General features: G+C 71.9%; 200 protein-coding genes (1 of these 200 running past the window's edge). 103 read left to right on the forward strand and 97 right to left on the reverse strand.

What is annotated here, in order from left to right:
* Positions 1-17: 17 nt before the first annotated feature.
* Positions 18-959, forward strand: coding sequence for an alpha/beta fold hydrolase (locus tag H9I49_RS05020; protein ID WP_188029184.1), 942 nt, complete (start codon positions 18-20; stop codon positions 957-959).
* A 317-nt stretch (positions 960-1,276) separates the two neighbouring features.
* Complete coding sequence (locus H9I49_RS05025; RefSeq protein WP_188029185.1) at positions 1,277-1,897, forward strand: class I SAM-dependent methyltransferase; 621 nt, start codon at positions 1,277-1,279, stop codon at positions 1,895-1,897.
* On the opposite strand, the gene H9I49_RS05030 is transcribed toward H9I49_RS05025, so the two are convergent.
* Complete coding sequence (locus tag H9I49_RS05030) at positions 1,894-2,109, reverse strand: ECF-type sigma factor (protein WP_188029186.1); 216 nt, start codon at positions 2,107-2,109, stop codon at positions 1,894-1,896. The two genes, H9I49_RS05025 and H9I49_RS05030, sit on opposite strands and share 4 nt — an antisense overlap.
* A gap of 340 nt (positions 2,110-2,449) precedes the next feature.
* Here H9I49_RS05030 and H9I49_RS05035 point away from each other — a divergent pair, with 340 nt between their 5' ends.
* The 3 genes from H9I49_RS05035 (at position 2,450) to H9I49_RS05045 (ending at position 3,843) form a co-directional block, all read left to right on the forward strand.
* A complete protein-coding gene (locus H9I49_RS05035) occupies positions 2,450-2,848 on the forward strand; it encodes a VOC family protein (RefSeq protein WP_188029187.1) in 399 nt (132 codons plus the stop codon).
* 33 nt (positions 2,849-2,881) lie between these two features.
* Positions 2,882-3,217, forward strand: a complete 336-nt coding sequence (locus tag H9I49_RS05040) for a YnfA family protein (protein WP_188029188.1) — start codon at positions 2,882-2,884, stop codon at positions 3,215-3,217.
* 74 nt (positions 3,218-3,291) lie between these two features.
* Positions 3,292-3,843, forward strand: a complete 552-nt coding sequence (locus H9I49_RS05045; protein WP_188029189.1) for a hemerythrin domain-containing protein — start codon at positions 3,292-3,294, stop codon at positions 3,841-3,843.
* 43 nt (positions 3,844-3,886) lie between these two features.
* Here H9I49_RS05045 and H9I49_RS05050 read toward each other — a convergent pair whose 3' ends face one another.
* The 3 genes from H9I49_RS05050 to H9I49_RS05060 are packed head-to-tail and all read right to left on the reverse strand — an operon-like array spanning position 3,887 to position 7,318.
* The gene (locus H9I49_RS05050; protein WP_188029190.1) at positions 3,887-5,167 is read right to left on the reverse strand and encodes a class I SAM-dependent methyltransferase; all 1,281 of its coding nucleotides are present in this window, start codon (positions 5,165-5,167) and stop codon (positions 3,887-3,889) included.
* Positions 5,164-6,654, reverse strand: coding sequence for an FAD-binding oxidoreductase (locus H9I49_RS05055; protein ID WP_370587431.1), 1,491 nt, complete (start codon positions 6,652-6,654; stop codon positions 5,164-5,166). The genes H9I49_RS05050 and H9I49_RS05055 overlap by 4 nt, the downstream gene beginning before the upstream one ends.
* 37 nt (positions 6,655-6,691) lie before the next feature.
* On the reverse strand, positions 6,692-7,318 hold the full coding sequence (locus tag H9I49_RS05060) for a LysE family translocator (RefSeq protein ID WP_188029191.1): 627 nt from the start codon (positions 7,316-7,318) through the stop codon (positions 6,692-6,694).
* A 72-nt stretch (positions 7,319-7,390) separates the two neighbouring features.
* On the opposite strand from H9I49_RS05060, the gene H9I49_RS05065 reads away from it, so the two are divergent.
* Positions 7,391-7,921: a DinB family protein gene (locus H9I49_RS05065; RefSeq protein ID WP_188029192.1), complete on the forward strand. Its 531-nt coding sequence runs from the start codon at positions 7,391-7,393 to the stop codon at positions 7,919-7,921.
* Here H9I49_RS05065 and H9I49_RS05070 read toward each other — a convergent pair.
* The 4 genes from H9I49_RS05070 to H9I49_RS05085 all read right to left on the reverse strand — a co-directional run bounded on the left by H9I49_RS05070 (position 7,908) and on the right by H9I49_RS05085 (position 12,571).
* The gene (locus H9I49_RS05070) at positions 7,908-9,191 is read right to left on the reverse strand and encodes a DUF6596 domain-containing protein (protein ID WP_188029193.1); all 1,284 of its coding nucleotides are present in this window, start codon (positions 9,189-9,191) and stop codon (positions 7,908-7,910) included. The genes H9I49_RS05065 and H9I49_RS05070 overlap by 14 nt on opposite strands.
* On the reverse strand, positions 9,192-9,623 hold the full coding sequence (locus H9I49_RS05075) for a YciI family protein (RefSeq protein WP_188029194.1): 432 nt from the start codon (positions 9,621-9,623) through the stop codon (positions 9,192-9,194). It lies immediately after the preceding gene.
* 138 nt (positions 9,624-9,761) lie between these two features.
* Positions 9,762-11,117: a GTP pyrophosphokinase gene (locus H9I49_RS05080; RefSeq protein ID WP_304650668.1), complete on the reverse strand. Its 1,356-nt coding sequence runs from the start codon at positions 11,115-11,117 to the stop codon at positions 9,762-9,764.
* A gap of 137 nt (positions 11,118-11,254) precedes the next feature.
* Positions 11,255-12,571, reverse strand: a complete 1,317-nt coding sequence (locus H9I49_RS05085) for an amino acid permease (RefSeq protein ID WP_188029195.1) — start codon at positions 12,569-12,571, stop codon at positions 11,255-11,257.
* 80 nt (positions 12,572-12,651) lie between these two features.
* Between H9I49_RS05085 and H9I49_RS05090 the strand changes: the two genes are divergently transcribed.
* A complete protein-coding gene (locus tag H9I49_RS05090; protein ID WP_188029196.1) occupies positions 12,652-14,106 on the forward strand; it encodes a PLP-dependent aminotransferase family protein in 1,455 nt (484 codons plus the stop codon).
* On the opposite strand, the gene H9I49_RS05095 is transcribed toward H9I49_RS05090, so the two are convergent.
* The 4 genes from H9I49_RS05095 to H9I49_RS05110 are packed head-to-tail and all read right to left on the reverse strand — an operon-like array spanning position 14,069 to position 16,762.
* Complete coding sequence (locus H9I49_RS05095; RefSeq protein WP_188029197.1) at positions 14,069-15,259, reverse strand: MFS transporter; 1,191 nt, start codon at positions 15,257-15,259, stop codon at positions 14,069-14,071. The genes H9I49_RS05090 and H9I49_RS05095 overlap by 38 nt on opposite strands.
* 44 nt (positions 15,260-15,303) lie before the next feature.
* Complete coding sequence (locus H9I49_RS05100) at positions 15,304-15,483, reverse strand: hypothetical protein (protein ID WP_188029198.1); 180 nt, start codon at positions 15,481-15,483, stop codon at positions 15,304-15,306.
* Entirely contained in the window at positions 15,480-16,385 is a 906-nt protein-coding gene (locus H9I49_RS05105; RefSeq protein WP_188029199.1) for a cation diffusion facilitator family transporter, read from the reverse strand. Before H9I49_RS05105 ends, H9I49_RS05100 begins: the two co-directional genes overlap by 4 nt.
* Positions 16,382-16,762, reverse strand: a complete 381-nt coding sequence (locus tag H9I49_RS05110; protein ID WP_188029200.1) for a helix-turn-helix transcriptional regulator — start codon at positions 16,760-16,762, stop codon at positions 16,382-16,384. Before H9I49_RS05110 ends, H9I49_RS05105 begins: the two co-directional genes overlap by 4 nt.
* A 99-nt stretch (positions 16,763-16,861) precedes the next feature.
* Here H9I49_RS05110 and H9I49_RS05115 point away from each other — a divergent pair, with 99 nt between their 5' ends.
* Complete coding sequence (locus H9I49_RS05115) at positions 16,862-17,845, forward strand: DUF389 domain-containing protein (protein WP_188029201.1); 984 nt, start codon at positions 16,862-16,864, stop codon at positions 17,843-17,845.
* A 71-nt stretch (positions 17,846-17,916) separates the two neighbouring features.
* Here H9I49_RS05115 and H9I49_RS05120 read toward each other — a convergent pair whose 3' ends face one another.
* On the reverse strand, positions 17,917-18,354 hold the full coding sequence (locus H9I49_RS05120; RefSeq protein ID WP_188029202.1) for a CHRD domain-containing protein: 438 nt from the start codon (positions 18,352-18,354) through the stop codon (positions 17,917-17,919).
* A 315-nt stretch (positions 18,355-18,669) separates the two neighbouring features.
* On the opposite strand from H9I49_RS05120, the gene H9I49_RS05125 reads away from it, so the two are divergent.
* Positions 18,670-22,731: a family 43 glycosylhydrolase gene (locus H9I49_RS05125; protein ID WP_188029203.1), complete on the forward strand. Its 4,062-nt coding sequence runs from the start codon at positions 18,670-18,672 to the stop codon at positions 22,729-22,731.
* Positions 22,732-22,803: 72 nt separating this feature from the next.
* Here H9I49_RS05125 and H9I49_RS05130 read toward each other — a convergent pair whose 3' ends face one another.
* The 3 genes from H9I49_RS05130 to H9I49_RS05140 form a co-directional block, all read right to left on the reverse strand.
* Positions 22,804-23,442, reverse strand: coding sequence for a hypothetical protein (locus H9I49_RS05130; protein WP_188029204.1), 639 nt, complete (start codon positions 23,440-23,442; stop codon positions 22,804-22,806).
* A gap of 81 nt (positions 23,443-23,523) precedes the next feature.
* Complete coding sequence (locus tag H9I49_RS05135; protein ID WP_188029205.1) at positions 23,524-24,495, reverse strand: NADP-dependent oxidoreductase; 972 nt, start codon at positions 24,493-24,495, stop codon at positions 23,524-23,526.
* Positions 24,496-24,625: 130 nt separating this feature from the next.
* On the reverse strand, positions 24,626-25,021 hold the full coding sequence (locus H9I49_RS05140) for a DUF2237 family protein (protein ID WP_188029206.1): 396 nt from the start codon (positions 25,019-25,021) through the stop codon (positions 24,626-24,628).
* 42 nt (positions 25,022-25,063) lie between these two features.
* On the opposite strand from H9I49_RS05140, the gene H9I49_RS05145 reads away from it, so the two are divergent.
* The 6 genes from H9I49_RS05145 (at position 25,064) to H9I49_RS05170 (ending at position 31,004) form a co-directional block, all read left to right on the forward strand.
* Positions 25,064-25,513, forward strand: coding sequence for a hypothetical protein (locus H9I49_RS05145; protein ID WP_188029207.1), 450 nt, complete (start codon positions 25,064-25,066; stop codon positions 25,511-25,513).
* Between the two features lie 51 nt (positions 25,514-25,564).
* Positions 25,565-25,975 carry a TIGR03618 family F420-dependent PPOX class oxidoreductase gene (locus H9I49_RS05150; RefSeq protein WP_370587432.1) on the forward strand — a complete coding sequence of 137 codons (411 nt, stop codon included), beginning with the start codon at positions 25,565-25,567 and terminating at the stop codon, positions 25,973-25,975.
* Positions 25,972-28,065, forward strand: a complete 2,094-nt coding sequence (locus H9I49_RS05155) for a penicillin acylase family protein (RefSeq protein WP_188029208.1) — start codon at positions 25,972-25,974, stop codon at positions 28,063-28,065. The genes H9I49_RS05150 and H9I49_RS05155 overlap by 4 nt, the downstream gene beginning before the upstream one ends.
* Before the next feature lie 141 nt (positions 28,066-28,206).
* Entirely contained in the window at positions 28,207-29,433 is a 1,227-nt protein-coding gene (locus H9I49_RS05160; RefSeq protein ID WP_188029209.1) for a hypothetical protein, read from the forward strand.
* A 76-nt stretch (positions 29,434-29,509) separates the two neighbouring features.
* Positions 29,510-29,869, forward strand: coding sequence for a hypothetical protein (locus H9I49_RS05165; protein ID WP_188029210.1), 360 nt, complete (start codon positions 29,510-29,512; stop codon positions 29,867-29,869).
* A 52-nt stretch (positions 29,870-29,921) separates the two neighbouring features.
* On the forward strand, positions 29,922-31,004 hold the full coding sequence (locus tag H9I49_RS05170; protein ID WP_188029211.1) for a DNA polymerase IV: 1,083 nt from the start codon (positions 29,922-29,924) through the stop codon (positions 31,002-31,004).
* Positions 31,005-31,022: 18 nt separating this feature from the next.
* Here H9I49_RS05170 and H9I49_RS05175 read toward each other — a convergent pair whose 3' ends face one another.
* Genes H9I49_RS05175 through H9I49_RS05195 form a run of 5 tightly spaced genes read right to left on the reverse strand, consistent with a single transcriptional unit; the run spans position 31,023 to position 35,386 of the window.
* On the reverse strand, positions 31,023-31,901 hold the full coding sequence (locus tag H9I49_RS05175) for a biotin-dependent carboxyltransferase family protein (protein ID WP_188029212.1): 879 nt from the start codon (positions 31,899-31,901) through the stop codon (positions 31,023-31,025).
* Complete coding sequence (locus H9I49_RS05180) at positions 31,898-32,476, reverse strand: allophanate hydrolase subunit 1 (protein WP_370587433.1); 579 nt, start codon at positions 32,474-32,476, stop codon at positions 31,898-31,900. The genes H9I49_RS05175 and H9I49_RS05180 overlap by 4 nt, the downstream gene beginning before the upstream one ends.
* 35 nt (positions 32,477-32,511) lie before the next feature.
* On the reverse strand, positions 32,512-33,279 hold the full coding sequence (locus H9I49_RS05185) for a LamB/YcsF family protein (protein ID WP_188029214.1): 768 nt from the start codon (positions 33,277-33,279) through the stop codon (positions 32,512-32,514).
* The gene (locus H9I49_RS05190) at positions 33,279-34,067 is read right to left on the reverse strand and encodes a putative hydro-lyase (RefSeq protein ID WP_370587434.1); all 789 of its coding nucleotides are present in this window, start codon (positions 34,065-34,067) and stop codon (positions 33,279-33,281) included. Before H9I49_RS05190 ends, H9I49_RS05185 begins: the two co-directional genes overlap by 1 nt.
* Positions 34,064-35,386, reverse strand: a complete 1,323-nt coding sequence (locus tag H9I49_RS05195; protein ID WP_223128250.1) for an MFS transporter — start codon at positions 35,384-35,386, stop codon at positions 34,064-34,066. Before H9I49_RS05195 ends, H9I49_RS05190 begins: the two co-directional genes overlap by 4 nt.
* Before the next feature lie 117 nt (positions 35,387-35,503).
* Between H9I49_RS05195 and H9I49_RS05200 the strand changes: the two genes are divergently transcribed.
* Positions 35,504-36,193 (forward strand): GntR family transcriptional regulator, encoded by a 690-nt coding sequence (locus tag H9I49_RS05200; protein ID WP_188029215.1) that lies wholly within the window; start codon positions 35,504-35,506, stop codon positions 36,191-36,193.
* A gap of 70 nt (positions 36,194-36,263) precedes the next feature.
* On the opposite strand, the gene H9I49_RS05205 is transcribed toward H9I49_RS05200, so the two are convergent.
* Together H9I49_RS05205 and H9I49_RS05210 are read right to left on the reverse strand one after the other, a co-directional pair.
* Positions 36,264-36,779 carry an Hsp20/alpha crystallin family protein gene (locus H9I49_RS05205; RefSeq protein WP_188029216.1) on the reverse strand — a complete coding sequence of 172 codons (516 nt, stop codon included), beginning with the start codon at positions 36,777-36,779 and terminating at the stop codon, positions 36,264-36,266.
* Positions 36,780-36,942: 163 nt separating this feature from the next.
* The gene (locus H9I49_RS05210; protein WP_188029217.1) at positions 36,943-38,589 is read right to left on the reverse strand and encodes an FAD-binding dehydrogenase; all 1,647 of its coding nucleotides are present in this window, start codon (positions 38,587-38,589) and stop codon (positions 36,943-36,945) included.
* 127 nt (positions 38,590-38,716) lie between these two features.
* On the opposite strand from H9I49_RS05210, the gene aztD reads away from it, so the two are divergent.
* Together aztD and H9I49_RS05220 are read left to right on the forward strand one after the other, a co-directional pair.
* Positions 38,717-39,949: a zinc metallochaperone AztD gene (gene aztD, locus H9I49_RS05215; RefSeq protein ID WP_188029218.1), complete on the forward strand. Its 1,233-nt coding sequence runs from the start codon at positions 38,717-38,719 to the stop codon at positions 39,947-39,949.
* 30 nt (positions 39,950-39,979) lie between these two features.
* Positions 39,980-41,227, forward strand: a complete 1,248-nt coding sequence (locus H9I49_RS05220) for a glycosyltransferase 87 family protein (protein WP_188029219.1) — start codon at positions 39,980-39,982, stop codon at positions 41,225-41,227.
* Here the strand turns inward: H9I49_RS05220 and H9I49_RS05225 are convergent.
* Positions 41,124-41,672 carry a DinB family protein gene (locus tag H9I49_RS05225; RefSeq protein ID WP_188029220.1) on the reverse strand — a complete coding sequence of 183 codons (549 nt, stop codon included), beginning with the start codon at positions 41,670-41,672 and terminating at the stop codon, positions 41,124-41,126. The two genes, H9I49_RS05220 and H9I49_RS05225, sit on opposite strands and share 104 nt — an antisense overlap.
* A gap of 139 nt (positions 41,673-41,811) precedes the next feature.
* On the opposite strand from H9I49_RS05225, the gene H9I49_RS05230 reads away from it, so the two are divergent.
* Both H9I49_RS05230 and H9I49_RS05235 read left to right on the forward strand, forming a co-directional pair.
* Positions 41,812-42,420 (forward strand): ATP-dependent Clp protease proteolytic subunit, encoded by a 609-nt coding sequence (locus tag H9I49_RS05230; protein ID WP_188029221.1) that lies wholly within the window; start codon positions 41,812-41,814, stop codon positions 42,418-42,420.
* Positions 42,417-43,028 carry an ATP-dependent Clp protease proteolytic subunit gene (locus tag H9I49_RS05235; RefSeq protein ID WP_188029222.1) on the forward strand — a complete coding sequence of 204 codons (612 nt, stop codon included), beginning with the start codon at positions 42,417-42,419 and terminating at the stop codon, positions 43,026-43,028. Before H9I49_RS05230 ends, H9I49_RS05235 begins: the two co-directional genes overlap by 4 nt.
* Here the strand turns inward: H9I49_RS05235 and H9I49_RS05240 are convergent, their stop codons facing one another.
* Positions 43,029-45,323: a LuxR C-terminal-related transcriptional regulator gene (locus H9I49_RS05240; RefSeq protein WP_188029223.1), complete on the reverse strand. Its 2,295-nt coding sequence runs from the start codon at positions 45,321-45,323 to the stop codon at positions 43,029-43,031.
* A 150-nt stretch (positions 45,324-45,473) separates the two neighbouring features.
* Here H9I49_RS05240 and H9I49_RS24180 point away from each other — a divergent pair, with 150 nt between their 5' ends.
* The 3 genes from H9I49_RS24180 (at position 45,474) to H9I49_RS05255 (ending at position 47,892) form a co-directional block, all read left to right on the forward strand.
* A complete protein-coding gene (locus H9I49_RS24180) occupies positions 45,474-47,135 on the forward strand; it encodes a LuxR family transcriptional regulator (protein ID WP_304650669.1) in 1,662 nt (553 codons plus the stop codon).
* A gap of 72 nt (positions 47,136-47,207) precedes the next feature.
* Entirely contained in the window at positions 47,208-47,588 is a 381-nt protein-coding gene (locus tag H9I49_RS05250; protein WP_188029224.1) for a cupin domain-containing protein, read from the forward strand.
* Positions 47,589-47,616: 28 nt separating this feature from the next.
* Positions 47,617-47,892 (forward strand): hypothetical protein, encoded by a 276-nt coding sequence (locus tag H9I49_RS05255; protein ID WP_188029225.1) that lies wholly within the window; start codon positions 47,617-47,619, stop codon positions 47,890-47,892.
* Between the two features lie 67 nt (positions 47,893-47,959).
* Here H9I49_RS05255 and H9I49_RS24185 read toward each other — a convergent pair whose 3' ends face one another.
* On the reverse strand, positions 47,960-48,391 hold the full coding sequence (locus H9I49_RS24185) for a helix-turn-helix domain-containing protein (RefSeq protein ID WP_188029226.1): 432 nt from the start codon (positions 48,389-48,391) through the stop codon (positions 47,960-47,962).
* Positions 48,392-48,625: 234 nt separating this feature from the next.
* Here H9I49_RS24185 and H9I49_RS05265 point away from each other — a divergent pair, with 234 nt between their 5' ends.
* Positions 48,626-49,672: an ATP-binding cassette domain-containing protein gene (locus H9I49_RS05265; protein WP_188029227.1), complete on the forward strand. Its 1,047-nt coding sequence runs from the start codon at positions 48,626-48,628 to the stop codon at positions 49,670-49,672.
* Positions 49,669-50,523, forward strand: coding sequence for an ABC transporter permease (locus H9I49_RS05270; protein WP_188029228.1), 855 nt, complete (start codon positions 49,669-49,671; stop codon positions 50,521-50,523). The genes H9I49_RS05265 and H9I49_RS05270 overlap by 4 nt, the downstream gene beginning before the upstream one ends.
* Positions 50,524-50,543: 20 nt before the next feature.
* On the opposite strand, the gene H9I49_RS05275 is transcribed toward H9I49_RS05270, so the two are convergent.
* Complete coding sequence (locus tag H9I49_RS05275) at positions 50,544-51,596, reverse strand: class I mannose-6-phosphate isomerase (protein ID WP_188029229.1); 1,053 nt, start codon at positions 51,594-51,596, stop codon at positions 50,544-50,546.
* A gap of 23 nt (positions 51,597-51,619) precedes the next feature.
* Positions 51,620-52,651, reverse strand: a complete 1,032-nt coding sequence (locus H9I49_RS05280) for a LacI family DNA-binding transcriptional regulator (RefSeq protein ID WP_255523606.1) — start codon at positions 52,649-52,651, stop codon at positions 51,620-51,622.
* Positions 52,652-52,874: 223 nt separating this feature from the next.
* On the opposite strand from H9I49_RS05280, the gene H9I49_RS05285 reads away from it, so the two are divergent.
* Positions 52,875-57,998, forward strand: coding sequence for a GH92 family glycosyl hydrolase (locus tag H9I49_RS05285; protein WP_188029230.1), 5,124 nt, complete (start codon positions 52,875-52,877; stop codon positions 57,996-57,998).
* Positions 57,999-58,050: 52 nt separating this feature from the next.
* Here the strand turns inward: H9I49_RS05285 and H9I49_RS05290 are convergent, their stop codons facing one another.
* Genes H9I49_RS05290 through H9I49_RS05295 form a run of 3 tightly spaced genes read right to left on the reverse strand, consistent with a single transcriptional unit; the run spans position 58,051 to position 62,236 of the window.
* Positions 58,051-60,351: an ATP-binding cassette domain-containing protein gene (locus H9I49_RS05290; RefSeq protein ID WP_370587436.1), complete on the reverse strand. Its 2,301-nt coding sequence runs from the start codon at positions 60,349-60,351 to the stop codon at positions 58,051-58,053.
* Complete coding sequence (locus H9I49_RS23400) at positions 60,348-61,187, reverse strand: ABC transporter permease (protein ID WP_223128252.1); 840 nt, start codon at positions 61,185-61,187, stop codon at positions 60,348-60,350. The genes H9I49_RS05290 and H9I49_RS23400 overlap by 4 nt, the downstream gene beginning before the upstream one ends.
* Positions 61,184-62,236: an ATP-binding cassette domain-containing protein gene (locus H9I49_RS05295; RefSeq protein WP_188029232.1), complete on the reverse strand. Its 1,053-nt coding sequence runs from the start codon at positions 62,234-62,236 to the stop codon at positions 61,184-61,186. Before H9I49_RS05295 ends, H9I49_RS23400 begins: the two co-directional genes overlap by 4 nt.
* Positions 62,237-62,313: 77 nt before the next feature.
* On the opposite strand from H9I49_RS05295, the gene H9I49_RS05300 reads away from it, so the two are divergent.
* The gene (locus H9I49_RS05300) at positions 62,314-63,108 is read left to right on the forward strand and encodes a TetR/AcrR family transcriptional regulator (protein WP_188029233.1); all 795 of its coding nucleotides are present in this window, start codon (positions 62,314-62,316) and stop codon (positions 63,106-63,108) included.
* Positions 63,109-63,299: 191 nt separating this feature from the next.
* Here the strand turns inward: H9I49_RS05300 and H9I49_RS05305 are convergent, their stop codons facing one another.
* Positions 63,300-64,196, reverse strand: a complete 897-nt coding sequence (locus H9I49_RS05305) for a serine protease (RefSeq protein WP_255523607.1) — start codon at positions 64,194-64,196, stop codon at positions 63,300-63,302.
* Between the two features lie 151 nt (positions 64,197-64,347).
* Positions 64,348-65,145 carry a deoxyribonuclease IV gene (locus H9I49_RS05310; protein ID WP_188029234.1) on the reverse strand — a complete coding sequence of 266 codons (798 nt, stop codon included), beginning with the start codon at positions 65,143-65,145 and terminating at the stop codon, positions 64,348-64,350.
* Positions 65,146-65,224: 79 nt separating this feature from the next.
* Here H9I49_RS05310 and H9I49_RS05315 point away from each other — a divergent pair, with 79 nt between their 5' ends.
* From H9I49_RS05315 to H9I49_RS05325, 3 genes are all read left to right on the forward strand, one after another.
* The gene (locus H9I49_RS05315) at positions 65,225-66,757 is read left to right on the forward strand and encodes an MFS transporter (RefSeq protein WP_188029235.1); all 1,533 of its coding nucleotides are present in this window, start codon (positions 65,225-65,227) and stop codon (positions 66,755-66,757) included.
* A gap of 101 nt (positions 66,758-66,858) precedes the next feature.
* Complete coding sequence (locus H9I49_RS05320; RefSeq protein ID WP_188029236.1) at positions 66,859-67,596, forward strand: DUF6498-containing protein; 738 nt, start codon at positions 66,859-66,861, stop codon at positions 67,594-67,596.
* Positions 67,597-67,640: 44 nt separating this feature from the next.
* Positions 67,641-68,156 (forward strand): DUF4395 domain-containing protein, encoded by a 516-nt coding sequence (locus H9I49_RS05325; RefSeq protein ID WP_188029237.1) that lies wholly within the window; start codon positions 67,641-67,643, stop codon positions 68,154-68,156.
* A 3-nt stretch (positions 68,157-68,159) separates the two neighbouring features.
* On the opposite strand, the gene H9I49_RS05330 is transcribed toward H9I49_RS05325, so the two are convergent.
* Together H9I49_RS05330 and H9I49_RS05335 are read right to left on the reverse strand one after the other, a co-directional pair.
* The gene (locus H9I49_RS05330; protein ID WP_188029238.1) at positions 68,160-69,146 is read right to left on the reverse strand and encodes an LLM class F420-dependent oxidoreductase; all 987 of its coding nucleotides are present in this window, start codon (positions 69,144-69,146) and stop codon (positions 68,160-68,162) included.
* A gap of 61 nt (positions 69,147-69,207) precedes the next feature.
* Positions 69,208-69,927 carry an MBL fold metallo-hydrolase gene (locus H9I49_RS05335; protein ID WP_188029239.1) on the reverse strand — a complete coding sequence of 240 codons (720 nt, stop codon included), beginning with the start codon at positions 69,925-69,927 and terminating at the stop codon, positions 69,208-69,210.
* Positions 69,928-70,046: 119 nt separating this feature from the next.
* Between H9I49_RS05335 and H9I49_RS05340 the strand changes: the two genes are divergently transcribed.
* The 6 genes from H9I49_RS05340 to H9I49_RS23735 all read left to right on the forward strand — a co-directional run bounded on the left by H9I49_RS05340 (position 70,047) and on the right by H9I49_RS23735 (position 74,345).
* Positions 70,047-70,616, forward strand: a complete 570-nt coding sequence (locus H9I49_RS05340) for a type 1 glutamine amidotransferase domain-containing protein (protein ID WP_188029240.1) — start codon at positions 70,047-70,049, stop codon at positions 70,614-70,616.
* Positions 70,617-70,771: 155 nt separating this feature from the next.
* Positions 70,772-72,097 (forward strand): M20/M25/M40 family metallo-hydrolase, encoded by a 1,326-nt coding sequence (locus H9I49_RS05345; protein ID WP_188029241.1) that lies wholly within the window; start codon positions 70,772-70,774, stop codon positions 72,095-72,097.
* Between the two features lies 1 nt (position 72,098).
* On the forward strand, positions 72,099-73,226 hold the full coding sequence (locus H9I49_RS05350; RefSeq protein ID WP_188029242.1) for an endonuclease/exonuclease/phosphatase family protein: 1,128 nt from the start codon (positions 72,099-72,101) through the stop codon (positions 73,224-73,226).
* Positions 73,227-73,258: 32 nt separating this feature from the next.
* Positions 73,259-73,609, forward strand: coding sequence for a TfoX/Sxy family protein (locus H9I49_RS05355; protein WP_188029243.1), 351 nt, complete (start codon positions 73,259-73,261; stop codon positions 73,607-73,609).
* An 11-nt stretch (positions 73,610-73,620) separates the two neighbouring features.
* A complete protein-coding gene (locus tag H9I49_RS05360; RefSeq protein WP_188029244.1) occupies positions 73,621-73,944 on the forward strand; it encodes a TfoX/Sxy family protein in 324 nt (107 codons plus the stop codon).
* A gap of 275 nt (positions 73,945-74,219) precedes the next feature.
* Positions 74,220-74,345 (forward strand): hypothetical protein, encoded by a 126-nt coding sequence (locus tag H9I49_RS23735; protein WP_255523608.1) that lies wholly within the window; start codon positions 74,220-74,222, stop codon positions 74,343-74,345.
* A gap of 88 nt (positions 74,346-74,433) precedes the next feature.
* On the opposite strand, the gene H9I49_RS05365 is transcribed toward H9I49_RS23735, so the two are convergent.
* A complete protein-coding gene (locus tag H9I49_RS05365) occupies positions 74,434-75,825 on the reverse strand; it encodes an HNH endonuclease (RefSeq protein WP_188029245.1) in 1,392 nt (463 codons plus the stop codon).
* Between the two features lie 182 nt (positions 75,826-76,007).
* On the opposite strand from H9I49_RS05365, the gene H9I49_RS05370 reads away from it, so the two are divergent.
* Both H9I49_RS05370 and H9I49_RS05375 read left to right on the forward strand, forming a co-directional pair.
* Positions 76,008-76,754 carry an esterase family protein gene (locus H9I49_RS05370; protein ID WP_188029246.1) on the forward strand — a complete coding sequence of 249 codons (747 nt, stop codon included), beginning with the start codon at positions 76,008-76,010 and terminating at the stop codon, positions 76,752-76,754.
* Positions 76,738-77,991 (forward strand): RimK family alpha-L-glutamate ligase, encoded by a 1,254-nt coding sequence (locus tag H9I49_RS05375; RefSeq protein ID WP_188029247.1) that lies wholly within the window; start codon positions 76,738-76,740, stop codon positions 77,989-77,991. Before H9I49_RS05370 ends, H9I49_RS05375 begins: the two co-directional genes overlap by 17 nt.
* Here H9I49_RS05375 and H9I49_RS05380 read toward each other — a convergent pair.
* On the reverse strand, positions 77,988-78,626 hold the full coding sequence (locus tag H9I49_RS05380; protein ID WP_188029248.1) for a DUF1345 domain-containing protein: 639 nt from the start codon (positions 78,624-78,626) through the stop codon (positions 77,988-77,990). The two genes, H9I49_RS05375 and H9I49_RS05380, sit on opposite strands and share 4 nt — an antisense overlap.
* 113 nt (positions 78,627-78,739) lie before the next feature.
* Here H9I49_RS05380 and H9I49_RS05385 point away from each other — a divergent pair, with 113 nt between their 5' ends.
* The 3 genes from H9I49_RS05385 to H9I49_RS05395 are packed head-to-tail and all read left to right on the forward strand — an operon-like array spanning position 78,740 to position 81,229.
* Complete coding sequence (locus H9I49_RS05385) at positions 78,740-79,741, forward strand: diacylglycerol kinase family protein (protein ID WP_188029249.1); 1,002 nt, start codon at positions 78,740-78,742, stop codon at positions 79,739-79,741.
* Between the two features lie 16 nt (positions 79,742-79,757).
* Positions 79,758-80,501, forward strand: a complete 744-nt coding sequence (locus H9I49_RS05390) for a phosphatase PAP2 family protein (protein WP_370587437.1) — start codon at positions 79,758-79,760, stop codon at positions 80,499-80,501.
* Positions 80,498-81,229, forward strand: coding sequence for a phosphatase PAP2 family protein (locus H9I49_RS05395; protein ID WP_188029250.1), 732 nt, complete (start codon positions 80,498-80,500; stop codon positions 81,227-81,229). Before H9I49_RS05390 ends, H9I49_RS05395 begins: the two co-directional genes overlap by 4 nt.
* 18 nt (positions 81,230-81,247) lie before the next feature.
* On the opposite strand, the gene H9I49_RS05400 is transcribed toward H9I49_RS05395, so the two are convergent.
* The 3 genes from H9I49_RS05400 to H9I49_RS05410 form a co-directional block, all read right to left on the reverse strand.
* Complete coding sequence (locus H9I49_RS05400; protein ID WP_188029251.1) at positions 81,248-82,033, reverse strand: DUF1206 domain-containing protein; 786 nt, start codon at positions 82,031-82,033, stop codon at positions 81,248-81,250.
* Positions 82,034-82,129: 96 nt separating this feature from the next.
* Entirely contained in the window at positions 82,130-82,324 is a 195-nt protein-coding gene (locus H9I49_RS05405; protein WP_188029252.1) for a hypothetical protein, read from the reverse strand.
* Positions 82,325-82,461: 137 nt separating this feature from the next.
* Positions 82,462-83,301, reverse strand: coding sequence for an acyl-CoA thioester hydrolase/BAAT C-terminal domain-containing protein (locus H9I49_RS05410; protein ID WP_223128253.1), 840 nt, complete (start codon positions 83,299-83,301; stop codon positions 82,462-82,464).
* A 77-nt stretch (positions 83,302-83,378) separates the two neighbouring features.
* Between H9I49_RS05410 and H9I49_RS05415 the strand changes: the two genes are divergently transcribed.
* Positions 83,379-83,822, forward strand: a complete 444-nt coding sequence (locus tag H9I49_RS05415) for an SRPBCC family protein (RefSeq protein ID WP_188029253.1) — start codon at positions 83,379-83,381, stop codon at positions 83,820-83,822.
* On the opposite strand, the gene H9I49_RS05420 is transcribed toward H9I49_RS05415, so the two are convergent.
* Complete coding sequence (locus H9I49_RS05420; RefSeq protein ID WP_370587438.1) at positions 83,794-85,752, reverse strand: APC family permease; 1,959 nt, start codon at positions 85,750-85,752, stop codon at positions 83,794-83,796. The genes H9I49_RS05415 and H9I49_RS05420 overlap by 29 nt on opposite strands.
* A gap of 101 nt (positions 85,753-85,853) precedes the next feature.
* Between H9I49_RS05420 and H9I49_RS05425 the strand changes: the two genes are divergently transcribed.
* Positions 85,854-87,359: a DUF4118 domain-containing protein gene (locus H9I49_RS05425; RefSeq protein WP_188029254.1), complete on the forward strand. Its 1,506-nt coding sequence runs from the start codon at positions 85,854-85,856 to the stop codon at positions 87,357-87,359.
* The gene (locus H9I49_RS05430; protein ID WP_188029255.1) at positions 87,356-88,051 is read left to right on the forward strand and encodes a response regulator; all 696 of its coding nucleotides are present in this window, start codon (positions 87,356-87,358) and stop codon (positions 88,049-88,051) included. The genes H9I49_RS05425 and H9I49_RS05430 overlap by 4 nt, the downstream gene beginning before the upstream one ends.
* Positions 88,052-88,071: 20 nt before the next feature.
* Here the strand turns inward: H9I49_RS05430 and H9I49_RS05435 are convergent, their stop codons facing one another.
* The 3 genes from H9I49_RS05435 to H9I49_RS05445 form a co-directional block, all read right to left on the reverse strand.
* On the reverse strand, positions 88,072-90,621 hold the full coding sequence (locus H9I49_RS05435) for a DEAD/DEAH box helicase (RefSeq protein WP_188029256.1): 2,550 nt from the start codon (positions 90,619-90,621) through the stop codon (positions 88,072-88,074).
* Between the two features lie 49 nt (positions 90,622-90,670).
* Positions 90,671-91,183, reverse strand: coding sequence for a hypothetical protein (locus H9I49_RS05440; RefSeq protein WP_188029257.1), 513 nt, complete (start codon positions 91,181-91,183; stop codon positions 90,671-90,673).
* Positions 91,184-91,269: 86 nt separating this feature from the next.
* Entirely contained in the window at positions 91,270-92,088 is an 819-nt protein-coding gene (locus tag H9I49_RS05445; RefSeq protein WP_188029258.1) for a DeoR/GlpR family DNA-binding transcription regulator, read from the reverse strand.
* 244 nt (positions 92,089-92,332) lie between these two features.
* Here H9I49_RS05445 and H9I49_RS05450 point away from each other — a divergent pair, with 244 nt between their 5' ends.
* Genes H9I49_RS05450 through H9I49_RS05475 form a run of 6 tightly spaced genes read left to right on the forward strand, consistent with a single transcriptional unit; the run spans position 92,333 to position 99,012 of the window.
* Positions 92,333-93,613 carry a sugar ABC transporter substrate-binding protein gene (locus tag H9I49_RS05450; RefSeq protein WP_188029259.1) on the forward strand — a complete coding sequence of 427 codons (1,281 nt, stop codon included), beginning with the start codon at positions 92,333-92,335 and terminating at the stop codon, positions 93,611-93,613.
* Positions 93,614-93,666: 53 nt separating this feature from the next.
* The gene (locus tag H9I49_RS05455; RefSeq protein ID WP_188029260.1) at positions 93,667-94,614 is read left to right on the forward strand and encodes a carbohydrate ABC transporter permease; all 948 of its coding nucleotides are present in this window, start codon (positions 93,667-93,669) and stop codon (positions 94,612-94,614) included.
* A 2-nt stretch (positions 94,615-94,616) separates the two neighbouring features.
* Positions 94,617-95,588 (forward strand): carbohydrate ABC transporter permease, encoded by a 972-nt coding sequence (locus H9I49_RS05460; protein WP_255523609.1) that lies wholly within the window; start codon positions 94,617-94,619, stop codon positions 95,586-95,588.
* A 43-nt stretch (positions 95,589-95,631) separates the two neighbouring features.
* Positions 95,632-96,492 carry a ketose-bisphosphate aldolase gene (locus H9I49_RS05465; RefSeq protein WP_188029261.1) on the forward strand — a complete coding sequence of 287 codons (861 nt, stop codon included), beginning with the start codon at positions 95,632-95,634 and terminating at the stop codon, positions 96,490-96,492.
* Entirely contained in the window at positions 96,489-97,715 is a 1,227-nt protein-coding gene (locus H9I49_RS05470; RefSeq protein ID WP_188029262.1) for an ADP-dependent glucokinase/phosphofructokinase, read from the forward strand. The genes H9I49_RS05465 and H9I49_RS05470 overlap by 4 nt, the downstream gene beginning before the upstream one ends.
* A gap of 1 nt (position 97,716) precedes the next feature.
* On the forward strand, positions 97,717-99,012 hold the full coding sequence (locus tag H9I49_RS05475) for an AGE family epimerase/isomerase (RefSeq protein ID WP_188029263.1): 1,296 nt from the start codon (positions 97,717-97,719) through the stop codon (positions 99,010-99,012).
* A gap of 42 nt (positions 99,013-99,054) precedes the next feature.
* Here the strand turns inward: H9I49_RS05475 and H9I49_RS05480 are convergent, their stop codons facing one another.
* Positions 99,055-99,813: an SDR family oxidoreductase gene (locus tag H9I49_RS05480; protein ID WP_188029264.1), complete on the reverse strand. Its 759-nt coding sequence runs from the start codon at positions 99,811-99,813 to the stop codon at positions 99,055-99,057.
* A gap of 120 nt (positions 99,814-99,933) precedes the next feature.
* On the opposite strand from H9I49_RS05480, the gene H9I49_RS05485 reads away from it, so the two are divergent.
* A complete protein-coding gene (locus tag H9I49_RS05485; RefSeq protein WP_188029265.1) occupies positions 99,934-104,880 on the forward strand; it encodes an ATP-dependent helicase in 4,947 nt (1,648 codons plus the stop codon).
* Between the two features lie 135 nt (positions 104,881-105,015).
* On the opposite strand, the gene H9I49_RS05490 is transcribed toward H9I49_RS05485, so the two are convergent.
* The 7 genes from H9I49_RS05490 to H9I49_RS05520 are packed head-to-tail and all read right to left on the reverse strand — an operon-like array spanning position 105,016 to position 113,485.
* Positions 105,016-106,299, reverse strand: coding sequence for a nucleotide sugar dehydrogenase (locus H9I49_RS05490; RefSeq protein WP_188029266.1), 1,284 nt, complete (start codon positions 106,297-106,299; stop codon positions 105,016-105,018).
* A gap of 18 nt (positions 106,300-106,317) precedes the next feature.
* Entirely contained in the window at positions 106,318-107,502 is a 1,185-nt protein-coding gene (wecB, locus tag H9I49_RS05495; protein ID WP_223128256.1) for a non-hydrolyzing UDP-N-acetylglucosamine 2-epimerase, read from the reverse strand.
* Between the two features lie 13 nt (positions 107,503-107,515).
* On the reverse strand, positions 107,516-108,775 hold the full coding sequence (wecC, locus tag H9I49_RS05500; protein ID WP_188029267.1) for a UDP-N-acetyl-D-mannosamine dehydrogenase: 1,260 nt from the start codon (positions 108,773-108,775) through the stop codon (positions 107,516-107,518).
* Between the two features lie 58 nt (positions 108,776-108,833).
* Positions 108,834-110,090 carry a glycosyltransferase gene (locus H9I49_RS05505; protein WP_188029268.1) on the reverse strand — a complete coding sequence of 419 codons (1,257 nt, stop codon included), beginning with the start codon at positions 110,088-110,090 and terminating at the stop codon, positions 108,834-108,836.
* Positions 110,087-110,878 (reverse strand): ABC transporter ATP-binding protein, encoded by a 792-nt coding sequence (locus tag H9I49_RS05510; RefSeq protein ID WP_188029269.1) that lies wholly within the window; start codon positions 110,876-110,878, stop codon positions 110,087-110,089. The genes H9I49_RS05505 and H9I49_RS05510 overlap by 4 nt, the downstream gene beginning before the upstream one ends.
* The gene (locus H9I49_RS05515; protein WP_188029270.1) at positions 110,865-111,776 is read right to left on the reverse strand and encodes an ABC transporter permease; all 912 of its coding nucleotides are present in this window, start codon (positions 111,774-111,776) and stop codon (positions 110,865-110,867) included. Before H9I49_RS05515 ends, H9I49_RS05510 begins: the two co-directional genes overlap by 14 nt.
* The gene (locus H9I49_RS05520; RefSeq protein ID WP_188029271.1) at positions 111,773-113,485 is read right to left on the reverse strand and encodes a glycosyltransferase family 4 protein; all 1,713 of its coding nucleotides are present in this window, start codon (positions 113,483-113,485) and stop codon (positions 111,773-111,775) included. Before H9I49_RS05520 ends, H9I49_RS05515 begins: the two co-directional genes overlap by 4 nt.
* Before the next feature lie 190 nt (positions 113,486-113,675).
* Between H9I49_RS05520 and H9I49_RS05525 the strand changes: the two genes are divergently transcribed.
* Both H9I49_RS05525 and H9I49_RS05530 read left to right on the forward strand, forming a co-directional pair.
* Positions 113,676-115,556 carry a glycosyltransferase gene (locus tag H9I49_RS05525; RefSeq protein ID WP_370587439.1) on the forward strand — a complete coding sequence of 627 codons (1,881 nt, stop codon included), beginning with the start codon at positions 113,676-113,678 and terminating at the stop codon, positions 115,554-115,556.
* A gap of 13 nt (positions 115,557-115,569) precedes the next feature.
* Positions 115,570-116,784, forward strand: a complete 1,215-nt coding sequence (locus H9I49_RS05530) for a hypothetical protein (protein WP_188029272.1) — start codon at positions 115,570-115,572, stop codon at positions 116,782-116,784.
* Here the strand turns inward: H9I49_RS05530 and H9I49_RS05535 are convergent.
* Entirely contained in the window at positions 116,729-119,689 is a 2,961-nt protein-coding gene (locus tag H9I49_RS05535) for a glycosyltransferase (protein ID WP_188029273.1), read from the reverse strand. The two genes, H9I49_RS05530 and H9I49_RS05535, sit on opposite strands and share 56 nt — an antisense overlap.
* Before the next feature lie 85 nt (positions 119,690-119,774).
* Here H9I49_RS05535 and H9I49_RS05540 point away from each other — a divergent pair, with 85 nt between their 5' ends.
* Together H9I49_RS05540 and H9I49_RS05545 are read left to right on the forward strand one after the other, a co-directional pair.
* The gene (locus H9I49_RS05540; protein WP_188029274.1) at positions 119,775-120,644 is read left to right on the forward strand and encodes an Fpg/Nei family DNA glycosylase; all 870 of its coding nucleotides are present in this window, start codon (positions 119,775-119,777) and stop codon (positions 120,642-120,644) included.
* A 77-nt stretch (positions 120,645-120,721) separates the two neighbouring features.
* On the forward strand, positions 120,722-121,162 hold the full coding sequence (locus H9I49_RS05545) for a VOC family protein (protein ID WP_188029275.1): 441 nt from the start codon (positions 120,722-120,724) through the stop codon (positions 121,160-121,162).
* Between the two features lie 28 nt (positions 121,163-121,190).
* Here the strand turns inward: H9I49_RS05545 and H9I49_RS05550 are convergent, their stop codons facing one another.
* The 5 genes from H9I49_RS05550 to H9I49_RS05570 form a co-directional block, all read right to left on the reverse strand.
* The gene (locus tag H9I49_RS05550; RefSeq protein ID WP_370587440.1) at positions 121,191-122,114 is read right to left on the reverse strand and encodes a carbohydrate kinase family protein; all 924 of its coding nucleotides are present in this window, start codon (positions 122,112-122,114) and stop codon (positions 121,191-121,193) included.
* Between the two features lie 31 nt (positions 122,115-122,145).
* Complete coding sequence (locus H9I49_RS05555; RefSeq protein ID WP_370587441.1) at positions 122,146-123,366, reverse strand: hypothetical protein; 1,221 nt, start codon at positions 123,364-123,366, stop codon at positions 122,146-122,148.
* A 55-nt stretch (positions 123,367-123,421) separates the two neighbouring features.
* Positions 123,422-125,146: a glycerol-3-phosphate dehydrogenase/oxidase gene (locus tag H9I49_RS05560; protein WP_188029277.1), complete on the reverse strand. Its 1,725-nt coding sequence runs from the start codon at positions 125,144-125,146 to the stop codon at positions 123,422-123,424.
* Between the two features lie 35 nt (positions 125,147-125,181).
* A complete protein-coding gene (locus H9I49_RS05565; RefSeq protein ID WP_188029278.1) occupies positions 125,182-125,862 on the reverse strand; it encodes a hypothetical protein in 681 nt (226 codons plus the stop codon).
* An 82-nt stretch (positions 125,863-125,944) separates the two neighbouring features.
* Positions 125,945-127,312, reverse strand: a complete 1,368-nt coding sequence (locus H9I49_RS05570; RefSeq protein ID WP_188029279.1) for an HNH endonuclease signature motif containing protein — start codon at positions 127,310-127,312, stop codon at positions 125,945-125,947.
* A 171-nt stretch (positions 127,313-127,483) separates the two neighbouring features.
* On the opposite strand from H9I49_RS05570, the gene glpK reads away from it, so the two are divergent.
* Entirely contained in the window at positions 127,484-129,010 is a 1,527-nt protein-coding gene (gene glpK / locus H9I49_RS05575) for a glycerol kinase GlpK (RefSeq protein WP_188029280.1), read from the forward strand.
* Positions 129,011-129,013: 3 nt separating this feature from the next.
* On the opposite strand, the gene H9I49_RS05580 is transcribed toward glpK, so the two are convergent.
* Positions 129,014-129,517: a MarR family winged helix-turn-helix transcriptional regulator gene (locus H9I49_RS05580; protein WP_188029281.1), complete on the reverse strand. Its 504-nt coding sequence runs from the start codon at positions 129,515-129,517 to the stop codon at positions 129,014-129,016.
* Between the two features lie 89 nt (positions 129,518-129,606).
* Between H9I49_RS05580 and H9I49_RS05585 the strand changes: the two genes are divergently transcribed.
* From H9I49_RS05585 to H9I49_RS05605, 5 genes are all read left to right on the forward strand, one after another.
* Complete coding sequence (locus tag H9I49_RS05585) at positions 129,607-130,902, forward strand: MFS transporter (protein ID WP_188029282.1); 1,296 nt, start codon at positions 129,607-129,609, stop codon at positions 130,900-130,902.
* Between the two features lie 10 nt (positions 130,903-130,912).
* The gene (locus tag H9I49_RS05590) at positions 130,913-131,161 is read left to right on the forward strand and encodes a hypothetical protein (RefSeq protein WP_188029283.1); all 249 of its coding nucleotides are present in this window, start codon (positions 130,913-130,915) and stop codon (positions 131,159-131,161) included.
* Between the two features lie 72 nt (positions 131,162-131,233).
* Entirely contained in the window at positions 131,234-134,065 is a 2,832-nt protein-coding gene (locus H9I49_RS05595; protein WP_223128257.1) for an alpha/beta fold hydrolase, read from the forward strand.
* Complete coding sequence (locus H9I49_RS05600; protein ID WP_223128258.1) at positions 134,062-134,940, forward strand: ABC transporter permease; 879 nt, start codon at positions 134,062-134,064, stop codon at positions 134,938-134,940. Before H9I49_RS05595 ends, H9I49_RS05600 begins: the two co-directional genes overlap by 4 nt.
* A 50-nt stretch (positions 134,941-134,990) precedes the next feature.
* Positions 134,991-136,124 carry a sulfite oxidase gene (locus H9I49_RS05605; protein WP_188029285.1) on the forward strand — a complete coding sequence of 378 codons (1,134 nt, stop codon included), beginning with the start codon at positions 134,991-134,993 and terminating at the stop codon, positions 136,122-136,124.
* Here the strand turns inward: H9I49_RS05605 and H9I49_RS05610 are convergent.
* The gene (locus H9I49_RS05610; RefSeq protein WP_188029286.1) at positions 136,099-136,632 is read right to left on the reverse strand and encodes a phosphoribosyltransferase; all 534 of its coding nucleotides are present in this window, start codon (positions 136,630-136,632) and stop codon (positions 136,099-136,101) included. The genes H9I49_RS05605 and H9I49_RS05610 overlap by 26 nt on opposite strands.
* A 153-nt stretch (positions 136,633-136,785) precedes the next feature.
* On the opposite strand from H9I49_RS05610, the gene H9I49_RS05615 reads away from it, so the two are divergent.
* Complete coding sequence (locus H9I49_RS05615; protein ID WP_223128259.1) at positions 136,786-139,806, forward strand: glycoside hydrolase family 3 protein; 3,021 nt, start codon at positions 136,786-136,788, stop codon at positions 139,804-139,806.
* Between the two features lie 156 nt (positions 139,807-139,962).
* Here H9I49_RS05615 and H9I49_RS05620 read toward each other — a convergent pair whose 3' ends face one another.
* The 5 genes from H9I49_RS05620 to H9I49_RS05640 are packed head-to-tail and all read right to left on the reverse strand — an operon-like array spanning position 139,963 to position 147,098.
* Entirely contained in the window at positions 139,963-141,423 is a 1,461-nt protein-coding gene (locus H9I49_RS05620) for a GH1 family beta-glucosidase (RefSeq protein ID WP_188029287.1), read from the reverse strand.
* On the reverse strand, positions 141,420-143,786 hold the full coding sequence (gene yicI / locus H9I49_RS05625) for an alpha-xylosidase (RefSeq protein ID WP_188029288.1): 2,367 nt from the start codon (positions 143,784-143,786) through the stop codon (positions 141,420-141,422). The genes H9I49_RS05620 and yicI overlap by 4 nt, the downstream gene beginning before the upstream one ends.
* 60 nt (positions 143,787-143,846) lie before the next feature.
* Entirely contained in the window at positions 143,847-144,770 is a 924-nt protein-coding gene (locus tag H9I49_RS05630; protein WP_188029289.1) for a carbohydrate ABC transporter permease, read from the reverse strand.
* A complete protein-coding gene (locus H9I49_RS05635) occupies positions 144,767-145,723 on the reverse strand; it encodes a carbohydrate ABC transporter permease (protein WP_188029290.1) in 957 nt (318 codons plus the stop codon). Before H9I49_RS05635 ends, H9I49_RS05630 begins: the two co-directional genes overlap by 4 nt.
* Before the next feature lie 58 nt (positions 145,724-145,781).
* Entirely contained in the window at positions 145,782-147,098 is a 1,317-nt protein-coding gene (locus H9I49_RS05640) for an ABC transporter substrate-binding protein (protein ID WP_188029291.1), read from the reverse strand.
* 169 nt (positions 147,099-147,267) lie between these two features.
* Between H9I49_RS05640 and H9I49_RS05645 the strand changes: the two genes are divergently transcribed.
* The 4 genes from H9I49_RS05645 to H9I49_RS05660 all read left to right on the forward strand — a co-directional run bounded on the left by H9I49_RS05645 (position 147,268) and on the right by H9I49_RS05660 (position 151,096).
* The gene (locus H9I49_RS05645; protein WP_188029292.1) at positions 147,268-148,293 is read left to right on the forward strand and encodes a LacI family DNA-binding transcriptional regulator; all 1,026 of its coding nucleotides are present in this window, start codon (positions 147,268-147,270) and stop codon (positions 148,291-148,293) included.
* Between the two features lie 112 nt (positions 148,294-148,405).
* A complete protein-coding gene (locus H9I49_RS05650; protein ID WP_223128407.1) occupies positions 148,406-149,551 on the forward strand; it encodes an aminotransferase class I/II-fold pyridoxal phosphate-dependent enzyme in 1,146 nt (381 codons plus the stop codon).
* Between the two features lie 17 nt (positions 149,552-149,568).
* Entirely contained in the window at positions 149,569-150,318 is a 750-nt protein-coding gene (locus H9I49_RS05655; RefSeq protein WP_188029294.1) for a DUF5995 family protein, read from the forward strand.
* A 91-nt stretch (positions 150,319-150,409) separates the two neighbouring features.
* Positions 150,410-151,096, forward strand: coding sequence for a DedA family protein (locus H9I49_RS05660; protein WP_188029295.1), 687 nt, complete (start codon positions 150,410-150,412; stop codon positions 151,094-151,096).
* A 99-nt stretch (positions 151,097-151,195) separates the two neighbouring features.
* Here the strand turns inward: H9I49_RS05660 and H9I49_RS05665 are convergent, their stop codons facing one another.
* A complete protein-coding gene (locus H9I49_RS05665; protein WP_188029296.1) occupies positions 151,196-152,467 on the reverse strand; it encodes an MFS transporter in 1,272 nt (423 codons plus the stop codon).
* Between the two features lie 130 nt (positions 152,468-152,597).
* Between H9I49_RS05665 and H9I49_RS05670 the strand changes: the two genes are divergently transcribed.
* A complete protein-coding gene (locus H9I49_RS05670) occupies positions 152,598-153,110 on the forward strand; it encodes a MarR family winged helix-turn-helix transcriptional regulator (RefSeq protein WP_188029297.1) in 513 nt (170 codons plus the stop codon).
* Between the two features lie 34 nt (positions 153,111-153,144).
* The gene (gene bluB, locus H9I49_RS05675; protein WP_188029298.1) at positions 153,145-154,812 is read left to right on the forward strand and encodes a 5,6-dimethylbenzimidazole synthase; all 1,668 of its coding nucleotides are present in this window, start codon (positions 153,145-153,147) and stop codon (positions 154,810-154,812) included.
* A gap of 41 nt (positions 154,813-154,853) precedes the next feature.
* Here bluB and H9I49_RS05680 read toward each other — a convergent pair whose 3' ends face one another.
* The gene (locus tag H9I49_RS05680; RefSeq protein WP_188029299.1) at positions 154,854-155,447 is read right to left on the reverse strand and encodes a TetR/AcrR family transcriptional regulator; all 594 of its coding nucleotides are present in this window, start codon (positions 155,445-155,447) and stop codon (positions 154,854-154,856) included.
* A gap of 102 nt (positions 155,448-155,549) precedes the next feature.
* Between H9I49_RS05680 and H9I49_RS05685 the strand changes: the two genes are divergently transcribed.
* Positions 155,550-156,770 carry an MFS transporter gene (locus H9I49_RS05685; protein ID WP_370587442.1) on the forward strand — a complete coding sequence of 407 codons (1,221 nt, stop codon included), beginning with the start codon at positions 155,550-155,552 and terminating at the stop codon, positions 156,768-156,770.
* A gap of 38 nt (positions 156,771-156,808) precedes the next feature.
* On the opposite strand, the gene H9I49_RS05690 is transcribed toward H9I49_RS05685, so the two are convergent.
* Together H9I49_RS05690 and H9I49_RS05695 are read right to left on the reverse strand one after the other, a co-directional pair.
* Positions 156,809-157,570 (reverse strand): sulfite exporter TauE/SafE family protein, encoded by a 762-nt coding sequence (locus H9I49_RS05690; protein WP_188029300.1) that lies wholly within the window; start codon positions 157,568-157,570, stop codon positions 156,809-156,811.
* The gene (locus H9I49_RS05695) at positions 157,567-158,265 is read right to left on the reverse strand and encodes a FadR/GntR family transcriptional regulator (RefSeq protein WP_255523612.1); all 699 of its coding nucleotides are present in this window, start codon (positions 158,263-158,265) and stop codon (positions 157,567-157,569) included. Before H9I49_RS05695 ends, H9I49_RS05690 begins: the two co-directional genes overlap by 4 nt.
* Positions 158,266-158,384: 119 nt before the next feature.
* On the opposite strand from H9I49_RS05695, the gene H9I49_RS05700 reads away from it, so the two are divergent.
* From H9I49_RS05700 to H9I49_RS05710, 3 genes are read left to right on the forward strand one after another with little or no spacing between them, the layout of a single operon-like run.
* Positions 158,385-159,734 carry an SLC13 family permease gene (locus tag H9I49_RS05700; protein WP_188029301.1) on the forward strand — a complete coding sequence of 450 codons (1,350 nt, stop codon included), beginning with the start codon at positions 158,385-158,387 and terminating at the stop codon, positions 159,732-159,734.
* A 4-nt stretch (positions 159,735-159,738) separates the two neighbouring features.
* Positions 159,739-160,914 carry a CaiB/BaiF CoA-transferase family protein gene (locus H9I49_RS05705; protein ID WP_188029302.1) on the forward strand — a complete coding sequence of 392 codons (1,176 nt, stop codon included), beginning with the start codon at positions 159,739-159,741 and terminating at the stop codon, positions 160,912-160,914.
* Complete coding sequence (locus H9I49_RS05710; RefSeq protein ID WP_188029303.1) at positions 160,914-162,365, forward strand: carboxyl transferase domain-containing protein; 1,452 nt, start codon at positions 160,914-160,916, stop codon at positions 162,363-162,365. Before H9I49_RS05705 ends, H9I49_RS05710 begins: the two co-directional genes overlap by 1 nt.
* Before the next feature lie 100 nt (positions 162,366-162,465).
* Here H9I49_RS05710 and H9I49_RS05715 read toward each other — a convergent pair whose 3' ends face one another.
* Genes H9I49_RS05715 through H9I49_RS05725 form a run of 3 tightly spaced genes read right to left on the reverse strand, consistent with a single transcriptional unit; the run spans position 162,466 to position 165,603 of the window.
* Positions 162,466-163,284, reverse strand: coding sequence for an AraC family transcriptional regulator (locus H9I49_RS05715; RefSeq protein WP_188029304.1), 819 nt, complete (start codon positions 163,282-163,284; stop codon positions 162,466-162,468).
* On the reverse strand, positions 163,281-163,979 hold the full coding sequence (locus tag H9I49_RS05720) for a response regulator (RefSeq protein WP_188029305.1): 699 nt from the start codon (positions 163,977-163,979) through the stop codon (positions 163,281-163,283). The genes H9I49_RS05715 and H9I49_RS05720 overlap by 4 nt, the downstream gene beginning before the upstream one ends.
* Entirely contained in the window at positions 163,972-165,603 is a 1,632-nt protein-coding gene (locus H9I49_RS05725; protein ID WP_370587443.1) for an ATP-binding protein, read from the reverse strand. The genes H9I49_RS05720 and H9I49_RS05725 overlap by 8 nt, the downstream gene beginning before the upstream one ends.
* A gap of 160 nt (positions 165,604-165,763) precedes the next feature.
* Here H9I49_RS05725 and H9I49_RS05730 point away from each other — a divergent pair, with 160 nt between their 5' ends.
* Together H9I49_RS05730 and H9I49_RS05735 are read left to right on the forward strand one after the other, a co-directional pair.
* Positions 165,764-167,149 carry a cation:dicarboxylate symporter family transporter gene (locus tag H9I49_RS05730; RefSeq protein ID WP_188029306.1) on the forward strand — a complete coding sequence of 462 codons (1,386 nt, stop codon included), beginning with the start codon at positions 165,764-165,766 and terminating at the stop codon, positions 167,147-167,149.
* Positions 167,150-167,452: 303 nt separating this feature from the next.
* Positions 167,453-169,291 (forward strand): BCCT family transporter, encoded by a 1,839-nt coding sequence (locus H9I49_RS05735; RefSeq protein WP_188029307.1) that lies wholly within the window; start codon positions 167,453-167,455, stop codon positions 169,289-169,291.
* A 37-nt stretch (positions 169,292-169,328) separates the two neighbouring features.
* Here H9I49_RS05735 and H9I49_RS05740 read toward each other — a convergent pair whose 3' ends face one another.
* Together H9I49_RS05740 and H9I49_RS05745 are read right to left on the reverse strand one after the other, a co-directional pair.
* The gene (locus H9I49_RS05740) at positions 169,329-169,970 is read right to left on the reverse strand and encodes a response regulator transcription factor (RefSeq protein WP_188029308.1); all 642 of its coding nucleotides are present in this window, start codon (positions 169,968-169,970) and stop codon (positions 169,329-169,331) included.
* Positions 169,963-171,150, reverse strand: a complete 1,188-nt coding sequence (locus H9I49_RS05745) for a sensor histidine kinase (protein ID WP_188029309.1) — start codon at positions 171,148-171,150, stop codon at positions 169,963-169,965. Before H9I49_RS05745 ends, H9I49_RS05740 begins: the two co-directional genes overlap by 8 nt.
* 139 nt (positions 171,151-171,289) lie before the next feature.
* Here H9I49_RS05745 and H9I49_RS05750 point away from each other — a divergent pair, with 139 nt between their 5' ends.
* The 3 genes from H9I49_RS05750 (at position 171,290) to H9I49_RS05760 (ending at position 174,888) form a co-directional block, all read left to right on the forward strand.
* Positions 171,290-172,249 carry an SMP-30/gluconolactonase/LRE family protein gene (locus H9I49_RS05750; protein WP_188029310.1) on the forward strand — a complete coding sequence of 320 codons (960 nt, stop codon included), beginning with the start codon at positions 171,290-171,292 and terminating at the stop codon, positions 172,247-172,249.
* Positions 172,250-172,269: 20 nt separating this feature from the next.
* The gene (locus tag H9I49_RS23740) at positions 172,270-173,586 is read left to right on the forward strand and encodes an ankyrin repeat domain-containing protein (protein WP_255523613.1); all 1,317 of its coding nucleotides are present in this window, start codon (positions 172,270-172,272) and stop codon (positions 173,584-173,586) included.
* Between the two features lie 180 nt (positions 173,587-173,766).
* Positions 173,767-174,888 (forward strand): DUF6081 family protein, encoded by a 1,122-nt coding sequence (locus tag H9I49_RS05760; protein ID WP_188029311.1) that lies wholly within the window; start codon positions 173,767-173,769, stop codon positions 174,886-174,888.
* 32 nt (positions 174,889-174,920) lie between these two features.
* On the opposite strand, the gene H9I49_RS05765 is transcribed toward H9I49_RS05760, so the two are convergent.
* Complete coding sequence (locus H9I49_RS05765) at positions 174,921-176,414, reverse strand: PH domain-containing protein (RefSeq protein ID WP_188029312.1); 1,494 nt, start codon at positions 176,412-176,414, stop codon at positions 174,921-174,923.
* Positions 176,411-176,911 (reverse strand): PH domain-containing protein, encoded by a 501-nt coding sequence (locus tag H9I49_RS05770; RefSeq protein WP_370587444.1) that lies wholly within the window; start codon positions 176,909-176,911, stop codon positions 176,411-176,413. Before H9I49_RS05770 ends, H9I49_RS05765 begins: the two co-directional genes overlap by 4 nt.
* 117 nt (positions 176,912-177,028) lie before the next feature.
* On the opposite strand from H9I49_RS05770, the gene H9I49_RS05775 reads away from it, so the two are divergent.
* The 4 genes from H9I49_RS05775 (at position 177,029) to H9I49_RS05790 (ending at position 179,939) form a co-directional block, all read left to right on the forward strand.
* Entirely contained in the window at positions 177,029-177,577 is a 549-nt protein-coding gene (locus H9I49_RS05775) for a dihydrofolate reductase family protein (protein ID WP_188029313.1), read from the forward strand.
* Positions 177,578-177,719: 142 nt separating this feature from the next.
* Complete coding sequence (locus H9I49_RS05780) at positions 177,720-178,754, forward strand: LLM class flavin-dependent oxidoreductase (RefSeq protein ID WP_188029314.1); 1,035 nt, start codon at positions 177,720-177,722, stop codon at positions 178,752-178,754.
* A 1-nt stretch (position 178,755) separates the two neighbouring features.
* On the forward strand, positions 178,756-179,259 hold the full coding sequence (locus tag H9I49_RS05785) for a glycosyltransferase (protein WP_188029315.1): 504 nt from the start codon (positions 178,756-178,758) through the stop codon (positions 179,257-179,259).
* 5 nt (positions 179,260-179,264) lie between these two features.
* Positions 179,265-179,939 carry a glycosyltransferase gene (locus tag H9I49_RS05790; RefSeq protein WP_188029316.1) on the forward strand — a complete coding sequence of 225 codons (675 nt, stop codon included), beginning with the start codon at positions 179,265-179,267 and terminating at the stop codon, positions 179,937-179,939.
* Here H9I49_RS05790 and H9I49_RS05795 read toward each other — a convergent pair.
* Both H9I49_RS05795 and H9I49_RS05800 read right to left on the reverse strand, forming a co-directional pair.
* Positions 179,851-180,528, reverse strand: coding sequence for a response regulator (locus tag H9I49_RS05795; protein WP_370587445.1), 678 nt, complete (start codon positions 180,526-180,528; stop codon positions 179,851-179,853). The two genes, H9I49_RS05790 and H9I49_RS05795, sit on opposite strands and share 89 nt — an antisense overlap.
* The gene (locus H9I49_RS05800) at positions 180,521-182,686 is read right to left on the reverse strand and encodes a sensor histidine kinase (RefSeq protein WP_188029317.1); all 2,166 of its coding nucleotides are present in this window, start codon (positions 182,684-182,686) and stop codon (positions 180,521-180,523) included. The genes H9I49_RS05795 and H9I49_RS05800 overlap by 8 nt, the downstream gene beginning before the upstream one ends.
* Positions 182,687-182,888: 202 nt before the next feature.
* Here H9I49_RS05800 and H9I49_RS05805 point away from each other — a divergent pair, with 202 nt between their 5' ends.
* The 4 genes from H9I49_RS05805 (at position 182,889) to H9I49_RS05820 (ending at position 186,872) form a co-directional block, all read left to right on the forward strand.
* Positions 182,889-183,356, forward strand: coding sequence for a DUF6220 domain-containing protein (locus tag H9I49_RS05805; protein WP_188029318.1), 468 nt, complete (start codon positions 182,889-182,891; stop codon positions 183,354-183,356).
* 3 nt (positions 183,357-183,359) lie between these two features.
* Entirely contained in the window at positions 183,360-184,844 is a 1,485-nt protein-coding gene (locus H9I49_RS05810; RefSeq protein WP_370587446.1) for a multicopper oxidase family protein, read from the forward strand.
* Between the two features lie 11 nt (positions 184,845-184,855).
* Positions 184,856-185,512, forward strand: coding sequence for a hypothetical protein (locus H9I49_RS05815; protein WP_188029319.1), 657 nt, complete (start codon positions 184,856-184,858; stop codon positions 185,510-185,512).
* 61 nt (positions 185,513-185,573) lie between these two features.
* Positions 185,574-186,872 carry an adenylate/guanylate cyclase domain-containing protein gene (locus H9I49_RS05820; RefSeq protein ID WP_188029320.1) on the forward strand — a complete coding sequence of 433 codons (1,299 nt, stop codon included), beginning with the start codon at positions 185,574-185,576 and terminating at the stop codon, positions 186,870-186,872.
* 17 nt (positions 186,873-186,889) lie between these two features.
* On the opposite strand, the gene H9I49_RS05825 is transcribed toward H9I49_RS05820, so the two are convergent.
* Positions 186,890-188,908 (reverse strand): NADPH-dependent 2,4-dienoyl-CoA reductase, encoded by a 2,019-nt coding sequence (locus H9I49_RS05825; RefSeq protein WP_188029321.1) that lies wholly within the window; start codon positions 188,906-188,908, stop codon positions 186,890-186,892.
* Between the two features lie 66 nt (positions 188,909-188,974).
* Between H9I49_RS05825 and H9I49_RS05830 the strand changes: the two genes are divergently transcribed.
* Positions 188,975-190,420: a flavin-containing monooxygenase gene (locus H9I49_RS05830; protein WP_370587447.1), complete on the forward strand. Its 1,446-nt coding sequence runs from the start codon at positions 188,975-188,977 to the stop codon at positions 190,418-190,420.
* A gap of 30 nt (positions 190,421-190,450) precedes the next feature.
* Here the strand turns inward: H9I49_RS05830 and H9I49_RS05835 are convergent, their stop codons facing one another.
* Both H9I49_RS05835 and H9I49_RS05840 read right to left on the reverse strand, forming a co-directional pair.
* The gene (locus H9I49_RS05835) at positions 190,451-192,778 is read right to left on the reverse strand and encodes a CHAT domain-containing protein (protein ID WP_188029323.1); all 2,328 of its coding nucleotides are present in this window, start codon (positions 192,776-192,778) and stop codon (positions 190,451-190,453) included.
* An 89-nt stretch (positions 192,779-192,867) separates the two neighbouring features.
* Positions 192,868-194,154, reverse strand: coding sequence for a DUF4921 family protein (locus H9I49_RS05840; RefSeq protein ID WP_188029324.1), 1,287 nt, complete (start codon positions 194,152-194,154; stop codon positions 192,868-192,870).
* Between the two features lie 73 nt (positions 194,155-194,227).
* On the opposite strand from H9I49_RS05840, the gene H9I49_RS05845 reads away from it, so the two are divergent.
* Both H9I49_RS05845 and H9I49_RS05850 read left to right on the forward strand, forming a co-directional pair.
* Positions 194,228-195,202, forward strand: coding sequence for an NADPH:quinone oxidoreductase family protein (locus H9I49_RS05845; protein WP_188029325.1), 975 nt, complete (start codon positions 194,228-194,230; stop codon positions 195,200-195,202).
* A 10-nt stretch (positions 195,203-195,212) separates the two neighbouring features.
* Positions 195,213-196,025, forward strand: coding sequence for an SDR family NAD(P)-dependent oxidoreductase (locus tag H9I49_RS05850; RefSeq protein WP_188029326.1), 813 nt, complete (start codon positions 195,213-195,215; stop codon positions 196,023-196,025).
* Between the two features lie 69 nt (positions 196,026-196,094).
* On the opposite strand, the gene H9I49_RS05855 is transcribed toward H9I49_RS05850, so the two are convergent.
* Positions 196,095-196,571, reverse strand: a complete 477-nt coding sequence (locus H9I49_RS05855) for a hypothetical protein (RefSeq protein ID WP_188029327.1) — start codon at positions 196,569-196,571, stop codon at positions 196,095-196,097.
* Entirely contained in the window at positions 196,568-197,041 is a 474-nt protein-coding gene (locus H9I49_RS05860) for a thioesterase family protein (RefSeq protein WP_188029328.1), read from the reverse strand. Before H9I49_RS05860 ends, H9I49_RS05855 begins: the two co-directional genes overlap by 4 nt.
* 82 nt (positions 197,042-197,123) lie before the next feature.
* Between H9I49_RS05860 and H9I49_RS05865 the strand changes: the two genes are divergently transcribed.
* Both H9I49_RS05865 and H9I49_RS05870 read left to right on the forward strand, forming a co-directional pair.
* Entirely contained in the window at positions 197,124-200,555 is a 3,432-nt protein-coding gene (locus tag H9I49_RS05865) for a DEAD/DEAH box helicase (RefSeq protein WP_188029329.1), read from the forward strand.
* Between the two features lie 92 nt (positions 200,556-200,647).
* The gene (locus H9I49_RS05870; RefSeq protein WP_188029330.1) at positions 200,648-201,196 is read left to right on the forward strand and encodes a hypothetical protein; all 549 of its coding nucleotides are present in this window, start codon (positions 200,648-200,650) and stop codon (positions 201,194-201,196) included.
* 59 nt (positions 201,197-201,255) lie between these two features.
* On the opposite strand, the gene H9I49_RS05875 is transcribed toward H9I49_RS05870, so the two are convergent.
* Positions 201,256-202,713: an AfsR/SARP family transcriptional regulator gene (locus H9I49_RS05875; protein WP_188029331.1), complete on the reverse strand. Its 1,458-nt coding sequence runs from the start codon at positions 202,711-202,713 to the stop codon at positions 201,256-201,258.
* A 134-nt stretch (positions 202,714-202,847) separates the two neighbouring features.
* On the opposite strand from H9I49_RS05875, the gene H9I49_RS05880 reads away from it, so the two are divergent.
* Positions 202,848-203,318, forward strand: a complete 471-nt coding sequence (locus tag H9I49_RS05880; RefSeq protein WP_188029332.1) for a heme-degrading domain-containing protein — start codon at positions 202,848-202,850, stop codon at positions 203,316-203,318.
* A 138-nt stretch (positions 203,319-203,456) separates the two neighbouring features.
* Positions 203,457-204,101 (forward strand): superoxide dismutase, encoded by a 645-nt coding sequence (locus tag H9I49_RS05885; protein WP_188029333.1) that lies wholly within the window; start codon positions 203,457-203,459, stop codon positions 204,099-204,101.
* A 121-nt stretch (positions 204,102-204,222) separates the two neighbouring features.
* On the opposite strand, the gene galK is transcribed toward H9I49_RS05885, so the two are convergent.
* The 4 genes from galK to H9I49_RS05905 are packed head-to-tail and all read right to left on the reverse strand — an operon-like array spanning position 204,223 to position 209,319.
* Positions 204,223-205,407, reverse strand: a complete 1,185-nt coding sequence (gene galK, locus H9I49_RS05890; protein ID WP_188029334.1) for a galactokinase — start codon at positions 205,405-205,407, stop codon at positions 204,223-204,225.
* The gene (gene galT / locus H9I49_RS05895) at positions 205,404-206,531 is read right to left on the reverse strand and encodes a galactose-1-phosphate uridylyltransferase (RefSeq protein WP_188029335.1); all 1,128 of its coding nucleotides are present in this window, start codon (positions 206,529-206,531) and stop codon (positions 205,404-205,406) included. The genes galK and galT overlap by 4 nt, the downstream gene beginning before the upstream one ends.
* Positions 206,531-207,307: a DeoR/GlpR family DNA-binding transcription regulator gene (locus tag H9I49_RS05900; RefSeq protein ID WP_188029336.1), complete on the reverse strand. Its 777-nt coding sequence runs from the start codon at positions 207,305-207,307 to the stop codon at positions 206,531-206,533. The genes galT and H9I49_RS05900 overlap by 1 nt, the downstream gene beginning before the upstream one ends.
* A 2-nt stretch (positions 207,308-207,309) precedes the next feature.
* On the reverse strand, positions 207,310-209,319 hold the full coding sequence (locus H9I49_RS05905; RefSeq protein ID WP_188029337.1) for a beta-galactosidase: 2,010 nt from the start codon (positions 209,317-209,319) through the stop codon (positions 207,310-207,312).
* 387 nt (positions 209,320-209,706) lie between these two features.
* On the opposite strand from H9I49_RS05905, the gene H9I49_RS05910 reads away from it, so the two are divergent.
* From H9I49_RS05910 to H9I49_RS05925, 4 genes are read left to right on the forward strand one after another with little or no spacing between them, the layout of a single operon-like run.
* Positions 209,707-211,056, forward strand: a complete 1,350-nt coding sequence (locus H9I49_RS05910) for an ABC transporter substrate-binding protein (protein WP_188029338.1) — start codon at positions 209,707-209,709, stop codon at positions 211,054-211,056.
* 14 nt (positions 211,057-211,070) lie between these two features.
* Positions 211,071-211,964, forward strand: a complete 894-nt coding sequence (locus H9I49_RS05915; protein ID WP_188029339.1) for a carbohydrate ABC transporter permease — start codon at positions 211,071-211,073, stop codon at positions 211,962-211,964.
* Positions 211,965-211,966: 2 nt separating this feature from the next.
* The gene (locus H9I49_RS05920; protein ID WP_188029340.1) at positions 211,967-212,884 is read left to right on the forward strand and encodes a carbohydrate ABC transporter permease; all 918 of its coding nucleotides are present in this window, start codon (positions 211,967-211,969) and stop codon (positions 212,882-212,884) included.
* A 1-nt stretch (position 212,885) separates the two neighbouring features.
* Positions 212,886-215,084, forward strand: a complete 2,199-nt coding sequence (locus H9I49_RS05925; protein WP_188029341.1) for an alpha-galactosidase — start codon at positions 212,886-212,888, stop codon at positions 215,082-215,084.
* Positions 215,085-215,105: 21 nt separating this feature from the next.
* Here H9I49_RS05925 and H9I49_RS05930 read toward each other — a convergent pair whose 3' ends face one another.
* Complete coding sequence (locus tag H9I49_RS05930) at positions 215,106-215,579, reverse strand: Fur family transcriptional regulator (RefSeq protein ID WP_370587448.1); 474 nt, start codon at positions 215,577-215,579, stop codon at positions 215,106-215,108.
* 32 nt (positions 215,580-215,611) lie between these two features.
* Here H9I49_RS05930 and tdh point away from each other — a divergent pair, with 32 nt between their 5' ends.
* The 3 genes from tdh to H9I49_RS05945 are packed head-to-tail and all read left to right on the forward strand — an operon-like array spanning position 215,612 to position 217,697.
* Positions 215,612-216,649, forward strand: coding sequence for an L-threonine 3-dehydrogenase (tdh, locus tag H9I49_RS05935; RefSeq protein WP_188029342.1), 1,038 nt, complete (start codon positions 215,612-215,614; stop codon positions 216,647-216,649).
* A gap of 11 nt (positions 216,650-216,660) precedes the next feature.
* On the forward strand, positions 216,661-217,332 hold the full coding sequence (locus H9I49_RS05940; protein WP_188029343.1) for an alpha/beta fold hydrolase: 672 nt from the start codon (positions 216,661-216,663) through the stop codon (positions 217,330-217,332).
* Complete coding sequence (locus H9I49_RS05945) at positions 217,329-217,697, forward strand: YrdB family protein (RefSeq protein ID WP_188029344.1); 369 nt, start codon at positions 217,329-217,331, stop codon at positions 217,695-217,697. The genes H9I49_RS05940 and H9I49_RS05945 overlap by 4 nt, the downstream gene beginning before the upstream one ends.
* On the opposite strand, the gene H9I49_RS05950 is transcribed toward H9I49_RS05945, so the two are convergent.
* Entirely contained in the window at positions 217,684-218,061 is a 378-nt protein-coding gene (locus H9I49_RS05950) for a hypothetical protein (protein WP_188029345.1), read from the reverse strand. The genes H9I49_RS05945 and H9I49_RS05950 overlap by 14 nt on opposite strands.
* 142 nt (positions 218,062-218,203) lie before the next feature.
* Between H9I49_RS05950 and H9I49_RS05955 the strand changes: the two genes are divergently transcribed.
* On the forward strand, positions 218,204-218,764 hold the full coding sequence (locus H9I49_RS05955; RefSeq protein WP_188029346.1) for a dihydrofolate reductase family protein: 561 nt from the start codon (positions 218,204-218,206) through the stop codon (positions 218,762-218,764).
* Here H9I49_RS05955 and H9I49_RS05960 read toward each other — a convergent pair.
* A complete protein-coding gene (locus H9I49_RS05960) occupies positions 218,754-219,206 on the reverse strand; it encodes a TIGR03668 family PPOX class F420-dependent oxidoreductase (RefSeq protein ID WP_188029347.1) in 453 nt (150 codons plus the stop codon). The two genes, H9I49_RS05955 and H9I49_RS05960, sit on opposite strands and share 11 nt — an antisense overlap.
* The gene (locus tag H9I49_RS05965; protein WP_188029348.1) at positions 219,203-219,451 is read right to left on the reverse strand and encodes an SCO4226 family nickel-binding protein; all 249 of its coding nucleotides are present in this window, start codon (positions 219,449-219,451) and stop codon (positions 219,203-219,205) included. The genes H9I49_RS05960 and H9I49_RS05965 overlap by 4 nt, the downstream gene beginning before the upstream one ends.
* Before the next feature lie 179 nt (positions 219,452-219,630).
* Here H9I49_RS05965 and H9I49_RS05970 point away from each other — a divergent pair, with 179 nt between their 5' ends.
* Positions 219,631-220,824: a glycine C-acetyltransferase gene (locus H9I49_RS05970; protein ID WP_188029349.1), complete on the forward strand. Its 1,194-nt coding sequence runs from the start codon at positions 219,631-219,633 to the stop codon at positions 220,822-220,824.
* A 97-nt stretch (positions 220,825-220,921) separates the two neighbouring features.
* On the opposite strand, the gene H9I49_RS05975 is transcribed toward H9I49_RS05970, so the two are convergent.
* The 3 genes from H9I49_RS05975 to H9I49_RS05985 all read right to left on the reverse strand — a co-directional run bounded on the left by H9I49_RS05975 (position 220,922) and on the right by H9I49_RS05985 (position 223,595).
* Positions 220,922-222,355 (reverse strand): PepSY domain-containing protein, encoded by a 1,434-nt coding sequence (locus H9I49_RS05975; protein ID WP_188029350.1) that lies wholly within the window; start codon positions 222,353-222,355, stop codon positions 220,922-220,924.
* A 67-nt stretch (positions 222,356-222,422) separates the two neighbouring features.
* Positions 222,423-223,127 (reverse strand): hypothetical protein, encoded by a 705-nt coding sequence (locus H9I49_RS05980; RefSeq protein WP_188029351.1) that lies wholly within the window; start codon positions 223,125-223,127, stop codon positions 222,423-222,425.
* Between the two features lie 21 nt (positions 223,128-223,148).
* Positions 223,149-223,595: a pyridoxamine 5'-phosphate oxidase family protein gene (locus H9I49_RS05985; protein WP_188029352.1), complete on the reverse strand. Its 447-nt coding sequence runs from the start codon at positions 223,593-223,595 to the stop codon at positions 223,149-223,151.
* A 126-nt stretch (positions 223,596-223,721) separates the two neighbouring features.
* Between H9I49_RS05985 and H9I49_RS05990 the strand changes: the two genes are divergently transcribed.
* Both H9I49_RS05990 and H9I49_RS05995 read left to right on the forward strand, forming a co-directional pair.
* Positions 223,722-225,764, forward strand: coding sequence for an NAD(+) synthase (locus tag H9I49_RS05990; RefSeq protein WP_188029353.1), 2,043 nt, complete (start codon positions 223,722-223,724; stop codon positions 225,762-225,764).
* 10 nt (positions 225,765-225,774) lie between these two features.
* The gene (locus H9I49_RS05995) at positions 225,775-226,275 is read left to right on the forward strand and encodes a GNAT family N-acetyltransferase (RefSeq protein WP_188029642.1); all 501 of its coding nucleotides are present in this window, start codon (positions 225,775-225,777) and stop codon (positions 226,273-226,275) included.
* A 26-nt stretch (positions 226,276-226,301) separates the two neighbouring features.
* Here H9I49_RS05995 and H9I49_RS06000 read toward each other — a convergent pair whose 3' ends face one another.
* Both H9I49_RS06000 and H9I49_RS06005 read right to left on the reverse strand, forming a co-directional pair.
* Positions 226,302-228,476, reverse strand: coding sequence for a DEAD/DEAH box helicase (locus H9I49_RS06000; RefSeq protein WP_188029354.1), 2,175 nt, complete (start codon positions 228,474-228,476; stop codon positions 226,302-226,304).
* 272 nt (positions 228,477-228,748) lie between these two features.
* Positions 228,749-228,868: the 3' end of a VIT family protein gene (locus H9I49_RS06005; RefSeq protein ID WP_188029355.1), read on the reverse strand. The gene runs 675 nt beyond the window's last position; 120 of the gene's 795 nt are visible here — the last part of the coding sequence; its start codon lies beyond the right edge, outside the window; the stop codon is at positions 228,749-228,751.

The following is a 228,868-nucleotide window of genomic DNA, read 5'->3' on the forward strand; positions in this document are numbered from 1 at the left end:
GCTGTAGCGTGCGGGTCATGACGACGCTGCCGTCCACGGCCCCCGTGGACCTCGCTGCCGCGTGGGGTGGCCGGAGCCAGACCGCTGACCTCGACGGGCCGGTCCACTGGGTCGAGTTCGGGGGTCCGCACGGAGCCGACCACGAGGCGGGGACAGCACCCGTCGTGCTCGTCCACGGTCTCGGCGGCTCGCACCTCAACTGGGTCGGCGTGGCGCCGGCCCTCGCGCAGCACCGCCGCGTCGTCGCCGTCGACCTGCCCGGCTTCGGCCTGAGCCCCGCGCACGGACGCGCGACGACGGTGCACCACAACGCGGCCGTGCTGAGCCGCTTCGTCCACGAGGTGCTCGGCCGGCCGGTCGTGCTCGTCGGCAACTCGATGGGCGGGATGGTCTCGATGCTCCTCGCGGACCGTCGCCCCGAGCAGGTCGTCGGCCTCGCGCTCGTCGACCCGTCGCTGCCCACCCCGGGCCAGCGCCCCGACCCGCAGGTCGCGGTCACCTTCGGGCTGTATGCCGTGCCACGCGTCGGCGAGCGGTTCCTGCGACGGCTCGACACCCGCTACACCGACCGCCAGCGCGTGCTCGGCACGGTCGCCCTGTGCTTCGCCGACCCGTCGCGGGCCGACCCCGCCGTCATCGACGCGGGCGTCGAGCTCGCGGCCTGGCGACGGCAGCAGCATGGCCAGGAGACGGAGTTCCTCGGCGCGGCCCGCTCGATCCTCGCGATGCTGCGCCGCCCGCGCCGATACGACGCCATCATCGCCGGGATCGACCGTCCGGTGCTGCTCCTGCACGGCACCCGCGACCGGCTGGTGCCGGTCGGCGCGGCGCGACGGACCGCGGCCCTCAACCCGTCGTGGCGGACGGCCTACCTCGAGGGGCGCGGGCACACGCCCCAGCTCGAGGCCCCCGACGAGGTGCTCGCCCATCTCGAGCCGTGGCTGGCGTCACTGCCCTGAGCCGGCGCGTCACGCAGCGTCGGTCCGCGCGCGGGTTGCCGGGCAGCATCCGGACGTGCACGCGGGTGTCGAAGGTGACGATCGGCAGGCTCGCTCGTGCGCGCAAGCGACGCGATCCACTCCCGCACACCCTCTCGAGCATGGCTGCCGCCCTTCGACTCGGCGTCGAGCTGAGGATGTTCGTCACGGATCCTTTCCCACCGTCCACGCTGCGCGGGCCGGGCGCCGCGGCCTTTGAATCGTGACGTACGAGACGTCCTACGCCACAATGGGATTCACGGTCGTCGATTGTCGATGACCATCGACGAGGAGGTGCCGTGGACTCGAGGGCCTGGGACGAGAGGTACGCAGCCCACGACCTCGTGTGGTCGGTCGAGCCCAACCGTTTCGTGGCCGAGATCGTCGGGCCCCTGACGCCCGGCCACGCCGTCGACCTCGCGGCCGGCGAGGGACGCAACGCGATCTGGATGGCCGACCGGGGGTGGACCGTCGTGGCGGCCGACTTCTCGGCCGTGGCGGTCGACCGCATGCGATCGCTCGCGGCCGAGCGGCTCGGTGACGCTGTCGAGCGGCTCACCCCACTCGTCGCGGACGCCACGCAGCCGGCCCCCGGCGGCCCGGCCGCGTACGACCTCGCCCTGCTCAGCTACCTGCAGCTGCCGGCCGACGACTGGCGTCAGGCCCTGCGCGCAGCGGTCGAGGCGGTGCGCCCCGGAGGCCGGGTGGTCGTGGTGGGCCACGCCGGGCGCAACCTCGCCGAGGGCTGGGGAGGGCCGAGCGACCGCAGCGTGCTCTACGACCCCGACGAGGTGCTCGACGCCGTCGACGGTCTTCCCGTCTCGGTCGAGCAGTCGGGGATCCGGGAGCGACCGGTGCCGACCGACGAGGGCGAGCGGATCGCGCTCGACACGGTCGTCGTGCTGCGCCGCGACGGCTAGCGTCGCCCGTACTTCTTGTGCACGGCCTGGCGCGTGACGCCGAGCTGCTCGGCGATCTCCGCCCAGGCGAGTCCTTGCATCCTGGCGCGCCGGACCACCGCGGCCTCGGTGCGGTCGGCCGCCCGGCGCAGCTCGCGTGCCGCGGCCAGGGCCGCCCGCGGGTCGTCGTCGCCGGTCGCGCGAGCCAGCTTCAGCATGTCGTCGACCTCCATCGTGATCTCCGCCGCTCGGTCGCTGTGTCAACTTCTGTTGACACCATATGTCGCCGCGACCGTCGCGGTCAACCCAGGTTGACGCGCGGACTGTGTGCCGGCCCAGCCCCTCGACCTGAGCAGCTCGCCGACCTCCGCCGCCGGTGTGCACGGCGTCACTGCGACGTCGCCCGGGCAAGAGCCGCGTCAGCAATCTCCACAGGTCGAGGGACCGCGGTGGCGTGTGCAGGCGTCGGGAGTATGACCCCGCCGAGTGCACTCACGGCGCCAGGGGGTGGGCGACGTGGTGCCACCCGAAACCGGTGGCTCGACGACCCCGGGCCACAGCAGGATGGCGCCCATGGCACTGGAGCTCTCGCACACGACCGTCAACGCCCTCGACGCCTACGCCCAGTCGGTCTGGTGGGCCGACCTGCTCGGCTACCACGAGGACCCCGCCGACCCCAACGAACCCGGTCACGAGGAGTGCATGATCTTCTCGCCCGACGAGTCACACCGGCTGCTCTTCATCGAGGTGCCTGACGCGAAGCAGGGGCGCAACCGGGTGCACCTCGACCTCCGGCCCACCGACCGCCCTCGCGACGAGGAGGTCAGCCGTGTGACCGGTCTCGGCGCCGGCATCGTGCAGGACTGCCGCACCGAGGACGGTCGTGGCTGGGTCGTCATGGCCGACCCCGAAGGCAACGAGTTCTGCATCCTGCGCAGTGACGACGAACGCCGCGCGGCGGGCGACCTCTGAGCCGGGTCCTACCCGTGGTGCGACGATGACGGCGTGACCGTCACCCGCTCGATCCTGCTCTTCGTGCTCGCCGCGCTCGCCGAGATCGGCGGCGCCTGGCTCATCTGGCAGGGGGTGCGAGAGCACCGCGGCTGGGTCTGGGCGGGCGCCGGTGTCGTGGCGCTCGGGCTCTACGGCTTCGTCGCCACGCTCCAGCCCGACGCCAACTTCGGGCGGATCCTCGCCGCGTACGGTGGCGTCTTCGTCGCCGGGTCACTCCTCTGGGGCGTGCTGGCCGACGGCTTCCGCCCGGACCGGTGGGACGTCGTCGGCGCGCTCGTGTGCCTCGTGGGGGTCGGCGTCATCATGTACGCCCCACGGCCGGGCTGAGCTGGGCGTCGACGAGCTGGGTCTGGACGAAAGGGGCACCTCGGCGCGACCATGGGGACACGGAGGTCGCGCCCATGACAGTTCAGCCGAATGCCGCCATCCAGCCCCTCGACCCGGGTCAGCTCGACCAGCACGAGGTCGACGAGCATCAGGCCGAGCGCGTCCGCGAGCAGGGCGCCGCGCAGCTCGCCGCCCACCTCGACCGCGTGCGCCGACACCGGTCCGAGCTGCGCGAGTCGGTGGCCGCGGTCGACCTCGCCCTCGAGTCGCCGATCGCGCGCGGCGGCATGTGGCGCGAACGCGTGCGCGCCGCGCTCGCCGAGCTCGCGCACGACTTCGACGACCACGTCGCGCTGACCGAGAGCTCCGGCGGCATCTACGACCGGGCCCGGCGCAGCGCGCCGCGGCTGTCGGCGCGCGTCGACCGCCTCCTGCGCGAGCACCGCGAGCTGCGCGAGGCGATCCACGGCTACCTCGCCGTGCTCGAGCACGGGGGCACGATGGCCGACCTTCCCGTCTTCCGCGAGGAGCTGACCGTGCTCATGGGCCGGCTCGTGCGGCACCGCCAGAAGGGCGGCGACCTGGTCTACGAGGCGTACGACGTCGACCTCGGAGGCTCCGGCTGACGCGTGCGGCAAAGGGGCCACGCGCGCCAGCCGGCGGGTTCGGTCAGCCGGCGGGTTCGTAGCGCGGACGCAGCGTGAAGCCTGAGACTCCCGCACCGCTCGTGCGCGACGCCAGCACCTGGTGCAGCTGGATCTCGTTGCGCTCGAACGCGAGTCGGGATCCGGCGAGATAGAGGCCCCACACCCGGGCCGTGCCGATCCCGGCGAGCTCGACGCAGTCGTCCCAGTGCTTGGCGAGGTTGGCGTTCCACGCGGCGCACGTGCGGGCGTAGTGCTCGCGGAGGTTCTCGTGGTGGCGCACCTCGAAGCCCTCGTCCTCCATGACGCGCACGATGTCGCCGCTGCCCGTCAGCTCGCCGTCGGGGAAGACGTAGCGGTTGATGAAGCCCCGCGGCGGCAGTCCCGGGTGCTTGTTGTCGGGTCGCGTGATGCAGTGGTTGAGCAGGCGGCCCTCGTCGCGCAGCCGCTCGTGCAGGAAGCGGAAGTACGCCGGGTAGTTCGCGACCCCGATGTGCTCGGTCAGGCCGATCGAGCTGATCGCGTCGAAGCCGCGCTCGGTGACGTCGCGGTAGTCGCCGTGCCGCACCTCCGCGCGGTCGGCGATGCCGTCGGCCTCGATCGCCGCCTGCGCCCAGGTCGCCTGCTCGCGCGAGAGGGTGACGCCGAGGGCGCTGACACCGTAGTGCTTCACGGCGTGCCGGACCATACCGCCCCAACCGCAGCCGACGTCGAGCAGCCGCATGCCGGGCTGCAGCCCGAGCTTGCGGGCGACGAGGTCGTACTTGTACGCCTGCGCCTCCTCGAGGGATGCCTCGTCGGTCGGGAAGCAGGCGCAGGTGTAGGTCATCGACGGCCCGAGGACCCGCTCGTAGAACGCGTTGGACACGTCGTAGTGGTGACTGATGGCGGCGGCGTCGCGGGCCCGGCCGTGCCGCAGGCCGTGGGCCAGCCGGCGCAGCTGTCCAGGGGTCTCCTCCTTGGGGAGCCTCGGCGCGTGGGGCCGGTGGTGCGCGAGGAACCGCGCGAGCTCGACGGCGTCGCGTCCCTTCGGGCGCCGTGCCGTGAGGCCGTCGCCGACGAGGCGCAGCACGTCGTACGGGTCGGCCTCGTCGATCCCCTCGATGACGAGGTCACCGAGGAGGTACGCGCGCGCGAGGCCGAGCTCGCCGCCCGCGGCGAGGACATGGTTGAGCGCGTCGGGGTTCGTCAGCCGGAACACGAGCCCGTGCGGGCTCCCGCCGGTCGAGCCGTCCCACGCGACCACGTGGACCGGCGCGTCTTCGCCGTAGACGAGGTCGAAGGCCTCTCCCACCGTGAGCGTCATCGTGCCTGCACCGCCTTCTCGTAGAGGGTCGGGAATCGGCGGTCGGGGTCGTACCGCCGCTTGACCGGGTCGTAGGTCGCGCCGCCGTAGAGGGCGGCGAAGGTTGTCTCGTCGTAGTAGGCGTCGGAGTAGAGCGACTTGTGGCCGCCGAGCCGGGTCACCTGGTCCTCGATGCTCCGGTTGACGTCGCCGTCGCGGGCGCCCGGCTCGACCGGGACCGTCGACCAGAAGCCGACGTTGACGTAGCGCTCGTCGCGTCGCATCGGGTAGAGCGGCCACGGCGGCGCGTCGCTGCCGTCGCTGCCGTCGCTGCCGTCGGCGGCGTCGGTGGGCGCGCGGGGTCCGTCGTGCCGCAGCTGGATCGGGCACAGCCACACCGGCTCGATCGGCACCTCGCGCAGGAACCAGTCGAGGAACTCGGCCGTGCGGCCCAGCGGGATCTCGACGTCCTGCACGACCCGCTCGTTGGCGGGGAGACGACGCAGCCGGTCGAGCCGGGCCATGAGTCCGTAGCGGTTCTCGAGGGCCACGATCTTCCAGTACACGTCGCTGCGCAGCAGGTGGCGCGGCCACAGCCGACGGACGAGCGGGTTCTGCGCGCCGAACGCCCGGCTGCACCAGAACCAGTCGGTGTCCCAGCGCCACAGGTAGTCGTGGGCGGTCAGCACGTCGGTGCGGCGCTGCTGGATGGAGCGGTAGAACACCTCGTGGCCGGTGTAGTCGCTGGGTCGGGCCTGACCCTCCAGGAGGTCGGTCCACCGCCCCAGCGTGAGGTAGCCCTCGGTCGGCCCGAAGACGACGCCGTCGACGAAGTCCACCCGGTCACCGTCCCAGACGTGCGACTGCATGACCGCGCCGATCGCGTCGGTCACCGCCGTCACCGAGTCGAACCGCACGTGCCGCAGCGCGACGTACGGCCGGGCCGGCTCGAGCTCGATGACGAGGTCGAGGACGTAGCCGAGCGAGCCGTACGAGTTGGGGAAGGTGCGGAACAGCTCGGCGTGCTCGCCGTGCGGAGTGGCCGTGACGACCCGCCCGTCGCCCGTGAGCACCCGCATTTCGACCACCGACTCGTGGGGCAGCCCGTTGCGGAACGACGCCGACTCGATGCCCAGCCCGGTCACCGCCCCACCGATCGTGATGGTGCGCAGCTGGGGCACGACGAGCGGCACGAACCCGAGCGGCAGCAGCTCGTCGACGAGCTGCTCGTAGGTCGTCAGCCCGCCGACGCGCGCCGTCGCCGGGCCGTCGTCGTGAGCGGGATACACCTCGACGACCCCGCGAAGCGCCGACAGGTCGAGGCCCGCCGACTCTGCGGCGCTGCGGACGCGGAAGAGGTTCGAGGTGCGCTTGGCCAGCCGCACCGGGCGGTCCTGCGGCAATGCGGCATACGCCCTCTGGGCCTCCTCGACGGCACGTTCGTGCTGACGGATCCGCAGGGGCGAGCCGAGCCGTTCCATGGGCGAGGTGACCTGAGAGGTTGTCACCCTCCAAGTCAAACAGATGAAGGTGACACTGTGCTGACTACTCGCGAGCAAGCATCGTCGCGCCGAGGCCGACCATCATCGCGCCCCCCGACGCGCCGAGGGTGTCGAGCCGGGCGGGCTTGCGCGCGAACCACTCCCGGGCCCGGGCGGCCAGCAGCGCCCACACGCTGTCGCTGCAGATCGCCATGACACCGAAGACGAGTCCGAGGAGCGCCATCTGCACGCCCACGTGCCCGGCGCGCGCGTCGACGAACTGCGGGAGGAAGGCGACGAAGAAGAGGATCGTCTTGGGGTTCGTCAGGCCGACGACGAGTCCGATGCGCAGGGCGTGGCCGCGGGCGGCGGACACCTGCTTCTCGAGCGCCTCACGCGCCTCGCGGCGGTGCCGGATGGCCTGGATGCCCAGCCAGATGACGTAGGCCGCGCCCGCCACCTTGATCACCGTGTACGCCGTGGCGCTCGCGGCGACGACCGCACCGAGACCGACGGAGACGAGGAGCACCTGGACCGTGACGCCGACGCCGTTGCCGACGACCGAGAGCAGCGCCTCGCGGCGGCCGACCGTCAGGGCACGGCCGATGGTGAAGAGCAGACTGGGGCCCGGGACCTGGATGAAGAGGATCGACGCGACGAGGAACGCGACCCATTGGCTTGACGATGGCACCCGACCAGTGTGCTCCCGGGCGCCGCTAATGGGCAGGCGGTTTTCGATGGCCGGACACTACGGTCGGGGTCCATGACGACCCAGCGCACCGACCCGCCGCTCGCCGCAGACGAGGCGACCACCCTCGTGGCCTTCCTCGACTACCACCGCGACACCCTCCGCCTGAAGACCGAGGGACTGTCGGCCCAGCAGCTGGCGCAGCCGCTCCCGCCGTCGAGCCTGACCCTCGGCGCGCTGCTCAAGCACGTGGCGCTCAACGAGGCGAGCTGGTTCGGGCGCGTGCTGCACGGGCGGCCGATGGGGGAGCCGTGGGACTCGGCCGACTGGGACGCCGACGCGGACTGGGAGATGACGAGCGCCAGGGACGACACCCCCGAGCAGCTGCGTCGCCTCATGGACGACGCTGTCGAGCAGGCCCGCCGCAACATCGACGAGGCGCTCGCGGCGGGCGGCCTGGACCAGCTCTCGGTGACCCCGAGCCGCAGGGAGGGCACCCCGTTCACGCTCCGCTGGATCCTGCTGCACATGATCGAGGAGTACGCCCGGCACAACGGGCACGCCGACTTCCTCCGCGAGGCGGTCGACGGCGTCACGGGGGAGTGAGGCCCGCCCGCCTGAGGCAGAAGCGGCGCAGCGGCTCCACCGTCACCACCTCCGCGAGGTCGCGGTAGCGCCCGGCAGCGTGCTCCCGCCGCCCTGTGCGCCACTCCAGGTCGGCGAGGGCGAGGCCGGCGTCACGGCTCGCGTATGCCGGGCCGCCCGTCTCGATCGACGTGAGCTCCCGCTCGATGTCGTCGAGTGCGCCCCGCGTCGCCGCGTCGGGATCGTCGGCGAGCCGGGCCTGGGCGGTGGCGACCAGACGGGCCACGCGGACGGAAGGAGAGGGCCACCGGTCCTCGAGCGCACGGTAGAGCTGGACGATGCGCGACCAGTCGGTGCGCTCGAACGACGGTGCGCTGGAGTGCAGCCCGGCGATCGCGGCCTCGATGGCGAACCGGCCGTCGCCCGAGGCCGCTGTGGTCGCGTCATCGAGCCCGGCGGCCAGCAGCCTGGTGTCCCAACGGCTCCGGTCGACCTCGTCGAGGGCGAGGCCGGTGCCGTCGGCGTCGACGCGCCCGGGTCGGCGGGCGAGACCGAGGCGGATGACGGCTCGCAGGCCACGGACCTCGGTGTCGTCGGGGTAGGCCGCGACCAGGGCGTCGGCGATGGAGAGTGCCTGGCGCCCGGTGTCGGCGAGGGCGTCGCCGGGGTCGAGGACGGTGCGGTGTGCGACCGTGAACATCCCTGAGACGCAGGCGATCACGACGGGCAGACGGCGAGCCCGCTCTGTGGCGTCCGGCACGTGGAAGGCTCCACGCGCCTCCGAGAGCGCCCGCTTGGCGCGGGTCAGGCGGGCCGCCGCTGCCGCGTCCTGCACCCCCAGATGACCGGCGATCTCGGGGACGGTCAGGCCACAGACGACGCGCAGGGCCAGGACCATGCGTGAGGCCGGGGAGATGGCCTCGTCACAGGCCACGAAGAGCAGGGCGAGGCGGTCATCGAGTCCTTCGCGGGACAGGTCGTCGGCATCCATGGCGGTGCGATCGGTGACGGGGAGGGACGAGCGGTCCGTGTCGGAGCGGGCGAGCTCGGGGGCGAGGCGGCGCTCGACGCTACGGCGCCGGGCGTCGTCGAGCCAAGCCCGCTTGGCCACGGACGTGCACCACGCGGCGTACGACTCGATGGCCCGCCCGCCGTCGCGTTCGTGCGCGGCGGCCCTCGCGACGGCCTCGGCGGCATACTCCTCGGCATCGTCGAGGCTCCCGGTGAAGGAGGCGAGGGCGCGCACGATGCGCGGCCACGCCTCCTCGAACTCACCCGTCCCCGGGACCACTCACGCGCCCGTCGGGAAGACCTTGCGCCACTCGATGTGACCACCCGTCGGCACGAGAGCGGCGACGCGGCGCGCGGTGTCCTCGTCGTCGGTCTCCACCAGGTAGAAGCCGGTGATGACCTCCGACGTGTCGGTGAACGGCCCGTCGGTGTAGACGGCGTCCTCGACCTTGCGGTCGCCGGAGCCGGGGCTCACCGTGCCGCCGTGGCGGGAGTTCTGCAGGGCGTTGCCGCCGACGATCCGGGCGCCGAGGTCGGCCACGGCCTCCTGGAACGCCTTGTGCTCGGGGAAGGAGGTGTCGGGGTCGCTCGAGCCCGACACCTCACCCGGGTCCTTGCCTGCGGGCCCGCCGTCGGCGGGCGGCTGCCCGTTCAGGTAGGCGTCGGAGTCCCAGTCGCCCTCGTGGATCAGGTAGACGTACGTGTCGGCCATGGCCGGCTCCTTGTCGTTCAGGTGCGCGGTGCGCGCGTGGCGACCGTCGCCACATCATCGTGACGAACTCGGTCCCGAGGAATCGACACGGTCGAAGAACTTTCTGGGCCCGTCGCACGGGTTGCTGGCAGCGGCATGTCAGTTCCTCGTGCCCATCCGCTGCAGGCGGGCCTCGAGGGAGGCCCGGCGGTGGGCGTTGCCCTCGAGGTCGAGGTAACGCGTGCCGAAGGATGCCAGGAGCGCGTCGTCGAGCCGGCGCACGGCACCGGGCGGGTAGGTGTAGCCCATCCGTTCGCTGAGCTCGGCGCTGTCGACGGGGCTGATCACCTCGGCGAGTGCCTCGACCGTGGTGATGCCGAGCTCGAGGAGCAGGCCCGAGACCCAGGTGTAGTGGTCGGTGCGGGACCAGCCGGCGTCCTCGTAGGTGGAGGCGAGGAACTTGGCGAGGTCCTGCGCGCCGATGCGCGAGTCGGGCTCGCTTGGCTGCTCCCCCTCCTCGGGAGGGGCGGCGGCGGGCACCGCCATCTGGAGCCGGTCGCGGATGGCGGAGAACTCGCGGTCGGCGAGCTCGATGAGACCGGCCGCGAGGGTGAACCGGCGGTCGAGGTCGCTGGCGTGCTCCTCGGGAACGCTGCCCTTGTAACGGATGTCGTGCTCGAACTCGGCCCACGCGTGCTGGAGCACGGTGCGGATCTGGACGGAGACGCTGCGCCGCCGCAGTGACTCGTAGGCCGCGGGGACCGTGCGACTGGCGTCGACGGCGACGAGCAGGTGGCGGCTCGCGTAGCCGAAACGGCCGGCCCGCGCCGTCTCCATGCCCATGTCGCGGTCGTCGAGGACCGCGAGCTCCTCGCTCAGCAGGTCGGCGACGGCAGCGACGTCGTCGTGGACGTAGGTGATGACGCGGACGCCGATGAGGTCGGTGATGTCGGTGAGGGGGTGTGGGTAGATCAGCTCGCCGTCGCGTCGGCGCTGGGCCTTGGCCGCGAACGAGCCGACCGACTTCGTGCGGCCCGTGACGCTGAGGTAGGTGATGCCGGCCTCGTCGAGGAGCGCCGTCACCATCTCGACGAAGAGGGCGGTCGCGTTCTCGAGCTCGGGGCGGAGCTCGGCGTACGCCTCGGCGGGGGTGTGCGCGGACATGCCGTCATCCTGCCGTGCGCGCAGCTCGGGCGGCGACCGGTAGTCCTGCTGCCACCACGTGTCGCCGCCCTCCGAGCGACCCCAGCCGTGTCGCGCGCCCCACCAGGTCGGCTGGTTCCCGACGCGGAGCACCCCGTGGGCGGGGAAGGCGCGCCGGGCCGACGCTGAAACCGAGCGCGCGATAGAGGCCGATGGCCGACTCGAGCGTGATGCCCAGGCGCCCCGCCTCGAGGCGGGAGATGCGGCTGGGGGCACGCCGAGGCGTTCGGCGAGTGCTCGCTGGCTCAGCAGGTGCGTCCGCCGGATGTGGCGCAGCGCGTCGCCGAACACGTCGGCGTCGGCGTCGGTCATGGGTCCACGGTGGCTGACGTGGCGGCGCCGTCGCGACACGGACGCAGTGCCTGTGGACGTCCGCGTCACGATGGCGGTGGGTGTGGACGACGGCGCGTCGAGCCAGCGTGGCCCGCGCGCGCCGACGTGGCCCGTGTCTACCGCACGACACCCGAGCGGCGTGCACACCGCGCCTGGGCGCGGGACCGGTAGAGCAGCGAGAGGGCCACCAGCCCGAGCGCCCACAGCGCGTGCAGGCCGTTGACCGCGAGCAGCACGACGACCGAGGCGAACGCGATGACCGCCGTCCACCACCCACGGCTGCCGCGGGGGAGCAGGCGCAGGGCAGAGGCCGTGCCGAGCACGTAGACGAGCGTGAAGCAGCCCGTCGCGAGCAGCATGAGCGGCGTAAGCCCGAGGTCCAGCACGACGGTGAGGAGGAGCGCCAGGGTCGAGGAGGTCGTGATGACCGCGATGCTGCGGCGCGGCACCTGGCCCGGCTCCCCACCCTTCGCCAGCCCGCGCGGCAGGGCGCCGTCGCGGGCCAGCGCCGCCCCGAGGCGGGAGCCGCCGGCGTAGTACGCGTTCATGGCGCCGAGTGTGAGGAGCACCGCCACGACTGCCGTCACGACCCGGGCCTGGTCGCCGAGCGCGACCGCCATGAGGTCGGACAGCGGAGCCTGGCTGCTGCCGGCTCCCGCCCCGAGCACGAGGACGCTCGTCGCGGCCAGGCCCAAGTAGAGCGCACCGACGACGGTCACGGCGATCGCCGTCGCACGCGGTACGTCGTGACGTGGGTTGCGGTAGTCACCAGCGAGCGAGGCCACCGCCTCCCAGCCGGCGAACCCCCACACGAGGACCGCGGCGGCCGTGCCGACCGCCGCCCAGCCGTTCGGGGCGAAGGGCGTCAGCGACTCCGCGCTCCCGTGCGGCAGCGCCACGGCCATCGTCGCCGTCATGAGGAGTGCGAGGACCGTGGCGAGGCCGAGCTGCACGCGCCCGGAGAACCGGAGGCCCGCGAGGTTCATCAGGCCCGTGCCGACGATGAGCGAGGCCCCGACGACGACGCTCGTCGTCCGGCCGCCGCCGACGACGTCCGCGACGTAGCCGCCGGCCATCATCGACGCCGGCGGGGCGCCGACCGGGATCGCGAAGTAGAAGCACCACCCGACGGCACCCGCAGCGCGCTCGCCGAAGGCGCGGCTGACATACGTCGCGACGCCGCCGCCGTCGGGGTGCCGCGCGCCGAGCGCCGCGAACGTGCTCGCGAGCGGGATCGAGAGCAGCACGAGCGCCGCCCACGCCACGAGCGACGCGGGGCCCGCCACCTGCGCCGCGAGTGCCGGCAGCGTGATCACGCCCGTCCCGAGGACCGCGCCCACCGACAGGGCCGAACCCTGCGCGATGGTCAGTGAGCCGCTCCTCGGACGCGTGGGGCCGCTGGTCGTCGTCGTGCTCGTGATCGGGGTCGCCATGGTTCCAGCGTGGCCAGAGATTGGACCGGCCAGAAGTGCCACTTCTTGTCGGTCGGTTTGGTCCAATCTAGGCTGATGTTGTGGACCTGCATCTCACGCTCACCGGATCCGGTGACCTCACCGCCCAGATCTACGCCCAGCTGCGCGCCGCCGTCCTCGACGGTCGCCTCACCGGTGGAGACCGCGTGCCGGCCACGCGTGACCTCGCGACGACGCTCGACGTCGCGCGCGGCACGGTGACCGCCGCCTACGACCGTCTCATCGCCGAGGAGCTCCTCGAGAGCCGGCGTGGCGCGGGGACGTTCGTCGCCGCCGGCTGCGTGCCACCCGCCCACGCGACCGGCCGGCGAGCCCGGGCCGGCGCCGTGCGGCCGGTGCCGCTCTGGGCGACACCGGCTGCGCCCGCCCCGGGGCCCGACCGGGCGGCATACGACTTCTCGGTCGGTGTGCCCGACGCCTCACTCTTCCCGCTCGCGACGTGGCGCAGACTCGTCAGTGGAACCCTGCGCCGGGGCCGCCTGTCAGCCGGGACCTACGAGGTGCAGGGCTCGACCCGGCTCGAGGTCGAGGTCGCGCGGTACGCGGGCCTGGCCCGCTCCGTGGTCGCGTCGGGTGACGACGTCGTGACGACCGCCGGGGCGCAGCAGGCCCTCGACCTCGTGGCCAGGGTGCTCGTCGAGCCGGGTGACGTCGTCGCGGTCGAGGACCCCGGCTACACCGCCGCCGCGCGGCTCTTCGCGACCCACCGTGCCGTCGTCCGCGGCGTACCGGTCGACGGTGAGGGCATCGTCGTCGACGCACTGCCCGAGGCGGCCCGCCTCGTCTACGTCACGCCCTCACACCAGCACCCGACGGGCGTAGCGATGTCTCGTGCCAGGCGGATCGCCTTGCTGGAGTGGGCGGTCCGGCACGGAGCCGTCGTCGTTGAGGACGACTACGACAGCGAGTTCCGGTTCGCCGACCGGCCGCTCGAGCCGTTGCAGAGCCTCGACCGTGACGGCCGTGTCGTCTACGTCGGGTCGTTCTCCAAGTCGCTGCTGCCGTCGCTGCGGGTCGGCTACGCCATCGCACCGGCCACGCTCACGGCCGCCCTGCGTGAGGCCAAGCGCGTCACGGTCTGGGACGGTGACGCCGTGACGCAGGGTGCCCTCGCCGACTTCCTCGCCGAGGGCCACCATGCCGCCCACGTCAAGCGGGCGACGAAGGTCTACCGCGCGCGACGGGAGGCATTGCTCGACGGCCTCACGAGCCCCGACGGCCTCGGCGACTGGCTCGAGGTCGTCCCGTCCGCGGCCGGGCTGCACCTGTGCACGCTGCTGCGCGACCCGGCGCTCGACGACGTCTCGATCGCCGAGGCCGCCCTGGCCGCAGGTGTCTTCGTCGAGCCGCTCTCCGTGCGACACCTCGAGCAGCCACCTCGCCACGGGCTCGCGTTCGGTGTCGGCGGCATACCCCTGGAGCGCATGGGCCCCGCACTCGCGGCGCTGCGACAGGTCCTCAGCGCGAGCGGACCGCCACGCCGCGCCGCCGGATGATCGCGAACTGGGTCGCGAGCGGGATGATCCCGAGGATGAGCACCATCGGCACCGCGAACCCGAGGCGCAGGTCGTCGGAGCCGACGGCGCCGGTCAGGACCGCTCCGAGGAGTGCTCCGACGTAGTTGAACTGGTTGAAGCGCGCGACGACCTGGTCGGTCTTGTCGATGCGCTCGCCGGCCGAGTCGCCGTCACCGCCGGCGATGGCGCCGGCTGCCGAGAAGCTGAGCGGCGCGATCGTCGCGACCGCGCCACCGAGGACGGTGAACCCGATGACGGCGACGACCCACGTCGGCGTGAAGACGATGACGGCGAGCGCCGCCGCGGCGACGACGCCGCTGATCCGCAGCAGCCACACAGCGCCGTGGCGGTCGACGAGGCGGTCGCCGACAGCCCGGGCCAGCAGGGTCGCGACGAGGTACGGCAGCGTCGCGAGCGCCGCCAGCCCGGACGGGGCCTCGAGCGTGTCGTCGAGGTAGACGGGTCCCCACGCCGTGGCGGCGGTGTCGACCATGTAGAAGAGCACCATCGCGACCCCGAGCAGCGCGATCCGGCGCCACGGGACGTCGACCGTGGCGCCGGACTCAACGAGCCGGTCGCGGCGCGCGAACGGGGCGGCGAGCGCAGCGATCGGCAGGACGACGAGCGGCAGCAGGCCCGGACCGAGGTCGACGCCGGCGGTCGCGAGGGTGATGAGCGTGCCGAGGATGCCGCCCGCGGTCCAGAAGGCATGGAACGACGGGAGGATCGGTCGGCGGTAGAGGTGCTCGACGGTGACCGCCTGCATGTTCGAGGACGCGTCGACGAGACCGAGGGCCAGGCCGTAGACCGCGAGGCCGGCGACGAAGACGGCGAAGGTCGGCGCGAGGAGCAGCAGGGCGAAGCCGACCGTCGCCGTGATCAGGCCGACCCGCACGACGACGGCGCTCGACGACCGTGCCGCCACGAGCTCCGCGACGACCGAACCGAGGCCCGCGAGCAGGACGACCATGAGCAGCAGCCCGCTCACCGCGAGCTCGTCGAGCGTCCACTCCTTGCGGATCTGTGGGAGCCGGGTCGTGAGGGAGATGAAGAGCAGTCCCTGCACGAAGAAGGCGGTGCCGGCGGCGAGCCGGGCGCGGAGCAGGGGAGAGGACTCGGCCCGAAGTGTCACGGTTGGTCACACTGGCGGTCGCGGCTCACGTCGTCAAGGGCTGGTCAGCAGCAGGCGTCGCCGCGCCAGCTGGATCGCCTCTCGCGGACGGCGACCGCCGCGACGACGGCCTCGGCGACGTCGTACGCCACCGACGCGACCGCGAGCAGCCGGGCACGCCTGACGAGGGCGGCGCGCCGCGACGGCGGCAGGAGCGTGAACGGGGGCCGGGCGCGCGTGCTCACCAGTCCGCCCCGGTGCAGCGGCCACGGTCGGTCGTCTCGACCTGGAGCGTCGCATGGGCGACCTGGAACTGCTCGCGCAGCATCCGGCTCGCGGCAGCGAGGACATCGGGTCCGGCATCGGCCCGCGACGTCACGAGGTGTGCCGTGGCGACGTCCATGCCCGACGTCAGGGTCCAGACGTGCAGGTCGTGGACGTCCGTGACACCGGGCACCTCGCCGAGGGCCGCGAGCATCGCGGTCGGCTCGATGCCCGTCGGTGCGTGCTGCCCGAGCACCGCGACGACCTCACGGCCGAGCCCGACGGCCCGGACCGCGACGAAGACGGCGATGGCGAGCGCGACGCCGGTGTCCCACCAGGTGCTACCGGTCGCGCGGACGAGGACTGCGGCGGCGATGACCCCGAGGGAGCCCACGGTGTCTGCGACGACCTCCAGGTAGGCACCTCTGACGTTGAGGCTCTCGCCCGCGCCGCCGCGCAGCAGGCTGAGGGCGACGACGTTGACGACCAGCCCGATGACGCCGACCGCGAGCATCGTCCCCGAGGCGACCTGGGGGCTCGCGCCGATGCGGCCGAGCGCCTCGACGCCGATGTAGACGGAGACACCGAGCATGAGCAGGACGGCGAGGCCGGAGGCGAAGACCTCGGCGCGGTACGAGCCGAAGGTGCGCCGGCCCGTCGTGTCGGCGCGGGTCGCGATCCGCGTGGCCACGAGGGCGGCCCCGAGCGTCACGACGTCGGCGGCCATGTGGCCGGCGTCGGACAGCAGCGCGAGCGACCCGGACACGAGACCTGAGACCAGCTCGACGCCGAAGTATGCCGCGACGAGGCCGAACGCGACCGCGAGCCGCCAGCGGTGCCGTCCCCCTGGGTGGCCGGAGGTCGGGCCGTGGTCGTGGCTCACCGCGCGGACCCGTCGTGGAGGGCGTGCTCGCGGGTCACGTCGAGCAGCAGCCGGACGTGCGCGTCGGAAAGCCGGTAGAAGACGTTGCGGCCCTCGCGTCGCCCGGTGACGACACGCGAGGCACGGAGCAGTCGCAGGGCCTGCGACACCGTAGCCTCCGCAGTCGCGGTGGCGGCGGCGAGGTCGCACACGCACAGCTCGCCCGCCTCCAGCAGCGCGTAGAGCAGCCGGGCGCGAGTCGGGTCACCGAGGAGCTTGAACACGCTCGCCACGCGCGAGAGCTCTTCTGCACCAGGGGCGTTCGCGGTCGCCAGAGCGACCTTCTCGGGGTGCACGCACGGAGTGGCGCAGCCGTCCAGACCGGTGACGGTGCTCATCGTCGCCCTCTCATCTGACTGAATGTTCAGATGTCACTGTCGTCCGGTCTGCGCCGGTATGTCAACCGGGGTAGCACGACCGGGCGGCAGACTGTCGGCATGCTGAGACTGACCATCACCGTCCCGAGCGACCTGACCGAGCAAGTGACGCAGGTGTTGGCCGACTCGACCGCCGTGAGCAGCCTGACGCTCATGCGCGGCGTGGCGATCCGGCCCCAGGGCGACGTCGTGCAGGCCGACGTGGCCCGCGAGGGCGCCAACGTGCTCGTCGACAGGCTCCGCGAGCTCGGTGTCCACGAGGAGGGGACCCTCCAGATCGAGCCGGTCAGCACGTGGGTGTCGCGGGCGGGCTTCGAGGCCGACGAGGAGACCCCGGGCAGCAGCGCCGACGCCGTCGTCTGGGCCGAGGTCGCCCAGCGGTCCTACGACGACAGCGAGCTCAACTGGACGTTCCTGTCGTTCATGTCACTGGCGACGCTCATCGCCGGCATCGCGATCATCCTCGACTCGCAGATCCTCGTCATCGGGGCGATGGTCCTCGGTCCGGAGTTCGGGGCCGTGGCCGCGCTCGGCGTGGCACTGGTGCGCAAGCGGGCCCTCCTCTTCGGCGTCGCCGCACGGGCGCTCGTCGTCGGCTTCGCGGTCGCCATCGTCGTGACCTGCTGCGCCGGTCTCGTCGGCCGGGCGCTGGGCTGGGTGGCGCTCGACGACATCACCGGCGACCGTCCGGCGACCGACTTCATCTACACGCCGGACAGGTGGTCGTTCATCGTCGCGGTGCTCGCGGCCGCGGCGGGGGTCCTGTCGCTGACGTCGTCGAGGCTGGGCGGCCTCAGTGGCGTCTTCATCTCGGTCACGACGATCCCGGCCGCCGGCAACGTGGCGCTCGGCCTCGCGTTCGGGGCGTGGCACGAGGTGCGGGGCAGCGGTCTGCAGCTGGTGGTGAACCTGGCCGGCATGGCCGTGGCCGGGTGGCTGACTCTCCTCTTCCAACAGACCGTCTGGTCGCGCGTGCCCGCCCCCCGGGCACACTCCCGGCTCAACCGGCACGTCCACGCCGAGCCCCCGCCCCCGCGCCGCTGACGCCGGCCCGGGTCGATGCACTTCCGAGGGCCTGGCTACCTCGGCGACACATCGACCCGGAGCTCAGGGAGTCAGGACAGCTGGCCGCGGATGGCCCCGCCCGGGTAGTCGGCGTTGTGCACGTTGACGTAGTAGTTCTCCGGGTGCATCACGAGTGCCTGCGCCAGCTCCCGTGACACGTCGGCGCAGCCGCTCGAGCTGCCTGTCGTCGGCGCTGCCAGAGGCACGACGATCGGGCCGTTGACGCCGACCGGCGCGACGTGGATGTGGGCCGCGACGGCCGGCGCGATGTCCGCGACCGTGAGCTCGTAGCAGACCTCGTTCAGGCCCGGGTTGACCCAGACCCGCGCGGTGCCGGAGCCATCGGGATCCGCGGGTGGCACCTCGTTGGCGCCGCTCATCTCGGTCGTGAGCGGCCGTCCGGCGGCGAGGGCGGCGCTGGGGACGAAGAGTCCGGCGGCGGCGACGAGCGCCACGACGACGGACGACGTGCGGGTGGTGCGCTTCATGACTTCCCCTTGGATCCTGGACGTGGCGTCCGGTGGGTTGGTGGCTGGTCGCGGCGCACCCGCCGACGAGCACGTCCCCCAAGGGTGGTGTCGTCGCGGCCATGACCAAGGACGACAGGGGCGTTCGAGCGGTTCAGCCGTCGTCGCCCGGGGAAGGACAGGGGGTTGACACCGTGCTGGCCGGTCCATATGTTAACGCTCACATCTCGCGCTCGGGCCCGTCAGGGAAGGCCGGAGCGCACGCGGTGCCACACCCGGACGCACTGCCCTCGCTCGCGGCTGCCCTGCCGCGCGCCCGACAAGGAAGTCACCGGCATGTCCGACTCGTCGAGGCCACCCGCCCGAACCACGACCCGCGAGCGCAGGACGCGGCGTCCGCTCGCGGCCGTCACCGCGCTGGCCGTCCTGCTCACCACGGCCCTGGCCACCCTCACCCTCGCGGCGCCGTCCTCGGCAGCGACGTCGCTCGACGACGGCCTGGTCGCTCGCTACTCGCTCGACCAGACGAGCGGCTCGAGCGTCACCGACGCCTCCGGTCACGGGCGCACCGCGACCGTCAGCGGCGACACGACCTGGCTCGGCGCCGACGGCCTGCGCCTCGGCGGCACGAACGGCCACCTGCGCCTGCCCAACGACCTCATGAAGGGCCTGACCGACATCACGGTCTCGACGCAGGTCCTCATCGACCCGGCCCAGGCCACCCCGTACTTCATCTGGGGTCTCGGCAACACGACGAATGGTGCCGGCGACGGCTACCTCTTCACGACGGGCAACGCGTACCGCACCTCGATCGCGAGCGGCAACTGGTCGACCGAGCAGACGGCGTCGGCCGGCCGCAACGTCGACCGCGGCCAGTGGCGCACCCTGACCTACACGCTCTCGGGCGGCACCGGCATCCTCTACGAGGACGGTGTCGAGGTCGGCCGCAAGACGGGCATCACGATCACCCCGGGCTCGATCGGCGGGGGCACGACGACCGCCAACTACCTCGGCCGTTCGGTCTACACGGCCGACAGGTACCTCAAGGGCCAGGTGCGCGACTTCCGCGTCTACGACCGGGCCGTCACGGCTGACGAGGTGAAGCAGCTCGGGGCCCAGACGGCAGCCGTGCGCGTCACCTCCGACGCCGCCGCCCTCGACCTGGGCGACACGTCCGCCGTCACGGACAACCTGCCGCTCTCGACGAAGACCGCCGGCGGCTCCACCGTCACGTGGGCCTCGAGCGACGAGTCCGTCGTCGCGACGGACGGCACGGTCACCCGTCCGGCACCGGGCGCCGGCAACGCGACCGTGACCCTCACCGCGACGGTGTCGTATGCCGCCGCCTCCGCCACGAGGACCTTCACCGTGACGATTCTGCAGGACATCACCGACGACCAGAAGGTCGCGAACGCCCTTGCGGCCGTGAGCATCCCGGACGCCGACGCGATCCGCGGCAACGTCACGCTCCCGACGTCCGGCGCGCGTGGGGTCACGCTGACGTGGTCGACGAAGGACCCACGGGTCGTCACGGCGACCGGCGAGGTCAGCCGGCCGGCATACGGCAGCCCGGCCGTGAAGGCCCGCCTCACCGTCAAGGGCACGCTCCGCTCCGTCTCGGCGACCCGGAACATCACGCTCACGGTGCTGCCGCTGCCGAAGAAGGAGGCGCTCGAGGGGTACGCGTTCGCGTACTTCACCGGTGAGGGCACCGCCGACGGCGAGCAGATCTACATGGCCGCGAGCCGGGGCAACGACCCGCTCCACTGGGACGAGCTCAACGGCGGGCGCCCGATCCTCACCTCGAGCGAGGGCGAGCAGGGCGTGCGCGACCCGTTCATCATCCGCAGCGCCGAGGGCGACAAGTTCTACCTCATCGCCACCGACCTCAAGATCTACGGCAACGGCGACTGGGACCGCAGCCAGCGCCACGGCAGCCGCTACATCGAGGTGTGGGAGTCGACCGACCTCGTCAACTGGAGCCAGCAGCGCCACGTCCTGGTCTCGCCCGACGAGGCCGGCAACACGTGGGCACCGGAGGCGTACTACGACGACTCGATCGGCGCGTACGTCGTCTTCTGGGCCTCGAAGCTCTACGCGGCCGACGACCCGCAGCACACCGGCAACACGTACAACAAGATGCTGTACGCGACGACCCGCGACTTCCGCACCTTCAGCGCCCCGAAGGTCTGGGTCGACCCCGGCTACTCCGTCATCGACTCGACCGTCGTCAAGCACGACGGCACGTACTACCGCTTCACCAAGGACGAGCGGAACAACACCTCGACGACGCCCTGCAGCAAGTTCATCCTCGAGCAGAAGTCGACGTCGCTGCGCTCGACCGACTGGGGCTTCGTCAAGGACTGCATCGGCAAGGCCACCGCGACGAGCCCCGGCATCAACCAGGGCGAGGGGCCGACGGTGTTCAAGTCGAACACCGAGGACAAGTGGTACGTCTTCATCGACGAGTTCGGCGGGCGCGGCTACGTCCCGTTCGAGACCACCGACCTCGACTCGGGCACCTTCACGATGTCGCAGAACTACCAGCTGCCCGGCCGCCCGCGCCACGGGACTGTCATGCCGGTGACCAAGGCCGAGCTCGCGCGGCTCAAGGCCGGTCCGACGAAAGCCCCGGCGACGACGAAGGGTGTCATCGCCGACTACCTGCTCGGCACGCAGGCCGGGAGTGGCGCGATGGTCACTGACCAGGCCGGCCAGGCTGGTCCGGCGACGATCAGAGGCGGCGCCAAGCGCACGACCGACGGCGTCGAGCTCGGGGGTGTCGACGGCTACGTCGACCTGCCCGACAACCTCCTCGCCGGACTCGACGCCGTGACGGTGTCCACCCGGGTGTGGATCGACCCGAACCAGCAGACGCCCTACTTCATCTGGGGAATGGGCAACAGCCTGAACGGTGCCGGCTCCGGCTACCTCTTCACGACGGGCAACGCCTACCGGACGTCGATCGCGAGCGGCAACTGGTCGACGGAGCAGAACACCGGATCCGGGCGCGACGTGTCGCGCGGCGCCTGGCACACCCTGACCTACACGCTGTCGGGCGGGACGGGAGTGCTCTACGACAACGGGGTCGAGGTGGCGCGCAACACCGGTGTCACGACGACACCGGGCCAGCTCGGCGACGGCACGACGACAGCCAACTGGATCGGCCGCTCCCTGTACTCGGGCGACCACTACCTCAAGGGCACCGTGCGCTCGTTCACCATCTGGGACCGCGGTCTCACGGCGCAGCAGGTCGTGTCACTGCCCGGCAACGAGACCCAGGTCGGGTCGGTGAAGCTCGACGAGCTCAAGGTGCCGGCGATCATCGACAGTGCCGGTGGCACGGTCGTCCTGCCGGTCAAGGCGAGAACGGACGTCACGCACCTCGCGCCTGAGCTCGGCGTGCCGGACGACGCGCAGGTCACGCCCGACAACGGTTCTACGCAGGACTTCACCTCGCCCGTCACCTACCGGGTCACCGGCGTTGACGGGTCGACCCGGACCTGGACCGTGAAGGCCGTCGTCATGAACAGCCCCGTGCTTCCCGGCTACAACGCAGACCCCAACATCGTGCGCTTCGGCGACACGTACTGGATCTACGCGACCACCGACGGCTTCGACGGCTGGAGCGGCACGACGTTCAAGACGTGGTCGAGCACCGACCTCGTCCACTGGACCGAGCACCCGGTGATCCTCGACCTCGGCCCCGACGTGACGTGGGCCGACGGAAGGGCATGGGCACCTGCCGCCATCGAGAAGAACGGGAAGTACTACCTGTACTTCTGCGCCGACGCGAAGATCGGCGTCGCCGTCGCGGACTCGCCCGCGGGCCCGTTCCGTGACGCGATCGGCAAACCGCTCGTCGCGACCAACCCCGACGGCGGGCAGGCGATCGACCCGGCGGTCTTCACCGACGACGACGGCCAGAGCTACCTCTACTGGGGCAACGGCAACGCGTACGTCGTGCCCCTGAACGCCGACATGACCTCGTTCGACCCCGCCAAGGTCAAGCGGCTCACGGGCCTCACCGGCTTCCGCGAGGGGTTGTTCGCGCACAAGCGCCAGGGCACGTACTACCTCAGCTGGTCGATCGACGACACGCGCAGCGAGAACTACCGGGTCGGCTACGCGACGATGACGAGCCCGCTCGGCGCGGGTCTGACGAACCGCGGCGAGATCCTGGCGAAGGACCCCTCGCTCGGCATCCTCGGCACGGGACACCACTCGGTCGTCCAGGTGCCCGGCACCGACGACTGGTACATCGCGTACCACCGGTTCGCCATCCCGGGCGGTGACGGCACGCACCGCGAGGTCACCATCGACCGCCTGCGGTACAACGCCGACGACACCATCGCGCCGGTCGTCCCGACGCTCGAGAGCGTCCCGCCGCTGCCCTGAGCGGCACCGCCCACGTATGCCGCCGCGCCGGGAGCGCACCCCTCCCCGCTCCCGGCCCGGCGGCATACTCCTTCACGGCGTCGTTGTCGTCGCTCGCGGCACGGTGGTGGGGAGCGTGAACGTCGTCGCGAGCGCGCCGTTGACGAGGGACAGCAGCACCGCCGTCTCCTGCCGGATGACGGCGTAGCGGCTCTCGGCGACGGGCGAGCTCGCTGCCGCCTCGTCGGAGGCTGCCCGCGCGAACAGCCCGAGCGACACGATGCGCCCGTAGTAGCTCGGGGCGTCGAGGCCGGGCGGCGCGCCGTTCGCACCCAGCCGGGCGAGGTGGGCGGCGAGCAGGTCGAGCTGGAGGGCTGCGGCGTTGCCCGCGAGCGACATCCGGTCGAGCACCCGGACGTCGTTGACGAGGGTGGCGTAGTCGGCGAGCGCCGCCGCGCGGTCGAAGACGGTGCTCGTCGTGAGGCTCGGCCGTGGCAGGGCCGTCACGGTGACCGTCGGCGTCGCCGTCACGGTCGCGGTCCTGACGACCGTCGTCGTGGCGGTCACCGTCCGCGTGTCGATCTCGGTCACGGTGACGGTCTGCGTCGGGGCCGGCGTGCCCGTCGCGCCAGGCGCCTGGCTGAGCTCGACCTCAGGCCGCTTCGCCGAGCAGCCGGCCAGTGCGAGGGCAGCCGTCATCGCGAACGCTGCGATGGCCTGGGCTCGGCGCACGGTCGACTCCGGTGTTCGACGTGGACAGTGGGTTGATTGTGGTGTCTGGGTCGCGGCCGTGGTGACCGAACGCGTGAATCGTCACGGTTCAGGCGTGGGCGGTCGGTCGGCGACCCTGTCGCCGTCGAGGTCGACGACGAGCTTGCCGAGGGTGCCCGACGCGAAGTCGGTGAGCGCGACAGGTGTCTCGGCGAGCGAGTACGTGCGCTGGATCGTCAGCGAGGTCAGGCCGCTCGTGTGGTTCCCCGCGAGCCGGTGCAGGATCTCGGGCGTCGGGTTCGCCGCGATGGGCACGAAGACGTCGGGGGCGGCCGGGAAGCCCTCCGTCGTGAAGACGAGCGTCGAGACCAGGGTCCCGCCCTGACGCAGGACGGGCACGAGTGCCGCGGCGTCGCCCGCGAGGTGGATCGCGACGTCGACGCCGCCGGGGTGCGCGGCGAGCACCGCCGCCGGGACATCCGCGTGGTAGTCCACGACCTCGGCCGCCCCGAGGCGACGGACGAGCTGCTGCTCGGCCTCGGAGGACCCGGTCGCGATGACGTGGGCACCGGCCTGCGACGCGAGCTGCACGACCTGGTTGCCGACGCCTCCGGTCGCGCCGACGACAAGGATCGTGCGACCCTGCGCCGGGTCCGCCGCATCGATGCAGGCGAGCGCAGCGGCCCCGGCGAGACCGAGCGCCGCGCCGTGGAGGAAGTCCACGTCGTCGGGCAGGCGCGCCACGCCGACCGAGGTCGGCACGGTGACGTAGTCGGCGAACGAGCCGTCGCCGAGGTAGTCCTTCGTGACGACCCCGAAGACCCGGTCGCCCTCGGCGAGGTCGCTCACCCCCGGGCCCACCGCGTCGACCGTGCCCGCGAAGTCCTTCCCGAGGACGAGCGGGAACCGGTGCTCGAACCAGCCTGTGAGGAAGCCGTGCAGCTCTCCGACGTCGAAGCCGTTGACGGCGGCGGCATGGACCCGGACCCTCACCTCGCCCTCCGCCGGCTCCGGGACCTCGATCTCCTCGACGGTCGGGGTGGCGTGGAACTCGTTGACGACGACGGCGCGCATGGCGGCCTCCTGGAACACGGTCTTGCAGGTGGAGGGCCTGATGACGGGCACCCCCTGCCGTGCTCGAGTCGAGCCACCTCGACGCTACGCCGGTCGCCGGCCGGTGTGCACGGATCGGCGAGAACCGCCGTCAGAGCAGCGAGCTCGGGTCGTCCGGGATGTCGGCGGCATACGACTGGAGCAGCTGGAGCGGCACCACCTCGAGGGCCCGCTCGTGCGTGGCGGCGAGGAACACCGGCGCGGCCGCGCCGTCCTGGTGGGCCTGCAACCACCGGCTGGCCACGACGCACCACCGGTCGCCGGGCGTCAGGCCCGGGAACCGCCACTCGGGGCGCGGCGTCACGAGGTCGTTGCCGACGCCGCGCTGGTGCTCGAGGAACTCCGGCGTCACGACGACGCAGATGGTGTGGCTGCCCCGGTCCTCGGGCCCCGTCGTGCAGTAACCGTCACGGTAGAAGCCGGTCATCGGGTCGGTGCCGCAGGCTTCGAGCGCGCCACCGAGCACGTTCCGTTCACGCGCTGCCATGGGCCCAACCTATCCGCCGCGGCGCTCGCTACGCTGGGGCCCATGCTGGGCATGAGGGAGTACGAGCAGGACTACATCGACGCGTGCCGGTCCCGCGTCGAGACGCAGGTCGCGATGTTCCACGAGGTCGCCCAGGCTGCGCGCGACCACGGTGACGCGGACGTCTCCCGCCTCGAGGGGGCCCTCGAGTCGCTCGAGTACGAGTACTTCAACAACATGCTGCTCGTCCTGGAGGGCTACTTCGTGCACCGCCTGCGCGGCGTCGAGGGCAAGGACGGCAACGCCCTCAACGAGGTCCGCGTGCTCGCCCGGTCGCTCATGGAGAACGGCGGCACGGTCATGGCCGACCCCCAGATCCCGCTCGACCCGGCCCACAGCGTGCTCGGCCTCGCCGTCGGCGACCCGATCACCCTGACGCTCCAGCAGTTCCGACGGATCTCGGACGCGTTCCTGCGTGAGATCGAGAGCAGGTTCTCGAGCCGGGACGACTGACGCGAGAACTGGTCGCTGTCCGAGACACCCTGAGGCCCAAGGAGACCCGCAGTGCCCCGTGCCCCCATGCCCGTCGAGGTCGTCGAGTTCCTCAGTGCGCCGAACCACGCGACGATCAGCTGTGTGCGACCCGACGGCCAACCCGTCTCCGTGCCGACGTGGTACGTCATGGAGGGCGGCCTGGTCGTCGTCAACATGGACGCCGGCCGCAAGCGCCTCGACTGGCTGCGCGCCGACCCGCGGGTCAGCCTCAGTGCGATGGACCCCGAGAACTGGGTCACGCACGTCAGCGTCCAGGGCCGGGTCGTCGAGCTCATCGACGACCTCGACCTCGCCGACATCGACCGGATCGCCACCCACTACACCGGGCAGCCGTACCGGGTCCGCGACCGGTTGCGGATCACGGCCTACATCAAGGTCGACCGCTGGCACGGCTGGGGCCGTCTGCGGGACATCGCGTGAGCGACGTGCGGCGCGATGCCGTCGGCGTGCCCCACCTGCGGGCCGACGACGTCATGGAGCTGGCCAGGCTGCAGGGCCGGGTGACCGCTCTCGACCGGGGCTGGCAGATCGAGCACCACCGTTGGCGCATGGAGGGCCGCACGGCCGAGTACGTCGGCCCGGCCGGTCTGCCGTGGGACCGGTTCTCCCGTCAGGTCCTTCTCGAGCCGACCGTCCGGCGGTGCTTCGAGCGCCTCGACGCCGAGACGCAGACGTGGCTCACGGCATACGTCAGTGGAGTCAACGACGCCCTCGCGGAGGGTCTCGCCGGCCTCCCGGAGATCGAGGCGCTCGGGCTCCACGGGTATGCCGCCAGGCCGCGTCCGTGGGAGCCGTGGACGCCGCTCGGCATCTTCTGGGGCATCCACCTGCTCTTCGGCACCTTCCCGTCGAAGCTCTTCAACGCCCACGTCGCAGACCGGCTCGGCGAGGACGTGCTGGCGCTGCTCAACGCCGAGGGCGTCGAGCACGCCGAGGCGTCCGGGAGCAACGCGTGGGTCATCGGCGGCCACCGCACGGCAGGCGGCCTCCCGCTCATCGCGGGTGACCCGCACCGCACCATCGAGCTGCCCGGCTGCTACCAGCAGGTCGGCCTCGCGTGCCCCGAGTTCGACGTCGTCGGCTTCACGTTCCCGGGGGTGCCGGGCGTCCAGCACTTCGCCCACACGGGCACCGTGGCGTGGGGCATCACGAACGCGATGGCCGACTACCAGGACCTCACCCTCGAGTCGCTCCGGCACGCGGGGGTCGCCGACGACGGGTCGCCCGTGTTCCGCGCGAAGGGCCTCGACGGGTGGGAAGAGGTGCAGTCCGGCGTCGAGACGATCCGCGTGCGGGGCGAGCAGGACGTCACCGTGCCGGTCGCCGTCACCGCGCGGGGGCCCGTCGTGACCGGGCTCGAGGCTGAGCTGGGTACGTCGCCGGGCCCGGCGGCGTACAGCCTGCGCACCCCGACCCAGGTCGAGGAGGACCTCGGGTTCGGAGCGCTCCTCCCGCTCCTGCGAGCTCGCACGGTCGACGACGTCGAGCAGGCCCTTGCAGCATGGGTGGAGCCCGTCAACAGTGCGCTCGTCGCCGACGTGTCGGGCCGGATGCGCCACCTCGTGGTCGGGCGCGTGCCCGAGCGCGACCCGGCGGGCACGGTGCTGCCGCTGCCCGCCTGGGACGCGCGGCACGAGTGGCACGGCTACCGGCGCGGTCCCGCGACCGAGGTGCGCGACGTCATGGTCAGCGCCAACGACCGCGCCAGCGGCGGCGGGCTCGGCGTGGAGTACGCGACCCCCTTCCGCGCGGAGCGCATCCGCGACCTCATCGGTGAGCGCAACGGGCTGACGGCCGCCGACTGCGCCGAGATCCACGTCGACACCCGCAACGGGCAGGCAGAGCTGATGCGTGAGCTCGTCGAGGCCGCCGACGTCCACGGCCCGGCGGCCGACGTGCGGGCCGAGCTGCTCGCGTGGGACGGCCACAGTGACGCGGGGAGCCGAGGGGCCGCCGTGTTCGCCGCGTGGCGCACGGCCCTCGTGCGCTGGTTCGCCGAGCAGCCGGCGCTGGCCCCCCTGCACGAGCCCAGCGGTCATTCAAGCGTCTTCCTGGCCTGGACCGACGTCACGACGCAGATCGGTGTCGGCTGGCACTCGATGGCCCGTGAGGGCTCGCGCATCGGCATCGACGTCGCTGCGGGTGTCCGGGCGGCGCTCGAACGCGTCGCGGCGCAGGAGGACCCAGCCACGGTGTGGGGCGATCGGCACTGGCTCGACCCGCTGCACGCGCTCGCCACGGTCGGCGGCGCGCCGACCGTCGCCCCGGACCCCGTCGGCGGCGACAAGGGGTGCGTCCTCGCCGCCGCGAGCGCGCCGGGGGTCACCGACCGCTGCTACGGCGGACCTGCTGCGCGCTACGTCTGGGATCTCGCGGACCGCGAGGCGAGCCGGTGGGTCGTGCCCTTCGGGACGAGCGGTGACGCGCGCGACCCCCACTTCGCCGACCAGACCCCGGCGTGGTTGCGGGGTGACCTGCACCCGGTCGACGCGTCGGAGGGCACGACGTAGGTCCCCATCAGGCCCGCTCGAAAACTTTGCCTTCTTTTTACCATTTAAGGGACAAAACATGACTCATCACCCTACTGTTCTCGAGTAAGGCACCGTCCCCCTCGGTGTCCGTCCGCGTACACCGCAGGAGTAGTGAGTCAGGTGACGACGAGCATCACGCCAACACACGGCGATCCGCTGCGCCACGACCCTCTCGACCTCATGGACGATCCCGAGCGCTGGCTGCCCGACCCGTCGTGGCCCGTGCCGCCCCGGGGCTGGCAGCTGTGGGCAGCGGCAGGGCCCGCCGCCCGCACCGGCCTGGCGACGTCCCTCGCGTCGACCCGTGCCGCCGACAGCGACGCGTCGCTCACCCCACGGGGACGTGTATTCGACCACACTGACGGCGTGACGTCCGACCTGTCCCGGTCCGGCGTGGTCGAGGACGCCTCGTTCACGCTTCCAACCCGTCCCGTACTCGACCGCTGGGAGACCGTCGACCTGCTCGCCGACCTCCCGCGCCGGCGCCTCCCCGAGGGCTCCGTCCCGGGCTTCGCGATCCTCGGCGGCCTCGTCATCTTCGGCTCGCTGGTCGGCGGCCTGACCGGCGGCCTCGTCGTGATCGGTGTCTCCACGCTGCTCGCCGCCAGTGCCGCCCTCGTGATCGGCCGCGTGACGCTCACGCAGGTCGGGGGCCCACGTGGCGCCGGCCTGCTGCTCGGAGCGGCCGTCGCCGCCCTCATCGTCGGCACCGTCGCGACTCACGAGCGCAGCTCGCGCCTCCCGTCCGTACCGGCTGCGCCGATGCCCGCCGGCTCGCCGCACGTCAGCCAGGCCCAGACGTCGTATGCCGCTGTCCCGCCGTCCGGGGCGGACGCCTCGGTTCCGTCGGCGAGGGCCACCTCCGCGACCGTTCGGGCCTCCACGACGGCGGCGACGCCGGCGCCCCAGACGGCGTCATCGACCCCTTCGGCCCGAGGGTCCGCGACCGCGGCTCGTGCGAGCGCGCCAGCGCTCGAGGCCGGGTCACCCCGGGCCGGTGGCGGGCTGACGCTCTCGCCCGAGGCGCTCAGCCCCAAGAAGCCCGGAGGCCTCGCCGCCGTTCCCGGCCAGGAGAGGCCGACCACGGCCACCGACCCCAAGGACGCCAAGGTGGCCAAGGCAGCCAAGGACGCCAAGGACAAGGGCGCCGCGAACAAGGGCGCCGCGAACAAGGGCAGCCAGGCCCGCGAGGACAACGGCAGCTTCACCGTCAAGCGCAACCCGGGTATCGGTCCCAGGACCACTTCCGGCACGGCCGCGCCGACGAAGCCTGTCACGCCCAAGGCCCTCCGGTCCGGGTCCGCGAGCAAGGCCCACGGAGGCGTCAGGTCGCTCGTCGTCCGATGACGGTGTGACAGGTCGGTTCCGGCACGGCCCCGCGAAGCTGGCCTCGGCCGACTCGCACCTGTGCGACAGTGACCCCGTGGGGATATCAATGACCCGGGCCACGATCATCTGGTTCGTCGGCGCCGCGGTCGTGGGGGCGATCGCCGGCGGACTGCACCTGCTGCGCTCCGACATCGGTGGCGCGCACACCGGCGTGCTGCTCACGGTGGGCGCCTACGCCTTGACCGGGCTGGCCGCCGTCATGCTCTACCACGGAGTCGTCGTGGCCGCTCGCGAGCAGGACGACGCTGAAGGGCCGGCTCCGCGGGACCCCGACGAGCCGGTCTTGGCTGACGGCGTGAGCGCGTCGGCGCCCGCAGACAACCCGACGGTCTACACCTTCCGCCGGGGCAAGCCGGTCGTGGACCCTTCGCGCCGCCCCGCCGGTCGCGACTGACCGTCACGCGCGCAGGCCGGGCGCCGTCGGCCCAGCCGGGCACAATGGCGGCATGAGCGCGGGCCCCGCCCACTGGGTGCTGCACGTCGACCTCGACCAGTTCATCGCCGCGGTCGAGGTGCTGCGCCGACCCGAGCTCGCCGGCAGACCGGTCATCGTCGGCGGCCGCGGTGACCCGACCGAGCGGGCCGTCGTGTCCACGGCGAGCTACGAGGCCCGGCAGTTCGGCGTCGGCTCCGGTATGCCGCTGCGGCTGGCCGCGCGCAAGGTGCCCGACGCGGTCATCCTCCCCGTCGACGCGCCCGCCTACACCGAGGCGTCCGGTCACGTCATGGATGCGCTGCGCGACCTCGGCGTCGTCGTCGAGGTGCTCGGCTGGGACGAGGCGTTCCTCGGCGTCGACACCGACGACCCCGAGGCGTTCGCCCGCCGGGCGCAGGCCGCGGTGCTGGAGGCGACCGACCTGCACTGCTCGGTCGGCATCGGCGACAACAAGGTGAGGGCCAAGATCGCGACGGGGTTCGGCAAGCCGCGCGGCGTCTTCCGGCTGACGCGTGAGAACTGGTTCGAGGTCATGGGCGACCGCCCGACGATCGACCTGTGGGGCGTCGGCGCCAAGGTGTCCAAGCGCCTCGCGGGCCACGACATCGTGACGGTCCGCCAGCTCGCCGAGGTCGACGAGGAGGTCCTCGTCGGTGAGTTCGGCCCGCGGATGGGCGTCTGGTACTCCCAGCTCGGGCGGGGCATCGGCTCCGCCGTCGTCGACGACTCGCCGTGGGTCGCGCGCGGACACAGTCGCGAGACGACGTACCAGCGCAACCTCACGACCCCCGACGAGGTGCTCGAGGCGGTGCGCGAGCTCGCGTCGCAGGTCTTCGACGACACGGTGGCTGAGGGGCGCCCGGTTTTCCGGGTGACGCTCAAGGTGCGCTATGCGCCGTTCTTCACCCAGACGAAGGCCCGCAAGCTCCCCGCGGTGACGAGCGAGCGTGCCGACGTCGTCGACGCCGCCGTCGCGCTCGCGGCCACCCTCGACCCCGAGCGGGAGGTGCGCCTGCTCGGCGTGCGCGCCGAGATGGTCATGCCCGAGGAAGGCGACCCCGTCGAGCGCACACCGATCCGCGGACGACTCTGACCGCACGTCAACAGCGCGTCAGCCGACGTTCCGGAGGCGTCTCCGGCCCGCGGTGCGGAACCACAACCGCTGACCGGGACGCGCCTGGGCGGCCAGGTGCAGGTCGTCCTCGGCGAGCACCGCGATCACGGGGTAGCCGCCGGTGACCGGATGGTCGGCGAGGAAGAGGATCGGCTGCCCGTTGGGCGGCACCTGCAGGGCGCCCGTGACCGTCGCCTCCGGCTTGAGCTCCCGCTCGATCCGGCGGGTCAGCACCGGTCCGTCCAGCCGGATCCCGACTCGGTCGCACTTGTCGGTCACCGTGTACGGCCCGTGGCACAGCGCGGCGAGGCCCTCCGCGGTGAACCAGTCCTCGCGTGGTCCGAGGACCACGTCGAGCCGGATCTCGGACGCGTACGGCGCCTGTGGGGCGACGTCGACGCCGGGATGGGGCCGGGTCGGTGCGCCCACGGGCAGCCGCGCTCCCGGGCCCAGCGGCGGGGGGCCGAGCGAGGCCATGGTGTCGGTGCTGCGTGATCCGAGCACGCAGGGGACGTCGATGCCTCCACGAACGGCGAGGTAGGTGCGCAGACCTGCATCGGGCATCCCGAGCTGAAGGGTCTCGCCGGCCCTCAGTGGCAGCGGTGCGTACATCGCGGCAGGTCGCCCGGCGGCGGTCACCGGACACGGCGCCCCGGTCAGCGCGACGAGCACCGCGGTGTCGAACCGGACGGCCAGGCCGCCCAGCGTCGCCTCGACCGCCGCGGCGCTCTCGGGGTTTCCCACCAGCCGGTTCGCCAGTCGGAGGCTGCGGCGGTCGGCCGCGCCGGACTCGCCGACCCCGAGGTGGGCGAGCCCCGGACGGCCGAGGTCCTGGACGGTGGCGAGCGGCCCCGGGGAGAGCACCTCGAGGGTCATGGCGTCACCTCCACGAAGCGAACGGGTGTGCCCGGCGCGAGGAGCGTCGGCGGGGTGCGTTCCAGGTCCCAGACCGGGGCGTCGGTGTGGCCGATGATCCGCCACCCGCCCGGCGACTCCCGGGGATAGACGGCGGCGTACTCGTCGGCGATCGCGACCGCCCCGGTGGGTACGCGCGTGCGGGGCGAGTCGCGCCGCGGCACCCACAGACTGCGGTCGAGCCCGACCAGGTAGGCGAACCCGGGTGCGAAACCGCAGAACGCACTGGTGTACGCGGCCGCGACGTGTCTCTCGACGACCTCGCGAACCGGGAGGCCGCTCAGGGATGCGACCTCCTCGAGGTCCTCCCCGTCGTAGCGCACCTCGATCTTGACCTCGTCGCGGTGGTGGTCCTCGGCCGGTCCGACAGGACGCTCGCGCAGCTCCGCGGCGAGGCGGTCCACCCCGGTGACCGTCCGGTCGAACCGCACGAGCAGCGTCCGTGCCGCGGGCACGAGCTCCGTCACTCCCTCGAGCGGCTCACGTCGGAGCGTCGCGTAGAGCCCGAGCACCTCGGTGAGGTCGGAGAGCTCCACCAGGGCGGAATGTTCCCCGCAGGGGAGGACGAGCATCAGCCTGCCCCCGCGAAGGGAGCGACCCGCACACCGGCTCCCTCGAGCGCCTGCCGAACCCGGCGCGCGATCTCGACCGCTCCAGGCGTGTCGCCGTGCAAGCAGATGGACCGCGCCTCGACCTCGACGGTGCTGCCGTCGACGGCGCGGACCGTGCGTTGCGTGGCGATCTCGACGCACCGGGCGACGACCTGCTCCACGTCGTGCAGCACCGCACCCGGCCGGTTCCGCGGTTGCAGCGTCCCCTCGGGCGTGTAGGCGCGGTCGGCGAACGCCTCCGGCACGGTCGCCAGTCCCGCGGCCGCCGCCCTCCGCAGCAGCTGGGAGCCGGGCAGGCCGAGGACCGGAAGGCCGGCGTCGTAGCCGGCGACGGCTTCGACCACCGCGTCGGCCTGCGTCTCGTCGTGCACCACGGTGTTGTAGAGCGCGCCGTGCGGCTTGACGTAGCGCACCGCCGTGCCGGCCGCCCGGGCGAAGGCGTCGAGCGCGCCGATCTGGTACAGCACGTCGTCGCGCAGCTCGGACGGGTCCACGTCCATGCGACGGCGCCCGAACCCGGCGAGGTCTCGGTACGAGACCTGGGCTCCGACCGTGACGCCGTTCGCCGCCGCTCGCTCGCACACGCGCCTCATGGTGGAGGGGTCGCCGGCATGGAAGCCGCAGGCGACGTTCGCGCTGGTCACGACGTCGAGCAGGGCGTCGTCGTCGGTGAGCCGCCAGACCCCGAAGCCTTCGCCGAGGTCGCTGTTGAGGTCGATGGTCACCATCACGACACCCGGAGGTCCACGTCGCGGACGTCCGTGACGAACATGTACCCCGGCGCGTGCGTGATCGCGAACGGCGGCCGCGACTCCATGATCGCCACCTGCGGTGTGACACCGCACGCCCAGAACACCGGGACATCGCCGTCGTCGAGGTCGACGGGGTCGCCGAAGTCGGGCTCGGAGAGGTCGGCGATGCCCAGCCGCCCGGGCTCGCCGACGTGCACCGGCGCGCCGTGGACCGCCGGCACCGCCGCGGTGACGGTCACCGCCTTGGCCACGAGCGCCGCGGGGATGGGCCGCATCGTGACCACGAGGTCGCCGCCCAAGCGGCCCGCGGGCCGGCAGCGGCGGTCGGTGCGGAACATCGGCACGTTGCGGCCCTGCTCGAGGTGTCGCACGGGGACGCCGGCCTCGAGCAGCGCAGCCTCGAACGTGAAGCTGCAGCCGATGAGGAACGTCACGAGGTCCTCACGCCACCAGGGTCGGACGTCGTCCGGCTCCTCGACCAGCTCGCCGTCGGCCCACACGCGGTACCGCGGCAGGTCGGTTCGCAGGTCGGCCCCCGGCGCCACCGCCGTCGACCACGAGCCGGGCTCGGTCACGTCGAGCAGGGGGCACGGCTTGGGGTTGCGCTGGGCGAAGAGGAGCACGTCGTACGCGAAGTCCTTGGGCACGCTGACGAGGTTGGCCTGCGCGTAGCCGTCGGCCCACCCGGGCGTCGGTGCCACCTGACCCTCGCGGAACGCGACCCGTGCCCGCTCGGGTGTCATCGCCGCGTGCTCGACGGTCACGTCAGCTCCCTTGCCGCGGTCTCGGGCAGCCAGAACAGCGCGACCACGACGAGGCCGTATGCCGCGGCGCCGAAGGTCATCGCCCCGCCCATCCCGTAGTTGGCGGCGAGGAACCCGATGACCGTGGGGAAGAACGCCCCGATACCGCGGCCGACGTTGTACGTGAAACCCTGGGCCGTGCCCCGGACCCGCAGCGGGAACAGCTCGGCCAGGTAGGCCCCGAAGCCGGCGAAGATGGCGCTGGAGCAGAACCCCAGCGGGAAGCCGAGGATCCGCACGTAGTCGCCCGCGCTCGCAGGCAGCTGGGTGTAGAGGACGATCAGCACGGCACTCAGCACGGCGAAGATCCGGAACGTGTTCTTGCGGCCGATGCGGTCGGTGAAGTAGCCGCCGGTGAGGTAGCCGGCGAACGCACCGGTGATGAGGAAGACGAGGTAGCTGCCGGTGCCGACCACCGTGAGCCCTCGTTCGGTCTTGAGGAACGTCGGCACCCACGTCGCGAGGGTGTAGTAGCCGCCCTGGGCGCCGGTCGCCAGCACCGATGCGAGCAGCGTGGTCCTGACCAGGTCGGGCTTCCAGATCGAGGCGATCGCGACCCGGTCGACCTGGCTCCTGTTCTCCTCGAAGGCCGGGGCGTCCTTCATGTTGCGGCGGACGTAGAAGACGAGGAGCGCGGGCAGCGCGCCGGTGAAGAAGAGCAGGCGCCAGGCCGTCCCCTCGTCCGCCAGCGAGAAGATCACGGTGTAGGCGAGGACGGCGAGGCCCCAGCCGACCGCCCACGAGCTCTGGATCAGCGCGACCGTCCGGCCGCGGTGCCGGGCCGCGGCGTACTCGGACATCAGCACCGCCCCGGCGGCCCACTCGCCGCCGAACCCGATGCCCTGAGCCGCGCGGAACAGCAGGAGCATGTCGTAGTTCTGCGCCAGCCCGCAGAGGGCGGTGAAGACGGCGTAGGTGGCAACGGTGAGCATCAGCGTCCGGACCCGCCCGATGCGGTCGCACAGGATGCCGGCGATCACTCCGCCGAACGCGCTGGCCACGAGGGTCGTGGTCGCGAGGAGGCCGGCCTCCGGGGTGCTCAGCCCGAACGCCGCCGTGATGGCGGCCAGTCCGAGGGGCAGCACCCAGAAGTCGTAGGAGTCGAGCGCGTAGCCGAGGAAGGAGCCGGTGAACGCGCGGCGGCCCGCGGAGGTCAGCGAGCGCCACCAGGCGAAGGCTCCGGTGTCCGCGGCGACGGCGACGGTGCCGGAGCCGGAGGGCGGTCGGTCGGCTTCGGCGACAGGTGTGTTCATCGGTTCGTCGCTGGTCGGTGTTGCCATGGGGACCTCCAGGGGGAGTGGCTTGATGCACCTACGCTAGAGATTGTTGAACAATCCCACAAGGGGAAAGGTCAAAGAAATGTCTAGACTGGCCCTGACTCGACGTTGGGAGGCCTGATGGCGCAGAACGAGGTGGCACTCCTGGAGGCCCTCGAGCAGGAGCGGTCCCTGCTGGGCCGCAGCAGCACGGCCGAACGCGTCGCCGCGCTGCTGCGCGAGCAGATCATGGCGGGCGCGATCCCACCGTCCACACGGCTCTCGGAGGACGCCATCAGCCGCGCGCTCGGGGTGTCACGAAACACCCTTCGGGAGGCGTTCCGCCTGCTCGCGCACGAGCGCCTTCTCGTCCATGAGCTCAACCGCGGGGTCTTCGTCAGGCAGCTCACCCCGGAGGACCTCAGCGACCTGTTCCAGGTGCGCCGCCTCGTGGAGCTGGGGGCGCTGCGCGGGGTGCGGGCCGTCGCCCCCGAACGCCTCGTGGCCTTGCGTGCCGCTCTGGACGAGGCTCGGCAGTGCGCCGCGGACGGCCGCTGGATGGATGTGGGAACGGCGAACATGCGGTTCCACCTGGCGATCGCCGCCCTGGCGGGCAGCCCGCGCGTCGGCGAGCTGATGGAGCACGTGCTGGCTGAGCTGCGCCTGGTCTTCCTCGTGATGCCCGACCCCCGGCGATTCCACGAGCCCTACGTCGAGCGCAACGCCGAGATCTGCCGGCTCCTGGAGGCCGGCGAGGTGAACGAGGCCCATGACGCCCTGGTGCGCTACCTCGACGATGCCGAGCGGGAGCTGCTCCGGGCGGTGACCTGACCCCCGGGTGAAACGCACGAGGTGGCCGGGACGGCCACTGGCCACCCCGGCCACCCCGACTCGGTGGCTGTCAGCCCGCCTGCCGCTCGGCCTGGTCGGAGCCGGTGTCGGAACCCTGGTCGGTGCTCGTGTCGGTGCCCTTGTCGGTGCCGGACCCGATGGCCTGGTGCGAGCCCCCGTGTGAGACGGAGATCTTGCGCGGCTTGGCCTCCTCGGCGACCGGGATCGTCAGGGAGAGGACGCCGTCGCGGTAGTCGGCCTCGATGCGGTCGAGAGCCAGGCCGCGACCCAGCGAGAGCTGGCGGGCGAAGGTGCCCGTGGGCCGCTCGCGCGAGAGCCACTGCGCTCCCTCCTCCTCGGGGGCGGTGCGCTCGGCGCGCACCGTGAGGGTGCGGTCCTCGACGTCGATGTCGATGCTGCCCGGGTCGACGCCCGGCAGGTCGATGTGGGCGACGAAGCTCTCGCCGGACCGGTAGAGGTCCATCGGCATGATCGCGCCGCCCGCCGTGCTGCGCAGGCTGTCGCCCAGGAGCCGGTCGAACGTGCGGTCGAGGCTACGGAACGGGTCGAAGGTGCTGGTGCTCATGATTACTCCTGCGATGAACGGTGAGGCCGATCTTGTCGGCCTCGACGGACCTTTCTTGAGTGGTAACCGCTCAACTTTGTGCTGTGTTCCAGTTTTAGATCAGGAGTTGCCGTGTCGTCAAGCGTCGGCGACCGACGTCCGGGCCACGGTCTCGCGAGTGCCCTCAGAGCGCCGCGGCGACCGAGCGGCCGGCGGTGCGCCCACTGAACAGGCAGCCCCCGAGGAAGGTGCCCTCGAGCGAGTTGTAGCCGTGCATGCCGCCCCCGCCGAAGCCGCTGACCTCGCCCGCGGCGTACACGCCGGGCAGCGGCTCGCCGCCCGGGCGCAGCACGCGTCCGGCGAGGTCGGTCTCCAGCCCGCCCAGCGTCTTGCGGGTGAGGATGTTGAGCCGCACGGCGATGAGCGGTCCGGCCTTCGGGTCGAGCAGCTTGTGCGGGCTCGCGACGCGGATCAGCTTGTCCCCGCGGTAGTTCCGCGCGCCCCGGATAGCGGTGATCTGGGCGTCCTTCGTGAAGTCGTTGTCGATCTCGTTGTCGCGGGCGACGATCGTGCGGCGCAGCGAGTCGAGCTCGATGAGCCCGTCGCCCGTCAGCGCGTTCATGCCCCGGACGAGCTCCTCGAGGGAGCGGGCCACCACGAAGTCCTCGCCGTGCTCCTTGAACGCCTCCACGGGACCCGGGGCCCCCTTCCGGACGCGGCCCAGCACCTGCCTCACGTCCTTGCCGGTGAGGTCGGGGTTCTGCTCCGACCCGGACAGGGCGAACTCCTTCTCGATGATGCGCTGCGTCAGCACGAACCACGAGTAGTCGTGGCCGCTGCGCATGATGTGCCCGAGCGTCCCCAGCGTGTCGAAGCCCGGAAAGTAGGGCGCCGGGAACCGGCGGCCCCGCGCGTCGATCCACAGCGACGACGGGCCGGGCAGGATGCGGATGCCGTGGTTGTCCCAGACGGGGTCCCAGTTGCGCAGGCCCTCGGTGTAGTGCCACATGCGGTCGGGGTTGATCACGTGGCCGCCCGCATGCTCCGTGATCACGAGCATGCGCCCGTCGACGTGCGCGGGGACGCCGGCGACCATGCGGGCCGGCGGGGTGCCGAGCCGCTCCGGCCAGGCCTCCCGGACGAGGTCGTGGTTGCCGCCGATGCCGCCGCTCGTGACGACCACGGCCTGGGCCGAGATCTCGAAGTCGCCGATCCCGTTGCGGTTGCTGGGCTTCCCGCGCTCGGCGGCATCCGGCGCGAGCACGGTGCCGCGCACGCCGGTGACGCCCCCGCCGGACGTGACGAGCTCGTCGACGCGGTGGCGCAGGGCGAGGGTGACCCGTCCGGCCGCGACACCGTCGCGGACCCGTCGGTCGAAGGGTCCGACGAGACCGGGGCCGGTGCCCCACGTGACGTGGAAGCGCGGCACCGAGTTGCCGTGGCCGTCGGCGCGGCCGTCGCCGCGCTCGGCCCAGCCGACGACGGGGAAGAGCCGGTGACCCTGCTCGTGCAGCCACGAGCGCTTCTCGCCCGCCGCGAAGTGGAGGTACGCCTCGGCCCACTTGCGCGGCCAGAAGTCCTCGTCGCGGTCGAATTGTGCCGACCCCATCCAGTCCTGGGTCGCGAGCTCGAGGCTGTCCTTGATGCCCATGCGGCGCTGCTCCGGGCTGTCGACGAGGAAGAGGCCGCCGAAGCTCCAGAAGGCCTGGCCGCCGACGGACTGCTCGCCCTCCTGGTCGACGAGGATGACGCGCTTGCCACGGTCGGCGAGCTCGGCGGTGGCGACCAGACCGGCCAGTCCCGCTCCTACGACGACGACGTCGGCTTCCATGGGTCCCTCTCCCTCGGCGTGCCGCAGTGCTGACCGCTGCGCTCGCCCAGCCTCTAGGTCGGGACCGCACGGGTCAACCACCGTGGCTGAGTTGACAGCAGGGGATCATAATGAGAATCATTCTCGTATGACTCGCCGAACGATGTCCCTCCTCCTCGTCCCGCTCCTCGCCGGTGCCCTGACCGCCTGCTCCACGCCGTCGTCCCCCGGCGCGGCGCAGACCGGCACTCCGTCCGCGCCGCCCCCGACGGCCGAGGCCCAGGGACCGAGCCCACGCCTCGCTGTGAGCCACGCCAGCGGGGTCGCGGTCGTCGACGCCCGCACGCTGAAGGTCCTCGCCGACCTCCCGACGACGGGCTTCGTCCGGCTCAACGCCGCGGGGGACGGTCGCCACGTGCTCGCCACCGCGGGCGACGCCTGGCGTGTCCTCGACCTCGGGGCGTGGACGGAACCGCACGGCGACCATGGCCACTCCTTCACCACGGCGCCACGGTTCACCGGGGCGACGTTCGCCGGCTCGCACCCCGGGCACGTCGTCGTCCACGGCGGCCGCACGGTGCTCTTCGCCGACGGCACCGGCGAGATCCAGGTGTTCGACCCGGCCAAGCTCGCGACCTCGAGCGCACCCGCGGTCGTGCGCCACCGGACGCCGGAGGCGCACCACGGCGTGGCGGTCCAGCTCGCCGACGCCACCCTCGTGCACAGCATCGGCGACGAGGAGGCACGCACCGGCGCCGTCGCCCGCGACGTCTCGGGTCGTGAGGTGGCCCGCACCCACGCCTGCCCCGGGCTGCACGGCGAGGCCGTCGCCGCCGACCACGCGGTCACGCTCGGCTGCGAGGACGGCATCCTCGTCTTCCGGGACGGCAAGTTCACCAAGGTCGCGAGCCCGGACGCGTACGGCCGTATCGGCAACCAAGCCGGTTCGAAGGCGTCGTCCGTCGTCCTGGGCGACTACAAGGTCGACCGTGACGCGAAGCTCGAACGCCCGACGCGCATCTCGCTCACCGACACGGCGACGGGCCGCCTGCGCCTCGTCGACGTCGGGGTCAGCTACTCGTTCCGCAGTCTCGAGCGGGGCCCGCGCGGCGAGGCGCTCCTGCTCGGCACCGACGGGCGCCTGCGCGTCATCGACCCGGCCACCGGGCGCACGACGCGGTCGATCCCTGTCGTGCGACCCTGGAGCGAGCCGCTCGAGTGGCAGGACCCGCGTCCGGCAGTGCGCGTCGTCGGCGACCGGGCCTACGTCACCGACCCGACGGCCTCGGCCCTCGTCGCGGTCGACCTGGCGACCGGACGCGTCGTGGGCCGCGGCACCCTCCCCGGCGTGCCGAGCGAGATCGCAGGCGTCAGCGGCTGACCGGAACGGCACGCTGCGTACGATGCGAGGGTGCTGGGCTCGGATGACGCCGGTCGTCCTGACCCGGGCTCCGAAAGGTGCTCCCGGCTGCTCGTCGGCGCCACGCCGGTCGTGGCCCTTCTCGTTGCCGCAGTCGTCGCAGGCGGGCTGCACGGCGGCTTCACCGACCTGTTCGTGTACCAACACGCGGGTGGAACGGTGCTCGATGGGCAGTCGGCCCTCGCGCCACGCGACCCGGTGACCGGGCTGACGTTCACCTACCCGCCGTTCGCCGCACTCGTCATGGTGCCGCTGGGGCTGGTCCCCGCGTGGCTCGCCGCCGCGGTCTGGACCGGGGCATCGGTGGGCGCGCTCGCGGCAACCGTCGTGCTCGTGCGTCGCGAGCTCGACCGCCCCGCCCCGGGGTGGCTGATCGCGCTCCTCACGGGCGGTGCGCTGGCCCTGGAGCCGGTCTGGCAGAACCTCGTCTTCGGACAGGTCAACGCGTTCATCATGCTGGCGGTGCTGGTCGACCTGCTCCTGCCGGAGCGGCGCTGGTCCGGCGTGCTGCTGGGCCTCGCGGCCGGCGTGAAGCTGACCCCGCTCGTCCTCGTCGTGCTGCTCGTGCTGGTGGGGCATCGCGCGGCTGCCGGACGAGCGGTCCTGGCTTTCGCCGGCACGGTCGTGGTCGGGTTCCTCGCGGCGCCGGGCTGGGCCACGTCCTACTGGACCGACGGCCTCGTCGACGCCGGGCGGATCGGGCCGCCGGCACTGACCCACAACCAGTCGGTGTACGGCGCGCTCACCCGGCTGCTCGACGGCCGACCACCGACCCTGCTGTGGCTCGCGGTCGCGGTGCCGCTCTGCCTCGCAGTCCTGCTCGTCGCGGGATCCCGGTGGCGGCGCGGCGACCGCGTGCTCGGCACCTGCCTGGCCGCGGTGGCCACGCTGGTGGCGTCGCCGATCTCGTGGTCGCACCACTGGGTGTGGGCGGTGCCGATCGCGTTGGCCCTGTGGGAGCGCAGCCGGTGGGCGGCCGCCGCGTGGACCGCGGTGTTCGTGGCCCGCCCCGTGCTGTGGCCTCCATGGGGCCAGGGTCGCGAGTACGGCTGGGGTCCGTTCGAGCACGTCGTCGGCAACGCCTACCTCCTCGCCGCCCTCGCCCTCGCTGCCTGGGCCACGACCCGGGGTTCTGCTACTGACCCGTCCGGCCGTCGATGCACTCGCGCAGCAGGTCGGCGTGCCCGCAGTGGCGGGCGTACTCCTCGATCATGTGGACGAGGACCTCGCGCAGGTTGATCGGGTTCCTCGGGTCGAGGCTCATCAGGTCGAGCGACTGGGCCGCTTCGACGAAGGCCTCCGCGTTGGCCACCTCCTCGCGCCACCGCGCCCACGCCTCGGCCACGACCTCGTCCTCACCGACGGCGCCATTGAAGTCGGCGTCCCGGTCATCGTCGCGCCGGTAGAGGTACGGCACGTCCTCGCCGGCCATGACGCGCCGGAACCAGCTCTGCTCGACCTGGGCGAGGTGGCGCACCAGCCCGAGCAGCGACATCGTCGACGGTGGCACCGAGCGCATCGCCAGGTGCTCGGCGGTGAGCCCGGAGCACTTCATCTCGAGGGTGAGGCGGTAGCTGCGGAGGTAGTCCAGCAGCGTCGCGCGCTCGTCGCCGAGGACCGCGTCCTGCGGGCGCGGGTCGTCCTCGGGGTCCACCCACATGTCGGGGTACTTCTGTCCGGCCATGCGCGCCATCGTGGTCGCACCGTCGCCGATGCGCCATCCGGTTTCCGCCGGAACGTCAGCGGTCCGCGTACGCCGACGGCGAATCAGCCCGCAGCAGAGATCGACTCCCGGCCGGTGCGCGTCGGCGCACGCTGGGTCCATGACCGACACCCTCACACCCGCGCCGCTGGACGACCAGCTGTCCATGCAGCTGCTCCACCAGCGGATCATCGTCCTCGGGGCAGAGGTGGACGACCCGATCGCCAACCGGATCACCGCCCAGCTGCTCCTGCTCTCGGCCCGCGACCCACGCGCCGACATCAGCCTCTACGTCAACAGCCCGGGCGGCTCCGTGACGGCTGGGCTCGCCATCTACGACACGATGCGGGTCATCCCGAACGACGTGTCCACTCTCGCAGTGGGATTCGCGGCCTCGATGGGTCAGTTCCTGCTGGGCGCGGGCACGCCGGGCAAGCGCTTCGCCCTGCCCAACGCGCGGATCATGATGCACCAGCCGTCGGCGGGCATCCAGGGCACGGCGGCCGATGTCGAGGTGCAGGCCAACAACCTCAAGGTGGTCAAGCGCCGCGTCAACGAGCTCCAGGCCGAGCACACGGGCCAGACCGTCGAGCAGATCACGCGAGACAGCGAACGCGACCGGTGGTTCAGCGCGGAGGAGGCGGAGGCGTACGGCATCGTCGACCACGTCGTCAGCTCGCTCGCCGACGTGCGCCCGGTCGGCGTCGAGCGGAAGGTGGGTCTGCGGTGAGCAGCTACACCATCCCCTACGTCATCGAGCGGACTCCCGCGGGTGAGCGCAGCTTCGACATCTACAGCCGCCTGCTCCAGGAGCGGATCATCTTCGTGGGCACGGAGATCGACGACGGGGTCGCGAACGTCGTCATGGCCCAGCTGCTCCATCTCGCGGACGTGGCTCCCGACCGGGAGCTCTCCCTGTACGTCAACAGTCCCGGCGGCTCCTTCACGGCGCTGATGGCGATCTACGACACGATGCAGTTCGTCCAGGCGCCCGTCGCGACCTACTGCCTCGGGCAGGCGGCCTCGGCCGCCGCGGTGCTGCTCGCGGCGGGGGAGTCGGGGCGCCGGTTCGCCCTACGCCACTCCCGCGTGCTGCTCCACCAGCCATCGGCAGGCGGGCAGGGCACGGTGAGCGACCTCGCGCTCCAGGCCGACGAGCTGCTGCGCGTGCGCTCCCAGGTCGAGGAGGTGCTGAGCCGGCACACGGGACGCAGCATCGAGCAGCTGCGCCTCGACACGGACCGGGACAAGGTGCTGACCGCCGAGCAGGCCGTCGAGTTCGGGATCGTCGACCACGTCATCGAGCGCGCGTCGGAGGCCGAGCGCCCCGAAGGGTGATCATCCCTGGCCGGTGGCACGCTGCCGGGCCACCCAGCTGGCGATCTGCGCCCGAGACCGGAAGTCGAGCTTGGTCAGGATGTGCTGCGTATGGGTCTCGACGGTCCGCGCCGAGATCGACAGCCGGGTGGCGATCTCCCGGTTGCTCAGGCCCTGTGCGATCAGCTCGGCGGTCTGACGTTCCCGAGCCGTGAGCACGCTGTCGGCCTCCCACCCCGCAGGTGCCGTGGGGGCGGCGGGCTGCTCGTCGAGCGCATACGCGATGCCTTCGTCGATGCTCAGTGCGCGCCCACGCTCGAACGCGGCCGCGAAGCCCTTGCTGCCGAGCTGCTCCCGTGCGGTGCGCACGCAGGCCTCGTGGGACGGGTACAGGTGCTGGTACGTGCGCAGGGGGCGGCCCATGATCTCCCACAGACGGTCCGCCGCGCCCAGCAGCGTCGCGGCACGGTCGTGATGACCCAGCGCGGACTCCCCCCAGGCCAGCGTCTCCTGCGACCAGCCCAGCCCGGTGAGGTCACGGATGGTCCGTCGCAGCTCGATGCTCTGGCGGATCACCTCGACCGCCCGAGGCAGGTCCCCCTGTTGCATCACGAACAGCCCGAACGTCCACTGCGCGTACGCACGATGGAACGACTCTCCGGCAGGCACGGTGATGCGCAGGAACTCGTCATGGCACCAGGTGGCACGTTCCGTGTCACCCAACAGGGCCAGCGCCGATGAGTAGGACAGCAGCAAGTCGAGTCGCACGGTGAGCTCGCGACCGGGCTCGAGCAGCGCGAGACCTTTCTCGAAGGCGCCTGTCGCCGCAGGGAGGTCGCCGGTGTACAGCCCGACCGACCCCTCCACCCACCACGCGAAGGCGGCGCCACCGGGATCGGGCACCGTGGAGAGGATGGCCCTGGCTGCCTCGAGCCGTTGCCCGCCGACGTCGAACTCCCCGTCGGCGAGCGACAGCGAGGCGTCGGTGAGCAGGGCGCGAGCGCGGACGGCGGACGGCGGAGTCGGCTTGTCGAACGCCCGCGCGAGCCACAGGCGCCCCTCACGTGCCCAGCCCCGGCCCCACCAGTAGAAGTGGAACAGGCCGGCCAGTATTCGCATCGCCGCCTCGGCCTCGCCGGGCTGCGTGAGGGAGTAGTCCACGGCCGTCTGCACGTTGGCGTGCTCCCGGTCCAGCCGGGCGAACCAGCCGACCTGCCGCGGGCTGACCCAGTCCGCGTCCGCCCGCTCCACCAGCCGCAGGTAGGCGTCCCGGTGGCTGCGGCGCAGACCGGCCAGCTCGCCGGTCTCCTCGAGCCGTTCGCGGCCGAACTCCCGGATCGTGTCCAGCATCCGGTAGCGCACCACCTCGGCGTGCCGTTCTCCGACCAGGATCGACTTGTCGATCAGCGAGGAGACCGTATGCAGCACGTCGGCAGCGGCGACGCCGTCGCCTGCGCAGACCTCTTCCGCCGTGTCGAGCTCGAAACCTCCGGTGAACACCGACAGGCGGGCCCAGAGGAGCTGCTCCTGGGCCGAGCACAGCCCGTAGCTCCATTCGATGCAGGCGCGCAGCGTCCGCTGACGACTCGGTGCGTGGCTGCGCGGTGGGGCGCTCAGCAGGTGCAGATGGTCGGACAGCCTGGCGAGCAGCTCCTTCTCCGAGAGCGCGCGCAACCGTGCCGCGGCGAGCTCGATGGCCAGCGGTAGCCCGTCGAGCCGGCGGCAGATGTCGGCGACCTCGAACCGGTTGGCCTCGGTGAGGTCGTAGTCGTTCAGCACGGCGGCGGCCCGGTCGACGAAGAGCTCCACCGCGCCGTACTGGAGCAGGTTGTGGTCCTCGGGCTCGTCGACGTCGGGCAGCTCGAGCGGTGGCACCGGCAAGATCACCTCCCCGGCGATGCCGAGCCACTCCCGGCTCGTGGCCAGGATCCGCAGCTGCGGACAGGCCCGCAGCAGCGCGTCGGCGAGCTGGGCGGTCGCGTCGATCACGTGCTCGGAGTTGTCCAGCAGCAGCAACAGGTGACGAGAAGCGAGGTAGTCGGTCAGCATCTCGAGCGGCGCGCGGCCGGCCTGCTCGCGCAGACCCACCGAGACGGCGACCGCGTTGACGACGAGCGCCGGATCGCTGACCTGGTCCAGCTCGACCACCACCACGCCGTCGGGGAACAGTCGGCGCACGGCATTCGCGACCTCGAGCGCGAGCCGGGTCTTTCCCACTCCGCCCGGCCCCGTCAGGGTCACCAGGCGAGAGGTCGAGAGCAACCGTCTGACCTCGGCCACGTCTCGTCCGCGGCCGACGAAGCTGCTCAGCGCCACGGAACGACCGACGTTCAGACCCCGCACGGGGTGCCCCATAGCCGGAACACTAGTCGCCTCGTCCGCGTCCGTCGGCGTCCTCGAGGGACCGTCGGTTCGACGGGGCGTGATCTCGCAGTCGCGGTGGCCCACGAGTGGGACAATCGCTCCATGGCTGGGCTGGCCACAGACCCGCTCGCCGTGGGGAAGGCGGCACTCGCCGCAGGCGACTGGCCGGCCGCCCGCGCCGCCTTCGAGGCCGCGCTGGACCGTGACGACGCGCCGGAGGCACGGGACGGGCTCGGCAGAGCCCTGTGGTGGACCGCGGGCCCCGCCCGCGCCATTGCCGAGCGGACACATGCCTATTCGGGATATCGGCAGCGCGGCGACGACCGGGCGGCGGCACACGTGGCGCTGTGGATCGCGCACGAGTACCAGGTCGGAGTCGCCAACCCCGCCGCGGCCGGCGGTTGGCTGGCTCGCGCCGCGGGACTCCTCGAGCACGTGCCACAGGGCCCCGACCACGCGCGTCTCGAGCTGGTCCTCTGTGAGCGGGCGGGTGAGCGCCTCGAGGCACGCCAGCATGCGAAGGCCGCGCTCGAGATCGCCCGGCGGCTGGGCGACCCCGACCTGGAGATCGCTGCACTCGGGCGGCTCGGCCTCGCGGAGGTGAGGGTCGGCGCGGTCGAGTCCGGCATGTCGCGCCTCGACGAGGCGATGGCGGCCGCGCTCGGGGGTGAGGCCGCCGACCTGGAGACACTCGGCGAGCTCTGTTGCAACCTGCTCGCGGCCTGCGACCAGACGGGCGACGTCGATCGTCTCCGTCAGTGGAACCGCCTGCTGGACGAGGCAACCCACCAGCGCCACGAGCTACCGGTGATGAGCTTCTGCGGCTGCTGCAGTGCCGAGGCGCTCATTGCGGGTGGCCGCCTGGAGGACGCCGAGCGCGAGCTGGCTCGCGCGCTCCGGGTCGAGGACCGCACCGGCACGCACGGGCGATGTGTCGACCCCCGAGCGAGGCTCGCGGACCTACTCGTGCGGCAGGGCCGTTTCGAGGAGGCCGAACAGCTGCTGCCGGGAGCCGACGGGGACGGCTGGACGGTCCGCGCGCGCGCCGAGCTGCACCTCATGCGTGGCGAACCTGCGGCGGCCACCGTCGTGCTCGAGCGCCGACTACGCCAGATCGGCAGCGAGAGCCTGCTGGCCGTGACCGTGCTGGACCTGCTCGTACAGGGACGGCTGGCAGGGGGAGACCTCGATGCGGCCACCGAGGCCGCGCGCTCGCTGGAGGCCCTGGCCGCCGCAGCAGGGATCGACCGGGTCACCGCATATGCGGAGCGCGCCCTGGGCCGGGTCGCCGGAGCGGCCGGCACGGCCGGCGGGCTGGAGCACCTCGAGCGAGCGGTGGCGATCTTCTCGCGCCTGGGGATGGACCTCGAGGTCGGCCGAAGCCGGCTGGACCTGGCCCGCGGCCTTCGCACGGTCGACCGGCGGGCCGCGATCGTCGAGGGGCGCAACGCGATGGTCGCGCTGCACACGGCGCGGGCCAGCTACGAACGTGACACCGCCGCCGCGCTTCTGCGTGAGCTCGGTGACGACTCACGCCCCCTGGCTGCCCACGCCGTCCAGGACCTGACGCCTCGCGAGATCGAGGTGCTGCGTCTGCTCGGCGAAGGCCTCACCAACGCCGAGATAGCGCGTCGGCTGTTCATCTCGACCAAGACGGCCGGCAACCACGTGTCGAGCGTCCTGATGAAGCTCGGTGTGCGCAACCGCTCCCAGGCGGCGGCCGTTGCCCGGACCCGTGTGGGCCACGAACAGGGACCTGGATAGGGAAGATGCCCGAGGTGCGTGGGGTGGGACTGCGCGATGCTCGCCGGACAGTCCGACAACGAGGAGGAACCCATGCCAAAGGTTTCCAGGGAGACGGCATCGACCACTGAGACGGCGCCCGGTTACGAAGGCCATTTCGAGGATCTCGGCGGGTACACCGCGGCCTTCGAGACCTACACCGAGGACGCTGACCTGGCGCCACTGTTCGTAGGTCTGCCCGATGACCGCTGCCAGTGTCCGCACTGGGGCTTCGTGCTCAAGGGCAAGGTGACGTACCACCACGGTGACCGTTCGGAGACGTTCGAGGCCGGCGAGGCCTACTTCGTGCCGCCCGGGCACACCCCTGAGCTCCACGCCGGAACCGACCTCGTGGAGTTCAGCCCCACCGCCGAGCTCGAGCGCACCCTCGAGGTCGTGATGCGCAACGCCGAGTCCTCCCAGACTCAGTCCTGAGCGCCCGTCTACACGAAAGGAGCTGGCCATGATGGGAAAGGCAGTCGCAGTCGGCGCGGCAGCGCTGGTGATCGCGTTCGGTACGGCCGGACCGGCATCGGCCGAGGCCCAGCACCAGGCAAGCTGTATCGGGTTCGAGGCCTCGGGCATCGCGCCACCGGGATCATCGGACGAGTTCCCGGGAGGGATGGCGCAGCTGCAGGAGTACCTTCGCAGCGCGGTGGGCCACCCGACCGGCTTGATCGTCAGCGACGTGGCGCACCTGCAGCTGGGATCGCACGAGGCCTGTGACGCGGCCGGATGACGCGGTGCCTGCCGCCACGGTGCAGGCGGGAGCGGTTCACCCCGCTCCCGCCTGGTTCGCGTGCCGCTCAGGCCGCGAGCAGCACCTCGACCGTGGTGCCGACTCCGGCGTCGTGGGCCGGTCCGGCCAGCGTCCCGGTCGGGGCAGCCCCCTCGGTCGGCGTCGCGATGCTCGAGCCGACCCGGGAGGTGAGGTCGAGGACGCGACCGCCCGTCGCGCCGTCCGACGTGAGGTCGCGCAGCTCGCGGTGGGTGGCGCCGACGAGGCCGGTGATGCTCGACCCGAGCGCGATGCAGATCGCCTCGAGCACCTCCGACGACGGCTCCTTGAGGCCGCGCTCGACCTCGGAGAGGTAGGCGACCGAGATGCCGGCGCGCGCGGCGACCTCGGCGAGCGTGCGCCCCTGGCGGGTGCGCAGGCCGCGCAGCAGCCGGCCGTAGACCTCGCGCAGGAGCGGGAGGTGGGCGCTCGGGTGCGTCCGCGGTGCGATCTGGGTCATGGCGCTCTCCGATCTGGGGTCGTCTCCCCAGCGTCGCACGCGGCGGGCGCGGACGCCCCCTGCGTGCGGCACCCGGCCGTACGCCGTGGGCGAACTCGGGCTGCGGGCGTACGCCGGGCGACGCGCAAACATGTTGACGGCGTTTACATGATCGTCGACGCTGTCGGTGACGACGCCTACGCTGATAGACGCTCGCAACTCACTCGCACCACTCCATTCAGGGGAGCCCTCACCATGACCATCACCACCGACGCGCGCGCCGCGCGCGAACGGTCGACGGGGCCGGCCATCGAGGCCGAGCACCTCGTCAAACGATTCGGCGACATGACCGCCGTCGACGACGTCTCCTTCTCCGTTCCGCAGGGCTCGGTCCTCGGCCTGCTCGGCCCCAACGGCGCGGGCAAGACGACGACGGTCCGCATGATGACGACGTTGAGCACCCCGACGAGCGGCACCGCCCGCGTCGCCGGCCACGACGTCCGCACCGACCCGGAGGCCGTGCGTCACAGCATGGGCCTCACCGGCCAGGCCGCGACGGTCGACGAGTTCCTCACCGGGCGCGAGAACATCCTCCTGATGGGGTCGCTCTACGGCCTCAGCAAGACGCAGATCCGGTCCGCCTCCGACGAGCTGCTGGAGCGGTTCTCGCTCACCGACGCCGGCGACAAGGTCGTCAAGGAGTACTCAGGCGGCATGCGGCGCCGGCTCGACCTCGCCGTCAGCCTCATCGCCGCACCGCGCGTGCTCTTCCTCGACGAGCCGACGACCGGCCTCGACCCGCGCAGCCGCGTCGAGCTCTGGGAGGTGCTGCGCGCGCTCGTCGCCGACGGCACGACCCTGCTGCTCACGACGCAGTACCTCGAGGAGGCCGACCAGCTCGCCGACCGCATCGTCGTCATCGACCACGGCCGGATCATCGCCGAGGGCACGCCGCTCGAGCTCAAGGACCAGTCCGGCAAGGCGGCGCTCGTCGTCACCGTGTCGCATGCCGACCAGCTCGAGGCGGCGCGAGGCCTGCTCGCGTCGCACGTCCGCGAGGTCCACGTCGACGAAGGCGCCCGGCAGCTCACGGCTCCGGCCGACGGGCTGGCCGACGTGACGCGCATCGCGAGCGTCTTCGACGGCTCCGAGATCGTCCTCGACGACCTCGGCCTCAAGCGGCCCAGCCTCGACGACGTCTTCCTGCACCTCACGGGCCGGCGCGCCGAGGAGGCCACCGAGGAGGTCGGCGACGAGGTCACCGACGACACCGAGCCCGACCCGAAGGGAGGCCGGCCATGAGCGACACGACAGTGCGTCACGACGTTGCCACGGCCAGGAGCGCGCGGCTCACGATCGAGCCCCCCGGCCTGTGGAAGCAGGTGCGCACGCACGTCTGGCGCAACATCAAGCACATCCGCCGGATGCCCGAGATGCTCGCCGACGTCACGTTCCAGCCGATCATGTTCGTCGTCCTCTTCGCGTACGTCTTCGGCGGGTCCATCAACGCCGGGGTCAACTACCGCGAGTGGCTGCTGCCGGGCATCATGGCCCAGACGATGGCGTTCTCGTGCTTCGTCGTGGCCATCGGGCTGACGAACGACCTCAACAAGGGCATCATCGACCGGTTCCGGTCGCTGCCGATCTCGCGCGCGTCGGTCCTCATCGGTCGCAGCATCTCGAGCCTGATCCACTCGAGCATCGGCATCGTCGTCATGGCGGTGACCGGCCTGCTCATCGGCTGGCGCATCCACAACGGCTTCGGCAAGGCGGTGCTCGGGTTCGCCCTGCTGCTGCTGTTCGGGTTCGCGATGATGTGGTTCGGCATCCTCGCGGGGTCCCGGCTCAAGTCGGCGGAGGCCGTCCAGGGCGTCATGTTCACCGCGGTGTTCCCGCTGACGTTCCTCGCCGACACGTTCGCCCCGGCCGCCAACATGAGCCCCGCCTGGCTGCGCACCATCGCCGAGTGGAACCCGATCAGCTCACTGGTCCGGGCCATGCGTGAGCTGTGGGGCAACACCGTGCCGCTCGCGCCCGACTCGGCGCTGCCGCTGCACCACCCGGTGCTGTCGACGGTCATCTGGTCGGTGCTGCTGACCGCCGTCCTCGCGCCGCTGTCGATCCGCGCCTTCAACCACCGCACGACCGACTGACGCGGCCGGGACGCCCCGGCTCAGGCCGGAGGCATGCAGCGGACGACGGTGAGCTCCCCCTCGACCCGGACCTCGCCGGCCCCGTAGGGCACGAGCAGCACGTCGCCCCGTCCCACTTCGGTGGGGCGGGGCGCGTCGGCACCCGGGCTCGCCGTGGCCCCCGTGTGCGCCGTCGTCGTCAGGGTGCCCCGGCCCACGACCACGACGACGACGGCGAAGGCCGCGGGAGCGGTGACCGGCGCCGTCGTCGTGGCCCGCAGCACCTCGGCGCGGAAGAACTCGGCGGCCTGCTCGGGCAGCGCGGGGCCGGCACCCTCGACGTCGGTCCAGCGGCGACGCAGCGCCGCCAGGTCCGCGGCGGTGAGCGGGCCACGGGCCACGCTCTCGAGGGCGAGCGGCACCGAGAGGCCGAGGAAGGCGTGCTCCTTCTCGAGTCCGAACCGGCGGTGCTCGAGCATGACCGACAGGTCGGTCGGCTCCTGCAGCTCCAGCACGAGGACGCCCTCGCCGATGGCGTGCGGTTGACCGCCCGGCACGAGCACAGTGTCGCCCGGCGAGACCTCGATGCGGTTGAGGGCCGCCAGGAGGCGCTCGTCCTGGGCCTCGACGAGCTCGGCCAGCTCCTCGGCCGGCAGCTCCTCGCGGAAGCCGAGCCAGACGCTCGCGCCGGGCTCGGCATCGAGGACGATCCACGCCTCGGTCTTGCCGTGGTCGCAGTCGAGGTGGGCCGCAGCAAACGCCCGGTCGGGGTGTGAGTGCACCGGAAGGCGTTCGCCGGCGTCGAGCAGCTTCGTCAGCAGACCCGGAACGACTCCGTGGGCCGCGACGTGGTCGGGCCCGAGCCAGTGCTCGGGATCGGAGGCGAGCGCGTCCGGCAGCGACGTGCCGTCCGCCAGCACCGTGACGCCGTCGCCACCCTCGGCGAACAGGCGCGTCGTCGAGGCCAGCCAGTCCTCGGGTCGGTGTCCGTCGAAGTCGGCCGGCACGTCGAGGCCCCGGAAGGAAAGGATGCGTGCGCCGCCACGGTAGAAGCGGTGAGGGGTGTTGGGCGGCAGGCGGGTGGGTTCGGTCACGGTCGGGCTGCTCCTCCGGTGGTTCATCGGGTCGGCACCCCGCGGCGTACGCCGGACGCGCGCACGATGAGCCGCGTCGGCATGACGACGGTCTGCGCGGGCGACTCGTCGCCGAGCAGCCGCGCGAAGAGCTGCTGGGCGGCCTTCTGCCCCATGGCTGCCGGGTCCTGGTGCACGACCGTGACGGGCGGGTCGATGAGCGCCGCGAGCTCGAAGTCGTCGTAGCCGATGAGGGACAGGGGCAGCCGCAGCTCGCGTTGGGCGAGCAGCACCGCGAGGGTGATGCGGTTGTTGCCCGTGATGACGGCGGTGACCGACTCTAGCCCGTCGGTCCACCGCCTCAGGGTCTCCTGCACGGAGGCCGGTGTGTGCGGCCCCATCGACACGCGCGGAGTGCCGGGCAGGCCCAGTCCCTGGTGCGTGGCGACGAAGGCCTCCCGCCGCTGGCGCGCCGTCCAGAAGGCGGGGTCGTCACCGAAGAAGGCGATGCTCCGGTGCCCGTGCGCGACGAGGTGCTCGACGGCGCTGCGCACGCCGCCGTGGTTGTCGCTGAGCACGGTGTCGCGCGGCGTGCCCCGCACGGGCCGGTCCATGTAGACGATGGGGGTACTGCTCGCCTCGAGGACGGCGTCGGAGGAGGCGCTCTCGTCGGCCGGGACGACGACGATGCCGTCCACGCGGCGACTCACGAGGGCCTCGATGACGGCGCGCTCGCGCGACGGCGACCCCTCGGCAGATGCCGTGATCAGCTGGTGCTGCCGGATGCGTGCCTCGCGCTCGACCGCTGCGCCGACCTGCGAGTAGAAGGGGTTGGCCAGGTCCTCGACGACGAGGGCGATGGTGTAGGTCCTGCCCTGGCGCATCAGTCTGGCGCCGTCGTGGCGGCGGAAGCCGAGACGCTCGATGACCGCCCGGACCCGCTCGGCCGTGTCGGGTCGGACGCCTGGCTCGTGGTTGACCACCCGCGAGACGGTCTTGACCGAGACGTGCGCCTCGGCGGCGACGTCGGCCATGGTCGGGCGGGTGGCTGTCCGGTGGTCAGACAACGCTGTCATGCCGCCATCTGACCAGCGAGCGCCTGAAATGGCAACGCGTCGCCCGTGATCGGCGGTGCTGTCGGGGTGTTCTGTCCGATCGGATGTCCTGACCGGACAAGAACGCTTCGCAGTGTTGACGCCCTTGTCGACGGGGACGAGTCTCGGCCGAGTCGGACACGGCTCGGGGTCGCTGCTCCGACCACCCATCGAGCACGGCTCAACGACGAGCACGGAGGAACCCATGTCCCAGAGATCCGGGATCCGCAGAGGCGTCATCGCCCTCGCAGTCCTGGCCACGTCGACCGCGGGAGTGGTCGCCGGTCCATCACAGGCGGACGCCCATGGCGCCGCCGCACCACTCACAGCCCCGGCCGCGGATGCCGCGGCGGGCAACTTCTCGACGTCGTTCGAGACTGGGCAGCCGCAGCCCGCGCTCTCGACGGTCGAGTCCGGGCCGTCCGGTCCCCGCCAGCAGAACGTCAGCGGCCGGACGAGCAGCAACGGCAGCCTCCTCGAGTCGGTCGTCGGTGTCACGGCAAGCGCCGAGAACACCCCCGGTGAGGTCGCGGCCAACCTCGCCGACGCCAACCCCGACACCAAGTGGCTCGCCTTCGCCTCCACCGGCTGGGCCCGCTACCAGCTCTCGGCACCCGCGAAGGTCGTCACGTACACGCTCACCTCCGCCAACGACGCGCCCGAGCGTGACCCGAAGAACTTCACCCTGCAGGGGTCGACCGACGGCACGACCTGGACCGACCTCGACACCAGGTCGGACATCGACTTCGCGGCCCGCTTCGCCAAGCGCTCCTTCGACGTCGCCACGCCGGGCACCTACGCCTACTACCGGCTCAACGTCACGGCCGTGCACTCGGGAGGCATCGTCCAGCTCGCCGACTGGGACATCTCCGACGGCTCGACCGGCACCGGGCCGGCGACACCGATGGTCTCGAACGTCGGCTCGGGCCCGATCTCCGGCTTCAACATCAAGCCGCTCGCGGGCTGGACCGGCGTGAAGGCGCTGCGCTACTCCGGCGGCCACACGGCTGACGGCCGTGGCTACGCCTGGAACCGGCTCTTCGACGTCGACCTGCCCGTGACGCCGGCGACCGAGCTGCGCTACAAGATCTTCCCCGACATGGTCGCGGGCGACCTCAGCTACCCGTCGACGTATGCCGCGGTCGACCTCCACTTCACCGACGGCACCTACCTGTCCGACCTGAAACCCCGAGACTCGCACGGCGTCTCGGGCAGCCCGAACGGCCAGGGCGCCGGCAAGATCCTCTACGCGAGCCAGTGGAACGACGTGAAGCTCGCCGTGGGCCGCGTCGCCGCAGGCAAGACGGTCGACCGCATCCTCGTCGGCTACGACAACACCACCGCGACGTCCGACACGCGCTTCGGCGGCTGGATCGACGACCTCTCGGTCGAGGCCACCCCGGCCAGGGTCGACGCGTCCGACCTGACGAACTTCGTCGACACGCGCCGCGGCACGAACGCGTCCGGGTCGTTCTCGCGCGGCAACAACCTGCCGATCAGCGCCCTCCCGAACGGCTTCACGTTCTTCACGCCCGTGACGGACGCCAACTCGCAGTCGTGGGAGTACTACTACCAGTCGGCCAACAATGCGGCGAACCTCCCTCTCCTGCAAGGTCTTGCGATCTCGCACGAGCCGAGCCCGTGGATGGGTGACCGCAACCAGCTGTCGGTCATGCCGTCGATGACGGCCGGCACCCCGACCGGCAGCGCGACGGGACGTGCGCTCGCGTTCGACCACCGCACCGAGGTGGCCCGGCCCGACTACTACAAGGCCGTGCTCGCGGGTGGGCTCACCGCCGAGATGACGCCGGCCGACCACGGCGGTGTCTACCGGCTCACGTTCCCGGCCGCGACGTCGTCGGGGCACCTCGTGCTCGACACCGTCGACAACAACGGGACGTTCACCGTCGACGCCGCGACCGGGACCGTGACGGGCTGGGTCGACAACGGCAGTGGCTTGTCCGCCGGCCGGAGCCGGATGTTCGTCTACGGCACCTTCGACCGGGCAGCGACTGCCACCGGCATCGCGCCGAACGGCCACACCGGCACCCGGTACGCGACGTTCGACACGACCAGCACCAAGACGGTGGTGCTCAGGCTCGCCACGTCGTTCATCTCGCTCGACCAGGCCCGGCGCAACCACGCCCTCGAGCTGGCAGCGCGGGACTTCGAGGCCGTGCACGCGGCCGCGAAGACGGCGTGGAACGGCCGGCTCGGCGTCGTCGAGGCGAGGACCAACGTCGACACGAACTCCGACGAGCAACGCACCACGCTCTACTCGAACCTCTACCGGCTCAACCTCTACCCGAACAGCCAGTTCGAGAACACCGGCACGGCCGGGGCGCCGAAGTACCAGTACGCGAGCCCCGTTGCGGGCAAGTCGGGTTCGGCCACCGCGACGACGACGAACGCCGCGGTCAAGGACGGCAAGATCTACGTCAACAACGGCTTCTGGGACACCTACCGCACGGTGTGGCCGGCCTACAGCCTGCTCTACCCGGAGGTCGCGGCCGAGATCGCCGACGGCTTCGTCCAGCAGTACCGCGACGGCGGCTGGGTCGCCCGGTGGAGCTCGCCGGGCTACGCCGACCTCATGACCGGCACCAGCTCCGACGTGGCCTTCGCCGACGCGTACGTCAAGGGCGTCAAGCTGCCCGACCCGCTCGGCACCTACGACGCGGCACTCAGGAACGCGACGGTGCTCCCGACCTCGAGCGCGGTCGGACGCAAGGGCCTGGACACGTCGGTCTTCCTCGGCTACACGAGCACCGACACGGGCGAGAGCATCTCGTGGGGTCTCGAGGGGCTGGTCAACGACTACGGCATCGCCAACATGGCTGCGGCCCTGGCCAAGGACCCGGCGACCCCGGCGGCCCGCAAGGCGCAGCTGCTGGAGGAGTCGCAGTACTTCCTCGAGCGGTCGACGCACTACGGCAACGTCTTCAACCCGAAGGTGGGCTTCTTCCAGGGCCGCGGCGCCGACGGCAGCTTCCCGTCGACCTTCGACCCCGAGGCCTGGGGCGGTGACTTCACCGAGACCAACGGCTGGAACTTCGCCTTCCACGCGCCGCACGACGGCAACGGCCTGGCGAACCTCTACGGCGGCCGCGACGCGCTCGCCAAGAAGCTCGACACGTTCTTCTCCACCCCGGAGACGGCGACCAAACCGGGCGGCTACGGCGGCACGATCCACGAGATGCTCGAGGCTCGCGACGTCCGGATGGGCCAGCTCGGGCAGAGCAACCAGGTCTCGCACCACATCGCGTACATGTACGACTGGACCGGCCAGCAGTGGAAGACGGCCGAGAAGGTCCGCGAGATCATGCGCCGCCTCTACGTCGGCAACGACACCGCCCAGGGCTACCCGGGCGACGAGGACAACGGCGAGATGTCCGCGTGGTACGTCCTGTCGTCGCTCGGCTTCTACCCGCTCCAGGTCGGCTCGTCGCAGTGGGCCGTGGGCTCGCCGAAGTTCGAGCAGGTCACGGTGCACCGCACGCAGGGCGACCTCGTCGTCAACGCGCCGGGCAACTCCGAGCAGAACCTCTACGTCCAGAGCGTCACGGTCAACGGCGCCAAGGTGAAGAGCGTCTCGATCGACCAGTCGCAGATCGCCGGCGCGACGCGGGTCGACTTCGCGATGGGTGCCAAGCCCTCCGACTACGGTGTGCGTGCCCAGGACGCCCCGCCGTCGGTGACGCAGGGCACCGAGGCCCCGAAGCCGCTGAAGGACGCCACCGGACCCGGCCGTGGCACCGCGACGGCGACCGGTCTCGCCTCGGGCGCAGACGCGAAGGCGCTGTTCGACAACACGTCGCGCACGTCGGCGGCATTCGGCTCGGCCACGCCCACCGTGACCTTCGCCCTCGCAGGGGTCGGCCAGCGGGCGACGTGGTACACCGTGACCTCCGGTCCTCAGGCGGGCGACCCGTCCGCCTGGCGGCTCGAGGGATCGCGTGACGGTGGCGCGAGCTGGGCGGTGCTCGACACCCGGACGAACCAGGCGTTCCCGTGGCGTGTCCAGACGCGCCCGTTCAAGGTGGCCGCACCGGAGACGTACACGGCATACCGTCTGGTCGTCACGGCGACGACGGGCGCGGCCGCGCCGAACCTGTCGGAGCTCGAGCTGCTCACCGACGGCTCGTTCGCCCAGAACACGCAGGTCAAGGTGTCGGCGGCGGCCCCGTTCGAGGTCGTCGAGGACACGGCGTGGTCGGGCACGGTCGGCGAGTTCTCCGGCGGCGTCGGCAGCAAGCCGGTCGACGCGACGGCGACGATCGCGTGGGGTGACGGCACGACGTCGGCCGGCACGATCGAGGCCGGCGACCTCGGGTCGTACACGATCAGGGCCAGCCACACGTGGGCGGCACCCGGCTACTACCAGCCGAAGGTCACCGTCACGTCGGGCTCGACGTCGGCGAGCGCCCTCGGGGGCGTGACGGTGCACACCGCGGCCGTGCCGTCGTACGCCGCCGGGTTCGACTCGGTCTGCATCGGTCACGTCGGCGACGTGGTGCCGTGTGACGGCGACCGGGCGGGCCTGTCCCGTGAGGCGATCACCGCCGCCGGCGGCGTCCCGGGCAAGCTCGTCACCGTCCCGGGCACCGACCTGCGCTACTCGATCCCGGCCATCCCGGCGGGCGGGAAGGACAACGCGACCGGCGCGGGCCAGACGCTCGATGTCACCCTCGCCCCGGGCGCGACGAAGCTCTCGCTCATCGGCACGGCGACACAGAAGGACCAGGACACCGTCGGGACCGTGACGTTCAGTGACGGCACCAGTGCCAGCTACCCGATCCAGTACGGCGACTGGTGCGGTCCCGCGAAGTTCGGCAACGTCGTGGCTCTCGAGACGGGCTACCGCCTCAACGGCACCGGCACGGACAGCTGCCACGCGAAGCTCTTCGCGACGGCCCCGCTGACCATCCCCGCCGGCAAGACCGTCACCGGGATCACCCTGCCGACCCAGACCGGCGACCCCGGCACGGCCGGTCGGATCCACGTGTTCGCGGTCGCCGACAACGGCACGGCACTGACCGTCGAGCCGGGTGCCGACACCACGACGACCGCCAGGACCGCGACCACCGTCGCGCTGGGCGCGGTGTCGGGTGGGGTGCCGGCCTCCGGTGACCAGCGCTACCGCGCCCGGGTCCAGTGGGGCGACGGGACGGTGACCGAGGACGCGAGCGTCTCGGCCATCGGCTCCGACGGCACGGCCACGATCGGCGGCAGCCACACGTGGGCCGCCGCGGGCACCTACACGGTGCGGGTCCTGGCGTCCGACTCGCGCTCCGACGTGCTCGGCACGCTGACGGTCAGCGTGAAGTAGGCGCCGGAAGGGCCGCAGCCGCGGGGAGGCATGCCTCCCCGCGGCTGCGGGCTCACTTTGCGAGGTAGGCCGCGAGGTGCTGCCCGGTGAGGGTGTCGGCGCGGGCCAGCTCGGCCGGCGTGCCCTCGAAGACGACCTGACCGCCGTCATGCCCGGCGCCGGGGCCGATGTCGACGATCCAGTCGGCGTGGGCCATGACGGCGAGGTTGTGCTCGATGACGATGACGGAGTTGCCCTGCTCGACGAGGCGGTCGAGCATGCCGAGCAGCGTCTCGATGTCGGCCATGTGCAGGCCGGTGGTCGGCTCGTCGAGGACGTACGTGCCGGCCCCCTCGCCCATCCGGATCGCCAGCTTGAGGCGCTGGCGCTCCCCGCCGGACAGGGTCGAGAGCGGTTGCCCGAGACGGATGTAGCCGAGGCCCACGTCGACGAGCCGGTCGAGGATCTTGCGCGGCGTGCCTTTCGCGAAGAAGTCGCGAGCCTCCGAGACCGACAGGTCGAGGACCTCCGCGATGTTCTTGCCGTCGAGCTGGTAGGCGAGCACCTCCGGGGTGAACCGCTTGCCGCCGCACTCCTCGCAGGGCGTCGAGACGCCGGCCATCATCGCCAGGTCGGTGTAGACGACGCCGAGCCCCTTGCAGTTGGGGCAGGCGCCCTCGGAGTTGGCGGAGAAGAGCGCCGGTTTGACGCCGTTGGCCTTGGCGAAGAGCGTGCGGACGGGGTCGAGCAGACCGGTGTAGGTCGCGGGGTTGCTCCGCATCGACCCGCGGATCGCCGCCTGGTCGACGACGCGGACCTCACCGGCGCCGGCGAGCGACCCGTCGGCCAGCGACCCGTGGATGAGCGAGCTCTTGCCCGACCCGGCGACGCCCGTGATGACGGTCAGGACGCCGAGCGGCAGGTCCACGGAGACGTCCTTGAGGTTGTGCGTGGTGGCGTTGCGGATCGCGAGCTGCCCGGTGGGCCTCCGCGTGCCGTCGCGGGCACCTGGCCGGCTGTCGAGGTGTCGGCCGGTGAGCGTGTCGGAGGCGCGCAGGCCTGCGACGTCACCGGCATACGTCAGCTGCCCGCCGTACGAGCCCGCGGCGGGGCCGAGGTCGACGACGTGGTCGGCGCGCTCGATGACGGACGGCTTGTGCTCGACGACGAGGACGGTGTTTCCCTTGTCGCGCAAGCGGATCAGCAGGTCGGTCATCTTCGCGATGTCGTGCGGGTGCAGGCCGATCGTCGGCTCGTCGAAGACGTACGTGATGTCGGACAGGGCCGACCCGAGGTGCCGGACCATCTTGACCCGCTGGGCCTCGCCGCCCGACAGCGTGCCCGACTCGCGGTCGAGGGAGAGGTAGCCCAGCCCGACCTCGACGAGCGAGCCGAGCAGGTCGGTGAGCGACACGAGGGCCGGTCGCGCGGGAGCGCAGTCCGGGTCGTCGACGAGCGAGCGCACGAACGTCACCAGGTCGCTGATCTGCATCGCGCAGCACTCCGGCAGGGTGTGACCTGCCACCGTCGCCGTGCGCGCCGCCTCGTTGAGCCGCGACCCGCCGCACGCCGGGCAGGTCGTGAAGGTCGCGACGCGTTCGACGAACGCCTTGATGTGCTTCTGGCTGCTCTCGCTCTCCTTGTCGAGGAAGAGGCGCCTCACCTTGACGACGAGGCCCTCGTACGTCGTGTTCAGGCCGCCCGCCCGGACCTTCGTGGCGGGGGTGTACATGAACCAGTCCCACTCCTCGTCGGAGTAGTCGCGCAGCTTCTTGTCGGGGTCGAGCCGGCCGCCCTCGGCAAAGAGCTTCCAGTACCACGTGTTGGGGGTGAAGTTCGGGACCGTGATCGCGCCCTCGTTGAGGCTGAGGTCGCGGTCGACGATCGCCGACTCGTCGATGGCCGAGACCCTGCCGGTGCCCTCGCACTCGGGGCACATGCCGTCGGGCAGGTTGAAGCTGAAGTGGAAGGACGGCCCGACGTGTGGCGTCGACAGACGCGACCAGACGAGGCGCAGGACCGCGTTGACGTCGGTCGCCGTGCCGACGGTCGAGCGGGAGTTCGCGCCCATCCGCTCCTGGTCGACGACGATGGCCGCGCTGAGGTTCTCGAGGGCGTCGACGTCGGGCCGGGCCGGCGTCGCCATGAAGTTCTGGAGGAACGCGGAGTACGTCTCGTTGATGAGTCGCTGGCTCTCGGCGGCGATCGTGCCGAAGACCAGCGAGCTCTTGCCCGAGCCGGAGACGCCGGTGAAGACCGTCAGCGTGCGCTTCGGCACGTCGACATCGATGTCCTTGAGGTTGTTGACCCGGGCGCCGCGCACCCGGATCACGTCGTGGCGGTCGACCGCGCCCTGGCGCGTGCCCGCCGTCACCGGCTCAGCCTCTGGAACGCGCGAACGGCGAAGGGCAGGGTGATCGCGGTGACGAGGAGAGGCCACATGACCGCCAGCATGACAGCGTGCTCCGACACCCAGCCACCGCTCGTCGCGCCGGGGTTGCCGAACGCCTCGCGGGTCGCGGTCGTCGTCCACGAGAGCGGGTTCCACGTCGCGATGGCGCCGAGCCAGCCGGGCATCAGCTCGGGCGAGGCGAACGCGTTGGAGAGCATGGTCACCGGGTAGAGCAGGCCGAACAGCCCGTTGGCCATCTCGGCGCTCTTCGCCTTGAGCCCCAAGACGATTCCCAGCCACATCATCGCGAGCCGCAGCAACAGGAGCAGCGCGACCCCCAGTGCGAGACCGGCCAGCCCGGTGTTCCAGCGCCATCCGACGAGCAGGCCGCAGCCGAGCATGACGACGAGGCTGATGACGGAGTACAGCATGTTTGCCATGACCCGCCCCAGCACGACGGCCGACGGTGCGATCGGCATCGACCGGAAGCGGTCCATGACGCCCTTCGCGTTGTCGGCCTGCACCGCGGCGACGGTCTCACCGAGCCCGAACGCCATCGTCTGCACGAACATCCCCGGCATCAGGAACTGCTGGTAGCTGCCGCCGCCGGCGACCTGCATCGAGCTGCCCAGGACGTAGGCGAAGAGCAGCACGAAGATGATGGGGAAGAGCAGCGTCCACAGGATCAGCTGCGGCTCGCGCACCCAGTGCGACACGTCGCGACCGGCGATGAGGAGCCCGTCGCGCAGCGCCCACCTCAGCCGCTCGCCGAGCCCATGCCCGCCCTGCACAGGAACCTGCACCGTTGCCGTCGTCATCGGGTCACCTCCACGTCGTCCCTCTCGTCCTGCTCGTCGGTCACCGCGTCCGTATGCCGTGTGGCCGGGTCGGCCGCGTCGGTGGCGTCCTCGGCCTCCTCGGCGGAGTGTCCCGTCAGCCGGAGGAACACGTCGTCGAGAGTCGGTCGGCGCAGCCCGATGTCGTCGATGCCGACGCCCTCCCGGCCGAGCTCCTCGAGGACCGAGCCGATGGCGGTGACCCGGTCGGCGACCGGCGCGCCCACGGTGCCGGTCTCGACGTCGACGACGGGATCGCCGCTGGCCCACCGCGCCACGGCGGCGCGCGCCCGGTCGAGGTCGGCCCGGTCGGCGACGGTCACCTCGAGCCGGTCGCCGCCGACCCGGCGCTTGAGGTCGTCCGGCCGCCCCTCGGCGATGACGAGGCCGCGGTCCATGACCGACACGCCGGAGGCGAGCTGGTCGGCCTCGTCGAGGTACTGGGTCGTGAGGAGCACCGTCGTGCCGTCGGCGACGAGCTGTCGGATCGCGGTCCAGACCTCGCCGCGGTTGCGCGGGTCGAGCCCCGTCGTCGGCTCGTCGAGGAAGAGCACCTCGGGCTGCAGGAGCAGGGTCACGGCGAGATCGAGCCGGCGCCGCATGCCGCCCGAGTACTGCTTGACCGGCTTGTCGGCGGCCTCCTGCAGCTCGAACTGGGTGAGCAGCTCGTCGGCACGGTCCCGGGCGGCACGCTTGCCGAGGCGGTTGAGCCGCGCGAAGAGCACGAGGTTCTGCCGGCCCCCGAGGATCTCGTCGACGGCCGGTGTCTGGCCCGACAGGCCGATCCGGCGGCGGACCTCGTGCGGCGCGGTGCGCACGTCGACCCCGGCGACGGTGGCCTCGCCATGCTCGAGGGCGAGGAGGGTCGTCAGGGTGCGGACGGCGGTCGTCTTGCCGGCGCCGTTGGGGCCGAGCAGACCCCAGACGACCCCGCGGGGCACTTCGAGGTCGAAGCCGTCCAGTGCCCGCTTGCCGGCATACGTCTTGACGAGCCCGCGGGCGACGATCGCGGGTTCGGGGTGTGCAGCCACGGCATTCCTCCCTCTGCCTATACGCTGTAAAGTGATTCTTGGAACAATAGATTACGCCGTAAGGAGTTGGCAAGCCCGTGGTGATCTACGTCGGTCAGGGCGACCCCGAGAAGTCCATGCGCCTGCTCTGGGGCGCGGTGCCGCAGGCGCCGCCGCGCCGAGGGCCGAAGGCCGCGATCAGCGTCGACGACATCGTCGCGGCGGCCATCGGGCTCGCCGACGAGGGCGGCATCGACGCGGTCTCCATGCGCGCCGTGGGGGAGCGGCTCGGCCGCACCCCGATGGCGCTCTACACGCACGTGCCGGGCAAGGCCGAGCTCATCGAGCTGATGTGGGACCGCGTGCTCGCCGGGCTGCCCACCTCCTACGACACGAGTGGGGGCTGGCGGGCGGCCTTGCGCGCGTGGGCGATCGACGTGTGGGAGTTCCACCTCGCGCACGCGTGGACCCTCGACGTGTCCGGGGCGCGCGGCGGTCTCGGGCCGCACGAGACCCAGCAGCAGGAGACCTCCGGCTCGATCCTCGACGGGCTCGGCCTGTCGGGCCGCGACGTCATGCGCTGCGTCTGGTCGGTCTCGCGGCTCGTCCACGGCTCCGCGCGGGCCATGGCCGAGACCCGCCAGGCGACGACCGCCACCGGCGTCGACGAGTACGACTGGTGGTACGCCCGGTCCGGCATGTTCAACGAGGTCGCGCCCGACTATGCGGACCGGTTCCCGTTCCTGACGCGCATCGCCGCCGAAGGCACCTTCGAGGCGCTCGGCGACGGTGAGTCCTACCTCGAGGCCGAGGCCCGCGACACCTTCGAGTTCAGCCTCGAGCGCCTGCTCGACGGCATCGAGACCTTCATCGAGTCGTCCGGGCGGCCCTAGCCGTGCTGCCCGCCGGCGCGCCCGGGACCGGAACGCCGCGGCCCGCCACCGAGGAGGTGATGGCGGGACGCGGCCACTCGTGCGAGGGCGCGCAGGACCGGCTTCGTCGACGGACCTGCGCGCAGCCCCTGAGTAACCTAGGTGCCGGCAGGCACCCGTGGGGTAAAGAGTCGGTCAGGAAATCCTGAGAGTCAGGACGTGGCTGCCGACTGGTAGACGGCCTGCTCGACGTTGCCGAAGTACGGGCCGTACATGACGTCCTTCTCGCCGCGGTAGCCGAACGAGTTGAGCGAGTTGAGCTTGCCACCGGTGATCCAGCCGCCGCCCGAGGAGCCGCCGGTCATGGTGCACGGCAGCCGGTTGTCCGTGGAGCCGCGGCTGTCCTTCGTCGTGGGGCCCGAGCAGCGCCACAGGGTCTGGCCGTCGTACGGGCTCGCCTGCGGGTAGCCGTACGCGTCGAAGGTCAGGTTGTAGCCGAGGTTGAACGCGATCGGGTAGGAGCCGCCCACCGCGCCGACGAGCGTCTTGCCGCCCAGGGTGTTCATGACGGCGAACCCGATGTCGTGGTTGAAGTCACCGCTCGTGCGCCACTGCTCGGTCGTGAGCAGGGTCCTGGCCGTGAACGTGCCGTAGGGGCGGTTCCCGTTCTCGTACTTGGGCACGAAGGCGAAGTTCGTCACGTAGGCCCCCGGCCCCTCGTTGACGCAGTGGCCGGCCGTCGTGACGAGCGAGTTGTTGGCACTCTGCGTCACGGTGCCCGAGCACACGTAGTTGAGGCCGCGCTCGGTGAAGAAGACCTTGCCGAAGAGCGGTGTGGCCGGGACCTGCACGGCGGTCGCGCTGCTCGTACCGCCGCCGGGCTTGCCCTTGAGGGGGAGGTACCTGTTCTCGCGGGGGATCGCGCTCTTCATCCGCGCCGGCGTCCAGTACTGCGTGATCCGCTTCTGCTCCGCCTGGGTCGTGGCCGCGGGGTGGCGCTCGACGTGGTTGTTCGTCCGCGCGGCCGTGGCCGTGGGCGCGACCGAGACCATCAGCGCGAGTGCTCCGGCGCCCATTGCCGCCGCAGCTGTCCTCATCATGGTGCGCATGCAGTTCCTCCGTCCAGGGAGGGCCGCCCGGCCAACCCCCGATCGGCGGCCCGGAATGCACGCTATGCGCCCAGAGGTCGGCACGGGACGGTTTTGCAGGTAAAGATCTGGTCTGGGACGGGGTCGCGGCTCCCGCCGGCCGGACCGGGGCTCAGACGGCCTGCGTGCGCAGCCAGTCGATGTCGGCCTTCTGCCCCTCGAGGCCGCCGGGCGTCTCGCACACCACCGGCGCGTTGGCGGCCCGGATGACGCCGGCGAGCGCGTCGCCGGCGATGTGGCCCGAGCCGAAGTTCGTGTGCCGGTCTGCGCCCGAGTCGAACTCGTCGCGCGAGTCGTTGGCGTGCACGAGGTCGATGCGACCGGTGATGGCCCGCACCTCGTCGACGACGGTGCCGAGGTCGTTGCCGCCGGCGTGGGCGTGGCAGGTGTCGAGGCAGAAGCCCACGGTGTCGCCACCGCTGGCCCGGCCGACCGCGTCCCACAGCCGGGCGATCGCCTCGAGCCGACGTGCCATGGCGTTGTCGCCGCCCGCGGTGTTCTCGATGAGGAGCGGCACGGGCATGTCGAGGCCGTCGATGCACTTGCGCCAGTTGTCGAAGCCGACCGCGGCGTCCTCGTCGACGCCGAGGTGGCCGCCGTGCACGATGACGCCCTTCGCGCCGATCTCGCCGGCGGCGGTGAGGTGCTGCTGGAGCAGCTTGCGTCCGGGGATGCGGATGCGGTTGTTGAGGCTCGCGACGTTGATGGGGTAGGGCGCGTGGACGTAGAGGTCGACGCCCGCGGCCTCGGCGTCGGCCCGCAGCGCCGCCGCGCCACCGGCATACCGGATGACCGGGCCCTTGTAGCTCTGGGGGTCGCCCAGGAAGAACTGCGAGAGCGACGCCCCGCGGGCCCTCGCCTCGGCGATCGGGTCCTCCTGGTCGACGTGCGCACCGATGTGTAGAGCCATGGACAGAGCGTATGCTGCCCCGCCGACACGAATTTCCGCGGCCGTGTCGAAGTGCGCCGGGCCCGTTCGACGTGAGGGCATGACGACGATCACCGAGACCCCGACCACCCCGACCACCCCGACCAGCACGCCCACGCGACGCCAGTGGCTCGCCCTCGGCGTCCTCGCCCTGACGGCGCTGCTCCTGTCGCTCGACGTCAGCGTGCTCTACCTCGCGCTGCCGGAGCTGTCCGCCGACCTCGGTGCGACGACCACGCAACAGCTGTGGATGCTCGACATCTACTCGTTCGTCCTCGCCGGCTTCCTCGTGACGATGGGCGCCGTCGGTGACCGGATCGGGCGCAAGCGCCTCCTGCTCACCGGCGCCGTCGCGTTCGGCGTCGCGAGCGCCGCCGCGGCCTACGCCACGAGCCCCGGCCAGCTCGTGTTCTGGCGCGCCGTCCTCGGCATCGCCGGCGCGACCCTGATGCCCTCGACGATGGGCCTGATCCGCACGATCTTCAGCGACGAGAAGTCGATGATGACCGCGATCGGCATCTGGTACTCGTGCTTCATGGGCGGCATGGCCGTCGGACCGCTCGTCGGCGGTGTCCTGCTCCAGCACTTCTGGTGGGGCTCGGCGTTCCTGCTCGGCGTGCCGTTCATGATCCTGCTCGTGGTCGTCGGCCGCCGGGTGCTGCCCGAGTCCGACCGCCAGGCCGGTGCCAGGGTGGACCTGGCGAGCTCGGTCCTGTCGCTCGCGGCGATCCTGCCGGTCATCTACGGCTTCAAGGAGATCGCCCGCGGTGGCGACACGACGACGGCCCTGCTCACGATGTCCGCCGGCTTCGCGATGGGTGTCGTCTTCGTCCGCCGCCAGCGCCGCATCGACAACCCCCTCGTCGACCTGGCGCTCTTCCGCAGCCGCGCCTTCTCGACCGCCCTGGCCGTGATGCTCGCCGGCGGCGTGGTCATGGCCGGTGTCTCGTTCCTCAGCTCGCAGTGGCTCCAGCTCGTCGCCGGGCTCGACACGCTCGGTGCCGGCCTCTGGATGCTTCCGGCCAACATCGCCCTGCTCATCGGCTCGTCGTCGTCGGCGAAGATCGCCGCCCGGCTGGGCACCGCCCGCACGATGGCCTCCGGCCTCGTCGTCTGCGCCGCGGGCCTGGCGCTCTACACGCTGGTCGGACCCGCCGGTGGCCTGGGCCTGCTCGTCTTCGGCATGTGCCTGGCATCGTTCGGGATCATGCTCCCGTCGACCCTGACGATGTCGGTCATGATGCAGTCCGCGCCGCCCGAGCGCGCCGGCTCGGTCGCCTCGATGTCGGAGACGTCGGCCGAGTTCGGGATCGCGGTGGGCGTCGCCGGCCTCGGCTCGCTCGCGACGTTCGTCTACCGCGACCAGCTCACGCCGTATGCCGCCGGGCACGCCTCCGGGGCCACGAGCTCGGCGCTCGACTCCCTCGCCGGGGCCCTCCAGGCTGCGGGCTCCCTGCCCGTCGCCGCGGCCGACGAGCTCGTCGCCGCCGCACAGTCGGCCTTCACCACCAGCCTCAACGTCGTCGCCGGTGTCGGGGCGTCCCTGTTCATCGTGTGCGCCGTGCTCACCCTGCGGGTACTGCGCACGCGCTGACCTCGCCCGCCTCCACCCACTCGAACCGGACGCGCCGCGACCTTCGCGGCGCGTCCGGTTCGACGGGCCCCTTCCGCGCTCCTCTGGCACGATGGACGCCCGTGACTGCCCTCCTGCGCATCCTCGGCGTCGAGGTGATGGCCCATCTGGGCCGCCGCCTCCCGGCACCGACAGCCCGTGTCCTGAGCGCCCTCGTGCTCGTCGGCGCCAACCTCCTGCCCGTCTGGGCCGTTCTCGAAGGACGCCTCGGGATGGGCGACGTGCTGCTCATCTACTGGTTCGAGAACGTCGTCATCTGGTTCACGACCACGGTCCGCATCCTCACGGCCACCCAGCCTGGGCCCCACCGGTCCCGCGCGCCGAGGCTCGGCGGGCTCGCCACGAGGCTCGCGGAGAAGACGTGGGTGACCGGCGACCCTGCGCTCGCCCTCCTCTTCGCGCTGCACTTCGGCATCTTCACCGTCGTGCACGGCGTCTTCGCCGCCGTCCTCGCCGGGCTGTCGGGGCTGCACGGCGGGCTGCTCGACTGGGTCGCGACCATCGCGGCGATCCTGCTCAGCCACGCGCTGTCGCTCGGCCTGCACTGGTTCGGCCGGGGCGAGCGACAGGTCGTGAGCCCGGGGTGGGCCATGGTCGCGCCCTACCCACGGATGGTCGCGCTGCACCTGACCGTCATCCTCGGCTTCTTCCTCCTCGGCGGTCCGGACGGGCGTACGGCCGACGACCTCGGCGCTGTGGCCCTGCTCATGGGCACGAAGACCGTGCTGGACCTGCTCTTCCACCTCGGCGAACACCTCGCCTTCGCGCGGCGGGCCCGCGTCGTCGACCTCTCGCCCTGAGCCGCCCTTGCATAACCAACCCTTATGCAGTCAATAATGGATGCATGAGTTCTTCGCGCTTCCCCTCCGTCGTCGACGACGTGACGGTCCGGCTCATCGCGGCTGTCGTCCTCGTCATCGGCATCGTCGCCCTCGCTGCCTCGCAGTGGTGGCTGTATGCCGTGCTCGCCGTCGACTTCTCCCTGCGGGCAGCGCTGGGGCCCTCGGCCAGTCCGGTCGCGCAGCTCGTGCAGCGGTGGATCCGACCCACCGTCGGCGCGGCGAAGCGGCCCACGCCTGGCCCGCCGAAGCGGTTCGCGGCGACCATCGGTGCCCTCCTGACGGTCGCCGCGACCGCACTCTGGCTCGTGGGCCTGGCCACCGGGTCCTCGGTGGCAGCCGCGTGGGTCGTCGGCGTCGGCGTCGTCATGGTCGTCTTCCCGGCGCTCGAGTCGGTGTTCGGCATCTGCGTCGGCTGCATCCTCTTCTCCGGGCTCATGCGCGTCGGGCTCGTCCCGGAGGAGATCTGCCTCGACTGCGCCGACATCACCCGCCGACGCGCGGGACAGGCCATCGGGTGACGGTCAGCCCGCGGCGGCCCGCAGCTTCTCGAGGAGCGGCGCAGCGGCCTCGTCGAAGAAGCGCTCCTGGGCGTCCCCGCCGATCTGGACGAGCGCGATGTCGGTGAAGCCGGCCTTCCAGTAGGCGCCGACGGCCTCCACGATCTTGTCCAGGTCGGGCCCGCACGGGACGCTGGCGGCGACGTCCTCGGGACGTACGAACTGCGTCGCCCCGTCGAAGCCGGCCGGCGTGGGCAGGTCCGCGTTGACCGCCCAGCCGCCGCCGAACCACCGGAACTGCTCGTGTGCGCGTCGGACCGCCGCCTGCTCGTCGGGGTCCCAGCAGATCGGGATCTGTCCGATCGCGCGCGCCCCCGCCCCGATGCGCTCGGCGCCCTCCGTGCGGTTCCACGTCTCGACGAGCTCCGCCTCGGGCTCGACGGCGATCATGTGGTCGGCGAGCGGCGCGAGGCGCTCGATCGAGGTGTCCCCGCTAATGGCGACGGCGACCGGCACGAGGATGTCGGGCAGGTCCCAGATCCGCGCCGAGTCGACGTCGAAGTACTCGCCGTGGTGCGTCACGAGCTCGCCCGAGTGCAGCAGCCGGATGATCTCGATGGCCTCGACGAGCATCTCGTGCCGCGTGTGGACCCCCGGCCAGCCCTCGCCGACCACGTGCTCGTTGAGGCTCTCACCGCTGCCGAGTCCGAGCGTGAACCGGCCCTCGGCGAGCAGCTGCATCGTCGCCGCCTTCTGCGCGACGACGACCGGGTGGTAACGCATCGTGGGGCACGTCACGTACGTCATGAGCTCGACCCGCTCGGTGGCCTGGGCGACCGCGCCGAGCACCGACCACGCGTACGGCGCATGTCCCTGCTCGGTGAGCCACGGGGAGTAGTGGTCGCTCGAGACCTCGAAGTCGAAACCTGCGGCCTCTGCGCGCACGGCCCACCGGACGAGGTCCCGGGGTCCGCTCTGTTCCGTCATCAGGGTGTATCCGAAGTTCGTCACCCCGAGGTCGTACCCCGTGGGGCGGTGGCGCCACACGGCGTGTCGTGCCTGTGGACGCCGTTCAGCCCAGGGCGTGGCGACCGAGGAACCGGCGGATCGCCTCGCGGGGCCGGTCCCGCAGCTCGGAGCCGTGGGTGAATGCCGCGACGTCGTAGTCGAGCTCGCCGAGGACGTGTGCCGTCTGCTGCGTCATCCGGAAGTCGGTGCACAACGCCTTGACCGGCCACCGCAGGCCGAGCACGTTGAAGATCGCGTCTCCCGTGATGAGCAGCCGCGAGTCCTCGTGGAGGAGCGACACGTGTCCCGGGGAGTGTCCCGGCGTGTGGATGACGCGTAGCCCTCCGGCGATCGGCAGCACCTCGCCGTCGGTGAGCTCGTGCTCCACCGGCAACGGCTCGAAGTCGCGCCCGGGCCTGGACAGCCGGTCGAAGAGGCGCCCGAGCAGGAAGCTGCGGTCGCGGGGTGGCGACGACCCCTCCATGGCGTATGCCGCGTCGCCGTGGTGGATCGTGAAGCTCCGCCCGGTCTCTCGGGCCACGTGCGCCGCACCGCCCGCGTGGTCGGGGTGCGCATGCGTCAGCAGCAGGCGAGTCACGTCCGAAGGGCTGGCGCCGATGGCGCCGAGGGCCGCGATGACCTTCGGCCCCGACCTCGACAGGCCCATGTCGACGAGCGTCACCTGGCCGTCGTCGTCGCGCAGCACGAAGCCGTTGACGAGGTCGCGCACGAGTGGGATGCGCCACACGTTGGGGACGAGCGGGACGACCAGATCCTTGGCCACGTGCTGACCCTAACGGCGGGGGTGAAGAAGCACGCGCGGATGGGTAGGGGCGAAGGTGGCGGTGGTCACCGCCCCAGCACCGAGCAGTCGCTCCGAGAGGGCGAGCAGAGGAGGACGACGTGGCCAAGCGAGTCGCATTTCTCGTCGCGAACGAGGGCATCGAGCAGGTCGAGCTGACCGAGCCGTGGAAGGCCGTGACCGACGCGGGGCACGAGGCCGTCGTCGTGAGCCCCGAGAGCGGCGAGGTCCAGATGTTCAACCACCTCGACAGGGCCGACACCAAGCCGGTCGACGTGACCGTCGCGGACGCGCGGGTCGAGGACTTCGACGCCCTCGTCCTGCCCGGTGGCGTCGCCAACCCCGACACGCTCCGCACCCATGAGGACGCGGTCGCGTTCGTACGCGAAGCCGTTGCCTCGGGCCGTCCGGTGGCCGCGATCTGCCACGCGCCGTGGACCCTCGTCGAGGCCGACGTGGTCAGGGGGCGCCGGCTGACCTCGTGGCCGAGTCTGCAGACCGACATCCGCAACGCCGGCGGCGAGTGGGTCGACGAGTCACTCGTCGTCGACGGCAACCTCATCACGAGCCGCAAGCCCGACGACCTGCCCGACTTCTGCGGTGCCGTCGTCGAGGCGCTCGAGCACGGCGCTGCCGCGGCAACCGCGGCCCCGGCTGCGTCCTCGGCGTAGCTGCTGCCGCGGGCCGCGGGCCCGCGACGACCGCCCCTTCCGGATCCCTGCCGGGAGGGGCGGTCCCTGTCCGGGGGCAACCGTCGTAGCCCCAGCGGCCGGACACCGTACATCTGCGATCTGCGTCGGTGCGGCCCGGGGATACGCTCCGGGGCATGGACCGGGACGAGGCTGCTGTCGAGGCGCTGCGGGCACTGATCCGCATCCCGACGGTGTCGGACTGGGACCGTGACAAGGAGGACCGTGCCGCGTTCGAGGCGCTCCTCGTCGAGCTGCGCGAGCGCTTCCCGCGGCTGCACGAGGCGTGCGATCTCCAGCGCATCGCCGGAGACGCCCTGCTCGTGCGCTGGGCCGGGCGATCAGCAGAGCAGCCGGTCGTGCTCATGGCGCACGTCGACGTCGTTCCCGTCGGTGACGAGTCGGCGTGGACGCACCCGCCCTTCGCAGCCGAGGTGGCGGATGGCCAGGTCTGGGGTCGGGGAGCCCTGGACTGCAAGGGATCCCTGGTGGCGACGTGCGCGGCGGTCGAGTCCCTCCTCGAGGACGGCGCGACCCCGGACCGCGACGTGTGGCTGTCGTTCGGCTGCACCGAGGAGGTCTCCGGCGGCGCCGCCAAGGAGGCCGTCCGGCACCTGCGCGAGCGCGCTGTCGAGCCGTGGTTCGTCATCGACGAGGGCGGTGCGATCGTCGAGGGCGTGCTGCCCGGCGTCGTGGCGCCGATGGGCGTCATCGGCGTCGCCGAGAAGGGGACGGCCGTCATCGAGCTCACCGCGCGCGGCGACGGTGGGCACGCGTCCGCGCCCAGGAAGATGGGCGCGACGGCCAGACTGGCCAGAGCGATCCTGCGCCTCGAGAAGAAGCCCTTCCCCTCGCACCTGCCTGACGCGACGGTCGAGATGCTCGAGCGCGTCGGCGCCCACGCCCGGATGCCGTATGCCGCGGTCTTCGGCAACGCGGCCCGACTCCGTCCGGTGCTCTCCCGGGTGCTCCCGCGGCTCGGCCACGAGACCGCCGCGATGGCACGCACGACGGTCGCGGTCACACAGCTCACGGGGTCGCCTGCGGCCAACGTCATCGCCGCGACGGCCCGCGCCCTCGTCAACGTGCGGGTCATGGTGGGGGAGACCGTCGACGGGGCGATCGAGCGGATCCGCAGGACCATCGGCGACCCGCACGTCGAGGTGGCGCTCGTCAGCGGCGACGAGCCCAGCCCGGTCTCGCCCACGGACGACACGGCATACGCCCTGCTCACGGCGACGCTCGAGGAGGTCTTCCCCGGGACGGTGCCGGTGCCGTACGTCATGCTCGCCGCGACCGACTCGCGACACTTCCACCGGGTCTGGCCGCGCGTCTACCGGTTCACGCCGTTCCGGATGACCGACGCGCAACGAGCCTCGATCCACGGCGTCGACGAGCGCATCGGTGTCGACGACTTCCTCGACGGCGTCAGCTGGTACCGCCGACTCATCGAACAGCTCTGAGATGCGACTGGCCTCGTACAACGTCGAGAACCTCTTCGACCGTGCCAGGCTGCTCGCGACCGGAGACTGGGCAGCCGGGCGGCCGCTGCTCGAGGCGTACACGGAGCTGACGAAAGTCCTTCAGCAGCAGCAGTACTCGTCGGCCGACACACGCACGATCCTGCGGTTGCTCGACCGGCTCGGGCTCACGGCGTCCGACGACGCGCCGTATGTGCGGCTCCGGCAGAACCGCGGCCGTCTCGTCCGGCGCTCCCGGGACGGCACGGTGACCGTGGTGGCGGGCGGGCGCGGCGACTGGATCGGCTGGCTCGAGCTCAAGCGGGAGACGGTCACCGACCTCGCCGTGCGCCACACCGCCCAGGTGGTCCACGACCTCGGCGCCGACGTCCTCGGCGTCGTCGAGGCCGAGGACCGCTGGGCGCTCAGGCACTTCAACGCCGACCAGCTGGCCGCGCTCGGTGGCCGGGTCTTCGGGCACGTCATGCTCATCGACGGGAACGACGAGCGCGGCATCGACGTCGGCCTGCTCACGCGCGGAGACGTCGAGATCACCGGCATGGTCAGCCACGTCGACGACGCCGACCTGGCGGGTCCGGTGTTCAGCCGCGACTGCCCGGAGTTCGAGCTCTCGCTTCCCGGAGGCACACGGCTGCTCGTACTCGTGAACCACCTCAAGTCCAAGGGTTACGGGGGCGCCGAGGCCAGCACGCGGCGCAGGCGGCAGGCCCAGCGGATCCGCGAGATCTACGAGCAACGACGATCCGAGGGGCACGATCTCGTCGCGGTCGTCGGCGACCTCAACGACACGCCCGACAGCGGTCCGCTGTCGCCACTGCTGGGCGCAGGTGGGACCGGTGCCGCGTCGACCGCCAGCGACCTGCGCGACGTCTCCGCGCTCCCCGGCTTCGACGACGGTGGCTGGCCCGGCACGTACGGCACCGCGAACAAGGGCAACAAGATCGACTACATCCTCTGCTCGCCCGCCCTCTTCGACTCCATCACTGCCGCAGGCGTGCACCGGATGGGCGTCTGGACGGCCTCAGGACGGTGGCCGATGTACCCCACGCTGAAGCGCGCACAGGAGGCCGCCTCCGACCACGCCGCCCTGTGGGTCGACCTCGATCTCTGACGGGCGCGCCCTGTCGGTGGTGTCATGGACGCATGCAGATGCCGAAGCACAGCGACGAGGCCAAGGAGTACTTCCGCACCCTCGTGAACGACGCACCCGGTGTCGAGGTGAAGCCGATGTTCGGCAGCCTCGGGGCCTTCGTCAACGGAAACATGTTCGCCGGGCTCTTCGGGGAGAACGTCGGCGTCAAGCTCGACGATGCAGGCCTCGACGAGCTGCGAGCAATCCCGGGCAGTGGGCCTTTCGGCCCGGCGGAACGACCGATGGGCGGATACCTGTCGCTCCCGAGCGACCTCGACGACGACGCGAAGACGGCCTGGGTCGACCGCGCCCGCGACCATGTTGCGACGATGCCGCCCAAGGTCAAGAAGCCGAAGAAGTAGGCGGCGCGCACGTGGTGTCGGACGAGGAGCGGACGCGCGCTGAGCTGCGTGAGCTCGTCGGCGACGACGCCGGCGTCGAGCTGCGACCGATGTTCGGCACTCTGGCGGCGCTCGTCGACGGCCATGTCTTCGCTGTCGCCCTGGGCGAGCAGATCGGGGTCAAGCTCGGTGGCGAGGCCCTCGCAGAGCTCGACGCCCTGCCCGGCTCCGGGGTCCTCACGATGGGCAACCGGCAGATGAAGGCATACCGCAGCCTCCCCGCAGGTATGCCGTCAGGTGACCGACGTGCGTGGCTGGACCGGGCGCGGGACCACGTCGGGGGCCAGCGCCGCTGACGAAAACCATTGGCGTCCAGCGCCCGTCACGCCCCACCCTTGCACGGCACGGGGTGGGCTAGCAGCCGCAGCGGCGTGCCACTCGTGGTCCTGCGTGTCGGACCCGCCCACGGATGCAGCGCTCTGGCCAAGCGCCCACTCCAGGTAACGGTGCCCAGCGCTGGTGGGTCGGCGACCCTGTTGCGTTCGCCGAGGTCGTCGGCCGCGGTTCGAGGCGGCCGGCCGCCCGTATCTCGGCGGCCACCGCGGAGGTGGCCCATCGGGTCGGAGCGGAGGTGGCTGAGGTCGTCGTCAAGGACGTCATCGTGCCGCTCGAGCTGCGTGCTGCCCCGCCCGGGACGCGCATCGTCCTCGGCATGCCGGAAGCCGTGGCGCTGGCCGGCGGCGGTGACCCGTCCTGACCCGCCGGCGCGTGCTCTCCCGACCGGTTCGTGCTGTCGGGAGCGCAGGCGGCGCACCTGGATGCGACACAGCGCTGGCACGCGGGCGTCAGAAGGGCGGAATGTCGTCGTCGGTCCAGCGGCCGGCGGGTGGGTCGGGTTCCGGCAGAAGATCTGCTTCGGGTGGTGGGTCGAGCCCTTCGCGCCAGTCCTTGGGGCGGGTCGTGTAGGTGCGACCGGTGAGCGTGGTCCAGTGGAGCCCATCCCCAGCGACCGCCTCGGAGTTCCAGATGCCGTCGGTCTTTACGTTGTGATGCAGCCGATGCTTGTTGAACAGGTTGCCGACTCGAGTTTGACCGGTGGGCCAGGGAGTCTCGTGGTCGAGGTCGCACCGAGTCGCGACAACCTCGCAGCCGGGTCCGCGACAGCTGCCGTCGACGGCCTGTACGTGCTCGACCATCGCTCGAGTGGGGCGGTGAGAGCGGGTGGGACGAGAGATGGCCTGCCCGGTGCGGACGTCGACAGGAAGGGTGCGCCAGATCGACCCGGGGCGGGTCATCACCTCGCGGGCGTGGGTTGCGGTGAGCCAGCCGTGGCCCGGCAGCTCGCACGCCGCGTTCGAGTCGCCGGTTGCGACCTCGAACGGCACGACGAGCCACACCAGTCCGGCCGCCTCGCCGGTCGGGCCCCCGGTCGCGGTCGGGGTGGCGCGTGCGCCGAGGTGACCGCGGAGGAGAGCTTCAGTGGCGAGGTCACAGCGAAGCTGGTCGAGGGTCCGCGGGTCACCTGAGCCACGCAGGCTGCGCGCACTGGCGTCGAGGTGGTCCAATACCGCGGCGGCCGTCGCGGCGTCGGTGGTGACGGTGAGGCAGCCCATCCCGTCCTCGGTGAGCCGCCCGAACAAACCCCTACGGGCCCTCGCGTGCGCGTGCCGCTCAGCGGTGCCGCGGCGGTCGACCGAGGCCACCGCCCGCCGCAGCCGGGTCACGAACGTCCGCTGCGCCACCGGTTGCTCGTCGCGCGCCGGTCGGAGCACCGACTCCTCCACGACCGCGACGTCCGCATCGCACAGGGGAGCGGTCTCGGACGCGACCTGCAGTGCCCGATGCAGCGAGGTGTGACCCGCGCGCAGGGCTGCGAGCACGGCCCGGTGCCTGCGCGGCGCGGTCGCGAGGGCCAAACGCCGGGAGACCTCACCCGTGCCCACCCCGGTCGCCAGCGCGATCTCCTCGGTGACGACCCGGTCAGCCGTCACGTGCAGCGACCCGCGTGCCGCCGACAGGGTCGCGATCTGCTGCGCCTCGATGGTGTGGAGCGCGCCGTAGGCGGAGAGAAGCCTCGCCTCGAGGCGCGCCTTCTCGGCCTCGAGGGCCGCAATCGCGCGCAGCGCCCGCGCGCCGAGCGCGGTCAGGCTGCCCTGCACGTCGCCCATTGCCGCGGCGCGGACCTGGTCGTCCTCGACCCCGAGCAGGCCGGTCCGTGAGGACGCGACGTACGGCATACGGACCCCTCCTCTCGAGTATCGAACCATCCCGATTAGAACACATGTTCGACTGATTGGGCAAGGGTGATCCCCTCGACGTGGACAACGAACTGGCCTGTCCTGCAAGAGATCTGGCAATCCATCTGCCGAGGCGCCTTGGTGTCCTGGGGCGAGCGGGTCTGCCCGCGTAGGGTCGGGCCATGGCGCGGACGAGGCACACCGTGGAGGGCACGCCGGTCGGCCAGGTCGACCTCGCCGTGGTGACGCCCACCGGCACCCGCCGCACCGACCCGTTGCCACTGTTGATAGTCCATGACGGGCCGGAGTACTCCCGCAGAGCCCATCTGCTCAAGGTGATCCGCGAGGCGCGTGCCTGCGGTCGAGTCCCGGCGGTGCGTGTCGTCCTCCTCGAGCCGGGGCCGCGCAACGAGCGGTATGCCGCCAACCCCGACTGGGCCACGGCGCTCACCGAGCACGTGCTCCCCACGGTGCACACGGCATACGCGACGGCGGGCAAGCCAACCCTCATGGGAGCGAGCCTCGGTGCGCTCGCCTCGCTCCAGGCCGAGTGGCGCCATCCGGGGACCTTCGGCGCGCTGTTCCTCCAGTCCGGGTCGTTCTTCCGCAAGCGTCTCGACGACGAGGAGGACTTCGAGTTCTGGGACCGCGTCACGGCGTTCGTGACGAGCGTTCGGCGGGCCCGGCGACGGCGCACCGACGCCCCGATCGTCCTCACGTGCGGCACCGAGGAGGGCAACCTCGCCAACAACCGCCAGATGGCTCAGGTGCTCGCTGCCCAGGGCCACGACGTCACGCTCCACGAGCTGCCGGGGCGCCACGACTGGCGCTTCTGGGAGAAGGGGTTCGACCCGTTCCTGTTGACACTGCTGCAAGGATCGGAGCACCGGACCCGTCGAGCAGGAGAGGCACATGACGCAGACGCGTAACCACCTGATCGGGCTGTTGCTGGGAGCCGAGGAGGACTGGCCGACGGCCTTCGAGGAGCTGCTGAGGCTCGTCGGGCCGATCACGACCGACGACGGCGTGACGCACGAGCTGACGAGCGAGCGCCTGACGATCGAGCCGTTCGACCTGCGGCAGCCTGTACGCACCGAGCTCGTCATCGACCGCCTCGCGTACTGGTACTACCACCCGCGTGAGTGGCTGAAGAAGGCCGCGCTGATGAACGACACGTACCTGCTCAACAGCCCGTTCACGTTCCAGTCGATGGAGAAGCACAGCGCCTACGTCGCGCTCATGCGCCTCGGCCTGAAGGTCCCCGAGACGTGGCTCGTGCCGTACAAGAACCCCGTCGACAACGTCCGTTGGGCCTATACGTCGGCGAAGTACAACCAGCCGTTCGACCTCAAGCAGATCGCGAACAAGCTCGGCTACCCGATGTACATGAAGCCGTTCGACGGTGGCGGCTGGCGCGGGGTGTCGCGCATCAACGACGAGAAGGACCTCGTCCAGGCGTACGACGAGTCCGGCGAGATGCTCATGCACCTGCAGTCGACGATCGAGTACGACCACTTCGCGCGCGCTCTCTCGATCGGGCCCGAGACGATGGTCATGGACTTCCGTCCCGAGCAGCCGATGCACAACCGGTATGCCGTGAGCTACGACTTCCTCCAGCCGTCCGCCGGCAAGCAGGCTGCCGCGATCAGCCGCATCGTCAACGCGCTCTTCGGCTGGGAGTTCAACTCCTGCGAGATGCTCGTCAAGGGCGACGACGTGTACCCGATCGACTACGCGAACGCGTGTCCCGACGTCGCCGTGACATCGCTGCACTACTACTTCCCGTGGGCGATCAAGGCGCTCGTCCGGTGGTCGGCCTTCTGCGTCGTCACCGGCCGCCGGGGGCCGATGGACCTCGAGATGCGCCGCTACTTCGACGTCGCCGACCGCGAGGACCTCAGCGACGAGGAGAAGCTCGACGCCTACCTCGCCATCGCCAACGAGTACTTCGACACCGACGCGTACTGGGCGTGGTGCGAGAAGTACCTGTCGCACCTCGACGCGGCGGTCCTCGAGTGGGTCCAGTCCGACGCGTTCGAGAGCCTGTTGCGCGCCACGGTCGTCACGACGTACCCGGCGCACGAGCGTGACCAGTTCATGGCGCACTTCGGCGGGCTCATCGCCCTGTGGGTCAAGGACGAGCAGGCGCGCCTCGCGGTGGCCTAGCGGAGGGAGCCGCCCAGGCCGGCGACGAGGTTGATCGTCGCGGCGATGACGGTGGTGCCGTAGAGGTACGCGAGCAGCGCGTGCCCGAGCACGACGCGTCGGATCGTCGAGCTCCGGAGGTCGGTGTCGGAGACCTGGTAGGCCATGCCGAGGTTGAAGGAGAAGTAGGCGAAGTCGGAGAACGTCGGGTCCTCGTCCTGGTTGAAGTCGATCGGGGGCGAGGGGCTGGCGTAGTAGACGCGGGCGTAGCGCAGGACGTAGACGGTGTGGACGCAGAGCCAGCCCACCGCGACGGCGCCGACCCCGACGAGCCCGTCGACGACCGCGGCCCCACCGCGCGCCTGGCCGCCGACGAGCAGGATGCCGACGCCGGCCAGGCTCGCGAGACCGACGAGGATGACGACGACGTCGTACCAGGCGGCGTCACCGTCGCGCCCGGCCACCTTGTCGCGCGTCGCCGGGGCGTCGTGGCCGAGCACGTGCAGGAGCAGGGGGAGCGCGAACGTCAGGCCGCCGACGACGAAACCGGTGAGGCCGTGCACGAGGGCGCCGCGGGCCGGGCCGAGCGGCACGACAGCGCCGACGAGTACGCCGACGACGACGGCGAGGGCGAGGCGGCGGCGGATGGTGGGCACGTCTCGGAGGCTACTCGTGGGTGAGGTGATGGCGTCGGCGCCACGGGGTATGTCTGCTCGTGCTGGAGCCCGACGGCCAGTCCCTTCCCGCCCCGAGCCCGAGGACCCGAAACATGCCCGACGCGTCCACCACCCGACGCAGCCTCACGGTGGTCTACAACCCGCTCCGTGTCGATGACCTCGACGATGCACGGGAGGTCGTGGCCAAGGTCTGCGCCGAGGGTGGCTGGGCCGACCCCACCTGGGTGGAGACGACGGCCGAGGAGACGGGTGAGAAGCAGGCACGCGAGGCCGTGAGCGCTGGGGCCGACGTCGTCGCGTCGCTCGGCGGCGACGGCACGGTGCGTGCCGTCGGGTCTGCCCTCGTGGGCACGAACGTCGCGCTCGGGCTCCTCCCCGGGGGCACCGGCAACCTGCTCGCGCGAAACCTCGGCGTTCCCGTCGGCGCCCTTGACGAGGCGGTCCGGGCGATCGTGGAGGGCCGTGACCGTCGCATCGACGTCGGAGTGGTGCGCCTCGGTGACGACCTGCCCGAGCCCGAGTCGAGCCGCGCGACGAAGGAGGGCCCGGCGCAGGTCGCCGACGACGAGGAGATCTTCCTCGTCATGACCGGTCTGGGCCTCGACGGCGAGATCATGGCCGACACCGACGAGAAGGTGAAGGAGGCCGTCGGCTGGGTCGCCTACGTCCTCGCCGCCGGGAAGAAGCTGTCGGGGCGGGGCTTCCCCGTCGAGGTGCGCGCCTCGGGTGGTGGGGAGGGCGTGGTCGGCGCCGCCGGCCAGTCCGTCGCGAGGAACGCGAGGGCCGTCATCGTGGGCAACTGCGGAACACTGCAGGGCGGCGTCGAGCTGATGCCCGAGGCCGTCGTCGACGACGGGCGCCTCGACGCGGTGGTGCTGGCACCCCGAGGCGCGTTCGGCTGGGCGTCCGTCCTCGCCGACGTCGTCACGCGGAACCGGGCCGGCCACCAGCGGCTCGACCGGATCGTCGCGCCCGACCTGACGGTCCTCGCCCGACGGGCCGTCCAGGCCGAGATCGACGGTGACCCCGTGGGGCAGCACCGGGCGCTGGCGATCCGGGTGCTGCCTGACTCACTGGTGGTCCGCGTTGGCTGAGCCGCGGACGTCACGTGTGCGCCCCCCGCAGGAGCGGGGCGGCCAGCGTCTCGGACGCGGCGGGCGACTGCTCAAGGCCGTCGGCTTCGGCCTCGGTTTCGCGGTGCCGGTCAGCGCGCTCGCCTTCGTCGTGCGCGAGAAGTTCCTGCCGGTCATCGAGCTCGACGAGCGGCTCATCGTCGCGGCCACCGACATCACACGGGACAACCCGTGGCTGCGCACGTCTCTCGTCGTATGGCAGGAGATGACGCAGCCGAAGTGGGTCTACATCGTCGCGTCCGGTGTGTGCTTCGTCGTGTGGCGCCGCCATCGGGAGCTCACGACCCGTGCCGCGTGGGCCTTCATCACGATGATGGTCGCCTGGAACCTCCAGCTGGTGCTCAAGGAGGTCGTCCAGCGCGCCCGCCCCGTCGTCAGCGACCCGGTCTCGCACGCCCCCGGCTTCAGCTTCCCGTCCGGCCACGCGGCCAACGCCGCCGCCGTCGCGACGGTGATGACGCTCTTCCTCTGGCCGCTGATGTCGCCGTTGGCCCGGCGCTGGGTCGTCGGCGGGCTCGCCGCGTTCGCGGTCATCACCGCGGTCGACCGGGTCTTCCTCGGCGTGCACTACCCGTCGGACGTGCTCGCCGGCCTGCTCTTCGGCATCGGGCTGGGCGCTGCGTCGTACGTCGGATACCTCGGGTGGAACCCCCAAGGTCCGGACGACTCCCTCCCGCCGGAGGGTGAGGCCGGGCCAGAGCCATCGAAAGGCACCACATGAACGACACCTTCGTCCACCGCTACGAGAGCGACGCGTCGCGCCCCACGGTCGGCGCGGCGCTGCGCGACGCTGCACTGCGGGTGCTGGCGCCCGCGGTAGTGCTCTTCGGGGCGATCGTCGGCCTCGGCCTGCTCATCGTCGGGCCCTTCCACAACCTGCCGTGGGAGAAGGACGTGAGCCGCGATGCGCAGTCGCTGCGCACGTCGACCTGGGACGCCGTGACGATGGTCTGGTCGCACATCGGCAACACCGAGATCATCATCGGCGTCTGCATCGTCGTCGTGGCGCTCGTGTGGTGGCGCACGAAGCAGTGGTGGTACGCCGTGGTGCCGGCCATCGCCATCGCCGCGCAGGCGAGCGTCTTCGTGGCCGCGACCACGATCGTCGGTCGGGACCGTCCCAAGGTCGAGCACCTCGACCCGGCGCCGCCGACCTCGAGCTACCCCAGCGGCCACGTCGGCGCAGCGACGGCGCTCTACCTGACCTTCGCCTTCATGGCCCAGCGGATCGAACGCGCCTGGCTGCGGCGGCTCGTCACCGTGATCTGCCTGGTCATCCCGTTCCTCGTGGCGTCGGCGCGCCTGTACCGGGGGATGCACTCCCTCACGGACATCGTCATCGGGGCGCTCAACGGCCTCATCTGCGCGCTCCTCGCCTGGCACTACCTGCGGCGGCGCTCCGCTCGCGACCCGGCCGCCGGCCGCGAGCGGGAGGCATTGCCGCGCTGACCACCGGCGGCGGGAGTCTCAGACGTCCGCGTGACGGGCGCGGCCGAACGAGTAGACGCCGAAGGCCACGAGCCCCAGCGCGACGAGAGCGAGCAGCACGGGGCCACCGGGGGCGCCGAGCAGGCTGCGCAGGGCGCCGTCGAGACCGCTGGCTTCGCTCGGCTTGTGGCGAACCGCCGCGAGCACGAAGAGCCCGCCCACGATGGCCAGGGCCACGCCCTTCGCGATGTAGCCGACGCGCCCTGCCTTGACGATCCACTCGCCGGGCTGGCTCTCGAGGTCTTGGAGGAACTTCCTCTTCCAGCCCTTGACGACGTGGTAGACGCCGACCCCCACGACGACGAGGCCCACCGCCGCGACGAGCCACTGGCCCGCAGGCTGCTTCATGAGGGACGCCGTGAAGTCGGTCGACTGCTTCTTGCTCGACGAGCCGCTGCCACTCGCGAACCGGAACGCCGTCCACGAGAGCACGAGGTACACGACGGCCTTGCCTGCGGCCTTGAGCCGGTCGCTCGTCTCCCACCCGCCGGACACGGCCTCGGTGACCTGCCAGACCGCCAGGCCGAGCCACGCCACGACGGCGACCCACAGCAAGACCATCCCGAGTGCGTTGTCGGACATCGCGCCGAGCGCGCCCGACTGGTCGGCGCTGGACCCCTTGCCGCCGAGGGCGAGCTGGACCGCGATGACGCCGATGACGATGTGGAGCACACCGTTGACGAGATAGCCCACGCGCGCCGTCGACTCGAGCGCCGGGTGGTCGCCGGCGCGCCGCGAGGCGGCCGTGACGTCAGTGGAGTCCATGCACCTGATCCTGTCCGTTTGAGGGGTCCCCGATGAGCATTGGAGAACATACCCACGGATGCCGTCCCGGCTGCGGGTCGCGTCGGTCCGTCCGGCTCAGACGAGGCGCAGGTGGCGCCGGCGCCCCCTGCGTCCGGTGCGGAACGTGCGGAACGTGCGGGAACGCGTCCCCGCCGGGTCAGGTCCGGTGCCCGACGGTTCGGGTCGGTGCAGCCGCGCCTGCTCGGCGCGGTAGGCGATCTCTGCCTCGCGCTGGGCGACGAGGGCGGCGACGATGTGGTGCGAGAGCATGTCCTGCTCCTTCGAGGTCGGTGTCGTGCTGACCTCTCCAGCGTCGTTCTGAGGCGGGCGCGGGCACATCGGGAGAACGGCCTATTCGGCGCCGCGCCCTGGGTGCCCGCGGAGGGGCTCGCGGTCTGAGGTAGGCCTCAGGTCAGGTCGAGCACCCGCCGCACCTCCGGCCAGGCGAGCTCACCGAGTGCGCGGTCGGCGAGCTCGGAGCCGCCGCGTGCCATGCGCAGCCCGCCCGCCGCGACCGACTCACCCGGCAGGATGACGCGGTGTCCGGCGCCGGGGTGGGTCACGACCGTCGTCGGCAGGTCGAGGGCCAGCCGTCGTGACTCGACGGCACGGGCGAAGTCCAGCGACGGCCACACCCGGTCGTCGCCGCCTGCGACGAGGAGCACGTCACCGAAGAAGCGCTCGACCGGGATCGTCGCCGGGGTGACGCGGTCGGCGGCGGTGCGCAGGCTCTGCGCGTAGACGGGCGTGAACGCGGGCGGGTCGCCGTCGGGGTCGGCCGCGTCGTCGTAGGGCACGAACGGCACCGCAGCCCCGCCCCGGCTCCACGACGAGTGCTGCGGGCGCAGCTCGCCATCGGGCCCCGGACCGACATTGGCCCACACGACGTGGCTCGGCGCGAACGCGACGACGGCATCGACGCGGGGGTCGTCGGCGGCATACAGCAGGAACGCCTCGGCGGACTTGGACGTGCCGAACAGCACGACCCGGTCGCATTGTGCCGCAAGTGTTTCCACGGCCCAGTCGAATGACTCCAGCGGGTACTCCCAGATGCCGGAAGGCTGCCCCTCGCCCCCGAACCAGCGGTAGGTCAGGGCCGCGACGCCGGCGCGCGCGAGCAGCCCGGCGCGCTCGCGCTCGACGCGCCCGCTCGACCCCGAGAGGACGAGGACCCCGGTGCCGTTGGTCGGTCGTGCAGGCGCGACGAGCACGCCGTCGTGGTCGGTCGTCACTTCGCGCAGATCCACACCACACAACCTAGCGAGGGTGGGACGATGACCGGGAACGGCGCCCGTAGGGTGCCCGCGTTCGAGAGGTGGTCCACATGCCGCAACACGCCCGGACCGAGATCGTCGATGCTCCACCCGAGGCGGTCTTCGCGATCCTCGACGACGTGACCCGGGCCCCGGAGTGGTTGAAGCGCTGCACGCGGCTCGACAACGTGACGGGTGGCCCCACGGCGGTCGGCACGCAGCTGAGGTACCACTACAAGGACGGCGGCCGCACGGGCGTCATGGAGGGCAAGGTCGTGGCGCGGGAGCAGGACCGCAAGCTGACCAACTGGTTCACCGACAAGATGATGGACGTCACGGTCGACTTCGACCTGCAGCCCGGGCCCACCCCGGGGCAGACGCGGCTCACCCACACGATCGCCATTGACACCAAGGGTTTCGGCAAGATCTTCACGCCGGTGATCAACCGGCAGCTCCCCGACCAGACCGAGGGTGCGATGACCGAGCTCAAGCGTCTTGCGGAGTCCGCGTCCTGACCGGCCCCTCGGCCTCGAGGTGGTACGGCACGCTCGTCACGACGACGCCCGGCACGGTGAGCAGCCGCAGCTTGATCCGCAGGGCGCTCTGGTTGTGCAGCAGCCCCTCCCACCACCGGTCGACGACGTACTCCGGGATGAAGACGACGACGAGGTCGCGCGGGTTGTCCGACCGCATCCGCAGCACGTGGTCGACGATCGGGTCGGTGACGTCGCGGAAGGGCGAGTCGAGCAGCGTCAGCGGGACGGGCAGGTCCTCCGCGACCCAGTCCCGTTGGAGGTCGCGCACCTCGTCGGCGTCGACGCAGACGGTGAGCGCGGTGAGGCTCGAGGGGCGTGTGGCGCGCGCATAGGAGATGGCGCGCAGCACCGGCTCGTTGACCTTCGAGACGAGGACGACGGCGTGGACGCGGCTCGGCAGCACGCGCGACTCCGAGGCGGGGCGCAGCTCCTCGGTGACCTTGGCGTAGTGCCGTGACACCCACCGCATGGCGAGGCAGAGCAGCGGGACCGCGATGACGACGAGGTAGGCACCGCCGGTGAACTTCGTCGCGAGGACGATGACGAGGACGAGCCCGGTGAACGTTGCGCCGACCGCGTTGATGACCCGCGCGACGTTGATCCGGCTGCGGACGCCGGGCGCGATGACGACGTCGAGCTGACGGTTCCAGTGGCGCACCATGCCCAGCTGGCTCAACGTGAACGACGTGAAGACGCCGAGGATGTAGAGGTGCAGGAGCTGGTCGACGTCGGCGCGGTAGACGGCGAGGAGCAGGCCGGACACCATCGCGAGGGCGACGATGCCGTTGCTGTAGGCGAGGCGGTCGCCGCGGGTGCGCAGCTGCGTGGGCATCAGCCGGTGCCGCGCGAGCAGCTGCGTCAGCATCGGGAAGCCGTTGTATGCCGTGTTGGCGGCGAGGATGAGGACGAGGGCTGTCGCGGCCTGGACGACGTAGAACATCACGCTGCCCGCGCCGAACACCGCGGTGGCGAGCTGGGCGATGACGGTCTGCTGCGGGTCGCTCTCGCAGTCGCCGGGGAAGCCGGTGAGGTCGCACGTCTCCTCGGCGACGTGGACGCCGGCGATGAGGGAGAGCACCGTGATGCCGGAGAACATCGCCACAGCCAGGACTCCCATGGCCATGAGGGTGCGGGCGGCGTTGCGCGCCTTGGGCGGCCGGAACGCGGGCACCCCGTTGCTGATTGCCTCGACACCCGTCAGGGCGGTGCACCCTGACGAGAACGCCTTGAGGGCGAGGAACGCGAGGGCGAGCCCGGTGAGGCCGGTCTGCTCGGCGTGGAAGCCGTAGCCGACGCTCTCCGCGACCGGTGCGTGCCCGAGGAGCGTCTGCCCGAGGCCGACCGCGATGACGGCGAGGATGGCGGTGACGAACACGTACGTCGGGACCGCGAAGGCGCGGCCGGACTCACGGGTACCGCGAAGGTTCATCACGGTGAGCACGACGACGATGCCCAACGCGATCTCGAGGCGTTGCCCGTTGAGGCCGGGGAACGCGGAGATGATGTTGTCGACGCCCGCCGCGACGGAGACCGCCACGGTCATGACGTAGTCGACCATGAGCGAGGCGGCGACGACCATGGCGGCCCGCTCGCCGAGGTTCTCCCGGACCACCTCGTACGAGCCGCCCCCGCCCGGGTAGGCCATGACGACCTGGCGGTAGGAGATGACGACGACGGTGAGGAGGCCGACGACGGCGAGGCCGATCCACGGCGTGAGGTAGAGGTAGGCGAGCCCACCCAGGGTGAGGACCTTGAGGATGGCCTCGGTCGCGTAGGCGACAGACGACAGCGGGTCGGAGGCGAAGATCGGCAGCGCGATCCGCTTCTGGAGCAGGGTCTCCCCGAGGTTCTCGCTGTGCATCGGACGGCCGACGAGGAGGCGCTTGGCGATGGACATCTGGCTTAGCACCTGATCGACGCTAGGCATGCCGGCGAAAGGATGGTGCAAGGGAACGGCCCTGCGGCGCAAGGATCCTGCATGGATCCAGCCGGGCCGTGGATGATGGGCTCGTGACCGATGACGTGGGTATGCCGCTGCGCCGGTTCGAGCTGCCGACGCTCGCCGGGCTGTCGCCCAGCCGCCGGGTGGGTGGCCTCGTGCTGGCCGTCGTCGCTCCCGCCCTGCTGACGGCCGGGCTCGTCGGCTTCGGTGAGCGGGTCGGTCTGGCCGGGGACGTCCTCGTCCTGCTCATCGCCGTCGTCGTGGCCACGATCGTCGGGGGCGTCTGGGCCGCTGTGGTCAGTGCGCTGCTCGGGTCCACGCTGCTCAACTACTTCTTCATCCCGCCGGTGCGCACCTTCGAGATCCGCGACGCGCACAACATCTGGACCGTGGCCGGCTTCGTCCTCGTGGGGCTGCTCGTCGGCGGCGTCGTCCACCGGGCCGCCTCGACGGCGTCGGCCGCCGCACGAGCCGGCGCAGAGGCGCGCACCCTCGCCGCCGTCGCCCGGGCGACCCTCGGCGGCGAGGAGGCGCTGCCGACCCTGCTCGAGCAGATGCGGCTCTCGTTCGGCATGACGTCGGTGAGCCTGCTGCGGCGGGCCGGGGCAGCCGGCGACTGGGTCTCCGTCGCCGCCCGCGGATCAGATCCGGCGACGCGGCCCGAGCAGGCCGATGTCCAGGTGCCGGCGGCCGATGGGCTGGTCATCGCCCTGTCGGGACGTTCGCTCGGCCCGTCGGACCGGCTCGTGCTCGGAGCGTTCGCCGCACAGGCGACCGGCCTCATGGAGCGGGACGAGCTCGCCCGGGCCGCTGCCGCTGCCGCACGGTTGGAGGCGTCCGAACGGTTGCGCGACGCGCTCCTCGCGGCGCTCGGTCACGACCTGCGGACGCCGCTCGCCTCGGCGCGGGCCGCAGTGAGCAGCCTGCGCAGCGACGACGTGACGTGGTCGGAGGGCGAACGCTCGGAGCTGCTCGCGACGGCGGAGGAGTCACTCGGCCGGCTCGGGAGCCTCGTGTCCGACCTGCTCGACCTCTCGCGCCTGCGCGCCGGAGTGCTCGCGGTGGTCCGCCAGCCCCTCTGGCTCGACGAGCTCGTCCCGCCCGCCCTCGACGAGCTCGGGCCGGAGGCGGCCAAGGTCGTCATAGCCATGCCGGACGACCTGCCCCCAGCCGTCGGCGACGCCGCGGTCGTCATGCGGGTGCTCGTCAACCTCATCGGCAACGCGCTGCGACACGCCGCGGGCGATGCCGCGCCGCTCGTCACCGGTCGGGCCGACGGCGACGTGGTCGAGGTCAGGATCGTGGACCACGGACCCGGCATCCCGGCACGTGATCGGGAGCGTGTCTTCAGCGCCTTCCAGCGGCTCGGCGACAAAGACAACCGGGCCGGGCTCGGCATCGGGCTCGCGCTCTCGCGGGGGCTCGCGGAGGCGATGGACGGCACCCTCGAGCCCGAGGAGACCCCTGACGGGGGCCTGACGATGGTGCTGCGACTTCCCGCGGCCCAAGGCGTGTCCGAGGCCTCCGAGGCCTCCGGCGCCGACGCCAGCGACGATCCGGCAGGTGGCCGATGAGACGCGTCCTCGTCGTCGACGACGAGCCGCAGCTGCTCCGGGCGCTGCGCATCAACCTCACGGCACGGGACTACGAGGTCCACGTGGCGGCCTCGGGCGCTGAGGCCCTGCGCGTCGCCGCGGCCGTGCAGCCCGACCTCGTCGTCCTCGACCTCGGGCTGCCCGACCTCGACGGCGTCGAGGTGATCGAGGGCCTGCGGGGGTGGACCGACGTGCCGATCATCGTCCTGTCCGGCCGGCAGGGTGGACCCGACAAGGTGGTCGCGCTCGATGCGGGCGCCGACGACTACGTGACGAAGCCCTTCGGCATGGACGAGCTCCTCGCGCGCATCCGCGCGATCACCCGGCGGGTGACGGGCGGCGAGCAGCAGGCGATGCCCGCGACGGTGTTCGGCGACGTCACGGTCGACCTCTCCGCGAAGATCGTGACCCGCGTGACGGCATCCGGCGAGCCCGAGCGGGTCCGCCTCACGCCCACGGAGTGGGCCCTGCTCGAGGCGATGGTCCGGAGCCCCGGCAAGCTGCTGTCCCAGCGTCACCTGCTCACCGAGGTCTGGGGCGCGGCCTACGTCAACCAGCCGGCGAACCTCCGCCTCTACATGGCGCAGCTGCGCCGCAAGCTCGAGCCGGAGCCGAGCCGCCCGCGCTACCTGCTGACCGAGCCGGGCATGGGCTACCGCTTCCAACCCTGAGGTGTCTGCCCTCGGCGTCCTCAGCCGCCGAGGCGCTCGAAGCCGGTCACGGTGATCACGGCGGCGCCCGCCTCGTCGCTCGCTGCTAGGTCGACGACCGCCGTGATACCCCAGTCGCGGTCGTCGTCGGGGTCGACGACGACCTGCCGCAGCCGCCACTCGGTGGGGGTCCGCTCGACCTGGAGCAGGGCGGGGGAGCGCGCGCCCTGGTCGGTCGCGATGGAGTCGTGGTCGTCGTAGTAGGCCCCGAGGGCCTCGTTCCAGGCGTCGGCGTCCATGACGACCTTCTGTGGTGGGTCGGTCAGCTCGGCGACGCGGGACTCCAGGTCGCCGAGCGCCTCCCATTCGTCACGTGCGGCGAGCTCGACGCGGTGGAACATCGCGTTGCGGACCATGACGGTGAACGCGCGTTCGTTGGCGGTGACCGGACGTGCGGGAGGGGCGACGTCAGCCTGCTGGAGCACCGTCTCCGACGGGTTGACCAGGTCCTCCCACTCGTCGAGCAGGCTCGAGTCGGTCTGCCGCACGAGCTCGCCGAGCCACTCGATGACGTCCTCGAGCTCCTCCGTCCGATGCGACTCCGGGACCGTCCGGCGCAGCGCTCGGTAGGCGTCCGTGAGGTAGCGCAGCACGAGACCCTCGGACCTGGACAGGCCGTAGTACGAGACGAACTCGTTGAACGTCATTCCCCGCTCGTACATCTCCCGGACGACCGACTTCGGCGACAGAGCGTCCTGGGGGATCCACGGGTGGCTCTGCCGGTAGGCCGCGAGGGTGACCTCGAGCAGGTCGGCGAGCGGCTTCGGCCAGCTGACCTCCTCGAGCCGCTCCATCCGCTCCTCGTACTCGACGCCGTCGAGCTTCATCGCGGCGACGGCCTCGCCGCGCGCCTTGAACTCCTGTGCCCAGAGGACCTGGCGCGGGTCCTCGAGGATCGCCTCGATGACGGAGACGAGGTCCTTGGCGTACGTCTCCGACTCGGGGTCGAGCGTGTCCATCACGGCGAGGGCGAACGGCGCGAGCGGCTGGTTGAGCGCGAAGTCCCGCTGGAGGTCGATGGTCAGCGCGTGGCGGCGACCGGACTCCTCGACCGTCGCGAGCCGCTCGACGACGCCCGAGGTCAGCAGCTCCTTCGCGAGCACCAGCGCGTGCCGCTGTAGACGGCGCTGGTCCTTGCTCTCGTGGTGGTTGTCCGAGAGGAGCCGGACTGCGTGCGCGACCGGGTTACCCTCTCGCGCCAGAAGGTTGACAAGCATCGAGTGCGAGACGCGCAGCCGCGGCTGGAGCGGCTCGGGCTCCGCGACGATGAGCCGCTCGAACGTCTCCTCCGACCAGCCGACGAAACCGTCCGGAGCCTTCTTGCGCTGGACCTTCCGCTGCTTCTTCGGGTCGTCGCCCGCCTTCTCGACGGCGCGCAGGTTGTCGATGACGTGCTCGGGCGCCTGGGCCACGACCCAGCCGCGGGCGTCGAAGCCGGCCCGGCCGGCACGGCCGACGATCTGGTGGAACTCGCGCGCCTTGAGGAGCCGCTGCTTCGTGCCGTCGAACTTCGTCAGGCCGGTGAGCAGCACCGTGCGGATCGGCACGTTGATGCCGACACCCAGCGTGTCGGTGCCGCAGATCACCTTGAGCAGGCCGTCCTGCGCGAGCTGCTCGACGAGGCGCCGGTACTTGGGCAGCATCCCGGCGTGGTGGACGCCGATGCCGTGCCGCACGAGCCGCGACAGGGTGCGGCCGAAGCCCGCGCCGAAGCGGAAGCCGCCGATCCGCTCGGCGATCGCCTCGCGCTCCTCGCGCGTCGTGATCTTGACCGCCATGAGGCTCTGCGCGCGCTCGAGGGCGGCCGCCTGCGTGAAGTGGACGACGTAGACGGGTGCGCGGTCCTTCTCCAGCAGCTCCTCGATGGTCTCGTGGAGGGGCGTCACGGCATACGAGAACTCGAGGGGGACGGGGCGCTCGGTGCCGGTGATGACTCCCGTCGCGCGGCCGGTACGCCTGGTCAGGTCGTCGCGGAACATCGCCACGTCGCCGAGGGTGGCCGACATGAGGACGAACTGGGCCTGCGGCAGCTCGAGGATCGGCACCTGCCACGCCCAGCCCCGGTCCGGCTCCGAGTAGAAGTGGAACTCGTCCATGACGACGAGGCCGATGTCGGCCGAGCTGCCTTCTCGCAGAGCCAGGTTCGCGAGGATCTCGGCGGTGCAACAGATGATCGGGGCGTCGGCGTTGACCGACGCGTCGCCCGTGATCATGCCGACGTTGTCCGCGCCGAACTGCTCGCAGAGGGCGAAGAACTTCTCCGAGACGAGCGCCTTGATCGGCGCCGTGTAGAAGGAGACGCGGTCCTCGGCGAGCGCCGTGAAGTGTGCGGCCGTCGCCACGAGCGACTTCCCGGAGCCGGTGGGCGTCGACAGGATGAGGTTGCTGCCGCTCAGCACCTCGAGGAAGGCCTCCTCCTGGTGCGCGTAGAGGGTCAGGCCGCGTTCGGTGGTCCAGGCGGTGAAGACCTCGTAGAGGCCGTCGGGATCGGGGTCCCGCGGAATGCGCTCGCTGAGGTTCGTCGTCACCACGTGAGTATGCCGCCGGGCCGGGTCCCCGGCCGAATCGTCGCCCGTGGGCTCAGACGGGCATCAAGGTGAAGGAGCCGTTGCCGTCCTCGAAGAAGACGACGACCGCCCAGTCGCCGTCGTCGATCTGCCCGTGGCAGACGGTGGTGACGTTCTGCAGCACCTGGGGCGTGGCCGGGCACGTCATGTCGACCGAGCCCGCGCCGTCCTTCCTGATCAGGTCGGCGACCGTGTCTGCCAGGTCGTCTCCCGACAGCGGCGCGAGCGTCGCGGTGCTCGGGATCGTGCCGGTGAGCGGCGCCATGTCTCCCGCCTCGTCGCCGAGGCCGCCGGAGAAGCTGAGCAGCCCGATCCCCAGCAGCACGACGACGCCCAGCAGGGCCAGGAGCGACAGGACGAAGCTCGCGATCGTCAGTCCGTGGTAGACGTTCGACGGCCTGCCGGCCAGCATCGGGGGTGGCGGCAAGGCGTAACCGGGAGCCTGCGAGAGGGCGGGCGCCTGAGGCCAGTACGCGTACTGGGGCGTCTCCAGAGGGGGCATCGGGCTGGGGCTGGGGTCGCTCATGGTCGCCTCGGTCGGGTCCGGTGGGGTGTCTGGGTCGGCACCCGGATGCTAGGGCCGCGGGCGCGTCCGTGCGCCGGGTTCGGGCATCACGATTCGGTGCGATCGTTGGGTGGGGTCCAGAGGACCTCGACGTTGTTGCGCCGCAGGGCCGTCGCGAGCTCGGCCGGGGGCTCCCTGTCGGTGACGAACCAGTCGGCGGCGCCGAGCTCTGCGACCTGGACGAAGAGGCGCCGGTCGATCTTCGAGGAGTCGGCGAGGATCGCGACGTTGCTCGCCCGCTCGAGCATCTTGCGCATCATGGCCGCCTCGGCGAGGTTGCCGGTGAAGTAGCCGTCGAGCGACACGCCGCCGACGGTGACGAGGGCGAGGTCGCAGCGGATGTCCATGTCGCGACCGCCGAGCGCCACCGGGAAGGCGACCGGGCCGATCGTGGCCTGCGCGACGAGGCTGACGTCGCCGCCGAAGACGTAGAGGTCGCGTAGACACTTCGCTGACACCTCGGCCGGCAGGCGAAGGTTGTTCGTCGCGATGGTGAGGCCGCGGTGCTGGCGCAGGTGCCGGGCCAGGGCGAGTGCCGTCGTGCCGGCGTTGATGATGAGCACGTCGCCGTCGGTGACGAGGCCGGCCGCGATGGCGCCGATCTTCTCCTTCGCGGCGGGGTGCACCTGGATGCGCGTGTTGAGGCTGGGGTCCATGCGCGGCATCCGGGTCGGGTCGACGGCGCCGCCGCGGGTCCGTTTGACGAGTCCCTCGCCGTCGAGCTGGTCGAGGTCGCGGCGGATGGTGTCGGCCGAGACGCCGAGCCGGTCGGCGAGGGCCTGGACGGTGACCTGTCCCGCCTCGGTCACGATCGCCACGACGGCGGCCTTGCGGCTCGCGGGCAGCTGGGTCGAGTCGTCGTCCATGGCGTGGAGCATACGGCGAGATGGTGCATCCAGCGTGCTTCTGCCTGCTTTTTTCTACGTCTTGGTGCTGCTGAGCGCGTCTCGGACCCCGAGAGTGTGCGAGAAGTTCCTCGAAACTCCTTGACCGGGCCGTACCGCGATGACTAATCTCGCACTAAGGGGCAAGAAACAGCATATACATGCAAGCAACGTAGTCAGGAGCGGAGCAGTGATGCGAGCACAGAGTGGTGCTTCACGTTTGGTGATGGTGGCCGGCACGGTCGCGGCGCTCAGCGTCGTCGCCGCGTGCGGTGGCGGTGAGGGCTCCCCGATCGGCAACGCCGCGGGCAACGACAACACGACGGCCGCCGACGGCTCGGTGGTGCTGGAGTTCTCGCAGTGGTGGGAGCCGGAGCTGCCCAAGGGCGCCCTGCGCGGCATCATGGACGACTTCGAGAAGGCCAACCCGGGCGTCAAGGTCAAGCTCATCAGCGCCCCGTACGCCTCGACCCAGCAGCAGACCGTCGCGGGGGCGGCCTCGAAGACGCTCGCCGACATCGTCGGCCTCGACGGCGCCTGGGTCAGCGACTTCGCCAAGCAGAAGGCGATCGCCGACCTGTCGACCCTCATCAAGGACTCGGGCTACGACGACTCCCAACTGGCCAGCCAGATCAAGGTCGGCGGCCAGACGTACATGATCCCGGTCGTCAACTTCGTCTACCCGATGTTCAGCAACGACGAGCTGCTCTCCAAGGCCGGCGTCAACGCGCCGCCCGCAACGCGTACCGAGTTCCTCGAGGCCGCCAAGAAGGTCACCGCGACCGGCAACGGCGCCTACGGCTGGGTGCTCCCGCTCGCGCAGGACGCTCCCAACGGCATCCAGAACGACGTGATGTCGTGGGCCTGGGCGTCCGGCGGCTCGATGCTCAAGGACGGCAAGCCCGACGTCACCAACGCAGCCGTGACGGGCGTCGTCACCTTCGTCAAGCAGCTCTGGGACGCCAAGGCCATCGCGCCCGGCGCCCTGACGATGAAGGAGCAGGACAAGGTCGAGCAGTTCACCAACGGTCGCGTCGGCATGATGATCGACTCGCTGGCGCACATCAACCTCATCCGCGAGAACAACCCGAAGCTCAAGTTCAGCATCTCGGCGATCCCCTCCGAGGACGGCTACACGGGCAAGCGCGGTATGCCGTACGCGTCGTGGGGCATCGGCGTCTCCGACACCAGCCCGCACAAGGCCGAGGCCTTCAAGCTCGTTCAGTACCTGATGAGCAAGGACGTCAACTCCAAGCTCTCGTCGGTCGCCAACGCCTTCCCGGGCAACACGAAGTCCGTGCCCGACTTCGTGAAGTCGGACGCGATGTTCAAGACCGCCTTCGACATCTGGAACAAGGGTGTGCCGGCCAACGAGTTCACCGGCCTGCCGACCGCCGAGGACCTCATGCGCAGCTTCGACGTGCAGCTTCAGGAGACCCTCGCGAACAACCAGCCGATCCAGACCTCGCTGGCCAACGTCCAGGCCGACTGGTCGTCCAAGTTCTGACCGCTGACGGCGGGGCGGGCCACACGCCGGCCCGCCCCGCCCGGGAGGCACCCATGTCCGCACCCACGTCCGCACCCCCGATCTCCGCACCGGTCGCGCCCACCCCGGCTGCCGGCCGCCGTCGGCCACCGCTCGCGAAGCGGCTCGCACCCTACGGCTACCTCGCCCCGGTCGCGGCCCTCATGCTCGTCCTGATGATCCTGCCCATCGCGGTCGTCATCCGGTACTCCGTCTTCGACAACGTCATCATCAGCCCGACCTCGGTCCTGGTCGGCCTCAAGAACTACGTGACGATCTTCGCCGACCCGCTCTTTCGCACCGCGACTCGCAACACGGCGGTCTTCACGGGCGTCAGCGTCCTCGCGCACCTGCTCCTCGGCCTCGGCTTCGCGATGCTGCTCAACTCCACCCTGCTCGGCCGGCGCACCAAGACGGTCTTCCGCACGATCTTCGTGATGCCGTGGCTGCTCACCGTCGCGATCATCGCGATCCTCTGGCGGCTGCTGCTCGACCCGAACGGCGTCGTCAACTACGGGCTCCAGTCGGTCGGTCTCATCGACGGACCGGTCGCCTGGCTCTCCGAGCTCAACCTCGCGCTGCCGGCGGTCACCCTCATCAACATCTGGGCGGGCTACCCGTTCTTCATGGTGAGCCTGCTCGCCGGGCTCCAGGGCATCTCGTCCGACCTCTACGAGGCCGCGGCCGTCGACGGCGCCTCGTGGTGGCGCCGCTTCGTCCACGTCACGCTGCCGTCGCTGCGGCCGATCATCATCAGCATGGCCCTGCTCGACGTCATCTGGACCTCGCAGCAGTTCCCCCTCATCTGGATGACGACGGGCGGCGGTCCGCTCGACCGCACCGAGATGCTCAGCACCTACACCTACAAGCTCGCCTTCAGCGAGTACCAGTTCGCCCAGGCGTCGGCCGGCGCGGTCATCATGCTCGTCGTCGCGCTCGTGCTCGCCGTGTTCTACGTCCGACAGCAGCGAGCGAGGGACTGACCATGACGAACCCCACCCTCACGCCGGCCGGCTCGTCTCGGCCGCCGACGCCCGAGGCACACACCGCGCCTGCGACGGAGACGACGCCCATGCGTACGGTCGAGTCCCGGGTCCCTGCGGCCCCCGGGCGCCGGATGTCGGCGCGCACGAAGCGGCTGCTCCTGCGGACCGGTGCGTTCATCGGGCTGTTCCTGGGCGCCTGCTTCGCCGGCCTGCCGATCCTCTGGATGGTCTCGAGCTCGTTCAAGGACAACTCCGAGATCTTCGCCTGGCCGCCCAAGCTCATCACGGAGAACTTCTCCCTCGCGGCATACACGTCCGTCTTCAGCGACCCGGTCAAGCTGCGCTTCTTCGCCAACAGCTACATCGTGGCAATCTCCGTCACCGTGCTGACGCTCTTCGTCGCGATCCTCGCGGCGTACGCGTTCAGCCGCTACCAGTTCCGCGGCAAGGCGGCCGTCAACGTCGTCATCGTCGGCATCCAGGCGGTGCCGCCGATCACGCTGCTCATCCCCTACTTCGGCCTCATCGTCGCGCTGCGGCTCTACAACAGCTACCAGGGCCTGATCCTCACCTACATGGTGTTCACGCTGCCGTACGCCATCGTCATGATGACCGGCTACTTCAACACCCTGCCGCGCGAGCTCGACGAAGCGGCCCGTGTCGACGGCACGTCGAGCTTCGGTGCACTGTGGCGCATCCTCGTGCCGATCTCGCTACCGGGCATCGTCTCGGTCGCCGTCTACACCTTCATGATCGCGTGGAACGAGTACCTCTTCGCGCTTACCCTCACCCGGACCGACAACATGCGCACCGTGCCGATCGGCATCCAGCTCCTCATGGGACAGCACTCCTACGAGTGGAGCGAGATGATGGCGATGAGCGTGCTCGGGAGCATCCCGGTCCTGGTCCTCTTCGTGTTCTTCCAGAAGTTCTTCATCGGCGGCATGACAGCCGGTGCGGTCAAGAGCTGAACACAAACGGCACCACACCAACCCCGAGAGAAAGACGCACCCCATGCTCGTCAACGGAGTCAAGCTCCTTCAGGTCGCGCGCGAGAACCACTTCGCAGTGCCGGCCTTCAACATCAGCGACCACGCCATGATGAAGGGCATCTTCGAGATCAGCGAGGAGGCCGAGTCGCCCCTCATCATCGCGATCCACCCCGATGAGGTCAGCCACGTCGGATCCGACTTCCTCAGCTCGGCCATCAGCCGGGCTCGGCGCGCGACGGTCCCGGTCGCGATCCACTGGGACCACGGCGCCACGTACGAGGAGGCGCTGCGGGCGATCCAGCTCGGGTTCACGTCGGTGATGATTGACGCGTCGCTGAAGCCCTACGACGAGAACGTCGCCGTCTCGAAGCGGGTCGCCGACACCGCCCACGCCGTCGGCGTCAGCGTCGAGGCCGAGCTGGGCACGATCGGCAAGACGGATGACGAGGCGGAGGCCGGCACGGACTCGATCATCTACACCGACCCGGACGATGCCGTCCGCTTCGTCGCCCAGACCGGCGTCGACAGCCTCGCCGTGGCCATCGGCACGTGCCACGGCCTCTACCCCGACTGGATGAAGCCGGAGATCAAGCTCGACCTGCTCGAGCAGATCGAGGCCGCCGTCTCGGTGCCCCTCGTGCTGCACGGCGGGTCCGGCAACCCGGACGAGGAGATCGCCAAGTCCGTCGCGCACGGCATCGCCAAGATCAATATCAGCAGCGACATCAAGGTCGCGTACCACGACAGGATGCGTGAGGTGCTGGCCGACACGAAGCTCCGTGAGCCGAACTCGATCCAGCCGCCGTGCATCGACGCGATGAAGGTCGTCGCGGCGCACAAGATCGAGCTGTTCAACGCCACCGGGAAGGCTGCCCTGTATTGAGCACTCCAGCTGTCGTCCTCGGCTTCGGGGCGGCGGTCGACCGTGAGGTCACCTGGGACCCCGTGGTGCTCGCGGAGCTGGCCGAGCACCACGGGATCGGTCCCGACGACCTGGGGGCCGTCGGGCCCATCCGAACCGAGCGCGACCTCGTCGCCTCGGTCCTCGGCTACCTGCGGAGGGGCGCCGGGGGTGAGCGCCGCGTCGACGAGCCCGCCGTCATCACGCGGTTCTGCGACCGGTTCGACGGCGTGACGTCGCTCGGTGGCACGTGCGTGCGCGCCGCCACGGCCATGCGCGGCCTCGGCACCTCGTCCGTCGTGCACCTCTCGTTCGTCGACGACGAGGTGCGGCGCCTCCTCCCGGAGGGCACGGCATACCTCGTCGCCGACACGGACGAGGCCACCTACCCGCACCTCATCGTGCAGTACCCGTCCGGTGCCCGCGTCCGCACCGAACGGCTGGATCTGGTTGCGCCGCGGGCGAACCGGCTGATCTACGTCAACGACCCGGCCAACGAGCGACTCGCGCTGAGCGACGACCTCGCGGCGTCCGTGGCCGCCGCGTCGGTCTTCCTCGTCTCCGGGCTGAACGCGATCCGGACCGTACCCGAGCTGCGCGAGCGGCTCGACCACATCGAGGTGTGCATCGGTGCGGCGCGCCGCGACGGGCTCGTCTACTACGAGGACGCAGGGTTCCACGAGCCGGAGCTCGCCGACGTCGCCCGGTCGCACATGGTGCGGCTCGTCGACGTCTACAGCCTGAGCGACGAGGAGCTCGGGGCCGTGCTCGGACGCGACGTCGACCTCCTCGACGCCGCCGACGTCCTCGACGCGGTGACGACGGTTGCGTCGCGCGTCAACGTGCCCGTCCTCGTCGTCCACTCGCGCCACTGGGCGCTCGCCGTCGGCGCGGCCGCATCGCACGTCGCCCCGGCGCTCGCGACCGGGGTGGCCCTCGCCACCGCGCGGTACGCGTACGGCTCGTCCGCGACCGTCGCGGACGTCGCGTCGGTGCGCGTGGCGCCGCTGAACGAGGAGACGGCCCGCTTCGCAACCGGGCTCGCCGTGCTGGGCGGCAGCCGCGTCGCGTGCGCGCCGGTGCCCACGCTCGAGGTCGCGTCCCCGACCACCGTCGGCCTCGGCGACACGTTCGTCGGCGGCTTCCTCGCCGAGTGCGCCGCCTCCTCGACCATCCGCGCCGCCGTCTCCCGAAGGGGCCACTGACATGACCGCCACCCTCCCGACCGCGTCCGCGCCGAGCGCGGACCCCGCCGTCGCCGTGCCCTGGGTCGACCGGCCGACCCACCGGGCCTGGGCGGTGCACCGCTTCAGCCGCATGGTCGAGTTCGTGCAGCCGAGCGTCCTGCCCGACGGCGGCTTCGCCTACCTCGCCGGGGACGGCTCGCCCATGCCTGGCAAGGAGCCGACCCTGCTGCTGACGGCTCGGATGACGCACGTCGCCGGACTCGCCTCGGCGCTCGGGATCCCCGGTGCCGGAAGGCTGCTCGCGCACGGCCTCGCGTCGCTCACCGGGGCCTTCCGGGACGTGGCGGCGGGGGGCTGGTTCGGCACGCTCGCACGCGACGGCCGTAAGACGGCATACGAGCACGTCCACGTCATCCTCGCGGCGAGCTCGGCTCTCGCCGCCGGTGCGCCGGGTGCGGCCGACGTCGCGGCCGAGGCGGCCCGGGTCGTCGAGGAGCACTTCTGGGACGAGGAGACCGGGGCGCTGCGCGAGTCGTTCGACGCGACATGGGGTGACCCCGAGCCCTACCGCGGTGCCAACGCCAACATGCACGCGGTCGAGGCCTTCCTCGCCCTCGGCGACGGGCTCGACGAGGACCTCTGGCACCAGCGCGCGCTGCGCATCTGCGAGCGGATCGTCGACGGCCACGCCCGCGCTCGCGACTGGCTCATCCCCGAGCACTTCGACGCCGACTGGGCCGAGCTGCCCGACTACAACCTCGACGACCCGAACCACCCGTTCCGGCCCTACGGTGCGACCTACGGCCACTCGCTCGAGTGGGCGCGGCTGCTGTGCGGCCTGCACGCCTCGCCGCGGGTCGCGACACCCGACTGGGTGCTCGAGGCCGCCGTCGCGCTGACGCGCCGCGCCCTCGGCGCCTGGGGAGTCGACGGCCGCGAGGGACTCGTCTACACCGTCGACTGGGACAGCCGGCCCGTGTCGACGGTGCGACTGCACTGGCCCGTGTGCGAGGGCATCCAGGCCACCGCGTCGCTGCGCGCGCTGACCGGCGACGACGAGTGGGAGCAGTGGTACCGCCGGCTCTGGGACCATGCCGCGGCGTACTTCGTCGACGACACCGGCAGCTGGGTCAACGAGCTGGACGAGGACTTCCGCGAGGGGTCGGCCGTCTGGCCCGGCCGTCCCGACGTCTACCACGCGGCCGGCGCCTATCTCGCCCCGCTGCTGCCCGTGTGGCCGTTCCTGACGGTCGCGGCGCGCGACCACGGCCTGTCGCTCGGCCAGAGCGTCCGGCTCCAGCTTCACGCGGGGTGAAGCGGGCCCGCAGTTCCCCGCCAGTCCCTGAGCGCGGCGGGGTCACTGGACCGCGATGACCTGCGTGCTCGCCCAGTCGGCGAAGGTGGTCTGCGACAGCGTCGCCCCGGGGCCGGGCACCAGGTCCTCGTCGCCCAGCTCGGCGCCGAAGTACCGCGCCCGAGAGTCTGTGACGACCTCTCGCACGTCGCCGCGGTCCGCCAGGACCTCGCGGATGAAGTCGTCGAACCGCACCCTTTCCGGGCCACCGACCTCGACCGTCCCCTCGAGCGGCTCCCCGGCAGCCGTCCGGGCCACGAAGGTCGCGACGTCCTCGGCCGCAATCGGCTGGAACCAGACCGGGGCGATGTGGACGACGCCGTCGACGGTGGCGGCTTGGGCGATCGCGCCGACGAACTCGAAGAACTGGGTGGCGCGGACCAAGGAGTAGGGGATCCCGGACTCCGTGATCAGCTGCTCCTGCGCGACCTTGGCACGCAGGTACCCGCTGTCCGGGACCCTCTCACTGCCGACGATCGAGAGCGCCACGTGGTGCGTGACGCCAGCCTGCTGCTCCGCGGCCAGCAGGTTGCCGGTGGAGGTCCGGAAGAAGCTCATGACGTCGTCGTCCGCGAAGGACGGGGAGTTGGACACGTCGACGACGACGTCCGCGCCGACGAGGACGTCCGCGAGGCCCTCACCGGTGAGCGTGTTCACGCCCGAATCGGGGGAGGCGGGGATCGCCTCGTGCCCGTGGGCGTTCAGCTTCGCGACGACCTTCGAGCCGATCAGCCCGGTGCCTCCGATGACCACTACCTTCATGTCCGTGCCTTTCCTGGGTGGGAACGTGCGTGCACCAGGACTGACCGGACCGAGCCCCTCAATGGCCGCCCGTGGCGCCGGGGACGACGGGTGTTGGTGCCGGGTGGCAGGCTGGCCCTGATGGCGAAGGGCAGATCCGACGACCGGCGAGCCGACGTGCTCGACCGCTTCTCTCCGGCGACCGCCGAGTGGTTCCGGAGCAGCTTCAGCGCGCCCACGACGGCGCAGGCCGGGGCCTGGGACGCGATCAGCTCGGGGCACCACTGCGTCGTCGTCGCTCCCACCGGCTCGGGCAAGACCCTCTCGGCGTTCCTCTGGGCCATCGACCGGATGGCGAGCGAGCCGGTCCCGGAGGAGCGGCTCAAGCGGTGCCGCGTCCTCTACGTCTCGCCGATGAAGGCCCTTGCCGTCGACGTCGAGCGCAACCTCCGCGCGCCCCTCGTCGGCATCGGCCACGCGGCCACGCGGCTCGGGGTCCCCGAGCCGCACATCGGCGTCAGCGTCCGCTCCGGCGACACCCCGGCCAACGAGCGCCGGGCCTTCGCGCGCACGCCGACCGACATCCTCATCACGACACCCGAGTCGCTCTTCCTCATGCTCACGTCGTCGGTGCGCGAGGCCCTGACCGGCATCGAGACGGTCATCCTCGACGAGGTGCACGCCGTGGCCGGCACGAAGCGGGGCGCGCACCTCGCGCTCAGTCTCGAGCGCCTCGACGCCCTCCTGGAGACCCCCGCGCAGCGCGTCGGGCTGTCGGCGACGGTGCGTCCGGTCGAGGAGGTCGCCCGATACCTCGGTGGCGGGCGCCCGGTCGAGATCGTGCAGCCCGAGTCGACGAAGGAGTGGCAGCTCGACGTCGTCGTGCCCGTGCCCGACATGGCCGAGCTCGCCGGGTCTCCGGCCGAGATCGCGCCGGGGGTGGCCGACCTGTCCGGACCCGCGGCCGGTCAGGCACCGCAGGCGAGCATCTGGCCGCACGTCGAGGAGCGCATCGTCGACCTCATCGCCGAGCACCGGTCGACGCTGGTCTTCGCCAACTCGCGGCGCCTCGCCGAGCGGCTGACCTCGCGCCTCAACGAGATCTGGGAGGAGCGGCTCGCCGAGGAGGCGGACCTGCCCGCGCCGAGCCTCGCGGTCGGCGCGCACCCGCCGGCGCAGATCATGGCTCAGTCCGGCGCTTCGCGCGGCGCCCCAGCGGTGCTCGCCCGGGCGCACCACGGCTCCGTGAGCAAGGAGCACCGCGCGGCCATCGAGGAGGACCTCAAGGCCGGGCGGCTGCCGGCCGTCGTCGCGACGAGCAGCCTCGAGCTCGGCATCGACATGGGCGCCGTCGACCTCGTCATCCAGGTCGAGAGCCCGCCGAGCGTCGCGAGCGGCCTCCAGCGCGTAGGGCGCGCCGGCCACCAGGTCGGTGCCGTCAGCGAGGGGGTGCTGTTCCCGAAGTTCCGCGGCGACCTCGTGCAGACCGCCGTCGTCGTCGAGCGCATGCGAGCCGGCGCCATCGAGTCGCTGCGCATCCCCGCCAACCCCGTCGACGTCCTCGCCCAGCAGGTCGTCGCGATGTGCGCCATGGACGAATGGGCCGTTGCCGACGTCGAGGCGCTGGTGCGACGGGCGGCGAGCTTCGCGGCGCTGCCGCGCTCGGTGCTCGAGGCCACGCTCGACATGCTGGCCGGCCGCTACCCCTCCGACGAGTTCGCCGAGCTGCGGCCCCGCATCGTCTGGGACCGCGTCACCGACACCCTCACCGGCCGGCGCGGGGCCCAGCGCCTGGCCGTGACCAGCGGCGGCACCATCCCCGACCGCGGGTTGTATGCCGTGTTCCTCGCCTCCGGGGAGGGGCCCGGTCGCCGGGTCGGAGAGCTCGACGAGGAGATGGTCTACGAGTCACGTGTCGGCGACGTCTTCACGCTCGGCACGTCGTCCTGGCGCATCGAGGACATCACGCACGACCGCGTCCTCGTCACGCCTGCCCCCGGCCTGGCCGGCCGGCTGCCGTTCTGGAAGGGCGACCAGCAGGGCCGCCCCGCCGAGCTCGGTCGCGCGCTCGGCGGTTTCGTCCGCGAGATCGTCGGGCTCACCCCCGAGCGGGCACGCGCGCGGGTGACGGCGGCCGGCCTCGACGAGTGGGCGGCCGACAACCTCATCGGCTACCTCACCGAGCAGAAGGAGGCGACGCGCCACGTCCCCGACGACCGCACCATCGTCGTGGAGCGCTTCCGCGACGAGATCGGCGACTGGCGGGTCGCGGTGCTCTCGCCGTTCGGGGGCCAGGTGCACGCACCGTGGGCGCTGTGCGTGGCCGCGCGCATGCGCGAGCGTTTCGGCATCGACGTGCAGGCCATGCACGGCGACGACGGCATCGTCCTCCGGCTGCCAGACCTCGAGTTCGACGACGGCGCCGCTGTGGGCCAGCAGCTCGTCGAGCTGGTCACCCTCGAGCCCGAGGAGGTCAGCGAGCTCGTCACGCAGGAGATCGGCGGGTCCGCCCTGTTCGCAGCGCGGTTCAGGGAGTGTGCGGCGCGTGCGCTTCTCCTGCCGCGCCGCCGACCCGACCGGCGCCAGCCGCTGTGGCAGCAGCGTCAGCGGGCCGCGCAGCTGCTCGAGGTGGCCAGCCAGTACCCGTCGTTTCCCATCGTGCTGGAGGCCGTGCGCGAGTGCGTCCAGGACGTCTTCGACGTGCCGGGCCTCGTCGAGCTGATGACCGACATCCGGTCGCGCTCCGTCAAGGTCGTCGACGTCGAGTCGAGCCAGCCGAGCCCCTTCGCGAAGTCGCTCGTCTTCGGCTACGTCGCGCAGTACCTCTACGAGGGTGACTCGCCGCTGGCCGAGCGGCGCGCCGCGGCGCTCGCCCTCGACCCGTCGCTGCTGTCCGAGCTGCTCGGCCAGGGCGAGGCGCTCGCGCTGCGCGACCTGCTCGACCCCGAGGCCGTGGCCCGCACCGAGGCGGAGCTGCAGCGGCTCACGCCCGAGCGGGGGGCGCGAGACGCCGAGGACGTCGCAGACCTGCTCCGCGTGCTCGGACCGCTGTCCGTGCGCGACGTCATCGCGCGGGCGGCCGAGGGTTTCGAGCCGGCCGCCGTCGAGGCCGGCCTCACCGAGCTGGAGGCGGCCCGCCGGGTCATCGCCGTGCGCGTCGCCGGCGAGGTCCGGTGGGCCGCGATCGAGGACGCCGCCCGGCTCCGCGACGCCCTCGGCACGGCGCTTCCCGTCGGCGTGCCGCAGGCGTTCCTCGAGTCCGTGCCCGACCCGCTCGCCGACCTCGTCGCCCGCTTCGCCCGCACCCACGGGCCGTTCGCGGTGCAGACCGTCGCGGCCTGGTGGGGCGTCGGTCCAGCCGTCGTGCACGACGCGCTGCGACGGCTGGTGTCGGCCGGCCGCGTCGTCGAGGGCGAGCTGCTGCCGACCGAGAACGGCGGTGGCCACGGCCCCGAGTTCTGCGACGCCGAGGTGCTGCGCCTGCTCCGACGCCGGTCGCTGGCCGCCCTGCGGCACGAGGTCGAGCCTGTCGCGCAGGCCGACCTCGCGCGGTTCCTGCCGCAGTGGCAGGGCGTCGGCGGCGGGCTGCGCGGGCGAGAGGGGCTGCTTCGCGCCGTCGAGCAGCTGACGGGCGCCGAGGTGCCGGCGAGCGCCCTCGAGTCGCTCGTCCTGCCCGCCCGGGTCGCTGACTACCGCCCGGCCCTGCTCGACGAGGTGATGAGCTCGGGCGAGGTCGTCTGGCGCGGCCATGGCTCCCTGCCCGGCGACGACGGCTGGGTCAGCCTGCACCTCGCCGACGCGGCCCACCTGACCCTGACTCCGCCCGAGCCCAGCCCGCTCTCCGACGACGAGCAGGCCGTGCTCGACGCGCTGGAGGGCGGCGGCGCGTACTTCTTCCGGGCACTGTCCACCCGCGTGGGCCTCGGCGACCCGGAGCTCAATGACGCGCTGTGGTCGCTGCTGTGGTCGGGCCGTGTCACCAACGACACCATCGCGCCGCTGCGCGCCCTGCTTGCCGGTGGCCGCACCGCCCACAAGCGGGCCACCTCCGGGCCCCGCTCCACGAGGTATGCCGGCCGGCGCGGCTCGCTCGGCCGGCTCGGGTCGCTGCGTGGGCCGCTCGCGGGCACGAGTGCGGCCCAGGTCGAGGCAGTGGAGGACGCCGCAACGTCCAGGGCTCTCGCGGCCGGGCGGGCCGTCGGGTCCGGCCCGTCGACGGGGGTGGGGCGCTGGACCGCACTGCCTCCGGCGGAGGTCGACCCCACGGTGCGCGCCGTGACGAACGCCGAGCTCCTGCTCGACCGATACGGCGTCCTGACCCGAGGGTCGGTCGCCACGGAGGACGTGCCCGGCGGCTTCGCGGCCGTCTACCGCGTGCTCGCCGCCGCGGAGGAGGCCGGCAAGGTGCGCCGCGGCTACTTCGTCGAGGGCCTGGGGGCGTCGCAGTTCGCCTCGACCGGCGCGGTCGACCGCCTGCGGTCGATGTCGCGACTTCTCGGTGCGGCCGGCGGTGACGGCGGCGCCGGAGGCGGTGGGGGACGCCGCGTGGACCCGGGCCAGGGCGACGATTGGCTCTCGCCCAGCCCGGCTGGGCCGCCCGCCGGGCGCTCACCGGGTCGCGCGCGCGGCGTCGAGCAGCGCAACGGGCCACCCGCGCTCGTCCTGGCCGCGAGCGACCCGGCCAATCCCTACGGCGCCGCCATCGCGTGGCCCGAGCGGGGAGTCACCGATCCCTCCGCGACCGGCGCATCCGACGCGTCCGGCGGTGACGACGCGAAGGGCTCGGCACGTCGAAAAGGGCACCAGCCAGCCCGAAAGGCAGGGGCGCTCGTCGTCCTCGTCGACGGCGACCTCGTGCTCTACGTCGAACGCGGCGGCAAGACGATGCTGTGCTGGTCCGACGACGCCGAGCGGCTCCAGGCCGCTGCGGACGCGCTCGCGCTCGCCGTGCGCGAGGGTGCTCTCGGCCGGCTCACCGTCGAGAAGGCCGACGGCGCCTCGCTCCTCGGCTCGGGTCATCCTCTCGTCGAGGCCCTCTCGCAGGCGGGCTTCCACATGACCCCGCGCGGCCTGCGGCTGCGCCGCTGAGCGCAACCTCGCCGCTGACCCCGACGGCGCAGGCCCGCCACGTCAGCGCCCCGTTGGGTGGGGCAGTGACGTCGGGCGTGGAGGAGGTCGCGTGCGGCGGGTGGGCGTGCGGCGGCTGCGTCAGTGCTCTGACGGTCAGAGGCGCTCGGCGCGCTCGCTCGGCGTGACGACGCCCCGGGTGTCCAGGAACCGTTTCGCTCGAGCGGCGAGGTCGTCGACGGCATACGCCCGGTGGTGCTGGAGCAGGACCACGATGTCAGCCTCGTCAACCGCGGCGCGCAGGTCCGGCACGGACGCCGCGGCGTCACCGAGCTCGTCGGCCAGCTCGTCCCAGCGGGCGATGAGCGGGTCGTGGAACGAGACGTCGGCGCCCTGCTCGAGGAGCCGCCGCCCGACCGGCACCGCGGGAGACTCGCGCTGGTCGGCGATGTCGGCCTTGTACGTGACTCCCAGCAGGAGCACCTTCGCGCCGCGCAGCGCCTTGCCACCCTCGTTGAGCGCGTCCTGCACGCGGCGCACGACATAGGCAGGCATGGCCGCGTTGATCTCCTGCGCGAGCTCCACGAACCGGAAGGGGTAGCCCAGCCGCGTACGCACATTGTGCGACAGGTAGTTCGGGTCGATCGGGATGCAGTGCCCGCCGACGCCGGGGCCCGGGTAGAACGCCTGGAAACCGAAGGGCTTCGTGCGTGCCGCGGCGATGACCTCCCACAGGTCGATGTCGAGGTCGTGGCAGAAGCGGGCCATCTCGTTGACGAGCGCGATGTTGATGTGGCGGTACGTGTTCTCGAGGAGCTTGGCCGTCTCGGCCTCCCGCGTGCCGCGTGTGGGTACGACCGTGTCGACGAAGAGCGCGTAGAACGACGAGGCGGCCTCGGTGCACGCCGGCGTGTGCCCGCCGACGACCTTCGGGGTGTTGCGGATGCCGTAGACCGCGTTGCCCGGGTCCACGCGCTCCGGCGAGAACGCCAGGTGGAAGTCGGCGCCGGCCCGTAGACCGCTCGTCTCGAGGAGGGGGCGGACCACCTCGTCGGTCGTCCCCGGGTACGTCGTCGACTCGAGGACGACGAGGGTGCCGGGCACGAGGTGCTCGGCGAGCGTCGTGACCGCCGCCCGCACGGCAGCCAGGTCGGGACCGCCGTCGGGGCTGAGCGGGGTCGGGACGCAGACGACGACGGTCGACGCGTCGGCAAGGCACGCGGCATCGGTCGTCGGCTCGAAGCCGGACACCACCATCTTCGCGACGTCGTCGTCGGACAGGTCGTCGACGTGCGAGCGCCCGGCCGCCAGGTCGGCCACGACGTCGGCGCTCGTGTCGAGACCAGCCACGACGAGGCCGGAGTGCACCGCGGCCTGCGCCAGGGGCAGCCCGACGTAGCCCAGACCGATGACGGCGACGTCGTACCGCCGACCGTTCACCGTGGCTCCCAAGAGGACTCAGACCCGCACATGCTCGGCTGCCGGCTCGAAGTCCGGTGCGCGGTGCCCGACACCCAGCAGCTCGGTGATCGCCGCGACACACCGCTCGGCCGCCCGTCCGTCGCCGTACGGGTTGACGGCGTTCGCCATGTCCGCGTACGCGTCGGCATCGTCGAGCAGCCGCTCGACGGCCGCGCGGATCGTGGGCCCGTGCGTGCCGACGAGGCGAACCGTGCCGGCCTCGACGGCCTCGGGCCGCTCGGTCGTGTCGCGCATGACGAGCACCGGCTTGCCGAGGCTCGGGGCCTCCTCCTGGACGCCGCCCGAGTCCGTGAGGACGACGGTCGCGCCGGCGAGGGCGTGGGCGAACTGGTGGTAGTCCACCGGTTCGGTGAGCACCACGTTGTCGAGCCGGCCGAGGAGCGGCTCGATGACCTCTCGGACGACCGGGTTGCGGTGCATCGGCAGCAGCACCTGCAGGTCGGGCCGTTCGCGGGCGAGGTCGCGGATCGCCGTCATCGTCTCGACCATCCGCGGCCCCCAGGACTCGCGCCGGTGCGACGTGACGAGCAGCAGGTCGCGGCCCGACCGCGCCTCCTCCACGACGGCGGCCACTCGCCGGTCGGCGAACTCGACCGGCTGCGCGGTGGTCCAGTGCAGCGCGTCGATGACGGTGTTGCCGGTGACGGGCACCCGCGCGGGATCGACCGACTCGCGGACCAGGTTGGCCTTGGACGTCGCCGTCGGCGCGAGGTGCAGGTCAGCGAGCGGCGCCGTCAGGCGGCGGTTCGCCTCCTCCGGGAAGGGTGAGCGCACGTCCCCGGTGCGCAGGCCGGCCTCGAGGTGCACGACCGGGATGTGCTCGTAGAAGGCGGCCAGCCCGGTCGCGAGGACGGTCGTCGTGTCGCCCTGCACGACGACGACGTCGGGGCGCGTCTGCCGGAGCAGCTCCGACGTCGCCAGCACGGTGCGCGCGGTGATCTCCGCGAGCGTGGCGCCGGGCGCCATCAGGTCGAGGTCGTGCGCCGGAACGATGCCGAAGAGGGCGTTGACCTGGTCGAGCATCTCCCGGTGCTGGCCCGTCACGGCGACGATCGGCTCCACCCGCTCGTCGGCCTCGAGCGCGGCGACGAGAGGCGCCATCTTGATGGCCTCGGGCCGGGTCCCGTAGACGGTCATGACACGGTGCTGGGTCGAGTGCATGATCGAATCTCCTTCAGCGCCAGAGGCCGCGGGTGTCGACGAGCTCGCGACCACGCAGGTCGCCCAGGCTGATCGAGCGGAACGCGGCATGGTCGACGAGCAGCACGACCACGTCGGCCTCGCGGATCGCCTGCTCCGTCGCGGCGAGCTCGACGTTGGGGAGGGCGGCGAGACTCACTGGCAGGGCGTCGACGTGGGGCTCGACGGCGAGCACCCGCACGTCGGGGTTCTCGGCCGCCAGCAGCTCGGTGATCGACAGCGCGGGGGACTCGCGCAGGTCGTCGATGTCTGCCTTGAACGCCAGGCCGAGGCAGGCGACCGTGGGCGTGACGCCCTCACGGTCCCGGACGAACGCGAGCGCCTCGGTCACCTTGCCCAGGACCGTGCGCGGGCGGGCGTCGTTGGTCTCGCGGGCGGCCCGGATGATCTTCGCCTGCTGAGGCGCCGCCGCCACGATGAACCACGGGTCGACCGCGATGCAGTGCCCGCCGACACCGGGCCCGGGCTGGAGGATGTTGACGCGCGGGTGGTGGTTGGCCATCGAGATGACCTCCCAGACGTCGAGCCCGACGTGCTCGCAGATCTCGGCGAGCTCGTTGGCGAAGGCGATGTTGACGTCACGGAACGCGTTCTCGGTCAGCTTCGACATCTCGGCCGACTTCGCGTCGGTGAGGATGATCTCGCCCGTCACGAACGTCCGGTAGACCTCTGCGGCGCGCAGCGCGCACTCCGGCGAGAGGCCGCCGACGATGCGGTCGTTCGAGAAGATCTCGACCATGATCCGCCCCGGCAGCACCCGCTCGGGGCAGTGCGCGAGGTGCACGTCGGAGATGCCGCCCTGGTGCGGCAGCTTGAGGTCGGGACGCAGGTCCGAGATCCACCCGGAGATCAGCTCCGTCGTGCCAGGCGGCGACGTGGACTCGAGGATGACGACCTCGCCGCCGCGCAGCATCGGCGCGATCGCTTCGGTCGCCGAGCGCACGTGGCGCAGGTCGGGCTCGTGGTCCCCGGTGAAGGGCGTCGGAACGGCGATGAGGTAGACGGACGCGTGCGGCATCGTCGTCGTCGCCGTGAGCAGCCCGTCGTCGACGGCGGCCGCGATCGCGACGTCGAGGTTCGGCTCGACGATGGGCACTCGTCCGGCGTTGATCTCGGACACGGTGCGCTCGTTGACGTCGACGCCCGTCACGCGCAGGCCCTGCTTCGTCAGGGCGGCGCAGGTGGGCAGGCCGATGTAGCCGAGGCCGATGACGGCGATTCCGTCGTCGAACATGGATGGATCTCCCGGGGGTGGTGAGGGGGTGGTGGGTTGGGAAAGGTCGCGCGGGTGGTCAGACGGCGAGTCCGCGGCGCTCCCAGGCCGTGCTGCCGGCGCTGCCGGCGCTGCCGGCGCTGCCGGTGCTGCCGGTGCGTCGCGGCGCGGGCTCGTCGACGTGGTGGGGGAGCGCGGAGGTCCCGGCCGCCTTACCGCGCCGGCGCTGCGCGAGGTCGGTCACGTGGCGCACGAAGTCGTGGCCGATGACGTTCCAGTCGTAGTGCTCCCGCACGTACGCGTGCCCGGCGCGTCCCATCGCCTCACGGCGCTCGCGGTCGCGCGAGAGCTCGATGAGTGCGGTGGCCGTGGCCTCGGCGTCGTCGAACGGGACGACGACGCCGCAGCCGGCCGTCTCGACGAGGTCGGCGGCGAGCGGCAGCGGGGTCGTCACGACGGGCAGGCCGTGGGCCATGTACTCGATGACCTTCGTCGGCATCGAGTGCCGGTAGTTCGGCCGGTCCTCGAGCAGCGACAGGCCCGCGAGGGCGCCGTCGAGCATCGGCAGGGCCCGGGCGCTCGGCACGAAACCGTGGTGCACGACGTGCCCGCACTTCACGCCCCAGGTCAGGGTGTCGGCGGTGCGTGAGTCGCGCGCCGCTCCGATGATCTCGACCTTCACTTCGCCGCGCGTCGCGACCGTGAGCAGTCGGCCGGCCTGCAGGAGGGTCGCCGCCCCGCGGGCCATCGTCAGCGACCCCAGATAGACGGCGCGCGATCCGCCGGGTGGCTGCGCCGTGCTGGGCACGCGCACCGTGTTGGGCACGACGACGTGCTCGCGCTCGAAACGGTCGGCGTACGCGTACTCCGCGAGGATGAGGTCGTGGCGCCGCTCGGCGTGCCGCTCGATCGCGCGCGCGGCGCGGGCGAGGGGACCTCGGGCCCGCTCCGGCACCCAGGGCTTGGCCTCGATGGCCGCGGCGGTGTCCTCGTGGACGTCCCACACGAGGTTGTCGAGGCCGAGTCCTGCTGCGGCAGCGACGATCTCGGGATCGTGGACGAGCACGACGTCGTGCTGGGCCGCTTCGCGCGCGAGCAGCCGTCGCGCCGCGCGGAACGCCTCGCCGCGGCTGCGGGCCACGGCGTGCGGCAGGTCGACGGGACGCAGCCCCGGCACGTCGGGGAGGTCGACGCCGTGCGCGGCGAAGGGGGCGGCATACGTCACCTGGAGACCGGCGTCGAGGAGCGCGCCGATCTCGCGGTGCCGGATCCGTGCGTCCTCCGGGTGGTGCACGACGGTGACGACGAGGGCACTCAGGGGTGCGTCGGGGCTCACGCCGTGACCTTCCTGTGGGACTGCTCGTAGGCGCGGACGACGTCCTCGGTCGGACCGTCCATGACGAGCCGGCCCTGGTCCATCCACAGGACCCGGTCGCAGGACTCGCGGATCGCGGCGTTGCTGTGACTGACGAGGAAGACGGTCGACGCGTCGCGCCGGATCTCGGCGATGCGCTCGCGGCTGCGCGCCTGGAAGTCGGCGTCGCCGGTCGCGAGGGCCTCGTCGATCATGAGGATGTCGGGTGCGGCGGCCGTCGAGATGGCGAAGCGCAGCCGCGCCCCCATGCCCGAGGAGTAGGCGCTCATCGGCAGGTCGACGAAGTCGCCGATGCCGGAGAACGCGACGATGTCGTCGTAGCGGTCGCGGACCTGTCGCGGGGTGAGCCCGAGTGCGAGGCCGCCGATCATCACGTTCTTCGAGCCGGTGAGCCCGGAGAGGAGCACGGCGTTGACGCCGAGCAGTGACGGTCGTCCGGCCGCCCAGACCCGTCCGCCCGTCGGCGGGATGAGACCGGCGATCGCTCGGAGCAGCGTGCTCTTGCCCGACCCGTTGCGCCCGATGATGCCGACGGCCTCGCCGTGGCCCACCACGAACGACACCTTCTTGACGGCATGGACCTTGCGCACGGAGCTGACCGGGTTGCGCTTCGTCAGCAGCCGCTCGACGAACGGCAGGTCGCCACCCGTGTCGGTGCCCTTCTTCTTGGCCCCGAAGACGGTGTAGACGATGTCGAGGTCCGAGCACACGACGCTCGGCCTGTGATGTGTCACCTCAGTTGCTGCCATAGCGACCCTCCCCGCGCCAGAAGAAGATGAGCCCGGCGGCGCAGAGCCCGACTCCCCAGGCCGCGGCCGCGACCCAGCTGCCCCACGTCAGGGCGTACTGGTCCATGAGGGCCTCGCGCGCCGTCGTCATGCTCACCGCGAGCGGCTGGTAGAGCAGGAGCGCGCTCACCAGGCCGTGCCCGGCGTAGTGCGGGATGGAGAAGAAGACGCCCGACACGTAGCGGGCCAGGCGCACGCCGACGGGCACGAGGTTCGACGAGTCGCGGGCCGCGTTGACGATGCGCGCCAGGAAGAACGCGAGCCCGAGGTTGATGAGCGTCTGGAGCAGCAGCGCGACCGGGAAGAGCAGCCAGTGCAGCGAGAACGGCTCTCCCGTCAAGGGGATCATGACGATGAGCACCGCGAAGGCCGGCACGTTGACGAGCAGCTGCGTCAGCGTCACCGAGATCGGCAGCACCGCCCGGGGGAAACGCAGGGCGCGCACGAGCCCGATCTGTCCGACGACGGCGCGTGAGCCGGCGATGATCGCCGTCGCCGAGTACCCGAAGACGAAGATGCCGATCGTGAGGAACGCGATGTAGTTCTCGGTGCCGCCGCGGGTCTTCAGCAGCAGCCCGAAGATCAGGTAGTACGAGCCGACGAGCAGGAGCGGGTTGATGACCGCCCACAGCTGCCCGAGGTAGTTGTTCTGGTTCGCGGCCCAGGCCTGCGCCGACGACAGGTGCCACACGAGGTGCCGGTAGCCCCAGACCTCGCGTACGTAGCCGCCGAACCGCGGCCGCACGCCGAGCTCCTCGAGCCCGGCGCCCCGCGCCAGGGTCGCGGCCTGCTCTGGCGTGAGCCGTGCCGGCACGGTCCGCTCCTCCACACCGTCAACCACGTTGCTCCCGATCGTCATGCCGCCACCGTCCGCACCTGCTCGTAGACCCGCCCGTATGCCGTCGCGGCCGCCGACCACGTCCGCTCGGTCGCGACGTGGTCGCGGGCGCGGGCCCCCAGCCGCGCGCGGCGGTCCGGGTCGTCGACGAGGGCGCGCAGGGCCTGCGCCAGCAGGGCCGCGTCGTCGGGCGGTACGACGACGCCGCGGTCGTGGTCGACCACCTCACAGAGCGGCGGCAGGTCCGTGACGACGACCGGACGCCCGAGCGCCATGGCCTCCACGGGCTTGAGCGGAGGCACCATCGCCGTCACGGGGGTCGCGCGGCGCGGCACGCAGAAGACGTCGATCGCGGCATGGTGGTCGCGCGTGCGGGCATGCGGAACGCGCCCGGTGAGGACGAAGCGGGTGCGCGTCCCTGAGCGGCGCAGCTCGGCGGCGCGTCGCACCAGTCGGTCGCGGGCGGCGCCGTCACCGACGACGAGCACCACGAGCCGCGCGTCGTCGAGCAGCGCGCCGGCCTCGACGAGCACGTCGATGCCCTCGTACGCGTTGAGCGTCGTCACGGTGCCGACGACGACGTCTCCGGGCCGGATGTCGAGGGCCGTGCGCACGGACCCGCCGTCCACGGGGTCGGTGAGGTGGGTGTCGGGCACGCAGTTGCCGATGACGTGGACGCGCGACCGGTCGACCCCGCGCGCGACGACGTCGTCGCGCATGGTCTCCGACAGCACGACGACGGCGGCAGCCAGGATCATGCAGCGGGTCTCGGTGGCACGCGTCCAGCGGTAGAAGTCGCTGGCGACGTCACCGCCGCGGCTGCGCCACGTGTCCTCGAGGAAGCCGCGGGCCTCGTAGACGACGGGTACGCCGAGGCGCTCGCCGGCGAGCAGCGCGGCCTGGCCGTTGACGTGCTTCGAGTGCGCGTGGAGGACGTCGGCGCCGACCGCTCGCGCGAGCGAGACGACCGTGGCGGCATACGCCTCGAGGTGGCGGTCGGGCAGGTCGAGCCGGCGTCCACCTCGCAGGTCGCGGTGGTAGGACACGCCCTCGAGCGTCACGTGGCCGGGGGCGCCGACGTGGCCCTGCGCGACGGGGAAGCCGGGTGGCGTGCAGACGTGCGCGTCGACCCCGGCCGCGCGCTGGGCCGCGACGAGTCCCTGGGTGCGGACGGTGTAGCCGGCCTGGACCTCTGGCAGCGAGTTCGTGACGACGTGGAGCACGGCCGAGCGCGACGACGCGGTCTGTGCGACGGCCGTCGGTCGGCCCAGCCCGTCGAGGGCTGCGCCGGTGAGGACGGAGCGCTCGCCCTCGAGCCACCGGCGGTGGGCGCGGGCCAACGGGTTGCGCACGCCGTCGAGTGCGCGCTGGGCAGCGCCGACGTCGCCGGCCGCGTGAGCGAGGAAGGCCGCCGCGCTGCCGCGGGCCGGCTCCGGCTGCGCCGTGCCGGTGGGTGACGCGCTCCACTGGCCCGTGGCGGCCGCCGCGGCGAGGAGGTGCTGCGCCCGGCGCGGTCCGGCGCTGCGCAGCTCGTCGGCGAGGCGGCGCCGGGCGAGCTCGCGCTGACCCGACGCTGCGGCGGCGATGACGGAGAGCGGGCCCCGGGTGCGGCGGCTCAGCTCGCGCCGCACACCGGCGGGGAGCACCCGCGTGCCGACCCACACCGCCTGCCACGGGTTGCGGGTCAGGTGCGCGCGGGCGACACACGCGGCCACCGGGAGGTTCGCCACGAGCAGGGCCGTCGTGGTCGGGACGTCACCAACTGTTCGGCTTCCCGTTGCATCGCGTGATCCGGGAGCGCCGAATGCGGATGCCACACTGGCGCCGAGTCTGGGGGTCACCCACCGAACGTTGCAGCCGAACGCCGAACGGCGGACCGGCCCGGGCGGAACGACAGTCGAACAGAGAGAGAAGTTTGTGGTGAACACGCGGCAGCGGTTGCTCTCGGACCTGACCCGGGCGCGCACCGCGGCAGCGCGAGCGGCTCGCGACCCCCTGGCACGCAGCGCCCTCCCGCGGAAGGTGCGGGCCGAGGTCGAGCGGCGCCTTCCCCGAGTGCGGTCGGCGCGGCTGCGCGTCGACCTGCCGCGAGCCGAGATCCCGTCGGGTCCCGTGGCCCGGCCGGGCGTGGCCGCGGCCGTGATCCTCGACGACTTCTCCCGGCTGGCGCTCGGCTACGAGTGGGTCCAGGTGTGCGTCACGCCGCAGGACTGGCGCGCACAGCTCGCTGCCAACCCGGTCGACCTGCTCTTCGTCGAGTCGGCGTGGCACGGGAACGGCGGCACGTGGCGTCTCGCGATGACGACCGAGGGCGGGCCGTCGGAGCAGCTGCGTGAGCTCGTCGAGCACTGCCGGGAGAGCGGCATCCCCACGGTCTTCTGGAACAAGGAGGACCCGCCCAACTACGACGTCTTCGTCGAGACGGCACGCCTCTTCGACCACGTCTTCACCGTCGACGCCGGGCGCATCGCGGACTACGAGCGCGACCTCGGCCACACGCGGATCGGCCTGCTGCCCTTCGGTGCCCAGCCCCGCATCCACACGCCGGTCCGCCACGGCGGGGGGCGCACCCGCGAGGTCGCCTTCGCCGGCAGCTACTTCGCCGACAAGCACGACGAGCGCCGGGCGCAGATGTCGTACGTCCTCGAGCCGGCGATCCCGCTCGGCCTCGAGGTCTTCTCACGCCTCGCCGGGCGCGACTCCCGCTACCAGTTCCCCCGGACGTATGCCGGGTCGCTCGTCGGGAGCCTCCCGTACCGTCGCATGCTGGGCGCCTACACGACGTACAAGGTGTTCCTCAACGTCAACTCCGTCGTCGACTCGCCGACGATGTGCGCACGGCGGCTGTTCGAGCTGTCGGCAGCGCAGACGCCCGTGCTGTCCGGGCCGGCCGCGTCGATCGAGCCGTTCTTCGGCGACACGGTCCGGGTGACCCGGAGTGCGGAGGAGACCGAGCGCGAGCTGCGGGCGCTGCTCCAGCACGAGGACTACCGGGACCGTCTCGGCCTGCGGGCGCACCGCCGGGTCCTCGATGAGCACACCTACGGCCACCGCATCGCCACGGTGCTCGAGGCGGTCGGGCTCGAGGTCCCGGTCCGCGACCGCACCGTGTCGGCGGTCGTGCCGACGATGCGCCCGGACCAGGTCGACCACGTGATGCGGTTCGTCGCGGCGCAGGTGCATCGCGACGTCGAGCTCGTCCTCGTGACGCACGGTTTCGAGGTGGGTGCCGACGACTCACGCCGTCGTGCCGAGGCCGCGGGGCTCGACCCGTCGAGGCTCGTGCTCGTGCCGCGCCCCTCGGACGAGACGCTCGGTGCCTGCATGAACGCCGGTGTCGATGCCTCGTCCGGGCGCTACGTGGCGAAGATGGACGACGACAACGTCTACGCCGAGCACTACCTGCGTGACCTCGTGCGTGCCTTCGACTACACGGACGCGGCCGTCGTCGGCAAGTGGGCGCACTATGCGCACCTGACCGCGACCGGGGCGACCCTGCTGCGCTTCCCCGATGCCGAGCACCGCTACGTCGACCTCGTGCAGGGCGGCACGCTGCTGCTCGAGCGCGACCTCGCCGCGCGGCTGCGCTTCGAGGACCTACCGCGCCGCGTCGACACGACCTTCCTCGACAAGGTGCGCGCCGAGGGCGGTCGCGTCTACTCCACCGACCGCTTCAACTTCGTCTCGGTGCGCGCCTCGACGCCGGACGGGCACACGTGGCCCATCTCCGACGTCGAGCTGCTCTCGCGCCGCGGGGTGCTCGCCTTCCACGGCGACCCGACCGAGCACGTCACCGTCTGAGGGGAACCCGCCCATGCCCGCGCTCGCCCGCCGCCTCGTCGCGTCGTACTGCTTCCCGCCCTACAGTGACACGGCCGCCGTCGTCGCGGCCAAACGCGTGCACGACCGCGGCGAGCCCGTCGACGTCATCTGCAACGCGATGGACTCGATCCGCCACCAGGATCCCGACCTCGTGCAGCTGTGCGGCGGTCTCGTGCGGCGCTTCGCCGCGGTCCCGTCGAAGACGGCGTTCAGCTCGTGGGGCTCCATCGTCGACTACCAGCACCTCGGACTCGAGACGTTCCTGCGTTGGGAGTCGCTGCAGGGTGAGTACGAGTCCGTCTACAGCAGGGCACAGTTCGCGGCGTCGCACTTCCTCGCTGCGGCGCTCAAGACCGCCCGCCCCGGGATCACGTGGGACGCGGAGTTCTCGGACCCCCTCTCGCACGACGTCCTCGGCGCGGTCCGCTCGGCACCCGCGCACGACGACCGAACGCTCGCCCGACTGCGTTCGGCCGTCGAGGCGGCCGGCTTCCGCGCGCCGTCGGAGCTCAACGCCTTCGAGTGGTGCGAGGTCGTCGCGTTCGCCCTGGCCGACTCGGTGATGTTCACCAACGAGCACCAGCGCGACTTCATGCTCGAGGTCTGCCACGACCCCGAGCTCGCGGCGCGCGTCGAGCGGGTCGCCGTGGTCTCTCCCCACCCGACCCCACCCGCCGCGCTGTACGACACGAAACCCTCGCAGCACCAGCTCGATCCGCACCGGCGCCACATCGGCTACTTCGGCAACTTCTACGCGAACCGCGGCGTCAGCGGGGTGCTCGACGCGTTGGCGCTCCTGCCTCGCGCCGCGCGCGACCGCGTCATGCTGCACGTCTTCACGTCGAAGCCCGACGAGCTGCACGAGGTCGTCGTGAGCCGCGGTCTCGCCGACTGCGTGCGGGTCGGCGCGTTCGTCGGGTACCTCGAGTTCCTCGCGCTGTCGCGGCGGATGGACTGCCTGCTCGTCAACGATGCAGTGAGCCCGCCCGGCGCGCCGAACCCGTTCCTGCCGTCGAAGTGGAGCGACTACCGGGGCAGCGGCACCCCGGTGTGGGGCGTCGTCGAGGAGGGCAGCGCCCTCGACGGGCAGCCGCTGGACCACCGGTCGCCGATCGAGCACACGAGCGCGGCTGTGCAGGTGCTGCGCCGGATCAGCGCTCTCCCAGCACGATCCGTCGCAGCCGCTCTCCCGAGTCCGTCCCGCTGAAGCGCCGGCGCACCGTCTCGACGGTGGCGGCGCTCGCCTCGTCCCACGCGCCCGACGCGCTGATGCGCAGGATGCGCTCGGCCGCCTCCTCCGGGGTGGTCGAGACCCATTCGGCGGGGAAGAGGCCTGTCGCGCCGCCGATGCCGGCATACACCGGCCAGTCGCGCACGACGGGCACAGCGCCGCTGGCGGCCATCTCGACGAGGCCGATGTGGAAGCCCTCGCGACGGCTCGAGCTGACCGCCCAGCCCACCTCGCGGAGGTGCTCGGGCAGGCGCGAGGTGTAGCCGACGAAGTCGACGGCGTCGGCCACGACCGGGTCGGCGAGGCGCGCATGGAACGCGCGGGCGGCAGCGCGCTCGACCGGGTTCGAGTCGTTGACGTCGACGTCGGCGCCGATGAGCCGAAGCCGCCACCGTGGGTCCTGGCGGCGCAGCGCGGCGAGCAGGTCGAGGGTCCACCCCGGGTCCTTCACCTGCTGGGCCCAGCCGACCATGCCGAGCGTCGTGCGGGCGGTCTCACTCTTCGGCAGGACGTGGCGCTCGACGTCGACGGGGTTGGCGACCACGTGCTGGCGCACTCCGTCGAGGCGGCCCCCGAGCGCCGCGGCGGCCGCCCGGCGCAGGTGCTCGCTCGGGAAGATGACGTCGTCGACCTTCTCCCACTGCGCGGTGTGCAGCCACGCGCTCAGGGTGTCGACGCCGTGCATGCGCACGACGACTCGGGGGCCCTCCGGGACGACCTGGGTGAGCCAGGTCAGGCCCTTGTCGGCCCAGTCGGCGAAGACGACGTCGGCCGACAGCGCCTCTGCCGTCGCCAGGTCGAGAGCGGGCGGGTGGCCGGTCGCGGTGAGGAGGCGCTCGCGGACGGTCACGGGGTCGACGCCGGTGTTGGCGAAGCGCTTCTGCCGCGCCGCGAGCTCGAGCACCTCGACGTCGGCATGGCCGGCGAGCTGGCCGACGACGGCCTTCGCGAACTTCGGGTACGCGCCGGGAAGCACGGTCACGCGCAGTCGGTCCGAGCTGTGTGTGCTCGCCTGGCGCGGCGTGCGCGTCGTCGTCCTCGTCGCGAGGAGCCGGCCGACCTCGCTCTCGCGCAGCGGCGCGAGGAAGGTGCCGGGCTCGGAGACGATCGGCGTGCGCACCTCGGCCGTGTGCAGGCGACGTGTGAAGAGCAGGTCGAGCGCGACGGTCGTGAGGAACGCCGCGTGCTCGACGTCGTCGTCCGCGAGGGCCGCATCGGCCTGGTGCAGCGTGTCCCCGACAGCACCGACGACGTCGGGTGTCGCCGGGACGCTGCCGGTGAGGATGCGCTGCAGCGTCACGAGAGCGGGGCACACGTCGCCGCCGAAGACGGCCGTCCGGTCGTCGAGCAGCTGGGCCGCCGCCTCGAGCCGACCCGCGCGCTGGAGCCGGTAGGCGACCATCGTCCACAGCTCGGGGTCGAGGTCGGCGCGCGTGCGGGTGACGTCGCCGCGCAGGACCCGGGACGCCCGGCGAGCCGCGTGCGCGTCGGCGAGCGACCCGCGCAGCTGGCTCGCGGCCGTCCGCAGGGTCAGGGCCGCGAGCTCGTGGACCCCCACAGTCGGGCTGTCGTCGCCCCACGTCCGCAGCAGCGTCGGTCCGCCGCGGTCGAGCACGATCCGTGTCCCGGGCTCGGCGAGGAGCCTCGCTGAGCGCTCGTCGACCCGGCCGTATGCCGGCGCGGCCAGACCCACCGGCACGACCTCCGGGAGCGCGCGCCGGCCCAGTCGCAGTGCTTCCTGCGACGCACGCAGGGCGAGCCGGCGGCGGCGGGCACTGCGCGCCCCGCCGGCCGCGACCTGTGACTCGATCCAGCCGATCGACTCCGGCAGGGTGTCGACGCGGTGCGTCTCGGGGAGCTTGCGCAGGCTCTGCTTGAGCCGGCCACGGTAGTGCAGCACGCGGATGCCGTAGCCGCTGCGGGCGAGGAAGCCGAGCATCCGGGCGTGCTCGTTGACGGACGCGGCGCTGCCGGCGACGACGACGAGCGACCGGGGCCCCGCGGGCGGAGTGTGGAACAGGGTGAAGCCGTCAGCAGCGCCATCGTGCGCGGCCGCGGCCAGCGAGTGCACGCCGGCGATCTCCGCGGCGCGGAGCAGTCCCTCGACGCGGGCGCGCTCACCGTCGTCCGGGCCCGTGTCGGCGGCGCGCCTCAGGTCGGCGAGCTCGGCGGCGACGAGGGCGTTCGTGATGGCGGACCGGTCGGCCGGGTCGGTCTGTGTGCCGCATGTCAGCGCCGCGACGACGGCGATGTGCTCCCGGACGTCGAGCTCGGGGGACGGACCCGTGACATAGCCCCCGCCCGACCGGCTGGGGGACAGGTCGACCTCCGTGAACTGGCGGTCGAAGCGGCTCAGCAGCTGCCCGTGGAGCACGGTGTCCTCGCCCCCGCACAGCGTCTCGACGAACGGGGTGTCGACGAGCCACCGCGTCGGGTAGAGCCGGCCGCCGCGGCCCCGCAGGGCGTCGACCGCGCGGTGCGGCGCGACGTGGGCACGGGGACCGTCTACAGGGCCGGCCGCCGAGGCCACCGCGACGCGTTCGGGATGGCGGGCGGCATGCAGCGCCTCGAGGTGACGGGGCGCGAGGGTGTCGGCTCCGTCGACGAACGTCGTCCACGGCGCGCGCGCGAGATCTACCCCGATGTTGCGGGCCGCGCCGGGGCTGGGCGCCACGGCATCGACGAGCTCCACCTCGTGACCGGCCAGAGCGCCGAGGGTCGCCTGCTCGACGGCCGTCCGGGCCTGCGTGCCCGGGCCGTGGAGCACGACGACCAGCTCGAAGCGGTCGGCGGGCAGGGTCTGGACGGCCAGCGAGTCGAGGCACGCGGCCACCCGGTCGCAGGAGCCGTGGGCGGACACCACGACGGAGAGGTCACGCACCCGCCGAAGGTAGTTGCGGGGGTTGAATGGGCATGACGGGCGCGGAGCCCCGTAGGTGAACGCCCGATGAAGGTCAGGAGGTGCCGTGCCCGAGGGAGACACCGTCTGGCGCACGGCGGCCCGGCTGCACGAGGCCCTCGCCGGCCGCGACATCGTCGAGTCGGACCTGCGATGGCCGGAGATCTCGACGGCCGACCTCACCGGCCGCGCGACGATCGAGGTCGTGAGCCGTGGGAAGCACATCCTGCACCGCATCGAGGGCGGCCTGACATTGCACTCGCACCTGCGCATGGAGGGACAGTGGCGCGTCGAGGCGACGGCCGGGCTGTCCGACCGGTGGCGGCGCAACCCGCAGCTGCGGGCGCTCCTCGGCGCTGCGGACTGGACGGCGCTCGGCCTGCGCCTGGGGATGCTCGACCTCCTGCCGACGGCGCGCGAGGGCGAGCTCGTCGGGCACCTAGGGCCGGACGTGCTCGGCGCGGACTGGGACCTCGGGCGCGCCGTCGACAACGTCGCCGCTAGCCGGGCGCCGGTCGGGCAGGCGCTGCTCGACCAGCGCAACCTGGCCGGCGTGGGCACGTTGTGGTGCGCCGAGGCGCTCTTCCTCGAGCGGGTGCCGCCGTGGACAACGGCCGGCGAGCTCGACCGATCGGTGCTCGAGCGCATCGTCTCGCGCGCCCAGCGGCTCATAGACAACGGGCGCCGGCACGCCACGCAGACGAGCACCGGCAGCTACCGGGCCGACGACGCGCACTACGTGCACGCGAGGAGTGGGCGACCGTGCCGGCGCTGCGGCGCGACGGTGCGCGTCGCCCCCATCGGCGACCCGAACCGCGAGCGCACGATGTTCTACTGCCCCGGCTGCCAGGGCGGGCTCGGGCCGACCGACGACGGCAGACCCCAGGCGCCCCTCGGTTCGAACCGTGGGGCGACCCGGTCGCGGCGCTCCTACTGACGCCCCCGAAGCCCACGTGCGTGTCGGGCGTCCGTCCTAAGGTGAGAGACACCCACTTCCCCGAGAGGAGCACGGTCATGGCAACCCGCCTCAACCCCTACATCAGCTTCAAGGACAACGCCCGCGACGCGATGGAGTTCTACAAGTCCGTCTTCGGTGGTGAGCTCGCCCTCAACACGTTCGGCGAGTACGGCGACACCGGCCCGAGCGCCGACAAGGTCATGCACGCCATGCTCGAGAGCCCCAGCGGCTACACGATCATGGCCGCCGACACCCCTGAGGGCATGACGTACGACCCGGGCACCAACATCGCCGTCAGCCTGAGCGGTGACGACAGCGACGAGCTGCGCGGCTACTGGGACAAGCTCGCCGACGGCGGCAACGTCACGATGCCCCTCGAGAAGCAGATGTGGGGCGACGAGTTCGGCATGGTCACCGACCGTTTCGGCATCAGCTGGCTCGTCAACATCGCCGGCGACCAGTCCGGTGGTCCCTCCGGCGACGCTCCCGCGCAGTGAGCGACCGCGGTCCGGGGCAGGGGATCGGTCAGGCCCGACCCGCGCCGGCCCCGTAGCGGGCGGCGAGCTGACGCGACAGCTCGCCGTCGTCGATGAGGCTCGAGTGGGTTCCCTCGGTGCCGCACGCCCACGCGCCGGCCACGGTGCCCGCCCGCGCAGCGGCCCGGGTGTCGCCGCCACCCAGCCACGTCCTGAGGAAGGCCGCGACGTATGCGTCGCCGGCGCCGTTGGAGTCGATGGCCGGCCGGCCCGGCAGGTCGACGGCGGCGACCGCGAACGTGCCACCGTCGCGCACGGTGACCCGGCTGCCGTGCGCTCCGTCCATGACGACGACGAGCCGCGCACGACCGCGGTCGAGCACGTCGGCGACGATGTCGTCCTCGACCCCGTCGAGGCGTGAGCCCGACACGAAGACGAGGTCGGCGGCATACGCGAACGGCTTGTGGTGCGGGTTGCGCCCGTCCCAGTCGTGCAGGTCGGTGGAGGTGGTGGCCCCGGCCGCGCGGGCGTCCTCGAGCGCGGCCACGGTCCACGGCATGATCGACGCGTGCACGTGGCGGGCGCCCGGCAGGTGTCGGCGCCACAGCGACGGGTCGGGCGCGAGGTCGTAGGGGTGACGCGGGTCGTAGAACGACATCCGCCGGCCGGCGGCGTCGACGAGGTTGACCGCGCGACGCGTGCCGCTCTTGTGGATGACGTGGTCGAAGGGCAGGCCCTCCGCGGCGAAGCGGCCCACCAGCATGCGGCCCTCGTGGTCGTCGCCGATGACGTCGACGAACCGCGTCGTGATGCCGAGCCGGTGGCAGCCGAGCGCGACGCCGCTGCCCGTGTGGCCCACGACGGTGTCGATGGGGGGCACGACGTGCGAGTCGGCGAGCGGGACGGGCAGCGCGTCGACGCGCACGATGGTGTCGACGCCGGCGCCGCCGACGACGAGGACGTCAGTGCTCACCGGGTCATTCTTGGTCATTCGCCGTCGTTCTTCACGGCCGGGTGACGCTGAGCAGCCCCAGGCACATCTCGTCGGTGGTCCCCTCGCCCCACACGACGTAGCGCTCCGGCAGCCCCTTGAGGTCCGGGATACGGTCGCGCCAGGCCTGGTCGTGGGTGCAGCTGACGCGGATCGAGTCGCCCGGCCGGATCCTCGTCGCGGCGACCGGCACTGCAGCCTGGTTGTCGAAGTCCCAGGCCGCGATGTCGAGCAGGGTGCGCGCCCTCGCGGTGCCGGGGTTGAGGTCGATGCGCAGCGACGAGCCGAGCAGGTGCATGTGGCCGGCGACGGCGCGTACCGTGGCGTCCTCGTCGACGGTGCGCGTGCACGACTGGGTCCTGCCGGGGGTCGGGATGACCGTGCCGGAGCAGACGAGCAGCAGCCCGTTGACGATGTGCGGGGACATCGCACCGAAGCGCTCTGTCACGTCGGCCACGGCTGCCGATCGGTCACACAGAGGCCCGGACCTGCCTGCGCGGCAAGGCAGCTCGACCGGTGCGGGGTAGAGCATGGTCTCGAGCGCCTTCAGCTTCGACGACGAGGAGAGTCGCAGCGCAACAGACGTGCGGTCGGGCTCGGAGCCGTTCCGCAGGTTGTAGTGCACCTGCATGACCAGGAGCGAGCCGCGTTCGAGGGGGATGCCGACGTCGGCGGGCAGGACGTTCTCGCGGCCGCCGGGGGCCCACGCGCCGACCCAGGGTGCGTCGTCGAGCGTCGCGCCGCGCGAGCCGAGCCCCGTGCCGCCGAAGCAGGTCCAGCCGTTGCCGCGGCTCTCTGCGTCGCGGGCGCGCGCGGCCGCCGCGGCCGAAGGTGGCACGCGGAAGAGGATGACGTGGTGCACCTCGGACGGCTGGCCGGGGGTGATGTCGAAGCCGGTGACGTAGGCGTCGCGGGTGAGGCGTGGGTCGAGGACGAAGCAGCGGTAGTCGTCGGTGCCCGTCGTCGGGGCCTTCGGCGTGTACGCCACGGGAGAGGCGACGGTGCGCAGGGACTCGCCGGCGCGCAGCGGCACCGGCCGGGTTGGTGCGGCGGGCTTGGCGTCGTGGTCGGAGCCGGCGGATGCCGTGTGGCCCGGTTTCGCAGCTGCCGCGTGGCCGGTCGAGTGGGCCTCGAGACGGGCCGCCGTCGGGTTCGGGGCGCCGCAGCCGGCGGCGAGCAGGGCGACGACCATGACCGCAGCAGCGATCGCGCCCACCCGTCCTCGGGTCCTCACCCAGCCAGTGTAGGAAGCGGTCCGGCGCGGCGGCCTCGATCGCGGATTCGCGCGCTCAGTGCACGTCGGCGGCCCGGCTCACCGGGATTCGGCGCACGTCGGGGGCGCTGAGGCGCTCGGCGTTGGCCTCGGAGTCGGCGAGCTCCTTCTGCGACTCGAGCTCGGCCTCGACGCGGGCGATGTATGCGTCGACCTCGGCGTCGACCCGGGCGGCGTCCCACCCGAGGACCGGCGCGACGATCTCGGCGACCGCGCGGGCGCTGTCGACCCCCCGGCTCGGCGTCTCGATGGAGATGCGGGTGCGGCGCGCGAGGAGGTCGTCGAGGTGCAACGCCCCCTCGTGCGTCGCGGCATACAGCGCCTCGACCTTGAGGTACTCCTCGGCGCCGGGGAGCGGCTCGTAAAGCGTGCGGTCGTCCTCGGCGAGGGCGAAGAGCTCGTGGACGAGCGAGCCGTAGCGCTCGAGCAGGTGCGTGATCCGCCAGACCGGCAGGTCCTGGTGGCGGGCGAGCCGGTCGATCTGGTTGACGAGGGCGACGTAGCCCTCGGCACCGGAGAGCGGGATGAACTCCGTGACGCTGTCGGACACGTCGCCGCCGATGTCCTCCCGCGCCGCGTCCACGGCGTCGGCGGCCATGACGCGGTAGGTCGTGTACTTGCCGCCCGCGATGGAGATGAGGCCGGGCTGCGGTCGGGCCACCGCGTGCTCGCGCGAGAGCTGGCTGGTGTCCTCGCTCTCGCCGGAGAGCAGGGGTCGCAGCCCCGCGTAGACGCCCTGGATGTCGTCGTGGGTCAGCGGCACCTTCAGCACGGTGTTGATGTGCTCGAGGATGTAGTCGATGTCGGCGCGCGTCGCGGCCGGGTGGGCGCGGTCGAGCTCCCAGTCGGTGTCGGTGGTGCCGATGATCCAGTGCGTGCCCCACGGGATGACGAAGAGCACGGACTTCTCGGTGCGCAGGATGAGGCCGGTCTCCGAGTTGATGCGGTCGCGCGCGACGACGATGTGCACGCCCTTGCTGGCCCGCACGTGGAAGCGGCCGCGGCCGCCGGCCATGGTCTGGATGTCGTCGGTCCACACGCCGGTGCAGTTGATGACGACGGACGCGTGGACCTCGGTTCGCTCGCCGCTCTCGACGTCCTCGACGACGGCGCCGACGACGCGCTCGCCGGCCCGGAGCAGGTCGACGACGCGAGCCGACGCGACAACTGTCGCGCCGTAGGCGGCGGCGGTGCGAACCGTGGTCAGCGTGTGCCGGGCGTCGTCGGCCTGGGCGTCGTAGTAGAGGAGTGCGCCGGTGAGGGCCTCGCGCTTGAGGGCTGGGGCGAGCTTGAGGGCGCCGGTGCGGGTCAGCTGCCGGTGCCGCGGCACCGACCGCGCCCCGCCCATCGAGTCGTAGAGCGTGAGCCCGGCTGTGACGTAAGGGCGTTCCCAACCCCGGCTCGTCAGCGGGTAGAGGAAGGAGACGGGCTTGACGAGGTGCGGCGCGATGCGGCTCAGCATGAGCTCACGCTCCTTGAGCGCCTCCCGCACCAGGTCGAAGTTCATCTGCTCGAGGTAGCGCAGGCCGCCGTGGAAGAGCTTCGAGCTGCGCGACGACGTGCCCGAGCCGAAGTCGCGCTGCTCCACGAGGGCGGTCGAGAGTCCGCGCGTGGCCGCGTCGAGGGCGACCCCGCCGCCGGTCACACCGCCGCCGATGACGAGCACGTCGAACTGCTTGGTCGCGAGGCGCTTCCACGCCCGCGTGCGGTAGTCCGGGTCGAGTCGCACTGGGCTCGTCATCGATATCCCTTCACGTCACTGCCGAGACCGCCACTCTAGCCAGCCGCGTGCTCGACCCGGATGGCGTGGTAGCCCGGGCCTCGGCGACGGCCCTCGCGGGCCGGGATCACGAGGACGAAGGCCGAGCTCCCCGCCTGCACCGTGAGGCGGGTGCCCGACGGCACCGGAAGGAACGCGGCGGCGTCCTGGTCCCGGTAGAGCACTCTCGTGCGCAGCCGCTCGCAGAGGTCCCTCTCCGCCTCCGGCGTCAGGCGCGCGAGGGACTCCCGTGTCGCCTGCGCCCCCGCCCGGACGTTCGCTCCCGGAGTATCGGGGCCTCCGACGAGCACGACCATGGTCGCGTCGTCGACCTTTCCGGAGGTGAGGGCGGTGTCGCGCCGCAGCCGGCTCGACCCTTCGCCCGAGTCGTCGCGGACCAGGCCGATCGGGACCTGCGACGCGACCCAGCCGCGGTCCCGGTAGGCCGTGTGCATCGACCGCAGGAGCAGCCGCTCGCGGACGAGGCCGGCCAGCAGGACCACCAGACCCACGGCCACCCAGGCGAGGACAGATGGCCACGCCTCCCACCGACCCTGCACGGCCAGCCCGATCCCGCCGAACAGCACGAAGACGAGGATGACGCCCGCCCCGAACCGACGCAGCCCCTTCGGCGGCTCGACCCGCGCTGCGAATCCTCGGCGGGAGGTCAGTTCGGCCTGCAGCTGCTCGAGAGTCACGGCTCGAGGCTAGTCAGCAGCGACCTGGGGCCGCACCACGGGAGTCGCTCGCTTACACGCAGCCTCGGGGGACAGGTGGCGCTCAGAAGGGTGGCGGGTCGTCGTTCCTGGGTCGAGGTGGCGGGCTGGAGCCCGGGTCGTCGAGGGCCTCGCGCCAGTCCTTGGGGTAGGTGACGTAGTCACGCCCGGCGAGGGTCGTCCAACGGATGCCGTCGTCCGGCGCGCGAGCGGCCGTCCACACACGGGCGGTCTTGGGGTTGTGGCATGCGCGGCTCAGCGACTGGGCGTTCGTGACGCTCGTGGGTCCGGCCGGCCAGGGGACGAGGTGGTCGATGTCGCACCGGTCGGCCGGTGTCTGGCATCCCGGTCCGCGGCACACCCCGTCGACCGCCCGGACGTGCTCGACCATGGCTGCCGTCGGCCGGTAGGAGTCGGTGGAGAGCTCGATCGCGCGACCCGTCTCGACGTCGACGGCAAGCCGCTGCCAGACCGAACCCGGTGCGGTCATGATCCGCCGCGCGTGCGCCGCTGTGACCCAGCCGTGGCCGGGTAGCTCACACGCCGCGTCGGACAGGCCGGCCGCGACCTCGAACGGCACGACGATGCGCACCGTCGCGGCCGGCGCGGACGTGAACGAACCCGCCTGCGACCCCAGCGAGCCGAAGATCGCCAGATCGCACAGGGCGTCGCTCCGGAGCTGGTCGAGGGTGCGCGGGTCGCCGGCGGCCCGGGCCGCCCGCGCCATCGCGTCGGCCCGGTCGAGCGCGGCGATGACCCGCTCGGCCGTCGCGGTCACGGTGAACGTCCCCATGCCGTCCTCGGTCACCCGGCCGTATGCCGTCCGCGCCGCCTCGGCGGAACGCCCCCGTTCGTCCGACCGGCGGTCGTCGGCCGCCCGGATGCAGCGCCGGAGGCGGCTCGAGAACAGCCGCTGTGAGGCGATCGAACCGTCCGGCGCAGGAGCGAGCACCGTCGTCGCGACGTCACCGACGAGCTCATCGGGCAGGGTCCGCGTCTCGGTGACGACCTGGAGCGCGCGGTAGAGGCTGACCTCGCCGCGGCGCAACGCCTCGCGGACCACTCGGTGTCGACGTGGTGCCGTCGCGAGCTCGAGCCGGCGCGACACCTCGGCCGGCCCGACGCCGGTGGCGCAGGCGATCTCCTGGGTGACGACCTGCGTCACGGTGATCGGCACGGGTGACGAGGTGACCAGGGCGGTGGCCTGCTGCTCCTCGATGGTGTGGAGGGCGGCATACGCGTCGACGAGGCGTCCCTCGATGCGCGCCTTCTCCGCCTCAAGCCGCTCGATCCGGGCGAGAGCCGCCTCGGACGCGGCGAGGAGCGAGGGGAGCGGATCGTCCACGGTGGCGGGAACAGCGATCCCGGCGCCGGTGAGGAGGGCCTCGAGCGACGTCTCGAGGGCGGAGCGGGGCGGCGCAATGAACGGCACGCTGGCTCACTCCTCTCCCTGCGACGACTCAACTCCTCACACCTCCAGTAGAACACCTGTTCGACTGCAAGTCAAGCCCGCCGTTCGCCAATTCGTCTGTCGGACAACGAGATCGGAGCAACCACCGCCCGCACGGGTGACGTCCTCACCTCGCGACGGTACGGTCTGCTCATGTCGACGGAGCAGCGCAGCCATGTCGTGGCGATCGACCAGGGGACGACGAGCACCCGCGCCATGGTGTTCGACAGGCGGGGTGGGGTCGTGGCCGTCGACCAGCTCGAGCACCGCCAGGTCCTCCCGCGCGCCGGCTGGGTCGAGCACGACCCCCTGGAGATCTGGCAGAACACCCGCGCCGTCGTCGGCGGGGCGCTGGGCAAGGCCAACCTCAACGCGACCCACGTCGCCGCGGTCGGCATCACCAACCAGCGCGAGACGACCGTCGTCTGGGACCGGGCGACCGGCGAACCCGTCCACAACGCCATCGTCTGGCAGGACACCCGCACCCAGTCGATCTGCGACGAGCTCGCCCGAGACGGCGGCGTCGAGCGGTTCAAGGACGTCACCGGGCTGCCACTGGCGACGTACTTCGCCGGGCCGAAGGCTCGCTGGATCCTCGACCACGTCGACGGCGCCCGCGAGCGCGCGGAGACCGGCGAGCTGCTCTTCGGCACCGTCGACTCCTGGCTGCTGTGGAACCTCACCGGCGGCGCCTCTGACGGCGGTGTGCACGTCACCGACGTCACGAACGCGTCGCGCACGATGCTCATGGACCTGCGCACGCTGGACTGGGACGCGTCGATCGCCGAGCAGCTGGGCATTCCGCTCGCGATGCTTCCCGAGATCAGGTCGTCTTCCGAGGTCTACGGCACGTGCAAGCCGGGCATCCTCATCGACGTCCCCGTGGCCGGCATCCTGGGCGACCAGCAGGCGGCCACCTTCGGGCAGGCCTGCCTCGACGTCGGCACGGCCAAGAACACCTACGGCACCGGCAACTTCATGCTGCTCAACACCGGCGAGGAGATCGTCGCGTCGAAGAACGGCCTGCTGACGACGGTCTGCTACCAGCTCGGCGACGCCAAGCCGGTCTACGCGCTCGAGGGGTCCATCGCCGTCACGGGCTCGCTGGTGCAGTGGCTCCGCGACAACCTCGGCCTCATCAAGGATGCCAAGGAGGTCGAGGCGCTCGCCGCCACCGTCGACGACAACGGTGGCGCCTACTTCGTGCCCGCGTTCTCCGGGCTCTTCGCACCCCACTGGCGACCTGATGCGCGAGGCGCGCTCGTCGGTCTCACGCGCTTCGTCAACAAGGGCCACATCGCGCGGGCGGCCTTGGAGGCCACGGCATTCCAGACGCGCGAGGTCCTCGAGGCCATGGACGCAGACTCCGGCGTGCCGCTCACGGAGCTCAAGGTCGACGGCGGGATGGTCGTGAACGAGACGCTCATGCAGTTCCAGGCCGACCTGCTCGGCGTCGACGTGGTGCGCCCGGTCGTCGCCGAGACGACGGCACTCGGTGCGGCGTATGCCGCGGGGCTGGCCGTGGGCTACTGGGAGAGCACCGACGAGATCCGGGACAACTGGGGTGAGGACCGGCGCTGGTCACCGCAGCTCGGCGAGCGGGAGCGGGAGCGTCTCTACCGCCAGTGGAAGAAGGCCGTGGAGCGCACCCTCGACTGGGTGGACGACGACACCGCCTGACCCTCAACCCTCCTCGAGGTGCAGGACGACCTTGCGCAGCAGGCTGTTGAGCGTCACGAGCTCCTTGGCCGTGAGCACCGAGAAGGCGTCCTGCTCGCGCGACATGCCCGCAGCGATTCCCTTCTCCCACAGGGCTCTTCCTGACGCCGTGGGCCGGATCAGGATGCGCCGCCGGTCGATCGGGTCGACGTCGCGGGTCACGTGACCGCGTGCGACGAGTCGGTCGAGACGTGAGGTCATGGCAGCGCGGGTGATGCCGCACGAGTCGGCGAGCTGCGCAGGAGTCGCCTGCTCCGGGTAGGGCTGGATGAGGAGGGCGTGGAGGGTGTAGTAGTCCTCGATCGTGTCCTCGGTGTCGGCGTAGCTGGCGTGGCTGTCCGCCCTCAGCCGCTTGGTGATCGCCTGCATGCGCGTGATGGCACCCTCCACCTGCGGGTCGATGCCCTCGATGAGCCCGGACCATCGCGCGACGTGCCGGTCGACCGAGTCCTGCGGTGCTCTCGCCATGGCGCCAGTGTGGCAGAGCGGCGCAGCCATCGACGGATCCCTCTGACTATTCGTTGACAGATAGTAAGACGTCTAACTACATTCGGGACATGACCATCCGCGAGCTCCTCCGCGTCCGCGACTTCCGCCTCCTCCTCACCGGGCAGGGCCTGTCGTGGGTCGGAGACGCGTTCAACCCGATCGCGCTGTCGGTCGCGGTCGTCCTCACGGGCGGGGGAGCGGGTGAGCTCGGCCTCATCCTCGCGAGCGGCGTGGTCGCCCGGCTGCTGTGCACGCTCCTGGGCGGCGTCTGGGCCGACCGCACGACGCCGCACCGGGTCATGGTCGTCGCCGACGTCGTGCGGGCACTCTCGGTCAGCGGCCTGGCGGTCGCCTTCGCCCTCGGGGACCCTCCGGTGGCCCTCCTCGCCGCGCTCGCCGCGGTCACGTCGGGGGCCGGTGCGTTCTTCTACCCGGCCTTCGTCGCCGTCCGTCCCCTCATCGTCCCCGCGGCCGGGCTGCAGAGCTCGAACGCCGCCGTCAGCTTCCTCCAGTCCTCTGCCCAGGTCGCCGGCCCCGTTCTCGCGGGCGTCGTCGTCGCGCAGCTCGGGTCGGTGCCGGGCTTCCTCGTCAACGCCGTGACGTTCGCATGGTCGGCCGTGTGCGTCGCGCGCCTTCACGCGCGCACCGACCGCATCACGCAGCGGGTCGGCCTGCTCGCCGAGGTCGGGGACGGACTGCGGGAGATCCGCAGCCGTGAGTGGCTCTGGACGGGTCTCACGTCCGCCGCGATGTTCCACGTCGCCGGCGGCGCCTTCATCGTCCTCGTCGAGGTGACGGCCGTGCGCGACCTGGGCGGCGCGCACGCGCTGGGCCTCATCACGACCGCCCTCGGCGTGGGCGGCATCGTCGGCGGGCTCGTGGGACTGCGGCTCCAGCCGCGACGCATGCTGCTCTGGGCCTTCGTCGCGCTCGGCCTCTTCCCGCTCTTCCCGTTCTCCTTCGCGTGGGGCTCGGGCCTCGTGGCGATCCTCGCGATGGCCGCCGTCGCGCAGGCCGGACTGCTCTACTTCGACGTCGGCTGGCAGACCGCGCTCCAGCAGGGGGTGCCGCACGACCGTCTCGCCAGAGTGGTCTCGTGGGACGTCCTCATCTCGTTCATCGCGCTGCCGCTGGGCAACGTGCTCGCGGGCCCACTCAGTGAGCGCTTCGCGACGCGTGACCTCATGGTGGGCATCGCCGCCTGGATGCTCGTGGCCGGCTGCTGGCCGGTCCTCGTCCGCGGCGTCCGAGGCTTCACCCGTGACGGCGGCGCTCCCTCCGTCGCCACGGGTGAGGGCGCGGTGCAGGGCGCGGTGCAGGGCGCGCCCGAGGCCGCGCCACGTGCGGCGGTCGGGGCGTCGTAGGTTGGGGGCCATGGCTGCTTCGCAGGACTCGGGCGCTGGGTCGCGTTTCGTCGTCAACATCGTCGGACTCGTCGGCATCGTCTTCGGCCTGCTGCCCGTGGTGCGCTACCTGCTCGACCTGTCCTACTTCGGGTTCACCACGGCTCCCTACGACTGGCTCCGGCTCGACGGCGCCCTGCGCTACCTGCCACCGGTCATGGTGCTCGTCGTCTGCATCGCGGTCGCGTATGCGATGGAGAAGCGGCTGGAGCGGGACTGACAGCTCTCGCGGGCCGGCCGACGCCAGACGGTCGATGACGGTTCAACGACTCGCGCGTGATGTGATGTGGGCATGCCGGTCCGGGCCCCCCTCGTCGCCGCGCTCGTCCTCGGGTCGAGCCTGGCGCTGACGCCCGCCCCCAGCTCAGTAGCGGCGCCGACCACGGAGTCGGCCACCCAACTCGCCACGCCGGAGGTCCTGACCGTGCCGGTCGGCGCCGAGCCCGACGGCACCAAGGTCCGGCTCGACGTCTCGGTCTGGCCCCAGGCGTCGGGGAGGCGCCCGGTCGTCCTGCTCGCTCACGGCTTCGGCGGTACGAAGGAGTCCGTCGCCGACGAGGCTGCCCAGCTGCAGGAGCGCGGTTACGTCGTCGTCGCGTGGAGCTCCCGCGGCCACGGGCAGTCGGGTGGTCGCATCCACCTCAACGACCCGGCCTACGAGATCGCCGACGCCAGAGCGTTGCTCGACCTCGCAGCGAAGCGCCGCGACGTCGAGCTCGACGGCCCCGGCGACCCCCGCGCCGGGGTCATGGGCGCGTCCTACGGAGGCGCGCTCGGCCTGATGCTCGCCGGCATCGACAGGCGCGTCGACGGAGTCGTCTCGGCGATCACGTGGAACGACCTCGCCGACGCCTTCTTCCCCCAGGCCGCGGTGACCCGGTCCGCGACCACGGCGGCCGGCCGCCACCCGATCGGCGTCGCCGGCCCGTTCAAGCAGGTCTGGGCGACCAACTTCTTCCTCTCGGCGCTCCGTGGCGTCGCCGGTGAGGAGAACGGCGCGGGAGCCGCTGCCACCGACCGCTGCGGACGCTTCGACCCCACCGTCTGCCGCCTGTTCGTCCAGGCGTCCGAGACCGGGAAGGCCTCACCCCAGCTCACTGCGCTGCTGCGCGCGCACAGCCCCAAGCCCACGATGAATGCCGTGCACGCCCCGACGTTCCTCGTCCAGGGCGTCGCCGACTCGCTCTTCGGGCTCGACCAGGCGGACGCCACCGCGTCCGCGCTCGCCGCCACGGGCACGCCGTATGCCGTCCGGTGGAGCGACGGCGGCCACGACGCCGCGAGCACGCACGAGGCCGAGGAGGTCGAGGCGTCCTACACCTGGCTGGACCACTACGTCCGCGACAAGGCGCCGCGCGAGTCCGCCCTCCCGACAGCCGCATTCACCTACGGCACCCCAGCCGGCCGCCCGGGACAGCCGACAGCGCTCCACAACCTGCCGGCATACCCCGGGCTGTCCGGAGCGCCCGTCGAGACCCGCGAGCTGCCGCTGACGACGACCGGGGGCAGCCTGCTGCACCCTCCCGGTGGCCAGCCCGCCTCACTCATCGCCGTGCCCGGCCTCGCGGCCCTCGGGGTCAGCCTGTCCACCTACCAGGTCGCGGCCCTGCCGGGTCAGTCCGCCGCGCTCGACTCGAGCCCCATCGCCGAGGCGGCCACGGTCGTCGGCTCGCCGACGATGCGCTTCACGGTCACGTCCGACACGTCCGACGTGACCCTCTTCGCCTCGGTCTGGCGGGTCACGGGTGGCGCGGTCACGCTGACCAACCCGCTCGTCGCGCCCGCGCGCCTGACGGTGACGCCGGGCCGGCCGACACCCGTCACGATCTCGCTGCCGGCCGCGACCTACGAGATGCCCGCCGGCACGCGGTGGCGGGTGCTGCTGACGAGCACCGAGTCGACGTACTCCAACTCCCGTGAGCCGAGCCGCATCCGCATCCAGGACGCGTCGGCGCTGACGCTGCCCGTGGCGACCGGTACCGAGGTCGGCCGCGTCGCCGTCGCTGGTGTCGACACCGAGACGCTCATCGCGTCCGCGCTCCTCGCGCTCCTGCTCCTCCTCGCCCTCGCCGGCTGGCTCGTGCGCCGCCGGCGCCGGCGGCACCTGCCGTCGCGGCCCGACCTGGCGGACGTCCCGCTCGTGGTCGAGGGCCTCGTCAAGACCTACTCGGACGGGCACCGAGCCGTCGACGACGTGACGTGGCGCGCCGAGAAGGGCCAGGTCGTCGGCCTGCTCGGGCCCAACGGCGCGGGCAAGACGACGACGATGCGCATGGTCATGGGCCTCATCTCGTCGGACGCCGGCAGCGTCCACGTGCTCGGCGAGCCGGTCACCGCCGGCGCCCGGGTGCTCGCCCGCGTCGGCGCGCTCATCGAGGGTCCCGGCTTCCTGCCACACCTCACGGGCCGCCAGAACCTCGAGGCGTACTGGGCCGCCACCGGTCGCAGGCCGGAGGAGGCCCACTTCGCGGAGGCCCTCGACGTCGCGGCGCTCGGCGGTGCCGTGGACCGCCCCGTGAAGTCCTACAGCCACGGCATGCGCCAGCGCCTCGGCATCGCGCAGGCCATGCTCGGCCTGCCCGAGCTGCTCGTCCTCGACGAGCCGACCAACGGGCTCGACCCGCCGCAGATCGCGGCGATGCGCCCGATCCTCAAGCGCTACGCCGAGACCGGTCGCACCGTCGTCGTGTCCAGCCACCTGCTCGCCGAGGTCGAGATGACCTGCACCCACGTCGTCGTCATGCACGCGGGTCGCGTCATCACCCAGGGCCTGGTCGCCGACCTCGTCGACAGCGACGACACGACGATCCTCGACCTCGGTGAGCACGTCGACCACGACGTCGTCAGTGCCGGTGTCCACGCCCTCGAGGCGACCCGGGGCGTCACCGACGTGCGGGTCGACACGCCCACGCGCCTCGTCGTCGTCGCCGAGCGAGGCCGGGCCGAGGTCGTCGCGGCTGCCGTCGAGGGAGGGCTGCCCGTCGTCGGCGTCAGCAGCAGGCGGCACCTCGAAGAGGTCTTCCTCGGCGTCATCTCGTCGGCCTCCGCGCCGCTCGACGGGGCTGAGCCCGGTGACGAGGGAGCGTCCCTCGTCGAGCGACTTAGGCAGGTGAGGGCGCGTTGACCGCCAAGACGCACGTTCCCCGCACGCCGCCGTCCCTCGAGCTGACCCAGGTGCGAGACCCGCTCTCGTGGCGCGCCGAGCTGGGCCGGCAGTGGGGGAGGCGGCGTACGGCCTGGGCCTTCGGGCTACTGCTCGCGCTGCCGCTCATCCTCGTCGCCTCGTTCGCCTTCGGGGAACGGTCCGACAGCAGCCGCGGCGGCACGACGACCCGCATCTTCGACCTCGCCCAGAGCGGAGCCGCGAACTTCAGCCTCGTCCTCGTCTTCCTCGCGTCCGAGCTGCTGCTCGTGCTCCTCGCCGCCCTGTTCTGCGGCGACGCCGTGCCGTCGGAGGCGTCGTGGGCGTCGCTGCGCTACCTGCTCATCGCGCCCGTCCAGCGCGCGCGGCTGCTGACGAGCAAGCTCGCCATCGGCGTCGCCTCGACCCTGCTCGCGACCGTCCTGCTCCCCGCCTGGGGCCTGCTCGTCGGCGGCCTCGCCTACGGCTGGGACCCGCTGACCAACCCCATCGGCGAGAACCTCACGTGGGGCCAGTTCCTGCCGCGGCTCGCGCTCGCGATGGGCTACATCTTCGTGACGCTGCTGCCCATCGCGGCCGTGGCGTTCTGGCTCGGCACCCGCTCGGACGCGCCCCTCGCGGCGGTCGGCGGGGCGGTCCTCGTCAGCATCGTGCTCAACATCCTCGACCAGCTCGACGCCCTCGACCCGTACCGCAACGCCTTCCCCGGCCACTACTCCCGGGCCTGGATGGACGCCCTCGCGGTGTCGCCCGACTACACCGACATGCTGCACGGTGCGCTGTGGGCGCTCGTCTGGGCCGTCGCGTTCACGATGCTCGCCTACCGCCGCTTCCGCCGCTCGGACATCCTCAGCTGAGCGCCGGCCGGCGGGCGTCCGAGAGTACCGTCGGCCGTGGAGGTGGGGCCATGACGACTCCTGTCGACGACATCAGTGCACCCGGCCGGCTCGCGGACCCGGACGAGGGCATCACGCTCGACGAGCTGCTGCTCGCGAGCCGGAACCACGCGATGCCCATGGAGGCGCTCCGCGACGACGTCACGCCCGCGGGGCTGCACTACGTCCTCGTCCACTACGACATCCCGTCCGTGGACGCCGCGACGTGGCAGCTGGCCGTGACGGGCGAGGTCGAGCGGCCACTCACCGTCGACCTGGAGAGGCTCCGCTCGATGCCGTCCCGCACGGTCCGGGTGACCATGGAGTGCGCCGGCAACGGACGGGCAGCCTTGAGCCCCAGGGCGATCAGCCAGCCCTGGCTCAACGGTGCCGTGGGCACGGCCGACTGGACCGGCATACCCCTGCGGGCACTCCTCGACGAGGCAGGCCTGCGGACGCAGGCGCACTCGGTCGCCTTCGCCGGTCTCGACCACGGCATCGAGCGCGGCGTCGAGCAGGACTACGAGCGCGGCCTCACCCTCGACGAGGCCGTCGGCGACGACGTGCTCGTCGCCTTCGAGATGAACGGCGCCCCGCTGCCACCCCAGCACGGCCACCCGGTCCGGCTCGTCGTCCCGGGCTGGTACGGCATGGCGCACGTCAAGTGGCTCACGAGCGTCACGGTGCTCGACCACCCGTACGAAGGGTTCCAGAACGCCGTCGCCTACCGCCTGCGCCAGGAGCGGGGCGAGCGGGGTGAGGCGATCACGCGCATCAACCCGCGGGCCCTGCTCGTGCCACCGGGCTTCCCCGACTTCCAGACCCGCGCTCGCGTCGTCCGCGCGGGTTCCGTCGACCTGCAGGGCCGGGCGTGGTCGGGCTGGGCCCCCGTCGAACGCGTGGAGGTGAGCACCGACGACGGCGCGACGTGGTCGGACGCGGAGCTCGACCGCGGCGCCGACCGGTGGGCGTGGCGCAGGTTCACGTTCGGGTGGGAGGCGCGGCCGGGACGGCACCTGCTGAGGGCACGGGCCACGGACGCCTCGGGACGGGTCCAGCCCACCGAGCCCCAGTGGAACCTCGGCGGCTTCACGAACAACGCCGACCAGGCCGTCGTCGTCCACGTCCTCGAGCCGGCGGTCAGCCCGCCTGAGGGTCCGCCGTGACCTGCGAGCCGGACACGGGCGGCTCGGCCGACCACGGGAAGACGATCCACCTGTCGGTCTCCCGCCACACGTAGTCGGGGGTGACCTCCGACCGCGGCTTGCTGTAGAGGACGGCGCTGCGCGCCTCGGCGCCGTGCTGCTGGATGAGTGCCAGCACGAGGGCGAGGGTGCGCCCCGAGTCGGCGACGTCGTCGACGACGAGGATCTGGCGGCCCTTGATGCTGTCGAGGTCGAGGTGCGGGGCGAGGAGCACCGGGTCGGGCAGCGTCTCCTCGACGTCGGTGTAGAACTCGACGTTGATCGCGTCGGTGAGCTTCACGCCCAACGCGTACGAGAGGCCGCCACCGGGGATGAGCCCACCCCTGGCGACGGCGACGAGGATGTCGGGGCGGAAGCTCGAGTCCGCCACGAGCGTCGCCAGCTCGCGGACGGCGACGCCGAAGCCTTCCCACGTCAGCACCTCCTTGTCCACGAGGGTCGAGGCATCGGCGTGGTACGCGGTCGTCATGGGAAGAGGCTAGCCACCCGGGCCCGACCCGTGCTCGTCCCCGTGCGCGACCTCTGCTCGACCACTGGTTCGACCCTTGACCGGCGCGGGCCGCACTGACAGAGTCGAAGCGCTTCGAATCGAAGCGCTTCGACAATCTTTCAGGAGGACACCGTGGTCCATCCCCCACGAACGGTCACGCGAAGGCAGACCCGGCGGACGGCGGTCCTCGCGGCCGCAGCCCTCATGGCCGCGACCGGAGCCCTGGTCGCACCGCACGCCGCCAGCGGTGCGCTCGTCGCGACAGCGGACCTTCCCTTCCGCAACCCCAGGCTCCCGATCGAGGAGCGGGTCAAGGACCTCATGGCCCGGCTCACGCTCGACGAGCGCATCGGGCTGCTGCACCAGTACCAGCAACCGGTGCCCCGACTGGGGATCGGCATCTTCAAGGCAGGCACCGAGGCGCTCCACGGTCTCGCCTGGTCGAACAACCACCGCGACGGCGGCAACGGCGTGACCGCGACCGCCACCCAGTTCCCCCAGGCACTCGGCTTGGCCAGCACCTGGGATCGGGCACTCGTCGAGCAGGTCGGCTCCGCCGTGGGCGACGAGGCCCGCGGCATGCACGCGAAGGACCCCGAGGTGTGGGGCCTGAACCTGTGGGCTCCGGTCGTCAACCTGCTGCGCGACCCGCGGTGGGGCCGCAACGAGGAGGGCTACTCCGAGGACGCGCTGCTCACCGGGGCCGTCGCGACGGCCTACGGCTCGGGGATCCAGGGCCACGACCCGACGTACCTGAAGGCCGCGCCCACGCTCAAGCACCTCATCGGCTACAACAACGAGGCGCAGCGCGACACCTCGTCGTCCAACCTGCCGCCGCGCGTCCTGAAGGAGTACGAGCTCAAGGCGTTCGAGGCGCCGCTGGCGGCGGGGGCTGCGACCGGGATGATGGCCTCCTACAACCTCGTCAATGGGCGCCCGTCCACGGTCGACCCCCTGATCGGCGAGCTGCGGTCGGTCTCGAAGACGCCGCTCTTCAACGTCAGCGACGCCTTCGCACCGGGCAACCTCGTCGGGTCCCAGCACTACTTCGACACCCAGCCCGAGGCGAACGCGGCCATGTTCAAGGCCGGCATCGACGGCTACGTGGCGGACAATGCCGACCCGACCCCGATGACCAGCGCGGTCAAGGACGCGCTGGCCAAGGGGTTCATGACCGAGGCGGACGTCGACGCAGCAGCGTCGCATGCCCTGACCCTGCGGTTCCGGCTCGGTGAGTTCGACCCCGACGGCGGACCGTACGGGGCGCTCGGGGCCTCGGAGGTCAACGCCCCGGAGCACCAGCGGCTGGCTCGCACCGCGGCGGCCGAGGCGATGGTGCTGCTGAAGAACTCGAAGGACGCCCTGCCCCTCGACGCCGCCCGGGACAAGAGCGTGGCCGTGATCGGCCAGCTTGCCGACACGGTCTACGGCGACTGGTACGGCGGCAACGCCCCCTACGCGGTGACCCCGGCCGCGGGTATCGCCAAGCGGCTCGGCGGCTCCGGCTCGGTGAGCACCGTCGAGGGCGTCGACCGGATCGCCCTGCGCGACAAGGCAACCGGCAAGTATGTGACCTCACGGGGCGCCACCGACGCCGACACGGTCGCGGCGGTGGCCGACACCGCAGGTCCGGCCGCCCAGTTCGACGTCTTCGACTGGGGCGAGGACGTCGTCACGCTTCGCAACGTCGCGACGGGCAATGTCGTGGGCAGCAACTGGTCCGCCTTCGTCACCAAGGACAAGCAGCCGAACGGGTGGTTCGTGCAGCAGCAGTTCGCGATCGAGGACCAGCCCGACGGGTCGGTGGTCCTGCGCTACGCCGGCTACGAGACGAGGGAGAGCTGGTACGGCGGCGGCACCTACGTGCGTGTCGGGGACGACGGCATCCTGCGCGCCGACGCGAAGTCCGCGGCGGAGGCCAGCCGTTTCACGCGCGAGACACTGAGCAGCGGCGCCGCGCAGGCAGCCGCCGCGGCTGCGAGGAGCGACGCTGCTGTCCTCGTCGTCGGCAGCATGCCGTTCATCAACGGCCGCGAGAACCGCGACCGCACGAGCATGGACCTTCCCGCCGGCCAGCGGCGTCTCGTCGAGGCCGTGCTCGCCGCCAACCCGAAGACAGTGCTCGTGCTCGAGAGCTCCTACCCGGAGACGATCGACTGGGCGCAGCAGACCGTGCCCGCGATCGTATGGACGACCCATGCCGGTCAGGAGACGGGCAACGCCCTGGCCGACGTCCTCTTCGGCGACATCAACCCCTCCGGGCACCTGACGCAGACGTGGTACCGGGCAGGCACCCAGCTGCCGAGCATCCACGACTACGACATCATCAAGAGCAAGCGCACCTACCAGTACTTCGAGGGCACGCCGCTCTACCCCTTCGGGCACGGCCTCAGCTACACCGACTTCGCGTACGGCCCGGTCACGGCCACGCCCGGATCGGTGGCACCCGACGGCACGGTCACCGTCCGGGTGACGGTGCGCAACACCGGCACCCGCGCGGGCGAGGACGTCGTGCAGCTCTACGACCACCAGCGAACGTCTCGCACTCCCCAGCCGGACCGGCGACTGGTCGGTTTCGCCAAGGTGCGGCTCGCCGCCGGCGAGTCCCGGCAGGTGGCGATCACCGTCAAGGCCGCCGACCTCGCGGTCTGGGACGTGACGCGCGGGCGCTGGGTCGTCGAGGACTCGGTGCACGACCTCCTGGTAGGCCGGTCCGTCGAGGACATCCGCGCCACGGCGTCGCTGGACGTGCGGGGCGAGGTCGTGCCTCCGCGAGACCTGAGCGTGACGACGAGGGCCATGAACTTCGACGACTACTCCGGCATCAGCCTCGTCGACGAGTCCAAGACCTCCGGAACGTCGATCACCGCCCCCGAGGCCGGAGGCTGGGCCGTCTACCGCGACGCCCGCCTCGGCAAGCGGGCGCTGACGTTCACCGCGCAGGCCGCGCTGGCCGGACCAGCCCCCGCGACCGTCGAGCTGCGTGTCGGGTCCCCGACCGGCGCGCTCGTCGGACGGGCCAGCGTGGCGCCGACCGGCAGCGTGTACTCGTACCGGTCCGTCACGGCCTCGGTCACGGCGCCGGTGGCCCACGGGGACCTCTACCTCGTCCTCGGCAAGGGGGTGCGGATCTCCTCCTTCACGCTCCGGTAGCACCCATCCGCCGGACCGACGCGAACGGCCCCGCTCACCACAGGTGGGCGGGGCCGTTCGACGTGCGGGCTTCCGGGGGGGCAAGTCAGCCGTGGCGCGGCTGGCGCGGCGTCCGCAAGGACGGCGCGCTGGGCGACCGTGAGCTTGTGCGCTTCCTCAGTCGCGCGCCGCGTCCCCTCGCGAGACTGCCTCGTGGACGGCGAGGAGGCCGGCGTACCACCGGCCGGAGTCCTTGATGGTCCGGACCTGGGTGTCGTAGTCGACGTGCACGATGCCGAAGCGCCGCTCGTAGCCGTAGGCCCACTCGAAGTTGTCGAGCAGTGACCAGACGAGGTAGCCGCCCACGTCGGCGCCGGCGTCGATCGCGTCGGCCACCGCCCCGAGGTGTGACCGGACGTATGCCGTCCGGTCGGCGTCGCGGACTCGCCCGTCCGCATCGACCCGGTCGGGGAACGCCGCCCCGTTCTCGGTAATGAGCAGGGGCAGGCCCGGGTAGCGCCTCGCGAGGCCGGTGAGCAGCTCGGTCAGCCCGGCAGGGTCGATGTTCCAGCCCATGGCGGTGTGTGGTGGTGCCGTGGCGGGGAACTCGACGTCGTCCGCCCCGACCCACGGGCTCGCGCCGTCGCCATGGCCGTCGGCCGTCTGCTTCGGGCCGGTCCCGACGTGCTGGCGCACCAGGCAGCTCGCGTAGTAGTTGACGCCCAGGGTCGTCAGCGGCACGGCGATCTGCTCGAGATCGCCGTCGTGGACGAACCCGAAGTCGCTGACGCCGGCGACGTCGTGGAGCAGGTCGTCGGGATAGCGGCCCTCGAGCATGGGCCCGAGGAACGCACGGTTCGCCAGGGCGTCGACCTTGCGCACGGCCTCGAGGTCTCCGGGGCTGGACGGGTCGACGGGGCGCGGCACGTGGAAGTTGAGCGCTGCGCCCACCCCGAGGTCGTCGCCCGCGACGGCCCGCAACGCCCGCCCGCCGAGTCCGTGCGCGAGGTTGAGGTGGTGCACGGCGGCGAGGGCTGCCGCCGGTTCGGTACGTCCGGGTGCGTGCACGCCCGCGGCGTAGCCGAGGTAGGCCGAGCACCACGGTTCGTTGAGCGTCAGCCACAACGGGATCCGGTCGCCGAGGCGCTGGGCGACGAGGCCCGCATACTCGGCGAAGCGGTAGGCCGTGTCGCGCACCGGCCACCCGCCGGCATCCTCGAGTGCCTGCGGCAGGTCCCAGTGGTAGAGCGTCGGGATGGGCTGGATCCCCTTGTCCAGCAAGGAGTCCACGAGCCGCGAGTAGAAGTCGAGGCCCTTCTCGTTTGCGGGGCCACGTCCGGTCGGCTGGACCCGCGGCCACGCGATCGAGAAGCGGTAGGCGCCCAGGCCGAGTCCCGCCATGAGTGCGACGTCCTCGCGCCAGCGGTGGAAGTGGTCCACGGCCACGTCGCCGGTGTCGCCCCCGAGCGTGCGGCCCGGCGTGTGGCTGAACGTGTCCCAGATGGAGGATCCGCGCCCGTCCTCGTGCACGCTTCCCTCGATCTGGTATGCCGCGGTCGCGGCACCCCAGCGGAAGCCCGCCGGGAACCGCTGGGCGAGAGAGGCCGTCGCGGAGCGCACGCGGGTCGGGGTCGTCATGACGCCGGCCCGGTGGCGAGGGTGATCTCGACGACCTCGTCCGCCGCCTCGACGAGGAGGCCGCCGACGGCATACGGCAGGTCGTCCGGGTGCGGGATCGCCCGCCCGCCGACCACGGTCGCCGCACTGCCGGCGCCCACGACGAGCACCCGGAAGCCGCCCGCGAGGTCGGGGCCCGAGGCCCGTCGCGCGGTGATGACCTCGCCAGTGCGCTCCACGGTGAAAACGGTGTCGGCGTCGCCCGCGAAGCCGGGGACGGTCACCTCGCGGACACCGTCGGCGAGCTCGACGAGGGCCAGCGTGACGCCGTCTGCCCACGCGTACTCGGGTGAGTCGCTGCGAGCGCCGAGCGGCAGCACCGTGTCGGGCCGGACGAGCAGGGGAACCGAGTCGAAGCCGTGCTGTTCGCGCACCCACGCGGGGCCCGTGACCGTGCGTCCGTCGAGCAGGCCGGTCCAGCGGCCGGAGGGCACGTAGTAGTCGACCGCGCCCTCGTGCGAGAGCACCGGCGCGACGAGCAGCGAGTCGCCGAGGGTGTACTGGCGGTCGAGGTGTGCCACGGCCGGGTCGTCCGGGAACTCGAGGAGCAGGGGACGCATCACCCCCACGCCGTCGCTCGTCACCTCCCGCGCGACCCTCGCGAGGTAGGGCATGAGGGCGAGCTTGAGCCGGGTGAAGCGGCGCGTCACCTCGACCGCCTCGTCGTCGAACGCCCATGGCACGCGGTAGGAGTCCGACCCGTGCAGCCGGCTGTGGCTCGAGAGCAGCCCGAAGGCGAGCCACCGCTTGAAGACCGCAGGGTCCGGTGTGCCCTCGAAGCCGCCGATGTCGTGGGACCAGTAGCCGAACCCCGAGTAGGCGAGGGAGAGCCCGCCCCGGAGCGACTCGGCCATCGACGGGAACGTCGAGTCGCAGTCGCCACCCCAGTGGACCGGGAACTGCTGCCCGCCCGCCGTGGCGGAGCGGGCGAAGAGCACCGCCTCCCCGTCACCCTTGGTGCGCCGGAGCAGGTCGAAGACCGCGCGGTTGTAGAGATGCGTGTAGTAGTTGTGCATCCGCTCCGGGTCGCTGCCGTCGTGCCAGACGACATCCGTCGGGATCCGCTCGCCGAAGTCGGTCTTGAACGCGTCGACGCCCAGGTCGAGCAGCTTGTGGAGCTCACCGGTGAACCAGTCGACGGCGGCCGGGTTGGTCAGGTCGACGAGGCCCATCCCGGCCTGCCACTTGTCCCACTGCCACACGCTGCCGTCGGGCCGTCGCACGAGGTAGCCCTTCTCCATCCCCTCGGCGAACAGGTGCGACCGTTGCGCGATGTAGGGGTTGATCCACACGCACACCCGCAGGCCCTTTGCCTTGAGCCGCCGGAGCATCCCCGCGGGGTCGGGGAACGTGGCGGGATCCCAGACGAAGTCGCACCAGTGGAACTCGCGCATCCAGAAGCAGTCGAAGTGGAAGACCGACAGGGGCAGCCCGCGCTCGGTCATGCCGTCGACGAAGGACATGACCGTCGCCTCGTCATAGCTCGTCGTGAACGACGTGGAGAGCCAGAGACCGTACGACCAGGCCGGCACCTGCGGGGCCCGGCCGGTGAGAGCCGTGTACCTCGCGAGGATCTCCTTCGGCGAGGGCCCGTGGATGACGTAGTACTCGAGCTGCTCGCCTGCGACGGAGAACTGGGTCGCGGACACCGCCTCCGACGCCACCTCGAACGACACCTCCTCGGGGTGCCGCACGAAGACCCCGTAGCCCGCGTTCGTGAGGTAGAACGGCACGTTCTTGTAGGCCTGCTCGCTGCTCGTGCCGCCGTCGGCGTTCCAGATGTCGACGGTCTGCCCGTTCTTGACGAGCGGACCGAAGCGCTCGCCCAGCCCATAGACGAGGTCGCCGACCCCGAGGGCCAGCTGGTCGACGGCGAAGACGTCGTCGTCCTCGAAGAGGGCGACGCCGGTGCCGCGCGGCATCGACCCGGTCAGGCGGCGTCCGCCGGCAAGGAAGCTCACCGCGTACCCGGGGCCCTTCGCGACGTGCACGCTGAGGCCACCGGCAGTGAGCGTCCCGCCGTCGTCGTCGACGCTCACGCAGACCGGCGCGTCAGCGACACCGTCGACCCCGAACTGCGGGTGCCTCGGGCCCCCTCCCAGGTGCCGGCCCAGCCGGACGCGGATGACGTCGGGCATGGGGGAGCTGAACTCGACCGTCAGCAGGGGGCGGTTGAGCGTGTCGCCGCGGGTGTGGATGCGGGCCGTGGGGGCGTATGCCGTCAGTGTCCTGCCGTCGTCGCCGACCTCGAGGTCGCGGACCTCGGCGGGGCGCAGCAGCGTCACGCCGTGGCGGGACTGCCAGTAGCCGTCAGTGAACTTCATGGGAGCTCCGTGCTCGCTTTCGTCGTGCGGGGGGCGTCACGTCTGCGCTCACTTCTGCGCTCACTTCTCGGCGCCGGCCATGACGCCGCGCGTCAGGGTGCGCTGGAAGATGAGGAAGAAGATGACGCAGGGGATGAGGGAGATGAGAGCGCCGGCATTCGTCGTGGGGGCGTCCATGATGCGGTCGCCCTGGAGCGTCGCGAGCGCGACGGGCACGGTCTGCGTCTTGTTGGAGATGAGCATCACCAGGGGGATGAAGAACTCGTTCCACGTCCAGATGAAGAAGAAGATGACGAGCACCGTGAGCGTCGGGCGCGTGATGGGGAAGACGACGCGCCACAGGGTCTGCCACCGGCTCGCGCCGTCCAGGGCTGCGGCCTCGAGCACCGACCGCGGGAAGGTGCCGAGGACGGAGGCGAGCAGGTAGGTGCCGAACGCGCTCTGGATGACGGTGAAGATGATGATCACCGAGAGCTGCGTGTTGTAGAGGCCGACCTGCTTGGCGAAGAAGTAGAGCGGGTAGACCAGGGCTTCCTGCGGCAGCATGTTGGCGAGCAGGAAGAGCCCGACGATCCACAGCCGTCCCCTCACCCGGCCGATGCCGAGGGCGAACGCGTTGAGCAGCGACACGACGGTCGCCGCGACCGCCACGGCGCTCGAGATGATGATCGAGTTGAGCAGCTTCTGGGGGTAGTTCACCTGCTCCCAGTAGGTCGTCAGCCCCTTCGTGTAGATCTCGGTCGGCAGGCTCAGTGGGCCGTTGCTGCTGTAGTCCGACGGCGACTTGAACGCGTTGAGCAGCATGAGCAGGAACGGCGCGATGACGGCGAGGGCGCACAGGGTGATGAGGACGAGGACGACCCAACGGCCCGGGCCGCGGTGCAGCCGGCTGGTGAACCGGGGAGCCGGAGAGGCCGGCCCGTCGGTGCCGGGGGCCTGCGTCCCGGGAGCCTGGGTGGTGGAGGTGGTGATGATGGCGCTCATCGCTCATCCCTTCGCTCGGCCCGAGCCTGCAGGGCCATGAAGACCCCTGCGACGACCACGATGATCAGCGTGAGCACCGTTGCGATGGCGGCCCCGTAGCCGACGTCGAGCTTCTTGAAGAACGTGTTGTAGGCGAAGTAGGAGGGCACGTTGGTGCTGTTCTCCGGCCCGCCGCGGGTCAGTGCGAAGATCGGCGCGAAGACCTTGAGCGCGGCGATCGTGCAGGTCAGCGTGACGACGTAGGTCTCCGGGCGGATCTGCGGGATCGTGATGGCCCGGAGTCGGTCCCACCACCCGGCGCCGTCGAGCTCGGCTGCCTCGTAGAGCTCGGGGTCGACCCGGCCGAGCGCCGCCATGAAGATGACGACCGGGTAGCCGATCTGCACCCAGACGAGCACGAGCATGACCGCCGGCATGGCGAACCCCGGGTCGCCGAGCCAGTCCTGGCCCAGCGAGCCGAGGCCTACCGCCTCGAGGAGGCCGTTGACGGCCCCGTCCGGTCGCAGCACCCACCCCCACACGATGCCGGCCACGACGACCGGCAGGATCTGCGGGAGGTAGAAGGTCGCGCGCAGCACAGACACGACACCGGCTCCGAACCGGCGGCCGAGGTAGTCGAACAGGACGGCGGCGAGCACGAGGCCGATGACCGTGGGCACGACGACCATCGCGACGACCATCGCCAGCGAGTTGCGGAACGATGTCCAGAACACGTCGTCGGCGAAAAGCCTTGCGTACTGGTGGAACCCGGCGAAGCGGGGCTTGCCGACACCGGACCAGCGGGTCAGCGAGAGGTAGATGTTGTAGAAGAAGGGGATCCCGATGACGGCCGTGAAGAGGACCGCCCCCGGGATGAAGTACGTCCAGTAGGACGCCTCCCGGCGGCGCCGGCTCGTGAGCCGGCCGGTCGGGACCGACGCGTCGTCGGTGCGGCTGAGTGTGGCGCTCGACATGTTTCCTCCGTTCGGGGTGGGGCGGCTGGCCGCCCCACCCCGGTTGACGGCATCCGGGCTACTTGGCCTGGATCTCCTTGATGCCGTCGGCGTACGGCTTGGCCAGTGCGTCGAGCACTGCGCTCGGCTGCGCGGACTGGTTGATGAGCCCCTGCAGCTTCGCCACGAGCACGTCGTAGTAGCCCGGGACCGGCCAGTCGGGGTAGAAGGCGAGCCCGTCCTGGTCGAGGAGCGTGGCGAAGTCCTCGGTCATCTTCCGGGTGCGCTCGTCGGTGATCTTCGACGGGTCCCCCGCCACGGGCAGGCCGCCCTTCTCGCCGAGGAGGTCCTGGACCTCCGGGCGGAGCGTGATGTCGATGAAGTCGTAGGCGAGCGACTTCGCCTTGGAGTTCTCGGGCACGACCCAGAGGTTGCCCGAGGAGCCGGCATCGAGCTTGTTGCCGGGGAAGAGCATGGTGCCCCAGTCGAATCCCTTGATCTCGTCGGCGAACCGGCCGAACCACCAGCTGCCCGACACGATCATCGGCGTCTTGCCGCCGATGAAGGCCGTGCCCATGTCCTCCGCCTTGGCGCTCGCGGTGTTCTTTGCGACGTAGCCCTTCTTGACCCAGGCGTCGAAGGTGTCGGCGCCGTACTTCAGCGGGTCGGCGTGGAAGTCGACGGCCCCCTTGTAGAGCTGGTAGCTGTCGACGAAGGCACGATCGGCCTTGGACAGGGCCAGCTGGTAGTAGAGCTGGCCTGCGGGGTACTCGGCGCCGGACATCCCGAGGCCGGCAATCCCCTTGGCCTTGAAGGCTGCCAGCGCCGACTCGAGCTCGGCGAAGGTCGTCGGCAGCTTGACGCCGTTCTTCGTGAAGAGGTCCTTGTTGTAGTAGACCATGACGTACTCGCCGTAGTTCGGGACGCCGTACCAGACGTTGCCGCCCATGACGCCCTTCTCGTCGTACTTGGCCGTCGTCTGCAGGCTCGGGCTCAGCTTCTTGTCCCAGCCGCGCTTCTGCGCCTCTCCGGTCAGGTCGGTGAGCAGCCCCTGGGAGGCGAGCAGGCCGGCGGTGGCGTTGCCCTTGTTGTACTCCATGATGTCGGGACCCTCTTCGGAGTTGAGGATCATGCCGGCGTTCTGCTGGATCTGCTCGAACGCCTTGCGCTCGAACTCGACCTTCACACCGGGGTGCTCCTTCTTGAAGATCTCGATGGCCTTGTCCCAGGCCACGCCCATCGCGCCGTTCGCGCTCTCGTAGTGCCACAGGCGCAGGGTCTTGGCCCCGGTGTCGTCGGCACCCGCTCCCGGTGACTCGCCGCCGCTGCAGGCGCCCAGGGCCAGGGCCGCTGCGGCCGCAGCCGCCAGGGCTGCCCGGTGAAAGGAAAACCTCATTGTCGCTCCTTGGTCAGGTACAGTGTCGAAGCGCTTCGACTGTCCCATCGACAGCGGAGGGAGTCAATAGTTTTGCGGGAATACAAATTAGGCCGGAGGGCGATCCCGGCCGCGGACGACCGAGACGGAGGTGGCGGTGACCGAGCAGTCCCTCGCCTATGGTGATCGCATGCCCACGATCGCGGACGTCGCCCGAGAGGCCGGCGTGGCACCGAGCACGGTGTCCTACGTGCTGAGCGGCAAGCGGGCCATCTCGCCCGGGACGCGGGCCCGCGTCGAGGCCGGCATCGCCCGCCTGGGCTACCGGCCGAACGCCGGGGCGCGAGCCCTCGCCAGCGCGAGCACGAAGATCGTGGCGCTCGTGGCACCACTGCGCACCGACATCAACGTGCCGGTCATCATGCAGTTCGTCGCGGCCATCGCCCTGCAGTGTCGGGCTCGCGACTACGACGTGCTGCTCGTGATCAAGGACGAGGGCCCCGAGGTGCTCGACCGGATCGTCCAGGGCTCGATGGCGGATGCGCTCATCGTCATGGACGTCGAGGCCCACGAGCCCCGGCTCGAGAGCCTGCGCGGCTCCGGCTTTCCCGTCGTGCTCATCGGGGTGCCCGAGACGCCGGGCGACTTCAGCTGCGTCGACCTCGACTTCGCCGCAGCTGCGAGGGTCTGCGTCGAGCGGCTCGCGGAGCTCGGGCACCGCGACATCGCGCTCCTCGGTCCCACACCGGCGGTCTACGAGCGGGGGACGAGCTACGCGCTGCGTTTCCGGGACGGGTTCGAGGCCGGCGCGGCGGAGGCTGGGCTGCGCGCCTCGGTCCACGCCCTCAGCCCGGGCCACCACGAGGTCGAGGCCCAGGTCGACGCGCTGCTCCGTGACGAGCCGGAGGTCACGGGCCTGGTGGTGCACAACGAGGCGGCGCTGCCGGCCCTGCTCACGGCCCTGAGGTCGCGCGGCCGCGACGTCCCGGAGCGCATGTCGATCGTCGCCCTGTGCCCCGACGACATCGCCGAGGCGCAGTCGGTGCCACTCGACGCCGTGTCGATCCCCGCCGCCGACGTGGGCCGTCGCGCGGTCGAGCTGGCCATGGGCCAGCTGGCCGGGCAGCTCGGCGGCCAGGAGCTCCTCCCACCGCACCTGCAGGTCCGCGGCAGCGCCGCAGAGCCTCACCGCGTGGAGGTCACCGGTCGTCCGTGACCGGCGGCTCGTGTGCCCGGGACGCCACCCGGTGGGGGAGACTGGCGCGGTGACCACCCCGCCCCGATCGCTCCAGCCGTCACGCCGCTCGCAGGTGCCGCCCTTCCAGGTCATGGACGTGCTCGACCGGGTGGCCGTGCTGCGGGCTGACGGGCGCGACGTCGTGTCCCTCTGCGCGGGTGAGCCCTCGGGAGGAGCACCGAGCCTCGTGTCGGAGGCGGCGGCCCGTATCCACGCGTCAGGCCGGGCGCTGACGTACACGTCTGCTCTCGGCATCCGTGAGCTGCGAGCCGAGCTCGCCGCGCACTACCGCCGCTGGTACGACCTCGACGTCGACCCAGCGCGCGTCGCGATCACGACCGGTTCGTCGGGCGGGTTCGTGCTCGCCTTCCTCGCCGCCTTCGAGGCCGGCGACCGGGTCGCGCTGGCCCGGCCCGGCTACCCCGCCTACCGCAACATCCTGTCCTCGCTCGGCTGCGAGGTCGTCGAGATCGACTGCGGCCCCGACACCCGCTACCAGCCGACCCCGGCCCTGCTCGACGCCGCCCAGGCCGACGGGCCGCTCGCCGGCCTCATCGTCGCCTCGCCCGCCAACCCCACCGGCACGATGGTCGACCGCGGCGAGCTCGCCGCGATCGCCGGCTGGTGCGCCGACCACGGCGTGCGCCTCGTCAGCGACGAGATCTACCACGGCGTGACCTATCCCGAGCCCGGCGCCGCCGACCCGCGCGGCGTCTGCGCGTGGGAGCACGACGACGCGTCGGTGGTCATCTCCTCCTTCAGCAAGTACTGGGGGATGACCGGCTGGCGCCTCGGCTGGATGCTCCTGCCCGAGGACCTCGTGCGGCCCGCCGACGCGCTCGCCGGCAACGTCGCGCTGTGCCCACCCGCGCCCGCGCAGTATGCCGCCGTGTCGGCCTTCGCGGAAGAGTCCTACCGTGAGTGCGACGAAGCCGTCGCAGAGTTCGCTCGTACGCGAGAGCTGTTGCTGGACAATGCTGCCCGTCTCGGCTGGGGAGAGTCGGCGCCCCCCGACGGCGCGTTCTACTACTGGGCCGAGCTCGGACCGCAGCTCGAGCGCTGGGGGAGCTCGGCGGCATACGCGAGCGCCCTGCTCGAGCAGGCGGGCGTGGCGATCACGCCGGGCGGGGACTTCGACGACCGCGCCGGCGGGCGTTCGGTGCGGCTCAGCTTCGCGGCGGGGAGCACGGCCGTCGGCGAGGCGATCGAGCGGGTCGTCGCCTTCCACGGCGGCTGACCGCTACGGTCCCCCGTATGGGGTGGTTCACCGATCTCGTGACCGTCGTCCGTCAGCGGCTCGGCGGCCGCACCGAACCGGTGCCGCCGGGCCAGCCGGCATCGATCGAGGAGCTGCTCGAGCGGATGCGGGTCGTCGGGCAGACGTTGCCCGACGGCGACGGCGTCCGCGCCTTCCACGAGATGTACGTCCGCGTCACCGAGCTCGTGCGCGACCGCGTCGTCGAGGGGCACTTCAGTGACGCGCGGTTCATGACTCGGCTCGATGTCGTCTTCGCCGGCCTCTACCTCGAGGCGGTCGCCGCGCAGCGGCCCGCGCACGCCTGGGCGCCGGTGCTCGACTGCCGCCGCACGCCGGGGATCCTGTCGATCCAGTTCGCGCTCGCCGGCATGAACGCCCACATCAACCACGACCTGCCGGTCGCCCTCGTGCGCACCTGCCGCCAGCTCGGCACGAACCTCGACGCCCCGGGGGTCGAGGCGGACTACCGACGCATCACAGGCATCCTCGAGTCGGTGCAGGAGCAGGTGCGGCAGTCGTTCTTCGACGGCATCCACCTCGAGCTCGACCGCTGGGCGGCCCCCGTGTCGAACCTCGTCGCCTCGTGGAGCATCGGCCGGGCGCGCGAGGCCGCGTGGACCAATGCCCGTGTCCTCGGGGAGCTCGACGGGGTCGAGCCACTGCGTACCGAGTTCCTCGACCGGCTCGACCGCAGCGTCGGGCTCGCGGGCCGCTTCCTCCTCACGCCGGTCGCGGTGGCGGCCTGAAGGGTCGCTGGACATCGCTCAGGGTCGAGCCGGGGTCGCGTGGGGGACGAACCCGATGGCCCGAGGCGGCCGGCTCGGCGAGCGTGGGGGCATGCTCGAGAGCCTCACCGACCAGCTGCTCGCCCTCGCCGGATCCCCGTGGGCCCTCGTGCTCCTCACGGCACTCTGCATGTTCGACGCCCTGCTGCCGCCGGTGCCGAGCGAGACCGTCGTCATCGGGCTGGCCACGCTCGGGGCGGCCGGCCACGGCGCCAGCCCGTGGCTCGTGCTGGCGGTCGCCGCCTCCGCGGCCTGGGTGGGTGACCGCCTCGTCTTCGAGCTCGGCCGGCGCCTGCCCGCGGCACGTCTGGCCGTTCACAGCCCCCGCGTCGGCCGCGCCGTCGAACGGGCGGGGCGGCTGCTGCGCGAACGCGGTGCGCCGTTCATCGTGTCGGCGCGTTACGTCCCGACGGGCCGGGCGGGCGTCAACCTCGCCGCCGGAGTCACGGGCTACCCGTCGCTGCGGTTCGCCGCCCTGTCCGCGGTGGCCGTGACCCTCTGGGCGCTGTGGTCCGTGGGTCTCGGCGTCGGGGTGGGTGCCGCCCTCGCCGACGAGCCGCTGCTCGCGATGGTCCTCGGCGTCGTCGGCGGCGTCGTCATCGGCCTGGTCATCGAGGTCGCGCTCCGCCGGGTGCGCGGCCGCCGGCGACCGCGGCCGTATGCCGCGTCCGACCTGCCGCTGTCCGGCTCAGCGGCGCTGGAGTCCTTCGGCGTCGCTGAGCCGGACCCGCGTCGCTGAGCCGGACCCGCGTCGCTGAGCCGGACCCGCGTCGCTGAGCCGGACCCGCGTCGCTGAGCCGGACCCGCGTCGCTGAGCCGGACCCGCGTCGCTGGGCCGTCAGGCGGCGACGGCGAGGGGTGCCGGACGGGTCTCCGTCGGGAGCGCCTCGACCGGCTGCTCGCCGGTGCGGTGGCGCAGGGTGCGGCGCAGGCGCCACGCGCCGTAGACGGCGACGAGGCTGATGACGAGGTGCAGACCGAGGAAGCCGTTCGTGAGGCCCAGGCCGAGCAGGGCGCCCGCGACGAGCGGGCCGACGGCCGAGAAGGTCGTCTGGATCGCGGTGAACATGCCGAGGGTCGTGCCGACCAGGCCCGCGGGGGCGAGGCTCGCCGTGAGCGGGTTGAGGACGGGGGCGTACATCGTCTCGCCGACCGCGAAGATGCCGAACGTCGTGACGAAGAGCGCGGCCGCGACCTCGGGCGTCAGCTGAGCGACCGACAGCACGACCCACGACACCGTCCACACGCCGCCCACGACCATGAGCAGGCTCGCTGCGTTGCGCCGCGCGGTGACCCGCACGACGACGACCTGCAAGGCGACGATGACGACGCAGTTGACGGCGGCGGCGAGACCGATCGCGGACTCGTCGACGTCGAGCACGGTGAGGGCATACGCCGGCAACCCCGACTCGAACTGCGCGTAGAAGGCGAGGGCGAGCGCGACCGCCACGACCGCGGTCCAGCGCAGCGCGGGCACGGCGAAGATGCGGCGCAGCGCCTCGAGCGTGCTCGGTCGCGCCTCGGCGTCACCGGCGGCGAGGTCGGGTGCGACCTCGGCCGGCGCACCGATGCCGGCGAGGTGGATGATCGCGGCTGACAGCGCGAAGCCGACACCTGCCGCGACGAAGGCGAACATCATGCCGTCGGCCCGTGACAGGTCGACGAACTGGCCGGCGACGAAGGCGCCCACGGCCATGCCGATGGCCTCACCCGTGAACTTGTAGGCGAAGACCTTGCGTCGGTCGTCGCCGCCGGCCCACCGCAGCACGAGCACGGACGCGGCGGGGGCGGCCGCGGTCAGGCCGAAGCCGAAGACGAACATGCCGACGAGGAACGACCCCGCCGACTCGGCCCAGACGAGGCTGCCGACACCGACGGCGGCGAGCAGCTTCGCGAGGACGGCGACGGTGACCGGGTTGAAGCGGTCGCTGAGGCGGCCGGCGAAGGGAGCCGCGACGAGCGCGCCGACGGAGAACAGCGTGCTGGCCAGGGCGGCCGCGAAGGCGCCCCAGCCGCGGGTGTTGGCCGCGTACGCGTACTGGTAGGGCAGTACGGTGCCCCATCCGAGCATGCCGATGGAGGAGGCGAGGACGAGGAGCTTGGTGCGCACGGGTTTCACACCCTTTCTGTTCTGGGGACGCGGACCGTCGGTCAACGTGGTTTCGAGCTCGAATATTTCGTATTCGAATTTCGATGTCGAAAGAATAGCAGGTGGCCCAAGGGTGGAACAATGCCTTTCCATGGCAGCGAAGCGACGACAGACCGCCCAGCAGGAACATGCGGCCGACGTCGCGACCTACGTCGCGGCCGGCGGCGAGGAGTCGGTCCAGCGCGTCATCACCGCGGTCTACGCCGTGACGAAGAAGCTCGACCAGTGGTACGCGCGCCAGTTCGCCGACCTCGACCTGAGCCAGGGGGAGTGGTCGGTGCTCGCGGCGCTCGCCCGCGCGGGCGACACGTGCCTGACGCCGAGCCAGCTCGCCGACCTCTCGAGCGTCGCGCCGTCGTCGATGACGCACCGGCTCGACAAGATGGCAGGCCGGGGCCTGCTCGAGCGCCGCCCCGACGAGTCCAACCGCACCCGCATCCTCGTCTCCCTCACGAAGGAGGGCTGGAACCTCTTCAGCGCCGCCGTCCGCGAGTCCAACGTCGTCGAGAGCGACACCCTGCGCGGCCTGTCCACGTCGGAGCGCCACGAGCTCGCCCGACTTCTCGAGATCGTCATCGACGGCCTCGACGACATCGAGGCCTGACCGGCGGACCCCAGTCGCTCGTTAGAGTTCGCCCGTGAGCTACCGCAGGCCCGTCCCGACGATCGGCGACGCGTCGTCGGCCGCCGAGCGCGCCCAGGTGCCCGACGCGTGGGCGCTGCGCGACGACCTCGCATCGCTCGAGCGCGTCGTCGGGGCGCGCCGCGACATCCGTCGCTTCCGGCCCGACCCCGTGCCCGAGGACGTGCTGACCGCCGTGCTCACGGCCGGCCACCGCGGCCCCTCGGTCGGGCACAGCCAGCCGTGGCGGTTCATCGTGGTCACCGAGGCCGCCACGCGCGACACGGCGGCGCTGATGGCCGACCGCAGCCGCCTGCGTCAGGCCGCGGGCATGGCCGAGGAGTCGGCTCGTGGCCTGCTCGACCTGCGGCTCGAAGGCATCCGCGAGGCTCCCATCGGGGTCGTCGTCGCGTGCGACCGGCGCACCCCGCCCGCCGGTGTGCTGGGCCGGGCGACGTTTCCGGACGCCGACCTCTGGTCGTGCGCCGCCGCCATCGAGAACATGTGGCTGACCGCGCGTGCGCACGGCCTCGGCCTCGGCTGGGTCACCCTCTTCGAGCCGGCCGAGCTCGCCGACCTGCTCGGGCTGCCTGACGGCGTCGAGACCCTCGGCTGGCTCTGCCTCGGCTGGCCCGACGAGCGCCCGCCCGAGCCCGGTCTGGAACGAGCCGGCTGGTCGAAGCGCCTCCCGCTCGAGCAGGTCGTCATGCGCGAGCGCTGGACCGAGCGTGACGCGCCGACGTCCCACCTCAGGGCTCCCGAGCCCGCCGACGTCGTCGCCGCGCGCGACCGTTCCGACGACCTGCTCACCGTGCCCGGCTCGCTCGGCGTCCTCGACACCGTCCTCGACCGGATCACCGCGCTGCCAGCCGTCGAGGGCCGGGGCACTCTGGTCGTGGCGGCCGCCGACCACGCCGTCACGGCATACGGCGTCACGGCGTTCGACCCGTCGGTCACAGCCGACGTCGCCCGTGCCACCCGCGAGGGCACATCGATGGGCGCGGTCGCCGCTCGCGCCTCCGACCTGGAGGTCGAGCTCATCGACGCCGGGATCGGTTGCAGCAGAGGTGATCTCGTCACTTCTGACGCTCTCGACGAGCCGACGTATGCCGCCCTGCTGGGTCGCGGTCACGAGCGCGGTCGCGCCCTGGCCGGGAGCGGTCCGGTCGCCCTCGGTGAGGTCGGTGTCGGCAACACGACCGTGGCTGCCGCGCTCGCCGCCGCGCTGCTCGAGCTCCCCGCCGAGGACGTCGTCGGACGCGGCTCGTCGGCGGACGCGGCGATGATCGACCGCAAGCGCGACGTCGTGACGCGAGCCTGCGCGCGCGTCGGTCGCGTCGAGGCGGCGGAGGCCGTGCGCCGGCTCGGTGGTGGCGAGCTCGCCGTGCTGACGGGTCTCGTCCTCGGTGTGGCCGAGGCCGGTGGGATCCTCGTGCTCGACGGGCTCGCGACGTCCGTGTGCGCCCTGGCCGCCGTGCGTGTCGAGCCGGCCGTCGCCGCGCACCTCGTGGCAGGCCAGCGCTCGCGCGAGAAGGCCCACGCCGCGGTGCTCCGCGAGCTCGGTCTCGAGCCGCTCCTCGACCTTCGCATCCGTGCGGGGGAGGGCGTCGGCGCGGCGCTCGCGACCGGCCTGGTCAAGGACGCACTGGCCCTCCGCAGGGGCGTCGCGCGCACGCGCGCCTGACGCCGGGTCCAGGCCTTCCGGTACGAGCCCGGCTTTCGGCATCACCTCGACGTCGTGAGCTCCGCGGTGCCGCGAGGCGAGGCGTGGAGCACGCCGGCGGCGAGGTCCCTGGCGAGACGCACGGCATCGGGGTGTGCGTCGAGCTGGGAGTTGGCCACCGCTCCGTCGTAGAGCAGCTGGAGCCGCTTGGCCACGTCGTCGGGATCGCTGAAACCAGCCTCCTGGGCCAGGGCGAGGAGCATGTGGGCCAGCCAGCCGCGGAACGTACGCAGGGCCTGGTGCTCCACGCTGCCGGGTCGCGCCTCGGCGCTCGCGTTGGCGAAGGCACACCCCTTGTAGGTGGGTGAGGTGACCGCTTCCTGGAGCGCGTCGAACACCGCGAGGAGTCGCTCGACGGGATCGTCGAGGCCCTCCTGGTGGCGCGCGATCCGTAGCCGCCGCTGCTCGTCGCGCCCGGCGAGGTACGCGGCGACGAGGTCGTCCTTGCCGGAGAAGTTGTAGAAGAGCGAGCCCTTGGCCACGCCGGCCTCGTCGATGAGCCGGTCGATTCCGACGGTGTGCACGCCTTCGGCGTAGAAGAGCCGGTCGGCCGCATCAAGCAGCCGCTGACGGGCGCTGGGACGCTTCTCAGCCATTCCTCCACGCTATCAGACAGATTTGTCTAAATGACGCTTGACACGACTGGACCGACCTGTCTAAATGGAACGCAGTTAGACCAACCTGTCCAAGGAGCCCTCGTGTCTCGCACCATGCCACCGTCGCCAGCGTTCGCCGGGGTCGCCGTCGTCTTCGCAGCCTTCTTCTTCGCAGCCGGCGCGCCCACGCCGCTGCTGGCGCTCCGTCAGCAGGAGTGGGGCTTCTCGGCGGGCATGTTCACCATCGCCTTCTCGACCTATGCGCTCGGACTGCTGGTGGCCCTCCTGGTCGGGGGATCGCTCTCCGACCATGTCGGTCGACGCCCGGTGCTGCTCACCGCGTTGTACGTCGAGCTGGCGTCGATGGTCGTCTTCCTGGTGGCGCCGTCGATCACGTGGGTGGTCGTCGCGCGGGCCGTGCAGGGCCTGGCCACCGGTCTCGGGACCAGCGCCTTCAGCGCGGCCATCGCCGAGCACGCGCCCGCTCACCTCAAGAAGCTCGCGGGCGGCCTCGCCGGTGCTTCAGTGGCAGGCGGTCTCGGCCTCGGCGCGCTGCTGACCGGCGCGGCCGTGCAGTTCACCTCGGACCCGAACACGCTCGTCTTCGGCGCACTCACCGTGACCATGGTCCTCGCCATCGTCCTCGTGACCCTCACCGCCGAGACGGCCGAGAGGCGGCCCGGAGCGCTTCGGTCGCTGACCCCGCGCATCACGCTCCCCATCCACGTCCGTGGCGAGTTCCTGGCGGGCATCCCGGTTCATGTCGCGGGCTGGATGTTCCCGGCGCTGTTCCTCGGGCTGTCGCCGGCACTTCTCCGGCTCCACTTCGGCCTCCAGGACGGTCTCGTCGTGGGCTTCACGGCCTTCGTCGGTCCCTTCGCCGCGGCCCTCTCGGGTTTCGCGTTCGCTCGGCATGCTGCTCGCCGCAGCACGCTCGTCGGCCTCGGCCTGATCCTGCTCGGCATGGCCGTCGTCCTCGCCGGCGTCACGGCGACGTGGCTTCCCCTGGTCTGGCTGGGTGCCCTGCTCGGTGGCGCGGGCTTCGGCGGGACGTTCGGTGGTCAGCTTCGTCTGATCGCACCGCAGGTCCAGGCGCACCAGCGCGCCGGCGTCTTCGCCGGTGTCTACACGGTCGCGTACCTCTCGTTCGGTGTGCCGGTCATCGTCGCCGGGCAGCTCGCGCCCCGATGGGGCCTGATCCCCACGGTCGAGTCGTACGCCGCGGCCGTCATCGTCCTTGCCGTCGTCGGGATCGGCGTCCAGGGGCTGCTCGCGCGGCGAGACGCCGCAGCCGCGCCGGTGGTGACCGCGGCGACTGCCTGACCCCCGGGGTGCCCCGGCGAGGCGGCTTTCGGCACGCGTCAGCGCAGCAGCAGGACCGCGGCCACGACGCCGGCGATGACGACGAGCACGCGGAAGAGCGTCGGGGGGAGGCGGCGTCCGACGCGCGCCCCGACGTAGCCGCCGACGACCGACCCCGAGGCGAGCAGCGCGATCGCGAGCCAGTCGAGGTCGGCGACCGCGACGAAGATGAGGCCGGCGACGACGTTGCCGGCGAAGATCGCGAGCGTCTTGAGGCCGTTGACGACCCGCAGGTCGATGTCGAGCCCGAGCCCGAGGACGGCGACCATCATGACGCCGGAGCCGGCGCCGAAGTAGCCGCCGTAGACGCCGGTCAACAGTGCGAAGAACGTCGTGACCGGCCCCATGCGGGTGCGCGGACCGAGGTCCTGGCCGCCGCGCGACCGGAGCCAGCGGCCGATCCACGGCTGCACGCCGACGAGCAGGCAGGTGAAGAGGATGAGCCACGGCACGACGGCCTCGAAGACCCCGGGCGGCAGGGCGAGCAGCAGGGCCGCGCCCCCGACCGCGCCGACGGCGCACGTGATGACGACGGTCCACGTGATGCGGGGGTGCTCGCGCAGCTCCGCGCGGTAGCCGAACGACCCGCTCACCCCGGCCGACACGAGCCCGACGGTGTTGGACGCGTTGGCGACGACCGGCGGCAGGCCGACCGCGAGCAGCACGGGGAAGCTGACGAGCGAGGCGACCCCGACCGTGGAGGTGAGGACGCCGGCGGCGAGACCCGCGCCGAGCACGGCGAGCATCTCGAGCGTGGTCACGACCCGTCTCGCAGCACCGCGACGTCGCTCACCATGACGACGTGGGCGTGCATCGCGGCCGCGGCGGCCTCGGGATCACCGCTCCGGATCGCGTCGGCGATGGCGCGGTGGTGGACGAGCGAGTCGGCGGGCCGGCCGGGCTGCGAGAGCGACTCGATGCGCGTCTCGCGGATGAGGTCGCGGATCTCGTCCATGAGCCGGGCGAGAAGCAGGGAGTGTGCGGCCGCGGTGACGGCGCCGTGGAATCGCTCGTCGCCCTCGACGCCGCGCCCGCCGGCCTCGACGTCGTGCTGCATCTCGTCGAGCGCCTCGTCGATGCGGGCCAGGTCGTCGGCCGTGTGCCGGGTCGCGGCGAGTGCGGCGATCTTCGTCTCGAGCGCGTCGCGGGTCTCGATGATCTCGGGCAACCGGTGAGCGTGCGCCCGGATGGCCTCGACGATGCGGCGGGGTCCGGGGGCGTCGGCCAGGACGGTGCCGTCGCCGTGCCGGACGGTGACCACGCCGATCACCTCAAGGGCGACGAGGGCCTGGCTCAGCGTCGCGCGGCTCACCCCGAGACGTTGCGCGAGCTCGCGCTCGGGAGGCAGCCGGTCGCCGGCAGTCAGACCGTTCTGGTCGATCCACGACGTGATCTGCTCGGCCACCTGCTCGTAGAGCCGGGTCCTCGCGAGGCGTGGCATCCCCGATGTCGACATGAGGCCACTCTATTGACAGCCGGCCCATTGACCTATTGGCTAGGCCACTGAGCCAGCCATGAGCCTCGTCACAAGGGCGTGGAACCAGGCGTGCTGGCCGGGACCGACGGAGGAAGCCAATGGGACCGGAATGGGTCTCCATCATCGCGCTCGTCGCACTGTTCGTGATCGGCACGCTGCTGCCCATCAACATGGGAGCCCTCGCGTACGTGGCGGCCTGGCTCGTCGGCGTCTACGCGCTCGACCTCAGTGAGAAGGAGATTCTCGCCGGGGTGAGCGGCGACCTCGTCCTGACGCTCATCGGCGTCACGTACCTGTTCGCCATCGCCAGGAACAACGGCACCGTCGACCTGATCGTCAGATCCGCGGTACGGGCCGTCGGTGGCCGTGTCGCGCTGATCCCGTGGGTGATGTTCTTCGTCACCGCGCTGCTCACCTCGATCGGTGCCGCGAGCCCGGCCGCCTGCGCCATCATCGGCCCGATCGCGCTCGGCTTCGCCGGTCGCTACAAGATCAACCCACTCCTCATGGGCATGTTCGTCGTGCACGGAGCGCAGGGCGGCGGCTTCTCCCCGATCAGCATCTACGGCACCATCACGAACTCGGTCATGGAGGAGAACAACCTCCCGTCGAGCGAGATGACGGTCTTCCTCGCGAGCCTCGGGGTCAACCTGCTCATGGCCGTCGTCCTGTTCGTCGTGCTCGGCGGCCGCCGGCTCATGAGCATGCGGGCCGACGACCTCGACGACGAGCTGACCGACGACACGACGACCGACGGCCTGCGTGACGGCGGCGGCGTCTCGGTCCGCGGCGGCGGTTCCGGCACCGGCACGGCCACGATGACCGCGACCCGCACCACGCCGGCCCTCGGCGTCAGGCGCGACCAGGTGCTGACGCTCGTGGCCTTCGCCCTCGTCGCCGTCATCGCCCTCGCCTTCGACAAGAACATCGGCTTCGTCGCCATCACCGCCGCCGTGGTGCTGGCGATCCTCTCGCCCAACGAGCACAAGGACGCGGTCAAGCAGGTCGCGTGGCCGACCGTGCTGCTCGTCGCCGGCGTGAGCACGTATGCCGCCGTGCTGACCGAGGCGAAGGCGCCTGAGTTCGTGGGCAACTGGGCCGCGGGCCTCGGCGCAGCCGTCGTCGGTGCGCTCGTGCTCTGCTACGTCGGCGGCGTCGTGTCGGCGTTCGCGTCGTCGACCGCCCTGCTGCCCGTCATCATCCCGATCGCCGTGCCGCTCATCGCGAACGGTGGCATCGGAGCGGCGACCTTCGTGGCCGCGCTTGCGGTCAGCTCGACGATCGTCGACGTCAGCCCGTTCTCGACGAACGGAGCGCTGATGCTGGCCAACCGGCCCGACACGATCAGCGAGCCGCGGTACTACAAGCAGATCCTCACCTACAGCGTCATCGTGGTCGTCGTCGGCCCGTTGCTCGTGTGGGCCGCCCTGATCCTCCCCGGATGGTGACGCCATGACCTCTGACGGACCCCTCTCCGACGTGCTCGTCGTCGACCTCTCGCGGGCGCTCGCCGGACCCCACGCGACGATGATGCTCGCCGACCTCGGTGCGCGGGTCATCAAGGTCGAGGCACCCGGCCGCGGTGACGACACACGGGGCTGGGGCCCGCCGTTCGTCGGCGAGGACGGGCGCCGGGAGGCGACGTACTTCCTTTCGGCCAACCGCAACAAGGAGTCGATCACCCTCGACCTGAAGGACGCCGACGACAAGGAGGTGCTGCTCGCCCTGGTCGACCGCGCCGACGTGGTCGTCGAGAACTTCCGCACCGGTGTGCTCGAGCGGCTCGGGCTCGGCATCGACGAGCTGACCCGCCGCAACCCGCGGCTCGTCGTCCTGTCGATCACCGGCTTCGGCCACGACGGTCCCGAGGGGGGCCGCGCCGGCTACGACCAGATCGCCCAGGGTGAGGCGGGTCTCATGTCGCTCACCGGCTCGGGGCCCGACGACCCGCAGCGTGTCGGCGTGCCCATCGCCGACCTCCTCTCCGGCATGTACGGCGCGTACGGCGTCGTCGCCGCGCTCAACGAGCGCCACCGCACCGGGAAGGGCACCGTCGTGCGCACGTCGCTGCTCGCATCCGTCGTGGGTGTGCACGCCTTCCAGGGCACCCGGTGGACGGTGGCGGGCGAGGTGGGGCGGTCGGCAGGCAACCACCACCCCTCGATCGCGCCGTACGGCCTGTTCCACTGCCGCGACGGGTCCGTCCAGATCGCCGTCGGCAGCGAGGGACTGTGGCAGCGGCTGTGCACCGCGTTCGGGCTCGACCCCGTCGCGGAGGGGCTCGCGACCAACCCCGAGCGGGTCGCCCATCGGGACCGCGTCATCGAGGTGCTCGAGACTGCGTTCGCCGAGTGGGACGCCGAGCCGTTGCTCGCGCGTCTCGCCGAGGCCGGCGTGCCTGCGGGCAAGGTGCGCACGCTCGACGAGGTGTACGCGTGGGACCAGACCGCGAGCCAGGGGCTCCTCGTCGAGGTCGAGCACCCCACCCTCGGTCGGCTCACCCTTCCGGGGCCGCCCCTGCGCTTCTTCGACGGCGCGGGAGCCGAGGTGACGCGCCGTGACCACGCCGCGCCGCCCACCCTCGACGAGGACGGCGCGGCGATCCGTGCCTGGTTGAGGGAGGACTGATGGGACGCCGCCCCTGGACCGCGCACGAGCTGCTCGACCTCGTGCTCGACTCGGGCTCCTTTGAGTCGTGGGACGAGCCGATCGACATCAGTGGGCAGCCCGAGGAGTACCGCCGCCAGCTCGAGGCCGCCGCGGAGAAGGCGGGCACCGACGAGTCGGTGCTGACGGGACGCGGGCTGGTGCGCGGGCGGCCGGTCGCCGTGGTCGTCAACGAGTTCCGCTTCCTCGCCGGGTCGATCGGCCGCGCCGCCGCGGCGCGGATCACGGCAGCCGTACGCCGCGCCACCGCCGAGGGTCTGCCCGTCCTGGCCTCGACGGCATCCGGCGGCACGCGCATGCAGGAGGGGACACCGGCATTCGTCGAGATGGTCGAGATCTCACGGGCGCTCATGGCGCACCGGGCCGCCCGGCTGCCCTACCTCGTGCACCTGCGCCACCCGACGACCGGCGGGGTCTACGCGTCGTGGGGCTCGCTCGGGCACGTCACCGTGGCCGAGCCCGGCGCGCTCGTCGGCTTCCTCGGGCCGAAGGTCTACGAGGCGCTCAACGGCGTGCCGTTCCCGGCCGGCGTGCAGAGCGCCGAGAACCTCACGGCCAAGGGCGTGCTCGACGCCGTCGTCGCGGCCGAGGACCTGCCCATGCTCGTCGACCGCGCCCTCGGCGTCCTCGTCGACGGACCGACGCTGCCGCGCCTCGAGCGGCGGCTGGGCGAGCCCAGCAGGCACCTGACGGCGTGGGAGTCGATCGAGGTCACCCGCCGGCCCGACCGCGCCGGAGTGCGCGAGCTGCTCCGGCACGGCGCGAGCAACACGCTGAGGCTGAACGGGACCGACGAGGGTGAGCGTGACTCGACGATGCTTGTGGCCCTCACGCGCCTCGACGGCCAGCCCTGCGTGCTCGTCGGGCAGGACCGGGCGCGGCAGTCCGCGGTGACGCCGATGGGGCCTGGCGCGTTGCGCGAGGCTCGTCGCGCCATGCGCCTTGCCGAGGAGCTGGGCTTGCCGCTCGTCACCGTCATCGACACCCCCGGCGCCGAGCTGTCGCCGCACGCCGAGGAAGGCGCCATCGCCGGGGAGATCGCACGGTGCATCGCGACGCTCACGACGATGACCGTGCCGACGGTTTCGATCGTGCTCGGGCAGGGGTGTGGCGGAGGGGCGCTCGCGCTCCTGCCCGCCCGCGAGGTCATCGCGGCCGAGAACGCGTGGCTGTCCCCGCTGCCACCCGAGGGCGCCAGCGCGATCGTTCACGGCGACGTCTCGCACGCCGCGGAGATGGCCGAGCTCCAGCAGGTCGGCGTGCTGGACCTCGCCGCACACGGCATCGTCAGCCGCGTCGTGCCCGAGCCGGCCGACGACGATGCGGCCGGGCTAGCGCTCGCGGTCGTCGCCGAGTGCGCGGCGGCCCTCCGTCGCCAGACCCAAGGTGACGCCCACGGCCTCGCCAGCTGACCGGCGAGCGGCCCTCCGGACACATGAAGTCGACCGGGTCAGCGTGCGTTCACCTCACGCACGCAGAACTGACGTGCCTTTGTGTGTCCCGCGGTCCCAGTCAGCGGAAGCGGGAGGCAAACTCGCCGGGAGTCATGCCTGTCGCCTTGCGGAAGTCACGCGTGAAGTGGGCCTGGTCGGCGTAGCCGAGCTCGACCGCGACACCGGCCAGCTCGACGTCCGAGTCGCGCAGCCGCTCGGCCGCCTCCTGGAGGCGTCGGCGCCGGATGAGCCACTTGGGTCCGAGCCCGATCCGCTTGTCGAGCAGGCGCTGCAGCGTGCGCTCGCTGATGTCGAACCGGGCGCAGAGGTCGTCGACCCGGAGCAGCTCGGGTGAGGTCTCGACGTTCTCGACGATCGCGTTGACGAGCAGACCCTCCTCGTCGACGGGCAGCAGCGGTCGCAGAGCATCCTCGACGACCTCGCGCGCCTGCGCCTGCGCCTCGGGGGAGCGTGGGTCGGGGCGCATCAGCGACCGCACGCGACGGGTGAGTGTGGCTGCGTCGAGGGTCTCCAGGGTCGTGAGGTCGACGAAGCGGTCGGTCATCCGGCGTACCGGCTCGCGGGTGATGAGGTGACCCGCCGCGGGCTGGAGCATGACGCCGACGGCCCAGCCGCGTCCGGTCAGCATCGTGTGCGACAGGCCGGACACGACGCCGTAGAGGCGGGTGTACGTGTCCGAGACGACGACGAGGCACACGGGGTACTGGAGCACGCGCTGCACGGAGTCACGTCCCTCCGGCACGTCCCACACCGGGATCCAGAAGCGACGCGCGAGGTCGGTCAGGTCGGGGGAGACGGTGGTTCGGGCGATCGACCACGTGCGGTCGGTGGGGTCGACGAGGTGCGCCCGCTCGACGTCGTGGGCAGCGCGTCTCATCGGCTCCACAGGTACTCGACCTCGGGACGTCCCGCCCCGGCATACCTCGAACGGCGCACCGCGACGCGCGTCTCGCACAGGTGCTCGGCGTAGCGGCGGGCCGTGACCCGGCTGACACCGAGGGCCTCGGCCAGCTCGGAGGCCGAGCGGCCGGCGTCGGCGTCACGCAGCGCGCGCGAGACCTTGGCGAGCAGCTCCTCGCCCATGCCCTTGGGCAGCCGCGACTCCGCCGCCGCCCGCGCGCCGGCGAAGACCTCGTCGACCTCCGCCTGGGTGCCGACCTCGGCGCCGCTCGTGACCTGGGAGCGGTACGCGCGGTAGGCGAGCAGCCGCTCGCGCAGCGTCGCGAAGACGAACGGCTTGAGGACGTACTGCACGATCCCGAGCGACACCGCGGTCCGCACGACGTCGAGGTCGCGTGCCGAAGTGACGGCGATGACGTCGGCGCGGTGACCGGCGGCGCGCATCGCACGCACGACGTCGAGGCCGTGCCGGTCGGGAAGGTTCATGTCGAGCAGGACGACGTCGATCTCCTTGTCCTGCAACGTCTTCAGGGCCGCTTGGGACGTGCCCACCGTGGCGACGACCTCGAAGCCGTCGACCCTTCCGACGTACGCGGTGTGGGCCTCCGCCGCGATGGGCTCGTCCTCGACGACGAGGACACGGAGCGGGCCCTGCGGGCCGGTCTCATCCATCGCCACCTCCGACGGGCAGGCGGACCGTGAACGTCGCACCGGGCGGACCCGACACCTCGAGCGTGCCCCCGAGCCGGTCGACCGTCTGCCCGACGAGGGCGAGGCCGATGCCGCGACGGCCGGCGCTGCCCTGCTCCTTCGTCGACCAGCCGCGTCGGAAGGCGTCCTTGACGGCGCCCGGCGGCAGGCCCGGACCGTCGTCGGAGACCTCGAGGACGGCATACGCGCCCTCCACCCGCGAGTCCACGCTGACGTGCCGCTCGGGCCGGGGCGTGCCGGTCTCTCCGGCGACGGCGTCGAGGGCGTTGTCGATGAGGTTGCCGACGATCGTCACGACGTCTCGAGTCGGGGCGACATCGCGCGGCCAGTGCGCGCCGGGCTCGATCTCGAAGGCGATGCCGCGCTCGTGCGCCTCCGCGGCCTTGCCGAGAAGCAGGGCCGTGAGCACGGGCTCGTCGACGGCACCGACGACCCGGTCGGTGAGCACCTGGGACACCTGCAGCTCCTCCGTGGCGAAGGCGAGTGCCCGGTCGGTGTGCCCCAGCTCGATGAGGCTGACGATGGTGTGCAGGCGGTTGGCCGACTCGTGAGCCTGCGACCGGAGGGCGTCGGTGAGGCCCCGGGCGGAGTCGAGCTCGCCGGTGAGCGCCTCGAGGTCGGTGCGGTCACGCAGGGTCGCGACGTGGCCGAGCAGCCGCCCGCGCCACGTCGCCGGGCCCCGGTTGAGCACGAGCACCCGTGCCGATGTGACGTGCAGCTCGTCCTCGTGGGGCAGGTCGTCGGTGAGGGCGGCGACGAGTGGCTCGGCGAGCCCGAGATCGGCGACGGGCCGGCCGATGGCGTCCGCGGGCAGGTCGAGCAGCCGCACGGCCTCGTCGTTGGCCAGCCGCAGCGTGCCGTCGAGGTCGGTGATGACGAGCCCTTCGCTCACGGCGTGGAGCACTGCGTCGTAGTACTCGTACATCTCACGCAGCTGGGGCTCGCCGAGACCGTGGGTCTGGCGCCGGATGCGGCGGGCGACCAAGGCGGTGCCGAGGCCGGACAGCGCTGCGGCGGCCAGGCCGGCCAGGAGCAGGACGGGAAGCTGCGTGCGGACCCGCTCGCCGACGGCGGACGTGCGGATGCCGACGGAGACGAGCGCGACGATGCGGCCGCCGTCGCGCACGGGCACGACGACGCGTGACGACGGGCCGAGCGTCCCCGTGTAGTCCTCGGCGACGACGCCGCCGGCGAGAGCCGCCTCCGTGTGCCCCAGGAACTTCCCGCCGATCTGCGCCGGGTCGGGGTGCGTGTAGCGGATGGCGTCGCGGCTCATGATGACGACGAAGTCGGTGCCGGACTCGACGCGCACCCGCTCGGCGTAGGGCTGCAGGGTGGCCGACGGGTCCGGCTGCTGGACCGCCTCGACGACGCTGGGCGTGGCGGCGACGGTCTCGGCGACGGCGAGTGCCCGCGCGCTCGCCTCCTGGTCGCCGGCCCGCTTCGCCTGCGCGAAGGCGCCGGCGAGGCCCGCCCCGACGACGAGGATCGCGATGAGCACCTGCAACGCGAAGGTCTGGGCGGCCACGCTCCACCGCCCCGGCGCCCCCAGGGCCCTGCCGAGGCGCGACTCATGTGTGGTCACGGGCGTCACGGGCCCACCGGGAGTGCGCGCGAGCAGCCGGTGCCACGGCCACGCGAGAACTCAATGAACACAATCGTGACCCTAGTCACTGAGCGGGCCACTCTCGTAGACATTCACCGGCCCGCGCCCCGAGGTGCGGACCCAGCCAACGGAGGTCACCGTGAGTTACACCGCCGACAGCGCCGTCGACGCCCAGCCAGGGCCGACTCCGAAGCGCGACCGCACCCATCTTCTCTACGTCGCCGTCATCGTCGCGATGGTGGCCGGCATCCTCGTCGGTTGGGTCTTCCCCGACGTGGGCAAGTCGCTGAAGCCGCTCGGCACCGGCTTCGTCAACCTCATCAAGATGATGATCACGCCCATCATCTTCTGCACGATCGTCCTCGGCATCGGCTCCGTGCGAAAGGCCGCCCAGGTCGGCAAGGTCGGAGGCCTCGCCCTCGGCTACTTCGTCACGATGTCGACCGTGGCGCTCGGCATCGGCCTCGTCGTGGGCAACATCATCCACCCGGGCGCAGGACTCAACCTCACTGACGACCTGGCCAAGGCCGGCCAGGGCGCGGTCTCTGCCGAGGCAGAGGGCCCCGTCGACTTCCTCCTCGGGCTCATCCCCGACACGCTCGTCTCGGCACTCACGTCCGGATCGGTGCTGCAGGCGCTGCTGATCGCCCTGCTCGTCGGCTTCGCGCTCCAGAAGATGGGCAAGGCAGGCGAGCCGATCCTCGGCGGCATCAAGCACCTCGAGCGCCTGGTCTTCCGCCTCATGGCGATGATCATGTGGGCCGCGCCGATCGGTGCCTTCGGTGCCATGGCCGCGCTCGTCGGCGCCACGGGCATCGGCTCGCTCAAGAGCCTGGGCCTGCTCATGCTCGCCTTCTACATCACCTGCGCGATCTTCGTGTTCGCGTTCCTCGGCAGCATCCTCAAGATCGTCACCGGCATGAACGTCCTCTCGCTGTTCAGGTACCTCGGCCGCGAGTTCCTCCTCATCCTGTCGACGTCGTCGTCGGAGTCGGCCCTGCCGCGCCTCATCGCCAAGATGGAGCACCTCGGCATCTCCCGGCCGGTCGTCGGCATCACCGTGCCGACGGGCTACTCCTTCAACCTGGACGGCACGGCCATCTACCTGACGATGGCGAGCCTCTTCATCGCCGAGGCGATGGACAAGCCGTTCAGCATCGGCCAGCAGATCGGCCTGCTCGTGTTCATGATCATCGCGAGCAAGGGTGCCGCGGGCGTCAGCGGTGCCGGTCTCGCGACCCTCGCAGGCGGCCTCCAGTCGCACCGTCCCGACCTCGTGCCGGGCGTCGGCTTCATCGTCGGCATCGACCGCCTCATGAGCGAGGCGCGGGCGCTGACGAACTTCGCCGGCAACGCCATCGCGACCGTCCTCATCGGGACGTGGGTCGGTGAGATCGACCGCGACAAGGCCGGTCGCGTGCTCGCCGGGCACGATCCGTTCGACGAGGCGTCGATGATCGACGAGGGCGACGACCACGCACCCGGCGCCCCCGGGCACGAACCCGAGCTGGTCGGGGCCCGCTGACTCCGATCGCTCCCAGCAGTCCTGACTCGAGGCGGCACCGGCACACGGCCGGTGCCGCCTCGGCGTATGCCGTGTAGCTCGCGGGAGCCATCGTGTCCCAACTCACGACCGGTCTGGGAACGTCGCGAACAGCCTTGCGCGGCAAACTGATTGGTGGCTGCAACCACGGCGGTCCGCACTCCAGGGAGCTGCTCGTCTTGCGCTCCGGCGGTCAGGTTCGGCAAGGTTGCAGGTTCAACGAGACATCTGTGACACGCAACGTGAGGAGACGACGGCACCCTCGTCGGGATGCCGTCATGACGCATGACTGAGCTGACCACGACAACACCCGACGACGCGCTGCACCCAGCGCTCGAGCCGCCACCCGTCAACCATGAGGACGCGGCCCCGTCCCGCATCGACAAGACCGTCTTCGGCGTGGCCGCCGCGGTCGCGATCGCCTTCGTGCTCTGGGGTGCCCTCGGCACCGAGAGCCTCAGCACGAGCGCCACCGCCGGCCTCGGCTTCGTCGTCCACAACACGGGCTGGCTCTTCTCGCTCGTCGCGTCGGGCTTCGTCGTCTTCGTCATCTGGCTGGCAGCCAGCAGGTACGGCAACATCCCGCTCGGCGGTGACGGCGAGGCTCCCGAGTTCCGGACGTCGTCGTGGGTGGCGATGATGTTCTCTGCCGGCATGGGCATCGGCCTGATGTTCTACGGCGTCACCGAGCCGCTCAGCCACCTCGTGACCCCGCCGCCCGGCACGGGCGCTGCCGGCAACCCCGAGGCCGTCCAGACCGCGATGGCCACGACGATGTTCCACTGGTCGCTGCACCCGTGGGCCATCTACGCCGTCGTCGGCCTCGCCGTCGCCTACGGCGTCTTCCGCAAGGGCCGCTCGCTGCTCATCAGCTCGGCCTTCGCCCCGCTCTTCGGCGAGAAGCGGGCCAACGGCCCGGCAGGCCGTGTCATCGACATCTTCGCGATCTTCGCGACGCTCTTCGGCTCCGCGACCTCGCTCGGCCTCGGCGCTCTCCAGATCGGCTCCGGCCTCGAGATCGTCGGCGGCATCGGCAAGGTCGGCAACGGCGTGCTCATCGGCATCATCGTCGTGCTGACCGTTTGCTTCATCCTCTCGGCCGTCAGCGGCATCGAGAAGGGCATCCAGTGGCTCTCGAACATCAACATGGTGCTCGCGCTCGCGCTGGCCTTCTTCGTGTTCGTCGTCGGTCCGACGGTCTTCATCCTCAACCTCGTCCCGACGACCATCGGGTCCTACGTCAAGGACCTCGCGATGATGTCGGCGCGCACCGACGCGGCCGGCGGCGACGGCATGAAGGACTGGCTGGCCGGCTGGACGATCTTCTACTGGGCCTGGTGGGTCAGCTGGACGCCGTTCGTCGGCATGTTCATCGCCCGCATCTCACGTGGTCGCACGATCCGCCAGTTCGTCTCCGGCGTGCTCCTTGTCCCGTCGGTCGTCTCGCTCATCTGGTTCGCCATCTTCGGCGGCGCCGGCATCGCGCAGCAGCAGGGCGGTCAGGACATCGCCGGCGAGTCGTCGCCGGAGGGCTCGCTCTTCGCGATGCTCGCCAACCTCCCGTGGCCCACGGTGACCGCGGTCGTCGTCGTGGTGCTCGTCGCGATCTTCTTCGTGTCGGGCGCCGACGCCGCCTCGATCGTGATGGGCACGCTCTCCGAGAAGGGCACCCTCGAGCCGTCGAAGAAGACGGTGATCTTCTGGGGTGCCGCCACGGGTGCGGTCGCGGCGATCATGCTCCTCATCGGTGGCGAGGACGCGCTGTCCGGCTTGCAGAACGTGACGATCGTGGCGGCCCTGCCCTTCCTCGTCATCATGGTCGGGCTCGCGGTGTCGCTCGTGAAGGACCTCGCGCGCGACCCGCAGGTCGTACGGCGGCAGTATGCGGTGGCGGCCGTCGAGCATGCCGTGGTTGCCGGCGTCAGCGAGCACGGTGACGACTTCTCGCTCACGGTGCAGGAGACCGCGCCGGGCGAGGGGGTGGGCGAGCTCGTCCAGACCGACCCGGTCGAGGCCAAGGACGTCGAGGTCGAACGCGGGCTGTCGGGAGAGGGCCACGGTTCCCGCTTCGACGACCGGGTCGACGAGCAGACCGAGAAGATCGGCGCGTCGATGCGCCTCTGACCGAGATCGCCCAGCAGCAGCTCCGTCGAGCGCCGCGTCATCCACCCGGTCGGATGATGCGGCGCTCGATGGCTGCCGCGACGGCGCCGGCGCGCGTGTCGACGCCGAGCTTGGTGTAGACGTGCGAGAGGTGCGACTTCACCGTCGCCTCCGAGACGAGCAGCTCGCGCGCCATCTCCCGGTTGCCCAGCCCACGAGAGAGCAGCTCGAGCACTTCGACCTCGCGCTCCGTGACGACCGGCCCCGGTGAGGCGGCGCGGCGCACGAGCCGGGCCGCGACCGAGGGGGCGAGCACCGTCTCGCCGCGAGCCGTCGCGCGGATGCCGGCGAAGAGCTGCTCGGGCGGCGCGTCCTTGAGCAGGTAGCCCACAGCGCCCGAGTCGAGCGCGCGGAGGATGTCCGCCTCGGTGTCGTAGGTCGTCAGGACCAGGACGTTCGGCGCGCCGGGCAGCGCACGCACCCGCGCCGTCACCTCGGCGCCACCTGGACCCTCGCCGAGGCCCAGGTCCATGAGCACGACGTCGGGCCGCTCCTGGGTGACGACCCGCACGGCGCTCGCGAGGTCGCTCGCCTCGCCGACCACCTCGATGCCGTCCTGCCCGTCGACGAGGGCCCGCAGGCCTGCCCGCACGACGGGGTGGTCGTCGACGAGGACGACGCGCACGGTGCGCTCAGCCACGACGGCCCCCGTCCGCGTCGAGAGGGAAGCGCACCGACACCGTCGTGCCCTCGCCCGGCCCGCTCTCGACGCCGGCACCGCCGCCCAGCTCACCCGCCCGTTGTCGTATGCCGTCCAGCCCGCGCCCGCGGTCACCGCGTGCTCCCAGCCTGGCCGGGTCGAACCCGTGGCCGTCGTCCCGCACGTCGAGGAGCACCTCGTCGGGGTGGTAGGTGAGGCTGACCACCGCCCGCGAGGCGCCGGAGTGCTCGACGACGTTGGCGAGGGCTCCGCGCGCCGAACGGACGAGGGCGCTCGCCACCGCGGGCGGCACGCCGACGGGGTCGCCGTGCACCCGCACCTCGACGTCCAGGCCATGGGCCCCGGCAGCGGCCACGCGCCGGAGCGCCGCCGGGAGCGCCTCGCCGGTGTCGTCCGACTCGAGGTCGGCGGGGGCCAGGTCTCGCACGACGCGGCGCACCTCGTCGAGACCTTCGCGCGCCGCCGCCCCGGCGGCGGCCACGTGATCGCGGGCCGCGGCCGGTCGCCGGTCCCAGTCCTGCTCGGCCGCGCCGAGGAGCAGGGTGATGCTGGACAGGCCCTGCCCGACGGAGTCGTGGATCTCGCGTGAGAGCCGAGTGCGCTCCGCGAGAGCTCCCGAACGTCGCTGCGCGGCAGCGAGATCAGCCTGAGCATCGGTGAGCTCGTCGAGCAGCGTCTGTCGCGTTCGGGCCTCGCGCTCGAGAGCGCGGTAGGACAGGACCGTGACGAGGGCGATGCCGACCGGTCCGACGAACACGGTGGGGTCGGGATCGTCCGTGATCCGGCTCCACGCCACGCTGACGACCGCGGTCATGCCGACGACGGCCGTGACGGCATACGGGAAGGGGAGGACCTGGAGCACGGCGAAGGCCACAGGCACCGCGGTCCACGCGAAGGAGGGCGCGACGAGCGTGAGCGTCACCCACAGCACGACGACGACGCCGACCCACACCGTCGGCCAGACCGTGCGGTCGGCGACGAGTCGTCGGGTCGAGTAGGCCGCGCCGAGCACGACCGCGCCGGACAGGACCAGAAGGGCCGTGACGTCGAGGTCGTGACGCAGGAGGTAGCGGACGGAGCACGTGACGAGGAGGACGAGCAGCACGCCGTCGAGCCACCGGTCGAGGCGCGCCACCGGCGCCAGGATGCCCTCCTCCATGTCCGGCAGCCTAGGGACGAGGGGGCGTCACGGCATCATCCGATCGGCCATCGCGGCGTGGCCGGTTGCCCGACGCGGCGGGAGGCCCGACCCGGCGACAGTGGTGGGAGCACCCACCGACACCCACCTGGAGACCACCATGAAGCGCACCCTCGCCGGACTCGCCACACTCGCCGCGGCAGCCTCGCTGCCGCTCGTCGCGACCCCCACGCAGGCCGCGGCGCCCGGGCGTCCCGGCACGTACCAACTGCAGGGGGACGCCGGCGGCTCGAAGTTCGAGGGCATCGGGGCCGACCCGCGTCGCGGGCTCTTCTACGTCAGCGAGGTGACCGGTGGCGAGATCCACCGCGGCACCGCGACGGACGCCCGCACCGACCAATGGCTCGACGGTGACGGCACCGACGGTAGGTTCACGGCCCGCGGCATCACGACGGACGCCGCCGGGCGGGTCTACGTCGCCGGTGGCCCCAACGGCATCGGCACCGGTCGTCCCGACCTCTGGGTGTACTCGCCCGAGGGCGAGCTGCTGGCCGCGCTCCGGGCCCCGGGCGAGGACGTCTTCCTCAACGACGTCGCGATCGGCCCCGACGGCGCGGCGTACTTCACGAACTCCAACGCGCCGCAGGTCTACCGAGTCGCTCTCGACGCCGGCGAGTGGACCGTGGCGCGCTGGGCCGACGCGTCCGGCACGATCGAGCAGCGCGCGGGCTTCAACCTCGGCGGCATCGTCGTCAGCGGCGACGGGTCCGCCCTCGTGGTCGCACAGGGCAACGTCGGTGCGCTGTGGCGCTTCGACCTCGCCACCGCCGGGGTGACGCGCGTCGACACCGGCGACGCTGCCCTGGCCGACGCCGACGGCCTCGTGCTCCAGGGCTCGCGCCTGACGGTCGTGCGCAACTTCGCCCGGACGATCGCGACGCTCCAGCTGACCGACGACGGCCACAGCGCCACGCTCGTGGAGCAGCAGGCCAGCGACCCGACTCGCGTGCTGACGACCGCGAAGGTGCTGCGCGGTCGCATCCTCTACGTCGACAGCAAGTTCGACGAGGCCGTCGCGGTCGGCCCGTACGAGGTCGTCACGGAGCCGCTGGCCCGATGAGGGGCGCGGGACGAGGCCGGATGCCGCTCGCCACGGTCGTTCTCGCGGCGGTGGCGGCCCTGGTTGCACCGGCGGCCGCCGCGGTCCTCGCCGCGTGCTCCCCGGGTCCTGCTCCAGCGACGAGCTCGGCGACCGTGTCGCCCTCGGCGACACCCACCACGCGGGCCGTGCGACCCTCGAGCGTGCGTCCTCCGGACGTCCCACCGACGACCCCGCAGGCACCCACCGCCGCCGAGCAGGCCCGGCTCGACGCAGACCTGCGCGACGCCGCGTGGGCCGACGACCTGTCGAGGGCGAAGGCCCTGGTGGCCAGGGGCGCCGACGTCAACGCCAAGGACAAGACGGAGCAGTCCGCGTACCTCATCGCGGCGAGCGAGGGCCGGCTCGGGCTGCTGCGGCTCGCCCTCGCCCACGGCGCGAAGGTCGACGACAAGGACAGCTGGAACGGCACCGGCCTCATCCGGGCCGCCGAGCGCGGTCACTCCCTCGTCGTCGGTGAGCTGCTCCGCGCGGGCATCGAGCGCGACCACGTGAACCGCATCGGCTACCAGGCGATCCACGAGGCGGTCTGGCTGGGACGCGACACGACGGCATACGTCGACACCGTGCGCGTCCTCGTCGCCGGTGGAGCAGAGCTGACCCGCCCCTCGCGGGACGAGGGCCTCACCCCGCTCCGGATGGCTCGCGAACGCGGCCACACCCGGCTCGAAGGAGTGCTCGTGAAGGCCACCACCGCCGCACCCGTGGCCGACCCTGACGCCGCCCTGCTGGCGGCCGCGGCCCGCGGCGACGCCGACGCCGTCGCGACCGCGCTGCGCGCCGGCGCCGACCTCGAGGCGCGCGACGACCGTCGGCGCACCGCCCTCCTGCTCGCCGTGACGGGCGACCACCTCGGCGCCGCAAGGCTGCTCGTCGCCATGGGCGCCGACCCGGACGCCCTCGACGACCGACATGACACGCCGTGGCTCGTGACCGGGGTGACGGGCAGCGTCGCGATGCTCGAGGCGCTCCTCCCGGCCGGCCCGGACCTCACGATCCGCAACCGCTACGGCGGGGTCTCGCTCATCCCCGCGAGCGAACGCGGTCACGTGAGCTACGTCCGACGCGTCGTGCGGACCGGCATCGACGTCAACCACGTCAACGACCTCGGCTGGACCGCATTGCTCGAGGCGGTCATCCTGGGCGACGGCGGAACGCGGCACCAGGAGGTCGTGCGCACCCTCCTCGACGCCGGCGCCGACCGCTCCCTCGCCGACAAGGACGGCGTCACCGCGCTCGCGCACGCCCGCGCCAAGGGGTATGTCGCGATCGCCCGGATCCTCACCGACGGGAGCTGAGCGCCGAGCCGGGGGACTAGTCCTCCCCTGGTCACCGAGGACTATTGCCGGGGCTGGTCCGGCGGCGAAGCATGGTTGGGTGGGGGGCCCGCGAGAGCACGACCTCCGGCGTGCCGTTCCCCTCGCCCCAGGCGCTGCCGGGGCGGTCCCTGCTCCCGATCGCTCGGGAAGGAGTGCCGGATGTACCAGCCCCGTCACCACCCACAGTCGCACCGGAGGGGGCACGTCCGTCGCTGGGCTGCCCTCGCCATCGGAGGCCTTGCCGGGGCACTCGGCGTGCTCGCCTCGCAAGCGGCCGACGCCGCGCCACCGCCGCCGCCCACGGTGTCGGTCGTCGACTACGACGCGCACTCGAGCAGCGAGTATGCCGCGAAGTGGTCGAATCCCTATGGTCCGCTCGACGGGGTGGTCCCGCAGGTGTCGTCGGCCGGGGCCGTCCGGCTCACCGACGTCCCGTTCAAGCCCGGGACGGACTTCAGCGTCTTCGACCACCTGAAGTACATCGCCATCAGCAACCAGAGCTTCACCGCCCCCCGCACGGGCAGCATCACCTTCTCGGTCGACATCGCGGCACGCACGCCGGGCGCGGTCGCCGGCCACGTGGTCCACGGGGTCTACGGTCCGCCGGGCTCGGCGGCTGCCGGACTTCCGGGCAACGGGCCCTACAGCGCAGCGCTCCTCGAAGGGCAGCAGGCGGGTGTCGTGCTCAACATGATCGACTTCTGCACTGGCCAGCTCTTCGACTGGTTCGTCTCGGGCACCTACGCCTTCCCGCTCATCGAGCGGCTCCCGACGTCGGTCACGGGCAACACGTCGAACCCGGGCTGCCCGGGCGCCACCGAGGTCGGGCTCGACACGGCGTACACGCAGATCATCAAGAACGTCCGGGTCGCCGCGGAGCAGACGCACCGCGTTGCCATCACCTTCACCCGCGCAGGTGGCCAGGCGACGGTCACGTACACGCTCGACGGCACGCCGGTGGCGTTCGTCACGGACGTGGGCGTCCCGCTCGACCAGCGTCGGTCGGTTCAGCCTTGGACGGGCATCTACCCGTCGCTCGGCCCGGGTGAGCGTCTCGCGCGCGACATCGGGTCGTTCTCGATCGGGCACGGTCTCTTCAGTCTGCTGGACGCGTTCCCGTTCCAGTTCGGGTGCTCGCCGGTGTCGGCGACTCCGGGCGTCGGCGAGTGCCCGGCCGAGACGGCCGACCTCAGCGTCTCCATCAGCCCGAGCGAGCGTTCCTTCGGGCAGGGAGCCGATGGCGTGTTCAGCAACTTCAGGGTGCGCACGCTGGGCAGCTGAGCCTTGGGGCCGCCCCTCGAACCGCCTGTCGCTCAGTGGAACTGGTCGTACAGCTCGGGGCTCACCTCCGCCAGGACGGCATACGCCTGCTCGACGGGGACGTCGACGACGTCGTAGTGCTGCGCGCCGGCCGCGGTCGTGGCGACCAGCGTCGCGAGGCCGGCGCGACGCTGGAAGAACGACTGCTCGACCTTCCACCCGATGATGCCGGTGCGGTCGAGCACGACGCGACGGCGGTCGAGCGACCCATGGCGGGTCACGAGGTGGTCGGGGGTGACGGCGTGGCCCAGCCCCCTGTAGCGGTCCCGGCCGAGCGCGACGGCGCCCACGAGCAGCAGCGGGACGAGGGCGAGCAGGGCCGGGGGCCAGTCCCAGCCGGCCTGCGCGACGGCGACGGCCGAGGCGAGCAGGCCCCCGGGCACGACCGCCCGGGTGAGGCGGCGGCGCAGAGCCGCGGGGCCGTGGGACACCACGTCGCCCGTGACCGCGGCCTCGTCCGCCCGTATGCGCAGGGCCAGCGGCGTCACGACAGCGTCCGGTGCTGGCGGGCACAACCAGTCGGACCCGCCGCCCTGCTCGTGCGCGAGACCGGTCGTGACGACCTTGAGCCGGCGGGCGCCGGCGAGGCGCAGGCCCAGCGGCTCGTCGAGGCGGATGCCGCGTACGCGGGCCGCATCGATGCTCGTCTCGCGGCTCGTCAGCAACCCGCGCCGCGTGTGCAGGGTGCCGAGACGGTTGCGCGTGAGGCGGAACCCCCAGAAGGTCAGGACGTAGGCGCCGACCGCGAGCAGGGAGACGAGGGCCAGCACGAGCACGACGTCGAGCCACCAGGACAGCCCGGCCACCCGGGACGCGCCGTCGCGGAAGAGGTCGCCCTCGTCGGAGAACCGCGAGAGGCCCTGCGACGCGAAGCCGACGATCGCCGCGGCGCTCGCGAGACCCGTGACGGTCAACGGCGCGTAGCGCACCCACGCCGGGTCGAGCTGCACGAGCAGCTCCTCGTCGGCGGGCGGCGACACGTCGTGCGGCACGTCGTCGACGGCGACGGGCGCGCCGCTCGGTGCGGGGAGTCCGGTGACCGCGGGGTCGATCCGGTGGAGCAGCTCGGCGCGGAGACGCCGGCCCGCGTCGAGGCGGAGCGAGTCGAGCACGAGCCGGTCCTTCCCGCCCCCGCCCGTCGAGATCTCGACCTTCGCCAGGCCGAGCAGACGGTGGTGCACCTTCGCGGTGAGCTCGACGGTACGCACCCGGTCGAGCCGGGCCGTCGTCGTCTGCTTCGTGAAGACGCCGCGGCGCAGCTCGATCTGCCCCTCACCGATGCGGTAGCGGGTCGTCAGCCACCGGAGCGCGCCGTAGGCGAGGATAACCGGCAGGGCGACGAGCTCCCACCTGTCGTTGCCGTCGGAGCCGGCCCGCGCGATGACGATGGCGATCAGGGCCGGCAGGAGGCGGATCAGCGTCTCGAGCGGGTGGATGAGCAGCATCCTGGCGTCGAGCCGCCGCCACCCGCCGGACTCGTCGGTCACGTCGCGTCGTCCTTCTCGGCGACCGCCGCCGCGGTCAGGGCGTCGACGAGCTCGCGCGCCACGGGCAGGTCGAGCCCGTGGACCGTGACCGGTCCGGCGGCCGACGCTGTCGTCACCGTGACGGAGGCCAGGCCGAGGAGCTGGGCCACCGGGCCGCGTTCGAGGTCGACCGTCTGGACGCGGCTGAGGGGCGCGATGCGTCGCTCCTGCCACAGCCAGCCGCTCTGCGTGTAGATGGCGCGCGCCGTCGACTCCCATCGGTGCACGCGGTAGCGCCAGCGCGGCATGCCCACGACGTAGCCGGCGGACAGCACGAGCCAGACGCCGGCGACGACCCAGTGCGCCGTGCGCGAACCGTCGTCGAGGAACCACCACGCGACCTGGCCGCACAGCAGCACGACGACCCCGACGAGGGCCTCGAGGCTCCACATGAGGACGGCTCGGCGCGACACCCGGTGTGCGGGCTCGCGCAGCACCGGCTCGGTCTCGGGCTCCACGGACCCCACGGTGCCACACACGTCAGTGGTCGTAGCCTTGACGTCGGCCGCGGTTGGCCGAAAGGTGACCTGATCGACCCCACCGGGGTCGGCACCCCATCCGACGAGAGGCAGGCCATGGGCACGATCGCGGTTCACGAGTTCGTCGCCCTCGACGGGGTCTTCGAGGACCCGTCGTGGACGTTCGAGTACGGCTTCGACCCGGCGATGGGGGAGACTCTCGCGGCGGTCACGGAACCGGCCCAGGCCATCTTGCTCGGGCGGCGGACCTACGAGATGTTCGCACCCGCGTGGTCGACGCGGACCGTCGAGGACGACCCCGGAGCCCCGTTCTTCAACGAGACCCACAAGTACGTCGTCGCCTCGCAGCAGCCCAACACCGACTGGGGCCCGTCGACGACGCTGCCCTACGACGTCGACGCGATCCGAGACCTCAAGGCGTCGGTCGACGGCACCATCTACGTCTCCGGCAGCGGCACGCTCGTCCGGGCGCTGCTTGCCGACGGGCTCGTCGACGACCTGCATCTCTTCGTCTACCCGGTGGCGCGCGGCACCGGCAAGCGGCTCTTCGACGACGGCGTCGACCCGACGAAGCTGCGGCTCAAGGGCAGTGACGTCTACGGCAACGGCGTCGTCCACCTCGACTACGGCCCCGCCGAGGCCTGACCCGGCCGCGCTCGCTCGAGGACGGCGATCTGCGAGCGCGAGCGCTCGACCCTCGCCATGATCCTGGCCCGGCTCGACCTCCGCGCCCCGTGAGCGCACCCGGCCGGACGAGGCGCGTGGACCGCATACCTACGATGGGCGCATGAGCCTCGAACTCGGCCTGGACACGTTCGGCGACATCGCGACCGGGCCGGACGGGGAACCGCTCCATCCCGCCACGGTGGTCCGCGAAGTGCTGGCCGAGGGCGAGCTCGCCGACCGGCTCGGTCTCGACTTCTTCGGGATCGGCGAGCACCACCGTGACGACTACGCGGTGAGCGCGCCCGACGTCCTGCTCGCCGGGCTCGCGGGCCGCACCGAACGCATCCGGCTGGGCACGTCGGTCACGGTCCTCAGCAGCGACGACCCGATCCGCGTCTTCCAGCGCTTCTCCACGCTCGACGCGATCAGCAACGGCCGCGCCGAGGTCACTGTGGGGCGTGGCTCCTTCGTCGAGTCGTTCCCGCTCTTCGGGCTCGACCTCTCGGACTACGAGACGCTCTTCGAGGAGAAGCTCGACCTGCTCGCGGCCGTCGTCGCCGAGCAGCCGGTCCGCTGGCAGGGCTCGACGCGCCCTCCCGTCCAGGTCGACAAGGTCATGCCGGCAACGGAGTCCGGCCGCCTGCCCGTCTGGGTCGGGGTCGGAGGCACGCCACAGTCTCTCGTTCGCGCCGCCCACTACGGCTTCCCCGTCGTCATCGCGATCATCGGTGGGTCGTCGCGGCAGTTCGCGCCGCTCGCCGACCTCTACCGCCGGGCCCTGTCGGAGATGGGCAAGCCCGAGCTGCCGATCGGCGTGCACTCACCCGGCTACGTCGCCGCGACCGACGAGCAGGCGCGCGAGGAGTTCCTGCCGCACTTCGTGCCGTACATGAACAAGATCGGCCGTGAGCGTCGTTGGGCGCCGATGAGCAGGGAGCAGGCGCTCCTGCAGCTGGGTCCCGACGGTGCCGTCTACTGCGGGTCGCCCGACACCGTCGCGGCCAAGATCGCCGACACGGTGCGCGTGCTCGGCGCCTCGCGCTTCCAGCTCAAGTACTCGATGGGCACGCTGCCGCACGAGCAGCGGGCGGAGTGCATCCGCCTCTACGCCGAGGAGGTCGTGCCGCGCGTGCGCGCGCTGCTCGACGGGGACTGACATGAGGGTGCTGCTCCTCGGGATGGGCTCCCGCGGTGACGTGCAGCCCCTCGTCGCGCTGGGTGAACGCCTGCGGCGCCTCGGGTATGCCGTGTCGCTGGCGGCCCCGGCCGACCTCGGCCACGTCGTGGCGGGCAGCAGCGTCGAGTTCGCGCCGTTGTGGTTCGACCTCGAGGGGCCACTGCGAGACGGTCTGGGCCGTGAGTCGCTGCGCGGGTCCGCGACGACCCAGGTGCGCGAGGCGCGGCTCATGCGACAGGTCATGGCCGAGACGGCGGGCGCGCTCGCGACCGACATCGGGCCGCTCGTCGCCGGTGCCGACGCGGTCGTCTCGGGAGCCCTGACCTTCGACCTGTTGCGGCCCGCCGGAGACCTCGTCCGCGCACGACGAGGCCTGCCGCGACAGGGTTTCCGGCACTACTCCGCTGCTGCGCGCCGCACCCCGACCATCCTCGGGGCGAGCCCGCACGTCGTGCTCGCGCTGCGGACTGGCCGCCGGCACTGAGGCTGATGGGCTACTGGTTCCGCGAGCCGCCGCCGGTGGGGAGCGACGGTCTGTCCGGGCCGGTGGCCGAGTTCCTCGCCGACGGCCCGGCACCCGTCTACGTGGGCTTCGGATCCATGCCGACGCCCGACCCGACCGGTGTCGTCCGCGGTGTCGTCGACGTCCTCTCCTCGCTCGAGCTGCGCGGTGTCGTCAGCGAGGGCCTGTCGGGTCTGACCCTCGACGGGCTCCCGGTGGAGCCTGCGGGGCGCGTGCTCGCCGTCGGGTCCACGCCGCACGACCTGCTCTTCCCCCGGTGCTCGGTCATCGTCCATCACGGCGGTGCGGGCACGACGGCGGCCGCCGTGCGGGCCGGGGTGCCGCAGGTCGTGGTGCCGCACGCCGCCGACCAGCCGTACTGGGGGCGTCGGATGGCCGATCTCGGGGTGGCGCCACCGCCGATCGCCCGCAAGGACCTCACGCCGGCGCGCCTCCGGGTCGCGCTCGAGGTCGCGCTGTCCGTGGAAGCCCGCCGGGCGGCATACGCCCTCGGTGAGCAGGTGCGAGCCGAGGACGGTGCCGGTGACGCGGCACGCCTCGTCGACGCGTACCTCAGTCGAGCGCGGCCGAGTTCTCCAGGAACGCGAGCACGGCCGCCACCCGCCGGTGGACGCCCGCCTCGGGCAGCGCGAGCTTGGTGAAGATCGCGTTGACGTGCTTCTCGACGGTCGAGGCCGACAGGTAGAGCGCCCGCTCGATGCCGGCGTTGGTGCGCCCGACCGCCATCTCCCGCAGCACGTCGATCTCGCGCGGCGACAGCGCCGTGAGGGGGCTCGACGCCCCACGACTGCGCCGGCGGACGAGGGCGTCGACGATCTGCGGGTCGACCACCGAGCCGCCCGCGCGGACCTCGCGCAGCGCGTGGACGAGGTCCTCGAGGTCGCCGATGCGGTCCTTGAGCAGATAGCCGAGGCCGGCCGAGCCCGACTCGAAGAGGGCGAGCGCGTAGCTCTCCTCGGAGTGCTGCGACAGCACGACGACGCCGGTGGACGGGTGCGCGGCGCGGATCGCCTGGGCGGCCTCGATGCCCTCCATCCGGTGCGTCGGCGGCATCCGGATGTCGGTGAGCACGGCGTCCGGAGAGAGGCGGCGCACCGCGTCGAGCAGCTCCGTCGCGGTGCCGACGCAGGCGAGCACGGTGACCTCGCCGGAGTCCTCGAGCAGGCGGCGTAGGCCCTCTCGCACGAGGTAGTTGTCCTCGGCGATGACGGTGCGCAGCGGGTCAGGCACGGGCCGGCTCGGTCGGGGCCGCGACGGTCGGCGGCAGGTCGATCCCGGGGACGGCGTCAGCGGCAGGGGTGGCGGCAGAGGCGGTGGCCGTGTCGGTGCCCGCCTGCGGTGCCGGGTCGGAGACCTGCGGCTGGGCCAGAGGCAGCTCGAGAAGGAGGCGCGTGCCGGTGCCGGGACTGCTCTCGACCTGGAACCGGCCGTCGATGGCTGCGACGCGGTCGCGGATGTTGGCGAGACCCGTCTGCTCGGCCGCGGCCGGCACCCCGAGCTGCGGGTCGAAGCCGAAGCCGTCGTCGACCACGTCGACCCGCAGCCCGGTCGGGGTCAGGGCGAGCGTGATGCGGGCGCTCGTGGCACCGGCGTGCTTGGCGATGTTCGCGAGGGCCTCCCGGATCGTGTAGAACGCGACGGTCTCCACGTCGGCGCCGAAGCGCCGGGCCCTCACCGCGTCGTCCGCCTCGATGGTGAGAGCCACGGGGAACCGGGCCGTGCGCGACTCGACCGCGGCCACGAGCCCGTTGTCGCTCAGCACCTGCGGGTGGATGCCGTGGGCGAGCTCGCGCAGGTCGGCGAGGATCTCGCGGGCCTGGTCCTGCAGGTCGGTCAGCTCGTCACTGCGCAGGTCGGAGCGGTCGAGCCGGTTGCGGGCGAGCCGCAACCCGGCCATGAGCGCCACGACGCTCTGCTGGATGCCGTCGTGCAGGTCGCGCTCGATCCGGCGGCGTTCGGCGTCCTGGGCGGTGATGAGGCGGGTGCGCGAGGCCGTCAGCTCGTCGAGCTGGTCGGCGAGCTCAGCGGTGAGGCGGACGTTCGCGACGGCCGTCGTCGCCTGCCGGGCCACGGTCTCGAGCAACGTGAGCTCCGCGAGCGTGTAGGCGCCGTGCCGGGCCGGACCCACGTCGATCCGTCCGAGGACGACGTCGCCGCGCACCAGGTCCAGGCCGGTGGCCGGCTCGCCCGTGACCTCGCCCGCGACCCCGCGCGGCGCATCGACCGAGCGCCCGTCGGGAGCGGCGATCCTGATGCGGACCCACGCGGCCCCCAGGCCGTCTCGCACGGCCTGGGCCAGCCGGGTCAGCACCTCGTCGACGTCGACCGCCTGCTCCAGACGCGAGCCGAGCTCGCCGAGCAGGGTCAGGTGCGCGTCGCGGTTGCCGAAGACGAGCCGGGTGATGGCCCGCCCCAGCCAGGCCCGGACGGGCAGGAGCGCGACGGCGACGGCCGCGGTGATGATGACGGCCGGGGCGACTGGCAGTGTCGTGGCCAGCAGCAGCCCGGGCGCCGCCACGGCCCACGCGTAGAGGATCGTGATGAGCGTCGACGAGGAGCGGACGACGACCTTGCCGCGGTCGGACACGCCGACGTCGTACGCGCCGTAGCGCAGGATGCCGTGGATGCCGGCCACCGGGAGCGCGGTGGTGGTGACGGCGACGAGGACTGACAACAGGGTCTCGAAAGGTGTTCCTGCGAACCGCGTGAGGGCGATTCCCTCCCACACCATGTAGGCGGCGAGAGTGCAGGTGACCGCCGCACCCATGACGTGCAGCTGCGCTCGCCGGGCCGAGGAACCGAAGAACCACCGTGAGTAGAACACGAGCACGGCGAGCCCCGGGACGACCCACCACGGCCTGATCACGGCGTCCACGACCGGCTTGAGGACGCTGAGGGCCGGCACGGCATACGGGTTGGCGATCGACTGGCCGTCGAGGCCCATGTACTCGGGCAGGACGACCTGGGGATCGGTCAGCAGCGTGGCCGGCCCGATGAGTGCGCCCAGCCAGACGAACCGCACGGCCACGCGCTGCCACCGTCGCTCGAGAACGCCGTCCGGGAAGGTCGCGAACATGAGCAGGAAACCGATGGCCGCGAGGGCGTCGGCCGTCAGCCCCACCTGGTTGAGCAGCGCGAAGGTGTTGGATCCCACAACGTCGGGGTGCGTCCGGACGTACGTCTCGTACGCGGAGCCGACGGCCGAGCCCGTCCCACCGAGGGCGACGTAGACAGCGACTCGCGACGAGGTCGCCGTGAGGAGCCACATCCCGAAGGCATACAGGGGCAGCACGCCGAAGAGCGGCCACCCGAGGCCTTCGCCGGCGGTGTCTCCGGGCGACAGGACGCCGCGCACGACGAAGACGTAGACGATCGAGATCGTGCCCACGGCACCGCACGTCAGCAACCACACCCGCCTACTGGTCACACCTCATGATCGGCCCTGCTGCCGCGCCGCGTCACCGGGTTGGCCACACGTGTGACTGGGGGACAACCCCCACCCCGTGTGCGGGCTGCCTCGTGGTCGTGACACCTGCCGCGCGCGGATCGTGGTGAGTCATCTCATCCGGCATCCGCGAAAGGACCCTCCGATGCGCAAGACCTACACCTGGCTCGCCTGGACCATCGCCGGCTGCGTGTTCGTCCAGGCGGCCTCCATCGCGTTCGGCTTCGGGGGAATGGCCGGCTACGTGCAGGGCGGCGGCGTCGTCGACAAGGCTCTCGTCGAGAGCGGGACCGCGTCCAACTTCACGGGCGAGCTCGGCTTCCCGACGCACGAGATCGTCGGCGGGATGGTCGTCCCGCTCGTCGCTCTCGTCCTCCTTGCCATCTCCTTCTTCGTCAAGGTGCCCGGCGCCAGGAAGTGGGCGGCCATCCTGTTCGGCCTGGTCTTCCTCCAGATCATGGCGGGCTACTCGATCAGGGACGTGCCCTACGTCGGCGCGCTCCACGGGGCGAACGCCCTCGCGGTACTGCTCACTGCTGTCCACGCGGCACGGCTGGTGCGCCGGGGCGACCGGGCCACGAACGAGTCCCCGACCGCCCGCGTCACGGTCTGACCCGTGTCCCGGTCTGACCCGCGCCGGCACGACCTGGCCCGCCGCGTCGCCGCCGCGACAGGTCTGGCCGGGGCACTCGGGCTCGCTGCCTTCGGCTGGGCGTCGAGCCGGCTCGGTGAGTACTCCGTCATGGACATGGGCGAGCACGCGGCGCACGGCGCGGCCGCGCCCGGAGGCGGGGTGGGTGCGGGCGCGGTCAGCGTGACGTCGCTGACCGCGGACCCGGCGCGTCCGGCCGACGTACGCGTGGAGCTCGTGGCTCGACGTGGCACCGTCGCCGTCCCTGGCGGCCGGGTCACGGACGGCTACACGGTCAACGGCACGTCGCCCGGGCCGGAGATCCGGGCCCGGCAGGGCCAGCTCGTCGAGGTCACGTTCGTCAACGAGTCCGTGACCGAGGGCGCGACCCTCCACTGGCACGGCGTCGACGTGCCCAACGCCGCCGACGGCGTCGCGGGCATCACCCAGGATGCCGTGCCTGCCGGTGGTCGCCACGTCTACCGGTTCGTCGCCGAGGACGCCGGGACGTACTGGTACCACTCGCACCAGCTGTCGCACGAGCAGGTCGAGAAGGGGCTCCTCGGCCCGCTCGTCGTCGACCCGGCGCGCGGGCGCGAGCCCGGCGTCACCGACCTCGTCGCGCTCCTCCACGTCTACGCCGGCCAGCACACCCTGAACGGGCGTGCCGAGGACCAGCGGGTGACCGCGGCCCCGGGCTCACGCACCCGAATCCGGGTCGTCAACACCGACCAGGGCACGGCGGCCGTCTGGTCGTCGGTGCCGTATCGCGTCGTCGCGACCGACGGGCGCGACGTCGTCGGGCCGACCGACGTCACCGGGCGCACCGTCCTCGTGCCGGCCGGTGGGCGCCTCGACGTCGAGGTCACCACACCTGCGGACGGGAGGGCAGCGCGGGTCCACGTGGGAGGCGCACGCAGCGTCGTCGTCGGTCCGGCGGGCGCTGTGCCGCCGGCGCCGGTGGGTCAGCCGCGCGACCAGCTCGACCTGCTCGCGTACGGCTCCCCGGGCCCCCTCGGCCTCGACCCGTCGCGGCCCGACCGCCGCTTCGAGTACGTCATCGGCCGGCGGCCCGGGCTCGTCGACGGCCGACCGGGGATGTACTGGACGGTCAACGGGCGGATGTTCCCCGATGTTCCGATGTTCCACGTGCGTGAGGGAGAGGTCGTCCGGATGCGCGTCGTCAACCAGTCCGACGAGGTCCACCCGATGCACCTGCACGGCCACCACGTCGTCGTCCTGTCACGCGACTCAACTGCCGCGCAAGGGAGCCCGTGGTGGGTGGACTCCCTCGACGTCCGCCCGGGTGAGGCCTACGAGATCGCCTTCGTCGCCGACAACCCCGGCATCTGGAGCGACCACTGCCACACCCTGTCGCACGCCGTCGAGGGGCTCGTCGCCCACGTCGTGTACGACGGCGTCACCACGCCGTTCACCATCAACGGGCTGGCGGGCAACCAGCCCGAATGACAGGAGTTCCCATGTCACGCAATGTGATCCACAGACGACGTATGCCGTCCGCGACCCACGGTGCCGCGGCCTCGCCCACGAGCCGTGATGCTGCGGGAGAGATCCGTCTCGCGGCGCTGGCGCTGGGCGGCACAGCACTGCTCGCGCTCGTGTGCCTCGTCCTCCTCTACGTCGTCCACGGACCCTTCGGGACGGTCAACGACCTCGCCAACGCAGGGATCGGCTGGCTGGCGCTCGTACTGGCGGCGCTGGTGCGGGGGGCCGACCACGAAGGCCGGCAGGCCGACGGCGCGGTGCTGGCCGCCGCGGCCGGGGCGGTCGGCCTGACGTGGGGAAGCTATCTCGTCATCACCGAGACCACCGGCTTCTACCTGGCAGGACTGGTCTCGACGCTGGGTCTGGCGAGCCTCGGCGGGTGGATGCTGCTCGCCCACCGGGCATCCGGGGCTGTCGGGCTGCTCGGCACCGGCCCGGAGCGGCTCGGCCGAGTCGTCGGTTGGCTCCTGGCCGGCGGAGTGCTCGCACTGCCGGGCGTCCTGGCGGGCGTGGACGACATCGCGGACGCGCAGTGGCACTCGTACCTCGCGCAGGCCAGCGCGTGGCTCGGGGCGTACGTGCTCCTTCCCGTCTGGAGTCTTCGGGTGGCACGACACCTCCGGCGGGCGTGAGCCCGCGGGCAACCAACCCGATTGAGGCGGTTGTCCCGTGACCCCGCCGTAGCATCGCGACATGGGCGCATCCGACGTGCTCACCCTTCCTCGGACCGGTCTCAGAGGGGCTGTCGTCCGCATCGTCGAGCGTCTGGCCGAGATCGGGGCCCGGCCCGGACGTTCCCAGGACGAGGGTCTGCGCCAGGGGATGCTGATCTTCGCGTCCGTGCTCATCGCGCTGATCTCGTTCATCTGGGTCGGCACGTACCTCGCCTACGGCCATCCCCTGTCTGCCGCCATGCCGGGCACGTACCAGGTGACGACCGTCGTGGGGCTGGTCGTCCTCTCGCGCACCCGGCGCTTCGCGGTGTTCCGCACGACGCAGCTCGTGGCGTTCCTCGTCCTGCCTTCGCTGCTCCAGGCGTCGCTCGGCGGCTTCATCGCCTCGAGCGGGATGGTGCTGTGGGCGATCTTCGTGCCGCTCGCTGCGCTCGCGCTGCTCGGCGTGCGGCGCTCGGTGGGGTGGCTCGTGGCGTTCTTCGCTGCACTCGTGACGCTCGCCCTGCTCGACCCACGGCTGTCCGAGCACCCGGCGGCGCTGCCGACCGGGTTCGTCATCACGTTCTTCGTGCTCAACGTCATGGGTGTGACGGTCAGCGCCTACGCCATGCTCGGCTACTTCGTGGAGCAGCGCGAGCGGGCGCGCATCGCCCTCGAGGCCGAGCAGGAGCGCTCCGAGCGCCTGCTGCTCAACGTCCTGCCCGGGCCCATCGCCCAACGGCTCAAGCGGGAGGCGGGTGTCATCGCCGAGCACTACGACGCCGTGACGGTCCTCTTCGCGGACCTGGTCGGTTTCACCGAGCGGACGCAGGTCATGCCGGCTGACCAGCTCGTCGCGCTGCTCGACCGCATCTTCACCGCCTTCGACCGGCAGGCCGATGCGGAAGGCGTCGAGAAGATCAAGACGATCGGCGACGCGTACATGGTCGCCGGGGGCCTGCCGGAGCGGCGACCCGACCATCTGGAGGCGGTCGCGCGGGTGGCGCTCGCCATGCGCCGGGAGATCGAGGCCATCGCCCGGGAGCCGGGCTGTGAGTGGCTGGCCGTGCGCATCGGCATCGACACCGGACCCGCCGTCGCGGGCGTCATCGGTCGGCGAAAGTTCATCTACGACCTCTGGGGCGACACGGTGAACACCGCCAGCCGGATGGAGTCCCATGGCCTACCGGGCGAGATCCAGCTGACCGAGCGCGTCGCGGCCGCGCTCGGGCCCGGGTTCGCCGTCCGACCTCGCGGAACGATCCTCGTCAAGAGCAAGGGCCCGATGGCCACCTTCCTGCTCGACGCGGCCGCGGCCCCAGGCGGCGCCACGGGCTGAACATCGAGTCGCGCGCGTCAGATGCGCGCGGCCAGCTCGGTGCCCTGACGGATCGCGCGCTTGGCGTCGAGCTCGGCTGCGACGTCTGCGCCGCCGATCACGTGCACCGGGACGCCGAGCGCCTCGAGCGCCGGCGTGAGCGTGTTGACGGACTCCTGCCCGGTGCAGAGGACGATGGTGTCGACGGCGATGACCTGGGGGTCCGTGCGCTCCTCGCCGTGGGTGATGTGGAGCCCCTCGTCGTCGATGCGCTCGTAGTTGACGCCCACGTGGTGGTGGACTCCCTTGGCTTTCAAGGCTGCTCGATGCACCCACCCGGTGGTCTTCCCGAGGCCCTTGCCGATCGATGTCGGCTTCCGCTGGAGGAGGTGGACCTCGCGGGGCGACGGCGTGGGCGTCGGTTCGGCGAGTCCGCCACGTGCGCCGTCAGGAGCGCCGACTCCCCACTCGGCCATCCACTCGTCGACGGTGAGCGGTGACTCGGTGTGCGTGAGGAACTCGGACACGTCCACACCGATGCCGCCCGCGCCCATCACGGCCACGCGCGGACCGACGGGAGCCCCGTCCCGGACGGCGGCGGCATACGTGATGACCGACGGGTGGTCGACACCGGGGAGGTCGGGCACGCGGGGCTCGACGCCGGTGGCGACGACGACCTCGTCGAAGTCGATGAGGTCGTCGACCTCGGCGCGGCGCCCGAGGTGCACCTTGACCCCGGTGAGCTCGAGCTGTCGACGGAAGTAGCGGATCGTCTCGGCGAACTCCTCCTTGCCCGGGATGCGCATCGCGATGGCGAACTGGCCTCCGATGTCGTCGGATGCCTCGAAGAGCTCGACCCGGTGACCGCGCTGGGTCAGGGCGACGGCGGTGGCGAGTCCGGCCGGTCCGGCGCCGACCACCGCCACGTGCTTGGTGCGGCGGCTCGGCGCGAGCACGAGGGTGGTCTCGCGGACGGCCCGCGGGTTGACCAGGCAGGTCGCCGTCTTCTTCGCAAAGGTGTGGTCGAGGCAGGCCTGGTTGCAGGCGATGCACGTGTTGATCTCGTCGGCACGGTCTCCTTCTGCCTTGGCCACCCAGTCGGGGTCGGCGAGGAACGGGCGGGCCATCGAGACGAGGTCGGCGGTGCCGTCGGCGACGACCCGCTCGGCGAGGTCGGGCATCGAGATGCGGTTGCTCGTGACGACGGGCACCGCCACCTCTGGGCGCAGCTTGGCGGTGACGCGGGTGAAGGCCCCGCGGGGCACGGACGTGACGATCGTGGGCACGCGGGCCTCGTGCCAGCCGATGCCGGTGTTGATGATCGTGGCGCCCGCCGCCTCGACCTCCTTTGCGAGAGAGACGATCTCATCCCATGACTGGCCGTCCGGCACGAGATCGAGCATCGAGAGGCGGTAGACGATGACGAAGTCCGGGCCCGCGGCATCGCGGACGGCGCGGACGACCTCGACGGGCAGGCGGCGGCGGTTCTCGGGGGAGCCGCCCCACTCGTCGGTGCGGTGGTTCGTGCGTGGCGCGAGGAACTGGTTGATGAGGTACCCCTCGGAGCCCATGATCTCGACGCCGTCGTAGCCGGCCTCGCGGGCGAGCCGCGCGCACCGCGCGTACGCCGCGATGGTGCTGCGGACGCCGCGCGCGGAGAGGGCGCGGGCCGCGAAACGGGAGATCGGGGACTTCGTCGCGGACGCCGACACGGCGAGCGGGTGGTAGGCGTAGCGGCCCGCGTGCAGGATCTGAAGGGCGATCTTCCCGCCTTCGCGGTGCACGGCACTCGTGACGACCCGGTGGCGGCGGGCCTGCCGGCTCGTGACGAGGACGGAGCCTCCGGGGTAGAGCGAGCCGGTCAGGGTGGGGGCGAAGCCGCCCGTCACGATGAGCCCCACACCGCCGCGGGCGCGTTCGGCGTAGTAGGCGGCCAGGCGGTCGAAGTCCTTGGCCCGGTCCTCGAGCCCGGTGTGCATCGAACCCATGACGACGCGGTTGCGCAGCGTGGTGAAGCCGAGGTCGAGCGGCTGGAGCAGGTGGGGGTATGCCGTCACGACGTCGAGGGTAGCGGCTTGGTTACCGTCGGGTAGCGTCGGCGCGGCATGAGTCACAATGTCGGGGTGAGCGAGATCGAGCACCTGGACGTCCTCGTCGTCGGCGCGGGACTGTCCGGCATCGGCGCCGCCTACCGGTTGCAGACGATGCTGCCCGGCCGGTCCTGGGCGGTTCTCGAGGCGCGGGACTCGGTCGGCGGCACGTGGGACCTCTTCCGATACCCGGGCGTGCGGTCCGACTCCGACATGATGACCCTCGGCTTCCCGTTCGAGCCGTGGACCCACCCCGACGCCATCGCCGACGGGTCGACGATCCTCGAGTACCTGCGGTCGACGGCGCACAAGCACGGCCTGGCTGAGCGGATCCGCTTGGGGCACAAGGTGGTTGAGGCCTCATGGTCCACGGCCGATGCCCGATGGACGGTCACGGTGGAGCACGCCGGTGCGCGGCGGCAGCTCACGTGCGGCTTCCTCTACCTGTGCAGCGGTTACTACGACTACGACCGGCCGCACGACCCTGAGCTGCCGGGGATCTCGGCGTTCGAGGGGGAGGTCGTGCACCCGCAGTTCTGGCCCGACGACCTCGCCGTCGAGGGCCGCCGGGTCGTCGTCATCGGCTCCGGCGCCACCGCCATGACGCTCGTGCCCGCGCTCGCCGAGCTCGGCGCCGAGGTGACGATGCTGCAGCGCACCCCGACCTGGGTCACGGCCCTGCCGCGCCGCGACCGGGTGCGCGACCTGGTCCAGCGGGTCCTGCCGACCCGGGCGAGCGGAGTCGTGTCGCGCTACAAGAACGTCCTCATGACGATGGCCTTCTACGAGCTGAGCCGACGGCGGCCCGCCGTAGCGAAGGCGTTGCTGTCCAAGGGCGCTGCTCGCTCGTTGGGGTCCACCGACCTCGTCGAGGACCACTTCACGCCGACGTACGACCCGTGGGACCAGCGACTGTGCGTCGTGCCCGACGGCGACCTCTTCGAGGCGGTGCGCAACGGCCGGGCCGACGTCGTCACGGACACCATCGAGGAGCTCACGCCACACGGCCTACGGCTGCAGTCCGGCGTGGAGCTACCGGCCGACGTCGTCGTGACGGCGACGGGGCTGCGGATCAAGATCGCCGGCGGCATCGCGATCACCGTTGACGGGCAGACGCGGCCGACCGGTGCGCTCACCGTCTACCGCGGGACGATGTTCGCCGACGTGCCGAACCTCGCCGCGTGTGTCGGCTACGTCAACGCGTCGTGGACGCTGCGGGCCGATCTGGCGAGCCGGTACGTCTGCCGGCTGCTCGCGCACATGGAAGCGCACGGCTGGCGCATCGCGGTGCCGCGTGCCCCGTCCGGGATGGCTGGCAGGCCCCTGCTGCCCCTCGGGTCGGGCTACGTGCGGCGTGCCGCGGCCGAGCTGCCGCGGCAGGGCGACGGGGCGCCCTGGCTGATGCGGCAGAACTACCTGCTCGACCGCCGCGACATGCTGCGCGGCGACGTCACCGAGGAAATGGCCTTCTCCCGCTGAGCGACCCGGTGTCGATGTCGGGGCCCGAGGTCAACGCCTGCGTCTGACCCGTGCCGAGACGGCGAGCCCGGCCAGCACGACCGCCACCCCGACGAGGGTCAGGCCGATGATGTCGAAGACCGAGCCGCGGGTGCCCGGGACGATGCCAGGGCCCCAGCCGATGGCGATGAACCCGGCCGCCAACAGTGCGCTGACGAGGCTGGCAGCGCCGAGCCGGCCCGGCGTCGCAGTCCGACGCCCAGACGTGGGCGGCGGCGCTGCGTCCGTCGGCATAGTGCCCGGCGGCGGCGCTGCTTCGACTGGCTGCGGGCGTGGCAACTGAGGCGCGGGCGGCACGGGAGGCATGGATCCCGTCACGTCCGTCGCGACCGGCGGCGGCACGGGTGGGGCGGCTGCGAGGCTCGAGGGGAGCAGGGCGAAGCGCAACGTCTCCAGGGCCGGTGGTGGCAGGCCCTCGGCGCGCGGGAACGGTTGCTCCCAGTAGAGCGGCAGCACGAAACCGTCGCGGCCGGTCGCCACCGCGTGCTCCCACTGCTGCCTGCACGCGGACGAGACCATCGAGTGCCGCGACCAGAAGAGCTGGAAGACGTCGGCGTCGGCGATGAGGGGCAGGAGCCAGCCTTTGGGGGCGTCGCCGCGCTCAGCCTGGAGGACGCGGTCGAGGTAGTCGTCCCCGAGCGCCTCCGCCACCGCGGCCACGCCCTCGACGACCGCAGCGTCCTCGGGTGCGAAGCACGGGAAGATGCGCCGGTAGCGCACCATCGCGGCAGCACGGGTCGGCTCGGCATCGGCTGGCCCAGACCACGTGTCGGCCACGACCTCGAGCGTGAGCGCTGTCTCGGCGATGACGAGAGGGCCGCAGAACACGCGCAGCCAGCCCTCGACCGTGGTTCCGAGGGCCGCGGACCTGGCGCGCAGCAGGAACCTCACCTCGGCGACCTCTCCCGACCAGCGCAGCGGTGCCGTGGGCGGGTCGCAGTCGACGTGGTCGGGCAGGTCGGGCACGACGACGAGCTCAGCACCCCGGGGCAGGCCCAGGCTCGAGGGCTGGGAGCTGGTCGTGACGGGCTCGGACCCGAAGAACCCGGCGACCCGCTGGCGCACCTGTGTTGGTTGGTCGATCGTGCTTCCGTCGGCCGCGATGAAGACCATGCCGTGGTGGGCCAGCACGAGCATCGTCTCCCACCGCTCGGCGCGCAGACCTGGAGGACGGGCCACGGTGAACTCGACGTCCTCGTCGAGGCGGGGGAGCGGACCCGGATGCAGTCCCGCGGCCACGGACGACGACAGGTGGAGGGCGACGACGGGCCACTCGCCCGCGACCTCCGAGTCCGCGGCGGCCATCGTGGCGCGCGCTCGGGAGACCGCGTGCTCCACGGGTTCGGCGGCCGCGAGGCTCTCGTAGAACCCGCGAGCGAAGGTGATGGCACCGTCGTCGGTGATGGTGGTGCGCATCGCCACGACGGCGGGGATGCCGGCCCGGACCAGTGTGGTGCCCGCCCCGGCGAACGGGTCCGTGGGGTCTGCGGGGGAGCCGTGGCACGAGTTGAGGACGACGAGACGGAGCGTGCCCGCCGAGGCCAGGACGTCGGCAAGCTCGTCGACCGTCCGCAGGGACAGCTGCCCCTGCGAGTCGGTCAGGGCGAGCGCGGTCCGACCGTTGCGGTCGAGGGTGCCGTGTCCGATGTAGTGGAAGACGTGCGTCTCGGCGGCCTCCAGCGCGGCGCGAATGCCGTCGAGCGAGGCGTCTTCGAGGACGTCGATGGTCACCGCGCCGCCGGGGGCGAGGGGCGCCAAACGTTCGGCGATGGACTCCCGCTCGCGCTCGGCGTCCAACGGGGCGGTGCCGACCGGCGACGAGACGGCGACGAGGACGCGTACGCGTTCGTCCGTGCCCGATGCCGGCTCACGCGTGGCCGTCTCGGTACGGCGCACGACCGGCGTCCTGGGGTCCAGCCCGAGGAAGGTGTGTGTCTCGGGATCGTGGAGCAGCTCCCATGGGAGGGCGTCGGCACCTCCCTCGAAGCGCAGCATGAGCCGGAGCCCGGCCCCGGCCTCTGCTGCACGCGACGCGCTCTCGCGGAAGCGCACGAGCACGGAGTCGGGCATCAGGGCCGCGAAGATCGCCGCGCCCGCCCGGGCGTCGTCGACGGCCACGCGCGTTGCCGGGTCGGCCGCGGGGGAGAGCCTGCGGTCCTGCGGCCCACGCCGGCCCGGACTCCACTGGGCGGCGATCGCGGGCCAGTGGGACGCCACCGATCCCGTCTCTCCCGCGGGCGAGCGCAGCACGCGCACGTCGAGGGCGTCGCCGCGCCTCGTGAGGACGACGTCGAAGTCGAGATAGGTCCGTGCAGCCATGGGCAGTCCCTCCTGACTGTCTCAAGAGTGGCACGGGCATCCCACGGAGAGCGTCGAATCGGCCGCCGCGCACATCGGCGGGTCGTACGTCAGTCGACGGTGATGCGGCCCGACACGACCCCACGGTCGGCGAGCCCGCGCAGCCGGGTGACGGTCCGCTCACGCACCGTCCACGGGTCCATCGTCGTGACGTAGATCCTCGTGGCGCCCTCGAACCCACCCAACGTCGACACGCGCCACTTGACGACCGCCCGCAGCGGCACCGGCAGGTCGAGCGGCGGTGGGCAGTGGTGCCACTCCTCGTTGGTCGGCACGTCGGATCCTGTCGCTGCGTGACAGGCGTGGAGCAGGTCTGAGAAGTCGCGCACCTCGTCGTCGTCGAGCTCCCAGGGTCGCCGTGACGTGGCGCTCGTGTGCACCTCCACCGACGGGTATCGGTGCCCGACGCCGGCGAAGGCGACCGCCGTCGGCGTCCGTGCGATGACCAGGCCCTGCGCGTCGGCGTACTCCCGTCCCCACCGCGCGAAGAAGTCAGGTTGGGACCGGACCCGCTCCACCTCACGTTCGAGCTCGGCGCCGGGCTCGTCGATCGCGACGAGCTGCTTGTGCAGGTGGTCGAACGACGCCCCGGCCGAACGCATCCAGTTCTGGAAGACCGACACGTACCGCGCGTAGGGGTTGTCGCGGTAGAGGTCACGCACCGCAGCAATCGTGAATCGCGTGTACTGCCAATGCTCCTCGGGTGTCAGCGTGCCGGAGAATGCGTGCTGCGAGTCGTTCGTCGCCCCGTCGGCGTAGTGGCGTCGGGCGGCGACGACCTGGTGGTTGCCGGCGAAGAGCGCCACCGCCTCGCGCTCGAGGTCGCCCTCGGTCAGGGGCCCCGCATCGGCTCCCGACGTGCCGCCTGCCCGCATGCGGATGCGGGCGAGCGCGGCGACGTGCTCACGCCCGGCGGGGGTCGAGAGGTATGCCGTCCGGTGCGCCCGCGACTCGGGTGTCGGCTCGTAGCCGTGGGTGAGGTGCCAGTAGTCGTAGCTGAGGATCTCGAAGAGGTTCGTGAAGAGCCGGAACTGCGGGACCGAGTCGTCGAGCTGGTCGGCGAGCAGGCCGCGCACCTCCTGCCACGAGGGGCCGTCGCGCACGACCCGCGCGATCTCAGGCGTCGTCTCGACCATGCGGCCGACGCAGAAGGCGCAGTGCCGGTCGCGTTCGGAGGGGTCGAGGGGCTGTGGCGCCGGCCGGTCGAGGCCGAGGGGCCGGGCGCCGCGGCCCGGAAGCGTCCACACCTTCGTCCCGGTGAAAGGGTTGACCTGCTTGATCGTCCCGTCGGGCAGTCGCGTCAGCGGCGGGGCGGGGTCGGTCCCGGGCGGCGTCACCCTCGCTAGCCTAGGTGGGTTAGCGTCGGGACGTGGCCCACGACGACACGACCCACTCCCCCCGAGGAGCCTGATGCGCGCCGCACGAGTCACCGCCCTCGACGGGCCAGAGGCAGTCAGCGTCGACGACCTGCCCGAGCCGAGCCTCGAGCCCGGCCACGTCCTCGTCGACGTCCACGAGGCGGGTGTCAGCTTTCCCGACGTCCTCATGAGCAAGGGGCTCTACCAGATGCGCCCCGACCTGCCGTTCGTCCCGGGTGCCGAATGCGCCGGCGTCGTCCGCGAAGCCGGGCCCGACAGCGCCTTCAGCCCCGGTGACCGCGTCGCGGCCTTCCCGGTGCTCGGCGCCTTCGCTGAGACCGTCTCGGTGCCCGAGCCGATGCTCTTCCCCCTGCCGGACGCCGTGTCGTTCGAGGCGGGCGCGGCCCTCCCGATGAACTACCTCACCGTCCACTTCGCCCTGACTCGTCGCGGCCAGCTCGACCGCGGCGAGGTCGTCCTCGTCCACGGTGCGGCGGGCGGTATCGGCACGGCCGCGATCCAGCTGGCGCGGGCCATGGACGCGCGCGTCATCGCCGTCGTCTCGTCCGACGACAAGGCCGAGACGGCGCGCGAGGCCGGTGCCCACCACGTCGTCCTCGCCGACGAGTTCCTCGCCCGGGCAAAGGAGCTCACGGGTGGTCGTGGCGTCGACGTCGTCGTCGACCCTGTCGGTGGGGACCGCTTCACCGACAGTCTGCGCAGCCTCGCGCCCGAGGGCAGGCTCCTCGTCATCGGTTTCACCGCCGGGCAGATCCCCGAGGTCAAGGTCAACCGCCTCCTGCTGGGCAACATCAGCGTCGTCGGCGTCGGCTGGGGCGCGTTCTGGATGCCCGACCCCAGCTACCTGCGGGCGCAGTGGCAGGCCCTTCGCCCACTCCTCGAGAGCGGCGCCCTGAGGCCCCCGGTCGGCTCGCGCCACCCGCTGGACGACGTCGTCGCCGCCCTCACCGAGATCGACGAGCGTCGCGCCCGGGGCAAGGTCACGCTCACCGTCCGCCAGTCGTAGGTTGGGCCGTATGCCGTCCCGCACCCGACACGCGCCCACGTCCCCCCGCCGCGTCCTCGTCACCGGCGCCGCGTCCGGTCTCGGTCTCGCGCTCGTGCGCGCGTTCGTCGGGCGCGGCGACCACGTGCTCGCGACGGACGTGCTGGACGAGCGGCCCGACCTCGTGCCCCCGGCAGCCGCGTACCTGCCCCTCGACGTACGCAGCGACGACGCATGGGCGGCGGCCCTGGCCCACGTGCGGGAGACCTGGGGTGGGCTCGACCTGCTCGTCAACAACGCCGGCGTCGCCGCGGGCGGCCGCATCGACGTCGCGACGATGGACGAGTGGCACTGGATCGTCGACATCAACCTGCTCGGTGTCGTTCGTGGCTGCCGTACCTTCACGCCGCTGCTCAAGGAGCAGGGCCGCGGACACATCGTCAACACCGCCTCGCTGGCCGGGCTCGTCCACGCGCCCGGCATGGCCGCGTACAACACGGTCAAGGCCGGGGTCGTCGCCCTCAGCGAGACCCTGTCGCACGAGCTGGCACCGCACGGCATCGACGTCTCAGTCGTGTGCCCGTCCTTCTTCCGGACCAACCTCGGCGCGTCGTTCCAGGGCGCCGACACCGAGATGGAGGACGCCGGCAAGAAGATGGTGAGCGGGTCGAGGCGCACCGCCGACGAGGTCGCGGCCGTCGTCGTGCGCGGCATCGACGCCCGCCGCGATGTGATCCTCACCGACCGCGACGGGCACATCGTCTGGCGCGCAAAGCGGTTCGCACGTCCTGCCTACACGGCAGTGATGAAGCGCGCCGCCAGCCGAGTCGCCCACGGCCGCTGACCCCTGCCCCCAGACCGTAAGGGCGCAGCGCCAACTCAGCGCGGGGCGAGACTGGCGGGCCCTGAGGCACTAGCCGCGAGGAGGTCTCCGCACGTCCACGTCGGCCGGGGAACCCGCCCCCAGCACGCCCCCGAGGCTCGCCCGCAGCAGCCCTGCCGCCGCGACCGGCTCGTGCCCGGCGAACGTCCGGCTGAACTCCGGCTCCCGGCTGTCGCGCTCCCACCCGAGGTCGGCGAGCGCCGACTGCTGCGCCGTCGTCAGGTCGGTCAGCCCCTCGAACTCGGTGTCGCCGATGCACTCGAGCGCGAGCAGCCCCTCCAGGCGCTGCACCTGGAGAAAGACGTCGGGCACGGGCGCCGCGTGCGAGGGTCGGGCACGCCCACGGCGCCATCCTCGGGGAGCCCGCTCTGCGGCATACGTGCTCGAGGCCCGGGACGGCACGTGCACGGAGAAGGTCAGCCAGTCCTGCTCGGTGAGTGCGGCGAGGTCGGCGGCGATGCGGGCCGTCCACGCCTCCCAGGTCTCGTCGAGCGGGCCGGCGGTCACGCCGGGACCTCCACCACCGCCGTCTGCATGAGGCGGCGCAGCTGGTCCGGGATCGGCGTGGGGCGCCGGGTCGCCGCCTCGATCTCGACGTGCACCCAGTGGCCGAGGGCCTTGATCGCCGGGTCGGGTGCCGCGGCCCGTTCCGGGTCGACGAAGAGCCCGAGCTGGTAGGTGACGCTGCTGCGCCCGAGGCGCACCACGCGCAGCCCCACCACGAGTGGAGCCGGGAAGGCGACCTCCGCATAGAACGCGCACGACGACTCGGCGACGACGCCCTGCGTCGTGTCGGTCATCGGGTCGATCGTCACGTGCTCGGCCTGCCAGCCGTTGATCGCGGAGTCGAACAGCTCGTAGTAGACGGCGTTGTTGAGGTGGCCGTACATGTCGTTGTCGGACCACCGCGTGCTCACCGGTCGGTGGATCGGGAAGGCCGCGAGCGTCAGGGTGCGCGGGTCGGGCGTGCTGGGCATGTCGCCATCCTGCCCGAGTGCCGGTGGGTGGGGCCTGTGGAGGACGGGGGACGGTGTCGGCGACCGAACGTAGAGTGCTGAGGTGGCGTGGAGCGTGGGTCGGGCGACGTGGGTCGGTGACGTCACCGACCCCGACATCGCGCAGCAGGTCGGCTCGCGCACCTTCGACCGGGGCCAGGCGTATGCGGCCGAACGCCGGGTCCGTTCCCTCGCGACCCGACCCGACGGGATGATGCTGCTCGGCACCATCGAGGGCAGCGGCAGCGAGACCTACCAGACGTTCATCGAGGCGCGCCCGCACCCGAAGGGCCGCTCGCACCTGTGGAGCGGTCGGTGCAGCTGCCCCGTCGGCAGCGACTGCAAGCACGTCGTCGCCCTGATGCTCACGGCTCGTGACGTGGCCCGCGGCAAGGTCGTGGGGCCGGCGGTAGGCGACTCGGCAGGCGGCTCGGCAGGGGAGTCGGGGGAGCCCGCCATGGCCGTGGACCTCCAGGCCCCGGCTGCCACGAGCGTCCTGTGGTCCGAGGTGTTCGGCCACATCCGGTCGCGCGCACCAGAGCCCACGCAGGTGCCACAGCGTCCCGAGCCGCGCGGCGATCTCATGCCGGCCGGGCTCTTCGTCGACACCGTCTACCGCGACCAGCGCGGCCGTCGTGGAGTGCCCGAGCTCAGCTACGGGCTGAGGCCCACGCGATGGACGCGCGCCGGTATGTGGCACCGCACGCTCTCGTGGCACGACGCCCTGCCGCAGTGGAGGGCCGGCATCCGGTTCCTGCCCGAGCACGAGCGGATCATGGGCCGCCTCCACGACGTCGCCCGGCACGGCTCGGGTGGCACGACGTACTTCTCCGCGACACCGCCCCTCTCGCTCGACGCGAGCCCCGAGGTGTGGCCCCTGCTGCGCGAGGCGCGCGCGGCCGGCATCGAGGTGCTGCCCGGCGAGGGCGTCACCGGCCCCGTCCACATCGCCGACGACGCGGCGGCTCTCGTGCTCCACGTGCGTCGCGCCGCCGACGGCTCCGGCGACCTCGACCTCGCCGTCGTCATCGACGGGATGCCGCCGGAGGCGCTCGGAGAGCTCCTCTTCCTCGGCGATCCCGTGCACGCGGTGGCGGTCGAGGGCGACGACGGGTCGCTCACGTTCGCCCCCCTCGAGCAGGACCTCGACCTCGGGCCTGACGGGCTCGTCACGGCGCTCGCCGGGCTACGTGTACCCGTCGACGAACGCGCCCGCTTCCTGCGGTCCGTCGTGCCGGGCCTGCGCCAGCGCGTCCGGGTCCGCTCCGAGGTGCCGCTGCCCGCCCCCGAGGCGCAGGCGGACGTCGAGCCCGAGCAGGTGACCGTGCACGTCCGGGTCGTCAGCGACGTGCCCGGCGAGGTGCGCCTCGACCTCGGCCACGCCTACGACGGCACGCCGCGGCCCTTCACCACGGCGCGGTTCGGCACCGTCGGCGGGCGCGACCGTGACGCCGAGGCGGCGGCCGTGCGCGCCGCCCAATCACTGCGCGAGGTGCCCGGTGCGCTGCGCTCCGACCTCGGCGGCCAGCCCTACCTCGTCCCCCGGGTCGTGCTCACGGGCCTGCGGGCGGCCCGGTTCGTCGGCGCCACCCTCCCCGCCCTCGAGTCCGACGAGCACGTCACGCTCGAGGTCGACGGCGACCTGCCCGCCTACGAGGAGGTCACCTCGGCACCGGTCGTGCGGCTCGGCACGGGCGAGCGGCGCGAGGACACCGAGCCCGGCGACTGGTTCGACCTGCGGGTCACCGTCGAGGTCGACGGCGAGGAGGTGCCGTTCGAGCCGCTCTTCGCCGCCATCGCCCGCGGCGACGACATCATGCTCCTCGACTCGGGGTCGTTCTTCCGGCTCGACCGACCCGAGCTGCTCCGGCTGCGCGACCTCATCGCCGAGGCGCGCGACATCGCCGACCCCGAGACCGGAGGTCTGCGCCTCAGCGCCCACCACGCCGACCTCTGGGACGAGCTCGTCGCGCTCGGGGTCGTCGACGAGCAGAGCGCCCGCTGGGCCGCCAACGTCGAGGCGCTGGGTTCGCTCGAGTCGGGACCGCTCGCCGACCCGCCGCCCGCCCTCCGCGCCACCCTGCGGCCCTACCAGCTCGAGGGCTACCGCTGGCTCGCCCGCCTCTGGGACGCCGGCATCGGCGGCATCCTCGCCGACGACATGGGCCTGGGCAAGACGCTCCAGGTGATCGCGACCCTGGCCCGTGCGCACGACCGGGGAGAGCTCGGCAGCCGTGGTCCGGAGGCTCGTGGCCCGGTGCTCGTCGTCGCTCCGACGAGCGTCGTCGGCACGTGGCTCGGCGAGCTCGAGACGTTCGCCCCGCACCTCGAGGTCAGGTCCGTCACCGCGACCGAACGCAAACGCGGAATCCCCTTGTCCGACGTGGTCGCCGACGCCGAGGTCGTCATCACCTCGTATGCCGTCCTGCGCCTCGACGACGCCGCGTTCCAAGCCGTCCGGTGGGGTGGCGTCGTGCTCGACGAGGCGCAGTTCGTCAAGAACCGTCAGGCCAAGACCCACGTCGCGGCCCGCCGGCTCGGAGCGCCCTTCACCATCGCCGTGACCGGCACGCCGCTCGAGAACTCCCTCATGGACCTCTGGTCGCTGCTCTCGCTCACCGCGCCGGGCCTCTACCCGCGGCCCGACGTCTTCACGAAGAACTATCGCAGGCCCATCGAGTCGGGCGAGCGGCCCGAGCTGCTCGACCTGCTCCGCCGCCGCATCCGGCCGATCATGCTCCGCCGCACCAAGGAGCAGGTCGCGATCGACCTGCCGCCCAAGCAGATTCAGGTCGTCGGGCTCGATCCCCACCCCGTCCACCGGCACATCTACGACCAGCACCTGCAGCGCGAGCGGCAGCGGGTGCTCGGCCTGCTCGACGACCCCGAGGCCAACCGCGTCGCGATCCTCGCGGCCCTGACGCGGCTGCGGCAGCTCGCCCTCGACCCCGTGCTCGTCGACGAGGTCCATGCCGGCAAGGCGACCGCGGCCAAGATCGAGTTCCTCGTCGACCAGCTGCGCGAGCTCGCCGCCGAGGGCCACCGCGCGCTCGTCTTCAGCCAGTTCACCGGCTTCCTGCGCATCGTCGAGGCCGCGCTGACGCGCGCGGGCATCGACACGGCCTACCTCGACGGGTCGACGACCGACCGGCAGTCCGTCGTGCGGGGATTCCGCGAGGGCGACGCGACGGCATTCCTCATCAGCCTCAAGGCCGGTGGCTTCGGCCTGACGCTCACGGAGGCCGACTACGTTTACGTCCTCGACCCCTGGTGGAACCCCGCCGCCGAGGCGCAGGCCATCGACCGGGCGCACCGCATCGGCCAGAACCGTCCGGTCACCGTCTACCGCCTCGTCTCCGCCGACACCATCGAGGAGAAGGTCGTGGCGCTCCAGGAGCGCAAGCGCGACCTCTTCCAGCGGGTCGTCGACGAGGGCGGGTCGCTCTCCGGCGCCATCACGGCCGACGACGTGCGCGACCTGCTCGGCCTCGCGTGAGGCTCAGGTGAGGGCTTAAGGAATGCTTCAGCGCCAGGGCGCACCGTGGTCCTTGTCAGCACGACCACTGCCCAAGCCGCCAGGAGCACCTCATGTCCTCATCGAAGACCCGGACCGCGCGCCGCCTGCTCGCCGTGCTGTCCCTCGCCGTGTCAACCGTCCTCTGCGTCGTGTCGCCCGCCAGCGCCGCCACCTACGCCAGTGGCGGCTACGTCGGGTCGTACGCGGCCCCGCAGATCGACTGCCGCCACAAGATCTGGGGCACCACCGGGGTTCTGCAGATGACAGCGCCGGCCCCCACCGTCTACGCACGCAACTACCGCGCCGGCGCCGGGAACGACGGCGCCTACGTCCGCTACGCCGTCTACTTCGTCGACGCCCGCACGGGCGCCGTGCTGAACCGCACGGGATGGAGCGGGTGGTCCTATGCGTACGACAACCGCCCTGCGGCCTTCAGCGGCGCGGCCATGTACAGCCCCGACTGGCGCGGCAGCTATGTAGTCGACTACCGCATTGAGTGGTGGGCTCCCGGTGGCGCGACGCCGCTCGGCTGGGTCGCCCACCGCGCCGACCGCTACTTCTACGTCGCCTACAACAACGTGGCCGGTGGCGTGTGGCAGACCTGCATGAAGATGTACTGATCCGCCGGAGGGAGCTGATCGGGTCCGCGTCAGGGGCGGGCCCGATCTGCTGTCTGTCCTCAGGCGGCACCGAGGAGACGGGCCACGACGTCGTCGGGGTCGGCGGCGCCGATGGCCTGCAGTGTTGCGGTCCGCTCCGCGCCGAGCCGGCCCGACACCGCCTCGAGCGACGATTTCAGGAAGGCACCTGCGCGGCTCGCCGGGACGGCGCCCTCGTCGGCGAAGACGGCGTCGCCGGACCCCCACAGCCGTGCCGCCCCGACGTCGTCGCCCTCGGTGGCAGCAGCCACGGCGAGCGTCGTGAGGATCGCGCCGACGATGAGACGGTCGGGGTAGCGGTCCTGCGAGATGCGCAGCGCCTCGATGAGGCAGCCGCGTGCCTCCCGGACACGTTCGACCTGGGTCAGGGCCAGGCCACGCATCATGAGCACGTGGGCGACGACCGGTCCCACGTCGAGTCCGCGCGTCAGCTCGAACGCCTCGTCGGTGATGTCGACCGCCTCGACGCCGCGGCCGAGCTCGACGAGGCTCTCGGCGGCGCTCGCGAGCAGGTTGACGAGGTCGAAGCGGTCACCCGCCCGTCGGGCGTCGGTGATCCCCGCCAGCGTGGCCTCGAGGGCGACCTCCGACTCGCCGGTGTAGCTCGCGACGTGGCCGGCCAGATCCCTGGCGAGCGCGACGAGCGGCAGGGCAGGCAGGGTGGTTCGCGTCGGTGCGGCAGCTCCCTCGCTCGCCTTGTCGAGCCCGCCAGTGGTGTCCGCCGCGAGCCACGGCGGCGCGAGCGCCTGGGCGAGGATGGTGGCCTCGAGCTCGACGATCATGGGAGACGGATCGACGCCGAGCTCCTCGGCGAGCAGCGCGCGCAGCCGACGACAGGTCGCGAGGGCGTCGCCCTGCTGACCGGAGTGGTACTGCGCCGTGGCGAGCAGTGCCCATCCGTGCTCGTCGAGGGGTCGCTCTGAGACGAGGTCGCGCGCGACGGCCGCCGCGTCGCCGGGGCGCGCGATGCGAAGGAGAGCGTCCACGAGCTCGGCTTGGGTGGTCGCACGGGCGTCCTCGACAAGGCGGCGGGCCCGGGCGTGCAGCGGCAGGCCCTCCAGACCGCCGAAGGGGAGCCCGTCCCACGAGCCCAGGGCGGCGTCGAGGAGGTCGGCAGCGCGCTGCGGCGCCATCGATCGCAGTGCCGAACGCCCCGCGGCGACCTGCTCGGTGAAGAGGCCGAGGTCGGTGCGCACGCCGGGACCGACGAGGCGGTAGGTCTCGCCCGACCGTTCTATGCGTGCGTCGTCGCCGGCCAGGGCCCGGCGCAGACCCGAGACGTAGACCTGGACCGCGTTACGAGCGGTTGTCGGGGGCGCGTCCCCCCAGATGCCGTCGACGATCGAGTCCAGGGAGACGGCGCGCGGGGCCTCCAGGGCGAGGAGGGCCAGGACGGCTCGTTGTTTCGCCCCGCCGAGGGACACCGGGTGGCCGTCGCGGAGCAGGCGTACGGGCCCGAGAAGCCTGACGTCCAGCACGACGTGATTGTGTCGCAGGCCATCGACCCGGCGCACCGCATCCGCCAGAACCGGCCGATGACATTCGCGACCTGCTCGGTCGGCCTGACGCCTGCCCTGACGTGCCGACTTCGCACGGGGTGGACAATCGGCGGGTGACCGATCACCTGACGCTCGACGAGCTGGCCGCCCAGGAGTCCCGCCTCGTCTTCGACCGCTTCGACGACGACACCGCCTGGGAGCTCGGGGTCGCGCTGCGCGAGGCCGCCCGTTCCGCCGGGCATCCCGTGGCGATCTCGATCCGCCGCAACGGCCAGCGGCTCTTCCACGCCGCGCTGCCCGGGGCGTCGGCCGACAACGACGGCTGGCTCGAGCGCAAGAGCGCCGTCGTCGACCGCTACGGCCGCGCGTCCCTCCGGGTCGGCGAGGAGTTCCGGACCGCGGGCAAGAGCTTCGAGGAGAGCTCACGGCTCGACCCCGCCGCCTACGCGGCCCACGGTGGGGCGTTCCCGGTCATCGTCCGCGGCGTCGGCTGTGTCGGCACCGTCGCCGTCTCCGGCCTGCCCCAGCGCGAGGACCACCGGCTCGTCGTCGAGACCCTCGAGGCGTTCCTCTCGCGCCCCTGAGACTCTCTGAGAGGGCCGGCTTGACCTCAAGTCGGGTTGAGGTCAGAGGGTTGGGTAGGCGGGCACCTGACCCCGCACCCCGCGCCCCGGACACCCTGTAGACGCCGCTTGACCGCGGCATAGAGTGGTCGGAGCCGGATGGTCTCCAGAAAGGAACGACAAGTGGCTTACACGCTTCCCGATCTCGACTACGACTACGCAGCCCTCGAGCCCCACATCAGCGCGCGCATCATGGAGCTGCACCACAGCAAGCACCACAAGGCCTACGTCGACGGCGCCAACGCCGCGGTCGCCAAGCTCGAGGAGCTGCGCGAGTCGGGCGACTACGCCGCTCTCAACGGCGTCGAGAAGAACCTCGCCTTCCACCTCGGCGGGCACACGAACCACTCCGTCTTCTGGAAGAACATGAGCCCCGACGGTGGCGGCCGTCCCGAGGGTGAGGTCGACGCGGCCATCACCGAGTACTTCGATGGGTTCGAGAAGTTCCAGGCGCACTTCAACGCCAACGCCAACGCCATCCAGGGCTCCGGCTGGTCGATCCTCGCGTGGGACACGCTCGCCGAGCGGCCGCACATCATGCAGCTGTTCGACCAGCAGGGCAACATCCCCGTCGGCCAGATCCCGCTGCTGCAGCTCGACATGTGGGAGCACGCGTTCTACCTGCAGTACGAGAACGTCAAGGCCGACTACGTCAACGCCTGGTGGAACGTCGTCAACTGGCAGGACGTCTCCGCCCGCCTCGAGCGTGCCAAGGCCACGAAGGGCCTCATCCTTCCCGCCTGACCTCGCAGCGACACGTCCCAGCGACACGTCCCAGCGACACGTCTCAGCGACACCGAGGGCGGTCACCCCACACGGGGTGACCGCCCTCCGCCGTTCCTCGCCGACCCGTGGAGGGGCTTGTTCAGCGGTTGCGCGCAGCCGGGCCGGACGCCGTGACGGCGAACGACACCGGGGCCGTGAAGCCGTGGCCCGCGAAGGCCTCAGCGATCGCCGCGGACACGGGCTCGACGGAGTCCGCTGCGACGATGGCGATGCACGACCCGCCGAAGCCGCCACCGGTCATGCGGGCGCCGAGCGCACCCATCGACCGGGCAGTCTGCGTCGCGACGTCGAGCTCGTCGCACGTGACCTCGTAGTCGTCCCGCAGCGAGAAGTGCGACGCGTCGAACAGACGCCCGACCTCGTGGAGGTCACCTGACTCGAGCGCCGCCACAGCCTGGCCGACGCGCTCGATCTCGGTGACGACATGGCGCACGCGGCGCCGCACCTCCTCCGAGTCGAGCCGCTCGAGCGCCGCGTCGAGCCCCGCCGGGTCGATCTCGCGGAGCGTCTCGACGCCGAGGTCGCGGGCGGCCTGTTCGCACGCCGCGCGCCGCGCGGCGTACTGGCCGTCCACGAGAGCGTGCTCGGCCTTCGTGTCCGTGACGAGCAGGACGTGCCCGGCCGCGTCGAGGTCGAACGGCACCTGCCGAGTCTCGCCCGACCGGCAGTCGAGGAGCAGCGCGGCGCGCTCGTCGCAGAGCAGGGATGCCGACTGGTCCATGCCGCCGGTCGGTGCGCCGGCGATGACGTTCTCGGCCTCGACGCAGCGGGCCGCGAGCCGGGCGCGTCCCGACGTCGACCCCAGCAGGTCGAGCCCGAAGAGGTCGCTCGCGGCCGCGGCGACGGCGCACTCCAGGGCTGCCGAGCTCGACAGCCCCGACCCGAGTGGCACGGTCGAGTCGACGAGCACGTCGAGCCCGCCGACGTCGAGACCGTCACGCCGCAGCGCCCACAGCACGCCGGCGACGTAGGCGCCCCAGCCACCGGGCTGCTCCGGCGAGATGTCGCCGAGGGCGACCTCCACGATGCCGTCCTGCTGCACCGACGCGAGTCGGAGCAGGTCGTCGTCGCGCGGGGACACGGCGGCATACGTCCTCTGTGGCAAGGCGATCGGCAGGCACAGGCCGCCGTTGTAGTCGGTGTGCTCGCCAATGAGGTTGACGCGGCCGGGGGCCGACCAGACGCCCGCGGCCGCCGTGCCGAACCTCCGCTCGAAGGCGGCCGTCACCGAGTCGACGACCTCCGCGCCGTCGCGCTCGCTCACGGGGCCACCTCACGCAGGCGCGCGGCTGCCCGTTCGGGTGCGACGTCGTTGACCCAGCCGCCGACACCCGACTCGGAGCCGGCGAGGAACTTGAGCCGTCCGGGACCGCGCAGCACCGACATGAGCTGCAGGTGCAGCCGCGACACGTCCCGGCCCGTCTTCGCGGGGGCCTGCTGCCAGGCCGCGATGTACGGCAGCTTCACAGGGGAGCCGTCCTCCGTGACGTAGTAGCGGTCGAGCCGGCCGAGCAGGTCGCGGTAGATGACCGCGAGCTCGTCGCGCTCGTCGTCGTCGAGGGCGACGAGGTCGGGCACGTCGCGGTGCGGGGCGAGGTGCACCTCGACGGGCCAGCGCGCTGCGAAGGGAACGTATGCCGTCCAGTGCGTCCCCGACACGACGACCCTTGAACCGTCGGCCTGTTCGGCGGCGAGGATGTCGGCGCCGAGGAGCCGGCCGGTGCGCCCGTGGTGGCGCCGGGCCGCGTCGAGCAGGGCCTTCGTGCGGTCGGGAAGGTACGGGTAGGCGTAGATCTGACCGTGCGGGTGGGGCAGGGTCACGCCGATCTCGCGACCGCGGTTCTCGAACACGAAGACGTGCTCGACCTCCGGGATCGCGCCGAGCGCCTCCGTGCGTTGCGCCCAGGTGTCGATGACGGTGCGCACGCGCTCCACAGGCAGGTCCTTGAACGACGCCTCGTGGTCGCTCGTGAAGCAGACGACCTCACACCGGCCGACGGCGGGTCGGGTGCCGAAGATGCCTCTCGGGTCGGGCGCGTCGGCGCCCACGGAGGTGACGGCATACGACGGGAACCGGTTCTCGAAGACGACGACCTGGTAGTCGCCCTCGGGGATCTCGGAGGGCACCGAGCCGTGTCCGGCCGGGCAGAGCGGGCACTCGTCCTTCGGCGGCATGAAGGTGCGGTGCTGGCGGTGCGCGGCGACGGCGACCCAGTCGTCGACGAGCGCGTCGTGGCGCAGCTCGCCCGACTGCACGCGCGGCTCGACGGGACGCAGGTCCTCCGCGGTGCGCTCGGGTGTGCCGGCCTCGTCGACGTAGAGGATCTCGCGGCCGTCGGCCAGGAGCCGGGTCGTGAACCTGCTGGTGGTGCTGGCGGGGGTGGACATCACGCCTCCACGATCTCGAGGGAGCCGACGTCCTCGCGCAGCGCCGTCCGAGCGCGCTCCGGCAGGCCGTCGTCGCTGACGAAAAGGTCGACCTCGGAGAGGTCTGCGAACGTGCTGAGGCCCACGGTGCCCCACTTGGACGAGTCCGCGAGGACGCACACGTGGCGGGCCGACGCGACGAGCGCGCGGTTGGTCTCCGACTCGACGAGGTTGGGGGTGGTCAGGCCGGTGCGCGCCTCGACGCCGTGCGCGCCGAGGAAGAGCAGGTCGACGTGGAGCGTGCGCAGCGCCGACACGGCGACGGGGCCGACGAGGGCGTCGGACGGGGTGCGCACACCCCCGGTGAGCACGACGGTCTGGCCCGGGGCGCCCGACTCGTGGAGCAGCTGCGCGACCGGGACGGAGTTCGTGACGACGGTCAGCTGCGGCACGTCCTTGACGGCGCGCGCCAGCTCGAAGGTCGTCGTCCCGGCAGAGATCCCGATGGCGCTGCCCTGCTCGACGCGACGTGCGGCCGCCCGGGCGATGGCCTGCTTCTGGGCCAGCTGGAGAAGGGACTTCGCCGAGAAGCCCGGCTCCTCGCTGCTGCGCTCGTCACCGAGGGCGAGCGCGCCGCCGTGGACCCGCTCGAGCAGGCCGTCGGACGACAGGCGTTCGATGTCGCGGCGAATGGTCATGTCGGACACGCCGAGGCGCTCGACGAGCTCGGACACCTTGACCGCTCCGGACTCCTCGACGAGCTCGAGGATGACCGAGCGGCGTTGACTGGCAAGCATGTTCACTCCTGCCTGAGCACGGCCACGCCACCGGGGGCGAGGCGGACGGTGCCGTCGATGATGGCGTCCGCGACGAGGTCGTACCCGCCCGCAGGCACAGACTGCTCGTCGTCGGTGTGGTTGAGCAGGAACAGCCACGACGTGGACCCTTCGCTGCGGCGCGTGGCCTCGACGCCGACCGGGAGCCCGTCCACGGCCGGCCCCACGGACGCCGCGGACAGGACGTCCTCGAGGAGCCCGCCGAGCGTCGCGTCGTCGGGCAGGGTGCTGAGGTACCAGGCCGAGCCGCCCTCGCCGGCGCCCTCGCCGTCGAGGACACGGCGCGTGACCGCCGGGCGACCCGCGAGGGGGCCGGCGGCATAGGTCGTCAGCACCTGGGTGCCCGGCAGGACGGTCACGTCCTCACTCCACCAGGCCCCGGTGCCGTCGGCGAGCGCGACCTCTCCACCGGGGCCGAGCGGGAAGAACTCCTCGACGCGTACCCCGAGCAGGTCGCGGAAGGCCCCGGGGTAGCCGCCCAGGCGGACGTGGTCGTGCTCGTCGCTGATCCCGGAGAAGTACGTGACGACGACCTGGGCGCCCGCCTCGGCGGCCGCGGTGACCGCGGCCGCGTGCTCGTCGGTGACGAGGTAGAGCTGCGGCACGACCACGACGCCGTATGCCGTCAGGTCGGCTGAGGGGTGCACGACGTCGCACGTCACGCCGCGGTCGTGCAGCAGGCGGTGGATCGTGTGCGCCGCCTCGAGGGCGTCGAGCTCTGAGCTCGGCATGTCCGGGCCCTCGGCGCCCCAGATCGCCTGGTAGTCGTGCAGGATCGCGACCCGCGACTCGACGCGGCTGCCGACGAGCTCGCCGAGCCGCCCGGCGATGCGGCCGAGCTCCTCGACCTCGCGGAACCGGGCGCTGTCGGCGCCGGCGTGCGGCACGACCGCGCTGTGGAACTTCTCCGATCCGGCCCGCGACTGGCGCCACTGGAACCAGCCGATCGTGTCGGCCCCCCGGGCCACGTGGGCGAGCGCGTCGCGGATCGTCTGGCCGGGAGCCTTGGCGTGGTTGGTCGGCTGCCAGTTGACGGCGCTCGTCGAGTGCTCCATGAGCATCCACGGAGCGCCGCCGGCGAGGCCGCGGGTCAGGTCACCGCTGTAGGCGAGCTCGGCGCGGGGGTGCTCGAGGGCGCCGACGATGTAGTGGTCGGTGCTGACGACGTCGACGGTCGGCGTCCACTGCGCGTAGTCGAGGTGGCGGAAGTGCTCGAGGGTCATGAAGTTCGTCGTGACCGGCACGCCCGGCGACAGCTCGTCGAGGACGGCGCGCTCGGCCCGCATGAAGTCGAGCAGCGCGTCGGAGGAGAAGCGCCTGTAGTCGAGGACCTGGGTGGGGTTGTTGGATGCCGTGGACCGTCGCGGCGGCAGCACCTGGCCCCAGTCGGTGTAGCGCTGGCTCCAGAACGCCGTGCCCCACGCGTCGTTGAGCGCCCCGAGGTTCTGGTAGCGCCGCTGCAGCCAGACGCGGAAGTGGCGGGCGCACTCGTCGCAGTAGCACGGCAGGTTGTGGCAGCCGTACTCGTTGGAGACGTGCCACATCGCGAGGGCCGGGTGCTCGTGGTAGCGCTCGGCCATCTGCCGGGTCAGGCTGAGGGCGTACTCGCGGAAGACCGGCGAGGTCGGGCACCAGGTCTGCCGGCTGCCCGGCGACAGCGTCCGCCCGTCGACGTCGACGGGCAGGATCTCCGGGTGCGCGGCCGAGAGCCACGGCGGCGGAGTGGCCGTGGCGGTCGCGAGGTCGACGGCGACGCCGCCCGCGTGGAGCTTGTCCATGATGGTGTCGAGCCACTCGAACTCGTACTCGCCCTTGGCCGGCTCGAGCCAGCTCCAGGAGAAGACGCCGAGGCTGACGAACGAGACGTTGGCGCGCCGCATCAGCTCGATGTCCTCGTCCCAGACAGGGCGTGGCCACTGTTCGGGGTTGTAGTCGCCACCGAGTGCCAGGGTCTTCGTCGGCCATGAGCGCATGGGAGAAGACTGTCCGCTCGTTCGTCCCGATGTCAACATTTTCGAACACATCCGCGCGCGGCTGTGGTGCCCGTCCCGAGGCGCGGACGAGACCGGCCCGGGTGTGCGCCCGGGGGCGCGCGGTGGGCGCGGAGCGCGCCGCGGATGTCCTTCCCACAGCTCGAAAGCCGCTCGTGAGCACGAAATTCCTTACAACGGTGTAAATTCACGAAGGCGTGGGAGCGGTCGGTCTCGGTTCGGTTGCGGAGTCCGTCGGGTGTGGACGAAGTTCTTGACACGGCGACCGGGGGCCGACATTCTCTGTTTGTTGTTGAAGGTTTCTGGTGGTGGATGTTCGAATCCGTCGCCAACGACAACACCCCCGGCACAGCGTCAAAGGAGACCGCAATGACCCGCCCCATGAGTGAGGCCGAGTACCTCGCCCGCATGGTTCCCCCCTCCGTCCGCGGCGTCGACCGTCGGACCCTGCTGCGAGGCGCCCTCGGTGTCGGCGCCCTCCTCGGAGCCGGTGGCCTGGCCGCCTGCGGCAGCGGCGACACCGGCACCTCGGGCGTTCCGACCGGCGCCGTGACCGGCACCGTGAGCGTCGGCTCCAACGCGTCGGACGCCGTCCCGAAGGCCGCCGTCAAGGCGTACATGGACGCCTTCTCGAAGGCCAACCCCGGCACGACGGTCAAGATCAACACCGTCGACCACAACACGTTCCAGGAGAACATCAACAACTACCTGCAGGGCTCGCCCGACGACGTCTTCACGTGGTTCGCCGGCTACCGCATGCAGTTCTTCGCCGAGAAGGGCCTCGTCGGCGACATCTCCGACGTCTGGGCCAAGATCACCGGCATGAGCGACGCGCTCAAGAAGGCGTCGACGGGCGCCGACGGCAAGCAGTACTTCGTGCCGATCACGAACTACCCGTGGGCCGTGTTCTACCGCAAGAGCCTCTGGGAGCAGCGTGGCTACGAGGTGCCGAAGACGCTCGACGACCTGAAGACCCTGGGCGCCAAGATGCAGAAGGACGGCATCGCCCCGATCGCCTTCGGCGACAAGGACGGCTGGCCCGCGATGGGCACGTTCGACCAGCTCAACCTGCGCGTCAACGGCTACGACTTCCACGTCAGCCTCATGGCCGGCAAGGAGTCGTGGACCGACCCCAAGGTCAAGAAGGTCTTCGACACGTGGGCCGGCATCCTCCCGCTCCACCAGCCCGACTCGCTCGGCCGCACGTGGCAGGAGGCGGCACAGTCACTCCAGCAGAAGAAGTCCGGCATGTACGTCCTCGGCTCGTTCGTCGCCCAGCAGTTCGGCAAGGACGAGCAGGACGACCTCGACTTCTTCACCTTCCCGGAGGTCGACTCGACGATCGGCACCGACGCCATCGAGGCGCCGATCGACGGCTACATGATGAGCGCCCGCCCCAAGAACGAGGCCGCCGCCAAGAAGCTGCTGCACTACATCTCTGAGCCCGAGGCCCAGCTGCTCTCGCTCAAGGCCGACCCGAGCGTCATCGCGACGAACGAGACGGCCGACCAGAGCGGCTACACGGCCCTGCAGAAGAAGTCCGCCGAGTACGTGAAGTCGGCCAAGTCCATCGCGCAGTTCATGGACCGCGACACCCGCCCCGACTTCGCGTCGACCGTGATGATCCCGGCCATCCAGGACTTCATCAAGAACCCGAAGGACATCGACGGGCTCTGCACCAAGATCGAGGCCCAGAAGAAGAGCATCTTCGCTTCCTGAGGAGGCACCTCGCCATGTCGAGCAAAAGCAAGTACAGAGGAATCGACCAGCTCTCCGCCCGCGACAAGGTCGTGGTCGCGGCCATGGTGGTCGTGCCGACCCTCATCGTCCTGTGGCTCGTGTGGCTCCCGGCGATCGGCTCGGTCCTGCTCTCCTTCACCAACTGGGACGGGATCGGGCCGATCTCCTCGATCAAGTCGGTCGGCCTGCAGAACTACAAGGACATCGCGACGATCTACCCGCCGTTCTGGCCGGCGATCCAGCACAACCTCATCTGGCTCGCGGTGATGTTCTTCGTCGCGACACCGATCGGCATGCTCTTCGCGGTCCTCATCGACCGCGGGGTGACGGGCACGCGGTTCTACCAGACGAGCATCTACCTGCCGGTCGTGCTGTCCCTGGCCCTCATCGGCTTCATCTGGCAGCTCATCTACTCGCGTGACCAGGGCCTGCTCAACGCGATCACGGGTGGCACGACCGACTGGTACGGCGACCCGGACGTCAACCTGTGGGCGGCCTTGGTCGCCGCGAGCTGGCGGCACTCGGGCTACATCATGCTGCTCTACCTGGCCGGGCTGAAGGGCGTCGACCCGTCGCTGCGCGAGGCGGCGAAGATCGACGGCGCGAGCGAGACGACGACGTTCTTCCGGGTCGTCTTCCCGGTGATGCGACCGATCAACATCATCGTCCTCGTCGTCACGTTCATCGAGTCGCTGCGCGCCTTCGACCTCGTGTGGGTCATCAACAAGGGCCGCAACGGACTCGAGCTCATCTCGACCCTCGTCACCCAGAACGTGGTCGGGGAGGCGAGTCGCATCGGCTTCGGATCGGCGCTCGCGACGATCATGCTGCTCATCTCGAGCGTGCTCGTCTTCTTCTACCTGCGCATCGCCATGAAGGAGGACTGACCATGTCCCTCACCGCCAACCCGGTCGAGGAGCGCGAGAAGCTGCTGCTCAAGCCGCGCGAGGGAGGCCCGCGGTCCGGGCGCCGCTGGTTCCTCCCGCTGGTCCTGACGCTCGTCTCGCTGATCTGGCTCTTCCCCCTGCTGCTCGCGCTCGTCAACTCGTTCCGCGACTACGCGTTCACGGCGCAGCACGGCTACATCTCGTGGGGCGGCTTCACGCTCGACAACTACAAGAACGCCTGGGAGCAGGGCGACTTCGGCCTGCACTTCTGGAACTCGGCGATCATCACGGTCCCAGCCGTGCTCCTCACCCTGTTCCTGTCCTCCTGCGTCGCCTTCGTCGTCGCGCGCTTCTCGTGGAAGCTCAACCTCGCCCTGCTCGGCTTCTTCATGGCGGCCAACCTGCTGCCGCCGCAGGCCCTGCTCATCCCGGTCTACCGGATGTTCCGGTCGATCGAGGTGCCGTTCTGGTTCAGCGAGTCGGGCACGCTGCTCAACAGCTTCCAGGGGCTGATCCTCGTCAACGTCGCCTTCCAGACGGGGTTCTGCGCCTTCGTGCTCAGCAACTACATGAAGGCGCTGCCGAAGGAGCTCTACGAGTCGGCCGTCATCGACGGGGCGAGCGTGACGCGGCAGTTCTTCCAGATCACCCTGCCGCTGTGCCGGCCGGCGCTGGCCGCCCTCGCGGTGCTCCAGACGACGTGGATCTACAACGAGTTCTTCTGGGCCACGGTGCTGCTCCAGCAGGGTGACAAGTTCCCGGTGACGAGCTCGCTGAACAACCTGCGGGGCCAGTTCTTCACCGACAACAACCTGGTGGCCGCGGGGTCGATGATCATCGCCATCCCGACCCTGGTCATCTTCTTCGTGCTCCAACGACACTTCGTGGCCGGACTGACGCTCGGCGCGACCAAGGGATGACGTGACCGAGACCGCTCGCAAGGCTCCGCCCACCGTCCACATCGAGTCCGCCGGGACCGCGCTCGTTCTCGAGCCGCGGCCCGGCGGCTCGGGCCTGCCGGAGGTGCTGCACTGGGGGGCGAACCTCCCGGGCGGCGCCGCGGCATACGACGCGCTCGCGCTGGCGACCTCGCCTCCGGTCCAGCACAGCGCGTTCGACGAGCCGTGGCCGCTCACGGTGCTGCCGGGGGAGGCGGACGGCTGGTCGGGCACGCCCGGCTGGGCCGGCCATCGCGGTGGGGCCGCCGGCGCGGTCCGCTGGCGCGACGTGACCTGCGAGGCCGCGGACGGCGCGATCGTCACCCGCGCCCGCTCGACGAGCGGCGTCGACCTCACGCTGCGCCACGCCCTCGACGAGCACGGCGTCCTGCGCGTCGACGCCTCCGTCACGAACACCAGCGACGACCAGGCTCCCCTCGACGTCGCCGCCCTGCGGGCGATCCTGCCGCTGCCGACGCGTGCCGACGAGGTCCTCGACCTGACCGGGCGCTGGTGCCGCGAGCGGTCGCCGCAGCGCAGCCGCCTCGACCACGGCACCCACCTGCGCGCGTCCCGTCGCGGCCGCACCGGGCACGACGCGACGCTCCTGCTCATGGCCGGCACGACCGGCTTCACGTGGGGCTCGGGCGAGGTCTGGGCCGTGCACACCGCGTGGAGCGGCAACCACGAGCACCTCGTCGAGTCGCTCCCGGAGGGCGCCGGCCGGCACCACGCCGTCCTCGGCGGCGGTGAGCTGCTGGCGCCCGGCGAGGTGCGCCTCGCCCCCGGGGAGTCGTATGCCGCCCCGACGGTCGTCTTCCTCCACGCGACGGACGGCCTCGACGGCCTCTCGCGACGGTTGCACCGCACGCTCCGCTCGCGCGCCGGGCACCCGTCGCGCCCGCGGCCCGTCGTGCTCAACACGTGGGAGGCGGTCTACATGCAGACCGACCTCGACCACCTCAAGGCGCTCGCCGACACAGCCGCCCGCATCGGCGTCGAGCGGTTCGTCCTCGACGACGGCTGGTTCGGCGGCCGGCGCACCGACAGGGTCGGTCTGGGCGACTGGGTCGTCTCCGACGAGGTGTGGCCCGACGGGCTCGCGCCGCTCGTCGACCACGTCAAGGGGCTCGGCCTCGAGTTCGGGCTGTGGTTCGAGCCCGAGATGGTCAACGAGGACAGCGACCTCGTGCGCGCGCACCCCGACTGGGTGCTGCGCCCGGCCGACGGCTCGCCGCGCGAGTGGCGCTTCCAGCAGCTCATCGACCTGACGAACGACGACGCCCGGGGAGAGCTCCTCGAGAGGATCAGCGGGCTCGTCGCCGAGTACGGCATCGCCTACATCAAGTGGGACCACAACCGCGACCTGCACGAGGCGGTCCACACCGTCGAGGTCGACGGCCGCCGGGTCGTCGACGCGCCCGCGGTCCACACGCACACGCTCGCCTTCTACCGCCTCCTCGACGACCTCCGGGCGCGTCACCCGGAGCTCGAGATCGAGTCGTGCAGCAGCGGCGGCGCCCGGGTCGACCTCGGCGTGCTCGACCGCACCGACCGCATCTGGACGAGTGACTGCAACGACGCCCTCGAGCGGGCGAACATCCAGCGCTGGACCAGCCTGCTCGTGCCCGCCGAGCTCATGGGCACGCACATCGGGCCGGAGCACGCGCACACGACGCACCGTGCGGTCGACCTCGGCTTCCGCATGCTCATGGCGCTGCAGGGCCATCCCGGCCTCGAGTGGGACGTCGCCCGCTGCACCGAGGAGGAGCTCGCGAGCCTCACGGAGTGGACGGCGCTCGCCCGCGAGCTGCGACCGCTGCTGCACTCGGGCGACCTCGTGCGCTCGGAGACGCCCGACGGGACCGTCCTCGTGACCGGCACCGTCGACGCCGACCTCAGCCGGGCGGCGTACACCGTCGCCCGCCTCGTCACGGGTCGCGACGCCATGACGGGGGCGGTCCCGCTACCGGGGCTCGACCCCACGCGCACGTATGCCGTCCGCGTCCGTCCGGAGGCGGGCCTGCCAGCCGTGGTGCAGGTGGCCTCACCGGCGTGGTGGGAGTCCGCACTCTCGCCCGACGGGCTCGTCGTCCCGGGCTCGGTGCTGACAGGCGTCGGACTCCAGGTGCCGCTCATCGGTCCGGCCCAGGGCTACCTCCTCGACGTCCGCGCCGTCTGAGCCTGCCGCGGTCGCTGCGGGTCAGCGGCAGTCGGCGCACGTGCCGAGCAGGGCGGCGTGGCCGGTGTCGAGGACGAAGCCGAGCTCGTCGAGGAGGCGCCGTGCCACCCCGTCGAACGTGTCGGGCGGGACGTCGAGCACCCGCCCGCAGACATGGCACTGCACGTGGCCGTGGTGCCCGTGGTGGTTCACCGGCGGCTCGGCCAGGTGGTAGACGGTCGCCGACCCGCCGAGGTGGACGTGCGAGAGCACCCCGGTCTCGGCGAGCGAGGTCAGCGTGCGGTAGACGGTGGCCCGGTGGACCGACGGCTCGACCTCGGCCACCCGGGCCCCGATCTGCTCGGCCGTCAGGTGCTCGTCGGCGAGGTCGGCGGCGTCGACGACGCGCAGGACGGCATACCGCGCGGGGGTGACCCGCTCGCCCGCCGACCTGAGCCGGGACACGGCATCGGCCACGCGCGGACTCTCGTGGGAGGCCTCGGGACTGGGGGTCACGACCCCATTATCGGCAGTGGCAGACTCTCCCCGTGCGTGCACTCACCAAGCTGACCGCAGGCCCCGGCCTGGAGCTGCTCGACCGACCGGAGCCTGTGTGCGGCCCGGCGGAGGTCAAGATCCGCGTGCTGCGTGCCGGGATCTGCGGCACCGACCTGCACCTCGCGGAGTGGGACGACTGGGCCGAGGCGACGGTGAAGCCGCCGCTCGTCATCGGGCACGAGTTCTACGGCGAGGTCGTCGAGGTCGGCGAGGACGTCACGGGCCTCTCGGTCGGCGACCGGGCGTCGGGGGAGGGTCACATCGTGTGCGGCCGGTGCCGCAACTGCCGTGCCGGGCGCCGCCACCTCTGCATCCGCACGCAGGGCATCGGCGTCAACCGCGACGGCGCGTTCGCCGACTACGTCGTCATCCCGGCGAGCAACGCCTGGGTGCAGCCCGCCGACCTCGACCCCGACCTCGGCGCCGTCTTCGACCCGCTCGGCAACGCGACCCACACGGCCCTGCAGTGGCCGATGGTCGGCGAGGACGTCGTCATCACCGGTGCGGGCCCCATCGGCGTCATGGCGGCCGCGATCGCCCGGCACGCGGGCGCCCGCTACGTCGTCGTCACCGACGCGAGCGACTACCGCCTCACCCTCGCCGAGCACGCGGGGGCCGACCTCACGATCAACGTCACGCGTGAGAGCCTCGCCGACGCGCAGGCTCACCTCGGCATGAAGGAGGGCTTCGACATCGGCCTCGAGATGTCGGGTGCCGCCCCGGCGGTGACGGACCTGATCGCGAACATGAACCACGGCGGACGCATCGCGCTGCTCGGCCTCCCGCACCACTCGTACGAGCTCGACTGGGGCAAGGTCATCACGCACATGATCACGCTCAAGGGCATCTACGGCCGCGAGATGTACGACACCTGGTACGCCATGTCCCAGATGATCGCGACGTCCGAACGCTTCCGCTCCGCCGTCAGCCAGGTCATCACGCACCGCTTCCCCGCCGAACAGTGGGAGGAGGCCTTCGAGACCGCGAGATCCGGCCAGTGCGGCAAGGTCGTCCTCGACTGGAGCTGAGAGGGTTCCGTATGCCGTCCGCCCCTGACCCCAGCGCACGTCCCCGCCCGCTCGTCCTCCTCCACGGCCTCGGCCAGTCGCCGATCGTGTGGCAGGACTTCGTCTCGGCACTGGGCGCCGCGCGACCGATGAACGCGCCGTGGATGCGTGGGCTGCGGCCGAAGGACCCGGTCGGCTTCGACCTCGCGGCGGCGGCCGGAGGCCTCGCCGACGACCTGGACGTGCAGGGCATCAAGCGGGCCGACTTCCTCGGGGTGTCGGTCGGGGCGAGCGTCGCCCTGCGTCTCGCCGTCGAACGGCCCGAGCTCGTCGGGCGCCTCGTGCTCGGTGGTCCGCTCGTGCGTCCGTCGAAGGGCGCGCTGCGGATGCAGAAGCTCGCGATGCGGCTCGTGCCGGAGAGCAGGCTCGTCGACGCGGGCGTCTCCCGGCCTCGGATGCTGGCGGTGCTCGACGCGCTCAAGGGTTTCGACGGGACGGAGTCGCTGCGTCAGGTCTCGGCACCGACCCTCGTCGTCGCCGGCTCGAAGGACCGGGCCGGGCTCGCCGCGGCGCGGCAGTTCGTGTCGCTCATGGCGGCCGCGGAGCTGTCCGTCATCGACGGCGCGGGGCCGCTGCTCAACACGGAGTCGGCGGCCGAGCTAGCCGACCTCACGAACACCTTTCTCGACGAGCCGGAACCGTGAGCGGGCGGGATGCCCCGGACGTCAACGCCAACGACGTCCTCGCGTTCGCGGTGGAGGTGCTGGCCGTCGTGCTCCTCGCCGCCTGGGGGGCCACCCTCGGGACGACGCCGGCTGCCCACGTCCTCGGCGGTGTCCTCGTACCAGCAGCCGCGATCGTGGCGTGGAGCCTCTTCGCGGCGCCTCGCGCGGTCGTCCGGGTGTCCGCGCTCGCCGTCGCGACCAAGGTCCTCGTGCTCGGTGGCGCGGCCCTCGCGTCCTTCGCGGTGCTGCCGCCGGGGTGGGCGGTCACGGCGACGGTCGTCATCGTCGTCAACACCGTGCTCACGTGGATCGGGCCGTTCGCCCGCCCGCTCAGCAGAGGTTGATGCCGCCGGCGTCGAGGAGCCTGGCGACGACCTTCTCGTCGGTCACGGCCGGGACCATCCAGTCCTTGCCGGCGACCGACTTGACGCCGGTCGTGCACTCGAAGGTGCTCACCCGGCGGTCGAGGTCGACGGCCTGGTCGTAGAAGGCGGCCTCTACCGGCTTTCCGCCGGACGTGCACGTGACCTTCCGGTCGGCGAGCGACCCGGTCGAGTCACCGCTCGACGGGCACACGATCTCGGCGACGAGCGCCCAGGCGGGGTGCGTCGCGGCCTCGGGCGAGTCGCTCGGCGAGCCGCCCCCGCAGGCGACGAGGGCGAGGGCGCTCGTCGCGGTGGCGCAGGCGAGGGTGAGGCGTCGGAGCACGAGAACGGTCCCTGAGGGTGGGGGATGGAGGCGAGGGCGCGCCCGGGATACGGGCGCAAAACCCCGGCAACTCTAGACCTCAGGCAGGCACGGCTCCCACTCGGAGAGGCCGCGGCGCCTGCACGAGTGACAGAGTCAACACATGGCGCGACTCATCCACACGACGATCTGCTCGGTCGACGGCTACATCTCCGACGCCTCGGGAGGCTTCGACTGGGCCGCCCCGGACCGCGAGGTACACGCCTTCGTCAACGACCTCGAGCGCGGCGTCGGCACGTACCTGTACGGCCGGCGGCTCTACGAGACGATGGCCTACTGGGAGACGGCGCCCACCGACGACCCTGAGAGCGACGTCGCGCACGACTACGCACGGGTCTGGCAGGCCGCCGACAAGGTCGTCTACTCGCGCACGCTCGAGGAGGTGTCGAGCCGTCGCACGACGCTCGAGCGCGACTTCGATCCCGCCGCGGTCGCTCGCCTCGTCGCGTCGGCCGACAGGGACGTCAGCGTCGGCGGCGCGGGCCTGGCGGGTGAGGCCCTCGTGGCCGGCATCGTCGACGAGCTCCAGCTCCTCGTCGTCCCGGCGGTGGTCGGCGGCGGCACGCGCGCCCTGCCGGACGGCATACGCCTGGACCTCGAGCTGCTGGACAGCCGCCGCTTCGCCGGCGGCACGACGTACGCGAGGTATGCCGTCAACCGCTGACGGTCCCCGACGTCCCCTCCGCCCTCGAGGGGCTGTGCTCCCACCCGGACCACCGGGTCACGGCAACGCGCACGAGCGGGCCCGTGGGCCGGTCGGCTGCGTACTGCGGGTACTTGGTGGCGAGGGCGTCCAGCACCTCTGCCGTCCCGGGCTCGCCGATCGGGACCACGACCGCCTCGCCGTCGGCACGGACCCACCAGAGCTGCGTCCAGTCGTCGTCGTAGTGGTCGGCGAGGACGCTGACCGACGGGTTGACCCCGATGTTGGCGAGACGCTTGAGGGCGCGGGTCGACTTGGGCTTGCGGTCCACGGCGCTCCACACGACGTCACCGATGACGACGAAGACGATCGGCACGAGATGCGGGTGGCCTTTGCCGTCAACGGTGGCGAGCCGGGCCACCCGCGCTCGTGCGAACCGTCGGGCCGCGGGATGGGACCTCAAGCCGTGACGGTGATCTCGTGGATCTCGTCCGCCGGGTGACCCGTGCGCTCGTGGATCCGCTTGACGGCTTCGGCGCTCGGCCCCTCCGACAGGCAGAAGACGTGCCCGGTGTTCGGGTCCGCCCAGGCGTGCTTGAAGTTCACGCCCTCGTCGTCCTGGATGTCCAGGTCGGCCTGGTGCGCGTCTCTCAGGGCCTCTGCGGTGACGCCGGGCATGTTGGTGTGTACATCCATGAACTCGGGCATGGTCGTGACCTCGCTCTCTCAGCCCCCGGGTAATGGGTGTCACTGACGGTACGCCGGCACGTGCGCCCGCGCGGCCGCTTCACCAAGGTCCGAGGCGCGCGACGGCAGGTGACTAGGCGTCGTCACCGGCGGCATACGCTGGGTGGCGCCACAGGCCCGCCGACCCGCGAAGGACACCGATGTACGGCTCAGTCAAGGACGAGATCGCCGCGACGCTGAAAGAGATCGAGGACGCCGGTCTCTACAAGAACGAGCGGGAGCTGACGTCGCCGCAGTCGGCGCACGTGACGACGCGGAAGGCGGAGGCGCTCAACTTCTGCGCCAACAACTACCTCGGCCTGGCCAACGACCCCGGGGTCGTCGAGGCGTCGAAGAAGGCGCTCGACGAGTGGGGCTTCGGCATGGCGTCGGTGCGCTTCATCTGCGGCACGCAGACGCTGCACACCACCCTCGAGGGGAAGATCAGCGAGTTCCTCGGCATGGAGGCGACGATCCTGTACTCGTCGTGCTTCGACGCGAACGGCGGCGTGTTCGAGGTGCTCTTCGGAGCCGACGACGCGATCATCAGCGACGAGCTCAACCACGCGTCGATCATCGACGGCGTCCGCCTGTCCAAGGCGATGCGCTACCGCTACAGGAACGCCGACATGGCCGACCTGCGCACCCAGCTCGTGGCCGCCCAGGAGGCGGGGGCGAAGCGCAAGGTCGTCGTCACCGACGGCGTCTTCTCGATGGACGGGTCGTACGCACCGCTCGACGAGATCTGCGACCTCGCCGAGGAGTTCGGCGCGCTCGTCTTCGTCGACGACTCGCACGCCGTCGGGTTCGTCGGCGACGGCGGCCGCGGCACGCCCGAGCTGTTCGGCGTCATGGACCGCGTCGACATCATGACCGGCACGCTCGGCAAGGCGCTCGGCGGCGCGTCCGGCGGGTACGTGTCGAGCCACCGCGAGATCGTCGACCTGCTGCGCCAGCGCTCGCGGCCCTACCTCTTCAGCAACTCCGTCGCGCCCGCCGTCACGGCCGGGTCGATGGCGGCGCTCGAGCTCGTCGCCGGCTCGGCCGAGAAGCGGGAGACGCTGAAGGCCAACACCGAGCTGTTCCACACGCTCATGACCGAGGCCGGCTTCGAGCTGCTCCCCGGCACGCACCCGATCCGGCCGGTCATGTTCCCCGGCGAGGACGGGGCCCGCCGGGCCGCGCAGATCGCCGACCACATGCTCGGCAACGGCGTCTACGTCATCGCCTTCAGCTTCCCCGTCGTCCCGCGGGGCAAGGCCCGCATCCGCGTCCAGCTCTCGGCCGCGCACTCGGAGGCCGACGTGCGCGCGTGCGTCGACGCCTTCGTCGCCGCGCGGGACGACGTCGGCTGAGGCTGGTCGGTCGCTCGGTCAGCGTTCGGGCTCCTCGTCAGCGGTGGACCACTGACGAGGAGCCCAGGGCCGCACGAGGAGACGAAGCGATGACGGCTCAGCGGTCCGCGACGGTGAAGGCGTGCCTCAGGCGCGGGATGCGGCGGATCACGAAGCGGTCGAGCAGCAGGATCACGACGAGAGACGCCCCGAACACCGGCAGCAGCAGCGCCAGCCCGACGACGAGGACGGCGAGCAGCGGGGACCCGGCGAGCGGCATACGTCCTCGCGGAGCGCCGACGGCGCCCGCGCCCCGCGGTCGTCGACGCCACCACATGACCGGCCCCGTCACGCACGCCACGATGACGGCCAGGCAGAAGAACGTCGTCAGCCACAGGTTGACCGCGCCGAAACGGCGCCCCTCGTGGACGGCGATGCCTTGGGCGACGACCTTCGCGAGGGCCGGGTAGTCGTCATAGCCGTACGCGCTGACGACCTGCCCGCCGAAGCGGTCGACGTGCAAGGTGCGCTCGAGGCCGGGGTCGGTGAACGCGTAGCCGATGACGGAGTAGACGCCGGGGTCGCCGGAGGGCAGCGCCACCGTGAACGGGTGCGCGAGGCCCGCGCGGTCGGCGACCTCGACTGCGGTGTCGAGGTTCGCGACGCTGACCTCGTCACCCTTCTGCCGTGGGTTCGACTGCGGCACAGGACTCCTGCCCTGCGCCCAGGGCACGGCGTGGCTGTGCGGGAGGGACTCGTCGAGCGTCGAGGTCGGGTCCGAGAGCGCCCCGGGGTCCTGCGCCCAGATCGACGAGCCGCGATCGGTCGCGAGACGCTGCACCTGCTCGCCCCAGACGCCGGTCCACGGCAGGCCGGAGACGACCAGCAGAAGCAGGCCGGCGCCGACGAACGCGCCGGTGCGCGCGTGGGTGGTCCGCAGGCGCGCTCCTGGCGCTCCCGCCTCGCGCTGCCGACGGCGCGCACGCCGACCCCGGACGAGGAGGTAGTAGCCGGTGACCGCCATGACGATCGCCCAGCACGCGCCCAGCTCCATGACGACGTCACCGACGCGGCCCGCCATGAGGTCGGCGTGCAGGCGCACGGCCGTGCCGCTGATCGTCGAGTCGGGGTCGAGCGAGCCGAGGACGCGCACGGTGTACGGGTCGACGAAGACGTCGCGCGTCAGGCCCTCAGCGGTCTCGATGGTGAAGCGGGTGCTGTCGTCGGGGCCCGTCGGCTCCGTGACGGAGACGAGCGTGGCGCCGGGGAGCGCGCTCTCGACTGCCTCGAGCTGCGTCTGCAGGGGCTGGCTCAGCTGGCCCTGCGCGTGCTCGACCCGCATGAGGTCCGCGTTGACGAACGGCTCGATCTGGAAGCGGAAGAGGTAGACGAGGCCGGTCACCGCGAGGACCAGGAGCACCGGCACGACGACGACCGAGGCGTAGAAGTGCCAGCGCCAGAAGGCGCGGAAGAGGCCGGTGGTGGGGCGGGGGCCCTTGCGGGACAGGGTTTTCAGCCGTGTGGGACGTTCGGTGTCGTCGACGACGGACATGGGGCTCCTCGGGCATGACGGAAGGGAGCAGCGCCCGGTCGATGGCCGGCGCTGCGCGGGTGAGGTGTCAGGCGAGGAGTGCGGGAGGGCCTCGGCGCACGGGCGTGCGCGCGTGCCAGACGTCGACCGGCACGCAGCCCTCGCGCGCCGTGGGAAGAGGGACGCGGCGACGCGGGGTCACCGTCCCCAGGGCGGCACCGAGCGCCGTCGCCCGGTGCACCAGGGCCCGGACGAGGGAGGCGGTCGCGGCGGTGAGAGGTGCGAGCAGGGCGCAGGCGGCCGCCCACGACCGCTCCCCCCGAGCCAGCAGCAGGCCGAGGACGACGGCTGCGACGACGTGCGCGAGCAGCATCGTCGGGCTGGGCAGCAGGTCGGCGAGCGGCGTCGTCGTGGCGTCGTGAGCTCGCGCGACCGTCTCGATGTGACCGAGCGGACGTATGCCGTGTGCCTCGTGGGTGGGCAGGACCGGTGCGCCGGTCGGCTGGCCGCCGTGCACGTGCGCGCCGGCGGCCATCGCGGAGAGGCCGTGGGCGACGTGCGCCGCGACCTGGAGGGCCGTGAGGAGCAGGGTCGACCGCGCGACCGAGAGGTGCCGCCGCACGAAGGGCAGGGTCGCCCCGGTCAGGAGGGCGGTGCCGACGCCGACGGACGTCCCCGAGGCGAGGTGCCCGCCGCCGACGGCGTGCGCGACGGTGGCGCCACCCGAGGCCACGATGGCGAGCACGAGAGCACGCACGGTCTGCGCATGGGGGCTCGTGGTCGCGGTGGGCACCCGCCAAAGGGTAGACGGAGGTCAGCTGGACAGGTCGCGCAGCCAGGGACGGGTGAGACGGAAGCGCCGCCCGGAGATCTCGTCGACCTCGATGGCGACGACGACCGACCGGGGCGTGTCGACCCACGGGCGCACCGGCAGGCGCTCGGCGACGTAGGCCGCCTGGCCCTCGAGCACGTGGGCGCGGCCGCGGCAGATGACGCTCGTGGCGTGGTCGCCGACGACCTCGTCCACCTCGAACGCGACGTCGGGGTTGGCGGTGACGCCGAAGAGCTTGCTGCCCTCCGCCGTGAGGAACACGAGGCGCTCGCCGTCCAGGGCGTAGTTGATCGGCACGATGTGGACCTCTCCGAGCAGGTGGTAGGCCAGCCGGCCGAACTCGCGTTCGCGCAGGAAGCCCCAGGACTGCTCCGGGTGGAGCACGTCGACCGGGTCGTCATCGACGGGGACGGACGTCGTGTCGGACATGGTGACCTCCTCTGGGTCTCATCGGGCGAGGTGCTCGACTACTACGAAGTGTAGTAGACATGTGGGGAAACAGGCCGGCGTCACGGGGAGTCACGCGTCACATGCACCGTGCGATTGACTGTGCCCATGGACTTCTACAGCTCCTACGCCCAGGGGTTCGCCCGCGTCGCCGCGTGCACGCTGCCGATCGTCGCGGCCGATCCCGAGCGGAATGCCGACGCCGTCATCGCCCAGGCCCGCGACCTCGACGACGACGGGGTGGCGCTCGCGATCTTCCCCGAGCTGTGCCTCTCGGGGTACGCCATCGACGACCTGCTCCTCCAGGACCCCCTGCTCGACGCCGTCGACGACGCCCTCGCCCGCATCGCCGAGGCCACCGCCGAGCTGCGCACCGTGCTCGTCGTCGGAGCGCCGCTCGAGAAGGGCCTGCGCGTCTACAACTGCGGCGTCGTCATCCACTCCGGCCGCATCGTCGGCGTCGCCCCGAAGTCCTACCTTCCGACGTACCGCGAGTTCTACGAGCGCCGCCACTTCGCCCCCGGCGACGACCAGCGCGGCCAGTCCGTCGAGGTCGCCGGCGACCGGGTGCCGTTCGGCCCCGACCTGCTCTTCAGGGCCACCGACGTTCCCGGCTTCGTGCTGCACGTCGAGGTCTGTGAGGACATGTGGGTGCCCGTCCCGCCCAGCCACGAGGCCGCGCTCGCCGGTGCGACGGTCCTCACGAACCTGTCCGGTTCGCCGATCACCGTGGCGCGCGCCGAGGACCGCCACCTCCTCGCGCGCAGTGCCTCCAGCCGCTGCCTCGCCGCCTACCTGTACGCCGCCGCGGGGGAGGGCGAGAGCTCGACCGACCTCTCCTGGGACGGCATGACGATGATCTACGAGAACGGGGCGCTCCTCGCGGAGAGCGAGCGCTTCCCCGAGGGACCCCGGGCCTCGGTCGCCGACATCGACCTCGACCTGCTCCGTCAGGAACGCCAGCGGCAGGGCACGTTCGACGACAACCGGCGCGCGCTCGCGGACCGCACGAGCAGCTTCCGCACCGTCGAGCTCCAGCTCGACCCGCCGACCGGCGACATCGGCCTGCTCCGCAAGGTCGACCGGTTCCCCTTCGTGCCCGACGACGAGGAGCGGCTCGCCCTCGACTGCTACGAGGCGTACAACATCCAGGTCTCCGGTCTCGAGCAGCGGCTGCGCGCCATCGGCCAGCCCAAGGTCGTCATAGGCGTCAGTGGCGGCCTCGACAGCACCCACGCGCTCATCGTCGCCGCCAAGGCGATGGACCGCCTCGACCGGCCGCGCAGCGACATCCTCGCGTTCACGATGCCCGGCTTCGCGACGAGCGAGCACACGAAGAGCAACGCCATCGCCCTCATGAAGTCGCTCGACGTCACGTGGGAGGAGCTCGACATCCGCCCGGCAGCGACGCAGATGCTCGAGGCGATGGGCCACCCGTTCGGCCGCGGCGAGGAGGTCTACGACGTCACGTTCGAGAACGTCCAGGCCGGACTGCGCACCGACTACCTCTTCCGCATCGCCAACCAGCGCGGTGGCATCGTGCTCGGCACGGGTGACCTGTCCGAGCTGGCCCTCGGCTGGTGCACCTACGGCGTCGGCGACCAGATGAGCCATTACGGCGTCAACACCGGCGTGCCCAAGACCCTGATGCAGCACCTCATCCGGTGGGTCGTCTCGTCAGGGCAGTTCGAGGACCCCGTCGGCGAGACGCTGACCTCGATCCTCGACACCGAGATCTCGCCCGAGCTCGTCCCGTCCCGGGAGGGGGAGAAGCCGCAGAGCACGCAGGCGATGATCGGGCCCTACTCGCTCCAGGACTTCACGCTCTTCCACGTGCTGCGTCGCGGCTACCGGCCCTCCAAGATCGCCTACCTCGCCTGGCACGCCTGGCACGACAGCGAGGCGGGGGAGTGGCCCGCGGGCTACCCCGAGGCGGAGCGGGCGGCATACGACCTCGCGACGATCCGCCACTGGCTCGAGGTGTTCGTCAAGCGGTACTTCGCCAACCAGTTCAAGCGCTCTGCCCTGCCCAACGGCCCGAAGGTCGTCGCGGGGGGCTCCTTGTCGCCGCGCGGCGACTGGCGTATGCCGTCCGACGCGACGTCGGTGACGTGGCTCAGTGAGCTCGACGCGAACGTCCCCGAGCAGTGAGACGACCATCGTGACGCACACCGTCACCGTCCGCGACTACGACGACACGGACTGGCCGCAGGTGTGGCCGATCATCGAGGAGGTCGTCCGCGCCGGCGACACCTTCCCGTTCGCGACCGACCTGACCGAGGCCGAGGCTCGCGCGATCTGGCTCGACAACGGTCCCGGCGGCCGGGCCAGCGTCGCCGTCGACGGTGACCGCGTCCTCGGCACGGCCAAGATGGGCCGCAACCGCCCGGGGCCCGGCTCGCACGTCGCGACCGCCAGCTACATGGTCGCGGCGGACGCGCGCGGCCGCGGGGTCGGCAGGGCGCTGGTCGTCGAATCGCTCACATGGGCGCGCGAAGCCGGTTATGCCGCAATGCAGTTCAACGCCGTCGTCGCCACGAACAAGAGCGCGGTGCGGCTCTACGAGAGCCTCGGCTTCACCGTCGTGGGCACGGTGCCCCGCGCCCACGAGCTGCCCACGGGCGAGCGCGTCGGCCTCAGCATCATGCACGTCGACCTCTGACGGGCCTTCGTCCGGCTCGGGCCGGCTCAGGCGGCGAGCGAGCGCCGCAGCAGCTCGACGAGCGCGTCCAGCTGGACGGTGTCGCCGCTCGAGACGTCGACGTCGGCGCCGTCGAGCGCGCGCGCCGCGAGGCCCTGCTTCGCGTCGATGAGCTCGGCGATGCGCGAGTCGATCGTGCCAGCCGCGAGCAGGCGCCAGGCGGTGACCGGCTCGTCCTGGCCGATGCGGTGCACGCGGTCGATGGCCTGCTGCTGCTCCGCGGCGGTCCATGACAGCTCGGCGAGGACGACGTTCGAGGCCGCGTGGAGGTTGATCCCGACGCCAGCAGCGAGGAGCGAGCAGACCGCGACCGAGACCTCGGGATCCTTCTGGAAGCCGTCCAGGGCCTCGGTGCGCTGCTTCGTCGTCTGCTCGCCGCGGATCGAGACGGTGCGCAGGCCGGCGTCGGCGAGTACCTGCTCGGCAGTGTCCATCACATCGATGTGCTTGGCGAAGAGCACGACCTTGCCGACCGAGTGCGACAGCTGCGCGGCGTAGTCGGCGGCGAGCCGGGCCTTCGCCTGACCGATCTTGCGCACGAGCGTGAAGACGCTCTCGGCACTCTTGCCATCGGACTTCTCACCGGTGCCGGCCCGCAGTTCCCCGGCGGCGACGCGACGCATGAGCGCCTCGTCGGGCTCGCCCGGGATCTCGGCGCCATGGGCTTCGGCGAGCAGGGCACGGTAGCGACGGGCGAGCTTGTCGCCGAGCGCCTTCTCCGCGGCCCGGACCGAGCGGCCGAGGTCGTCGTCGAGCTCGACCGTGATGTCCGCGATCCGCTTGTCGGGAAGGTCCTTCGCCACGTCGACCTTGCGACGGCGCACGATGCCCATGTCGATCACGGTCTGCCGCGCCTCCGGGTAGAAGCCGCGGTCGGCGGGCGTGAGCCCGATCGAGTCCAGCTCACGGACGATCTCGGGAGACGGGCGGCCGTCCTTGATCCAGCCGAGGAAGCGCCAGATCGCGTCGAAGTCCTTGACGTCGTTGATGAGCGGCGTGCCGGTGAGGGCCATGAGCAGCGGGTTGCCACCCGGCGTCGTGGACCGGAGCCGGTCCGCGATGGCGAGCACCTGCTGCGAGCGCTGCGAGCTGAGGTTCTTGATGAAGTGGGCCTCGTCGACGACCATCGAGCGGAAGCCGAAGGACGAGAGCCAGCCGAAGTGCCGGTCGAGGATCTCGTAGTTGACGACGAAGACGTCGGCGAAGGCGTCGACGTCGTGGCCGTCGCCGTGGATGACGGTGACGCGGCGCTGCGGCGTCCACCGCTCGACCTCGCGCGCCCAGTTGATCTTCACGACGTTCGGCACGACGGCGAGCAGCGGGTAGGCGTTCGCGATCGAGGCCGCCATGACCGACTGCGCCGTCTTGCCGAGGCCCGGCTCGTCGGCGAGCAGGAAGGTGCGGTGGCCCTCCTGGACGCTCTGGAGGAAGCGCGACTGGTGGACCATGAGCTGCGACCCGGGTGGCGAGAACCGGTCGATCGTGGGCTTCGGCGGCAGGTCCATCGACGCTGCCTCGCCGCCGGCGCCCTGCTCGAAGGCGCGGTAGAGCGGGCTGAGCAGGTCCCACCCGGCGAGGCGGCCGGGCAGGTACTCCTGCTGGGCGCGGCCCACGTCGGGGGTGAGGAACGGGTTGGCCAGGGCGCGGGAGGGCACCGACTGCGGCGTCACCTGACGGGCCGCGATCTGGGGCGGCACGACCGGTCTCGGCGGTTCCGCCGCCTGGATGACGAGGTCCTCCTCGGCGAGCTCCGCACCCGACTCGAGGAGCCAGTCGCGGCGCATCTGCTGCGCAGCGGGTCCCGGCTTGGCGTTCGCGTCGAGCAGGGTCAGCAGGCTCGTGTCGCGTGCCGCGATCTGCGCGAGGATCGTCGCGATGCCGTCGAGGCGCTTGAGCAGGTCGGCGCGGGTGCCCCCGGGGATCGACGTGTCGTCGCGCACGCGGGCCCGCTCGGAGCGCATGAGCAGGGCCACGACGAGGAACTTCGTCCGGTTCGTCGGGCTGGCCTTGCCCTTGCTCGAGACGCGGGCCTCGACCTCGCGGACCCTGCGCGCGAGCACGGGTATGAGCGGGGCGGGGTCGTCCCGGCGGGTGGCGGTCCTTCGCTGGCCCTGGGTCTGCCCCTGGCCGTCGGTCGGCTGGCGGCGAACGCGCGTTGCCATGTTCCTCCTGATGACGCGGCGGACAACCGAGCCGGTGTCCCGGCGGCACCGTGACCCGGTGTCGGCGGCGGACTCGGCCCGAGTCCCGGTGGACACGCCCTCGCGCGCCCTACGTCCCTGGGCGGGTGGCGCGTCACGCGGGGCGTGGGGTGCCGGGCCCGTCGGTGCGCCGCGGACGGGCGCTGGGACAGCTCGACTCTACAGGCCGATCCGCGACCCCGGCGCCGTATGCCGGCTGCGGGCCTCGCGCAGCTCGGTGCGGCCCGGCGCGCTCAGCCCAGGTTGACCCCGACGAGCGCGCCGATGGCATACGTCACCGCCATGGCGACGAGCCCGCCGGCGACGTTGCGGGCGATGGCGCGCGGGAGGGGGCTGCGCCCCAGTCGTGCACT

Source organism: Terrabacter sp. MAHUQ-38 (assembly GCF_014518425.1).
In the GTDB taxonomy this organism is placed as follows: Bacteria; Actinomycetota; Actinomycetes; order Actinomycetales; family Dermatophilaceae; genus Terrabacter.

Excerpts from the sequence above, each read along its gene's own strand:
- H9I49_RS05715 (WP_188029304.1), bottom strand. The coding sequence starts at position 163,284 with ATGAGACGCGCTGCCCACGACGTCGAGCGGGCGCACCTCGTCGACCCC.
- H9I49_RS05805 (WP_188029318.1), top strand. The coding sequence starts at position 182,889 with ATGCGCAAGACCTACACCTGGCTCGCCTGGACCATCGCCGGCTGCGTG.
- H9I49_RS05280 (WP_255523606.1), bottom strand. The coding sequence starts at position 52,651 with ATGACAGCGTTGTCTGACCACCGGACAGCCACCCGCCCGACCATGGCC.
- H9I49_RS05695 (WP_255523612.1), bottom strand. The coding sequence starts at position 158,265 with ATGTCGACATCGGGGATGCCACGCCTCGCGAGGACCCGGCTCTACGAG.
- wecC (WP_188029267.1), bottom strand. The coding sequence starts at position 108,775 with ATGTTCGACGACGGAATCGCCGTCATCGGCCTCGGCTACATCGGCCTG.
- H9I49_RS05400 (WP_188029251.1), bottom strand. The coding sequence starts at position 82,033 with ATGGACTCCACTGACGTCACGGCCGCCTCGCGGCGCGCCGGCGACCAC.
- H9I49_RS06000 (WP_188029354.1), bottom strand. The coding sequence starts at position 228,476 with ATGGCAACGCGCGTTCGCCGCCAGCCGACCGACGGCCAGGGGCAGACC.
- H9I49_RS05250 (WP_188029224.1), top strand. The coding sequence starts at position 47,208 with ATGCCAAAGGTTTCCAGGGAGACGGCATCGACCACTGAGACGGCGCCC.
- H9I49_RS05560 (WP_188029277.1), bottom strand. The coding sequence starts at position 125,146 with ATGACGAGCCCAGTGCGACTCGACCCGGACTACCGCACGCGGGCGTGG.
- H9I49_RS05405 (WP_188029252.1), bottom strand. The coding sequence starts at position 82,324 with ATGCTCTCGCACCACATCGTCGCCGCCCTCGTCGCCCAGCGCGAGGCA.
- H9I49_RS05440 (WP_188029257.1), bottom strand. The coding sequence starts at position 91,183 with ATGAGCGACCCCAGCCCCAGCCCGATGCCCCCTCTGGAGACGCCCCAG.
- H9I49_RS05940 (WP_188029343.1), top strand. The coding sequence starts at position 216,661 with ATGCCGTCCGCCCCTGACCCCAGCGCACGTCCCCGCCCGCTCGTCCTC.
- H9I49_RS05310 (WP_188029234.1), bottom strand. The coding sequence starts at position 65,145 with ATGGCTCTACACATCGGTGCGCACGTCGACCAGGAGGACCCGATCGCC.
- H9I49_RS05355 (WP_188029243.1), top strand. The coding sequence starts at position 73,259 with ATGCAGATGCCGAAGCACAGCGACGAGGCCAAGGAGTACTTCCGCACC.
- H9I49_RS05115 (WP_188029201.1), top strand. The coding sequence starts at position 16,862 with ATGCTGAGACTGACCATCACCGTCCCGAGCGACCTGACCGAGCAAGTG.
- H9I49_RS05345 (WP_188029241.1), top strand. The coding sequence starts at position 70,772 with ATGGACCGGGACGAGGCTGCTGTCGAGGCGCTGCGGGCACTGATCCGC.
- H9I49_RS05965 (WP_188029348.1), bottom strand. The coding sequence starts at position 219,451 with ATGCCCGAGTTCATGGATGTACACACCAACATGCCCGGCGTCACCGCA.
- H9I49_RS05175 (WP_188029212.1), bottom strand. The coding sequence starts at position 31,901 with ATGACCCTCGAGGTGCTCTCCCCGGGGCCGCTCGCCACCGTCCAGGAC.
- H9I49_RS05020 (WP_188029184.1), top strand. The coding sequence starts at position 18 with ATGACGACGCTGCCGTCCACGGCCCCCGTGGACCTCGCTGCCGCGTGG.
- H9I49_RS05910 (WP_188029338.1), top strand. The coding sequence starts at position 209,707 with ATGACCCGCCCCATGAGTGAGGCCGAGTACCTCGCCCGCATGGTTCCC.
- H9I49_RS05120 (WP_188029202.1), bottom strand. The coding sequence starts at position 18,354 with ATGAAGCGCACCACCCGCACGTCGTCCGTCGTCGTGGCGCTCGTCGCC.
- H9I49_RS05050 (WP_188029190.1), bottom strand. The coding sequence starts at position 5,167 with ATGACGCTCACGGTGGGAGAGGCCTTCGACCTCGTCTACGGCGAAGAC.
- H9I49_RS05075 (WP_188029194.1), bottom strand. The coding sequence starts at position 9,623 with ATGGCCGACACGTACGTCTACCTGATCCACGAGGGCGACTGGGACTCC.
- H9I49_RS05915 (WP_188029339.1), top strand. The coding sequence starts at position 211,071 with ATGTCGAGCAAAAGCAAGTACAGAGGAATCGACCAGCTCTCCGCCCGC.
- H9I49_RS05885 (WP_188029333.1), top strand. The coding sequence starts at position 203,457 with ATGGTCTCCAGAAAGGAACGACAAGTGGCTTACACGCTTCCCGATCTC.
- H9I49_RS05210 (WP_188029217.1), bottom strand. The coding sequence starts at position 38,589 with ATGGAAGCCGACGTCGTCGTCGTAGGAGCGGGACTGGCCGGTCTGGTC.
- H9I49_RS05045 (WP_188029189.1), top strand. The coding sequence starts at position 3,292 with ATGACAGTTCAGCCGAATGCCGCCATCCAGCCCCTCGACCCGGGTCAG.
- H9I49_RS05125 (WP_188029203.1), top strand. The coding sequence starts at position 18,670 with ATGTCCGACTCGTCGAGGCCACCCGCCCGAACCACGACCCGCGAGCGC.
- H9I49_RS05635 (WP_188029290.1), bottom strand. The coding sequence starts at position 145,723 with ATGTCGAGCGCCACACTCAGCCGCACCGACGACGCGTCGGTCCCGACC.
- H9I49_RS05785 (WP_188029315.1), top strand. The coding sequence starts at position 178,756 with ATGAGGGTGCTGCTCCTCGGGATGGGCTCCCGCGGTGACGTGCAGCCC.
- H9I49_RS05870 (WP_188029330.1), top strand. The coding sequence starts at position 200,648 with ATGTCCTCATCGAAGACCCGGACCGCGCGCCGCCTGCTCGCCGTGCTG.
- H9I49_RS05530 (WP_188029272.1), top strand. The coding sequence starts at position 115,570 with ATGCCCGCGCTCGCCCGCCGCCTCGTCGCGTCGTACTGCTTCCCGCCC.
- H9I49_RS05450 (WP_188029259.1), top strand. The coding sequence starts at position 92,333 with ATGGTGGCCGGCACGGTCGCGGCGCTCAGCGTCGTCGCCGCGTGCGGT.
- H9I49_RS05975 (WP_188029350.1), bottom strand. The coding sequence starts at position 222,355 with ATGTCCGTCGTCGACGACACCGAACGTCCCACACGGCTGAAAACCCTG.
- H9I49_RS05720 (WP_188029305.1), bottom strand. The coding sequence starts at position 163,979 with ATGGATGAGACCGGCCCGCAGGGCCCGCTCCGTGTCCTCGTCGTCGAG.
- H9I49_RS05620 (WP_188029287.1), bottom strand. The coding sequence starts at position 141,423 with ATGACGACCCCGACCCGCGTGCGCTCCGCGACGGCCTCTCTCGCCCAG.
- H9I49_RS05375 (WP_188029247.1), top strand. The coding sequence starts at position 76,738 with ATGACGCAGACGCGTAACCACCTGATCGGGCTGTTGCTGGGAGCCGAG.
- H9I49_RS05580 (WP_188029281.1), bottom strand. The coding sequence starts at position 129,517 with ATGGCGAGAGCACCGCAGGACTCGGTCGACCGGCACGTCGCGCGATGG.
- H9I49_RS05815 (WP_188029319.1), top strand. The coding sequence starts at position 184,856 with ATGTCACGCAATGTGATCCACAGACGACGTATGCCGTCCGCGACCCAC.
- H9I49_RS05970 (WP_188029349.1), top strand. The coding sequence starts at position 219,631 with ATGTACGGCTCAGTCAAGGACGAGATCGCCGCGACGCTGAAAGAGATC.
- H9I49_RS05990 (WP_188029353.1), top strand. The coding sequence starts at position 223,722 with ATGGACTTCTACAGCTCCTACGCCCAGGGGTTCGCCCGCGTCGCCGCG.
- H9I49_RS05185 (WP_188029214.1), bottom strand. The coding sequence starts at position 33,279 with ATGGTGACCATCGACCTCAACAGCGACCTCGGCGAAGGCTTCGGGGTC.
- H9I49_RS05760 (WP_188029311.1), top strand. The coding sequence starts at position 173,767 with ATGTACCAGCCCCGTCACCACCCACAGTCGCACCGGAGGGGGCACGTC.
- H9I49_RS05485 (WP_188029265.1), top strand. The coding sequence starts at position 99,934 with ATGGCGAAGGGCAGATCCGACGACCGGCGAGCCGACGTGCTCGACCGC.
- H9I49_RS24180 (WP_304650669.1), top strand. The coding sequence starts at position 45,474 with ATGGCTGGGCTGGCCACAGACCCGCTCGCCGTGGGGAAGGCGGCACTC.
- H9I49_RS05080 (WP_304650668.1), bottom strand. The coding sequence starts at position 11,117 with ATGACCGACGCCGACGCCGACGTGTTCGGCGACGCGCTGCGCCACATC.
- H9I49_RS05655 (WP_188029294.1), top strand. The coding sequence starts at position 149,569 with ATGGGGTGGTTCACCGATCTCGTGACCGTCGTCCGTCAGCGGCTCGGC.
- H9I49_RS05370 (WP_188029246.1), top strand. The coding sequence starts at position 76,008 with ATGGCGCGGACGAGGCACACCGTGGAGGGCACGCCGGTCGGCCAGGTC.
- H9I49_RS05325 (WP_188029237.1), top strand. The coding sequence starts at position 67,641 with ATGAGTTCTTCGCGCTTCCCCTCCGTCGTCGACGACGTGACGGTCCGG.
- H9I49_RS05415 (WP_188029253.1), top strand. The coding sequence starts at position 83,379 with ATGCCGCAACACGCCCGGACCGAGATCGTCGATGCTCCACCCGAGGCG.
- H9I49_RS05650 (WP_223128407.1), top strand. The coding sequence starts at position 148,406 with ATGGACGTGCTCGACCGGGTGGCCGTGCTGCGGGCTGACGGGCGCGAC.
- H9I49_RS05135 (WP_188029205.1), bottom strand. The coding sequence starts at position 24,495 with ATGCGCGCCGTCGTCGTCAACGAGTTCCACGCCACCCCGACCGTCGAG.
- H9I49_RS05030 (WP_188029186.1), bottom strand. The coding sequence starts at position 2,109 with ATGGAGGTCGACGACATGCTGAAGCTGGCTCGCGCGACCGGCGACGAC.
- H9I49_RS05605 (WP_188029285.1), top strand. The coding sequence starts at position 134,991 with ATGACGACTCCTGTCGACGACATCAGTGCACCCGGCCGGCTCGCGGAC.
- H9I49_RS05660 (WP_188029295.1), top strand. The coding sequence starts at position 150,410 with ATGCTCGAGAGCCTCACCGACCAGCTGCTCGCCCTCGCCGGATCCCCG.
- H9I49_RS05085 (WP_188029195.1), bottom strand. The coding sequence starts at position 12,571 with ATGGCGACCCCGATCACGAGCACGACGACGACCAGCGGCCCCACGCGT.
- H9I49_RS05110 (WP_188029200.1), bottom strand. The coding sequence starts at position 16,762 with ATGAGCACCGTCACCGGTCTGGACGGCTGCGCCACTCCGTGCGTGCAC.
- H9I49_RS05265 (WP_188029227.1), top strand. The coding sequence starts at position 48,626 with ATGACCATCACCACCGACGCGCGCGCCGCGCGCGAACGGTCGACGGGG.
- H9I49_RS05465 (WP_188029261.1), top strand. The coding sequence starts at position 95,632 with ATGCTCGTCAACGGAGTCAAGCTCCTTCAGGTCGCGCGCGAGAACCAC.
- H9I49_RS05515 (WP_188029270.1), bottom strand. The coding sequence starts at position 111,776 with ATGACGATCGGGAGCAACGTGGTTGACGGTGTGGAGGAGCGGACCGTG.
- H9I49_RS05255 (WP_188029225.1), top strand. The coding sequence starts at position 47,617 with ATGATGGGAAAGGCAGTCGCAGTCGGCGCGGCAGCGCTGGTGATCGCG.
- H9I49_RS05590 (WP_188029283.1), top strand. The coding sequence starts at position 130,913 with ATGGCTGCTTCGCAGGACTCGGGCGCTGGGTCGCGTTTCGTCGTCAAC.
- H9I49_RS05820 (WP_188029320.1), top strand. The coding sequence starts at position 185,574 with ATGGGCGCATCCGACGTGCTCACCCTTCCTCGGACCGGTCTCAGAGGG.
- H9I49_RS05385 (WP_188029249.1), top strand. The coding sequence starts at position 78,740 with ATGCCCGACGCGTCCACCACCCGACGCAGCCTCACGGTGGTCTACAAC.
- H9I49_RS05510 (WP_188029269.1), bottom strand. The coding sequence starts at position 110,878 with ATGGCAGCAACTGAGGTGACACATCACAGGCCGAGCGTCGTGTGCTCG.
- H9I49_RS05780 (WP_188029314.1), top strand. The coding sequence starts at position 177,720 with ATGAGCCTCGAACTCGGCCTGGACACGTTCGGCGACATCGCGACCGGG.
- H9I49_RS05315 (WP_188029235.1), top strand. The coding sequence starts at position 65,225 with ATGACGACGATCACCGAGACCCCGACCACCCCGACCACCCCGACCAGC.
- H9I49_RS05920 (WP_188029340.1), top strand. The coding sequence starts at position 211,967 with ATGTCCCTCACCGCCAACCCGGTCGAGGAGCGCGAGAAGCTGCTGCTC.
- H9I49_RS23740 (WP_255523613.1), top strand. The coding sequence starts at position 172,270 with ATGCCGCTCGCCACGGTCGTTCTCGCGGCGGTGGCGGCCCTGGTTGCA.
- H9I49_RS05860 (WP_188029328.1), bottom strand. The coding sequence starts at position 197,041 with ATGCCCAGCACGCCCGACCCGCGCACCCTGACGCTCGCGGCCTTCCCG.
- H9I49_RS05200 (WP_188029215.1), top strand. The coding sequence starts at position 35,504 with ATGGCGCAGAACGAGGTGGCACTCCTGGAGGCCCTCGAGCAGGAGCGG.
- H9I49_RS05430 (WP_188029255.1), top strand. The coding sequence starts at position 87,356 with ATGAGACGCGTCCTCGTCGTCGACGACGAGCCGCAGCTGCTCCGGGCG.
- wecB (WP_223128256.1), bottom strand. The coding sequence starts at position 107,502 with ATGCACTCGACCCAGCACCGTGTCATGACCGTCTACGGGACCCGGCCC.
- H9I49_RS05595 (WP_223128257.1), top strand. The coding sequence starts at position 131,234 with ATGCCGGTCCGGGCCCCCCTCGTCGCCGCGCTCGTCCTCGGGTCGAGC.
- H9I49_RS05985 (WP_188029352.1), bottom strand. The coding sequence starts at position 223,595 with ATGTCCGACACGACGTCCGTCCCCGTCGATGACGACCCGGTCGACGTG.
- H9I49_RS05365 (WP_188029245.1), bottom strand. The coding sequence starts at position 75,825 with ATGCCGTACGTCGCGTCCTCACGGACCGGCCTGCTCGGGGTCGAGGAC.
- H9I49_RS05285 (WP_188029230.1), top strand. The coding sequence starts at position 52,875 with ATGTCCCAGAGATCCGGGATCCGCAGAGGCGTCATCGCCCTCGCAGTC.
- H9I49_RS05610 (WP_188029286.1), bottom strand. The coding sequence starts at position 136,632 with ATGACGACCGCGTACCACGCCGATGCCTCGACCCTCGTGGACAAGGAG.
- H9I49_RS05705 (WP_188029302.1), top strand. The coding sequence starts at position 159,739 with ATGACCTCTGACGGACCCCTCTCCGACGTGCTCGTCGTCGACCTCTCG.
- H9I49_RS05790 (WP_188029316.1), top strand. The coding sequence starts at position 179,265 with ATGGGCTACTGGTTCCGCGAGCCGCCGCCGGTGGGGAGCGACGGTCTG.
- H9I49_RS05140 (WP_188029206.1), bottom strand. The coding sequence starts at position 25,021 with ATGGCAGCGCGTGAACGGAACGTGCTCGGTGGCGCGCTCGAAGCCTGC.
- H9I49_RS05850 (WP_188029326.1), top strand. The coding sequence starts at position 195,213 with ATGCCGTCCCGCACCCGACACGCGCCCACGTCCCCCCGCCGCGTCCTC.
- H9I49_RS05545 (WP_188029275.1), top strand. The coding sequence starts at position 120,722 with ATGGCAACCCGCCTCAACCCCTACATCAGCTTCAAGGACAACGCCCGC.
- H9I49_RS05145 (WP_188029207.1), top strand. The coding sequence starts at position 25,064 with ATGCTGGGCATGAGGGAGTACGAGCAGGACTACATCGACGCGTGCCGG.
- H9I49_RS05775 (WP_188029313.1), top strand. The coding sequence starts at position 177,029 with ATGGGCACGATCGCGGTTCACGAGTTCGTCGCCCTCGACGGGGTCTTC.
- H9I49_RS05630 (WP_188029289.1), bottom strand. The coding sequence starts at position 144,770 with ATGAGCGCCATCATCACCACCTCCACCACCCAGGCTCCCGGGACGCAG.
- H9I49_RS05195 (WP_223128250.1), bottom strand. The coding sequence starts at position 35,386 with ATGGCAACACCGACCAGCGACGAACCGATGAACACACCTGTCGCCGAA.
- H9I49_RS05035 (WP_188029187.1), top strand. The coding sequence starts at position 2,450 with ATGGCACTGGAGCTCTCGCACACGACCGTCAACGCCCTCGACGCCTAC.
- H9I49_RS05640 (WP_188029291.1), bottom strand. The coding sequence starts at position 147,098 with ATGAGGTTTTCCTTTCACCGGGCAGCCCTGGCGGCTGCGGCCGCAGCG.
- H9I49_RS05475 (WP_188029263.1), top strand. The coding sequence starts at position 97,717 with ATGACCGCCACCCTCCCGACCGCGTCCGCGCCGAGCGCGGACCCCGCC.
- H9I49_RS05065 (WP_188029192.1), top strand. The coding sequence starts at position 7,391 with ATGACGACCCAGCGCACCGACCCGCCGCTCGCCGCAGACGAGGCGACC.
- glpK (WP_188029280.1), top strand. The coding sequence starts at position 127,484 with ATGTCGACGGAGCAGCGCAGCCATGTCGTGGCGATCGACCAGGGGACG.
- H9I49_RS05670 (WP_188029297.1), top strand. The coding sequence starts at position 152,598 with ATGGCAGCGAAGCGACGACAGACCGCCCAGCAGGAACATGCGGCCGAC.
- H9I49_RS05645 (WP_188029292.1), top strand. The coding sequence starts at position 147,268 with ATGCCCACGATCGCGGACGTCGCCCGAGAGGCCGGCGTGGCACCGAGC.
- H9I49_RS05445 (WP_188029258.1), bottom strand. The coding sequence starts at position 92,088 with ATGGACGACGACTCGACCCAGCTGCCCGCGAGCCGCAAGGCCGCCGTC.
- H9I49_RS05955 (WP_188029346.1), top strand. The coding sequence starts at position 218,204 with ATGGCGCGACTCATCCACACGACGATCTGCTCGGTCGACGGCTACATC.
- H9I49_RS24185 (WP_188029226.1), bottom strand. The coding sequence starts at position 48,391 with ATGACCCAGATCGCACCGCGGACGCACCCGAGCGCCCACCTCCCGCTC.
- yicI (WP_188029288.1), bottom strand. The coding sequence starts at position 143,786 with ATGAAGTTCACTGACGGCTACTGGCAGTCCCGCCACGGCGTGACGCTG.
- H9I49_RS05905 (WP_188029337.1), bottom strand. The coding sequence starts at position 209,319 with ATGCGCTCATGGCCGACGAAGACCCTGGCACTCGGTGGCGACTACAAC.
- H9I49_RS05750 (WP_188029310.1), top strand. The coding sequence starts at position 171,290 with ATGAAGCGCACCCTCGCCGGACTCGCCACACTCGCCGCGGCAGCCTCG.
- H9I49_RS05700 (WP_188029301.1), top strand. The coding sequence starts at position 158,385 with ATGGGACCGGAATGGGTCTCCATCATCGCGCTCGTCGCACTGTTCGTG.
- H9I49_RS05305 (WP_255523607.1), bottom strand. The coding sequence starts at position 64,196 with ATGCGCACCATGATGAGGACAGCTGCGGCGGCAATGGGCGCCGGAGCA.
- H9I49_RS05845 (WP_188029325.1), top strand. The coding sequence starts at position 194,228 with ATGCGCGCCGCACGAGTCACCGCCCTCGACGGGCCAGAGGCAGTCAGC.
- H9I49_RS05480 (WP_188029264.1), bottom strand. The coding sequence starts at position 99,813 with ATGAAGGTAGTGGTCATCGGAGGCACCGGGCTGATCGGCTCGAAGGTC.
- H9I49_RS05230 (WP_188029221.1), top strand. The coding sequence starts at position 41,812 with ATGACCGACACCCTCACACCCGCGCCGCTGGACGACCAGCTGTCCATG.
- H9I49_RS05460 (WP_255523609.1), top strand. The coding sequence starts at position 94,617 with ATGACGAACCCCACCCTCACGCCGGCCGGCTCGTCTCGGCCGCCGACG.
- H9I49_RS05900 (WP_188029336.1), bottom strand. The coding sequence starts at position 207,307 with ATGCTTGCCAGTCAACGCCGCTCGGTCATCCTCGAGCTCGTCGAGGAG.
- H9I49_RS05225 (WP_188029220.1), bottom strand. The coding sequence starts at position 41,672 with ATGGCCGGACAGAAGTACCCCGACATGTGGGTGGACCCCGAGGACGAC.
- H9I49_RS05745 (WP_188029309.1), bottom strand. The coding sequence starts at position 171,150 with ATGGAGGAGGGCATCCTGGCGCCGGTGGCGCGCCTCGACCGGTGGCTC.
- H9I49_RS05395 (WP_188029250.1), top strand. The coding sequence starts at position 80,498 with ATGAACGACACCTTCGTCCACCGCTACGAGAGCGACGCGTCGCGCCCC.
- H9I49_RS05350 (WP_188029242.1), top strand. The coding sequence starts at position 72,099 with ATGCGACTGGCCTCGTACAACGTCGAGAACCTCTTCGACCGTGCCAGG.
- H9I49_RS05170 (WP_188029211.1), top strand. The coding sequence starts at position 29,922 with ATGAGCGCGGGCCCCGCCCACTGGGTGCTGCACGTCGACCTCGACCAG.
- H9I49_RS23400 (WP_223128252.1), bottom strand. The coding sequence starts at position 61,187 with ATGACGACGGCAACGGTGCAGGTTCCTGTGCAGGGCGGGCATGGGCTC.
- H9I49_RS05680 (WP_188029299.1), bottom strand. The coding sequence starts at position 155,447 with ATGGCTGAGAAGCGTCCCAGCGCCCGTCAGCGGCTGCTTGATGCGGCC.
- H9I49_RS05735 (WP_188029307.1), top strand. The coding sequence starts at position 167,453 with ATGACTGAGCTGACCACGACAACACCCGACGACGCGCTGCACCCAGCG.
- H9I49_RS05270 (WP_188029228.1), top strand. The coding sequence starts at position 49,669 with ATGAGCGACACGACAGTGCGTCACGACGTTGCCACGGCCAGGAGCGCG.
- H9I49_RS05585 (WP_188029282.1), top strand. The coding sequence starts at position 129,607 with ATGACCATCCGCGAGCTCCTCCGCGTCCGCGACTTCCGCCTCCTCCTC.
- galT (WP_188029335.1), bottom strand. The coding sequence starts at position 206,531 with ATGTCCACCCCCGCCAGCACCACCAGCAGGTTCACGACCCGGCTCCTG.
- H9I49_RS05835 (WP_188029323.1), bottom strand. The coding sequence starts at position 192,778 with ATGGCTGCACGGACCTATCTCGACTTCGACGTCGTCCTCACGAGGCGC.
- aztD (WP_188029218.1), top strand. The coding sequence starts at position 38,717 with ATGACTCGCCGAACGATGTCCCTCCTCCTCGTCCCGCTCCTCGCCGGT.
- H9I49_RS05205 (WP_188029216.1), bottom strand. The coding sequence starts at position 36,779 with ATGAGCACCAGCACCTTCGACCCGTTCCGTAGCCTCGACCGCACGTTC.
- H9I49_RS05710 (WP_188029303.1), top strand. The coding sequence starts at position 160,914 with ATGGGACGCCGCCCCTGGACCGCGCACGAGCTGCTCGACCTCGTGCTC.
- H9I49_RS05455 (WP_188029260.1), top strand. The coding sequence starts at position 93,667 with ATGTCCGCACCCACGTCCGCACCCCCGATCTCCGCACCGGTCGCGCCC.